General features: G+C 62.2%; 188 protein-coding genes and 3 tRNA genes (2 of these 191 cut by a window edge). 81 read left to right on the top strand and 110 right to left on the bottom strand.

Annotated features, from left to right (window positions below):
- On the top strand, positions 1-1,025 hold the 3' portion of the coding sequence (locus tag IPM12_12960) for a hypothetical protein (protein ID MBK9148712.1). 619 nt of this gene lie to the left of the window's left edge; only the last 1,025 of its 1,644 coding nucleotides appear in the window; its start codon lies beyond the left edge, outside the window; it ends in the stop codon at positions 1,023-1,025.
- Positions 1,026-1,060: 35 nt separating this feature from the next.
- Here the strand turns inward: IPM12_12960 and IPM12_12955 are convergent, their stop codons facing one another.
- The 3 genes from IPM12_12955 to IPM12_12945 are packed head-to-tail and all read right to left on the bottom strand — an operon-like array spanning position 1,061 to position 6,636.
- Positions 1,061-2,779 (bottom strand): PKD domain-containing protein, encoded by a 1,719-nt coding sequence (locus IPM12_12955; protein ID MBK9148711.1) that lies wholly within the window; start codon positions 2,777-2,779, stop codon positions 1,061-1,063.
- Positions 2,776-3,885 carry a hypothetical protein gene (locus IPM12_12950; GenBank protein MBK9148710.1) on the bottom strand — a complete coding sequence of 370 codons (1,110 nt, stop codon included), beginning with the start codon at positions 3,883-3,885 and terminating at the stop codon, positions 2,776-2,778. Before IPM12_12950 ends, IPM12_12955 begins: the two co-directional genes overlap by 4 nt.
- Positions 3,886-3,897: 12 nt before the next feature.
- On the bottom strand, positions 3,898-6,636 hold the full coding sequence (locus IPM12_12945) for a tail fiber domain-containing protein (GenBank protein ID MBK9148709.1): 2,739 nt from the start codon (positions 6,634-6,636) through the stop codon (positions 3,898-3,900).
- 205 nt (positions 6,637-6,841) lie between these two features.
- Between IPM12_12945 and IPM12_12940 the strand changes: the two genes are divergently transcribed.
- Together IPM12_12940 and IPM12_12935 are read left to right on the top strand one after the other, a co-directional pair.
- Positions 6,842-10,015 (top strand): hypothetical protein, encoded by a 3,174-nt coding sequence (locus tag IPM12_12940; GenBank protein MBK9148708.1) that lies wholly within the window; start codon positions 6,842-6,844, stop codon positions 10,013-10,015.
- An 18-nt stretch (positions 10,016-10,033) separates the two neighbouring features.
- The gene (locus tag IPM12_12935; GenBank protein MBK9148707.1) at positions 10,034-10,672 is read left to right on the top strand and encodes a response regulator transcription factor; all 639 of its coding nucleotides are present in this window, start codon (positions 10,034-10,036) and stop codon (positions 10,670-10,672) included.
- A gap of 65 nt (positions 10,673-10,737) precedes the next feature.
- On the opposite strand, the gene IPM12_12930 is transcribed toward IPM12_12935, so the two are convergent.
- The 6 genes from IPM12_12930 to IPM12_12905 form a co-directional block, all read right to left on the bottom strand.
- Positions 10,738-18,600, bottom strand: a complete 7,863-nt coding sequence (locus IPM12_12930) for a PKD domain-containing protein (protein MBK9148706.1) — start codon at positions 18,598-18,600, stop codon at positions 10,738-10,740.
- A gap of 128 nt (positions 18,601-18,728) precedes the next feature.
- Entirely contained in the window at positions 18,729-20,270 is a 1,542-nt protein-coding gene (locus tag IPM12_12925) for a hypothetical protein (protein ID MBK9148705.1), read from the bottom strand.
- Positions 20,271-20,338: 68 nt separating this feature from the next.
- Positions 20,339-21,967, bottom strand: coding sequence for a hypothetical protein (locus IPM12_12920; GenBank protein MBK9148704.1), 1,629 nt, complete (start codon positions 21,965-21,967; stop codon positions 20,339-20,341).
- 499 nt (positions 21,968-22,466) lie between these two features.
- Positions 22,467-22,868, bottom strand: a complete 402-nt coding sequence (locus IPM12_12915; protein MBK9148703.1) for a hypothetical protein — start codon at positions 22,866-22,868, stop codon at positions 22,467-22,469.
- Positions 22,869-22,972: 104 nt separating this feature from the next.
- Positions 22,973-23,215 carry a helix-turn-helix transcriptional regulator gene (locus IPM12_12910; protein MBK9148702.1) on the bottom strand — a complete coding sequence of 81 codons (243 nt, stop codon included), beginning with the start codon at positions 23,213-23,215 and terminating at the stop codon, positions 22,973-22,975.
- A 72-nt stretch (positions 23,216-23,287) separates the two neighbouring features.
- Positions 23,288-23,917 carry a fibronectin type III domain-containing protein gene (locus IPM12_12905; GenBank protein ID MBK9148701.1) on the bottom strand — a complete coding sequence of 210 codons (630 nt, stop codon included), beginning with the start codon at positions 23,915-23,917 and terminating at the stop codon, positions 23,288-23,290.
- Positions 23,918-24,826: 909 nt separating this feature from the next.
- Here IPM12_12905 and IPM12_12900 point away from each other — a divergent pair.
- From IPM12_12900 to IPM12_12845, 12 genes are all read left to right on the top strand, one after another.
- Positions 24,827-25,393: a hypothetical protein gene (locus tag IPM12_12900; GenBank protein MBK9148700.1), complete on the top strand. Its 567-nt coding sequence runs from the start codon at positions 24,827-24,829 to the stop codon at positions 25,391-25,393.
- Complete coding sequence (locus IPM12_12895; GenBank protein MBK9148699.1) at positions 25,390-26,928, top strand: type I restriction-modification system subunit M; 1,539 nt, start codon at positions 25,390-25,392, stop codon at positions 26,926-26,928. Before IPM12_12900 ends, IPM12_12895 begins: the two co-directional genes overlap by 4 nt.
- A 2-nt stretch (positions 26,929-26,930) precedes the next feature.
- On the top strand, positions 26,931-28,277 hold the full coding sequence (locus IPM12_12890; GenBank protein ID MBK9148698.1) for a Fic family protein: 1,347 nt from the start codon (positions 26,931-26,933) through the stop codon (positions 28,275-28,277).
- Positions 28,278-28,297: 20 nt separating this feature from the next.
- Positions 28,298-29,713 (top strand): Fic family protein, encoded by a 1,416-nt coding sequence (locus IPM12_12885; GenBank protein MBK9148697.1) that lies wholly within the window; start codon positions 28,298-28,300, stop codon positions 29,711-29,713.
- A gap of 4 nt (positions 29,714-29,717) precedes the next feature.
- Complete coding sequence (locus tag IPM12_12880) at positions 29,718-31,001, top strand: restriction endonuclease subunit S (GenBank protein MBK9148696.1); 1,284 nt, start codon at positions 29,718-29,720, stop codon at positions 30,999-31,001.
- Positions 31,002-31,057: 56 nt separating this feature from the next.
- Positions 31,058-31,570, top strand: a complete 513-nt coding sequence (locus IPM12_12875) for a hypothetical protein (GenBank protein ID MBK9148695.1) — start codon at positions 31,058-31,060, stop codon at positions 31,568-31,570.
- Entirely contained in the window at positions 31,452-32,489 is a 1,038-nt protein-coding gene (locus IPM12_12870) for a hypothetical protein (GenBank protein ID MBK9148694.1), read from the top strand. The genes IPM12_12875 and IPM12_12870 overlap by 119 nt, the downstream gene beginning before the upstream one ends.
- A gap of 92 nt (positions 32,490-32,581) precedes the next feature.
- Complete coding sequence (locus IPM12_12865) at positions 32,582-33,412, top strand: hypothetical protein (protein ID MBK9148693.1); 831 nt, start codon at positions 32,582-32,584, stop codon at positions 33,410-33,412.
- Positions 33,409-36,612 (top strand): type I restriction endonuclease subunit R, encoded by a 3,204-nt coding sequence (locus IPM12_12860; GenBank protein ID MBK9148692.1) that lies wholly within the window; start codon positions 33,409-33,411, stop codon positions 36,610-36,612. The genes IPM12_12865 and IPM12_12860 overlap by 4 nt, the downstream gene beginning before the upstream one ends.
- Positions 36,612-37,316 carry a M48 family metallopeptidase gene (locus IPM12_12855; protein ID MBK9148691.1) on the top strand — a complete coding sequence of 235 codons (705 nt, stop codon included), beginning with the start codon at positions 36,612-36,614 and terminating at the stop codon, positions 37,314-37,316. Before IPM12_12860 ends, IPM12_12855 begins: the two co-directional genes overlap by 1 nt.
- The gene (locus tag IPM12_12850; protein ID MBK9148690.1) at positions 37,280-39,349 is read left to right on the top strand and encodes a hypothetical protein; all 2,070 of its coding nucleotides are present in this window, start codon (positions 37,280-37,282) and stop codon (positions 39,347-39,349) included. Before IPM12_12855 ends, IPM12_12850 begins: the two co-directional genes overlap by 37 nt.
- Positions 39,350-39,463: 114 nt before the next feature.
- Positions 39,464-40,150 (top strand): hypothetical protein, encoded by a 687-nt coding sequence (locus IPM12_12845; GenBank protein MBK9148689.1) that lies wholly within the window; start codon positions 39,464-39,466, stop codon positions 40,148-40,150.
- Between the two features lie 52 nt (positions 40,151-40,202).
- On the opposite strand, the gene IPM12_12840 is transcribed toward IPM12_12845, so the two are convergent.
- The 3 genes from IPM12_12840 to IPM12_12830 are packed head-to-tail and all read right to left on the bottom strand — an operon-like array spanning position 40,203 to position 43,610.
- Positions 40,203-40,910, bottom strand: a complete 708-nt coding sequence (locus IPM12_12840) for a hypothetical protein (GenBank protein ID MBK9148688.1) — start codon at positions 40,908-40,910, stop codon at positions 40,203-40,205.
- A 45-nt stretch (positions 40,911-40,955) separates the two neighbouring features.
- Entirely contained in the window at positions 40,956-42,866 is a 1,911-nt protein-coding gene (locus IPM12_12835) for a choice-of-anchor B family protein (protein ID MBK9148687.1), read from the bottom strand.
- Between the two features lie 45 nt (positions 42,867-42,911).
- Positions 42,912-43,610: a hypothetical protein gene (locus IPM12_12830; GenBank protein MBK9148686.1), complete on the bottom strand. Its 699-nt coding sequence runs from the start codon at positions 43,608-43,610 to the stop codon at positions 42,912-42,914.
- An 87-nt stretch (positions 43,611-43,697) separates the two neighbouring features.
- Between IPM12_12830 and IPM12_12825 the strand changes: the two genes are divergently transcribed.
- The gene (locus IPM12_12825) at positions 43,698-44,540 is read left to right on the top strand and encodes an alpha/beta hydrolase (protein MBK9148685.1); all 843 of its coding nucleotides are present in this window, start codon (positions 43,698-43,700) and stop codon (positions 44,538-44,540) included.
- Between the two features lie 45 nt (positions 44,541-44,585).
- Here IPM12_12825 and rpmH read toward each other — a convergent pair whose 3' ends face one another.
- Both rpmH and IPM12_12815 read right to left on the bottom strand, forming a co-directional pair.
- Positions 44,586-44,744 carry a 50S ribosomal protein L34 gene (rpmH, locus tag IPM12_12820; GenBank protein ID MBK9148684.1) on the bottom strand — a complete coding sequence of 53 codons (159 nt, stop codon included), beginning with the start codon at positions 44,742-44,744 and terminating at the stop codon, positions 44,586-44,588.
- 44 nt (positions 44,745-44,788) lie between these two features.
- Positions 44,789-45,547, bottom strand: a complete 759-nt coding sequence (locus IPM12_12815; GenBank protein ID MBK9148683.1) for a biotin--[acetyl-CoA-carboxylase] ligase — start codon at positions 45,545-45,547, stop codon at positions 44,789-44,791.
- Positions 45,548-45,631: 84 nt separating this feature from the next.
- Here IPM12_12815 and rsfS point away from each other — a divergent pair, with 84 nt between their 5' ends.
- From rsfS to IPM12_12795, 4 genes are read left to right on the top strand one after another with little or no spacing between them, the layout of a single operon-like run.
- Complete coding sequence (gene rsfS, locus IPM12_12810; protein ID MBK9148682.1) at positions 45,632-46,006, top strand: ribosome silencing factor; 375 nt, start codon at positions 45,632-45,634, stop codon at positions 46,004-46,006.
- A gap of 10 nt (positions 46,007-46,016) precedes the next feature.
- Complete coding sequence (gene ftsH / locus IPM12_12805) at positions 46,017-48,044, top strand: ATP-dependent zinc metalloprotease FtsH (GenBank protein MBK9148681.1); 2,028 nt, start codon at positions 46,017-46,019, stop codon at positions 48,042-48,044.
- Positions 48,044-48,259, top strand: a complete 216-nt coding sequence (locus IPM12_12800; GenBank protein MBK9148680.1) for a DUF2007 domain-containing protein — start codon at positions 48,044-48,046, stop codon at positions 48,257-48,259. Before ftsH ends, IPM12_12800 begins: the two co-directional genes overlap by 1 nt.
- Positions 48,256-49,062 (top strand): phosphatidate cytidylyltransferase, encoded by an 807-nt coding sequence (locus IPM12_12795; protein MBK9148679.1) that lies wholly within the window; start codon positions 48,256-48,258, stop codon positions 49,060-49,062. Before IPM12_12800 ends, IPM12_12795 begins: the two co-directional genes overlap by 4 nt.
- Before the next feature lie 119 nt (positions 49,063-49,181).
- Here IPM12_12795 and IPM12_12790 read toward each other — a convergent pair whose 3' ends face one another.
- From IPM12_12790 to IPM12_12780, 3 genes are all read right to left on the bottom strand, one after another.
- The gene (locus IPM12_12790; protein MBK9148678.1) at positions 49,182-50,696 is read right to left on the bottom strand and encodes a hypothetical protein; all 1,515 of its coding nucleotides are present in this window, start codon (positions 50,694-50,696) and stop codon (positions 49,182-49,184) included.
- A 302-nt stretch (positions 50,697-50,998) separates the two neighbouring features.
- A complete protein-coding gene (locus IPM12_12785) occupies positions 50,999-52,540 on the bottom strand; it encodes a hypothetical protein (GenBank protein MBK9148677.1) in 1,542 nt (513 codons plus the stop codon).
- Between the two features lie 66 nt (positions 52,541-52,606).
- Positions 52,607-56,617: a hypothetical protein gene (locus IPM12_12780; GenBank protein ID MBK9148676.1), complete on the bottom strand. Its 4,011-nt coding sequence runs from the start codon at positions 56,615-56,617 to the stop codon at positions 52,607-52,609.
- A 466-nt stretch (positions 56,618-57,083) separates the two neighbouring features.
- Here IPM12_12780 and IPM12_12775 point away from each other — a divergent pair, with 466 nt between their 5' ends.
- Positions 57,084-57,464, top strand: a complete 381-nt coding sequence (locus IPM12_12775; GenBank protein MBK9148675.1) for a helix-turn-helix transcriptional regulator — start codon at positions 57,084-57,086, stop codon at positions 57,462-57,464.
- A 52-nt stretch (positions 57,465-57,516) separates the two neighbouring features.
- Here the strand turns inward: IPM12_12775 and IPM12_12770 are convergent, their stop codons facing one another.
- Complete coding sequence (locus IPM12_12770) at positions 57,517-58,641, bottom strand: glycosyltransferase (GenBank protein ID MBK9148674.1); 1,125 nt, start codon at positions 58,639-58,641, stop codon at positions 57,517-57,519.
- 136 nt (positions 58,642-58,777) lie between these two features.
- Here IPM12_12770 and IPM12_12765 point away from each other — a divergent pair, with 136 nt between their 5' ends.
- On the top strand, positions 58,778-59,446 hold the full coding sequence (locus tag IPM12_12765; GenBank protein MBK9148673.1) for a phosphatidylserine decarboxylase family protein: 669 nt from the start codon (positions 58,778-58,780) through the stop codon (positions 59,444-59,446).
- Positions 59,443-59,973: a hypothetical protein gene (locus IPM12_12760; GenBank protein MBK9148672.1), complete on the top strand. Its 531-nt coding sequence runs from the start codon at positions 59,443-59,445 to the stop codon at positions 59,971-59,973. The genes IPM12_12765 and IPM12_12760 overlap by 4 nt, the downstream gene beginning before the upstream one ends.
- On the opposite strand, the gene IPM12_12755 is transcribed toward IPM12_12760, so the two are convergent.
- The 14 genes from IPM12_12755 to IPM12_12690 all read right to left on the bottom strand — a co-directional run bounded on the left by IPM12_12755 (position 59,953) and on the right by IPM12_12690 (position 71,693).
- Complete coding sequence (locus IPM12_12755; GenBank protein MBK9148671.1) at positions 59,953-60,663, bottom strand: noncanonical pyrimidine nucleotidase, YjjG family; 711 nt, start codon at positions 60,661-60,663, stop codon at positions 59,953-59,955. The two genes, IPM12_12760 and IPM12_12755, sit on opposite strands and share 21 nt — an antisense overlap.
- Complete coding sequence (locus tag IPM12_12750; GenBank protein MBK9148670.1) at positions 60,645-61,097, bottom strand: hypothetical protein; 453 nt, start codon at positions 61,095-61,097, stop codon at positions 60,645-60,647. The genes IPM12_12755 and IPM12_12750 overlap by 19 nt, the downstream gene beginning before the upstream one ends.
- A gap of 3 nt (positions 61,098-61,100) precedes the next feature.
- Complete coding sequence (gene upp, locus IPM12_12745; GenBank protein ID MBK9148669.1) at positions 61,101-61,751, bottom strand: uracil phosphoribosyltransferase; 651 nt, start codon at positions 61,749-61,751, stop codon at positions 61,101-61,103.
- 4 nt (positions 61,752-61,755) lie between these two features.
- Complete coding sequence (locus IPM12_12740) at positions 61,756-62,658, bottom strand: hypothetical protein (GenBank protein MBK9148668.1); 903 nt, start codon at positions 62,656-62,658, stop codon at positions 61,756-61,758.
- On the bottom strand, positions 62,655-63,971 hold the full coding sequence (locus IPM12_12735; protein ID MBK9148667.1) for a polysaccharide deacetylase family protein: 1,317 nt from the start codon (positions 63,969-63,971) through the stop codon (positions 62,655-62,657). The genes IPM12_12740 and IPM12_12735 overlap by 4 nt, the downstream gene beginning before the upstream one ends.
- Positions 63,972-64,006: 35 nt before the next feature.
- Positions 64,007-65,119 carry a UDP-N-acetylglucosamine 2-epimerase (non-hydrolyzing) gene (wecB, locus tag IPM12_12730; GenBank protein MBK9148666.1) on the bottom strand — a complete coding sequence of 371 codons (1,113 nt, stop codon included), beginning with the start codon at positions 65,117-65,119 and terminating at the stop codon, positions 64,007-64,009.
- Complete coding sequence (radC, locus tag IPM12_12725; GenBank protein ID MBK9148665.1) at positions 65,116-65,820, bottom strand: DNA repair protein RadC; 705 nt, start codon at positions 65,818-65,820, stop codon at positions 65,116-65,118. The genes wecB and radC overlap by 4 nt, the downstream gene beginning before the upstream one ends.
- A 63-nt stretch (positions 65,821-65,883) precedes the next feature.
- A complete protein-coding gene (locus IPM12_12720; GenBank protein ID MBK9148664.1) occupies positions 65,884-66,138 on the bottom strand; it encodes a 30S ribosomal protein S20 in 255 nt (84 codons plus the stop codon).
- Between the two features lie 111 nt (positions 66,139-66,249).
- Positions 66,250-67,389: an exopolysaccharide biosynthesis polyprenyl glycosylphosphotransferase gene (locus IPM12_12715; GenBank protein ID MBK9148663.1), complete on the bottom strand. Its 1,140-nt coding sequence runs from the start codon at positions 67,387-67,389 to the stop codon at positions 66,250-66,252.
- Positions 67,390-67,577: 188 nt separating this feature from the next.
- On the bottom strand, positions 67,578-68,369 hold the full coding sequence (locus IPM12_12710) for a WecB/TagA/CpsF family glycosyltransferase (GenBank protein MBK9148662.1): 792 nt from the start codon (positions 68,367-68,369) through the stop codon (positions 67,578-67,580).
- A 108-nt stretch (positions 68,370-68,477) separates the two neighbouring features.
- Positions 68,478-68,551, bottom strand: a tRNA-Arg gene (locus IPM12_12705).
- Between the two features lie 123 nt (positions 68,552-68,674).
- Entirely contained in the window at positions 68,675-69,403 is a 729-nt protein-coding gene (locus tag IPM12_12700) for a hypothetical protein (GenBank protein ID MBK9148661.1), read from the bottom strand.
- Between the two features lie 18 nt (positions 69,404-69,421).
- The gene (locus IPM12_12695; GenBank protein ID MBK9148660.1) at positions 69,422-70,072 is read right to left on the bottom strand and encodes a hypothetical protein; all 651 of its coding nucleotides are present in this window, start codon (positions 70,070-70,072) and stop codon (positions 69,422-69,424) included.
- Positions 70,073-70,079: 7 nt separating this feature from the next.
- Positions 70,080-71,693 (bottom strand): M23 family metallopeptidase, encoded by a 1,614-nt coding sequence (locus tag IPM12_12690; GenBank protein ID MBK9148659.1) that lies wholly within the window; start codon positions 71,691-71,693, stop codon positions 70,080-70,082.
- Between the two features lie 288 nt (positions 71,694-71,981).
- Here IPM12_12690 and IPM12_12685 point away from each other — a divergent pair, with 288 nt between their 5' ends.
- The 8 genes from IPM12_12685 to IPM12_12650 all read left to right on the top strand — a co-directional run bounded on the left by IPM12_12685 (position 71,982) and on the right by IPM12_12650 (position 78,413).
- Positions 71,982-72,275: a hypothetical protein gene (locus IPM12_12685; protein ID MBK9148658.1), complete on the top strand. Its 294-nt coding sequence runs from the start codon at positions 71,982-71,984 to the stop codon at positions 72,273-72,275.
- 12 nt (positions 72,276-72,287) lie between these two features.
- A complete protein-coding gene (locus IPM12_12680; protein MBK9148657.1) occupies positions 72,288-72,572 on the top strand; it encodes a cell division protein ZapA in 285 nt (94 codons plus the stop codon).
- Positions 72,573-72,636: 64 nt separating this feature from the next.
- The gene (gene rny / locus IPM12_12675) at positions 72,637-74,172 is read left to right on the top strand and encodes a ribonuclease Y (protein MBK9148656.1); all 1,536 of its coding nucleotides are present in this window, start codon (positions 72,637-72,639) and stop codon (positions 74,170-74,172) included.
- Positions 74,173-74,177: 5 nt separating this feature from the next.
- Complete coding sequence (locus tag IPM12_12670) at positions 74,178-74,417, top strand: acyl carrier protein (GenBank protein ID MBK9148655.1); 240 nt, start codon at positions 74,178-74,180, stop codon at positions 74,415-74,417.
- Positions 74,414-75,607, top strand: a complete 1,194-nt coding sequence (locus tag IPM12_12665) for a hypothetical protein (GenBank protein MBK9148654.1) — start codon at positions 74,414-74,416, stop codon at positions 75,605-75,607. The genes IPM12_12670 and IPM12_12665 overlap by 4 nt, the downstream gene beginning before the upstream one ends.
- A complete protein-coding gene (locus IPM12_12660) occupies positions 75,604-75,747 on the top strand; it encodes a hypothetical protein (GenBank protein MBK9148653.1) in 144 nt (47 codons plus the stop codon). Before IPM12_12665 ends, IPM12_12660 begins: the two co-directional genes overlap by 4 nt.
- A gap of 3 nt (positions 75,748-75,750) precedes the next feature.
- Positions 75,751-76,893 carry a D-alanyl transfer protein gene (locus IPM12_12655; protein ID MBK9148652.1) on the top strand — a complete coding sequence of 381 codons (1,143 nt, stop codon included), beginning with the start codon at positions 75,751-75,753 and terminating at the stop codon, positions 76,891-76,893.
- A gap of 2 nt (positions 76,894-76,895) precedes the next feature.
- Positions 76,896-78,413, top strand: coding sequence for an AMP-binding protein (locus IPM12_12650; protein MBK9148651.1), 1,518 nt, complete (start codon positions 76,896-76,898; stop codon positions 78,411-78,413).
- A gap of 1 nt (position 78,414) precedes the next feature.
- On the opposite strand, the gene IPM12_12645 is transcribed toward IPM12_12650, so the two are convergent.
- The 3 genes from IPM12_12645 to IPM12_12635 are packed head-to-tail and all read right to left on the bottom strand — an operon-like array spanning position 78,415 to position 81,042.
- Positions 78,415-79,311, bottom strand: coding sequence for a hypothetical protein (locus tag IPM12_12645; protein ID MBK9148650.1), 897 nt, complete (start codon positions 79,309-79,311; stop codon positions 78,415-78,417).
- Positions 79,298-79,894, bottom strand: a complete 597-nt coding sequence (locus tag IPM12_12640; protein ID MBK9148649.1) for an RNA polymerase sigma factor — start codon at positions 79,892-79,894, stop codon at positions 79,298-79,300. Before IPM12_12640 ends, IPM12_12645 begins: the two co-directional genes overlap by 14 nt.
- Before the next feature lie 2 nt (positions 79,895-79,896).
- Positions 79,897-81,042 (bottom strand): hypothetical protein, encoded by a 1,146-nt coding sequence (locus IPM12_12635; protein ID MBK9148648.1) that lies wholly within the window; start codon positions 81,040-81,042, stop codon positions 79,897-79,899.
- 71 nt (positions 81,043-81,113) lie between these two features.
- Between IPM12_12635 and IPM12_12630 the strand changes: the two genes are divergently transcribed.
- The 7 genes from IPM12_12630 to IPM12_12600 all read left to right on the top strand — a co-directional run bounded on the left by IPM12_12630 (position 81,114) and on the right by IPM12_12600 (position 89,518).
- Positions 81,114-81,389: a DUF493 family protein gene (locus IPM12_12630; GenBank protein ID MBK9148647.1), complete on the top strand. Its 276-nt coding sequence runs from the start codon at positions 81,114-81,116 to the stop codon at positions 81,387-81,389.
- Between the two features lie 3 nt (positions 81,390-81,392).
- Positions 81,393-81,770: a hypothetical protein gene (locus IPM12_12625; protein ID MBK9148646.1), complete on the top strand. Its 378-nt coding sequence runs from the start codon at positions 81,393-81,395 to the stop codon at positions 81,768-81,770.
- Complete coding sequence (locus tag IPM12_12620) at positions 81,770-82,426, top strand: hypothetical protein (GenBank protein ID MBK9148645.1); 657 nt, start codon at positions 81,770-81,772, stop codon at positions 82,424-82,426. Before IPM12_12625 ends, IPM12_12620 begins: the two co-directional genes overlap by 1 nt.
- A gap of 81 nt (positions 82,427-82,507) precedes the next feature.
- Complete coding sequence (locus IPM12_12615) at positions 82,508-83,275, top strand: triose-phosphate isomerase (GenBank protein ID MBK9148644.1); 768 nt, start codon at positions 82,508-82,510, stop codon at positions 83,273-83,275.
- A gap of 72 nt (positions 83,276-83,347) precedes the next feature.
- Entirely contained in the window at positions 83,348-84,202 is an 855-nt protein-coding gene (gene prmA, locus IPM12_12610; protein ID MBK9148643.1) for a 50S ribosomal protein L11 methyltransferase, read from the top strand.
- A gap of 176 nt (positions 84,203-84,378) precedes the next feature.
- A complete protein-coding gene (locus tag IPM12_12605) occupies positions 84,379-88,713 on the top strand; it encodes a hypothetical protein (GenBank protein ID MBK9148642.1) in 4,335 nt (1,444 codons plus the stop codon).
- A gap of 28 nt (positions 88,714-88,741) precedes the next feature.
- Positions 88,742-89,518, top strand: coding sequence for an MBL fold metallo-hydrolase (locus IPM12_12600; protein ID MBK9148641.1), 777 nt, complete (start codon positions 88,742-88,744; stop codon positions 89,516-89,518).
- Positions 89,519-89,522: 4 nt separating this feature from the next.
- Here the strand turns inward: IPM12_12600 and IPM12_12595 are convergent, their stop codons facing one another.
- The 16 genes from IPM12_12595 to IPM12_12520 form a co-directional block, all read right to left on the bottom strand.
- On the bottom strand, positions 89,523-90,437 hold the full coding sequence (locus tag IPM12_12595) for a LamG domain-containing protein (GenBank protein ID MBK9148640.1): 915 nt from the start codon (positions 90,435-90,437) through the stop codon (positions 89,523-89,525).
- A gap of 83 nt (positions 90,438-90,520) precedes the next feature.
- On the bottom strand, positions 90,521-91,696 hold the full coding sequence (locus IPM12_12590; GenBank protein MBK9148639.1) for a hypothetical protein: 1,176 nt from the start codon (positions 91,694-91,696) through the stop codon (positions 90,521-90,523).
- Between the two features lie 29 nt (positions 91,697-91,725).
- Positions 91,726-92,958: a DegT/DnrJ/EryC1/StrS family aminotransferase gene (locus IPM12_12585; protein MBK9148638.1), complete on the bottom strand. Its 1,233-nt coding sequence runs from the start codon at positions 92,956-92,958 to the stop codon at positions 91,726-91,728.
- Entirely contained in the window at positions 92,955-94,211 is a 1,257-nt protein-coding gene (locus IPM12_12580; GenBank protein MBK9148637.1) for an O-antigen ligase family protein, read from the bottom strand. The genes IPM12_12585 and IPM12_12580 overlap by 4 nt, the downstream gene beginning before the upstream one ends.
- Positions 94,212-94,219: 8 nt before the next feature.
- Entirely contained in the window at positions 94,220-95,128 is a 909-nt protein-coding gene (locus IPM12_12575; protein ID MBK9148636.1) for a glycosyltransferase family 2 protein, read from the bottom strand.
- Between the two features lie 92 nt (positions 95,129-95,220).
- The gene (locus tag IPM12_12570) at positions 95,221-96,120 is read right to left on the bottom strand and encodes a hypothetical protein (protein ID MBK9148635.1); all 900 of its coding nucleotides are present in this window, start codon (positions 96,118-96,120) and stop codon (positions 95,221-95,223) included.
- Entirely contained in the window at positions 96,117-97,031 is a 915-nt protein-coding gene (locus IPM12_12565; GenBank protein ID MBK9148634.1) for a glycosyltransferase family 2 protein, read from the bottom strand. Before IPM12_12565 ends, IPM12_12570 begins: the two co-directional genes overlap by 4 nt.
- Positions 97,028-97,759 (bottom strand): glycosyltransferase, encoded by a 732-nt coding sequence (locus IPM12_12560; GenBank protein ID MBK9148633.1) that lies wholly within the window; start codon positions 97,757-97,759, stop codon positions 97,028-97,030. Before IPM12_12560 ends, IPM12_12565 begins: the two co-directional genes overlap by 4 nt.
- Positions 97,756-99,021, bottom strand: coding sequence for a glycosyltransferase (locus IPM12_12555; GenBank protein ID MBK9148632.1), 1,266 nt, complete (start codon positions 99,019-99,021; stop codon positions 97,756-97,758). Before IPM12_12555 ends, IPM12_12560 begins: the two co-directional genes overlap by 4 nt.
- The gene (locus IPM12_12550; GenBank protein MBK9148631.1) at positions 99,021-100,025 is read right to left on the bottom strand and encodes a polysaccharide deacetylase family protein; all 1,005 of its coding nucleotides are present in this window, start codon (positions 100,023-100,025) and stop codon (positions 99,021-99,023) included. Before IPM12_12550 ends, IPM12_12555 begins: the two co-directional genes overlap by 1 nt.
- Complete coding sequence (locus IPM12_12545; GenBank protein ID MBK9148630.1) at positions 100,009-100,791, bottom strand: FkbM family methyltransferase; 783 nt, start codon at positions 100,789-100,791, stop codon at positions 100,009-100,011. Before IPM12_12545 ends, IPM12_12550 begins: the two co-directional genes overlap by 17 nt.
- A complete protein-coding gene (locus tag IPM12_12540; GenBank protein MBK9148629.1) occupies positions 100,788-102,380 on the bottom strand; it encodes a hypothetical protein in 1,593 nt (530 codons plus the stop codon). Before IPM12_12540 ends, IPM12_12545 begins: the two co-directional genes overlap by 4 nt.
- Positions 102,377-103,081 (bottom strand): hypothetical protein, encoded by a 705-nt coding sequence (locus tag IPM12_12535; protein ID MBK9148628.1) that lies wholly within the window; start codon positions 103,079-103,081, stop codon positions 102,377-102,379. The genes IPM12_12540 and IPM12_12535 overlap by 4 nt, the downstream gene beginning before the upstream one ends.
- Positions 103,082-104,326 carry an ABC transporter ATP-binding protein gene (locus tag IPM12_12530; GenBank protein MBK9148627.1) on the bottom strand — a complete coding sequence of 415 codons (1,245 nt, stop codon included), beginning with the start codon at positions 104,324-104,326 and terminating at the stop codon, positions 103,082-103,084.
- A gap of 4 nt (positions 104,327-104,330) precedes the next feature.
- Complete coding sequence (locus IPM12_12525) at positions 104,331-105,170, bottom strand: ABC transporter permease (protein MBK9148626.1); 840 nt, start codon at positions 105,168-105,170, stop codon at positions 104,331-104,333.
- A 49-nt stretch (positions 105,171-105,219) separates the two neighbouring features.
- A complete protein-coding gene (locus tag IPM12_12520; GenBank protein MBK9148625.1) occupies positions 105,220-105,627 on the bottom strand; it encodes a hypothetical protein in 408 nt (135 codons plus the stop codon).
- Positions 105,628-105,777: 150 nt separating this feature from the next.
- Between IPM12_12520 and IPM12_12515 the strand changes: the two genes are divergently transcribed.
- The 6 genes from IPM12_12515 (at position 105,778) to IPM12_12490 (ending at position 111,662) form a co-directional block, all read left to right on the top strand.
- Positions 105,778-107,112 carry a PhoH family protein gene (locus tag IPM12_12515; protein ID MBK9148624.1) on the top strand — a complete coding sequence of 445 codons (1,335 nt, stop codon included), beginning with the start codon at positions 105,778-105,780 and terminating at the stop codon, positions 107,110-107,112.
- A gap of 103 nt (positions 107,113-107,215) precedes the next feature.
- The gene (locus tag IPM12_12510) at positions 107,216-107,617 is read left to right on the top strand and encodes a hypothetical protein (protein MBK9148623.1); all 402 of its coding nucleotides are present in this window, start codon (positions 107,216-107,218) and stop codon (positions 107,615-107,617) included.
- Between the two features lie 62 nt (positions 107,618-107,679).
- Positions 107,680-108,702 (top strand): tRNA 2-selenouridine(34) synthase MnmH, encoded by a 1,023-nt coding sequence (mnmH, locus tag IPM12_12505; GenBank protein MBK9148622.1) that lies wholly within the window; start codon positions 107,680-107,682, stop codon positions 108,700-108,702.
- Positions 108,692-109,735, top strand: a complete 1,044-nt coding sequence (gene selD / locus IPM12_12500; GenBank protein MBK9148621.1) for a selenide, water dikinase SelD — start codon at positions 108,692-108,694, stop codon at positions 109,733-109,735. The genes mnmH and selD overlap by 11 nt, the downstream gene beginning before the upstream one ends.
- Before the next feature lie 67 nt (positions 109,736-109,802).
- Complete coding sequence (locus tag IPM12_12495) at positions 109,803-110,372, top strand: hypothetical protein (GenBank protein MBK9148620.1); 570 nt, start codon at positions 109,803-109,805, stop codon at positions 110,370-110,372.
- A gap of 66 nt (positions 110,373-110,438) precedes the next feature.
- The gene (locus IPM12_12490; GenBank protein MBK9148619.1) at positions 110,439-111,662 is read left to right on the top strand and encodes a 4-hydroxy-3-methylbut-2-enyl diphosphate reductase; all 1,224 of its coding nucleotides are present in this window, start codon (positions 110,439-110,441) and stop codon (positions 111,660-111,662) included.
- 331 nt (positions 111,663-111,993) lie between these two features.
- Here the strand turns inward: IPM12_12490 and IPM12_12485 are convergent, their stop codons facing one another.
- Genes IPM12_12485 through IPM12_12475 form a run of 3 tightly spaced genes read right to left on the bottom strand, consistent with a single transcriptional unit; the run spans position 111,994 to position 114,094 of the window.
- Positions 111,994-112,335, bottom strand: a complete 342-nt coding sequence (locus tag IPM12_12485; protein ID MBK9148618.1) for a hypothetical protein — start codon at positions 112,333-112,335, stop codon at positions 111,994-111,996.
- Positions 112,335-113,339: a S1/P1 Nuclease gene (locus IPM12_12480; protein MBK9148617.1), complete on the bottom strand. Its 1,005-nt coding sequence runs from the start codon at positions 113,337-113,339 to the stop codon at positions 112,335-112,337. The genes IPM12_12485 and IPM12_12480 overlap by 1 nt, the downstream gene beginning before the upstream one ends.
- The gene (locus tag IPM12_12475; GenBank protein MBK9148616.1) at positions 113,336-114,094 is read right to left on the bottom strand and encodes a 2-phosphosulfolactate phosphatase; all 759 of its coding nucleotides are present in this window, start codon (positions 114,092-114,094) and stop codon (positions 113,336-113,338) included. The genes IPM12_12480 and IPM12_12475 overlap by 4 nt, the downstream gene beginning before the upstream one ends.
- 211 nt (positions 114,095-114,305) lie before the next feature.
- On the opposite strand from IPM12_12475, the gene IPM12_12470 reads away from it, so the two are divergent.
- Positions 114,306-114,379, top strand: a tRNA-Asp gene (locus tag IPM12_12470).
- Positions 114,380-114,550: 171 nt separating this feature from the next.
- Here the strand turns inward: IPM12_12470 and IPM12_12465 are convergent.
- Positions 114,551-114,808, bottom strand: coding sequence for a DNA-binding protein (locus IPM12_12465; protein ID MBK9148615.1), 258 nt, complete (start codon positions 114,806-114,808; stop codon positions 114,551-114,553).
- Positions 114,809-115,055: 247 nt separating this feature from the next.
- Here IPM12_12465 and IPM12_12460 point away from each other — a divergent pair, with 247 nt between their 5' ends.
- Entirely contained in the window at positions 115,056-116,846 is a 1,791-nt protein-coding gene (locus tag IPM12_12460) for an acyl-CoA dehydrogenase family protein (protein ID MBK9148614.1), read from the top strand.
- Positions 116,847-116,858: 12 nt separating this feature from the next.
- Here IPM12_12460 and IPM12_12455 read toward each other — a convergent pair whose 3' ends face one another.
- The 5 genes from IPM12_12455 to IPM12_12435 all read right to left on the bottom strand — a co-directional run bounded on the left by IPM12_12455 (position 116,859) and on the right by IPM12_12435 (position 125,157).
- Positions 116,859-118,064, bottom strand: coding sequence for a DUF2029 domain-containing protein (locus tag IPM12_12455; GenBank protein MBK9148613.1), 1,206 nt, complete (start codon positions 118,062-118,064; stop codon positions 116,859-116,861).
- A gap of 74 nt (positions 118,065-118,138) precedes the next feature.
- A complete protein-coding gene (locus tag IPM12_12450) occupies positions 118,139-118,471 on the bottom strand; it encodes a translation initiation factor (GenBank protein MBK9148612.1) in 333 nt (110 codons plus the stop codon).
- Between the two features lie 67 nt (positions 118,472-118,538).
- Positions 118,539-121,439, bottom strand: a complete 2,901-nt coding sequence (locus IPM12_12445) for a hypothetical protein (protein MBK9148611.1) — start codon at positions 121,437-121,439, stop codon at positions 118,539-118,541.
- A 32-nt stretch (positions 121,440-121,471) separates the two neighbouring features.
- Positions 121,472-124,015, bottom strand: a complete 2,544-nt coding sequence (locus IPM12_12440) for a glycoside hydrolase family 3 C-terminal domain-containing protein (GenBank protein MBK9148610.1) — start codon at positions 124,013-124,015, stop codon at positions 121,472-121,474.
- 185 nt (positions 124,016-124,200) lie between these two features.
- Entirely contained in the window at positions 124,201-125,157 is a 957-nt protein-coding gene (locus tag IPM12_12435) for an NAD(P)-dependent alcohol dehydrogenase (protein ID MBK9148609.1), read from the bottom strand.
- A gap of 118 nt (positions 125,158-125,275) precedes the next feature.
- On the opposite strand from IPM12_12435, the gene IPM12_12430 reads away from it, so the two are divergent.
- Positions 125,276-125,698 (top strand): TonB family protein, encoded by a 423-nt coding sequence (locus IPM12_12430; protein ID MBK9148608.1) that lies wholly within the window; start codon positions 125,276-125,278, stop codon positions 125,696-125,698.
- Positions 125,699-125,739: 41 nt separating this feature from the next.
- Positions 125,740-126,189 carry a DUF1801 domain-containing protein gene (locus tag IPM12_12425; protein MBK9148607.1) on the top strand — a complete coding sequence of 150 codons (450 nt, stop codon included), beginning with the start codon at positions 125,740-125,742 and terminating at the stop codon, positions 126,187-126,189.
- A gap of 100 nt (positions 126,190-126,289) precedes the next feature.
- Here the strand turns inward: IPM12_12425 and IPM12_12420 are convergent, their stop codons facing one another.
- The 4 genes from IPM12_12420 to IPM12_12405 all read right to left on the bottom strand — a co-directional run bounded on the left by IPM12_12420 (position 126,290) and on the right by IPM12_12405 (position 130,886).
- Positions 126,290-126,859: an ester cyclase gene (locus IPM12_12420; GenBank protein MBK9148606.1), complete on the bottom strand. Its 570-nt coding sequence runs from the start codon at positions 126,857-126,859 to the stop codon at positions 126,290-126,292.
- A 124-nt stretch (positions 126,860-126,983) separates the two neighbouring features.
- On the bottom strand, positions 126,984-127,475 hold the full coding sequence (locus IPM12_12415) for a nuclear transport factor 2 family protein (protein ID MBK9148605.1): 492 nt from the start codon (positions 127,473-127,475) through the stop codon (positions 126,984-126,986).
- A gap of 35 nt (positions 127,476-127,510) precedes the next feature.
- Positions 127,511-129,142, bottom strand: a complete 1,632-nt coding sequence (locus IPM12_12410) for a serine hydrolase (protein MBK9148604.1) — start codon at positions 129,140-129,142, stop codon at positions 127,511-127,513.
- Between the two features lie 244 nt (positions 129,143-129,386).
- The gene (locus IPM12_12405) at positions 129,387-130,886 is read right to left on the bottom strand and encodes a beta-lactamase family protein (protein MBK9148603.1); all 1,500 of its coding nucleotides are present in this window, start codon (positions 130,884-130,886) and stop codon (positions 129,387-129,389) included.
- A gap of 458 nt (positions 130,887-131,344) precedes the next feature.
- Between IPM12_12405 and ychF the strand changes: the two genes are divergently transcribed.
- The 3 genes from ychF to IPM12_12390 all read left to right on the top strand — a co-directional run bounded on the left by ychF (position 131,345) and on the right by IPM12_12390 (position 139,679).
- Complete coding sequence (gene ychF / locus IPM12_12400) at positions 131,345-132,436, top strand: redox-regulated ATPase YchF (GenBank protein ID MBK9148602.1); 1,092 nt, start codon at positions 131,345-131,347, stop codon at positions 132,434-132,436.
- 176 nt (positions 132,437-132,612) lie between these two features.
- Positions 132,613-133,263, top strand: coding sequence for a glycerol-3-phosphate 1-O-acyltransferase PlsY (plsY, locus tag IPM12_12395; protein ID MBK9148601.1), 651 nt, complete (start codon positions 132,613-132,615; stop codon positions 133,261-133,263).
- Between the two features lie 44 nt (positions 133,264-133,307).
- Positions 133,308-139,679, top strand: a complete 6,372-nt coding sequence (locus IPM12_12390) for a hypothetical protein (protein ID MBK9148600.1) — start codon at positions 133,308-133,310, stop codon at positions 139,677-139,679.
- Between the two features lie 23 nt (positions 139,680-139,702).
- On the opposite strand, the gene IPM12_12385 is transcribed toward IPM12_12390, so the two are convergent.
- From IPM12_12385 to tsaD, 7 genes are all read right to left on the bottom strand, one after another.
- A complete protein-coding gene (locus IPM12_12385) occupies positions 139,703-141,127 on the bottom strand; it encodes an arginine decarboxylase (GenBank protein MBK9148599.1) in 1,425 nt (474 codons plus the stop codon).
- A 279-nt stretch (positions 141,128-141,406) separates the two neighbouring features.
- Positions 141,407-142,468: a magnesium/cobalt transporter CorA gene (gene corA / locus IPM12_12380; protein ID MBK9148598.1), complete on the bottom strand. Its 1,062-nt coding sequence runs from the start codon at positions 142,466-142,468 to the stop codon at positions 141,407-141,409.
- Positions 142,465-143,334, bottom strand: coding sequence for a mechanosensitive ion channel family protein (locus IPM12_12375; protein MBK9148597.1), 870 nt, complete (start codon positions 143,332-143,334; stop codon positions 142,465-142,467). The genes corA and IPM12_12375 overlap by 4 nt, the downstream gene beginning before the upstream one ends.
- A 31-nt stretch (positions 143,335-143,365) precedes the next feature.
- On the bottom strand, positions 143,366-144,073 hold the full coding sequence (gene pepE / locus IPM12_12370; protein MBK9148596.1) for a dipeptidase PepE: 708 nt from the start codon (positions 144,071-144,073) through the stop codon (positions 143,366-143,368).
- A gap of 62 nt (positions 144,074-144,135) precedes the next feature.
- Positions 144,136-144,945: a M48 family metallopeptidase gene (locus IPM12_12365; protein MBK9148595.1), complete on the bottom strand. Its 810-nt coding sequence runs from the start codon at positions 144,943-144,945 to the stop codon at positions 144,136-144,138.
- The gene (locus tag IPM12_12360) at positions 144,942-145,223 is read right to left on the bottom strand and encodes an ATP-dependent Clp protease adaptor ClpS (GenBank protein ID MBK9148594.1); all 282 of its coding nucleotides are present in this window, start codon (positions 145,221-145,223) and stop codon (positions 144,942-144,944) included. Before IPM12_12360 ends, IPM12_12365 begins: the two co-directional genes overlap by 4 nt.
- 22 nt (positions 145,224-145,245) lie before the next feature.
- Positions 145,246-146,268 carry a tRNA (adenosine(37)-N6)-threonylcarbamoyltransferase complex transferase subunit TsaD gene (gene tsaD / locus IPM12_12355; protein ID MBK9148593.1) on the bottom strand — a complete coding sequence of 341 codons (1,023 nt, stop codon included), beginning with the start codon at positions 146,266-146,268 and terminating at the stop codon, positions 145,246-145,248.
- Between the two features lie 129 nt (positions 146,269-146,397).
- On the opposite strand from tsaD, the gene IPM12_12350 reads away from it, so the two are divergent.
- Positions 146,398-150,750, top strand: coding sequence for a translocation/assembly module TamB domain-containing protein (locus IPM12_12350; protein ID MBK9148592.1), 4,353 nt, complete (start codon positions 146,398-146,400; stop codon positions 150,748-150,750).
- Between the two features lie 5 nt (positions 150,751-150,755).
- Here IPM12_12350 and IPM12_12345 read toward each other — a convergent pair whose 3' ends face one another.
- The 3 genes from IPM12_12345 to IPM12_12335 are packed head-to-tail and all read right to left on the bottom strand — an operon-like array spanning position 150,756 to position 153,190.
- Positions 150,756-151,967 carry a bifunctional 3,4-dihydroxy-2-butanone-4-phosphate synthase/GTP cyclohydrolase II gene (locus IPM12_12345; protein MBK9148591.1) on the bottom strand — a complete coding sequence of 404 codons (1,212 nt, stop codon included), beginning with the start codon at positions 151,965-151,967 and terminating at the stop codon, positions 150,756-150,758.
- Between the two features lie 35 nt (positions 151,968-152,002).
- Positions 152,003-152,491 (bottom strand): 6,7-dimethyl-8-ribityllumazine synthase, encoded by a 489-nt coding sequence (locus IPM12_12340; protein ID MBK9148590.1) that lies wholly within the window; start codon positions 152,489-152,491, stop codon positions 152,003-152,005.
- A 9-nt stretch (positions 152,492-152,500) separates the two neighbouring features.
- Positions 152,501-153,190, bottom strand: a complete 690-nt coding sequence (locus IPM12_12335; GenBank protein ID MBK9148589.1) for a tetratricopeptide repeat protein — start codon at positions 153,188-153,190, stop codon at positions 152,501-152,503.
- 163 nt (positions 153,191-153,353) lie between these two features.
- Here IPM12_12335 and IPM12_12330 point away from each other — a divergent pair, with 163 nt between their 5' ends.
- From IPM12_12330 to IPM12_12310, 5 genes are all read left to right on the top strand, one after another.
- Entirely contained in the window at positions 153,354-153,824 is a 471-nt protein-coding gene (locus IPM12_12330) for a peptidylprolyl isomerase (protein MBK9148588.1), read from the top strand.
- A 3-nt stretch (positions 153,825-153,827) separates the two neighbouring features.
- Complete coding sequence (locus IPM12_12325) at positions 153,828-154,544, top strand: hypothetical protein (GenBank protein MBK9148587.1); 717 nt, start codon at positions 153,828-153,830, stop codon at positions 154,542-154,544.
- The gene (locus IPM12_12320) at positions 154,541-155,623 is read left to right on the top strand and encodes a porin (protein MBK9148586.1); all 1,083 of its coding nucleotides are present in this window, start codon (positions 154,541-154,543) and stop codon (positions 155,621-155,623) included. Before IPM12_12325 ends, IPM12_12320 begins: the two co-directional genes overlap by 4 nt.
- A gap of 68 nt (positions 155,624-155,691) precedes the next feature.
- Positions 155,692-157,113, top strand: a complete 1,422-nt coding sequence (locus tag IPM12_12315; GenBank protein MBK9148585.1) for an MBOAT family protein — start codon at positions 155,692-155,694, stop codon at positions 157,111-157,113.
- 103 nt (positions 157,114-157,216) lie between these two features.
- Positions 157,217-158,053: a hypothetical protein gene (locus IPM12_12310; GenBank protein MBK9148584.1), complete on the top strand. Its 837-nt coding sequence runs from the start codon at positions 157,217-157,219 to the stop codon at positions 158,051-158,053.
- An 8-nt stretch (positions 158,054-158,061) separates the two neighbouring features.
- Here IPM12_12310 and IPM12_12305 read toward each other — a convergent pair whose 3' ends face one another.
- Together IPM12_12305 and IPM12_12300 are read right to left on the bottom strand one after the other, a co-directional pair.
- Entirely contained in the window at positions 158,062-158,364 is a 303-nt protein-coding gene (locus IPM12_12305) for a septum formation initiator family protein (GenBank protein ID MBK9148583.1), read from the bottom strand.
- A gap of 176 nt (positions 158,365-158,540) precedes the next feature.
- Positions 158,541-159,476, bottom strand: coding sequence for a hypothetical protein (locus IPM12_12300; protein ID MBK9148582.1), 936 nt, complete (start codon positions 159,474-159,476; stop codon positions 158,541-158,543).
- A gap of 166 nt (positions 159,477-159,642) precedes the next feature.
- On the opposite strand from IPM12_12300, the gene IPM12_12295 reads away from it, so the two are divergent.
- Together IPM12_12295 and IPM12_12290 are read left to right on the top strand one after the other, a co-directional pair.
- A complete protein-coding gene (locus tag IPM12_12295) occupies positions 159,643-161,097 on the top strand; it encodes a sodium:solute symporter (GenBank protein ID MBK9148581.1) in 1,455 nt (484 codons plus the stop codon).
- Between the two features lie 101 nt (positions 161,098-161,198).
- The gene (locus IPM12_12290; GenBank protein MBK9148580.1) at positions 161,199-162,137 is read left to right on the top strand and encodes a hypothetical protein; all 939 of its coding nucleotides are present in this window, start codon (positions 161,199-161,201) and stop codon (positions 162,135-162,137) included.
- Positions 162,138-162,195: 58 nt separating this feature from the next.
- Here the strand turns inward: IPM12_12290 and IPM12_12285 are convergent, their stop codons facing one another.
- From IPM12_12285 to IPM12_12265, 5 genes are all read right to left on the bottom strand, one after another.
- Positions 162,196-163,443, bottom strand: coding sequence for a carboxylesterase family protein (locus IPM12_12285; protein ID MBK9148579.1), 1,248 nt, complete (start codon positions 163,441-163,443; stop codon positions 162,196-162,198).
- 487 nt (positions 163,444-163,930) lie between these two features.
- Positions 163,931-164,018: transfer RNA gene (locus tag IPM12_12280), tRNA-Ser, on the bottom strand.
- 42 nt (positions 164,019-164,060) lie between these two features.
- Positions 164,061-164,537, bottom strand: coding sequence for a nuclear transport factor 2 family protein (locus IPM12_12275; GenBank protein ID MBK9148578.1), 477 nt, complete (start codon positions 164,535-164,537; stop codon positions 164,061-164,063).
- Positions 164,534-165,211, bottom strand: a complete 678-nt coding sequence (locus tag IPM12_12270) for a hypothetical protein (protein ID MBK9148577.1) — start codon at positions 165,209-165,211, stop codon at positions 164,534-164,536. The genes IPM12_12275 and IPM12_12270 overlap by 4 nt, the downstream gene beginning before the upstream one ends.
- A gap of 206 nt (positions 165,212-165,417) precedes the next feature.
- Complete coding sequence (locus IPM12_12265; GenBank protein MBK9148576.1) at positions 165,418-166,635, bottom strand: hypothetical protein; 1,218 nt, start codon at positions 166,633-166,635, stop codon at positions 165,418-165,420.
- A 252-nt stretch (positions 166,636-166,887) separates the two neighbouring features.
- Here IPM12_12265 and dnaE point away from each other — a divergent pair, with 252 nt between their 5' ends.
- The 3 genes from dnaE (at position 166,888) to IPM12_12250 (ending at position 171,961) form a co-directional block, all read left to right on the top strand.
- The gene (gene dnaE / locus IPM12_12260; GenBank protein ID MBK9148575.1) at positions 166,888-170,502 is read left to right on the top strand and encodes a DNA polymerase III subunit alpha; all 3,615 of its coding nucleotides are present in this window, start codon (positions 166,888-166,890) and stop codon (positions 170,500-170,502) included.
- Positions 170,503-170,654: 152 nt separating this feature from the next.
- Entirely contained in the window at positions 170,655-170,975 is a 321-nt protein-coding gene (trxA, locus tag IPM12_12255) for a thioredoxin (GenBank protein MBK9148574.1), read from the top strand.
- Positions 170,976-171,037: 62 nt separating this feature from the next.
- Complete coding sequence (locus IPM12_12250) at positions 171,038-171,961, top strand: DUF58 domain-containing protein (GenBank protein MBK9148573.1); 924 nt, start codon at positions 171,038-171,040, stop codon at positions 171,959-171,961.
- Between the two features lie 8 nt (positions 171,962-171,969).
- Here IPM12_12250 and gcvT read toward each other — a convergent pair whose 3' ends face one another.
- The 5 genes from gcvT to IPM12_12225 form a co-directional block, all read right to left on the bottom strand.
- The gene (gene gcvT / locus IPM12_12245; protein ID MBK9148572.1) at positions 171,970-173,064 is read right to left on the bottom strand and encodes a glycine cleavage system aminomethyltransferase GcvT; all 1,095 of its coding nucleotides are present in this window, start codon (positions 173,062-173,064) and stop codon (positions 171,970-171,972) included.
- 17 nt (positions 173,065-173,081) lie between these two features.
- Positions 173,082-174,167: a glycosyltransferase family 4 protein gene (locus IPM12_12240; GenBank protein MBK9148571.1), complete on the bottom strand. Its 1,086-nt coding sequence runs from the start codon at positions 174,165-174,167 to the stop codon at positions 173,082-173,084.
- 28 nt (positions 174,168-174,195) lie between these two features.
- The gene (locus IPM12_12235) at positions 174,196-175,191 is read right to left on the bottom strand and encodes an NAD-dependent epimerase/dehydratase family protein (protein ID MBK9148570.1); all 996 of its coding nucleotides are present in this window, start codon (positions 175,189-175,191) and stop codon (positions 174,196-174,198) included.
- A 66-nt stretch (positions 175,192-175,257) separates the two neighbouring features.
- Complete coding sequence (locus IPM12_12230) at positions 175,258-176,211, bottom strand: phosphoribosylaminoimidazolesuccinocarboxamide synthase (GenBank protein MBK9148569.1); 954 nt, start codon at positions 176,209-176,211, stop codon at positions 175,258-175,260.
- Between the two features lie 91 nt (positions 176,212-176,302).
- A complete protein-coding gene (locus tag IPM12_12225; protein MBK9148568.1) occupies positions 176,303-177,259 on the bottom strand; it encodes a PhoH family protein in 957 nt (318 codons plus the stop codon).
- A 94-nt stretch (positions 177,260-177,353) separates the two neighbouring features.
- Between IPM12_12225 and IPM12_12220 the strand changes: the two genes are divergently transcribed.
- Positions 177,354-178,160: an SAM-dependent chlorinase/fluorinase gene (locus IPM12_12220; protein ID MBK9148567.1), complete on the top strand. Its 807-nt coding sequence runs from the start codon at positions 177,354-177,356 to the stop codon at positions 178,158-178,160.
- On the opposite strand, the gene IPM12_12215 is transcribed toward IPM12_12220, so the two are convergent.
- Positions 178,144-178,329: a hypothetical protein gene (locus IPM12_12215; protein ID MBK9148566.1), complete on the bottom strand. Its 186-nt coding sequence runs from the start codon at positions 178,327-178,329 to the stop codon at positions 178,144-178,146. The genes IPM12_12220 and IPM12_12215 overlap by 17 nt on opposite strands.
- 192 nt (positions 178,330-178,521) lie before the next feature.
- Between IPM12_12215 and lon the strand changes: the two genes are divergently transcribed.
- On the top strand, positions 178,522-180,972 hold the full coding sequence (gene lon, locus IPM12_12210; protein ID MBK9148565.1) for an endopeptidase La: 2,451 nt from the start codon (positions 178,522-178,524) through the stop codon (positions 180,970-180,972).
- A gap of 645 nt (positions 180,973-181,617) precedes the next feature.
- Here the strand turns inward: lon and IPM12_12205 are convergent.
- Positions 181,618-184,230 carry an ATP-dependent Clp protease ATP-binding subunit gene (locus tag IPM12_12205; protein ID MBK9148564.1) on the bottom strand — a complete coding sequence of 871 codons (2,613 nt, stop codon included), beginning with the start codon at positions 184,228-184,230 and terminating at the stop codon, positions 181,618-181,620.
- 257 nt (positions 184,231-184,487) lie between these two features.
- Here IPM12_12205 and gyrA point away from each other — a divergent pair, with 257 nt between their 5' ends.
- From gyrA to IPM12_12190, 3 genes are all read left to right on the top strand, one after another.
- Complete coding sequence (gene gyrA / locus IPM12_12200) at positions 184,488-187,088, top strand: DNA gyrase subunit A (GenBank protein MBK9148563.1); 2,601 nt, start codon at positions 184,488-184,490, stop codon at positions 187,086-187,088.
- 17 nt (positions 187,089-187,105) lie between these two features.
- Positions 187,106-188,287, top strand: a complete 1,182-nt coding sequence (locus tag IPM12_12195) for a tetratricopeptide repeat protein (GenBank protein MBK9148562.1) — start codon at positions 187,106-187,108, stop codon at positions 188,285-188,287.
- Positions 188,288-188,367: 80 nt separating this feature from the next.
- Positions 188,368-188,763 carry a hypothetical protein gene (locus IPM12_12190; GenBank protein MBK9148561.1) on the top strand — a complete coding sequence of 132 codons (396 nt, stop codon included), beginning with the start codon at positions 188,368-188,370 and terminating at the stop codon, positions 188,761-188,763.
- A 141-nt stretch (positions 188,764-188,904) separates the two neighbouring features.
- Here the strand turns inward: IPM12_12190 and IPM12_12185 are convergent, their stop codons facing one another.
- The 11 genes from IPM12_12185 to thrS form a co-directional block, all read right to left on the bottom strand.
- On the bottom strand, positions 188,905-189,375 hold the full coding sequence (locus IPM12_12185; protein MBK9148560.1) for a GyrI-like domain-containing protein: 471 nt from the start codon (positions 189,373-189,375) through the stop codon (positions 188,905-188,907).
- Positions 189,376-189,408: 33 nt separating this feature from the next.
- Positions 189,409-189,798, bottom strand: a complete 390-nt coding sequence (locus tag IPM12_12180) for a DUF1801 domain-containing protein (protein ID MBK9148559.1) — start codon at positions 189,796-189,798, stop codon at positions 189,409-189,411.
- A 6-nt stretch (positions 189,799-189,804) separates the two neighbouring features.
- The gene (locus tag IPM12_12175) at positions 189,805-190,281 is read right to left on the bottom strand and encodes an SRPBCC family protein (protein ID MBK9148558.1); all 477 of its coding nucleotides are present in this window, start codon (positions 190,279-190,281) and stop codon (positions 189,805-189,807) included.
- A 24-nt stretch (positions 190,282-190,305) separates the two neighbouring features.
- Complete coding sequence (locus IPM12_12170; GenBank protein MBK9148557.1) at positions 190,306-190,716, bottom strand: SRPBCC family protein; 411 nt, start codon at positions 190,714-190,716, stop codon at positions 190,306-190,308.
- 33 nt (positions 190,717-190,749) lie between these two features.
- The gene (locus IPM12_12165; GenBank protein ID MBK9148556.1) at positions 190,750-193,599 is read right to left on the bottom strand and encodes a GH92 family glycosyl hydrolase; all 2,850 of its coding nucleotides are present in this window, start codon (positions 193,597-193,599) and stop codon (positions 190,750-190,752) included.
- Between the two features lie 91 nt (positions 193,600-193,690).
- Positions 193,691-194,590: an ROK family protein gene (locus IPM12_12160; GenBank protein MBK9148555.1), complete on the bottom strand. Its 900-nt coding sequence runs from the start codon at positions 194,588-194,590 to the stop codon at positions 193,691-193,693.
- Positions 194,587-195,888, bottom strand: coding sequence for a sugar MFS transporter (locus IPM12_12155; protein ID MBK9148554.1), 1,302 nt, complete (start codon positions 195,886-195,888; stop codon positions 194,587-194,589). The genes IPM12_12160 and IPM12_12155 overlap by 4 nt, the downstream gene beginning before the upstream one ends.
- Before the next feature lie 88 nt (positions 195,889-195,976).
- Positions 195,977-196,321 carry a 50S ribosomal protein L20 gene (gene rplT / locus IPM12_12150; protein ID MBK9148553.1) on the bottom strand — a complete coding sequence of 115 codons (345 nt, stop codon included), beginning with the start codon at positions 196,319-196,321 and terminating at the stop codon, positions 195,977-195,979.
- 106 nt (positions 196,322-196,427) lie between these two features.
- Positions 196,428-196,619: a 50S ribosomal protein L35 gene (rpmI, locus tag IPM12_12145; protein ID MBK9148552.1), complete on the bottom strand. Its 192-nt coding sequence runs from the start codon at positions 196,617-196,619 to the stop codon at positions 196,428-196,430.
- Between the two features lie 98 nt (positions 196,620-196,717).
- Positions 196,718-197,236, bottom strand: coding sequence for a translation initiation factor IF-3 (locus tag IPM12_12140; GenBank protein ID MBK9148551.1), 519 nt, complete (start codon positions 197,234-197,236; stop codon positions 196,718-196,720).
- Positions 197,237-197,401: 165 nt separating this feature from the next.
- Positions 197,402-199,351: a threonine--tRNA ligase gene (gene thrS / locus IPM12_12135; GenBank protein MBK9148550.1), complete on the bottom strand. Its 1,950-nt coding sequence runs from the start codon at positions 199,349-199,351 to the stop codon at positions 197,402-197,404.
- 77 nt (positions 199,352-199,428) lie between these two features.
- Here thrS and IPM12_12130 point away from each other — a divergent pair, with 77 nt between their 5' ends.
- A complete protein-coding gene (locus IPM12_12130) occupies positions 199,429-199,893 on the top strand; it encodes a very short patch repair endonuclease (GenBank protein MBK9148549.1) in 465 nt (154 codons plus the stop codon).
- On the opposite strand, the gene IPM12_12125 is transcribed toward IPM12_12130, so the two are convergent.
- Both IPM12_12125 and IPM12_12120 read right to left on the bottom strand, forming a co-directional pair.
- The gene (locus tag IPM12_12125; protein ID MBK9148548.1) at positions 199,829-200,155 is read right to left on the bottom strand and encodes a prolipoprotein diacylglyceryl transferase; all 327 of its coding nucleotides are present in this window, start codon (positions 200,153-200,155) and stop codon (positions 199,829-199,831) included. The two genes, IPM12_12130 and IPM12_12125, sit on opposite strands and share 65 nt — an antisense overlap.
- Before the next feature lie 149 nt (positions 200,156-200,304).
- Positions 200,305-201,411 carry a PD40 domain-containing protein gene (locus IPM12_12120; GenBank protein MBK9148547.1) on the bottom strand — a complete coding sequence of 369 codons (1,107 nt, stop codon included), beginning with the start codon at positions 201,409-201,411 and terminating at the stop codon, positions 200,305-200,307.
- Positions 201,412-201,479: 68 nt separating this feature from the next.
- Here IPM12_12120 and IPM12_12115 point away from each other — a divergent pair, with 68 nt between their 5' ends.
- From IPM12_12115 to IPM12_12105, 3 genes are all read left to right on the top strand, one after another.
- A complete protein-coding gene (locus IPM12_12115) occupies positions 201,480-202,550 on the top strand; it encodes a PA0069 family radical SAM protein (GenBank protein ID MBK9148546.1) in 1,071 nt (356 codons plus the stop codon).
- 171 nt (positions 202,551-202,721) lie between these two features.
- A complete protein-coding gene (locus IPM12_12110) occupies positions 202,722-206,312 on the top strand; it encodes a PQQ-dependent sugar dehydrogenase (GenBank protein MBK9148545.1) in 3,591 nt (1,196 codons plus the stop codon).
- A gap of 71 nt (positions 206,313-206,383) precedes the next feature.
- A complete protein-coding gene (locus IPM12_12105; protein MBK9148544.1) occupies positions 206,384-210,088 on the top strand; it encodes a PKD domain-containing protein in 3,705 nt (1,234 codons plus the stop codon).
- Between the two features lie 4 nt (positions 210,089-210,092).
- Here IPM12_12105 and IPM12_12100 read toward each other — a convergent pair whose 3' ends face one another.
- Both IPM12_12100 and IPM12_12095 read right to left on the bottom strand, forming a co-directional pair.
- Positions 210,093-210,251, bottom strand: coding sequence for a hypothetical protein (locus IPM12_12100; protein MBK9148543.1), 159 nt, complete (start codon positions 210,249-210,251; stop codon positions 210,093-210,095).
- 104 nt (positions 210,252-210,355) lie between these two features.
- Positions 210,356-211,486: a hypothetical protein gene (locus tag IPM12_12095; GenBank protein ID MBK9148542.1), complete on the bottom strand. Its 1,131-nt coding sequence runs from the start codon at positions 211,484-211,486 to the stop codon at positions 210,356-210,358.
- Between the two features lie 81 nt (positions 211,487-211,567).
- Here IPM12_12095 and IPM12_12090 point away from each other — a divergent pair, with 81 nt between their 5' ends.
- Positions 211,568-212,227, top strand: coding sequence for a phosphatase PAP2 family protein (locus IPM12_12090; protein ID MBK9148541.1), 660 nt, complete (start codon positions 211,568-211,570; stop codon positions 212,225-212,227).
- Between the two features lie 106 nt (positions 212,228-212,333).
- Here IPM12_12090 and IPM12_12085 read toward each other — a convergent pair whose 3' ends face one another.
- A complete protein-coding gene (locus IPM12_12085) occupies positions 212,334-213,467 on the bottom strand; it encodes a sorbosone dehydrogenase family protein (GenBank protein MBK9148540.1) in 1,134 nt (377 codons plus the stop codon).
- Positions 213,468-213,572: 105 nt separating this feature from the next.
- Here IPM12_12085 and IPM12_12080 point away from each other — a divergent pair, with 105 nt between their 5' ends.
- Positions 213,573-214,901, top strand: coding sequence for an Omp28-related outer membrane protein (locus tag IPM12_12080; GenBank protein MBK9148539.1), 1,329 nt, complete (start codon positions 213,573-213,575; stop codon positions 214,899-214,901).
- 81 nt (positions 214,902-214,982) lie between these two features.
- On the opposite strand, the gene IPM12_12075 is transcribed toward IPM12_12080, so the two are convergent.
- Both IPM12_12075 and IPM12_12070 read right to left on the bottom strand, forming a co-directional pair.
- Complete coding sequence (locus tag IPM12_12075; GenBank protein ID MBK9148538.1) at positions 214,983-216,686, bottom strand: PspC domain-containing protein; 1,704 nt, start codon at positions 216,684-216,686, stop codon at positions 214,983-214,985.
- A 12-nt stretch (positions 216,687-216,698) separates the two neighbouring features.
- Positions 216,699-217,031: a PadR family transcriptional regulator gene (locus tag IPM12_12070; protein ID MBK9148537.1), complete on the bottom strand. Its 333-nt coding sequence runs from the start codon at positions 217,029-217,031 to the stop codon at positions 216,699-216,701.
- Between the two features lie 142 nt (positions 217,032-217,173).
- Here IPM12_12070 and IPM12_12065 point away from each other — a divergent pair, with 142 nt between their 5' ends.
- Complete coding sequence (locus IPM12_12065) at positions 217,174-219,132, top strand: ExeM/NucH family extracellular endonuclease (GenBank protein ID MBK9148536.1); 1,959 nt, start codon at positions 217,174-217,176, stop codon at positions 219,130-219,132.
- On the opposite strand, the gene IPM12_12060 is transcribed toward IPM12_12065, so the two are convergent.
- Complete coding sequence (locus tag IPM12_12060) at positions 219,133-219,696, bottom strand: hypothetical protein (GenBank protein MBK9148535.1); 564 nt, start codon at positions 219,694-219,696, stop codon at positions 219,133-219,135.
- 164 nt (positions 219,697-219,860) lie between these two features.
- Between IPM12_12060 and IPM12_12055 the strand changes: the two genes are divergently transcribed.
- From IPM12_12055 to IPM12_12035, 5 genes are all read left to right on the top strand, one after another.
- Complete coding sequence (locus IPM12_12055; GenBank protein ID MBK9148534.1) at positions 219,861-220,817, top strand: SRPBCC family protein; 957 nt, start codon at positions 219,861-219,863, stop codon at positions 220,815-220,817.
- A 68-nt stretch (positions 220,818-220,885) separates the two neighbouring features.
- Positions 220,886-221,929, top strand: coding sequence for a hypothetical protein (locus IPM12_12050; protein ID MBK9148533.1), 1,044 nt, complete (start codon positions 220,886-220,888; stop codon positions 221,927-221,929).
- A gap of 125 nt (positions 221,930-222,054) precedes the next feature.
- Positions 222,055-222,894 carry an FkbM family methyltransferase gene (locus IPM12_12045; GenBank protein ID MBK9148532.1) on the top strand — a complete coding sequence of 280 codons (840 nt, stop codon included), beginning with the start codon at positions 222,055-222,057 and terminating at the stop codon, positions 222,892-222,894.
- 65 nt (positions 222,895-222,959) lie between these two features.
- A complete protein-coding gene (locus IPM12_12040) occupies positions 222,960-225,368 on the top strand; it encodes a heavy metal translocating P-type ATPase (GenBank protein ID MBK9148531.1) in 2,409 nt (802 codons plus the stop codon).
- Positions 225,369-225,384: 16 nt separating this feature from the next.
- On the top strand, positions 225,385-225,666 hold the full coding sequence (locus tag IPM12_12035; GenBank protein MBK9148530.1) for a YggU family protein: 282 nt from the start codon (positions 225,385-225,387) through the stop codon (positions 225,664-225,666).
- 4 nt (positions 225,667-225,670) lie between these two features.
- On the opposite strand, the gene IPM12_12030 is transcribed toward IPM12_12035, so the two are convergent.
- Genes IPM12_12030 through IPM12_12020 form a run of 3 tightly spaced genes read right to left on the bottom strand, consistent with a single transcriptional unit; the run spans position 225,671 to position 228,068 of the window.
- A complete protein-coding gene (locus IPM12_12030) occupies positions 225,671-226,381 on the bottom strand; it encodes a Crp/Fnr family transcriptional regulator (GenBank protein MBK9148529.1) in 711 nt (236 codons plus the stop codon).
- Positions 226,378-226,818 carry an Rrf2 family transcriptional regulator gene (locus IPM12_12025; protein MBK9148528.1) on the bottom strand — a complete coding sequence of 147 codons (441 nt, stop codon included), beginning with the start codon at positions 226,816-226,818 and terminating at the stop codon, positions 226,378-226,380. The genes IPM12_12030 and IPM12_12025 overlap by 4 nt, the downstream gene beginning before the upstream one ends.
- A 29-nt stretch (positions 226,819-226,847) precedes the next feature.
- Positions 226,848-228,068 (bottom strand): hypothetical protein, encoded by a 1,221-nt coding sequence (locus IPM12_12020; protein MBK9148527.1) that lies wholly within the window; start codon positions 228,066-228,068, stop codon positions 226,848-226,850.
- 114 nt (positions 228,069-228,182) lie between these two features.
- On the opposite strand from IPM12_12020, the gene IPM12_12015 reads away from it, so the two are divergent.
- The gene (locus tag IPM12_12015) at positions 228,183-228,650 is read left to right on the top strand and encodes a cytochrome c (protein ID MBK9148526.1); all 468 of its coding nucleotides are present in this window, start codon (positions 228,183-228,185) and stop codon (positions 228,648-228,650) included.
- Positions 228,651-228,691: 41 nt separating this feature from the next.
- A protein-coding gene (gene nosZ / locus IPM12_12010; GenBank protein ID MBK9148525.1) for a Sec-dependent nitrous-oxide reductase crosses the window boundary here: on the top strand, positions 228,692-230,686 show its 5' portion. It continues 3 nt past the right edge of the window; the window shows 1,995 of its 1,998 coding nt (coding positions 1-1,995); its start codon is at positions 228,692-228,694; its stop codon lies beyond the right edge, outside the window.

Raw genomic sequence — 230,686 nt, 5'->3', positions numbered from 1 at the left:
GTGACAGTGCCCGCGCACGTGCCTTGGTGGCCGAGAACGTGAACATCCTCCTCCAGCAACTCCATCACCACGACGCCGACCTTGACGATCGCTTCCGGCGCTACAGTATCGAGCTGGCCGGGCTATGGCTGGATGCACGCCGAACGGATCTCGCCGCGGCGGTGCTGGACACGTTGCGCAAGCACCTCAGCGAGTTGGGCGCGGGGCAGCGACGGCAGGCCCGTCCGCAATTGATCCGGCTGGACCACCGGCTGGCCAAGGCCCTGGGCGATCCCCGGCGGGAGGCAAGGGCCGCGCGCGCGCTGCTCGCCCTGAACGACAGCATTGCCCGCACGGACAGGTCGGAGCAGCAGTCAGCCTTGGGCGCCGTCACCGCCTTCGGCGTCCGCCGCATGCAGGCCGAGCTGGCCGCGCAAGCCGCACTGGACGAAGCGCGTGTGGCCGCTTCCGAAGCGCGCACCCGTTCGCGCACCATCATCCTGTGGCTGGTGGCGGTGCTCGCCGCGGTATCGCTGCTCGCGCTGGCCGGGTTCTTCCGCGCGCGCATCCGCCGCAAGCAGCTGGAGAAACAGCAGGTGGAGGCCGAACTGGCCAACAAACGGAAGGACATCCAGCAGATGGCCCAGGACCTTTCCCGCAAACGCGAATGGACGCGCGAGGTGATGGATGCCGCCGGTGCCATCATCCGCGCCAAACCACTGAAGGCGGATGTGAGCGCCAAGGTGGAGCACCTGAAGGAGAGCGTGCGCTCGCAGTTGCGGGTGGACGAGCAACGCGAATGGCTGTACCGCGAGGTGGAGGTGGTGAACAGCGCGTTCTATGAGCGGCTCAAGGCCCTGCAACCGGACCTCACCGAAAAGGAGCTCGAGCTGTGCGGCATGGTGCGCTCGGGGATGAACAATGCCACCATCGCCGACCTGCGCCACATCGCGCCAACGAGCGTGCGGGTGGCGAAGTACCGGTTGAAACAGAAGTTGGGGTTGGACGAGGAGGACGATCTGGCCGAAGCACTCGCCCGGATCTGAAGGGACCAGGGTACTTTGATCCGAGCGTTTGTTCCTCACGGCAATTGCCCCATCCGCACGTTCGTCGGCACCGCACCACCAATATTCACCAGGATCGGATCGCGGTCGTTGTTCGTGCCCACGTACTTCACCTCACCATCCAGGTTCACGTCCTCGGCGCGGTACTCACCGGTGAGCACGCTCGTCGGCACGGTGCCGCCGATGGCCACCAGGATGGGATCGCGGTCGTTGTCCTGGCCCACGTACTTGAGCACGCCGTCTCCCCACACATCGCCGCACCAGAGCAGGCGCACGTTGCCGCTGAAGGCCAGGGCCTCGGTGCCGTAGGTGGCCGTGCCGCCATCCCGGAAGTCGATGGCGGTTACCGCCGCGCCGAAGGCGATCGGATCATGGGTCATCACGCCCAAGTGGTTGCGGTGGCGGATGGCGAGGTGGTAGCTGCCGGGGGCGGAGAGGAAGGAGAGCGGCGAGCTGCCGTTGGCGGCAACGATATCGCCGTCTCGCTGGAGCAGGCCGCTGCGCGTCTCCACCACTTCGGCCGGATCACCAGCAGAGCGCAGTTCCACCACCACCCAATCCACGATGGCGTCCGCACCGGTGGTGCTGAAGACCGATGGCATCACGAACTCGCCGCCGCCGCCGATGTGCGCGTAGCCCATCGCGGTGTAGGGCTCAAGCATGGGCAGCATGCCTGCGGAGCGCAGCGCGTCGTTCATCAGTCCGGTGCCTTCGTTGTACGGCCCTTGGAGCAGCGCGCGCACGGCAACGGGCAGGACGGGGGAGCTCACGGTGATCGTTTGCGTGAGCGAGGCGGTGCAGGTGCCGGTGGACGCCGTGAGCGTCACCTCGAACACGCCGCCGGATGCGAAGGCGTGGGCGGGCTCCGCTTCGGTGCTCGTCGTGCCATCACCGAAGTCCCACGCATAGGAGCCTGCATTGGTGCTCGCGTTCGAGAAGCTCACCTCTTCGCCGATGCCCACGGAGGCGGAGGAAGGCGTGAAGGAAGCCTCGGGCATCACCACCTTGAGCTGGAAGCGCGGAACGTTGGGGTCATCGTTGGCATCCAGGAAGAAGCTGTACGAATCGCTGCCCGTGAGCGTGATGATGGTGTTCGTCACGAGGTCCTTCAGGACGATGCACGTGAGGTCGAGCTCACCGAGCTGGTCCACGGTGATGGTGTAGGTTCCGGTGACTCCGGCGTTCACGCTCACGGGCACCAGGAAGGCCGCATCGAGCGCGCCGAAGCAGTTGAAGGCGAGCTGCTCGCCATCGGGTGCGAGGGTGGCCACCTGCGGTGCGGCCGGGTGGGCGAAGACGTACTTCACCACATCCTCGGCATCGAGCAGCGGGGCGCCGACATCGAAGACCACGAACGCCTCATCGTTGAAGCTATTGATCGCGCTGGCGATGCGCAGGTGCAGCATGGGCGATGCATCGGGCAGCAGGCCGCCGAAGATCCCGCCGCCGTTGTCGTTGATCTTGTCGCTCTCCTCCACGGTGGTGGCCACGTTCGGGCCGTTGGCCTTGAGGAAGAAGCCCTGGCTGCTCTGGATCGTGTTGGTGGCGCCGTTGCTGCCCATGCCCAGGCTGATGTCGTACACCGCCGCGTTGCCGTTGGCGGGGTTGTAGAAGGTCACGTAATCCTCCACATCGGCGCCGCGCGCGATCTGGTCGAAGGCGATGGCGCTGGGCACGGGGTTGCTCACCAGGTTCCAGCCATCCGTGAGCGGGGTGCCGGTGTCGGTCCAGCTCATGGGCAGGAGATGGGGCTGGAGGCGATGTGCGGCGGCGCATTGTGCACATCCACGATGAAGGGCGCGGTGCCGCCCAGCGCATCGCCGCTCCAGGCCGCGAAGCCCTGGCCGGTTGCCAACGGCTGCAGCTGGCTGCTCACGCCGGTGATGCCATCGTTCTGCGCGGTGCCGGTGTTGGTCTCATCATACCACCGGATGCTGGGCCAGAGGATGCCACTGCCCACCGGATCATCGAAGGTGGGGAACTGCGAGCCGGGATAGCCGGCGGTGATGAAGTCGTCCTGCCAATGCGCCACTCTCCGGTTGGAGATCGGGCTGCCCAGCAGTCGCCAGTTGGTGGCGCCGCCGGGGATGTAGCGCTCCACCTTCATGTTGCCGAGGTAGCTGGCGGTGGGGGATACGGGGCCGAGGCGGCCGGTGAACAGCGCATCGCTGGTGAGGACCAGGAGGCCGGTGCTCGCATCGAACGCGCCATCGTTCAGCTGGAGCGTGCCGCGGATGTTCAGGTCGCCCACCAGGTCAACGCCTGCAGGCGCATTGGCCGTCAGGTCGAACAGGCCCGGAGCGCCGGTGGTGAGGATGGTGACCGGACCGAAGCTGCGCTCCAGGGTCACGGTGCTGCCATCCTGCGCTGTAACGGCACCGGCGATGATCAGGCTGTCGCCATGGACATCCAGGCTGCTGCCGGTGGCTAGCACCATGGCGCCGCCCGCCTCGATGTTCACCACATTGGTCATCACGGTGCCCATGTTCGACACCACATCGCCATTCTGCACCACCATGGTGCTGCGCGTGCCCCATTGCGCGGGCCCGGCGGTGCCGGTGCGCGTGCGGCTCCAGATCGGGTCGCTCACGTTGCCCGTGGCGCGGCTGTAGTAGATGAGCTTGCCGGCAGGCTGCTGGTAGCCTTGCGTCATGTGGCCACCCGCCGTGGCCGAGGTGCCGATGATGGGCTCCCCGACCGACCAGCTGATGGTCGTGCTTCCGATGATGGCGGTGCCTCCATCGGCAGGCACCAGTTCCTGGGCGGCCAGCGGTCCTGTGCCAAGCACCCCGATCAGGACTGCCAGGCCGATGCCGCGTAGCGAACGCATGTTGGTCTTCATGGCCTCGGTGGATCAACGGTCGTTCTCCAGCGTCTCTGCATGCCGTGCCACCTGTTCCTGCAACTGGCTGATGATGCGCTGCATTTCCTCCTGGCTGGCAAGCATTGTCCGCAACTGCTCCACTTCGGCCTCCTTCAGGCTGTGCTGTGCCTGCAGGTCGCTCACCTGCTGGCGTAGTTCCTCGATCGTGGCCTGTTGTTCCTGGGTGGCCTTCACCAGGGGCACCACGAACTCAGCGTAGCGCAGGCCGTAGTGGTCGTTCTCGTTCTTGGGTTTGTCCACCCCGCTGAAGGCGTATCCTACCGCAGCGGCAGCCTCCTCCACCTCCTGAGCAAGGAACCCCGTGCGCACCTCCCTGGAGAGTGCTGCGACATGCGCCTCATAGTTCGGGTCCTGGTTCTCGCGTGCCTTCGCTGCAAAGCCCATCACGTCGTCCAGCTTGGCGTAGTCCACCTTGTAGGTCACTGGCCGCAGGCGCAGGATGAAATCAAGGCCTGAGACGTCCTCTTGTACATCGGTCTTGTACCGTGCATCGCTCAGGTTGGTCCAGCCTACATAGCCACCGATGCTGGTGGTGCCTGAAATGCCTACGCGGACCTGGTTGCTGGCGGTCGTGCGCGCATAGTAGCCCAGGGCCGTCGAGTAGTTCGGCTCACCCGTGGCATCCGTCCAATACCCAGCGAACGTATTGTAGCTGGTCGCGGTGAGCAGGTCCCCGGCGCGATAGCCCACCGCCACATTACCTGTACCTGTCGTGTGGTCCTCGAGCGCGAAGGCACCCAGGCCGGTATTCTGATTGCCGGTCGTCAAGACCTGGAGTGAGTTTTGGCCGACAGCCGTGTTCTGATATCCAATTGATAATGCGGCGAGTGAATTAAGTCCTACTGCGGCGTTGTTGTTAGCTGAGGTTGCAGTGCCCATGGCGTTGGATCCCATGGCCACGTTCGAGCCGCCGGTGGTGAGGTTCTGTCCGGCCGAATACCCCATCAACGTATTATCACTGCCGGTTGAAAGGTCAAAGCCGGTGCTATACCCGACCGTGGTGTTTTTGAACGATAGGTCGGAATTGGTCAGGGAATTCGCTCCGATGGCCGTATTGTATAGTCCGTCCACGTTGTCCTCAAGGCTTCGGTAGCCGAGGGAGGTGTTGTATTCGCCCGCCTGGTTGTCGTACCCGGAATTGTAGCCGATGCCGGTGTTGCCGCTTGCTGTGGTGTTCTGGAACAAGGCACGCACGCCCAAGGCGGTGTTGTACTGCCCGGTCGTGTTATAGAACATGGTGTAGTAGCCCATGGCCGTATTGTACAGGGCGTTGGTGGAGCTCGCGAGCACCTGGTAGCCCATCCCGGTATTGTAATCACCGCCGGAAATGCTCGCACCTGAGAACCCACCCACCATGGTATTGTAGAACGCCCCCCCATCTGCCTTGTGCAGGCTGTGGTATCCCACGGCTACTCCATAGTCCGCAGTGGTGTTGGTACGAAGCGCCCCCTGCCCCAAGGCCACGTTCCGGTAGCCGGAGGTGGTTCCATAGGATGCGCTGTCACCCACGGCCACGTTCTCGTATCCGGTACCGTTCAAGCGCAGGGCCAATGAGCCCATGGCGGTATTGCCGTAACCGCTCGTGGTCGCTAATCCGGCCTCGTAACCCACGCCGGTATTGCCGTCAGCACCGCTGTTGTACAATGCGCGGTACCCGATGGCGGTGAGCCGGTTGCCAGCGTTGTTGAAGTAACCCGCCTGGTAGCCGAGGCCCACGTTATTGGCGGTCGTGTTAAATCGCAGCGACTGGTAGCCGACGGCCACACTGTTGTTGCTCGTGGTGTTGGCCAATAGCGCTCCGGTCCCCACGGCGATGTTATTGCTTCCGGTAGTAGTGGCCGCCAGCGCCGCTGATCCAATCGCGCTATTGTACTGACCGGTCGTGATATTCTGCAGCGCATCGGCGCCTAGGGCGCTGTTCCAGCTCCCGCTGGTCCTGTCGAACATTGTGTTGTTGCCAACGGATGTATTCCCAGTGCCACCGGTTGCCAAGCTCTGCGAGTTGTAGCCGATTGCCACGTTCCCCGTTCCCGTGACGTTATCGCTCAGCGCGAAGAAGCCGATGCCCACATTCCTGTTGTCGGTCAGGTTATCCAATTCGCCGGCGCCATCACCTAGGAAGACGGACCGGCCGTTGCCTGGAGTGAAGATCTTTCCGTTGGTGAACACGAAGGATTCAACACCGGCGATGTCGAACCGGATCGTGTCCTGATCGGGGGTGGCCTCCACCCGGATCCGGGTGTCCTCGTCGGCATCCTGGAGGATGTTCGGCACAGTAGAGGCCGCGCTGCTATCCGCCGTGAGCGCGTGCATGGCGAAGGGCACCGCTTTGAAGGGCCCCGTGCTGAGCAGCACGTAGGAATTGCCGCCGGTGATATCCACCGACACCGTGTAGCTGATATCCTGTCCACTGCCCCAGTCGATGTCGCCGAAGGTGGCCAATGTGCCGGCGCCCGGCGTACCGGACCCGATCCGGAAAGCGATCAGCCCGAATCCATCGGAGTTGATCGTATGGGTCTCGATATAGCTGTCAGTGGCTCCCACCTGTACGACGGCTTCCACGCCAATGGCCTGGTTGGGGACCGGGTCGCCGTTCACATCGCGCACCACCGCCTGGTAGTTGACGCCATCGAAATTGACCTGGGCAACCGTGGGCTGGACCAAGGCGATTACCAAGAGAGCCACAAGGGAGCAAGCAGAGAACTTCATGGTGGGAGGGTATTGGTGAGGGTCTTGGGGGAATGGGAATGCGTTTGTCGTGTTGTGCGTTGCTCGATCGCTTGATCACCTTGATCCGGTCAGCCTTCTTCGATCCTGCATGACAAAGCACCTTCGATCTACCATGAGGCGCAATCATTGGGTCCAATGATATCCGGGCATTTTCCAGCGCGAGGCCTATTTTCGTCGTCATCCGATGCCTGCCTTGCTGCGCGCTGCTCTCCTCCCAGGGCTGATCGGACTTCTGCTCGTCCCGCATGTGGCGGCGCAGGAAGTCGTCAGGCAGTTCGAGCTGGACCGCATCACCACCGCGGATGGCCTGCCGCAGGGCATGGTGCAGGACATCCTGCAGGACCGGCAGGGCTACCTCTGGTGCACCACCAAGGACGGTCTTGCCCGCAGCGATGGGTATGCCTTCACCATCTTCAAGCACGATGCGAACGACAGCACCAGCATCGCGGGCGACCACACGAACCTGCTCTACGAGGATGAGGAGGGCTTCATCTGGGTGGCCGTCTTCGGTGTGGGGCTTGATCGCTACGATCCGCGCAAAGGCATCTTCGAGCACGTGCGCATCGGGCCGGATATGCCACGAACGGCGTACGACGCGCTCACCCGGATCGAAGAGGCGCCCGATGGGAGCATCTGGTGCGTTTCCAGCTATCGGGATCTGAGCGTGGTCGTGGTCGATCAAAAGGGTGGCCTTACCCTGCGCCCTGCGACGGCGGTACATCCGCAGGCCGGGCTGCCTCCGGGCATCAGCACCTTCACCTTCAGCAAGGAACTGCTGTGGGCGGTGACCGATGACCGGCTTGCTGCGATCCCATTACGAGCCACCGATCCCCGGACCATCGCGGACCGCGTACTGCCACGCCCCACGTTCTCGGCGGTGGGTGAATTGGAGCCGCACCATCTGCTGCCTCGGAAGGAGGTGGGTGAGATCGTGCTCGGCTTGCCGGGGCATTTCCTGCGCATCGCCACAGCCACGGGCGAAGTGCTGGACAGCCTGCCTGTGCCCGCAATACCCCGGCTCATGGAGATGCAGCTGGTGGATGATGCCGGGCGCTTGTGGTACCGCTGTGACGATGGGGTGGTGCGCGGCCTTGATCTGGGAACAGGCGCGTTGGAGCACTTCACCTTCACGGCCGACGAACAGGACGTGTACGCGCGTATGCAGACCGTCTTCTTCAGCTGCCAGGACCGGCAGGGGAACATCTGGGGTGGCACCAAGGGCTTCGGTATGCTGAAGCTTGGGCGGAACAGCACGCGGTTCAGCACGCGGCCGGCCGACCCGATCGTGGGCTACTACGTGGACCAGTACGAGGTACTCGGGTACCGGCAGTTCGCCATGACCCGCCACCGGTTGGGGCTGCTGCATTACCCATCGCGTCGCGAACCCGAACGCACCGGTTTCGGCACACCTGCCGGTGAACGCAATTGGGAAGGTGCCGCCACCGATACACAAGGACGCACCTGGGGCTTGATCACCCGCGGTGATCTGGAGCCGCGGTATTTGTACTACATCGATGCTGTGGGGACGGTGCGTCGAGCCACCGACATCGACCTGAAGGAAACGCCGAACCGGGTGCTGCATGGGCGTGGCGATGAGATCTGGGTGACCACGGCGACCGGTGATGGGCCTACCAATGTGCGCAACGGGCTGCTGCGCATCGATACCCGAAGAATGGTCGTGACCGGTCGCTATCAGTTCCCCGTGGACTTCCTGCTGAGCAAGTACTGGCCGATCTCCCAATGGTCCATCGCCCCGGACGGCGTGATCTGGATGGCCACGATCGAGGGCTTGCTCGCACTCGATCCAGGCACAGGCAAGTGGCGCGTGTTCCAGCACGACCCCCGGGATCCCATTTCCCTTCCGCACGATCTGCTCTTCTGCCTGTGCCCCGATCCTCAACAGCCGCAACGCTTCCTTTGGCTGGGTACCGAGGGCAAGGGCATGGCCCGGTTCGATATGGAGAACGGGCGATGCGAGCGCTACACCACACGCCAGGGCCTGCCGAACGACGTGGTCTACAGCATCCTTCCGGATGCCGACGGACGACTTTGGGTGGCCACCAACAACGGTCTTTGCCGCTTCGATCCCGCGAGCGGCGCCGTGCGCACCTTCACGCAAGCGGACGGGATCGCCGGAAACGAGTTCAACCGCTACGGTGCGGTCCCGATGCCCGATGGTTCCCTGTTCTTCGATGGCATGGATGGTGGTACGCGTTTCATGCCGGGCGACCTGAAGGAGGATGATGTAGCCGCACCGACGGTCCTTACAGGTGTTCGGCTGGCCGCACGGGACGTGCCCATGCATGCCTTGCGGGATAGCGCGCACGCCACATCCTATGCACTGACGGTGCCACACGACGAGCCGTTGATCACCATCCGGTTCGCGCTCATGGACCACACGGCCCCGCGGCACAACACCTTCCGCTACCGTCTGGAGGGATATACCGAAGGATGGATCGATTCGGGAACGCGTTACGAGGCCACTTTTACCAACCTCGATCCAGGCTCGTACACCTTCGTGGTGGAGGGGAGCAACAGCGCGGGGCTACGTGACGGAAAGGGTGCCTCGCTTCTCCTGATCGTCACCCCGCCATGGTGGGGTACCTGGTGGGCACGCACTGCTGGTACGTTGCTCATCCTGGCCCTTATTTACATCGCTCACCGACTGCGCCTGCGGCAGCAACTGCGCGTGGTGCGGCTCCGTGAACGTATCGCCCGGGACCTGCATGACGAGATCGGCAGCACGTTGAGCAGCGTGGCGCTGTACGGTGCGGTGGCGAAGAAGAAGATCGCGGCGATCAGTCCGGAAAGCGGGCGACTGCTGGAGCGGATCAGTGAAGGCACCACCCATGCCATGGAGTCCATGAACGACATCGTGTGGACGGTGAACGCTTCGAAGGACAGCGTGGCGGACATGGCACAACGGATGCAGAGCTACGCGACCCAGATGTGCGAAGCCCGTGGCGTAACGCTGGATTTCCATGTGGATGCGGCGTTGCTGGATGGAAAGCTGGACATGGACAAGCGGAAGAACATCTACCTGCTCTTCAAGGAGGCCGTGAACAATGCGATGAAGTATGCGGAGTGCACGTCCATCACCGTGCGCATCACGGGTGTGGTCGATGGGTTCATGCTCACGGTGTCGGATGATGGGCGCGGATTCGTTCCGTATGCCGATACGGGGAACGGCCTCGGAGGCAACGGCCTGGACAACATGCGCAAACGGGCGGCCGATGCAGGTGGGACCTGCACGATCACCTCGCAGCCCGGTCGGGGCACCACCGTCACCTTCCTGTCGAAGGACTCGGCGCGTTCGGCTGCCATCTCATTGGATACAATGAGGAGCAGGGGTGCGTAGCGATCCTACTTTCGTCCAATGCTCCGTGTGGCCGTATTCGATGATCATACCCAGCGCAGGGAAAGTCTGCGCATGCTCGTTGATGCCACGGAGGGCATGACCTGTGTGGGTGCTTTTCCGGATTGTCGGAACGTGGTGAAGAACGTGGTGGAATGTGCTCCGCGTGTGATCCTGATGGATATCGACATGCCGTACGTGGATGGCGTGGAGGGCGTGACACTGCTGCGCAAGCAGTTCAAGGACGTGAAGATCCTGATGCAGACCGTGCTGGAGGACAACGAGCGCCTGTTCGCCTCCATCGTGGCGGGTGCCGATGGCTACCTGCTCAAGCAGACCACACCCGAACGACTGATCGAGAGCATCCGTGAGGTGGACAACGGTGGCGCGCCCATGACACCGACCATTGCACGGAAGGTCCTGCAACTGCTGGGTACGCGTTCCAGCAGGATCGGTGCATCTGCGGATTTTCACCTCACCGCGCGCGAACAGGAGATCCTGGGGCTGCTCGTGGATGGCCTGGGCTACAAGGCCATCGCCACGCGCTGCGATATCAGCTACGCTACGGTGAACACCCACGTCACGCACATCTACCAGAAGCTGCACGTGGCCTCGGTGGCCGGCGCCGTGAAGGTGGCCCTGCGCGAGGGGCTGGTGTGAACATTTTACCGTTTCAAGACGAAGCCCGGCTCATCGCCGGGCTTCTCCGTTGAGTGCTTGTTTGCTCAGGGCAGCTGCGCGTTCCGTACCGCGGTAGGTACGCTGCCACCGATGTTCTGCAGGATCGGATCGCGGTCGTTGTTCGTGCCCACGTACTTCACCTCACCGTCCAGGTTCACGTCCTCGGCGCGGTACTCACCGGTGAGCACGTTGGTCGGTACGGTGCCGCCGATGGCCACCAGGATGGGATCGCGGTCGTTGTCCTGGCCCACGTACTTGAGCACGCCGTCTCCCCACACATCGCCGCACCAGAGCAGGCGCACGTTGCCGCTGAAGGCCAAGGCCTCGGTGCCGTAGGTGGCCGTGCCGCCATCCCGGAAGTCGATGGCGGTGGCCGCCGCGCCGAAGGCGATCGGATCATGGGTCATCACGCCCAAGTGGTTGCGGTGGCGGATGGCGAGGTGGTAGCTGCCGGGGGCGGAGAGGAAGGAGAGCGGCGAGCTGCCGTTGGCGGCAACGATATCGCCGTCTCGCTGTAGCAGGCCGCTGCGCGTCTCCACCACTTCGGCCGGATCACCAGCCGAGCGCAGTTCCACCACCACCCAATCCACGATGGCGTCCGTACCGGTGGTGCTGAAGACCGATGGCATCACGAACTCGCCGCCGCCGCCGATGTGCGCGTAGCCCATCGCGGTGTAGGGCTCAAGCATGGGCAGCATGCCTGCGGAGCGCAGCGCGTCGTTCATCAGTCCGGTGCCTTCGTTGTACGGCCCTTGGAGCAGCGCGCGCACGGCAACGGGCAGGACGGGGGAGCTCACGGTGATCGTTTGCGTGAGCGAGGCGGTGCAGGTGCCGGTGGTCGCCGTGAGCGTCACCTCGAACACGCCGCCGGATGCGAAGGCGTGGGCGGGCTCCGCTTCGGTGCTCGTCGTGCCATCACCGAAGTCCCACGCATAGGAGCCTGCATTGGTGCTCGCGTTCGAGAAGAACACTTCTTCACCGACCTCCACATTGCTGGCCGATGCGGTGAAGCCCGCCTCGGGCATCACGACCTTGAGCAGGAAGCGCGGAAGGTTGGGGTCATCGTTGGCATCCAGGAAGAAGCTGTACGAATCGCTGCCCGTGAGCGTGATGATGGTGTTCGTCACGAGGTCCTTCAGGACGATGCAGGTGAGCTCGAGCTCGCCGAGCTGATCCACGGTGATGGTGTAGGTGCCGCTCACGCCCGCATTCACGCTCACGGGCACGAAGAAGGCGGCGTTCAATTCACCGAAGCAGTTGAAGGCGAGCTGCTCGCCATCGGGCGCGAGGGTGGCCACCTGTGGCGCATCGGGATGCGCGAAGACGTACTTCACGGCATCCTCATCGTCCAACTGGCTCGTGCCCACATCGAAGATCACGTACGCTTCATCGTTGAAGCTGTTGATCGCGCTGGTGATGCCCAACCGGATCATCGGGTTGGCATCGGGCAGCAATCCGCCGAAGATCCCGCCATTGTTGTCGTTGATCTTGTCGCTCTCCTCCACCGTGGTGGCCACGGCCGGGCCGTTGGCCTTCAGGAAGAAGCCCTGGCTGCTCTGGATGGTGTTGGTGGCGCCGTTGCTTCCCAGGCCCAGGCTGATGTCGTACACCGCGGCGTTGCCGTTGGCGGGGTTGTAGAAGGTGACGTAATCCTCCACATCGGCGCCGCGCGCGATCTGGTCGAAGGCGATGGCGCTGGGCACGGGGTTGCTCACCAGGTTCCAGCCATCCGTGAGCGGGGTGCCGGTGTCGGTCCAGCTCATGGGCAGGGAGATGGGGCTGGAGGCGATGTGCGGCGGCGCATTGTGCACATCCACGATGAAGGGCGCGGTGCCGCCCAGCGCATCGCCGCTCCAGGCCGCGAAGCCCTGGCCGGTTGCCAACGGCTGCAGCTGGCTGCTCACGCCGGTGATGCCATCGTTCTGCGCGGTGCCGGTGTTGGTCTCATCATACCACCGGATGCTGGGCCAGAGGATGCCACTGCCCACCGGATCATCGAAGGTGGGGAACTGCGAGCCGGGATAGCCGGCGGTGATGAAGTCGTCCTGCCAATGCGCCACTCTCCGGTTGGAGATCGGGCTGCCCAGCAGTCGCCAGTTGGTGGCGCCGCCGGGGATGTAGCGCTCCACCTTCATGTTGCCGAGGTAGCTGGCGGTGGGGGAGACGGGGCCCAAGCGGCCGGTGGTGGCTGCGAAGCTGCGCAAGGCGATCAGCGCAGTGGTGGCGTCGAAGTCGCCCGCGTCCAGTTGCAAGGTGCCGCGGATGTCGATGCTGCCATTGGCGGTGGTTCCGAGCGGCGTGTTCACCGTCAGGTCCCAGAGGCTGATCGGCGCGGCGGCGGTAATCGTCACGGCCCCGATCGATCCAACGAGGCTGAGCGCACTGTTATCGACCGTGGTCAGGCTGCCTTGCACATCAACGAGCACGCCATGGACGTTCGTGGCGCTTCCGTTCTCGAGCACGAGGGTCGAAGTGTTCTCGATCCACAAAGCGTTCAGGTCCAAATTGCCGGTGTTGGTCACCACATCGCCATTCTGCACTACCATGCTCCAGCAGGCGTCGAAGACCACAGCGCTCGGCGTACCGCTCGGCGTGGTGCTCCAGATCGCATCGGTCACGTCGCCGGAGCCCTGGCTGTAATAGGTCGGGTTCACCGTGAGGTCGATGCCGTTGTCGGTGCCCACGATCGGCGCCTGGCTCGCGTCCACCCGGATGCGGTAACCGGAGCCCGGCGTGATGCTGATCGGGATCGAGATCGGGATCGTGCCGCTGATCTGGCTATTCACGCTGCCGATCACCGTGGGCGAGGCGAAGCTCCCGAATTCATCACTGAGCAATGCCGTGAAGACGTTCGCCGCCGGATGGCTCTCGTAGGTGGTGTAGCTCACCGACGTGAGCGCCGTGGGGCAGATAAAGCTGGTGCCAACGATGCATTCGATGTTCGTGCGCACATAGGTCTGCGCCACCTCACCGCGTCCATCGGCGCCACCGAAACCGTCACCCACGAACAGCGCGTTCGTCACCACTGAGGCGCACGCGCCGACCATGTCCGTTGTCCAAGTGATGGAGAAGGTCGTTCCTGCTTCGCCCGCACCGAGCGTGTAGGCCGTGATCGGGTCGGTGGCAACCGCAAAGGTTCCGGTGCCGCCGCTCCATGCGCCTGGCGCATTCGTGTTGGCCACGACGGTCACGGTCGTGGGTCCTCCGCTCAGGTAAGGACCAGCGATGGTAGCCGCAGGTGCGGGCGTGATCTCCACGTTGAACGTTGCCACCACGGCCGGGCAGCTTGCGCTGGCCGGAATGGTGTAGGTGACCACGTAATTGCCCACCGTGCTGGAGGACGGCGTGATCTCACCGGTGCTCCCATCCAAGGTGAGGCCAGCGATCGAGGTGAAGAGGCCACCCGTATTGCCGATGAGCGTGACCGGCGCTGAAGCCGTGCTGGTGCAGAAAGCCGGGCTCGTGTAGCTGATGGATGCAACGGCGTCGCACGGGGTCGGCTCGGTCACTTCGCCGCGGCCGCTGCCTCCGCCGTAGGCGCCAACGAATTGCGCGGTGGCCACCACGGAAGCGCACGCTCCGGCATCCACGGTGGTCCAGGTGATGGGGAAGGTGGTGCCCGCCTCACCGGCGCCCAGCGTGTAAGTGGTGACCGCATTCGAGGGCACCGAGAAGGTGCCTGTGCCGCCGCTCCACATGCCTGGCGTATTGGTGTTGGCAACCACCGTCACGACCGCAGGGCCCGTGCTCAGGTAAGGACCGGCGATGCTCGCTGCTGGCAGGGGCGTGATCGCGACATTGAAGGTGGCCGCGACAGCAGGACAGCTGGCGCTGGCCGCGATGGTATAGGTGACCACGTAGTTCCCGATCGTGCTCGTAGAAGGTGTGATCTCGCCGGTGCTCGCATTGAGCGTGAGGCCAGCGGTGGAGGTGAAGGTGCCGCCTGTGCTGCCCGTCAATGCTGCCGGGGCGGACGTGGTGCTGGTGCAGAAGGCCGCGCTCGCATAACTGATCGTTGCGGCTGGGCACGGCGACGGGCTGGTCACTTCGCCGCGTCCATCGCCGCCGCCGAAACCATCGCCGACGAAGAGCGCGTTGGCCACGACCGATGCACAAGCACCCGCGTTATCGGTGGTCCAGGTGATCGAGAACGTCGTGCCCGCTTCGCCCGCGCCGAGCGTGTAGGTGGTGATCAGGTCGGTAGGCACGGCGAAGCTGCCGGTGCCGCCGCCCCAAGAGCCTGGCGTGTTCGAGGTGGCCACCACGGTCACGGTCGGGGAGCCGCCGCTGAGGTAAGGACCATACGTTGCCGCCGCCGGCGGAGGCGTGATGGCGATGTTGAACGTGGCAACGACTGCCGGGCAGCTGCTGCTCGCGGGGATCGTGTAGCTCACCACATAGTTGCCGACGCTGCTCGTGGATGGCGTGATCTCGCCGGTGGACGGATCGATGGTGAGGCCTGGGGTGGACGAGTAGATGCCGCCGGTGCTGCCGGTTTGCGTCACAGGCGCGGAAGCGGTGCTCTGGCAGAAGGTCGCGCTCGTGTAGCTGATGGCAGCGCTCGCATCGCAAGGAGTGGGGCTGGACACCTCGCCGCGCCCATCGGCGCCGCCAAAGCCATCGCCGACGAATAGTGCATTCGCCACGATCGATGCGCACGCACCGGCATCAACGGTGGTCCAACTGATGGAGAAGCTGGTGCCTGCCTCACCCGCACCGAGCGTGTACGTGGTGGTGGCGCTGGTCGGTGTGGCAAACGAGCCCGTGCCGCCGCTCCATGATCCCGGCGTGTTCGAGGCGGCCACCACCGTTACCGCGGCTGGTCCGCCGCTGAGGTAGGGACCAGCGATGCTCGCAACGGGCAGCGGTGTGATCGCGACATTGAAGGTGGCGTTCACAGCAGGGCATGTCCCGCTCGCGGGGATCGAATAGGTGACCACATAGTTGCCGACCGAGCTCGTGGACGGCGTGATCTCGCCGGTGGCGGCATTGATCGAGAGCCCTGCGGCGGATGAATACACGCCTCCCGTGCTGCCCGTGAGGGTCGCGGGTGCCGAGGTCGTGCTGGTGCAGAACGCGATGCTCGTGTAGCTGATGGTCGCATCGGGACAAGGCGAAGGATCAGTCACTTCGCCGCGCCCATCGCCGCCGCCGAAGCTGCCCACGAACAAGGCATTGGCCACGACCGATGCGCAGGCCCCCGCATCATCGGTGGTCCAGGTGATCGGGAACGTCGTGCCCGACTCACCGGCCCCGAGCGTGTAGGTGGTGATCGCGTCTGTGGCTACAGCGAAGGTGCCTGTGCCGCCGCTCCAGGAACCCGGCGTGTTGGTATTCGCAACGACCGTCACGGTCGCGGGTCCGCCACTCAGGTAAGGACCGGCGATGCTCGCCGCAGGCAACGGCGTGATGGCGACATTGAAGGTGGCCACCACGGCCGGGCAGCTCGCGCTGGCCGGGATGGTGTAGGTGACCACATAGTTCCCCACCGTGCTCGTGGATGGCGTGATCTCGCCGGTGCCCGAGTTGATCGTGAGCCCCGCGGTGGAGGAGTAGGTGCCGCCCGTGCTGCCCGTGAGGGTCGCGGGTGCCGAGGTGGTGCTGGTGCAGAAGGCGGCACCCGTATAGCTGATGGTGGCTGCCGGACACGGCGTTGGATCCGCGATCTCACCACGCCCAACGCCGCCGCCGTATGCGCCGACGAACTGCGCCGTCGCGATCACTGAAGCGCAGGCCCCGGCATCCACCGTCGTCCAGGTGATGGGGAAGGTCGTGCCTGCCTCACCGGCCCCGAGCGTGTAGGTGGTGATCGCGTCTGTGGCTACAGCGAAGGTGCCTGTGCCGCCGCTCCAGGAACCCGGCGTGTTGGTATTCGCAACGATCGTCACGGTCGCGGGTCCGCCACTCAGGTACGGACCGGCGATGCTCGCCGCAGGCAACGGCGTGATGGCGACATTGAAGGTGGCCACCACTGCAGGGCAGCTCGCGCTGGCCGGAATGGTGTAGGTGACCAGGTAGTTGCCCACTGTGCTCGTGGATGGCGTGATCTCGCCGGTGCTCGCGTTGAGCGTGAGGCCCGCGGTCGAAGAGAAGATGCCTGCGGTGTTGCCGGTGATCGTCACCGGCGCCGATGGCGTGCTGGTGCAGAATGCCGCACTCGTGTAGCTGATGGTCGCCGTCGCATCGCAGGGCGTTGCTTCAGCCACTTCGCCGCGCCCGCTGCCGCCGCCGAAACCGCCGCCGACGAATTGCGCTGTGGCCGTTGCGAACAAGCAAGGTCCTGCGCCATCCGGATCGAAGGTGGACCAGGTGATGGGGAAGCTGGTTCCCGCCTCACCGCCGCCCAGCGTGTAGGTGGTATTGGGGCTCGGTGGCGTTGCGAAGGAGCCTGTGCCGCCGCCCCATGTGCCAGGGCCATTCGCGGTAACCGTCACGGGCACCGTGGCCGGGCCGTTCGAGAAGAAGGGTCCGTTGATCACCGCCACAGCAGGCGCGTTCACGGTCACCACCACAGGGGCGGAAGTGAACGAGCACGTCGCCGGACTCAGCGCATTGATCGTGGCCACGCCCGTGTAGGTCGCGGTGCCGTTCGCCGGGCCAGTCGTGTTCAATGTCTGCGCGGGCACGTTCGCGCCGCTGCCGCTGGCACCGCCGGTTACGCCGCTCTGCACCACGGTCCAGGAGAGCGCGGCGCCAGCGGTATTCGAACTCAAAATGCGCGGGCTGGTGGCGCTCCCTCCGCAAATGGTCTCGTCGCTGCCGCTGAGGGATACCGTGAGGGCTCCCAGGTCGGTGAGTGTGATGGTGCAACTACCTGTCGCACCATTGTAGCCATCCACCTGCACGTAATAGGTGGCGCCAGGTGTCAGGCAGTTCACCGGATCCAGTCGTGATCCGAAGACAACAGGTGTCGGGCTGCCGTCGTCGTTCGCTGCCAGCAGGGTCTGGGAGCCGAGCACATTTCCGCATGAGCTCGCGGCGTACATCGCTGCCTGTGTGTCGAAGCCGTTCACATCAACGGAGACACGGCCGCTCGCCGGCGCCGTGAATCGGAACCAGATGGTATTGTTGAGCACAGCATCGCACCACCCGTTCTGCACGTTGCAGCCCAGGTTGGGCGGGAGCGGTTCGCCGACCTGCGCGGTAGCGCCAGCATTCGAGAAGGGACCATTTGCACCAAAGCTCAGCGGGAACGCGCCGCACACATTGTCGAAGGGCTCGAATCGGTACATGCGACCCGAGCCCGGCCAGGCTGCGTTCGTGTTATTCGCGACCGTCGTGCTGGCTACGTGCGAGCCGGAATTGATGGACTGGAAATTCGCTGCGGCAGCGCCACCGATGCCGATGGACGCGGAAATGGCCGGGTTGCCAGTGCCATACCGGAACTCGATCACATTCGTGGTCTCGTACAACCAGGCCTGGTAGGTCTGCGTGATCGGACTCCCGCCCGAAGCGCCCATGGTGGTGCGCCATTGCACCTTCAGGATGCGATTCGGCGCGGTGCCTGTCACCACATAGCTCACGCCGCCGGTGCTGCCCGTGTTCTGGTCGTCCCAGAACGGCATCAATTTGGGCAGGTTGATGGCGGATGCGAAAGAGTTGGCGTACTCCCCGGTAACGACCGTGGGGCCCAACCGGAGCAATCCATTCGCGCTCGCGGAGAATTGCGTGTAGGCAACGCCCTCATACCGGAAAGTGAAGGGAAGGGTGATCACGCTCGAGGTGGGCGTATCGTCCACATTGATCCCGACAAGGGTCGTGGCACCGCTCATCGCATCGAGCGAGGCGCCGGTGCTGGTGGTATAGGCATAGGTGTTCACCGTCTGGGCACGCACGCTTGCGATGCCCGCGAGCAGCGCGGTCATGCACATTAACGTGCGGAACAGGCTATGGATGAACTTCCTCATGCGTGCTTCTTCACGGGCAATCGCTCGCGAACGCAACGCTCCGGGCTTCCGGAGTGAAGGGCTGTTCGCTTCGCGTGTTGCATCGTTCTAGTATTCCTGCGTGATCCTGTTCGTCCGGGTTGTGTGCTTCAAGGGGCTGTGCGCACACCGCGGCCGCCGGTATTCTGATCGCGGCCGGTGGTGCATGGGCCGTTTGATCCGCACGCACCTCCATAAGAGACTTGCGACCCAGAGCCATAATACCCGCCCCTCCAGGGCAAATTGCTGGGCGACCAGGTGGCCACGTCGGTGTTCCCGTTCGCGGCCAATGCGCCGTTTCCTTGAAGGCCGGTATGTATCCGTCCGCTTGCATTCCGCGCTTGCACGGCCGGGTCGCACACGCTGCCGCTCAATTCCATGATGCCATAGAAGCTGGCGCCGGCGGTGACCCGGCCGCTGTTGCCGGGGTTCGCTGCGTAGATCCCCACGCGCCGTGCGACGTTGCCAGTGCTGTAGTTCCCGATCGTGGTGCTGTATCCTGTTGCGATGCCCTCGTTCGCAGCACCGGGATTGGTGAGCGAAACGCCGTTGATGGCGTTAGCCGTGGCCATGCCCCACGCATATTCATTGGGCACCGGAGCAGCCGTGCCCCGGCAGGCCTTCTCGTACTCCAATTCGCTCATCGGCCGCAAGCCGCTCCAATCCAAATACGCGAGCAGGTCGGTCGTGCTCATGTAGTTCATCACCAGGTCCTTGCCATCGGTGGCATCCCCGAAGTTGGCATCGCCGTTCAGGTTGCAGGCATAAATGGCCGGAGTGCCCGGGTTCGCGCCCGTGGCCTGGATATCAATGCTGTTCCTATAGATGAGTTGGAAAGGACCCGAACCCACCGCGTTGGTCGGCTGCAATTGGCCCCGTTGCAATTGCTGGGTAAAGGTCAGCGTGTTCAGGAAGTCCACGTAGCCCTGCTGGCTCAGCTGGTACTTCATGCAATAGAAGGCCGCGAAGCCCTTTGGGAAGGCGGCCGGGATGGTGCCAGCGGTCATGGCCCCGCTTAAGGACCACAACGATCCCGCGCTGGTCGCCGCGTTGATCGCGGCTTCGCTGGTGATCTGGAACGGCACAGAGGGCGGCACTGTGGTACTTCCGTTGGTCAAGGAACGAATCTCACTCCCACCGCTGCCCACGAAGAAGGCCCCTTGGCTCACATACACCATCTCGATCGCGAAGACCTGCACCTGCGCGATGTCGGTGTAGGTGAGGCCCAGCGCGCTGTAGTCCCATTGCAGTTGCACGCCGGTGAGGGAGAAGGTGCCCACTCCATCGGCATCACGGTAGAGGAAGCCGCCCACGTAGGGGTTGGTGATGGCATCGTAGGCCACAGTGTTATCCACCAAGCCCAGGTCCAGGGTGGCGCCGCTGGGCACCACATGGCCGGTGGCCGTGAGGTTGGCGTGGCTCCAGACCCCTGCGCCGTTGCGGTACTTCACGAAGACCCAGGCGGCATCCCAGTTGGGCATGCCCACGCCGCGCCAGCTGTGCTCCCAGCTCAGGTCGAACTGCACCTGCACGGTAGTGCCCGTGTTGTTGGTGAGGGTGGTGTTGGATACCTGGATGTTGTTGCCCAGGGCCGCAGCGCTGATGAGCACGGTGCTCGCGAGGGCGCTTATCCGGTTGGTGAAGTGCTTCATGGTCTAGGTCTTTTCTCAGCCGTCGATGTTTTCATTTCGTTGCCGATAGGGATGAGCGCTTCCCCACCTCACGGTGCCGTACGCGCCCCTCGGCTGCCCACATCATTGAACCGCTGCGTGGTATAGTTATTCGACGCCAGCTGCCGATCCGAAACACGGCCAAAGCTGCTTGCAGCCGAATACGCGCTTCCGCGCAGCGAGCTTCCATATCCCGGGGAGAGCGTGTACGGCCAGCTCGGCACATCCGGGAACCCGGCGGGGTTCAGCGAACCATTGCCATGGATCCCGACGAAAAAAGGGAAGGGTGTGCCGGAAACGACGTTGATCACGGGCTCGATCAGATTGCCGGAGAGTTCCATGATGCCGTAATAGCTGCCGCCGGAGGTGACCCTCCCGCTGTTGCTGCCATTGGCGGCGAACACGCCAACGCGGCCGGGACCAGTAGAATAGTTGATGGGGTTGACGCCCCCCCAATAGGAATTGCCCAAGGTGGTGCTGAAATTGGTGGCGATCCCTTCGTTCGGCAGGTTGATGTTATCGATGGTATAGCGCGGGCCGGTGTAGATGCCCGTCGTGCCCCAAGCGTATTCATCGGGGACCGGGGTAAGGGGACCGCGACAGGCCTTCTCGAATTCCAGTTCGGTGATGGGCCGCAGACCGCTCCAGTCGAGGTAGCTCTGCGTGTCAAAGGGGCTCAGGAAATTGCACGCCACGTCCCTTCCTTCATCGGCATCGTCAAAGGTGCCGTTGCCGTTGCCATTGCACGCATACACGGCCGGAGTGTTGGGCGAGACACCCGGTACCCGGATGTCGATCCCTTGCCTATTACCATTGGTGCCGAAGGCCGGTGATCCCACCCCATTATTCGGGGCAATGCTGGTTCGTGTCGATTGCTGCGCATAGGTGAGGGTGTTCAGGAAGTCCACATAACCTTGCTGGCTCAATTCGTACTTCATGAAGTAGATGGCGGCGAACCCTTTCGGGTAGCCAGCTGGCAGTGTGGCGGGTGGCGGCAGGCCGCTGGTGAGCCAGAGCTGGCCGGCCACATTGCCGCAGGCCAGGGCCGCCTCGGAGGTGATCTGGAAGGCATTGTTCGAGGGGCCGTCCTTGAAGTGAGAGGACTCCGAACCACCGCTGCCGACATAGAAGGCACCTTGGTTCACATACACCATCTCGATCGCGAAGACCTGCACCTGCGCGATGTCGGTGTAGGCGAGGCCCAGCGCGCTGTAGTCCCATTGCAACTGCACGCCGGTGAGCGAGAAGGTGCCCGTGCCATCGGCATCGCGGTAAAGGAAGCCGCCCACATAGGGATTGGTGGTGGCGTCGTAAGCCGCTGCGTTATCCACCCGGCCCAGGTCCAGGGTGGCGCCGCCGGGCACCACATGGCCGGTGGCCGTGAGGTTGGCATGGCCCCAGACCCCGGCGCCGTTGCGGTACTTCACGAAGACCCAGGCGGCATCCCAATTGGGCATGCCCACACCGCGCCAGCTATTCTCCCAGCTCAGGTCGAACTGCACCTGCACGGTGGTGCCCGTGTTGTTGGTGAGCGTGGTGTTGGCCACCTGGATGTTGTTCGCCACCGCGGAGGCGACATGCAGAACGAGCGCGCCAGCGAGGGCCGTGAGCTTGATGCATGAGGCGGTGGCCTTCAGGCAGGTGTCATCGTTGCGGGTGGACTTGAGGATCGCGATCATGGTCAGCGGATTGTTCGGGGCGATCAAATAGAGAGCTTATTTCTATAGGATGCAACATTTATAACCAATGGTATATGCCGCGGGACCTCCGCCAAGCACGATCCAGTGAAGGGGATTACTCCGGCGTCGCATTGATCATCAGCTACGACCGCCTTCCTCTGACCGCGTGTGCACAAGCACATCCTTGCCGTAGCCTTTTCGGTTGAAAACGGGAAGGGCGGTAGCAGGTGTTATGACTGATGCGGTGATGAAGTAGCCGTCGCTCAATAATGCGATTAAGGGCAATGAAGGTGAAGGAAGAGAGAGAGGATGTCGCCTCCATCGCTTCCTTCACCTCCCTGATGGCCTTGCCTGAGCGCGGATCATTGTCGCCGGCTCAGTGGTTCGAGGGCGGCTTCTCTGATTACGAGGAGAACAGGAAGAAGCGCCTCGGCGGCGATGTCGTTCCGCACCGGATAGTACAGGAAATTGGTGCGGGGCTGATCAGATGCCCAGGCGCTCAGGCCACTTGCCGGTCCGAGTCCTTGTGGGCCTGGTGCGTGAGGTGGTGACCGTTGCAGACCGGGCAGTGGTACACCCGCATGCGGCCGCGGCCCTTTTGCCAGATGCGGTTCACCTTGGCGTGGGCATCGCGCTCGGAGTAGAGCACCTTGCCCCGGCAGCGCGGCGCTTCATTGCGCTGATGCACGATGCGCGTCCTGCTCAGGTAGTCGATGCGGTCGCAGAGGCGGCTGGCATCGGGCAGCTCCAGCTGCTTGGGACTGGTGAGCACCAGCTCCCGCACGGCCGGGTCGGTGAAGCAGAACAGGGCATCGAGCTGCTCGGGGTGCGCCTTCACGAAGGCCACGAGGCGGTCCCGCTTCGAGGTGAGGAGCTGCTGTTGCTGGCGTGCTTCGTTCATGGCCCGTGGCCGAAGTGGCAGGAATGAAACGTGGAGTTGATCGCTCCTGTTTCACCGCTGCCCGGCGCGGGGATGCCGTTGCTGAAGAGGTGCCCGCACATGCGCTAGCCCAGCCCCAGCTTCATCGCCAGCACCACCAGCGCCGCGCGGCAGGGCACCTTCAATTTGCTGAACACCTTGCGGCGGTGCGTGTGCAGGGTGCTCAGCGCGATGCCCATCTCAACGGCAATCGCCTTGTAGGGCAGGCCCGCCTCGTTGCAGCACCAGCGGATGAAGTGGCGCTCCATCGCCGTCAGGAGGTCCACGCGCGGCGCGTCATCGGCCGGGGAGGTGGGCGGAGGCTTCATGTTCGGGCATACGCGGCGCGGCGACGGTTATTGCGCGCAGCGCGTGAACGGTTGTTGCGGCACGGGCATCGGCTACAACGGCTTGGTGGTGGCCACATCGCTCCACGGACCCACGCCCAGCGCGCCCACGGCCAGCACGCGCACGCTGTAGGCTTGGTGGCTCACCAGGCCCGTGATCAGGAAGAAATTGCGGCTGGTCATCACCAGGGGTTGCCAGTTCGCGGGCACCAGCGGGTCGCCGTCGCAGATCTGCAGCTCGTAGATGCGCTTGTCCTTCACGCCGCCCCAGCGCGCCTTCAGCTCGCCGGGCTTGGTGGTGATCACCAGCCGCAGGTTCGGCGGCGCGGGCATGGGAGCCGGTGGCTGCGGCACCTTGCGCGTGGCGAAGGCCGCGCTGGCGATCTTGATCGGATCGCCGCCGCTCACCGCCTGCACGTAGCCCGCCAGGATCTTGATGTTGCTCTTCACCTGCTTCACCGCGGCCGCCTGCGCCAGGCGGTCCTGCTTGCCGCCGTTGTTCAGCACCGCCACGTTGGCGGCGGCCAGCGCATCGCGGTCGGCCTGCTGCACCACCAGGGTGGGCACCGGCGTGGGGAAATCGGCGTTGCCGGTGAGCCCGGTGATGTGCGCATCGGCGCGCTCCAGGATCTCTTCCGGGGTGAGTCCTTCGGTACCCAGCTTCACAGTGAATTGCGTGGTCATGGGGGGCGGGCCTTCGCGTATGCCCAGACGGTTGTTTGTTGAAGAAGCGCGGCCCCCGGCTCAGTAGTATTCGGGGGGTATCATCGTTTGTGAGGATGCCCCCGAGGCAGGGCACCCGCCTGACCAGCGGCAGGGCCATCGCCCATTTGGTGAATGGCCAGGCTGAACATCGGTAAGGGCACAGTGCGCACGGTATGGGGTGCGCGACGCACGGTATCGGGTTCGCTGCATATCCTGAAGGGCACGTGTCGCACGGTTTAGGATGCGCGATGCAGGCACTAGGGCAAGGGCCGCACGGTGTAGGGTACGCCACGCATTCTTGAGGGCGCAGGTCGCGCGGTATCGGGTACACGGCGCATCCGTACGGTCGCAAGCCGTACGGTATAGAGTGCGCGGCGCATCCTGAAGGGCACGAAGTGCATGGTATCGAGTTCACGGTACAGCCTTAAGGGCGCAAGCCGCGCGGGATCGGAGGAGCGGTGCGACCTCAAGGGCACGGAGCACGCGATATCCGTCGCGCGGCGCAACATCAAGGGACCAGGCCGCATGGTATACGGTACGCGGCGAATGCTGAAGGGCGTAGTCGACGGCGTACCACGCCGCATGCTCATGGTTCAGCGCCGCGAGACCAAGGCATGCGGTGGCGCGCGAAGGCATCTACCTCGGCAGACAATGATGTTGCACCAGGAACTCACGGTACCGCATAACCAACCTGCGGTGATGCGCTCATATCATAAAGGGTCATCTGCCAAGTGCTTCCTTGGGGTCAATGCCAGCAGAGACCTGGAGGGCTCACCAGCCCATGATCTGACCGCTGACCAGCAATTGTTCAAGGACAATACTGATGGTATGGGGCATTAAAGTTGTATTTATCGAAAGTAATGATATCTTTGCGCCGTTGTATTACCCATGCCGCAAACATTAACTTCGATTGCCAGCCTCCGCTTCGGCGTCCACGCCAAGGGCCTCGACAAGGGTCCCATGGCCTTGGTGCAGTCCTCTGCTATCACGGCTGAAGGTACGATCGAGAACGCCTACGTCAGCAGGACCAGCCCCGAACTGGTCACCTATAAGGACGTGGACCTGCTCCGCGAAGGCGATGTACTCCTCATCGGGAAGGGAAGCACGAATGTGGCTGCTGTCTGGCAGGGTGGCGACGAAGACGCCGTCGCATCCTCCATGCTCTATGTAATCCGGCCCGACACCACCCGTGTACTGCCCGGCTACCTCGCGGGCTATCTGAACAGCCGCCCTGCGCAAGCCCAAATGGCCGCCTATCGCAAGGTGGGCACCGTTGCCGTGCTGGACCGCAGCGCACTGGACCAATTGCTGGTACCCGTGCCGTCCATTGAAGAACAACAGAAACTCGTGCGCTTGGCCGATGCCGCGCAACGCACACGCCTACACCTCACCGAACTTTCCAACGCTTATGCCCAACTGCTCGATGCCGTGTGGGCAACATACCCCAAACCATGAGCAAGCCCATTGAACAAGCCGAGATCAACGCACTGGCCTGGAAAGCCTGCGACACCTTTAGGGGTGTAGTGGATCCCGCCGAGTACAAGAACTACATCCTCGTCTTCCTCTTCCTGAAGTACCTGAGCGATGTGGTGCGCGACAAGGAAGAAGAGCTGCACAAGAAATACGCGGGTGACCAGCAACGCGTCCAACGCGCCATGGAGCGCGAGCGCTTCGTGTTGCCGAAGGGTGCTTCCTATTACGACCTCTACGAGGCACGCGAAAAGGACGACATCGGCGACCGTATCGGCAAAGCCTTGGACGCCATCGAAGAAGCGAACAAGGGCAAGTTGGACGGTGTGTTCCGCAACATCAACTTCAACAGCGAGGCGAACCTGGGCAAGACCAAGGACCGCAACCGCCGCCTGAAGCACCTCATCGAGGACTTCTCCGATGAGCGCCTGGACTTCCGCCCTTCGCGCATTGGTAACCTGGACATCATCGGCAACACCTACCAATACCTCATCGGTCAGTTCGCGAGCGACAGCGGCAAGAAAGGAGGGGAATTTTTCACCCCAGCGGAAGTGAGCGAATTGCTGGCCCGCCTGATGGCTCCCGAGAGCGGCATGCGCATCTACGACCCCACCTGCGGCAGCGGCAGCTTGTTGATCAAGGTGGCGGAGAAAGTGCCCGACCACAACTACAGCCTCTACGGGCAGGAGAGCAACGGCGGCAACTGGGCGCTGTGCAAGATGAACATGTTCATACATGCCAACGACAATGCGCAGATCGAGTGGGGCGATACGCTGAACAACCCGCTGCTGGTGGAGGGCGACAAGCTCATGAAGTTCGATGTGGCCGTGAGCAATCCGCCGTTCAGCTTGGACAAGTGGGGACAGGACAATGCCGCGCACGACCGTTACAACCGCTTCTGGCGCGGTACGCCGCCCAAGAGCAAGGGCGACTACGCCTTCATCACGCACCTCATCGAGAGCATCAACGAGCACGGTCGCGCGGGCGTGATCGTGCCGCACGGCGTGCTGTTCCGCGGCAGCAGCGAGCGTTTGTTGCGTAAAGCCTTCATCGATGAGAACATGCTGGAGGCCGTCATCGGCCTGCCCGCGCAGCTCTTCTTCGGCACCGGTATCCCTGCTGCGATTCTGGTGTTCAACAAGCAGCGCACCACCACGGACATCCTCTTCATCGATGCCAGCAAGCAGTACCAGGACGGCAAGAAGCAGAACCGCTTACGCGAGGAGGACCTCGCGCGCATCGTGGATACCTACACCGCTTTCCGCAAGGCACCGAAGACCATTGCCGACGACAAGCGCGTGCTCGCCGAGAAGTATGCCTACCGCGCCAGCCTCGCCGAAGTACAGGAGAACGACTACAACCTGAACATACCGCGCTACGTGGACACCTTCGAGGAGGAAGAGCCCGTGGACATCGCTGCCGTGCAGCAGAAGATCAAGGGATTGGAAGGACAATTGGCCGATGTGCGCAAGGAGATGGACGGCTACCTGAAGGAACTGGGCTTCATTAACCAAGCATGATCATGGAACACCCCGAATTCCTCGCACACCTCGACACGCTCAAGAGCGAGTTGGATGCTGCCGTGCCGATGAAGCCCGAGCGCGAGCGTGAACTCTGGCAGAAGCTACGCTTGGAGTGGAATTTCAACAGCAACCATATCGAGGGCAACACGCTCACGTATGGCGAGACCATCCTGCTCTTCTTGAAAGAGGTCATGCCTGGCGGACATACCACTCGCGAGATCTTCGAGATGCAAGCCCATGACGTGGCCATCAGCATGGTACGCGAATGGGCTTTGGACAAGGACCGCCCGATAAGGGAGGGTGATATCCGCGACTTGAACAGGATACTTCTCAAGGAACCCTTTTTCAAGGAGGCCATCACCACGGAAGGGATGACCACGCAGGTCCAGGTCATTCCGGGCGAGTACAAGAAGCACGGGAATCTGGTGCGCCAACCTGACGGCACTCTCTTCGAGTACAGCAAACCCGAAGAGGTTCAGATGCAGATGCAAGAGTTGATGGAATGGTACCACAGCGAACATGCACTCCATCCCATTCAAAAGGCCGCGGTACTGCACCATCGCTTCATCCTCATCCACCCCTTCGGCGATGGCAACGGTCGCACGGCGCGACTGCTGGTCAACTACCACCTCATGCTGAACGGATACATGCCGTTGGTGGTGAAAAGCGCGGACAAGGCGAATTACCTCTTGCGATTGAAGCAGGCTGATGCCGGTGATCTGGAACCTTTCATTGAGTACATGGCCCAACAGGCCGAATGGACCATGAACCTTGCGTTACGGGCGGCCAAGGACCTCCCGATCGAGGAGCCAGCGGATTGGCGCAAGGAAGCCGAATTGCTTTTGCGCAACACGAGCGATGTCAAGCAGCGAGCGCTTGATCGGGAGGCCCGATGGCGCAAGCAGATCATCGACAGCATCAACCTCAACTATCCCATCATCCGTCAGGAGGTCGAGGATAAGCTCTTCTATTACCGCAAGTTCTTCAAAGTGGCTGGGGGAACTGCGGCACCCTTCATAAAACAGGACAAGAGCTTCAGACCGAAACCCTTGAACATACTGAGTGCAAAACCCGAGCAATTGGCGGAGCTGTTCGCCAAGAATGAAACCACCAAGAGCATTCTATTCCAGTTGCAGTTCACAAGCAATACGGTCCCCATCGCCAACAGGGAGGTTCGCGTGATATTCACATGGACCTTCAATGAGGAAGATCAATCCTTGAGTGCAAAGCTTCCTGTGGAACTACCCCCGTTCAGTTGGCCGTATGGAGTTTCCATCCAGGATATGGGCACGGATTTCTTCGACCGCATCGCCAAGAGCGTTCTGCATAAGATCACCCCTCGGTAATTCCCAACGCACTACGGCACATGAACCTCCACGAACTACTTCAGCGCATCGACGACCTGCAGGCGCGCATCCTTGCCGCCGGGCCGCTGAGCCCCGAGGCCAAGCGCAAGCTGGATTACCGCTTCCGGTTGGACTGGAACTACCACAGCAATGTGATGGAGGGCAGCCAGCTCACCCGACAGGAGACGCGCACTATCATGATGGGTAACGTTACGGTGGAAGGCAAGCCCATACGCGATGTGTTGGAGATGCAGGGCCACGATGAGGTCGTGCGCACGCTTTTGGGAATGGCCAGCGGTGAATTGAACTTGAGCGAGAAGCGCATCAAGGAGATCCACAAGGCCATCATGCACGAAGATGATCCGGCGAAGAAGGATTGGCCCGGCAACTGGAAGAAGCACCCCAACCACATCTACAACTTCAAGGAGGAACGCTTCGACTTTACGTCGCCCGAGGATGTGCCCGAGGCAATGCACCGTTTGCTTGATCGCACTAAAGCGGCGCTTGAGAGCATAAGGTGGGGCGAAAAGGAGGCGCCGCATCCTACCGTCGTGGCTTTCGACTTCCAGCGGGAGTACGTGACCATACACCCCTTCCACGATGGCAACGGCCGCACCGCGCGCATCTTCAGTAATCTCCTGCTCTTGAGCTTCGGCTATCCTCCCACCATCATCAAGGCGGAGGAGCAAGAGAAGACAGCGTACAATCGCTTGCTCGCGGAAGTGCAGGTGTACGGTGCAAGCCCGGACCTCTTCAACGCCTTCATGGCTGAGCGGCTCATCCGTTCGCAGGAATTGGTCCTGGAAGTGCTCGCCGGCAAGGACATCGACGATGCGGACGATCTAGATAAGCGCCTGCAACTGATCGATGCGCAATTGGCAGCAGTTGATCCTGCGGATGAGATCCAACGGACCCGCGGACACCAGACCACACAGGCCCTTCTGAACGAATGGGGCTACTCCCTGTTCGCACAAGCCATTCCCGTTGCCCAGAAGTTCAACCGCTATTTCCTCAACACGCAGCACGATATCATCCTCGTGAATGGACCGGTCAGCGTACGATTCCTTGACGAACCAGCGGAGCAAGTGATCGGCACCCTACAAGCTGAGTTGGCGAAAGACGACCAGAAGCTACAAGGTGTTACGGAGATCCAACTTTGGCTTCGGTACGGCACCTTCCGCAAGGCGTCCAAGAAACCCTTCGGTTGCAACTACGGCATCAAGATCAAAGTGGAAGACTACCACCACTACCAGGTGTTAGTGGATGTCTTCAACATCACCGGCGGTCGTAGCGAGGAGCCCCTCATCAAGCGCCTTTACCACAAGCCGCTCAGCCTTGCTGAACAGCAGGCCATTGTGCAGCGCATGGGCAAGGAGATCACGGACCACATTGAATACTACGTGGCCCAGAACGCACAAGAGGACGACACCAAGTAGCCCCATGCCCACCGCCACCAAGAAGCCCCAAGCCAGCAGCAACCGTAGCGCGATTGCCAAGGCGCCGCATGCCGGTGCCAAGCCCGGCTACAAACACACCAAGCTCGGGTGGATTCCGGAAGAGTGGGAGGTCAATCGTATTGGACCCAAGATCGATCTGCTCGTTGGATATCCTTTCGAGAGCAAGGGCTACGCATCTACCGGCATTCGACTGCTTCGTTGCAACAACATCAAGCGTGGGCAAACAAGTTGGGATGCGGAAGTAACCGTTCACTGGCCAGCGAGCAACGCAACGGTTAAGCGCTACGAACTTGCAGAAGGGGATCTCGTGATCGCGATGGATGGTTCGCTCGTTGGGAAGAGCTATGCCCGGTTATCGGCAGCGGACCTGCCGGCGCTCCTTCTGCAGCGCGCGGCGCGCATCCGCTCCAAAGGCATCGATACGGAGTATCTGAAGCATTGGGTGGGTAGCAATCATTTCATACGGTATTGTGATTCAGTGAAGACCGTTACCGCCATCCCACACATTGGTCATAAGGACATCCAGGACTGGACAATTCCAATCCCGCCTCTCTCGGAACAACGCCGCATCGCTGCCGTGCTGGGGGCTTGGGACCGGGCCATTGCCACCACACAGCAACTAGTGGCCGCCCAGCAGCAGCGTAAGCAAGGGCTTATCGGATCTGCTCTTGGCGAGGTCTACCACCACCGCCGGAAGGTGAGCGTTGGCGACATCGCAAAGGAGGTCAGTGAACGCAACACTGAGGGCGCCGATCCTATCGTCCTATCGTGCAGCAAGCACAGAGGCTTCGTATCCTCCTTGGAGTACTTCAAGAAGCAGGTGTTCAGCGAGGACCGCTCCAACTACAAGGTGATTCGGCGTGGCCAGTTCGGCTTTCCCGCGAACCACATCGAGGAGGGCTCCATTGATCTCCTTCGTGCGCATGATGTCGGGTTGGTGAGTCCCATCTATGTGGTCTTCGAGTTCGACCAGGCCAAGGTGAACAGCGAGTTCATGTACTACCTGTTCAAGAGCGAGCGCTATCGGCACATCTTCCGAACCTCCACGAACGCCTCCGTGGATCGCCGGGGGAGCCTGCGCTGGAACGACTTCAAGAACTTGTGGGTGCCCCTGCCCGAGCGCGAAGAGCAAGACCGCCTGGCTAACCTCCTAACAGGGCTTGACCGGCAAATGGAACAAACCCAGAACTACCTCGACCTGCTCATCACGCAGAAGCGCGGACTGATGCAGCAGTTGCTCACCGGGCAAACACGCGTGAAGTCATGATGCTAACGATCGCACTAGCCGCAGAATGGACCGATGTGGCGCAAGCCATTGGGGCCTTGCTGGCCGTGCCGGGTGCGATCGCTGCATTCTGGGTGCTGTTCCAGCGGGACAAGGAGAAGTCGGAAGCGGTGCGCCAGCTCGCACGCCAAACCGAAGAGCTGGCCAAACAGACGGCGCACTTCGCGCAACGCGAGCTACACCGCAAGAACGCGATAAAACCCTACTTCGACTACCGGACCGAAGCGCGGATGAACGAGGAGCACTGGATGCTCGAGGTGGTGAACAAGGGTGGCCTGGCACACAGTATTCGGCCGCTCAACGAGAGCAATGGCATGATGGTCCAATGCGACACGCTGGTCCAGCGCGGCGAGAAACTGCGCGTGCGTGTGCTGAACATGGTAGGCCCCTTGCCCCGGTCACACTCCTTCACACTCACCTATCTCGACGAGGATGGCAATCGTTATTGGCAAGGCTTCGATGCCATGGTGGATGGGATCTGGCCGCATCCGCCAACCGACACCGAGCCTTCGGAAAAGCAAAACACAAGAACCGATGAGAACACTGACTGAGATAACCGAGCAGTTGAGCCAGGTTGACCTGAAGAAGTTGAGCGATGCAGATATCCTTGCCATCATGCGCCAAATCCCAGAGGTGGGCCTGCACGGATTTCACCTGTTCCGCGGACAGCGAATACTCCGTTGTCGCACGAACCTGAAGGAGTTCCCGAATCACTGGAAAGGTGAGAAGGACATTTCCTATCTCCCGGATGCCGCCAAGGCGGACTATGGGCGCGCGAGTCTTCGGGGCAATGCGATGTTCTACGGCTGCATGGGGCGGCATAAGGATTTCGAGGCGAGCCGAATGCTTGCGATCCACGAGGTGAACGGAATGATGCACGATCCAACCTTCGACATGGAGATGGAGGAGTATGCCGTCGTGGGTAACTGGCATGTACTGCATCCGCTTGAGGTCATCAGTGTGGTGCAAGCCGAAGAACTGCACAGCAAGAATGACATGCTCTCCCAAGAATTCAAGCAGTACATGTCAAACCTGGATGGCACCAAGGTGGACAAGGAGGGTTCGTTAGTATTCACGTCGTTCATCGCGAAAGAGTTCTGCAAACAAGTAGCTGCGCCGGAGGAGTACAAGATCACAGCGGCCTTTTCGCATTGGGCGGTGGAGAAGGGCATGCATGGAGTAGCATATCCTTCCGCTAAAGCCATGGGCGATACCGATGCATTCAATGTCGCGTTGACGCCACTAGCCATCGAGGAGAACTGCAAGCTCCAAGCTGCATATGCATACCGGCTGATCAAGGAGGAGGAAAAATCACTCATCCCGTATCCCTTCTTGGGTGATACCGACATACAAGCAAGTTTCCACTGGAAAGACCCCGGCTACTTGCCTCGGCTGGACATGATCAAGGAGCAAGTTCGGCGTCAGCGTCAACTGGAGTTGCCAGCGGCAAAGACGGCGAAGAAGCAATGATCACCCCCTCCTTCCTCGAAGACCACATCAGCCAACTGGACCACCATACCACCCAGAAGCGCGAACTGACGCAGCGCTGAACACGTAGTGAAATGAACCCCGATAAGGCTCGCAATCTTCTGAGACAACAGCTACAGGACTGCGGCCGGATCGCCCTGCGCTCAACGTGCCAGCTCTTTCGGCAACGGAGCCGCAAAGGAAGTGGTGTGCTTCTCGCGGCAGGGGAGCGTCGCTTCCTGGTTTCCGCAACGCATGTACTGCATCCGACATACATCTCGGAAATCATGATCCCGAACGGAACGGACCTGATCGGTATTGAAGGGCAGGCCTGGGGAACCGACCTGAACCAGAAATTCTCAGGGGATGTTGAGGATCCCGTTGATGTGACAATCGTTGAACTCACCAGTGAAGTGGTTGCGCAATTGACGGGTAAGTACCAGTTCCTTGAAATACAGCACGTCATGATTGATCATCGGCAGGCACAAGGGCATCAATACATGATCATGGGCTATCCCGGACTTTGGACCACGGTCGAGCGCTCAGGAGACGAACTCAAAGCAAAGCCATTGATCTTGAGGACCGGCGTACGTGCCGGTGCCAACGAGCGGCATCCTGACTTCCCCAAGAACTGTAAGTGGATCGTCGAGTACCGGGAAACACAGAACGATGTGAGCACCGACGCAGTGGTGAGGTCCGTTGATCCAGGTGGACTCAGCGGCGGGGGCCTGTGGTTCATTGATGTGAAGGAGGCTGCGAGAGCAGGAGCGACGAGACCACTACTCGTTGGCATCAACACACACCATTCAGGTACTGACCAGGAGCTACTGGCTACAAGGACGGACCTAGTTACCGAATTATTGAGGCAGCGTTTTGGATTGACGTTACCCGCATCAAGAACGATAGAGGTGAACCTGAACCCATGATCACCCCCTCCTTCCTCGAAGACCACATCAGCCAGGTGCCAGCTTTGCAACTGCTGGTGAAGCTGGGCTACACCTATTTGAGCCCGGAGCAGGCCATGGCGCAGCGGCAGGGCAAGGGTGGCAACGTGTTGCTGGAGAACATCCTGGAGGAGCGCTTGCGCGCCATCAACAGCATTGCGCACAAGGGGCAGCGCTACGAGTTCAGCCCGGCCAACATCTACCAGGCCATCCGTGGCCTGCGTGAGATGCCCTTGGTGGAAGGCCTGCTGAACACGAACAAAGAGGTGTATGAGCTGCTCACGCTGGGCCGCAGTTTCGAGGAGACCATCATGGGCGATACGCGCAGCTTTCCCTTGCGCTTCATCGATTGGGAGAATGCGGCCAACAACCACTTCCACGTCACCGAGGAGTTCCCCGTGGACCGCAAGGGCAGCACCAAGACCCGCCGCCCGGATGTGGTGCTCTTCGTGAACGGGATCCCGCTGGTGGTGATCGAGTGCAAGCGCCCCGATCTGCACAGCACCGAGTATGGCACTCCGGTGCAACAGGCGATCAGTCAGCACCTGCGGAACCAACAGCCGGAGGAGGTGCCGGCCTTGTTCATCCATGCGCAACTGTTACTGGCGCTGGCGCAGAACGATGCGAGCTACGGCACCGTGGGCACGCCCCCACCCTTCTGGAGCCAATGGAAGGAGCTGCACGACGGCGGAACGGGTGACGATACCGCGGCGCTGACCGCACTGAAGAACACGCCGCTCACCGCCGCACAAAAGAAGACGCTCTTCGCAGACCGCTTCCGCTATGTCCAAGCCTTCTTCGACCAGCAGGAGCAGACGACCTTGCAGGTGAACGAGCAGGACCAATTGCTCTATCGCCTTTGCCGTCCCGAGCGTTTGCTGGAACTGGTGCAACGCTACATCCTCTTCGACAACGGCGAGAAGAAGGTGGCGCGCTACCAGCAATACTTCGCGGTGAAGAGCACCGTGGAGCGTGTGCGCCACCTGCACGATGGTCACCGTCCCGGCGGCGTCATCTGGCACACGCAAGGAAGCGGCAAGAGCTTGACGATGGTGCTGCTGGCGAAGGCCATCGCCATGGAGCCGAGCATCCGCAACGCGCGCATCGTGCTGGTCACGGACCGCATCGACCTGGACGACCAGCTCTACGGCACCTTCAAGAGTTGCGAAGCCGAAGCGGTGCAGGCGCGCAGCGGCACCCACCTCGCCGAGCTCTTGCACGAGCCCAAGGCCCGCATCATCACCACCTTGATGCAGAAGTTCGAAGCCGTGAGCAAGCGCGGGCAGTTGGTGGATGCGAGCACGGAGATCTTCGTGCTGGTGGACGAGAGCCACCGCAGCCAGTACGGCACGGGCAACGTGCGCATGCTGAAGGTGCTTCCCAACGCCTGCTTCATCGGTTTCACCGGCACACCGCTGCTGGGCAAGGAGAAGAACACCGCGCGCAAATTCGGCGGCATCATCCGGCCCGCATACACCATTGCGCAGGCCGTGGAGGACGGCGCCGTGGTGCCCTTGCTCTACGAAGGGCGCCACGTGGTGCAGGAGGTGGACAACAAGACCATGGACACCTTCTTCGACTTGGTGAGCGAGCCGCTGAACGAATTCCAGCGTGCCGACCTGAAGAAGAAATTCAGCCGAGCAGACCAACTGAACGCCGCCGAGCAGAAGATCTGGCGCACGGCCTTCGACGTGAGCCGCCACTGGAACGAGAACTGGAAGGGCAGCGGATTCAAAGCCCAGCTGACCGCACCCACGAAGGTGGCCGCACTGAAGTACAAGCAATACCTGGATGAGATCGGGATGGTGAGCAGCGAGGTGGTGATCAGTCCACCCGACACCCGCGAAGGCAATGAGAGCGCCTACGAGGTGACCAACGACCGGGTGCAGCAATTCTGGAAAGGCATGATGGCCCAGTACGGCAACGAGGCCAACTACCAGAAGAGCATCGTGCAACGCTTCAAGGCCGAGGGCGATCCGGAACTGCTGATCGTGGTGGACAAGTTGCTCACCGGTTTCGATGCACCGCGCAACACGGTGCTCTACCTCTGTCGCAGCCTCACCGCCCATACGCTGCTACAGGCCATTGCGCGTGTGAACCGCTTGTTCGAGGGCAAGGACTTCGGCTACATCATCGACTACTACGGCGTGCTCGGTGAACTGGACCAGGCACTGACCGCCTACGATGAGTTGAGCGGCTTCGATGATGAGGACCTCGCGGGCACCATCACCCACGTGAAGGAGGAGGTGGAGAAGCTGGCCGAACGCCACGCGCAACTCTGGGACCTCTTCAAGGAGCTGCCCAATAAGCAGGACCCAGAGGCCTTCCAACAGCACCTCGCGCCGAAGGATGTCCGCGATGCGTTCTACGATCGGCTCTCGCTCTTCGTGCGCACCCTGAAGATGGCGCTGAGCACATTGGACTTCGTGAAGAACACCGCGGAGGAGAAGGTGGAACGCTACCGCCGCGATGCGGCCTTCTTCCTGCGCCTGCGCGTGGCCGTGAAGCAGCGGTACAGCGATGCCATCGACTACCGGCAGTACGAGGCCCAAGTGCAGAAGCTCATCGACACGCACATCAAGAGCAACGAGGTGCTGCAACTCACCGACCAGGTGAACATCTTCGACAAGGCCGCCTTCGCCCAAGAAGTGGAGAAGGTGGAAGGTCCGGCCAGTCGTGCCGACATCATCGCCAGTCGCACCTCGAAGACCATCAGCGAGCGCATGGAAGAGGACCCCGTGCTCTACAAGAAATTCAGTCGCTTGCTGGAGGAGACCATCCAGGCCTACCACCAGAAGCGCATCAGTGACCTGGACTACCTGAAGCAGGCCATGCACATCATGGAGCAGGTGCGCGAGGGCAGTGAGGGCGACGAGCCGGATACCGTCAAGGACCGCGACGTGGCCCGCGCCTTCTACCGCATCGTGGACACAACGGTGAAAGCCGTGGACCTGACATTGGACAAGGAACGCGCAGGTGCCATCGCCTTGCACTTGGACGACATCGTGAAGGCCCAACGCATTGTGGATTGGACGCGCAAGAGCGATGTGCAGAACCGCATGCGGCAGGCCATGGAGGATTACCTCTACGAATTGCGCGTGGAAGGTCTGGACCTCGGCTTCGACGTGATCGACGAGATTCTCGACGGCGTGATGCGCGTGGCCATGCACCGATACGCCTGATGGAAGAGCGCAGCGTGCAATACGGCAAGACCACCGTGTGGTACACGCTGGTGCGCACACCGCGTCGAACGCTCGGGTTTGTCGTTCATCCGGATACGCGCGTGGAGATGCGCGCACCGCACCACGCCACAGCGGAGAAGGTGGACCAGTTCGTCTTGCGCCGCGCCAGCTGGATCGTTCGCCAACAGGATTACTTCCGCTCCTTCCTGCCCATCACCCCACCGCGTGAGTACGTGAGCGGCGAAACGCACCGCTACCTCGGCAAGCAGTATCGCCTCAAGGTACATGCGACGACGGAGGTAGAGGAAGTGAAGCTGAGCGGTGGGCGCATACATGTGTACACGCACCATCCGCAGGATCGCAACCACGTTGCAGGCTTGCTCGCGGGTTGGTACCGGCCCAAGGCCATCGCCCGTTTCGAAAAGGGCGTGGATGAGGCGATGGGCACACTTAAGAAGTACAAGATCGCGCGACCGGAAGTGATCGTGCGTCGCATGAGCATGCGTTGGGGCAGCTGCACCCCCAAAGGCCGCATCATGCTGAACCCCGAGTTGATCAAAGCACCGGGTCGCTGCATCGACTATGTGGTCATCCACGAACTCTGCCACCTGGTACACCCGGATCACAGCGCCAAGTACTACGCGCTGCTGGATCGCGCGATGCCGGATTGGAAGAGGTGGAAGGAGAAGCTCGAACACACATGAGCGAACACCCCCACGACCCGACCGAGGCCCTGCAAGGCAGACCAAGCGGCACCATCACGCTGGCCGAACTGGACAGTCTTTTCGGTTTGACCGTCCGTGCAATGAACGTCTGCTTGGTCAACAACCTCACTTCATTGGAAGCGATCGCACGCGCGCAACGAAGCTTCAGGGGTCTAGCCGCGTTGAAGAATTGTGGCAAGAAGACGGTGATGGAACTGGAAGACCTTCTTGCCGCGGCTACTCGGCGGATGGGTCCGCTGCTCCCGGTGCTCCCATCTTCGGGTGTTGTATCGTCCCTTGGCATGGAACCCGTCGATCGGGCGGGCATGCTCGCGATGATCGAAGGACGCCTTCCGCTGCTGAGCGTACGGGCCCGCAACGCCCTTTCGAATTTTCTCGAGGAGGACACGCCCGAAGCGATCCTGGACGGCATCCTGCTCTCCGGATTCGACCTGCGCAAATTGCGGAACGTAGGAAGCAAGACGATCGCGGAGTTGCGCGAGTTCGGCCGTTCGGTGTTCGAGCAACGACCTGCTCCTGGCGTAGTGGGAGTTCCTGAGACGACCGCGACAACGGTCTTCCTCGCCCTCAAGAACCATTTCGACAGAGAGGAGATCCAGTTGATCCGCCAGTTCATACTTCAGGATGATCCTTCTCTTCCTTCGATTCTGGAACTGGTGAAGCTGATCGTTGATGTATGGAGCAAGCGCGCGGGAACAAGATGGAGTTCCATTTCGGCGTATGTGCAAAGCACCGCCGGGTATGGCGCTCTGGCTCGTGCAGGCGGGCATAGCGGCCTCACCAGGGAACGGATGCGCCAGCTGTTCCTGAAGTGGGATCGGGAGTTCGAAGCACGCTTCGCATTCCTGAACGATCTGCCGGGACCCTTCAAGCCGGAACCCGCGATGCCCCATGGCCGTGCAACGATCTTGACAAGGGATATTGCGGATGGGATAAACGCCCGATTGGGATCTGATTGGGGGCAGCCCTTCATAGCCCGAATCCTTGTTCTGGCTTCCAACAAGAACTACAGGGTCGTCTCATGGCGGGAGCTGTGGATGCCGGGCAAGAAGGCCCGCGATTTCGACAGCCAGAGTCCTGTTCTCATCCGCTCGGATAGCGTGGCTGCAGTGATCGCCATGGCGCAGCATTTTCGCTCGGTTTTGGCGGGAACACGCACCACCGATTCAGTCCATCGGTTCGAGGCGATCGCGCTTCCGCTCGGAGTGGAATGGAACGAGGAGCTCACCAATGCTATGCGACCGCTGCTCGTGGCCTGTGAGCCGGGTATCCGGTTTGATGGTGACCTGATCCATCTACCACCGAACAAACGCAGGCGGCGCGAGGAGTTGATCGCTGAGGTATTGGAGGAGCTGAAGACCCCAACACATGTTACGGTGCTTGTCGAGCGCCTACAGGCCATTGACCCGAATCGTGAATGGACCACGGAGTACGTCCGCAGCACCATCGTCCGTTTCAAAGACCGCTTCATCTCATTGAGCCGAACAAGCACCTACGGTCTTCGGAAGTGGGAAGACGACCGTGAGGGTATCAAGGGTGGTACCATAAGGAGTATGGTCGAGCATCTGCTGCGTGAAGCCGAAACACCCTTGCACGTGGACCACCTGGCCGAGCACATCCGTCGGTTCAGGCCGACGACCAGTGCGAGTAGCATAAGGCTGAACCTTCAACTCGATACCGATCCCCGCTTCACCTTCATCCATGGCGGCTTCATCGGACTACGAGATAGAAACTACGAACGAATGCCCGAACCGCTGAAAAGGGTGCCGGGCAGTTTGATGCGCGGATCAGTCATGCGCAAGTTCATCGGGCAACCCTTGGTGCGCTTCATCGAGCATCTCTCCGCCAATTGTGATGCACACCCGGACCAAGTAGAGCGCACCATCCGTTCGGCCATCGATGAAGGTCGGCTTGTAGTGAATGAGGTCGGTTGCATCACTGCCGTCGCGGCCATAGGTCCGTTGGTAGATGGTTCCCTATCTCCGAATGGAGAACTCCCCCTGGATTGGTGATGCAAACGGCGATCCGGGGTCTCACCCCCTGAAAGCCTTCCAATCTATTGGGTCCTTAGGTTCCTCGTGCGTTCATCCGCTACCGAATCGCGTCACCCGCACTAATTTCCTCCCATGCCTGCCCCGCGCTACCACATCCTGCCCACCATGTCGCCGCCTGAGGTGGTGCGTTGCGCCCTGCACGACAAGCCCGCGCTGGACCGCAAGATGCTGCGGCCCATGGAGCAGTTGCGCCGCCAACACCTCAAGGGCGACCGCACGGCCGTGCTGGAGCATGTGGAGACCTACACGGCCCCCTCGGGCAATCGCTGGATCGTGGTGATGCGCTACCGCAAGAGCGGCATCCAGGTGATCCACTTCGTGTGGTACCGCGGCATGGACAGCCGCATCCGCGCCATGCGCATCCGCTGGGGCGGCGCGAGCCAGGTGCACTTCAGCTGGCACGTGCTGGAGCAGTACGCCGCGCGCTTCAGCCCCGACGTCGATGCCGAAGAGCGCTTGCTGCAGTTCGTGACCAACAATTACGACGTGGCCTTCAAGGCCCAGAGCGTCGGCGATGACGACGACAACATGAACATCCTCGGCGGCATCCGCCAAGGCCTGCTCCTGGGCGTTTACGACGACACGGAGGACATCGTGTACACCACCACCTTCGTGGACCACGGCCACTTCTTCCCCGATCAGGAGAAGATGATGGAGCAGATGGATTTCGAGCGTTTCATCGGCAGCCTCTCCTTGGGTCAGCGCAAGGCCTTGCTGGAGAAGAGGAAGGCGCAAGAAGGGGAGGGCGGGCAGCCGTGATCATCGCCCCGGTCCGATGGAATGCCCTGGTCGAAGGGATCGCTTCGGGGCCTCACCGAACACAGTGCGCCTTCAGCTTATTCAGGTACACATCCTCCACGCTCTTCTCGCCCATGGCCACCACCTTATCGTGGAACTCCCAGGCCTTGGGGCAGTTCAGCGTGAGCGTGTAGCACTCGAAGAGGCGGTAGGTCACATCGGGGTCCTTGCCCATGCGGCGGTAGGCGCGCTTGTAGAGGTCCAGGGCCTTCAGCGTGAACTCCTCGGCTTTCTTGTCGCGGCCTTCCTGCTGCATGTGGTAGCGCTGCTCCATGTACACATCGGCCTCTTCCTTCAGCAGCGGCGCGTAGGTGCTGTCCACCGCGATGCCCATCTGGTAATTCTCGTGCGCCTCCAGGGGGCGCTTCATGCTGCGGAAGAAGGCGCCGAAGGCCCGGTGCGCCTCGGGATTGATCGGCATGGCCAGCCAGGCCTCGTTGAAGCGCTTCATCGCTGAAACGTGGTCGTTCTTCTTCAGCCGCTCGAAGCCGAGTTTGCACAAGCTGTCGCTCAGCGCGCGCTGGCGGTTGCGGTTGTTCATGATCACGGTGAAGATGTCCTCGTCCACCGTGTTGTTCACCACCTCGGGGCCGTAGTCGCCGAAGCGCGGCTTCAGGTAGGGGTCCTGGTCCGCGCGCGCGTACCATTCATCGAAGGAGAGCAGCTGGGCGGAAGCGGGGAAGGAGAGGAGCGCGAGCGTGAAGGCGGCGAGTGTTCTCATGGTTCGATTCAAGTGCGGCGAAGTTGGCAATGATCGGGCCATCGCTCACGGCAATTGCTGGTTGCGCGTGGCGGTGGGCACGCTGCCGCCGATGTTCACCAGGATGGGGTCGCGGTCGTTGCCGGTGCCGGTGTAGCGCACGGTGCCGTCCATGTTGGTATCGGTGCCCAGGTAGCCAGTGGCCGTTGCCGTGGGCGTGCTTCCGCCGATGGCGATGAGGATGGGGTCGCGGTCGTTCTGGTCGCCGATGTAGCTCAGGATGCCATTGCGCAGGCAATCGCCGGCCCATAGCAGATTCACCGGACCCATGGGCTTGGTGGCGGAGATGCCATAGAGCGCGGTGCTTGCATCGCTGAGGTCGTAGCTGCGCAGGGCCACGCTCACCTCCACCGGCGCGGCGGTCATCACGCCCAGGTGATTGCGGTGGCGCACGGCCACATGGTAGGGGCCGGGCTTCAGGCTGAATTGCACCGGAGAGCTGCCGTCGGCGCCCACGATGTCGCCGTCGCGCTGGATGAGTGCGCTGCGCGTGGCCAGCACGCTCGACGGATCGGCGGGATCGCGCAGCTCCAGCACCACCCAGTCCACGATCGCATCGGGGCCGCTGGTCGTCAGCGCAGCGGGAGAGGTGGTCTCCGCGCCTCCGCCGCCCGCATGCGCATAGCCGATTGCGGTGTAAGGCTCGGTGAAGGGCAGCAGTCCTTTTACGCGCAGCGAATCGTGCATCAGGCCCGTATCCTCATCGAAAGGCCCATCGAGCAAGGCTCTTACGCGGAGGGAAAGCCGCGGCTTCACGATGAAGAGGCCCTCGGCGATGCTGCTGATGAGGACGTTCCCGCTGGGGAAGTAGGGGTAATTCCCCCAGGTGCCGTTGTAGCTCTTGTTGTTGTTGGCCGGGTATGTGTCGAACCAGGCGGACAGGCTGAGCTGGCCGCTGCCCACGTTCGCGGCATCGAGCACATGCAGGCCGCTGGTGTAGTTGGCTTCCCAGACCAGGTTGCGGTGCACGTACAGGTTGTGGTCGAAGCTGGGGTTCGGTCCGCTGAAGTGGCCCAGGTACACGGGCGCGTCGAGGTCCTGCACGTCGAAGATGTGGGTGCGGGTATTGTAATTATAGGTGTTCTCATCGCCCTCGTCGTTCATCAGCAGGTAGCGGTGGTCCTCGGTGAGCCAGCCTTGGTGGCAGAGGCTGGGGCTGGTGTAGGGCGGCGTGATGCTGATCAATTCCATGTCGGTCTTGTCGGTCACATCCACGATGCTCACGCGATCATTGGCCTGGATGTGGAAGTTGAAGCTGATGTGCTTGCCCACGTGCTCCGCATCCGGACCGTTGTAGTGGAACACGGCATTCTCGTGGATGTAGCCCTCGAAAGGGAAGGTGCCGGCAAGGGTGGGCACCAGCGGGTTGCTCACGTTCACCACCACCAGCCCGCCGCTGGCGATGTTGGTGCCCACGGCGTACACGTAGGGCTCGGTCTTATCCGCGAAGATGGTGTGGCTGTTGCCGAAGCCCCCGAAGCGCGCATCGGCGGTGAAGGTCTCCGGCGGGACGGTGACATCGCGGAGCCGCGTGAGGTCGAAGACCTGAAGGCCATGCCCGGCGGCCTCGCTGCCGATGAAGCACCAATCGCCGTGCGTATCCACGTCGCGCCAGAGCGAGGCCACGTTGTTGTGCGAAGGGAGGAAGCCGATGAGCACCGGGGCGGTGGCGGAGCTGATGTCCACGAATGCAGTGCCCGTGCGGCCACCCACGATCGCGTACTCATGGCCGGTGAGCGGGTCGGTCCATCCCCAGAGGTCGGCGATGCTGGTCACGGTGCCCAGTTGCGCGAGCGAGAGCTGCGCCATCAGGTCGATGTTGCTGCACGGGTAGGGGCCTGCGAAGCCGTTCACGCAAGGGGTTTGCGCGTGGGCGAAAGCCGGGAGGAGGACGAAGAGGAATGTGAGTGAGCGCATGATGATCGGGGCCCCGCAAAGTACCGGTTCGCGGCCAACGGCGGGTCAGGGGCACTTGGCCCGGAGCTGTTCCTCGAAACCGGGATCCACCGTGTACCCTGGAAGCCCCAGGCAGCGCTGATGCTGCTTCCGTGCCTGTTCGCACTCCCCGCGGATCATGTGGCATACGGCCAATCGGTACACGATGGCCGGGTCGTTGGGCGCGAGCTCCTCGGCGCGCAGGAGAACGGTCAACGCAGCGGAGACCAGCTCATCGGCATGCGCAGGGTTCCCGGCACGTGTGGCGTATTGCTCGGCCAGGGCGGCAACGGCCAGCCCCAGCAGCGAGCGCACGTGGGTGGGGTCCAGCTCAGCGCCGCGCTTGAACCATTGCAGGGCCACGGCCGGCCGGTCGAGCGCGAGGAAGTAGTTCCCGAAGCCCCAGTAGCTGTCGGCGTTGGTGCTGTCCACGAGCCAGGCCTGATTGAAGCGCATCATCGATTGCACCATGTCTCCGCCCGCAAGCAGCGACGATCCGTGCTGGATCAGGCGGTCGGAGGCGCTGCGCGGCACGGGGTCAACGGCCAGCACCGACCTCACGAATTCGGCATCCGTGGATCGCTGCGCGGCGCTCTTTTCGCGGTCGCCGTAGCGCGGGGCCATGCGCATATCGGCCATGGCACGGTGCAGCCATTCCTCGTAGCTGAGGTGCTGCGCGCTCAGGCTCGAGGCCATGCAGATGAAGAGGATCGAGATGCCGCGCATGCTTCAGTTGACCGCCGGACCCCGGTGCCGGTTGCTTCGGTCCGGTGGCGAATTTGGGGGCATTGCACGCGGTGCCAACTTTGGCCCGTGCATCCTGAGAGGCCCCTCCGCTACTTCACGCACGGAACCACCCTGGCCTACCGGGTGTATGGCAGCGGCCCCGAGCCCATGATCGCCCTGCACGGTTTCGGCCGCACCAGCGCCGATTTCCACGTGCTCGAAAGCGCCCTCGGCGAACGCTTCACCATCTACGCCTTCGACCTGCACTTCCACGGCATGAGCCCCGGATACCCGGAGCGCGCCGACACGCCTTTCCTGCCCTCGGAGATCGCCGGCTTCTTCGCGGCCTTCCTCGATTCGCAGGGTGCCGGACGTGCCACCCTGCTGGGCTACAGCTTAGGCGGCCGATTGGCGCTCAGCTTGGTCGAGCGTATCCCGGAGCGCTTCAACCAGCTTTTCCTGGCAGCGCCCGATGGGCTGAAGACCCGTCCGTGGTACCGTGGGTTGGCGGCATCGCGCATGGGCCGCTGGGCATACAAGCGTTTCGTGAAGCACCCGCAGCGGGTCCACTTCGTGATGGATGCGTTGCGCTCGCTGCGGCTGATGAATGAGCGCATGCACCGCTTCCTGAAGGGACAGACCGATAGCCGCGCCAAGCGGCAGCTCGTGCACGATGTATGGCTGAGCTACCGCCGGATCGAGCCCGATCTTGGGCTGGTGGCGGACCATGCCATGAAGCACCGGCTGCCGATCGACCTGTTCTTCGGCACGCACGACCGGGTGATCCCGCCGGCCTTGGGCAGCAAGCTCACTCGTTTCGCTCCCGAGTTGATCAGGCAGCGGCAACTGCCCTTCGGCCACGTGCTGCTCACCACCGAACTGGCCGAGGCCCTGGCGCAGGCGTGGCGGGGCAAGGAGTGGCTGGAATGAAGAAGGGCCGCCCATGGGCAGCCCTTCACGGATGTCTGGTGCGTGCTACTTCGCGCCTACCTTCTCGTCGCTCACGGTGAGTTTGTGGCGGCCTTGCTTGCGGCGGCTGGCCAGCACGGCGCGCCCGGAGGCGGAGCTCATGCGCTCACGGAATCCGTGCTTGTTGATCCGCTTGCGTTTGCTGGGCTGATAGGTGCGCTTCATGGCCTGCTCGGTTTCGTTAAGGGCGGCAAATGTAGCCCTTTCGTTCAGCCCTGCAAGCCGGTGCTGCGCGGAGCGAATCGGAGCCGGTCCAGGCCATAGGCGGCCACGGTGCCATCCTCCGTTTCCACCAGCAATCGGCCCAGTTCATCCACATCGAGGGCCCGGGCGGTGATGGCTTGGCCATCGAGGAGCATGGGGGCCCACCGTCCGCGCGTCCACAGGCGGTCGCTGTAGCTAACCAAGCCCTCGTCGGGTGCCTGCTGCCATTTGCCGTACCAATGGCTCAGGCGATCGAGCACCGCCATCAGCACCGTGCGCCGTTCCAGTTCCTGGCCGCATTCGTTCCGGAGGCTGGTGGCCACCAGGTCGGGGTCGAATACAGTGCTGTTCACATTCAGGCCGATGCCGATGATGCAGCTGGACACCCGGTCTCCGCTCAATTCGTTGCGGATGAGGATGCCGGCCACCTTGCGCTGCGCCACGAGCAGGTCGTTCGGCCACTTGATGCGCAGATCGTCCTGCACATGGGGCCGGATGGCATCGTACACCGCGAGCGCGGCCACCTTGCTGAGCGCGAATTGGCGATCGGCCCGCAGGCCCCGGGGTTCGCACACCACGCTGAAGGTGAGGTCGAGCCCGGGCTGGGAGCGCCATGGTCGCCCGCGCTGACCTTCGCCTGCGGTCTGGGAATGCGCCCAGACCGCGGCCCCGTGCGCAACGCTGCCGACCGCAAGCGCCGCAGCCGCCTCGGCATTCGTGCTCGCCAGCTGGTCATACTCGAAGAGGGGATGTCCGAACCGCATGCGCGCCGCTCGTGGAAGCGGGCGGGCCTGGCCCGTTCAAGGGCCTGCCAGCACCTACCTTTGAGCGCTCACAAAGCTACCCGGATGAAGCAAACGAAGGGCGCCAGCGACGCCCGCTTGGTGAAGGCCGTGATCAAAGGCATCCAAGAGGTCAAAGGCCGGGAGCTCGTGCACATGGACCTTCGCGGGATGGAGAACGCGGTCTGCGGCCACATGGTGATCTGCCACGGCGATTCGGATACGCAGGTGGAGGCCATCACGCGATCGGTGCTGGAGACGGTGCGCAAGGCCACGGGTGAGAAACCCTGGCATACCGAAGGCGAGCGCAACGCCCAGTGGATCCTGATCGATTACGTGGATGTGGTGGTCCATGTGTTCCACCGCGATGTCCGCGGCCATTATGCGCTCGAGGAGCTCTGGGGCGATGCGGCCCGCACGTCCTATGAGAATGTAGCCTGAGCGAAACCGGATGAACAACGTGGAGAACAGCACGGATAACGCCCCGAAGCCGAAGCCTGAGCGCCCCAAGCGCTCCTTCAACTTCTATTGGATCTACGGCATCATCATCCTGCTGATCCTGGTCATCCAGCTCTTCCAATTCGGAGGGCAGGCTGAGAAGACCACGATCACCAAGTACAAGCAGATGGCCGAGCGCGGCCACGTGGAGCGCATCGTGATCCTCAATGAGCAGCTGGTGAAGGTCTTCATCAAGAAGGACAGCCTGAAGGTCGAGCCGCACAAGACCAATCTCAAGGGCGGCACCCTCACCGGGGAGAGCCTCACGGGGCCGCATTACGCCTTCAATCCGGGCACCAGCGATGTGAACAAGAACGACCTGGTGCGCGACGCAGAGCGCTACGGCATCCCGTACGAGTACGAGACGCAGGAGAACTGGGGCCGCGAGGCCATCTATTACATCGTGCTCTTCGGCGCCATGATCCTCATCTGGATCTTCGTGATGCGGCGCATCGGCGGCGGCGGCGGTCCGGGCGGCCAGATCTTCAACATCGGCAAGAGCCGGGCGCAGGTCTTCGAGGGCGGCAAGACCACCAACGTCACCTTCAACGATGTGGCCGGGCTTTCTGAGGCGAAGGAGGAATTGCAGGAGATCGTCGATTTCCTCAAGACCCCCAAGCGCTACACCGACCTCGGCGCCAAGATCCCCAAGGGCGCGCTGCTGGTAGGGCCTCCGGGCACCGGCAAGACCCTGCTCGCGAAGGCCATTGCCGGCGAAGCCAGCGTGCCCTTCTTCAGCCTCAGCGGCTCCGACTTCGTGGAGATGTTCGTGGGCGTTGGCGCCAGCCGCGTGCGCGACCTCTTCAAGCAGGCCAAGGAAAAGGCGCCCAGCATCATCTTCATCGATGAGATCGATGCCATCGGGCGCGCGCGCGGCCGTAGCGTGAGCATGGGCGCCAACGACGAGCGCGAGAACACGCTGAACCAGCTGCTCACCGAGATGGATGGCTTCGGCACCAACAGCGGCGTGATCCTCATCGGCGCCACCAACCGCGCCGATGTGCTCGACCGCGCCTTGATGCGCCCGGGCCGTTTCGACCGCCAGATCTTCGTGGACATGCCCGACCTCAACGAGCGGGAGGCGATCCTCAAGGTGCACCTGAAGCCCTTGAAGCTCGAGAAGACGGTTGATGTGAGCTTCCTCGCGCGCCAGACGCCCGGCTTTAGCGGAGCGGACCTGGCCAACATCTGCAACGAGGCCGCACTCATCGCCGCGCGCAAGAAGAAGACCGAGGTGGCCAAGCAGGATTTCCTTGACGCCGTGGACCGCGTGATCGGCGGCTTGGAGAAGAAGAACAAGATCATCACCGACGATGAGAAGAAGGCCATCGCTTACCACGAGGCCGGCCACGCCACCGTGAGCTGGCTGGTGGAGCATGCCTCGCCCCTGGTGAAGGTTACCATCGTGCCGCGCGGGCGCTCGCTCGGTGCGGCCTGGTACCTGCCCGATGAGCGCCACCTCACCACGGCGGAGCAGATGCTCGATGAGATGTGCGCCGCACTCGGTGGCCGCGCCGCGGAGGATGTCATGTACGGCAAGGTGAGCACCGGCGCCCTCAGCGACCTGGAGAAGGTGACCAAGCAGGCCTATGCCATGGTCACCATCTATGGCCTGAACGATAAGCTGGGCAATGTGAGCTACTACGACAGCAGCGGCCAGAGCGAATACAGCTTCGGCAAGCCCTACAGCGAGCGGACCTCGCAGACCATCGACGAGGAGGTGAGCAAGATCATCGAGGGCCAGTATCAGCGGGCGAAGCGCATCCTCTCGGAGAACAAGGACAAGCTCACCGCCCTGGCCAACCAGCTGTTGGTGAAAGAGGTGATCTTCAAGGAGGATCTGGAGAAGATCTTCGGGAATCGCCCCTTCCAGGTCGCCGCGCCTGCGGCCAACGGCAAGACCAACGGCACGCCGGCAGTCCCTGCGACCGATGCACCGGCGCTGGGCAGCTCGGAATCCTCCGAACAAGTAGCCGGCTGATGCACGCCGCCACCGACTGGGCACCGGTGTTCCAAGCGGCATCGCGCGCTGAAGCGGAATTGGTGCGCGGTCGGTTGGAGGAGCATGGGATCGAGGCCGTCGTGGTCGACAACGGATCCAGCGCTTACCCGCCGCTTGCGCAAGCTGCCGTGCATGTGCGCCGCGGCGATCTGCTGCGCGCCCTTCACGAAGTGGGCAAACCGGACCAAGCGTGAAGGAGATCGCGATCCGCGCTGGCAGCGGTGCCGTGTATGCGGCGCTGGTGCTGGGCGCGGCGTGGTCGGGGCATCAGGTCACAGCGCTGCTCTTCCTGGTGATAGCGGCCCTGGCAGCGCGCGAATGGCACCGTTTGCACTGGCGTGGCAAAGAGGCTGCACCGCCCATGATCATCGGCATCGCGCTGACTGCGGCCTGCTACGCTGCTTGGGCGTGGCTCTTCGCTTTCCCAGACCCGCATTTCCCGGTGGCGATCGCCATCGTCATCGGCGCCATGCTCATCGCGTTCGTGGCTGTGCTGCGCACCGCGCCGACCGCGATCGCCACCGCCATCGGCCAGCTCGCTGTTTCGGTCCTGCTGATCGCTCTGCCCATGGCCTGCGCACCGTTCATGGCGATGGAGGGCAATATCCTGGTCGGCTTCATGCTGCTCCTCTGGGCGAATGACACCGGTGCCTATCTGCTGGGGCGCGCCATCGGCCGCACCAAGCTGATGCCCAGCGTGAGCCCCGGCAAGACCGTCGAGGGACTGTTGGGCGGCCTCGTGCTCACCATCGTGGCGGCATGGGTGGTCGCGCGCTGGATCGATCATGAGCTCGAGCCTTCTACTTGGCTCATCGCAGCCCCCTTCATCACTTTCAGCGCCACCATCGGCGACCTGCTCGAGAGCGCCATGAAGCGCGCGGCAGGCGTTAAGGACAGCGGCACCATCATGCCCGGCCACGGCGGCGTGCTCGACCGCTTCGATGGATACCTGCTTGCGGCGCCCGTGATGGTGGTGATCGCGCTGCTGCTCGGTTGAGTTCGGAGATTCAGCTTCGCGAAAGCCCTACTGCGCGTGGCCTGCCTCCGGCAGATGAACCTGCGGCTACGCGCAACGACGCATGCTTTTCGCAACTTTTGGCTGCCGCAATAAGCACGCTACTCCACCACCACTTTCGCACCCGCCAGCCAACGCGTGCCATCGGTGAGGTGCAGGTAGTAAAGGCCGGTGGGGAAAGCTGAAAGCTGAATGTTGAAAGCGGAAAGGCCCTGCGGCATGGTTTGCTCTTGCACTTGCTTGCCCTGTGCACCCAAAACCACCAAGCGCAAAGGCCCTTTGGCCGCAAACCCCGCAGGCGGATCGAAGCTCACGCGCAGCGGCTGCTCTTGCGCCACAGGGTTGGGCGAAACGCTGAGGTATTCGTTCAAGCCCAGTGCTACTTCCTTTATGCCCACGCTCTGGCAGCCGGGTACCAGGCAACCGTAGCTATCGAGCTTGATGAGCCAGTTGCTCTGCAGGTAGGGCAGGGGATCCGTAACTCCTTGGCGTGTTGAACCGCACATGATCAACCCGCCGTCACTAGTTGAGCGCACGCAATAGGCGAAGCTCTCGGCATCATCCGGCGTGTAGTAGTAGTAGCGCCGCATCCACAGCGAATCGAGGTTCTCGTCCAACTCATAGAGGGTCGTCACCCCATCAGGATCAATGAAATACTGGAACATGCCGCCAACAAGCCAATAGTGGCTATCGGCCTTGTCCAGGATGAAGCTCGCCTGGGCGTTGTAGCTGTAGTAGTAATCCTTCCTGGCCAGGAAGGTTCCGTCTGGAGCGTACTTGTACACCGATGGCCAGCTGTCATAGGTCTGCACGTCCGGGTCGGATTTCCATCCACCTGCCATTAGAATGGTACCATCGTCCTTTACGATCGCTTTCTTGCCGCTCGTGATCGCATGCAGCCCATGGTAGCGCACCCATTGCACGTTGCCTGCGCTGTCCGTGCGGATCACCGCAGCCATGTCTTGCGGCACATTCGGGGGCCGGGAGCCGCCGAGGACAAAGCCGCCATCTGGAAGTTCCGTGGCCTGCTGGATGTAATTGGTGCCCGGATAGGTGCGTTCCCAGAGCATGCCTCCTGCGCTATCCAAGCGTGTGATGCAACCCGTATTCTGCGGTACCGCGCACCAGCCGCAATGCAGGTAGCCACCGTCCGCTAGCGCCAGCAATTGCCGTGTACCGTGGTTGGCGTCAACGAAGGCGCTATCCGATTTGAAGAAGCGTGTGCGCAGTGTATCACCATTGGCATCGAACCAATATAGCCAAGTGACAATGGGTTCCGCTCCGCCGTACTCATCCACCGCAGCCACATATTCCCCATCGACTGAAAGCGCTATTGGATCGACAAGGCCCGGATAGATGTTGCGTTCGCGCGTATGCTCCTTCTCCCATTGGAAGTTGCCCTCCAAATCGAACTTGGCGATCTGCACGGCTCCCACAGCGCTATCCAGTGACCAGCCGTAACTGAAAATTAAATACCCATCTGACAATTCATTCACGCTCGAGGCTCCGGTATAGGAAAGAATGCTAGGATGCTCCCGTACCACGTTGAACGTGGTCTGTGCACGCACCCCTTCGAGCAGCAGAAAAAGCAAGGCAACGGAAAGAGCGTAACGCATCGCAGTTTGGCTTGTACGAAAGTACATGAGCGGCGCGCGTGGTGCGCGCCGCTCATGGCTTACTTCCTACCGCTGTACAGTAAGTTTGGTCACACCCAGCTTGTATTCACCCTTCAAAAGTTCGCAGGTGTACAAGCCTTCGGCAAGCCCCATCAGATCTAGCTCTACGATCCGCTGGCCGGCACTCAAACGTATGGTGCTCACCAAACGCCCTTGTGGGTCGCTCACGCGCAGTATCGCTGCGTCTTCCAGTTCAACGGAGATCACAGCCAAGCTCTTGCCGGTGGTGGGATTCGTGTGGGTTACTCCACCACCACTTTCGCACCAGCCAGCCAGCGCGCACCATCGGTGAGGTGCAGGTAGTAAAGGCCCGATGAGATGTTCGCGGTCTCAGCGGACAAGACTCCTTCCTGCTTCGTGCCTCGCAGTTCGGAGTGACCGCCATTGCCCAAGATCTCTTCATGTACTTGCTTGCCCGTTGCATCCAATAGCACCACGCGCAATGGGCCTTTGGTTGTAAAACCATGAGGCGGCTCGAAGATCACGCGCAGCGGCTGCCCTTGCGCCACAGGGTTGGGTGAAACGCTGAGGTATTCGTTAAGCCCCAGTGCTACTTCCTCAATGCCCACGTTCTGGCAGCCCGGCACCAAGCAACCGTAGCTATCGAGCTTGATGAGCCAATTGCTGCGCAGGTTGGGCAAGGGGTCGGTCTCGCCTTGGCGGGTCATGCCACACATGACAAGGCCGCCATCACTCGTTGTGCGCACAGCATACACAGAACTGCTTGCATTGTTGGTTCCATAGAACCAATAACGCCTCATCCAAAGTGAATCCAGGTTCTCGTCGATCTCCCAGACCTGGGTAACGTGGTCCGGTTCTTCGCCAGGTAGTTCAGTACCCCCGACCAACCAATAGTGGGAATCTCCTTGGGGCAGGATGTGGCCTGCACTAGCATTGCGACCGAAGTAGAAGTCCTTGCGTTGCAGCAGCGTACCGTTGGATGCATAATGGTATGCACTAGCCCAGGTGTCGTACACGGACCAAGTCGGGTCATCCTTCCATTGCCCCGGAACCAGGAAGTTCCCATCAACGTCAGCCAACGCACGTCTGGCGCCAGAAATCGAATACAAACCGTGGTATCGCACCCACTCGACATTCCCAGCGCTATCGGTACGAATCACCACCGCTTCGTCCTGATCGGCATTGCGCGATCCGCCCAGCACGAAGCCGCCATCGGACGTTTCGCGTGCGTTCTGAATGTATTGCGCTTGCGGGTAGATGCGCTCCCAGAGGATCGCGCCGGTGCTGTCCAGACGAGTGATGCAGCCTCCCTGACCCGGTGGGGTATTGGCGCACCAGCCACAATGCAGGAAACCGCCATCGGCCAAAGCCAGCAACTGGCGCGTGCCATGGTTGCCCTCCACGGCATTGCTGTCCGACTTGAAGAAGCGCGTCCGGATCGTGTCGCCTTCGCTGTCCCACCAGTAGAGGTAGGTAATGTTCGGCTCCGTGCCACCATTCTCGGTAAGCGCCCCAACGAATCGACCTTCACTGATCGATGCGATCGGGTCGATGATGCCTGGGTCTGCATTGCGTTGGCGCTTGTGCTCCTTCTCCCATAGGAAGTTGCCCTCGAGATCGAACTTCGCTATTTGTACGGCCCCCACCGTGCTATCCAATGACCAGCCATAACTGAACATGAGGTAGCCGTCCAGTAGTTCATTCACGGACAATGCACCGTTGTATGATAGCGTGCTGGGGTGTTGCCGTACCGTATTGAAGGTGATTTGCCCTAATGCGGCTTGGATAACAACGGCGAATAGGAGCGTTAAGAAGGCTTTCATCTGAAGTGGGCCTTGCGAATGTACCGCGAGCAGCATGCCCAATGCACGCCGCTCGCGGTTTACATCCTACCGTTGCACGGTCACTTTGGTCACACCAAGCTTGTATTCGCCCAGCAGGATCTCGCAGGTGTACAGGCCTTCGGCCAAATCCGCCAGGTCGAGTTCCACCAACTGCTGGCCTTGGACCAGGCGATAGCGGCGCACTTCACGGCCCAGCGGGTCGCTCACGCGCAGCACGGCGGCATCGTCGAGCTCGATGGAGATCACCGCCCAACTCTTGCCGGTGGTGGGATTGGGGTGTGCCTCCAGCATCGCGCGGTCGTTCGTGGCGGTCTCGTTCGTGCGCATAACCTGGACGCTCCTCTCGTCGATGGGCATTTCCGCTGTGGGCACTTCAACCGTTTCGCCCAGTTGGTAGAGAATGGCCCAAGCCATGGCGGCACCTGGTTCGGAGCTACTCGCCATCGCGGCCAATTCGTCGCGCTGCGTTCCATCCGCTTGGTTCCAGTCACCGCCCAGCGTTTGGTGCATGTTTACAAGCTCGCGCAGCAGCACGGGGTCTTCGGCCTTGGCCACTACCAAGGCATCCAACCATTCCGTGGCTGCGGCATGGTCACCGCGCTCCATGTCCAATTCGGCAAGCAAGTAATAGTCGCTGGGATCGGGATGCGCGCCCAGCATGGCACGTAAGGAATCATCAGGGTCCGGGGTGATGGAATCCGTGGCCCACTCATCAAGTGCGATGGCGAAGTACCGGGCTTTCTCGCTCCCGCGCAACACCACTTCATCCCGCAATAGGTCCTTCACGGTGGGGCCGCTGCCCGCGTTCAGCACTATGGCCAGCATGTACGCGTTCAGTAATTCGCTCTCCTGCAGCGCACGCCGCACTTGCTCGGTAAGCCGGGCGTTGGCAAGCATCACCTGCGTGATGTGCCAATCGTCCATAGGTTGCTCGCGACCAATCACGGCGAGCAGTACCTCGTCGCTCAGGGGACACCGCGCCAGCAGATAGTCGCGCAGCGTATGGCTCGGCAGCCAAGGAGCATCTTGCTTGATGGCTTCGAGGATGTCCTCACGCTCGCCGGTATCAACGGTGCCATTCAAGTTGGCCTGTGCGCTCTGCAGTTGGGCAGCGGCCAATTCAAACCCGATCACCCCGCCGCTTCCACCTCCTGTGCCGGGCAAGTAGCCATTGCCGCAGTCTGCGGCCTTATCAAAAGCTGTAGCGGTATTCACGATATAGTCCGAGTAGTACGGACTCGGGTTGATCGGGTCGCACTCCGGAACGTTGTGGCGCTTGTAGTCGAAGTAGGGCGAGGGGTCGCTAGGCTGCACACTGCTGATCATTATCCCATTGATGGCGCCGCTGAAGAAGCGATTGCCAGCGAGTTGGTTATCATCGGGTATGTCTTCATTGTACACGCCTTGATCCCCTCTAATGCGTGTATTGTTGCCTAGGTAGTAGTCGAAGCCGCAGCCGGTGTAGTCGCCGCAGAGGATCTGGAGACCCTGGTCTTCGGTGGTTGGGGTGTTCCCCTTGTGCCGGTTCAGCACGTAGGTGCCTGCATTCAACCCGGTGAAGGTGTTGTTGTAGATCCGGTTCTCCTGGAGCACATCACCTTTCCAGTGTATGCCGATGTTGCCGCCGAAGCCGGTGCCACCGAGGAAGTTGTTCTCTTCCACTGTATAACCGGTGCTCTGGTGCAGCACAAGGCCCATGGGTGCGTTGGGCGAGGTGGCTTCGGGCACATAGAAATGCGAGCGGCTCACCTCCGTGGCCACCGTGGCTTGCAAGTAGCTGCCAATGAGGTTATCGCGGAACCAGCTCTGGCGGATGTTCACCTTGTTGATGAAGCCGCCTGCGGCCACGCCCGTACTTAGGTTCTGGAACAAACTGGCGTCCGTGGCGGTGGTGCCCACCACATCGAAACCGGCCATGATGCCGAAGATGCCCCAGCCGCGGTTGAGTAGGGGGAACTGGCCGGGCGAATCGTTGCGGAACTTGCACTGGTTGAATTGGATGCCCTTCACATATTGGAGCTGTGCGTGGTAGAGCGGGTTGCTCTCAGTGGGGTCCGGCCAGGCAGCATCGGTGATGAAGCTGCAGAAGTTGAACTGGCATAGGTTGTTGAGCACGTTTCCGCCACTGCCGGTGCGCTGGTATGGATCGATGCGCACACCAGTGATGCAGTTCTTGAACGTGGCGCTCGTACCATAGATCCTGCCGCCGGTGTAGCCTGCTTGGATGATGCCGGGTGTCAGTTCGCGAGTTGTCCACGCTCCTACCATGGCGTTCTCTACGGTGCAGTTGTCCAATCGCAGGTAGCCTTGGTGCGGTGCACTCTGGGTGCCGTTGTTCGTGGTTCCTTCGACACGTATACCCGGCCAGCGCTCGCTGGGGCAGGTAATGCTGGTGAACGTGATGTTAGTGGCGAGGACGGTAGCGCCGCGCTCCACCACCAATTTGGCATCATCGGCGAACTTGATGGCGAGGTTGCTGGGGTAGAGGCCGGCTCCAGGCTTCACCACGATGTCGCACAAGCAGGTGAGCGGCGAGGCATTGCCATAGGGGTTGCTGGTGGCGGTCCAGCTGGTGGGCTGCATGCCGGGCACTTGCTCGTGCCCGTAGATGAGGCCACTGCCTCGGGTCTGCAGGAAGGCGCAGCAGGTTGCTCGGTTCTGCGGGCTGAGGTAGCGGTCGTGGGCTACGCCGATATCGAGGAAACGGGGCACGTAGCCGCAATCGGCCGGGCGCGTGCCGTTGTAAAGTTCACCTGGCGAAACGGATGCGATGCCCGTGGCCGTGAAGGTGACGGCGGCCAGGTTCTCCAGCCCTTGCAACACGCCCACTTGACCTTGGGCAGGTATGTACACGCCTGTGCCCACGCCATTCAGCGCCTTGTTCCTGTAGATGCGTGCGCGTGTCCACTGCGGATCCATGCCCTGCCCAAAGGCGTAACTGATATCGGTGATGGCATTGCTCACCAGATCGAGGTGCGCCGCATACGGCTCTGCCGTGATGCAATCCAACGTGCGCTCACCAGTGAGGTAAAGCCCGCGCCCATCACTTGTGAACGCGCAGCCGCGCAAGCCAGTGACCGCGAAACCGCCGTTCGGCAGGTTAACGGTAACACCGCCGCAAGTGCCCACCGGTGGATAGAACGCGAAAGCCTGCGACTGCCCGCTGATCAGCGCACCGGTAGTACGGTTGAAGTAATGGACCAGCAGGTTGTTCGATGAGTTCTGCGTAGCCGGATGCGGGTACATCTCATAGCGCTGCGCAATAGCCAATGCGAGCACTTCATCCTGCTGGCCAGTGAGCGTGGTCAACACGGCGTCGGCATCGTGGAAGTATTCCAGCACGTTGTTGGGGTTCCAGGAATTCATGAATTGCACGGAAGATGAGCCAGCGATCGGATTCACGTGGTAGATGCCGTCTGCAGCAATCCGGTACAGGTAAATGTGGTTGGCAATGATGGCGAAGAGCCAATGGTCACCCGATGCAGTGGTCGACTCTACGACGCGCATCCTGGGGGATCCAGTTGCTGTACCCGCGCCCATGGGAATCAATGCCCCCACTCGATTGCTTGTGGGAATTCCATTGGGCAATGCGGCATCCTCCACGGCAGGTGGGTCATTGGCAATCCATGGATTGAACTGCTGATAGGGTGCTTCGCCCAACTCCTCGTATTGCAACAAGCGGCCTTTTCGCGCACAGGTGGTTGGCGCCTGGGCTGGGAACCGAGGATTATCCGCATTCATGTCGAGTAAGCTCCACTGCACATGAGTGCCGAAGTATCCCGGATAAGTGTCCCGACCCATGGCAGAGAATAAGTAGAATAGATTGCAGCTGCCCGGCACCGGTACGCTCACGAACTCCATCACGCCGGGCTCCAGGCATTCGGTGCAGCCTTGAGCACGCGCATCGGCGATCAAGAACCCATCACCGTCGTACAGATTGCCGTCCATCTCGAAGAAGAGCAGGCGGCCATCGCCGCTGGTGCGCGCATGCTGCGAGCGATAGGCTGATTGGCCTTGGTACTGCACGTTCGCCGGGTAGCTTGGATTGTTTGGCACGGGCAATGCGAATGGTTGGCCTGCCGCCCCATCGGTGCCGGGCGGCATCACTACGGCTTGGCTGCCAATGGCCCAAGCATCCACTTGTGCGTTGGTGGTGTTTCCTCCCCAACCGCACCACGCGGCCAGGCTTGCTGCAAATGCAGCGGTTCGTATGGTCCTCGAAGTTGTCATGACCCAAAGGGTTTTGGTTCCGGCAAATCGCCGTGCTCAAACCTTTCGGTTCAGATCGCGCATATCCCATGCGTTTGGCGCACGATTCATGCGTTCTTCTTGCGTTTTTCGCATGTTCCATGCGTTCCGCGCAATTTTCTTGCGCAAGCCGCGCAAGGAGCCCTGCAAGTCGTTCCGACGGCGCTTCGCCCGCAGCCTGAGGTTTCCGATGCCGCTCCTCGTTCAAGGCCTCGAAACTATCGACGAGGAGTTCTATTTTGTCGATCTATGATCACATTCAACTACCCTGCCCATGCCATCCCGATTCGCCGAGGAATTGCGCAAACTGCGCAATGACCAGAAACTCTCCCAATCCGCAATGGCCTACAAGCTGCATGTCGATCCCAGCCGCATCAGCCGCTGGGAGCACGATGAGCTGCCGCCGTTGAATATGGTGGAGCGTATCAGCACCACCTTCGGCGTGAATGCGCACGAGTGGCTCCACGATTCTCAAAAGGCGCCATCAGCTGATGCCTCGGCGATCGAGCCACGCGTGGTTCACATGAAGCCCGAGCCGCCGCGCATTGATGCAGAGGACAGCAATTGGCGCAGCAAGGCCATCGACCTGCTCAGCAGAATGACCGATCTGCTCGAATCGCTGATTAAGAATGCGCGGGGGGGGGGGGGGAAGTAAACCTATTTCAAGATGCGTCATCCTTGTGCGTCCTTTATCCTGCGAAACGGCCTTATGTACGCCTCATCAGCTTCGCGAAAGCCCCTTCCATATTCCGGTGAAAAGCCGCTAGCGTGAATCGCTCCGCGAAGACACGACGCGCATCGATGGCCATGCGCTGGCGGAGCTCAGGGTCGCGCGCCAGGCGTTCCAAGCGATCAGCCACAGCCTTTGGGTCGTGCGTCGGGACCAGGAATCCGTTCACGCCCTCATCCACCATCACCGGGATGCCGCGCCAATCGGTGGCTACCACGGGCAAACCGAATTGCGCCGCTTCCATGAGCACCACCGGGAAGCTCTCGGCCTCGAAGTGCGAGGGAAAGCAGAACACATCCGCAGCGCGGAAGTCGTTCAGCTTGTCGTTGCCGGTGCGCACCCCGAGCACCCGCACGCGATCATTCAGCCCATGCTGCGCGATCAAGGCGAGCATGCGTTCCTCGAACGCGGCATCGCCCCAGCGGCCCATGAGCATCAGCTCGGCATGCGCGCCGCGCTGGATGAGCTCGATGAAGGACTGCACAAGCACTTCGACGCCTTTGCTCGGGATCAGCACCGCGGTGAACAGGATGCGCATGGGCCGTCCGGGATCCGGGTCGCGCGCAATGGGGCCGCCCGCAAGGTCCTCGATGCCATTGAACACTGAAACGATGCGCTTCGCCTTGAAGTGCTGCGCATCGGGCGGCGCCAGATCCGAAGTGCGGATGGCGAGATCGGGCTTCCGGTACGCCAGCCAGGCCAGCCAGCGGATCGGCGCAGGCAGCTTGCTCATGTAGGTCGAGAGTCCACCGGCGTGGAAATGGAACACCGTGTACCGGAAGCACCAGCGCACAGCGATCAAGAAGATGATGTCGCGCAGGATCGGCACCAGGTTCGGGCCGCTGGGAGGGTAGTAGAGCACCTGCGAGTGATGCTTGATCCGTGCGGCCCAGACGGCGGCGATCGTCCGGAAGAGAACCCGCACCTTCTTCAGGCTGAAGCGGCCCACCTCGCTCATCTCCTCGGAATAGGCCAGCCGCACATGGGCCAGTTCGAGCGTGGTGAAGCGGCCCTCCAGGAACTTCTCGATCATCACTGCCTGGCCGCCGAAGGGGGGCGGGGTCTGACCCACTACGAGCACGCGCAACCGCTCTTGCTGCATGGCGGCGAAACTAGGATCGATCGCTTCCTCGCTAAGGGCAGGTCACGCGCTCCGGTCCATGCCCGATCGTTGATAGCGCGCGCTGCCGGGATCGCCTGCGCGGCCGATTGAGTGCGGCTATATTCGCCGCGCTTCCATGCGCCTGCACCGCGAAGGCACCCCCACCTTGCTGCTTGTCACCGCGGTGTCCTGCTTCGGCCTCTTCGCGCTGATGCAATGGCCGGTGCTGCCTCAGCCTATTGCCATCCTGATCGCCGCGTTGCTCGTCGTGGTGTGGGCCCTTGTGATCTGGTTCTTCCGCGTGCCGAGCCGCACGGTGCCCGCGAACGATGCGCATGTGCTCTCCCCGGCCGATGGCAAGGTGGTGGCCATCGAGGAAGTGCATGAGCCGGAATACTTCAATGGCAAGCGACGGCAGGTGAGCATCTTCATGAGTCCGCTGAACGTGCATGTGAACTATTACCCCTTGAGCGGCACCACCAGCTATGCGCGCTACCATCCGGGCAAGTACCTGGTGGCCTGGCACCCGAAGAGCAGCACGGAGAACGAACGGAGCACGGTGGTCGTGAAGCATCCGAAGCACGGCGAGGTGCTGTTCCGGCAGATCGCGGGCGCATTGGCGCGGCGCATCTGCACCTACAGCAAGCCCGGCATGCCCGCGCAGCAAGGTCATGAGTTCGGCTTCATTAAATTCGGATCGCGGGTGGATGTGCTGCTCCCGCTGGATGCGCGCATCAACGTGCAGCTTGGCCAGCGCGTGCAGGGCTCCGTATCCGTCATCGCTGAATTCGCCGACAAAGGATGAACAACAAGCTCAAGACCCTATTGCTTGCCCTCGTGGCGGTGCTCGCCGTGATCGTGGCGGGCAAGAAGGCCTTCGACCTGGCTCGTGCGGATGGCCCGGCGGACGTGCCTTCCGATGCGCAGGCATCCGTGCCCCCCGGGCCATTCGATGGCTTGGGAATCCGTTACGATGGCCACTATCGCTGCGAGCGCGGGAGCCTGCGCTACTTGATCCGCTTCTTCCCGGAGGGCCGCGTGGTGTTGGTGAACGGCACCAAGGATGTGGAGGCCACCTTGCCCGATTTCCTGATCCCGGAGACCAAGGGCAACCCGAACATCGGCCTGCACAACGTGATGGCCTCGGTGAAGGGTGACAGCATCCACTTTGTGACCACGGCCATGCGCGGGGAGATCAGCTACCGGGGCAAGGCCACGGCGAGCGACCGGGTTCGCTTCTTCCGGCACAGCCACATCACGGGCGCTGATTTCGACATGGAGTACCTCTTCGTCAGCGATGAGGAGCGGAAGTCAGGCCAGCAGGCGCCGTAGCTCGTCGTGATGCCCGAAGCGGTACGTGGCCATGGGGTCCGGCTCCGTTTCGGCGTGGTAGTGCGCATGATCCCAGCCGGCATTCCGCGCGCCCAGCATATCGGTGTCGGCGTTGTCGCCGATCATCAGGCTCGCATCCGCCTTGGCGCCCGTGCGGTCCAACGCCTTTTCGAACACGGCGGCGTGCGGTTTCGCCGCGCCCGCCCGCTCGCTGGTGAGCACCAGATCGAAGCGATCCGCGATCCCGCACGCGGCGAGCTTCAGGTGCTGCACCTCATCGAAGCCGTTGGTGATGATGTGCATGCGGTAGCGTCCATGCAGCGCATCGAGCAATTCCAGCGCGCCTGGCATCAGCAGCGGTTTCAGCGGGCAGCGGGCGAGGTATTCCTGTGAGAGCCTGCCGGGCAGGCGGCCATCCACCACGCCGAAGCGCTGCAGCGCAGAGCGGAAGCGCAGCACGCGCATCACTTCCTTCGGCATGCGCCCCGCGCCGTGCTCCGCCCAGAGCTTGTGGTTGATCTCCTCGTACACCGCGATGAACGCATCGGCATCGGGCACCCCACGTGCCGTGAGCCGCTCCTCGATGAAGAGATCGCGCAAAGTCTCGCGCGAGTTGGCGCGGAAGTCCCAGAGGGTGTGGTCGAGGTCGAAGAAGAGATGCCGGTAACGCTTCATCGCAGGAATGCCCATGCCGTGCTCAGGATCAACGACCAGCCCGCGATGGCGCCGATCAGCAGCGGCAAGGTGCGGCGGTCGTGCCGGAAATACTTCGCGGCGATCAATGCGGTGATGGGCACGGAGACGATCGGCGGCATGATCGTCAGCCCGAGCAAGCCGTAATCGCGCTTCATGCGAACGATGAACCGGTTGCCCCGGGTGAACACGCGCTTCGGGGCGCGGCCCATGCGGATGCGGCGCTCCCGGCTCTTCACCGCACGGGCATGCAGCCATTTCAACACGGCAATGCCAGCGCGATAGAAGGCCGTGGTCCCTGCGGTTCCGCCGATGGCGAGCAACAGCACGGTCTCCCAATACGTGTGGTTGAAGCCGTATGAGACGGCAGCGGCGAGCACGAATTTGACAATGCTGGTGCCGAGTACCGCCAAGATGCCCGCGGTATCCATGGCTCAGGCCTTACGCCCATAGGCCAGGTCGCCGGCATCACCAAGCCCAGGTACGATGTAGGCCTGCGCGGTCATCTCCTCGTCGATGGCGCCGATCCAGAACCGTGTACCGGCGGGAAGGTGGATCTTGGCGTGCTCGAGTCCTTCGCGACTGGCGATCGCGCTCACCACATGCAGTTGCCGGGGCACGCCCATGCGCAACAAGGCCCGGTAAACCAGCACCATGCTCTGGCCGGTGGCGAGCATGGGGTCGCAAAGGACGAGTACGCGATCGTCGAGGCGCGGGCTGCTCATGTACTCCACCTCGATGTCGAATCCGTCCTCGCCCTTGCGGTGCTTGCGGTAGGCACTGATGAAGGCATTGTCGGCGCGATCGAAGCAGTTGAGCAGGCCTTGGTGCATGGGCAGTCCTGCGCGCAGGATCGTGGCGAGCACGGGCTGTTCCTTCAACAGGCGGGCCTTGGCTGAGCCCAGTGGCGTGACGACCTCCTGCTCATCGTAGTCGAGCGTCCGGCTCAGCTCATAGGCCAGCACTTCGCCCAAGCGTTCCAGGTTGCGCCTGAAGCGCATGGGGTCGTGTTGCACCTGGGCGTCGCGCAGCTCCGCGATGAAATGCCCCGCCACGCTCTGTTGATTCACCAGTTCCAGGACCATGCGCTCATTGCTTTAGCCACCGCAGCGGCAGCGGAAGCCGGTTCCGCCGCAGGCGAAAGTAGGTCCTCTCTTCGGCTCCGAAGCCGGCGTTGAAGCGCGCCACGCTCGGGGTGCTGGATCCTGCGAAGTCGAGCAGCATCCCGCTGCCGGCATGACGCTCGATCCACGTATCGGTGATGCGGAACATGGCCTTCGCGTGGTAGCCCGCCTGGGTATTCGCCGATTTCAGGAGTATCGAGCGCCCGCCCCAATCCGCGAAGCATGCCGCAGCCTCAGGCCGCCCGTCGATGGACAGCGCCTTCACGGCGCATTGGCCCCGCGCCATCCCTTCTTCGATCACCCCGATGAGGTCCTCCAGGCCTGTCACGGCCGGCTTGCCGAAGCGCGCGCCGGTGGTGCGCCTGAAGAGCGCCTCGAAATCCTTGGCATTGAATTCGGGCTCCCCGCCGATTGATGCGCCCTTCAGGTTGCGCTGATGGCCCTTGGCGTACGCGGCGCGCAATTGCTCGATCGGGCGATCGGCGTGGATCACCTGGTTCCGGCGAGCCTCCCAAGTGCATCCCGAATCGCCACAAGGCTGCGTGGCCCCGTTCAGCATGATATCGATGTACCTGAAGCGGTGTGGGATGGCTTTGATGAACGCTCGGTGCAGCTCATCCGAGGGCCGCGCCGCGAACACGCCGAGCTGCTGCAGCCCGATGGGCTGGAAGAGGTAGTCGATACCCCACTTGCGCCGGGCGGTCAGCGGCATCTGCGCATCGGCATCGGCATCGATGAGCGCTTCCCATGCCGGGCACATGCGGTCGAGCACCCAGCTCTGCGCGTACCATAGCCGGTTGGGGCAGCGCAAGAGGCGCGCATCCCATGCGGCCTTATCGATCTCATGGTGGCGCAGGTGCTCGATCATGGCGCTGCGTTGCCGATGATGCGCAGGATGGCCGGGCGCCAGGAGGCCTTCGGACCGGTGGCCGCCAGGAAGCTCTCGTGCCATAGTCCGGTGAAGGTTCCGCTTACGCGCTTCACGGCATCGATCACTCGCTGCGCTTCGTGCAGGGCGTTCTCCGGGGAAAGGCGCAGTTTCTCGATCAGGGTATTGTCCATGACGGCGAACGGATGGATCATGAGCTCCGTGCATTCGTCGCGCTCAAGGTCATACCAGTTGTACGGCGTGCAGGTCCCGGCGCGGAAACCGAGGCGGTCATGGCAGCCCATGCTGTGCTCCTCGCTGAAGCCGAGCGTGATCGCCGTGCGGAAGGTGCCCGGCGTGGCGAAGCGCAGGAAATGCTGGCGCGATGCGGTAATGGGCCTGTCAATAGCGTTCGCGAGCCGATCCCGCTCAATCTCGGTGAGTCCTTGCACCGTGCTTGTCCGGTAGGAGGGGTGAAGGCCGATCTCGGCATGCGCGGAAATCCGCTTCAGGTATCCGGCGTACCGCGGATGCTCCACGGGCACGGCATGATCGTGCTTGCCGCGATCCGAAGCGAGCACGAAGGCGATGGTGCGCGAACTGCAGTGAGACAGGTGATCAAGCACCTCGTCGTCCAGCTCGAAGGGGTCGGCAGCCTTGCCGGTCAGCACGGCAATGCGCTCGCGCGCACTGCGCCGATCACCGGTGATCTGCTCACGGATCCAGGCTCCGGCGCTCCGCCAGGGCTCGCGGCCGAGGTACTTGAAGCCATTGTCGAGATCGATCGTGGTCACCTGCCGGTAGGAACGGCGAGGGATTGGAAGTCGGGGATCGCGAACGCGCCAAGCCTCAGCCAGGAGCAAGGCCCATTCATCGACCACTGGTCGGTGCAGGTAGTTGTGGCGGGCGGCGTGCAGCGCATTCGTAAGCGGCCGTCCGTGTTCGTCGGCAGGCAGCGATGCCCATTCCTCGGCGCGCGATAAGAGGAAGAACGCGGCAGCGAAGGGGTCGAATGGCAGGTCACCACCATCGACCGGGAACAGCATTGGCTGATCCCCGCGATGGCACACGCCGGGATCGATCATGGGGGGCGATCCATCCTGCAAGCCATCAGCCGGACGCACATGGAATGCGCCGGGCACCGGATCATGTGAGTAGCAGAGGCAAGGCAGTGCCGCTGGGTCAAGGTCCCGGCGATCGCTGACCCTTTGGATGCGCAAGCCCAGCATGGTGGCAAGCATCTGCTCCACCGCGTACTGCGCGCGCGCGCCGGTCGATTCGATCCAAATGGCGGCTTCCTGCACAGGTATCAATCGCGAGCAAGGTAGGAGCGAGGTTCCGGTGGGGCTCAGCCGATCAGCTCCGCGATGCGCTCAGCCGCATGACCATCCCCGTAGAGCGCCGGGCATTCGGGTGCGCCATCTCGCATGAAACCCTTCACGGCTGCCATGATGCGGTCCTTATCCGCATCGGCCAGCACCGCCTGGCCATGCTCCACCAGCTCTGTCCATTCGGTCTCACCGCGAAGTACCACGCATGGCTTCTTGTAGAAATAGGCTTCCTTCTGCACCCCTCCGCTATCCGTGAGCACCAATAGGGCGTGGCGTTCCAGCGCGATCATATCGAGGTAGCCCACCGGGTCGATCAGCCTCACGCCCGGCCGGTCGAAGGATAGGCCGTGCTGCGCGATGCACCTGCGTGTGCGTGGATGCAGCGGCAGCACCACCTCCATGGCATGCTCGGAGGCGCAGGCTTGCAGGGCGTTCAGCAACGCGCCGAGCCTTTCGGGCCGATCGGTATTGAAGTCGCGGTGCATCGTGGCGAGGAAGAAGCCGCTCTCGCGCAACCCGAGCCGCTGGACGATGGAGGAGCGCTCATCCGCCAGCATCGCGTAGTGCAGGCTGCTGTCGAGCATGACATCGCCGGTGAGCGCTACCAAGGGCTTGGCGGTCGCCGGATCAGTGCCGCTGGACACCGGTATGCCTTCGGACGCGAGGTTGGTCACGGCTGTAGCGGTTGGGCAGAAGAGCCAAGTGGAGCAATGGTCGCAAAGGACGCGATTGATCTCTTCGGGCATGGCCCTGTTGAAGGATCTCAGGCCGGCTTCGACATGCGCGATGGGCACGCCGAGCTTCACAGCGGCGATGGCCCCGGCGAGCGTGGTATTCGTGTCGCCATACAGGATCACCGCATCGGGCCGTTGGGCGATCAGCGCCCGTTCAATGCCCTCGATCATGCGGGCGGTCTGTTCCCCGTGCGTTCCGGATCCGATGCCCAGGTGCGTGCGTGCAGCCGGTATCCCGAGTTCATCGAAGAAGACCCGGCTCATGGACTCGTCGTAATGCTGGCCGCTGTGCAGGAGAGCATGGTCCGTATCGGCATGCCCGGCAAGCGCGCGGCCTATCGCCGCAGCCTTCACGAATTGGGGCCTTGCGCCCACGATGCTGAGCAACCGCCTCATCCGAGCATGCCGTTGTCCGCGAAACTGTAATACCCCGTGGCTCCCACGATCAGGTGGTCCTGCACTTGAATGTCGAGCAGTCGTGCGCCTTCAGCGAGTTTCCTCGTGAGCTTGACGTCCTCTTCGCTGGGCCGCAGTTGGCCGCTTGGATGGTTGTGGCAGAGCAGAATGCACGAAGCGCGTTTCTCGAGCGCGGCCTTGAACAGCATCTTGGGGTCCACTACGGTGCCGTGCAAACCTCCGCTGCTCACCTTGGCAAGTTCGAGCAGCCGGTTGCCCCGGTCGAGCAGGATCAGCCAGAATTCCTCGTGGGGCAGGTCGGCGATCTTCCCCCTGATCAGCTCGAATGCGATCGCGCTGGAGGTGACGGAGACTCGCTCCGCTGCATCCGTGGCGCGGCGGCGACGACCCAGCTCCAATGCCGCTGTGATGGTCAGGGCCTTGGCCTCGCCCATGCCTTTGTGGGCCATGAGCTCCTTGGTGTCGAGCGTGCCTAGGCGGTGCAGGTCGTTGCCCGATCTGGCCAGGATGCGTTTGGCCAGATCGAGCGCGCTTTCCGTGCGCGTGCCTGAACGTATGAGGATGGCGATCAATTCTGCATCGGAAAGGGCCTGCGCCCCCAGTTTCAGGAGCTTTTCCCGGGGCCTGTCATCAGCGGCCCATTCCCGGATCGGGATCCGTGCTTGGTCTGGCTCCTCCATGGGTCTTGAAAAGCGAACAGGCCCACGCATCGCGAGGACCTGTCCAAAGTAGGGTTCAACGGGTCACTTCAGCGCCGCGACGTGCTTCTTGGCTGATGACTTGAGGTTGGCCGCTTTGTTCTGGTGGATCACGTTCCGCTTGGCCAGCTTGTCGAGCATGGAGGTAAGCTCAGGCAGGAGCTTCTCAGCGGCCGCCTTGTCCTTGGTGGCCCGCAGGTCGCGCAGGGCATTGCGCGTGGTTTTGTGCTGGTAGCGGTTGCGCTCGTTACGGGTCTCGGTCTGCCGCACCCGTTTCAATGCTGACTTATGATTGGCCATCGCGTAGTCCCTGCTGTGCAAGGGGCGGCAAATATAAACGGCTTTGCGAAGTAATGCCTATCGGAGTCGAAAAGGTGGCAGGAGCGGGTCCAAGTGGCCTGACCAACCGGTTCAATAGGCCATTTTGTCCTTGCCGAACATGTTGGTTACGGTACTCACTATGATCCGCAGGTCCAGCCAGAATGACCAGTTCTCCAGGTACCAGACATCGAGTTCGACGCGACGTTCCATGAGCTCCGGGGTGCGTGTCTCGCCTCGGAATCCGTTCACCTGGGCCCAGCCGGTGATGCCCGGGCGCACGAAATGGCGCACCATGTACTTGTCGATGATGTCCCGGTACTGCTCGTTGAGGCGGATGGGGTGCGGCCGGGGCCCAACCACGCTCATATGGCCCAAGAGCACATTCCAGAACTGGGGCATCTCATCGAGGTTGCTCTTGCGCAGGAAGCGCCCGACGGCGGTCACCCGCGGATCGTTCTGGGTTGCCTGCTTCACATCAGCCTCCTTATTCAGGCGCATGCTCCGGAACTTCCAGCACACGAACTCCTGATTGTCGCGCCCTAAGCGCATCTGCTTGAAGAACACCGGCCCGCGGCTCGAGAGCTTGACGAGCAAGCTGAGCACCGGGATGAGCCAGGTGAGCACGAAAACGATCACGCCCAAGGAGAAGGCAATGTCGAAGGCCCGCTTCAGCATCCGGTTCACGGCACGGTCGAGCGGTTCCTTTCTGAGCTTGCTCACTGGAACACCGCCGAGGAACTCGAGGTCGCTCGTCTTCACCACCGGAATGAAGCTCTCCGCGCTCGGGATCACGCGGAAACGGATGGTGTTGCGCTCGCAGAATTCCATCAGGTCCGTGATTTCCTGCCTCCGCGTGCCGGGCAGTGCGCAGTACACGATGTCAATCCTGTTCTGCACGGCGAATGCCTTCAAGGCCGCCAGGTCGCCCACCCGATGAGGGGCGAGCATGCCATCAATGGGAGCATCGGTGAAGATCCCCCGGAACCGGTAGCCCCGAACCGTTTGGTCCTGGCAGTATTGGAAGATCTCCTCGGCGGCCGGGCTCTCGCCAACGATCACCAAGTCCTTCACCGAGGTGAGCGGTTCCAGGGAGAGCACCTTGTTCAGTCCCGATTGGACATGCTGCAGCGAGATCCGCTTGCTCCGCAAAGCAGCAGCAAGGTCCTGGGCCATTTCACCGGCACCATTGCTCTTGCCATTGTTGTTGCCTGGGGTAAGGATCCGCTCCATGCTGATTCGGCTTCTGCGTGATGGCTGCGGGCGGGTCTTTTCGAGTGCGGGCAAATCTATTCGGTACGGCCCTCTGAAGTCAAGTTTGTCGAAGAAATTTCTTTATTCGTCGATAACGGTTTGATTGCATGATGGCTGCATTGGTTGGCACTTGTCTAGCCTTCAGGCAAGTAGCGCGACCAAGCGGTTCAGGCCATGCGCCGTTGGTCGACCTGTCCGGTGATCCGAGCCTTGAGGTACAGAATCACGAACCGGGTGTTGGTTACGAGGTAGCGCTTCCAAAGGCGACCTGGTTCGAGCCAAAGGCGATAAAGCCATTCGAGGGAGAAGTCACGCATCCACTTCGGTGCGCGCTTATCGAGACCGGCGTAAAGCAGGAAAGCCCCACCGACGCCCACCATCACGGCATTCACCCGACCTTTCATGGCCGCCATGAAACGCTCCTGTTTCGGACAACCGAGCGAAACCAGGACGAGCCCCGCGCCCGAGGAATTGATGCGCTCCGCCTCTTCGTCGAGATCCATGCGCTCCAATGGTGCGAAGGGCGGTGAATGCGTTCCGGCGATGCGTATGCCTTCGTTCTCCTGGTTCGCGCGCGCGCTGATGGTCCGGAGCGTATCCGGCTGGCCACCATACAGGAAAACGCCGATGCCTTGCGTTGCCGCACGGGCGAGCAGGGCCGGCATCAGGTCATTCCCAGGTACGCGCTCCTGCTTGGCGTGATGAAATATGTTGAGCACGTGCAGCATGGGCACCCCATCCGGGGTGGCCAGGTCGGCCTCGTTCACGATCTTGCTGAAAACGGGTTCAAGCGCTTCAATGGCCATGTGCACGTTCACGCAGCACACGTACGCCGAGCACCGGTCGCGGGCCAAGGCCAGAATGGATTCCAGCTGCTCATCGAAACTGCCCGTGGTGAGGGACACCGTGAGCACCGGGTGCTTGGGCAGCGCTCGGGCAGGAGCGGTGGTTGAGGTCATGATTCCCGGCTCGATCGGAAGCGGCGGGTTTCTACGCGCTGCCGTGAACGATGTTGTGCGCGCCAGGAGGGCGGATTCGTTCGGTGCATACGGCCGAACCAGTTTCAGTGACCCCGGCAGGACTCGAACCTGCAACCAACAGAACCGGAATCTGTCATTCTATCCAATTGAACTACGGGGCCAAGCGGCGGCGAAGATACTGGCGCGATCCGGAGCGGCCGTGCCCGAGGTGATTCAATCGCGCCGAATGCGCAGGCCCGCGGCATACGAAGGCCGATCGGTCTGCAGCCTATCGGGTTTAAGGCTCAACGCCCTGCTGTGCGCGAACAATCCTCGGGTTCCGAATAGCGTGGCTTTGAGCCCGGCGCTTCGCAACGCTTCCATCCCGCTGGCCGTGGCCTTTTCGTACGGGATCGTGATGCCGGCGCAGCCCAGTGCACGAGCGCGTTCAGCCGCGCGTTCCATCTCGGTGATGTACAGGTAAGCCCCGAAGCCCGGGCGTTTCTCGCAGAGCAGGCGCAGGAAATCCTCGGTCTGGCAATCGACCAGGATCCTGCCCGTGAGTCGGGGATGCGATTCCAACTCGAGCACGGCATCCGAGAAGGCGTGCAGGTAGTCCCACCAGTCGCCTTGGGCGAAGAGTTTGCAGTCGAGGGTGAAATCGGCATCGGGATGCATGCGGCGAGGCCAACCAAGAGCGAGTCGATCCGCACGAGCGGGAATCGCGCATTCGCATCGATGACCGCACACGCTTGAAGCATTTCCCAGGGATGTGCATTCACCTTGCCGCTGCATGCCGTGAGTTCGGAGAGGTCTGATTCATGGTAGGCCAGAAGGACCCCATCGGCCGTGAGTTGCGCGTCGAGTTCAATCCCGTCGATCCCCAGGTCAAGCGCCGCGCGAAGGCTCTGCTCGCTATTCATCGGCCAATCGGCTTCCGGCCCGGATCCGCCGTGACCGATGATCCGTGCATTCCCCGGATCAGGTGCCGTGCATCCGATCAGGAGCACCGGTAAGCCCCATGTGAACCGCATGCGCCGAAGTAAGCAGGTTCAGCGGTGCGCGACATGTCGCAGGAGCGGGCAATCCATCAGGGTTGCTGGTGCGACCATGGGCTCATCGAGCGGCGGGGTAGCGCCATACCGCTCGTGCATCACTTGGCGGACCAAGGGATCGCTGAGGTCATAGGCACGCATGGGCTTCGGCTCGCAAAGTCGGATGCCGAGTGCGCGCTCGTACACCTTCCAGATCAGTTCCGAGCAATAGATCAGATCATCGTTCCAATCGAATTTCCAGTCGTAACCAATGCCCATGAAGGGTTTCGCTGCTTCTCGAAGTCGCGCGAGGGCAGCTTCATCCAACAGGTGATCGGCTTCCTTAAGGCGCATTGCTGCGAACTCACCATTGCCCTGCTCGAGCCACTCGGCCAATGGCGTCCGCTTTACCGGCCCCACCGCTTCGAGCACTTGCCATTGGTCATCCTCGCGGAAGGCGATGCCCACATGCGTCCATGGGCTTCCGGTGGCCAGCTGCAAGGCCATGCCTTGCTCACCGCCCATGTGCTGGAAGAGGAGGTCGCCATCGCGCAGATCCTTGGCTACGCGTGTTTGAGCAACTGTTGCCAGCGAGGCTTGAAGCAGGAGAGCGGCGCACAAGAGAAGCCGACCAGGCCAGGCCGGATTATGGGCAAGGAGCAGGTTCATGCCCTGCTCAATGCGCGAATTCCAATCGGTAACTGCTGGTGTTCCCTCGCTCATCGGTTACCGTCAGCTTGAATTCCTTCCTCCCGGGCATGCGGCTGTGCTTGTCGAACGCATGGGTCACGGTTTTGGTCTTCGGCTCGTATTCGAGCAGGATCCACTCGCCGTTCAGCGTGCCGCGCCAGGACCCGACGCCGCTCAGGTTGTCGGCGACCTTCAGGCTGAAGCCCCTACGGCCCTTCATGTCTGCGCTCAGGTCGATGTTGGTGATCGCAGGCGGGGTGGTGTCGATCATCACCGCGTAAGTGCCGAAGGACTTCACTTGGGCAGTGATCCAGCCGTCGGCGTATTCACCACCCGCAGCGCTGGCTACGCTGCCGTCGGGGTCCATCTTCACGATAAGCGCCTTGGTGGGATTCGGCGTTTCAACAGGCAGGCTTAGATCGGCGGCGGTGTGCAACGGGATGAGCGCCTCACCGATGACATGCACTGGTCCGACCGTGCGGCCTAGTGCCGGTTTCCGCTCGTAGGTAACGTAGGCGTCATCATACAGTGAATGAGACGGCAGGCTGAAACGGATGCCTTCCTCCTCGATGCGATTGGCCGCATCCCACCGAAGCAGGCTTCCTTTCGCTTCCGCGCGCGGCCATTGAGCCGCTGCTTCGGCCGTTGCGCCCCTCAGCGCGAATCGCAGCTCACTGGCATTGCCATTGGCATCGGTGGCGATCACCAGTACTTGGCGCTCCTGGCCTGGGTCCAGCACGATGCGCCCTTGAGGGCCTTCTTTCCCGTAAAGGCGGAGCTTGTTGTTGGGTTGCTTGTAGCATCGGTGGTAATCCATCTTCCGGCCCTTGAAGAGCTCGTAATCTACATGGGCGTTGCAGTAGCGGTTATGGCTGAAATCAACATGGTCGAGGGTGGCGCTGAAGTGGGGCACGCTGTCAACCAGCACCACGATCCGCCTTACGCCGCATTTGGCCGAACCGTTGTCGTAGCGATCGAAGGTGTTCACGGCAATGCCCACGGTACCGAAGGCCCGAGGGGGCGATTTCAAGGTGTACCTGCCCGCCCCGCCCTGCGTCGCGTAGCCCACCGCTTGATCCGGGTAGGGTGCGGTGCGCGAGCTATCGGTGAGCGCGTAGATCCGGATGCCGTGGATCTCCGGCGGAACATGGTCGGCTGCACGGAAGCCCATGGCCTCCGGGTCGAGTGCGTGCTGGCTGCCGGAGTTGCGCACCTCGAAATGCAGGTGGGGCCCGCCGCTGCCCCCGGTGTTGCCGCTTAAGGCGAATACCTCTCCTTGCTTCAACGGAAGCGCGCCTTTCTCCACGGCCCAGTCGATGCTGAAATACTTCTGGCGGTATTGCTGATCCAGGCAAGCCTCACCCACCTGTCCGGTGAGTTGCTGCAGGTGGCCATACACCGTGGTATGGCCGTCCGGATGCTCGATGTACACCGCCTTCCCATACCCGTAGGGACTGATCTTGATCCGGCTCACCCAACCATCGGCCACTGCCCTTACCGGTATGCCCTCACGGCCTTGGGTGCGCATGTCGAGCCCCGAATGGAAATGATCCGAGCGGGGCTCCATGAAGTTCCCCGAGAGTTCAATCGGGATGTCCATCGGGCTGATGTACCTGCCTCTCAGGCTATCCGATTGGGCGCGGACCCAGATAGGTATCAACATGCAGATGGCCAACGATTTAGCATAATTGACCAGAAGTCGGAAGTGATTCATTGATTCGTATTCAGATGAGCGCCGGTTGCAGACCTTGCAAGTGTACCCGTGGCCGATGGGAATAGGGCCGGAGCACTTGCCGTGATCAGCTAACACCGTGAGGTTCAAACAATATGCCTTCATCGTATGGGGGCGCGGCTATCTTCGGCCCCGGACTGCGAAACGTTTTTCCCGATGCAAGCCATGCAAACGCTGTTGGATCGCCTCGAGCACCTGAAAGGCCGTGTGAACTCCTTGCTGAAGGAGCACAAGACCGTGCAGGCCCGGGTTACGGAACTGGAGCACGGCATCCGTGAGCACCAGCGCACGGAAGAGGTGCTCAAACAGCGTGTAGCTGAGTTGGAGAAGGAGAACGAGGTCCTCCGGAACACGAAAGCCGCTCATGAGGCGGCCGTTCCGGGAGCAGAGGAACGGATCGACGAACTGGTTCATGAGATTGACCGCTGCCTGGAACTCATCCAGAATTAGCGTCGCATAGCCATGGAAGAACGTTCCATCAATGTCGAGGTCGCCGGACGGGCCTATCCCCTGACCATCCAACAGTCGGAGGAGTTGAACGTGCGGCGCGCCGTGGACGAGATCAACGAGAGCATGGCCCGCTTCAAGTCGGGCTTCCCCCTCACCGATAAGCAGGACCTGCTGGCCATGGCCGCGCTCGAAGTCACCGTGCGCGCCCTTAACAGCAACGCGGCACGGCAAGAAGCCGAAGCCGCAGCGGCCTTGGTGGAGGAGATTGATCGGATGCTCGGCGATCTGCGGTCCTGACACGCTCCCGCCCACGGAGGCCCGGCGCGGTCCATGAAAAACACATGGACCCATGGAAATCGACATTGTCAGCATACTGATTGGAGCCCTGGCCGGCTTGGTGGTCGGCGGCATCATCGTCTTCCTCGCCTTGAACAGCATCATGCGCAAGCGGCGCGATGGCATCCTGAAAGAGGCCGAAGTGGAAGCCGAGGCGCTCAAGAAAGACAAGATCCTTCAAGCCAAGGAGAAGTTCCTTCAGTTGAAAGAGCAGCACGAGAAGGAAGTGCGGGAGCGCGAGCGCCATGTTCAGCAGGCCCAGGAGAAGGCCAAGCAGCGCGAGCAGCAATTGAGCCGCCAGCAGCAGGAACTGGCCAATAAGGAGAAGAACGTGGATCGCCTGAAGGGCGAATTGGAGCAGAAGCTGGCAGGCGTGGAGCGGCGCCGGGAGGAAGTCGAAAAGGCCCATGCGAAGCAGGTGGCCCTGCTTGAGAACATCAGCGGACTCAATGCCGAGGAGGCGAAGAAGCAATTGGTGACCAGCTTGCAGGACGAGGCGCGCACAGCGGCCATGGCGCACATCAAGGAGGTGCAGGAGGAGGCCAAGGTGAACGCGAACAAGGAAGCCAAGCGCATCGTGATCCAGACCATCCAACGGGTGGCCACCGAACACGCCATCGAGAACAGCGTGAGCGTGTTCCATATCGATAACGACGATGTGAAGGGACGCGTGATCGGCCGTGAAGGGCGGAACATCCGCACCTTGGAGGAACTCACCGGGGTTGAGGTGATAGTGGACGATACCCCGGGCGCCATCATCCTCAGTTGCTTCGACGCCGTGCGCCGCGAAGTGGCGCGGCTTGCGCTCCACCAATTGGTGAAGGATGGCCGCATCCACCCGGCCCGCATCGAGGAGATCGTGGCCAAGACCAAGAAGCACCTCGAGGAGGAGATCATGGAGGTGGGCAAGCGCACATGCATCGATCTGGGCGTGCATGGCCTGCACAATGAACTCATCCGCATGGTGGGCCGCATGAAATACCGGAGCAGCTACGGGCAGAACCTGCTCATGCACAGCCGCGAGACCGCCAACCTCAGCGCCATCATGGCCGCCGAACTGGGCCTCAATCCGAAAGCCGCAAAGCGCGCGGGCCTGCTGCACGATATCGGCAAGGTCCCGGACGAGGAGCCAGAGCTGCCGCACGCCCTGCTAGGCATGAAGCTCGCCGAGAAGTACGGTGAGAAGCCCGACGTGTGCAACGCCATCGGCGCCCACCACGACGAGATCGAGATGAACACCCTGCTCTCACCGATCATCCAGGCCTGCGATGCTATCAGCGGAGCCCGGCCCGGCGCGCGCCGGGAGGCCGTCGAAGCGTACATCCAGCGCCTGAACGACTTGGAAAGCCTCGCCATGAGCTACCAAGGCGTCACCAAGGCCTTCGCCATACAGGCGGGCCGCGAGCTGCGCGTGATGGTCGAGAGCGATCGCATCACCGACCAGCAGAGCGATGAGATCAGCATGAGCATCGCTGACCGCATCATGAAGGAGATGACCTATCCCGGCCAGGTGAAGATCACCGTGATCCGCGAGAAGCGCTCGGTGGCCGTGGCGAAATGACACCCATGGATCACGAGGCCATCCGATCGACCATCCGGCAGGAGGTGGCCAACGTGGCCTTCCGCGACATCCGCGATGACGAACGCCTGCTCGAGGACCGCATCCTCGACAGCGTGGGCGCTGTGGACCTCGCCGTGGCGCTCGAAGGCGCCTTCGGGATCAGCATCCCCTTCGTGGACATCAACGCGCAGCATTTCGCGAGCGTTGATTCGATTGCGGCGTATGTGCAATTGAAGCGCGCATGAAGGTCAGTGGTCGATCGCTGCTGCTCGAGCACGCGACGGCCCTGTTGATCGCCGCAGGGTGCGTATGGGCCGCGTCGGCCTCATTGCCGAGTGCCGCGCCACCGGAGCCGAGCACACGGCTGGCCCTTCCGCTCACGGGATATCTGGAGAATTACAGCCGGGAGCCATGGCTGAGCCACTTGCTGGCACAGGCCTTCAGCAGCGGCGGCAGCATCGTGCTCTTCGGCTCATCGGAGCTCACCGGTGCCGACCATCCAGCCAAGCCGGTGAACTTCTTCAATCAGGAGCTGCAAGTGCCGCTCCTCGCTTTGGGCCATGCCGGCAACCAATGCCGCAGCATCCATGCGCAGCTGATCGCGGCCGATGCACCGCTGGAGCATGCGCGCATCGCAATCCTGCTCTCGCCCGGCTGGTTCCTGGGCCGCAGCGCCGAGCGCGGCACCGAGTTGGCCGCCTTCCTCGAGTACCAGCCTTCGCCCTCGCTCTATGCCATGGCCGATCGCGCGTTGCAGGGCGATACCGCCATCGCGCCCGTCACCGATTACCTGCGTGAGCACGCGCATGAGCTCGGCTCCGCGCAGCCCGTGGTGAAATGGCTTCTGCGCGATGCCTCCATTTGGGGCCGCGCCCGGTACTTCTTCAGCCAGCCCTGGGACCGTTGGCGCATCGAGGTCACCAAGGAGCCCATGCTGCTCTCGCCACCGATGCACCCGGGCCTGGTGGAATGGCGCATGTCCAAGGTCCAGTCGATCCCGTGGCGCGAGCTGTTCGAGCGCTCCAGCCAGGAGCATCTCGCTTCGTGCACGAATAACAATGCGCTGGTGAACGATGATTACTACGCGGCGTACGTGAAGGGCGAGGCCAAAGCGGTGGAGGTGATCGGGCAGGAGCGGTGCCGCGAACTGCGCGATCTGCGACTGCTGCTCGGCCTCCTCCAGGCGGAGAAGGCACGGCCGCTCTTCATCCTGCAACCGCTCAACCCTTATGTGTACACGAATCTGCACGAGGCCGATCCCACAATGGACGATGTGCGCCAAGAGGTGCGCGCCCATGGCTTCGACCTGCTCGACCTATGGACCACCGACACCGCTCGCTTCCAGCCGGGCGTGCTCACCGATGTGATGCATCTGGGCGGGATGGGCTGGTACAAGGTGGATAGCGCCCTTGTGGAGCACTTCAGCGAGCCATGAACAAGCGCATCACCCGGATCGCGAAGTGGGCCCTGATCTATGCGGCGCTTGGCCTGGGCCTGCTCTGGCTCCATGATCCGCGCACGGTGAGCATGGATGCCGCAGCCAGCGCCGTGAAGTTCGTTTACCAGCAGTTCTGAGCCATGCTGCCCTTCGCAGAAGCCGAGTTCTACCTGCTCTTCGCGGTGCTGGTGCCGGCGCTCTATGGGCTGAAAGCGATAGCAGCCACCCGCATCGGATTCGCGCAGGCGATCGCGGGGCTCAGCCTGCTCTACGTGGCGCTTTATTACCCCAAGCCCCTGCAGTTGCTGCTCTTCGCTGCGTATCAGTGCGGGCTCTCCTGGCTGTTGCTCTTCCGGTGGAAGAAGGTGCACGGCCTCATCGGCAGCCTGCTGCTCGCGCTGCCCATGCTGCTCGTGAAGCTCGATGTGGAGGTGGATGTGCTCGGCTTCGCGGGCATCAGCTACATCACCTTCCGCGCCATCCAGGTCCATCTCGATGCCGAGCAGCTGCGCGCGCGCTTCCGCATCGTCGATTTCGTCGGGTTCCTGCTTTTCACGCCCAGCCTCCTTGCAGGCCCCATCGATCGCTACGAGCGATTCAAGGGCGATCTGGACCAAGGCTGGTCGAGGCTGAACGGAGCAGCGCTGATCGCGGGCTGGGAACTGCTGCTGCTCGGTGCGCTCCACAAGTTCGTGGGCGCCGAACTGGTTGATCGCTATTGGCTCGCTCGCTTCGATGCTTCGAGCACCGCTGCCCCTGACATGGCCGCGAACATGTACGGCTATGCCGTGTACCTCTATTTCGATTTTGCGGGCTACTCGCTGCTGGCCATTGGACTGGGCCGCATGCTCGGCATCGCCCTGCCCGCCAATTTCGATAAGCCCTGGCTCACCCAGAACCCGCCGGAGTTCTGGCGCCGCTGGCACATCACCCTCGGCGATTGGCTGCGCGATTATTTCTTCCGGCCCATCTATAAGCAGTTGAGCTCCGTTACCGCGCTCCGCTCATGGCCCCTGCTCCGTCAGAACACCGCGCTCTTCAGCACCTTCCTGCTCATGGGCTGCTGGAATGGTCTGCAAGCCCACTACATCGCCAGCGGTGCGCTCTTCGGCCTTTACTCCGTGGCGTACAACAGCGTCCTGCATCGCGCACGCAAGGGCCGCCGGGAGATTTGGGCCGGATGGCCGGCGCCCCTGGCGAAGGGGCTCTCGATCGTGATCATGCTCAACTTGGCGAGCTTCGCGCTCTACCTCTTCAGCGGCCGATTCCCGTATCTGCACTAGCCATGCGCTTCAACATCATCACCGGTGCTTTCGAGGACGGCGGGCATGCCGCAGCGAAGGCCGCCGTGATCGGCAGCGACCGTGTGCTCTCCTGGGCCGCGCTGCGCGAGGAATCGGAGGCGCTGTCGCAACGGATCGACGCGCTCGCACTGCCTGCTGGTGAGCCGGTGCTGCTTCGCGGGCACAAGCAAGCGGGCTTCGTGGCGGCCATCGTGGCGTGCATCAGCAGCAACCGGCCTTATGTGCCGCTCGATTCGGTGGTGCCCTTGGAGCGGGTGCGCCGCATCCGGGCCGTCACAGGCGCGAGCCTGCTCATTGATTTCATGGAGGAGCCCGCACTGGGGGTCGCGCCCCGTACATGGTGCGGAGCGGATGAGCAGCTGAGCGAAGCGGAACCGCTGCACGGCCTGGTGCCCGATCGTCCGCATGACCCCATCCGCTACATCATCTTTACCAGTGGGAGCACCGGCGAGCCGAAAGGCGTGCGTATCACCCGCGAAGCCGCTTCGGCATTCCTGGATTGGATGTCGAACGACTTCGGCTTCACTTCCGATGATGTCTTCGTGAACCAAGCGCCCTTCAGCTTCGACCTGAGCGTGTACGAGCTCTTCACGAGCCTGCATGTGGGTAGCACGTTGCTGCTGAACGATGCCGAGACCGCCAAGGACGCCCCGCGTTTCCTGCAACGCGCGCGCGCGCATGGCGGCAGCGTGTGGGTGAGCACGCCCACCTTCGCCTACCTGTACCTCACCGATCCGGGCTTCGTGGGCGCGGAGCTGCCCGGCCTGCGCCATTTCCTATTCTGCGGCGAAGCATTGCCGAAGGCCACCGCGCAGCGGCTGCTCGACAGGTTCCCGCGGGCGCGCGTGCTCAACACCTATGGCCCGACGGAAGCCACGGTGGCCACCACGCTCATCGATGTCACGCACGGCGTCCTCGACCGTTATGCCGATATGCCGGTTGGATCTCCGAAGCGCAATTGCGTGATCCACTGCAGGACGCATGATGGACATCCCGCCACGAAGGAGTCGCCCGGTGAGATTGAGATCATCGGGCGGCACGTGAGCATCGGCTACCTGAACAACGATGCGCTCAACGCTGAGAAGTTCTTCATGCATGATGGCCAACGCGGCTTCCGCACGGGCGATTACGGCTGGTTCGACGATGGGATCCTCTTCTTCACCGGCAGGCGCGATGAGCAGGTGAAGCTGAATGGCTTCCGGATCGAGCTGGGCGATATCGCGGCCTCCATGCTCCGTGTGCCCGGCGTGGCCGATGCGATCGCGGTGCCCCTTCGCAGCGGGGATCAGGTGAAAAGGATCGTGGGCTTCGCCAGGCCGATGCCCGATGCGGATGAGACTGAGTTGACCAACGCGATCCGCCAGCGACTCCTGACCGAACTGCCCGCTTACATGGTGCCGGCCGAAATCATGCTCGTAGAAGCCTTCCCCGTGAACAGCAGCCACAAGACCGACCGGCAGGCGCTGATCGCGCGCTACCTGAAGCGCCCGCGCAGCTGATTCACCACCCTGCGGCGAAGAGCACCATCACCTCCGGTGAATTGCTGATCGCCGTGGCCGCCCGGTTCACGGCATCGAGGTTCTTGCTCGCGCTCACTTTACCGGTGGCGTTGGCCAGGCTCTGGTTGGCGGCCATTTCCTGCACCGTGACCACATGCGATGCCGGGGCTTCCCTCTCCTCACGCGCCACGGCCGGCGCAGTGGAGCCCGAAGTGGCGGCTGCAGCGCGCGTGTAAGACTCATCCTGGCTGAAGGCGACGTCCTCGACATCGCCGGGCGGTGCGTAATCGGCTTCTTCCTTGGCAACTGCCTCCATCACGATCGCTGGTTCCTCGGCCTCGGCCAGCGCGGTTGATCGTTGCTGTTCCACCGGTTCGGCTGCTTCATCCGGTTGCTGGAACGTAAGGGTCTCAGCCTCATCAGCGGATGCGTCCATGGCTTCGCCGGCTGCCGCTGGCGCGCCTTCGGTGGCGGCTTCCTTCTTCGTGTGGAGTTCGGCCAGAGGCGCGGCGCTTGGTCCATCGCGCAACACCCAAACCCCGGCGACGATCAGGAGCGCCAACGAGGCGAAGGCCAGCGCGGGCCGCCAGAGGTCGCTGGTCTCCTTGGGCCAGATGAAGGCGCCAACGCTGTTGAGCCAGATCCGCCATTGCGGGCGGTTCTCGGAGCGGAAGATGCCCAGCAGGTCTGCGCGCAATTGCGGGTCTGCGGTGATGGGCGCGCGCCGGCGGTCGTCGTCGCGCACATCATTCAAGAGCGCGCGCATGGCCTCGTACTCGTCGCGGCCGCTGAGGTGGCGCAGCACATAGGCGCGCTCTTCATCGAGCAACGCGTCGTATGCACGGGTCTGCAGCAGGCTCTCGATGTCCTCGGGGTCGTAGTGCTCACGCCTTTCCATGGTGCAGGGCATTGGGGTCGAACTCTTTCATGCGCTCGGCCAGTTTCTTCAGGGTGTAGAACAAGCGGCTCTTCACCGTGCCCTCGGAGCATCCGAAGGCGGCGGCGATCTCTTTGATGGCCATGTCCTCGTGGTAACGCATCACGAAGGTGGCCTTGTGGTCGGGGTCGATCCGGTCGAGCTCCATGCTGAGCCGGTCGCGGAACAGCTCGTGGTCCACGCCGATGCCGTCGAGGGCTTCCACGCGATCGGGCTCGTGGCGGATGTGGTTGGCAGCCGCGCGCACCACCTCATGGTGGCGGTAGGCATTCTTGCACATGTTGTTGGCCACGCTGAACACCCAGGTGCTGAAGGGCCGGGAGGCATCGTAGCTATCGGGCCTGCGGGCCAGTTTCGCGAAGAGGTCCTGCAGCATGTCGCGCGCGCGTTCGCGATCGTGCCAGAGCATGCGGTGGAAGTAATTGAGCAGGCGGTGCTGGTAGCGGTCGTACAAGGCGCCGAAGGCCCGTTCGTCGCCGCGCGCGATCAGCTCCATCAGGCGCTCATCGCTCAACCGTTCGTATTCCTTGCTGAACAGCGCCATGCTCAGTGGGGCAGGATCCCGGTGGCCTGCAGCTCGCGGGTGATTCCGGTTCGTTTGGCCAGTTCGCGCAACTGATGCTCCACCAGCGCGGCCTTCTCCTCATCGCCCTGCGCCCGGTGATGCTTCAGGAGCACGGCGGCCGGTATCGCGTAGTTGCGGCTCAGCGGACCGGCCTCCGTGGTGCGGCTCATGGCGCTCCACGCGGCATCGAGCATCCGGATGTCGCAGCAGGGCGATTCACTCAGGCGCATGGCCATGCCGGTGACATGCAGCAGGGTCGCGTAACGCTCAGCCCACTCACGGCCCAAGGCCAGGGAGAGGAAGACCGGTCGGCTGCTCGAGCGCAGCAATCGGTCGGTGAAGGAGGCGGCATCGGGCGGAACGGCGCCCCGAGCCTTTGCCCGCTGCCACACGCGGGCACGGTAGCTTGCATCATCGAGCAGGCGCTGGTCTACCACGAGCACATCAGGGCGCTTGCCTTCGGCGTATTGGCGGACGAGCACCGGGAAACCATCCATTTCACCCGCCACAATCAGCACGGCATCAGGGTCGACCGAGAGCAGGATGTCGTCGGCCATGTCGAAGAGGCCCGGTGCCACGCCGCCGCGCAGCTTCAATTCGCGCGCGGCAGGCAGCAATTGCGACCGGTCGTCGTGGCGCACGGCACGCACCAGCTTCGGTCCGAGCAATTCATCGCGAGCGGGCTGCTGGCGCGCGGCTGCATCGAGGTGCTCGTAGGCCGTGGGAGAGGGAAAGGCGCTGTAGAACGCGGCGAGCTCGGCCTCGAAGCTGCCCGGGTGCATGGCGTTGAGCGCGTCGGATTGCTTCTTCAGCCTGGCCCGATCTCCGGATGGCAGCCGGCCTTGGTTCCGGATCAGCGCCTCGTTGCGCTGCGCGCGGTATTGGTTGAGGCCTTCGGTCGGGGTGAGCGCAGTGATGGTCTCGCCGAAGAGGAACAGATCGAGCGATGCCGAATCGGCCATGGACTTGTCCTTCGCATTCGCGCTCAAGCTCCACGCTCCTTGATAGGCATCGCGAACGGGAGCGGCCTGCGCTTTCTCCGTGCTGGTCTGGGCGAGCGCGCAATCGGCCCAGGCCGTTGTGCAGGCCACGGCGAAAAGGGTGATGGAGGTGGAACGGAGGCTCATGGTTCGGTGCTGCTGTACACGGATCCCGGGCGCTGGTTCAACGGCGGGCTACCTTTGGCCAAAGTTGCACCATGCTGAGCGATGAAGCGAAGGACCGGTTGCGCGCCTCCCTCGGCAAGGTGCATGAATGGCCTTCGGTGTACATGTTCAAGTTCATCCTCACGCCCGATGAAGCGCGCATGAAGGCTGTCCTGAGCCTCTTCGCCACGGAGAGCGAGGTGCTCCGGCGCTATTCTGCCGGCGGCAAGTACATCGCGATCACCGTGAAGGAGGTGATGCTCAGCGCTGATGAAGTGGTGGATCGCTACGACCGTGCCTCGGCCATTGAGGGCGTGATCACCCTCTGAGCCATGGACCTGGTCACGATCCGCACCGCCCTGCTCATCACGCTGTCCGTCCTGCTGGTGCTCGTGGTGCTGCGGCGCTTCCGGCGGAGCGTGCTCGCCCACGATCTGCCCGCGCCTTCGCATGCCGAGCTGCTCGCGCTGGAAGTGGCCTACCACCCCGCCCGCCTGCTCGCAGAGATCCACCTGCCCGATGCCCAGGTGCTCACCACGTCGTTGAGCGATCAGCACCATGCCGCGCTTCACCACTGGCCTGATGAAGCAGCCAGCGCGGGAAAGCGGCGGATCGAACGAACCCTGCCCGAACTCCCGGAAGGGACCTATCACTTCGAGCTGTCCACGGCCACGCAACGCACCGTGCGGCGCTTCCGTCTTCAACCCTGATGCACCGGATCACCACGCTCGTACTTGCTGCGGCGGCCATGCTGCCAGCCCTGGCCCAGAAAGGCAGGCTGCCCGATGTGAGCAGCACCATCAAAGGCGAGCTCACGCTGCCGATCCCGTTCAAGAACCCGCTCTTCACCAATTACACCGAGAACATCGGGCAGGTGGGCCTCGCGTACCAGGTGCCTGTGCTCAAGGGGCTCGGCATCGGGGCCGGCGCGGCCATGTGGTGGACCACCCTGAAAGAGCGAACGCTGCAGCCCTTCGTGCCCAACGGCGATGTGCGGCGCACGATCGCTTATGGCAAGCTGGCCTACGAGCGCTATACCGGAGCCAACACCTTCTATGAGACGAGCCTGCGCGCGGGCATGGCCTGGTACGATTTCGATTGCGGCACCTGCGCCGGCGCGAGGGATGGCGCGGCGTGGTGGGCATTGGGCATCGGATATTACGTGCATGCAACAGAGAACCTCGCATTCGGCTTCACCCTGGGCTATGATCAAGCGGCGCGCACCTTCCTCGCGGAAGACCTCGGCCAGCAGCGCTTCCCGGGGTCGCTTGAATCCGCGGAGCGGCGACCCATGCGCAATGTGCTCGTCGGGCTGGGCTTCAGCACGCGGCTGCGCAGGAGCGAGCGCGAAGCGGTGACGTGGTAGCGCGACCTCTTGCCGAATGCAGGAGGCCACGCGTGCCGATATGCCCGGCCTGGGCATCTTTGCCCACCTCAATCCGAGCCCATGCGAACCATAGTTGCCGGCAATTGGAAGATGAACACGGACCGCGATGGCGCACGGTCGCTGGTTGCGGCGCTGATCCATGCCGGAGCCGGCAAGCGGGAAGGCGTGGAGGTGATCATTTCGCCGCCGTACCCCTTCCTGGCGGCGGCGGTGGAGCAATGCGCCGGCACTGGGATCACGGTGGCGGCGCAGAATTGCCATCAGGAGGAGAAAGGCGCGTACACCGGCGAGGTGAGCGCGGCCATGCTGGCGAGCATTGGCGTGAAGGCGTGCATCGTGGGTCACAGCGAGCGGAGGCAGTACTTCGGCGAGGGCGATGCCCTGATCGGGGAAAAGCTGGCGGCCCTGTTCTCACATGGCATCATGCCCATCTTCTGCTGCGGAGAGAACCAGGATGAGCGATCGAGCGGGCGGCACTTCGATGTGGTCACCGAGCAGATGAAGGGCGCTTTGGGCCGCTTCAGCAACGCGGAGCTTGAGCGCATGATCATCGCCTATGAACCGGTGTGGGCCATCGGCACAGGGCTCACCGCCAGCAAGTATCAGGCGCAGGAGATGCACGCGCACATCCGCGCGTTGCTGCACACCCATGGCCCATCGGTGGCCGAACGCGTGCCGATCCTCTACGGCGGCAGCTGCAACCCCTCCAATGCGGAAGGCCTCTTCACGCAACCCGATGTCAATGGCGGATTGATCGGCGGAGCCTCGCTTGTAGCAGATCAATTCTGTGAGCTGATCCAGATCGCCAATCGATCCACGAAGGGTTGATCCGCTTTCGACGGGCGCGTGCCCTCAACCCGCAACCGTCCTTGGATTCAATCTCCAACCCGCAACCATCCCTTGCCCTACACCCAAGTCACCTTCCTCATAGCGCCCGTTGATCCCTGGCGCGACCTGCTCATGGTGGAGCTTGCGGACATCGGCTTCGACAGCTTCGAGGAGGGCCTCACGGACCCGAAAGGCGGAAGCGGCGAGCTGAAGGCCTACATCCGCAGCGATCGGTTCGATGAAGGAGCCGTAATGGAGCTGCTCTCCTTGCGGGACCCGCACGCATCCATCAGCTTCGATGTCCTGGAGATCGCTGACCGCAACTGGAACGCGGAGTGGGAGAGCAGCTTCGCGCCGGTGGAGGTGGATGGCCGCGTGCGGATCCGGGCCGAATTCCATGATCCTTCACCGGGCTACGAGCACGAGATCATCATCACCCCGCGCATGGCCTTCGGCACAGGGCACCACGCCACCACGCGCATGATGGTGCAGGCTATGCTTCCCATGGAATGGAAGGGCAAATCGGTTTGTGACCTCGGCTGCGGCACGGCGGTGCTGGCCATCCTTGCGGAGAGGCTCGGAGCGGCAGCGGTCCTCGCCATCGACAACGACCAATCCGCCATTGAGAATGCGCTTCACAACTGCGGGCTGAACGGTTGTGTGGGCATCACTGTGGAAAAGGGCGACGCGCGATCGTTGGCGGGCCTCCGCTTCGACGCAATTTTGGCCAACATCGAACGCAATGTCCTGCTCGATGCCATGCCCATGATGAGCAACGCGCTGAACCCCGGTGGAGCCCTTTTCCTGAGCGGCTTCGTGGCCGGCGACCGGCACATGCTGGCGCAGCGCGCGAAGGAGTGCGGCATGGTGATCGTTGAGCGCCTGCAGGAGGGCGATTGGGCCTTGCTCGGATGCAGGAAACCATGAATCAGGTCACAAGACTCAAGTCACAAGGCGGAAGGCTCAAGTCACAAGACGCAAGGCTCAAGTTGCCAGGTGCAGGCTTCCGACTTGTGGCTTCGTGCTGCTTGCTGGTTCTCGGTCACTCCGCGAGCGCCCAGCAGAAACCATTCTCTTCCGATCAGGCGCTCTTCCTGCAAGAGATGACGGCCTTCATCACCGGAGCCGACAAGAAGGAGGGAAGGCCATTCATGGAGGAGGTGTTCACGCCCGCATGGAACAGCGCGTACTACAGTGAGCGGCAGCGGATCAAGGTCGCCGAGGTGGCCAACTTCATGCTCAAGAAGCGCTTCGATGCATTCCCGGGCTTCCGCGACTACCTCGATTGCGTGGCCGCCTTCCAGTCAACGGGGCGCGGCGCGGCCGAATTCGACGCCTGGATGCAAGGCATGGACAAGCTCGTGCAAGGGGCGCGCAAGCAGAATGTGCAAGCCTTCATCACCACCTGTGCCGGCCTCTTCCGCGAGGGCGCCCTGCTGAAGAGCGCGAGCGTGACATGGAAGGCGCGGAGCAAGGACTTCGCCTTCGCGTTCGACAGTGTGCCCAAGATCACCTTCGCGAAGACCGACCTGGTGTGCCTGGCCAAGGGCGACAGCAGCGTGATCCTGAGCACGGGCGGCACCTATCTGCCCACCCAGGAGATCTGGATGGGGAGCGGGGGCAAGGTCACCTGGGCGCGCGCCGGATTGAAGCCCACCGCCACTTACGCCGAATGGGACCATGCCTACAGCGTGCGCCTGAAGAGCGCCGCATTCGAGGTGGACACCGTCCAGTTCAACGACCCGTACTTCCCCAAGACCCTGGTGGGCAAGCTCACGGACAAGCTGCTGGCCAATGTGGATGAGGGCAGCGCGAGCTACCCGCGCTTCGAGAGCTACGACCGGCGCATGAAGATCCGCGAGATCGTCGAGGGCATCGACTTCGAGGGCGGCTTCAGCATGCAAGGCGCCAAGCTGCAGGGCTACGGCACCAAGGAAGAGCCGGCGTACCTCACCTTCTACCGGGACAAGCGCCCCTTCATCGTCACCAGCGGCCAGCGCTTCAGCATCGACCCCGATCGGATCACGAGCGATGAAGTCGCCCTGCGCGTGCGCATGGACAAGGACAGCCTCTGGCACCAGAGCGCCAGCCTCCGATTCCTGCGTGACAAGCGCCAGCTCTCGTTGATCAAGAAGGACCAGGGCCTGGGCAAGGCGCCCTTCTACAACACCTATCACCAGCTCGACATGTACTTCGAGGTGCTCACGTGGAAGCAGGGCGATCCCCTGGTGCAGCTCGGCAACCTCAGCGGAACCAGCCAGAACAAGGCCAGCTTCGAGAGCTTCGACTACTTCCGCGACAAGCGCTACATGGGCATGCTCGGCATCGACAACGTGCATCCGCTCGCGCGCCTCAACGATTTCAGCAAGCAGAACGAAGGGCGCTTCTATGCGCAGGAGTTCGCGGTGTTCAGCAAGATGCAGAAGACCACCGTGGTGCCCCTGCTCATCGACCTGCACAACAAGGGCTACCTCAATTACGATCCCGAGACCGAATGGGTGCAGGTGCAGCCGCGGCTCCGGCAGCACATACTCAACAACGCCGGCAAGCAGGACTACGATGCGCTGCAGTTCAACAGCACGGTGGATGACAACGTGAACGCCACCATCAACCTGCTCAATAGCGACCTTGCGATGAAGGGAGTGAGCGTGATCCTGATGAGCGACTCGCAGGACGTGCGCATCTACCCGGCCGAGAAGACCATCACCATCAAGAAGAACCGCGATTTCACGTTCGCCGGCAGCATCAAGGCCGGCCGCCTCCAGTACTACGGCAAGGAGTACTACTTCCACTATGACCCCTTCACCATCGACTTGATCAACGTGGACAGCGTGAGCTTCATGGCCAGCAGCTTCGAGAAGAACGACGATGGACAGCAGCCCTTGGTGCGCGTGAAGAACGTGCTGGAGCAGGTGAGCGGCACCCTCGAGATCGATGCGCCGAGCAACAAGAGCGGCCGTCAGCAGGAGAAGTACCCGCAGTATCCCATCTTCACCAGCGCGCGAGAGAGCTTCGTCTATTACGACAGGCGCTCCATCCAGCGCGGGGCCTACAAGCGCGACGGATTCTACTACCGCAGCGACCCCTTCAAGCTCGATTCGCTCGACAACTTCACCAACGCAGGCCTGACCTTCAACGGCACGCTCGTCAGCGGCGGGATATTCCCCGACATCCGCGAGCCCCTGCGGCTGCAGACCGATTATGCCTTGGGATTCGTGAAGCCCACCGGCGATGCGGGCATGCCGCTCTATGGGCGCAAGGCTCAGTTCACCAGCACCGTCACGCTCAACAGCCGGGGCCTGCAAGGCAATGGCAGCCTCGAGTACCTCACCACCCGTCTCAGCAGCAAGCAGCTCATCTTCACCCCGGACAGCACCCTGGGCCGCGCCGACACGCTGGAGAACGTCGCTGCCACCAAGCCCAGCAAGGTGCCCCACATCACTGCGGCGCAAGTGTATGTGCGCCTGGAGCCCGCCAAGGATAACCTGCGCACCGAGCAGATCCGAAAGCCCATGGTCATGTACGACGACCAGGCCCTGCTCTACGGTCTCACCGACCTCACGCCCCAGGGCATGACCGGTGCCGGTCTCATCGATTTCCGCAACGCCACGCTCAAGAGCAAGCTCTTCCAGTTCGAGACCATGCAGCTGCATGCCGACACGAGCGACTTCCGCCTCACCGAGGGCGACACCGCCAGCATCGCCTTCAAGACCGATAACGTGAACGCCACCGTGAAGCTCGACGAGCGCGTCGGCGAATTCGTGAGCAACGGCAGTGAGACGAAGGTGGAGTTCCCCGTGAACCAGTACATCTGCTACATGGACCGCTTCAAGTGGTTCATGGACCAGGGCGACATCGCCCTCGAGAGCGACCGCAAGGCCGCCGAGGGCGCCGAGGACCTCCAGCTCTCCGGATCCAACTTCATCAGCATCAGGCCCGAGCAGGACAGCCTCCACTTCATGGCGCCCAAGGCGCGCTATGACCTCAAGAAGCACCTGATCACCGCGGATGACGTGCAGTACATCCAGGTGGCCGATGCGCTCATCACCCCGGACAGCATGCGCGTGCGCATCCGCAAGAACGCGGAGATGGACCCGCTCACCAACACGGTCATCACCGCCAACTTCGTCACCAAGCACCACCGCATCTACAGCGCCACGGCGAACATCAAGGCCAAGCGGAACTACAACGCCACGGGCCTCATCGACTACGTGGATGAGAACAACCGCCGCCTGCCCATCGAGCTCTTCAGCATCGGGGTTGACACCGCCTTCCAGACGCGCGCCGTGGGCCGCATCGCGCAGGACCAGGACTTCCAGCTCAGCCCGGCCTTCGACTTCTTCGGCGACGTGCACCTCACCGCCAGCATCAAGGAGCTCACCTTCAGCGGCAGCACGCGCATCCAGCACGGCTGCGAGGGACTGGCGCGCAACTGGATGCGGTTCGAATCGCCGATCGACCCGCTGGAGATCTTCATCCCTGTTGGCGACACGCTCTACGATGATCAGGGCCAACGCATCGGTGCCGGCCTGCACCTCACGGACGAGGATCCCTTCAGCACCTACGGCACCTTCCTGAGCCGCACGCGGAGCAAGGACGACCGCGACATCATCGCCGCGCGCGGCCTGCTCTTCTATGACAAGGGCCGCAAGGAATACGTGATCTCCAATAAGGACAAGATCCGCCAGCGCAACCTGCCCGGGGCGCTCGTGAGCCTGGCCGTGGAGCCCTGCGTGGTGATGGCCGATGGTCCGATCGACTTCGGCGTGAAGCTCGGCCGCGTGAAGGCCTCCATGGTGGGCGCCATGCGCTATGAGACCGTGGAGAAGAAGGCCTTCGGCAATGGCGTGCTGGTGGCCGACTTCCACTTCCTCGACAACGCGTTGGAGCGTATGGCCACGGAGATCATCGCCTACCCCGACCAGCAGGCGCTTGACATCGGCAAGACCTATTACGAGAAGTTCATGCGCGAGGCCCTCGGCCTGGAGAAGAGCGACAAGCTCATCAGCGAGCTCAGCATCAAGGGCGAGATCAAGAAGCTGCCCGATGAACTGGTGAAGCCCGTGGTACTCGGTGATGTGAAGATGCGCTGGGACGGCCCTGAGCAGAGCTGGGTGAGCGAGGGCCCCATCGGCGTGGCCACCGTGTTGAAGAAGCCCGTGTACCGCACGGTGAAGGGCAAGGTCCACATCGAGCGCAAGCGCAGCGGTGACATCTTCACGCTGTTCCTCCAGCTCGACGATCAGACCTACTACTTCTTCCAGTACAGCCGCAACATGCTTTACGCCTTCAGCAGCGATCAGCAGTTCAACACCATGATCAGCGAAGCCAAGGACGATAAGCGCAAGCTGCCAGATAACAAGGACGGCCCCGAGTACCAGTACGTGCTCACCAACAAGAAGAAGGTGGACGACTTCCGGGACAGGTTCGGATTGTGATGGTGATGTTGCGGCGATCTTCGCCCGCATGCCGGCGGTCACCCTCGAGTTCCTCGGCACAGGCACCAGCCAGGGCGTGCCTGTGATCGGTTGCGCTTGCGCGGTTTGCCGGAGCAACGATACACGTGATCAGCGGCTGCGCACATCAGCGCTGATCCGTGTTGGGGGAAAGCAACTGCTGATCGATGCCGGCCCCGACCTGCGCCAGCAATTGCTGCGCGCACAGGTTGACCGCCTCGATGCCGTGCTGCTCACCCACGAGCATATGGACCACATCAGCGGCATCGACGACCTGCGCGCGCTCAACTTCCGCATGAAGCGCCCGATGGACCTGCATTCGGATCCGGCCACGCTCGATGCCATCCGAAGGGTGTACTCTTACGCCTTCGCCAAGGAGCGCTATCCGGGCGTGCCGGAGCTGGACCTTGTGCCGATCGAAGGGCGTTCCTTCTCCGCTGGGGGGATCCTGCTGGATGTGATCCATGTGATGCACCACCGCATGCCGGTGCTCGGCTTCCGCATCGGCGGCCTGGCCTACATCACCGATGCCAAGACCATCGATGCCGGGGAGGTGGAACGGCTTCGGGGCATCGACACGCTCGTGCTCAACGCGCTGCGCATCGAGGAGCATGTTTCGCACCTCAACCTGAAGGAAGCATTGGCGATGGTGGAGCGCATCGCGCCGAAGCGCGCCTACTTCACGCACATCAGCCATCTGCTCGGACGGCATGAGGAAGTCTCTCGCGGCTTGCCCGGGAACGTGGCCCTTGCCTACGATGGGCTCCGTGTGGATGTGGAGGCCTGAACCATCACTGGAGGACCGTGCGCACAGTGGTGCGGCCATCCTGGCCCTCGATGCCGATCAGCAGCAAGCCAAGTCCTTCGGCTGGCAAGGGCAGCATAGCAGGACCTTGCGCGCGCGTTTCGTGCAGCAGTCGGCCCAGTTGATCGTGGATCGTGATCCGGTGAATGCCGGCTGGCACGTTCACCGCACCATCAACCACTGTGGGTGAAGTTGCTCCCGTGATCGAGGTGATCATCTGCTCCATCAAGAGCTCCATGACCTCCGCTGCACTGAGCGCCCGGCCGTAGATGCGCACGTCGTCGATCCATCCGGAGAAGGGCTGTGCTCCGGTGCTCAGCGCGCCGATGGATGCCGGTGATTGCGGATGAAGGCCGATCAACCCGCTCGCAGTGGCGGTGCCCATGAGGCTGCCGTTGAGATAGAGCCGCATCTGCGCGCCATCGTAAGTGCCCACGATGTGGTACCACTGACCGCCGAAGAGCGAGCTCGGCCCAGTATCGATCGCGTAGCTGTTGCCCGCAGCACGCAGACGGAAGCGCAAGCCGCTGCCGCTCACGAAGGCGACGGCCCATACCTGATCGCTTGCATTTGGGCCCGTTGATTTGGCCATCAGCGTTCGGTCCATCCCCGTGACGAAATCAGCTTTGGCCCATAGCGAGAGCGAGAAGGCGCCATTGCCGGTGGTGATGTCACAGGGGCCGAGCACGATGCGGTCATCGACCCCATCGAATCGTGCGCAGCCCTGATGGTGCCCGCCTGCGGGCGACCAGGTTACGCCGCCTACGAGCGTGCCATGGCTGCCGCCCCAGGCGTGCGCCACGCTGCCTGTGCCCTCGTCGAGCGGCCAATGGAAGAGAGGGCCTTGGGCTTGCGCACAGAGATGCATGGCAAGAGCCAAGGGGATGCATGCGTACTTCATGTCACGCGCTTTCCGGACGCAACGCGCCGGGACCGGGCCGGTTGCGATCATTCGATGAGCGCCGCTGCACGGTCGATGCCTCCCTAGAAGTAGGCGCCCGCAGTGCGGCAAGCCGCTAGGTGTGCGAAGGCTGCGCGGAGCTTCTCGGGCGTGGCGCGCTTGCCGGCCTTCGACATGATCCTCGATGCGAGGCAGCCGTGCTCGATGATCACAGCCAGGTGCGCGCGGGCGTTCTCGCTCAAGTCGCCGTAGAGTTCCACGAAGAGGTGCTTGAGCACTTCCGAGGCCATTGCGCGTTCCTGCTTCAGCATGCCCAGCATGAAGAGGTAGTCGCGGTTGGTGATCACGGCCTTGGAGCCGTCGCGGATGGTGCCCAGCATCACGCTCATCAAGTCCTCGCTGCTCCAGGCCCGCTGCAGGTAGTTGCTGCTCCAGCGCCCGGCCACCAAAGCACGCAGCAGCGCGATGGTGAACTCGAGCACAGCCATATCCGCAGCCGGATTCTCTTGCGCATCGATCACATGGATGCTGAGTACGCCGCTATCGAACTGCGCCGTGGCCGCGCGCAGGTTCAACGCTTGCGCGTCAGTTGATTCCGCTCCGCGCGATGTGGCGATGGCCTGCAGGATGGGACCGAGCACCTCGCGGTCATAGTCGTGCGCATCGAATACTGCTTCTGGGATGAAGCCGCCGACGCGCGTGGGATGCCGGTCGTACAGATCCAGGCAGGCCCGCAGGCGCGAACTGTGGAAGCCCGTGCTTCGCCCATCGCGGACGGGAGTGCCCGCACTGAGTGCCGGCAGCAGTGGCAAAGCCATGCGAACAGCGGCATGCAAGCGGCCGAAGTCCTGCTCGCGCGCGAAATGGAGATCGAGCCGCAGGCCGGAACGGAAGCAGGCGGGCATCAACTCATCGGGGCTCCACGGGCCGAGGGGCGATGGACCGGGCAGCAAAAGGGCCTCGCGCGCGGCGAGCACAGGGCTGAGCGCGGCGTGCAGCGCATTCATCTTGCGCACCCAATTGGCTGGCCGCTTCGCCATGCGCTGGCTCACGATCGATATGGAGTGCGGGCCTGTCTGCACCAAGCCCAGATCCTGCCGCTCCGTGTGCTGCCGCGATGTCGGGGGCAATGTGGTGGCCGCCAGCTCACTGGCCGAATCCTGAGGGTACAGCGACAACGCATTGCATGCGTTGGCCTCGACAGTGAACCCGAATGCCTCGAAGAGGGCTGGTGGGCGCTTGCGTTCAAGATCGGGCATGGCCAAAGGTCGCAATCGGCCCGTAACCGCTAGGCCTCCGGAAGCACCTCCGCCACCGCGGCCTTCACGGCGGCCACTACTTCATCCACCTGGGCATCGGTGAGGTCGAAGTACACTGGCAGGCTGATCTCGCGGCTGTACTGCGCGTAGGTGCTCGGGAAGCGGTCAATGGCGTGCCCTTGCGACTTGTAGAAGGAGAGGAGCGGCAGCGGGATGAAATGCACGTTCACGCTCACCTGGCGCCGGGCGATAGCCTCGATGATGGCATCGCGCTGCGCTTCCGTGGCTCGGGCGATTCGCAGCATGCACAAGTGATAGCTGCTTTCGCGCTGCTCATCGCGAAGCACGGGCATGATGAAGCGCGGATCGCTGCTGAACGCGGCGTGGTAGCGGGAGCAGATGGCCTTGCGGCGGGGGAGCGTCTCCGTATCGTAGCGTTCCAGTTCAACCAGGCCGATGGCCGCTTGCAGATCGGTCATGTTGCATTTGTAGCCCGGGAAGGCCACATCATAGCGCCAGGCGCCTGGCTGTGTCTTGGCGAGGGCATCCTTGCTCTGGCCATGCAGGCTGAACGTGTTGAAGAAGGCATAGAGCTCATCGGCTGCGAAGGGCTCGGGCAGGTTGAAGGCGAGCGCACCGCCCTCGGCCGTGGTGAGGTTCTTCACCGCGTGGAAGCTGAAGCCGGTGATATCGGCTTGATTGCCCACGGCCTTCCCGCCGATGCGGGCGCCGAAGGAATGCGCGGCGTCGCTCAGCACGAGCGCGCGGCCCAGCCGCATCTGCGGATTGGTGCCATCGGTGCGCAGGTTCAGCTTCGGGGTGAAGAGGCCGGTGGCGTCCTCGGCGATCTTCATGATCTCGCCGATGCGCGCGGGCAGCCCGCCGATGTCCACTGGGATGATGCATTTGGTGCGCGGGCTCATGGCGCGGCGCACCGCCTCGGGGTCGATGGTGAAATCGTCGAGCACATCCACCAGCACGGGCTTGGCGCCCACATGCATCACGATGTTGGCGGTGGCGCAGTAGGTGTAGGCCGGTACGATCACCTCATCGCCCGGACCGATGCCGTACCAGCGCAGCACCAGCTCGCAGGCGTTGGTCCAGCTGTTCAGGGCGATCACGCGCTCCACGCCGCAATACGCCGCCAGCCGTTTCTCGAACTCCTTGGTGCGCGGACCAGTGGTGATCCAGCCGCTGCGCAGGGCCTCTTCCACGGCCTTCACGGTGCGGTCGTCGATGCGCGGGGGCGAGAACGGGATCATACGGGGTTGGTCGGATCGGTTCGCCCCGCAAGATGCGCATGCCCGGTGCCACGAGCGACGAGCAGGCCCAGCATCAACGAGTAGAAGACCACGCCCGCCTGCACCTCCAGCACCGATTCCACCGCAGCATTCAGCAGGAAGAGCAAGGCGAAGAGCGATAGAAGCGCATCGCGTCGGCGCAGGGCGAAGGCCAAGGGCACCAGCGCTGTGGCCAAGGTGAGCAGCAGCCCTAACCAGCCCAATGCTACGCCGCCTTGCAGGAACTGCGAGTGACTGTTGAGCTTACGCTCCAATGCAGGTGTTGCGCCCTTGGCCGCATAGCAATCAGCGAGCGCATGCTTGATATCGCCGGTGCCAGCACCTAAGGGATCCTTTGCGATCCGCTCCGCGCTGCACATCCAGGCCACCAGGCGCATCTCGCTTCCACCCGCACTGGTGTAAATGGCCGGATCGCCGGCTCGCGCCAGTTCCACGGCATCGAGCGCGGCTTGCATACGGGCCATTACCACGCTGCCGCCTCGAATCGCGGCCAGCGCGATCAGGCCTACAGCCACGAGCAAGGTGATCCTGACGACCGCGCCCGGACGCATTACCACGCGTGCACCCAGCCACACGGCCACCAAGCCCATGCCGAGCACGCCGCTCTTGCTGGCCAAGAGCACCACGAAGGCCGAAAGTGCCGCCATGCTCGCGATCCAGCACCAGCGCTCGAATGCCTTCATCGGTTCACCGCTCAGCAGCCGATGGCCCGCGTACGCCACCGACCAGCACGCGTACCATGCGGCGTAGCTTGGATGCAGGTCGAAGGAGAGCGTGCTTTGGCTGAAGCAGCCCTCGCCGCCCGCTGCCTGACAGCGCCACGCCCCGATCAGGCTCAAAGCCATGGCCACCATGTTACCAAAGGTGAAAGCGGCCATGGCTCTTTGCATGCCCGTTGGTTGCAGCGCTAAGAATGCTGCGGCAACGACCGGCAACAGCACAAGTCCGATTTTCACTTGCAGGTCGAAGAGACCGAAAGCGAGGTCGTCCGTCCAGGCCATGCCGATGAGGTGCAGGATATAGAGGGCGCTGAGCGGCCAGAGCACGCGCCAGTTGATGGCGGGCCGATCCCGCCAAGCCGCCACGAGCAGGAGGACGGAGGCGATCGCCAATGGAACAGGCAGCCAAGCGCCGCGCAAGGGGAGGAGGGCGCAGAGCAGGAGGAGGAAGGCCCAGGTGGCGGTGCGGAGGTTGCGGGCGGCAGCTGGCAGCATCACTGATCCTAAATGGAATGATCCCCGTGGATGAGGTAGTCCCGGTATCGGGTCCAAGCATGCCGATAGGCACTCGCGCGAGGCTCCTTGCGCATCACGCTGATCAGGCCAAAGGCCATGATGCGCGTGACGATGTGCAAGCCGATGACCATGGCAACGAGCCCCGCGATCACCTTGTGTCGATGCTTCGTTGCGAGCTTGATGCGGCTCAGCAACTGGTTGGGTATCGCACGCTTCGGGTTGCGCTTGGCGCTCTCGCCGCCGATATGCATGAGCTCGGCCCGAGTGATGAACCAGCACGATCCGCCCGCAGCAACGATGCGCATGCAGAGGTCGGTATCCTCGCACCAGAACAGCGCGGGGTCCAGCCCGCCTATGCGCGTGGACCAATCGCGGTGGAAGAGCATGGCGGCACCGGAGACGAAGCCCGGTTGGAAGTCCTTGGTGAAGCAGTCAGAGGGGTAAGCGTGCGCATGGAACAATTGATGGAGGCCGAGTAACTCTAGCGTTGCACTGACCAGGCCGGGGATGCGCCACGCTGATTTCTGCAAGGTCCCATCCGGGTTCAGCAGCCGGGGGCCGGAGATCGCTGCACCATGCCAGAGGTGGCCGTCTATCCACGCGCGCATGACCCCTGGATGAAGTTCCGTATCGGGGTTCAGCAGCACCAGCCAAGGGGCAGCGGCCAATGCGATGCCTTGGTTGTTGGCCGGTGAGAAGCCCAAGTTCAACGGGCTGGCAACGAGCCGCACACCCGGGAAGTCGGCGCGCACCATATCCGGCGTGCCGTCCTCTGAGGCATTGTCAACCAGGATGATTTCGTGCTCCACGCCTGCGTGCTCGGCAATGGACATCAGGCAATCGCGCAGCACCTCGCGCGTGTTGTGGCTAACAATGATGAAGGCTACCTCCGGCATCCGGTCGGGCAAGGTACCGTGCTGTTCACAAGCTCGTGATCAACCAATGCGTTGTCTGCGCCAAGGCGCTAAGCCCACGATAATCACAACCATCATCGCGGATCAGGGTCCGCAGAAATGCCTTCGCTGAAGAATGCCGCCCAGCGCTCCTTGTCGGCCATCACTGCACGCGGCCAACTGGCATCCATCGGCACGAAGCGGTACCGGAAGCCGCGGCCGAATAGGTCTTCGCCCTGCTCGATGGCCCGCTTGATCCGTCGCGGGTCCTTGTACTCGGGCTTATTGTACTCGGCGTGCGCGAAAGACTCCAGCTTGCTGATGATCCGGTCAACGCCTCCCAAGTAGCTGAAATGCCAGCCCCCGTCGTTGATGTAGCGCGGCCGCCATCCCAAGCGGATCAGCTGCCACCGCAACTTGATGGTGTAATAGAGCCTCCTCGCCAAAGGCGGTGTGAAGGTGTTCAGCAGCAGCGCGCTCATCTCTCGGTAGTCCTGCAAGGGCTCACGGACCATGGATCCATCGATCATCACGGTGCCGTTCCAGCGATACCCTTTCCCCCTGTGCTGGGTGGCATTCACGCAGTTGAGGTAGTAGTAGAACATGCGCTGCCGGAAGATGCGGAAGCCATGCATGCCAGCGGCCTTGCGCACGGCGTCCGGATGCGGGATCTCATCCACATCGCTGATCAATACCTGATCCCTGGGAGCAACTCCCTTCAGCCCATCGATGATGCAGTTGCGCTGATGCTTCTCGTACACCCAGCCGTCACCATCGGGGCGCGGGGGATACCGATCCACCACCACATGCTCGATCTTGTGCAGCCATGCTGCGTACCTCGACTTGTTCTCCGCGAAATGCAAGGGCTTGGGCTTCCCTTGGTGCGTTAACGTCGCCTCCACCAGCACGAAGCGGTCCACCACCGGGTCGAGCTCGCGAAGACGGATCTCCAATAGGTCCAGCTCGTTGAAGAAGGTAAAGCAGTCGTGGATCATCGGCGGAAAGGTCGCGTGACGAACCAGATGGGGGCAAGCGCCAGCGTAATGGGCACAAGTTGCAGGAGGAAAGCGTTGCGCCGGTGCGGAAGCAGGATTGCTGGTTCACGCTTGACCAACCGCAGTTCGAGGAAGAAATCAGCGTAACGGACCAGGACCTGGAGGCGCAGGAAGAAGCCCAGGCTGCCGCGCGTCCAGAGGTCTTGAAGCACGGGCAGATGCCAGCGCCGCATTCCCGGCCCATCCTTGCTCAAGCCCTGCGGATTCACGCGCACAGCGGAAAGGCATGCTGCGTCATCGAGGAACGCGAAGCGAAGGCCCGCGCTGGCCAGCATGAGCCAAAGGTGCCAATCCTCCACGGCGTGGAACTGCTCCCGGAAACCACTCACGGACCGTACAGCGCTGGCCCTGACAAGTGCCGTATTCAGGCGGATCACGTTGCCTTTCAAGAGGCGATCAATGATTGTCTCGCCCGACCCATCCAGCTTCTCGTCGGCCCTGTACTCGCCCGGATTGTTGAAATCCGGCGAAGCGGTGAAATGCGTGAAGTCGGAGCACACGATTGCTGCATCGTCACGCGCATACAGAAAAGCTGCCTGCCGTGCGAGCTTCTCCGGCGCGATGGCATCGTCGGCGTCGAGGAATTGGATGTACGTGCCCCTGGCTTCCGCCAGCGCGAGGTTGCGCGCCGCGGAGACGCCGAGGTTTCGGGCGTTGAGGATGCAGCGGATGCGCGGGTCTGTGCCCGAAGCATCGGCGAGTATCGCCTGCGTGTCATCGGTGCTCGCATCGTCCACCACGATGCACTCCCAATCAAGCATCGTCTGGGCCCGCACCGAATCGAGCGCGGTGCGCAGGTGGCGGCCATAGTTGAAGGTCGCGATGACGATGGTTACGCGCGGGCTGCTCATCGACCGATGACGCGATTGAATAATGCCCAGCCCTGATAGGCCAAGTACCAAAGCCACGGGGCGTAGCGCCGTTGGATATCCTTGCGCTCAGCCAGCACGCGCGATACCTGATCGGCGCTGGAGCTGATGCCCGCAGTATCGAAGGCACCCACGGCGAAGGGCAGCTTGAGGAGCCGCAGTCCGCTCTTCCAGAAGGCCCGGGCGAAGAAACCATAATCGGCTGCGATGCGGTACCGCTCCTCAAAGCCGCCCCAGCGCTCGAGCAGTGCCCGGCTCATGAACTGCGAGGGATGCGGGGGGGATTCACTCAGCAGCCACCGCGTATCGAAGCGCTCTGGATAGGGCTTGATCCTGCTGCCCCGGACGCCCTCCATCAGCATCAGGTCGCCATAGGCGATGTCGATGCCAGCATCGAGCAGCGGGAGGCTGCGCTCGACCACTCGTGCATCGGCGAGGCCGTCGCCGCTATTGATGAATAGGATGAAATCGGCATCGGCCAAGCGCCAACCCTTGTTCATGGCGGCATAGATGCCCGCGTCGGGCTCGCTTACCCAGCGTGCTATCCGCTGCGCCTGCGAGCGGATAAGCTCAACGCTGCCGTCCGTGCTGCCGCCATCCACCACCACGTGCGCGAAGCGCTGGTCCGACTGGGCTTGCAGGCTGGCGAAGGTGCGTCGCAGGCCTTCCCGGTCGTTGCGGCAGATGGTGACGATGGCGAGGCTGCTCATCGGGGTAGGCGACTGTAGATGGCCTGATATCGGCTGGCCACGCTTGCCGCGTTGTAGCGCCCATGCGCTGAGGCGGCGATGGCTGCATGGTCCCAATTGCTGCTAAGCGCGGCGCGGATGGCCTTGCGCAGCTCCTCAGCCGACCGTTCATGCACAAGCAGCCCGTTGCTGCCATCGATCTGCTCGGGAATCCCGCCCACGGCGAAAGCCACGGCCGGCGTGCCGCACAGGTGCGCTTCGCAGATGGTGTTGGGCAGGTTCTCTGCCATGGATGGCAGCACGAAGATGTCAGCTGCGGCGTAATGGCGCGCGATGAGGGAGGGATCGGACAGCAACCCGGTGGAAAGGGCATCCGGCCGGCCTTGCAGCGCGAGCATCGGCGCGCCCATGCTCACGAGTAACGCATCCTCACCCGGGCCGCTCATCGCGGGAATCAGCATGTCTAGACCCTTGCGGGAGTTCCCGGCATCGAAGGCGCTGAAGAGCACGATGCGCCGATCGGCGGGCCAACCCAGCGCCGCGCGCGCGGCGGCGCGGTCCTGCAGCTTGAAGATGGTGGCATCGAAGCCATTGGGCACAACGTCGCACGCGCGGCCTGCCATGATGCCGCTGGCCTCGCAGCGGTTGGCCAGCCATTGCGACGGCGCCACCAAGGCGAGGCGCTCGTCCGGGAAGCGCGCGATTGCATCATGCTTAGCCTGCCACCACCGATGCGGCCTGTCGGGATCGGCGAGCTGAGGGCACGACCTGCACGCCGCTTCGTAGCCTTTGCACTCATCGGCGTGGTGGCAGCCGCCTGTGAAGGGATTCATGTCGTGCAGCGTCCACACAACAGGCTTGCCGCACCCTTCGAAGAAGCGCACGTAGTCGATCATGCCGCGGCTCACCCAGTGCAGGTTGATGATGTCAGCGCGTTGCACGATGGGATGGCGGAGTACATCGAAGAAGGTCCACGGCAATGAAAAGGACTCCCTTCCGGGTGGGCGACCGCGCAGGTGCTTGTTCCAAGAATCGGGGCTGCGGTCGTCCGCCAGGCCTGTGCGTTCCAGCAGGCGCAGGGCCTTGTAGCGCCCACGGCTCAACCAGGCCGGCGGATGAAGCGCGTGGGGATCCACGAGGTGATGGCGCGGGATGTCGTGGCGCGTGCGGCCCAGCGTGAGCAGGTCGCTTTCCACGCCGGCATGGAGCAGTGCGCGGTGCAGGTTCATGGCCGCGATGGCCGCGCCTCCGAAGTCGTTCGTGCTCAGGTGCGCGATCTGCATCACAGCTGATAGGGTCGAAGATGATCGGCCATCTCCTCAGCGGTCCAATCGCGCACCAGCACGCGTGGGAATGCGAAGCTCGGCGAAGCCTTGTGCACGAGGCCTGGGCGGTTGGCGGCGGCATGGCGGAAGCCGGCCTCCTTGCAGACGCGGATGCTCTCTTCGTTAAAGTCGTCCAGGGTGCCGAAGGGGTAGGCGAAGCGTTCCACCGTGCCGCCGAGCATCTCTTCAAGCAGTCTCTTCGACCCGATGATCTCTCGGCGCTGCTCCTCGGGAGATTGGGCGGCCAGCGAGCAATGCAGCAGCGTGTGCGCACCGATTGTCACCGCCGGCGAGGCCGCGAAGGCCTTCAGCTCCGACTCGGACATGGGCAGATGCGTGGCCCGCGCGTTCGTGGAATGCACTAGGCCGCGCAACTCGCTCAGCAGCTCCTCGCGCTTGGCGCTGTGCAGCGCACGCAACGCCACCAGTAGCGCATCGTAATGCGGGCGCATCGCCCCGGCATCAGCATCGCGATCGAGGTTCCAGGCCACGCGCACACCGTGGTGCTCCAGCAGCAGCGTCCTCGGGAGGGCATTGTTGAGCAGGAGCAGCCGCTCCAGCTCGTCCCACCAGAACTCGCGGCCTGAGCCGATGTAGCCCGCGCTGATGTAGAAGATGCCATGCACGCCAAGCCTCTCCATGATCGGCCGTGCATGCGCATGGTTGTCGGCATAGCCGTCGTCGAAGGTGATGAGGGCGCTATGGCGCGGGAAACGCTTGCGCGCGGCAAGGTGCGCGTCAAACTCGTCCGGCGTTAGCACGCGGCGATGGCGCTTCAGCCAGGCGAGCTGCGCCTCGAAGCGTTCGGGGGCGACAGCGAGCTGCTGCGGGTCCGTTCGAAGATGGGCCACGCGGTGGTAGAGCAGCACCAGGCAATCGCCGCCGAGTAAGGCATCGCGCCTCATGCGCAGGCGTGCTGCGGCATCGCGCACGGATCGCTTCAGGTCACTTACGGATGGCATGGATATCAAGCTGCAGGTCCATCTCGGCATCGGCCAGGGCCATGAAGGGCTGGGCGTGATGCGCGCCGATCCGGTGCAGGTAGTAGCGGAAGCCTTGCGCAGCCAGCAGGGCCAGCAGCTCATGCAGCCGTTGCGGGCGGTTGCGGAAGGAGTGGTACTCGACATACAGCCGCTGCACCCCGCCCAGCGCATCACCGCAGTCTAGCAGCACCTCGGTCTCGGCGCCTTCGATGTCCACCTTGAGAAGGTCAACCGTGCCGTTCGAAATCAGCACATCACGCAGCTTGACCGAAGGCACGCTGACAGCATCGCCTGTGCGCAAGATCGAGCCGCCATCGGCGCCCTCGCGCCCGAAGGAGACCCCTTCGCCGTGCACCCAGACAGCCTGCCGGTGGCATTCAACGCCCGTGATTCCATTGGTACCCAGGTTTCTTTGGAGGCAGGCGAATACGGCTTCATCCGGCTCGAAGGCGATGATGCGCGCCTTCGCGTGGCGCCAGCGCTGGTGCATCACGCTGATGCCCACGTTCGCACCACAATCGATGATGAGCGGATCATGACTCGGTGCGGGGAAGCGCATCCGTTCATCGCCGAAGATCTCGGCAACCTGCCATGCCACGGAGAGAAAGTCGGTGCACTGGATTGTCCACTGCCGGTAGCTGAACGTATGCGGCGTGTGGCGTGGGAAGGCTGAAGCGGCATTGATGAGGCGCCCCTCCGCTGAGGGTGGTCCGTGAAGGAAACGGGAGATGGCTCGACGGATCATGCCTTGATGGCTTTGATGCCGATGACGACCGGGTAATCGGGGTCCGCGTGGTCCAGCCGGTGCTCTTCGCACTCGTCCTTGGCGAAGCCCATGATGAAGCACGTGGCCGCGTAGCTGTTGCCGAATACGGTGACCTCAACGTTCCCGGCGCCGAAAGCATCCTCGAACATTCGTTGCACGCCTTGCGGCGTGAAGCGCCAGAAATCACCCCAGCGCTCCGCATCGTGCCTGGAGATGGGTGCGAGGGCGGCAACGGTGACCAGTGCCGTGCCGCCTGGTTTCAGCGCGGCGTGCAGGCCTGCCACGGCGGACTTCACATCATAGATGAAGTTCAAGGTCTGTGTGCAGATGAAGGCTTCCAGTTCAGCCTTGGGAAGCGATTCCGGCCGGGTGAGATCGCCGGCGCGCTCACCTGCGCCCGGATCGGAACCAAAGATGAGCACCTCCGCCCTCGAGAGGTTGGCGCCGAAAGCCTTCAGGTAGCGTGCCTCGCCGATCTCCATCGCATGGCCATGTATTCGGTCGCGATTCGCGGAAAGGAATCGCTCGATGTAGTGCCGGTCGATGGCCGTGCCCCGATCGAGCCCGAAAACGCGGGATACCGGCTCGAACGCTAAGCGCGAGGCATGCGCCTCACCGGGCGTCCTCATCCTGCGCCACTTCGCCCGTATGAAAGGTGGAGCCAGTTGGTACAGCCGCTCGCGCAGGCCCCGTCGTCGTGTGAAGTTGCGATTGACGAAGGCTGCCCATGCGACGAGGGCTGGCTCTGATTCCGCGGACCTAAGGCCGCTCAGTTCGGGTGCGGTGGCCGCGAGACGAAGCCCTGCGTTGTAATCGTCGCCGCCACGCTCGTGCGTAGCATCCGAGCCGAAGCCCTCATGGCGCGCCATCGATTCGCGCGGGTAGAGGTTGAGCTTGCCGTGCAGCACACTCGTGGCCGTCCAGCGAATGGCCCAGCTGTCCACGCGTCCTTCAAGCTGCGCCTGCATCATTGGGCCGAAGTAGCGCACCGCTCCATCGGCCTCTAATGCACTTTTGCGTCCCGTGCGCGCCAAGGCTTCCTGCAGGGCGTTGCCATCCGGCTCGAACAGGTCCCAGGCGCGCTTCCACGTGGCCCATGCGATGCTGTCGGGGTAGCGCAGGAAGAAGGCAGGCGCATCGGTCGTGCCCGGAGCGAAGTAGTTCCACGACCCGATGCTCAGAACGCGATCATCCTTTGCGAATCGCTCCAGCGCGTCATTCATGTAGCGCAGGAAACAGAGGGCCACCGTCACATCCTCTTCCACCACGATAACGCGGCCATGCCGGGACACCGTAGCAGTGACCCCATCGATGACCGAGGCGGCCAGGCCCTTGTTGCGCTCAGCCGCCACCACGATCACTTCGCTGAAGCCCTGCGCCGATCGCGCGGCATCGCGCGTCTGCTCGATGGCCTTCCGTTCGCTCTCGGTTGCATCCGTCTTTGGGCCATCGCAGAACACTGTGAGTGCGCTACCGGAGGCTTCCGGGTTTGCCGAGAGCGCTTCGAGCGCCTTCTTCAGCAGCGCTGGCCGCTTGTAGGCGAACACGATGATGGGGGCCAGGCTCATGCGCGCTTGCTGAAGATGCGGGTCTCGCTGAGGTCGCGGTCGTAGGGCAGCGGTGCCATGCCCAACAGGATGGGCTCCAGCGCGCGCAGGGCATTGGCGTTCTGCGCGGTGTAATAGGCGCGCTCAGCATTGTCGAGCACCAGCAGCCCTCCAGGTTTCAGTTTGGGCACGCTCAGCGCGAGGCACGATGCACGCGAGCGTCCATCGATGAGGACGATGTCGAAGTGCGCATCCGGATAGGCGTTGATGGCTTCCGCGTACGCCTTGTAGTTGCGCCCTTTCGAGGCTTCATCGGCCGAACTGTAATGGGCGGGTTCAGCGGGGTCGGGGTCGGGTACCAGGTCTCCAGCGGCGCTGGGAATGGATAGGCCGTTCCATTTCGCCTTCACGCCTTGTGCGGCCTGCTCCAGCGCCTTGAACCAGATGGCATCGTGCTCCACGGTCACCACTTCGGCCACGCGATCGCACCAAAAGAGGGTACTTCCGCCCCCGCCGTACTCGAACACACGGTGCGAAGGAAGGGCCTGCTGGTGCAGCAGGTCTATGGCCGGGAAGGTCAGCCAGGGCTTGCGGTCGCGCATGGACGATGCGCCCGGCATCAGGCTCCGCTTCCAGCGCGGGTAATAGCGCATATGTCCCCAAGAGGCGCCTTTGCTGCGGCCATGCCTGATTCGGCGGAGGAGCAGAATGAGGTCGTTCACCTAGCTGATGCTGAAGGAATGATCGAAGAGCACCGCACCCTGGTCGCCCGCAGGGACCTTGCCGGTGCCGAAGAAGTCACCAGCCTCGACATCGAAGGTGCCGGCGTTGAACATGTAGTCCGCGATGTCGCCGTTCACCGTGCTGTAGAGCGTGAAGCTGTAACGGCCACTGCGGAAGGGGCAGCGTGGCAACCGGATAGTGACGCGGCTGGCGCCATCGGCCACGGCGAAGACCTGTCCGGTGACCTCGTTGCTCAGGTGCGCCACCCGCGTGCCCAGCTCATCGTCCACACCGATGGCCAAGTACAGGTTGCGCACCGGGCCGCGTGCCGCGAAGTCGAAATGCAGCTGCGCCGGCGTGCCGCCCTGCATGGCCGCGAGTTCCTGGCCGGCGTCATCGGTGAGCGAGAAGCCTGTGAAGCGCACGGCGCCGCTGCCTTGCCGGTCATCGCGCAAGCGCAGGTCAACGGTTGAAGCAACGGTACCGCTGTGGAGGTACTCGGCGATCACGGTACCAGCTTCGCCCTGTGCCTGCACCTGACCATGCTTCAGATAGATGGCCGTGCTGCACAGATTCTGTATCGCAGCCATGTTGTGGCTCACGAAGAGGATGGTGCGGCCGCCGTGCGCCACCTCCTTCATTTTGCCCATGCACTTCCGCTGGAAGGCCACATCCCCCACCGCCAGCACCTCGTCCACCACCAGGATCTCCGGCTCAAGGTGCGCGGCCACGGCGAAAGCAAGGCGCACGTACATGCCGCTGCTGTAGCGTTTCACCGGCGTATCAAGGAATTGCTCCACCTCGGCGAAGGCCACGATCTCGTCGAACTTCGAGGCGATCTCCGCGCGGCTCATGCCCAGGATGGCGCCGTTGAGATAGATGTTCTCACGGCCGCTCAGTTCCGGGTGGAATCCTGTGCCCACCTCGAGCAGCGAGGAGAGGCGGCCGTTGATCTCGACGCGCCCTTCCGTGGGATCCACGATGCGGCTGAGCACTTTCAGCAAGGTGCTCTTGCCGGCGCCATTGCGGCCGATGATGCCCACACGGTCGCCGGGCTGAATGTCGAAGCTTACATCCTTAAGCGCCCAGAACTCAGATGACGAAGCGCTGGCGCGCGATGGCTTGAAGAGCAATCGCGCTTTGTTCGCGAGCACATCGCGCAAGGCGGTGTAGCGCTCGGTCTGCTGGTGGCGCAGCAAATAGCGCTTGCTAAGGCCTTGTACGCGGATGATCGGTTCGCCCATGCTTTTAGATGATGTCAGCGAAGCCGCGTTCGGTTCGACGGAAGCGGATGATGCCCGCGGCCAGGAGGAGCAGGGCCGCACCGCAGCTGATCAGGAAGCCCTGCAGGTGGATGGGCGCGCCGCCCAGCAGGCACCAGCGGAAACCATCGACCACGGCCACCAAGGGATTGCACGCGTAGATCAGCTTCACGGCATCGGGGATGGTGGGATTTTCGAATACCGCCTGGCTTGTGAAGGCCACCGGCGTCACGTACAGCCCGAACTGCACGATGAAGGGCACGATGTAGCGGAAGTCGCGGTACTTCACGTTGAGCGAGGCGATCAGCAGGCCCGGGCCCGTGGAGGCGAGCAGCGCCAGCAATAGGAACACGGGCATGAGCAGCGCTTGCGGTCCGGGAGCGAAGCCGTAGATGAGCATCAGCACGGCGAGCAAGGCCAGCGCGAGCAGGAAGTCGATGAGGCTGACCAGCACGGTGCTGAACGGGAGCACCAAGCGCGGGAAATACACCTTGGTGATGAGGTTGCTGTTACCGATGAGCGAGTTGGCTGTTTCACCGAAGGCGGTAGCGAAGAACTGCCACGGAAGCACAGCGGCGGCCACGCTGATCACGCGCGGCGCGCCTTCGGGCGCCTCGGCACCGAAGAGCCAGCCGATGAACCACATGGCCCCGATGGCGATGGCAGGGCGCAACATGCCCCAGAGCACGCCCACGGCGGTCTGCTTGTAACGCACCAGCACATCACGCCAGGCCAGGAAGGCGAGCAGCCCGCGGTATTCCCACAGGTCGCGCCAATAACGCTGGCTGGCTGATCCGGGCTCGATTACGACGCGGTGGCGATGCATGCAAGGGCAGTGCGTGTCCGGCGGCGAATGTACCCAGCCCGATCCCGCCTCATTTGTACTTGTGCGGATCGTTATTGTCGTCCTCGATCTCGTTCTTCACCACGCTCATCTTGTGGCTGAGCATGGCCAGGTCGCGGCGGTTGCTGGCCAGCAACCAGTTGAAGGCCTCGCGGTCGTTGTCGGCGGCCAAGGCCATCTGCTTCAACGCGAAGAGCCCATTGCGCTCAAGCCAATCGAGCGCCTCCTGCTTTCCCTCGATCCCGTTGATCACCGCCATCAGGTGCGGGTAGCCGTTATCCATGAGCCATTTGCGCGCATCGGCTTTGTTGCGCAGGGCGAAGGTGAAGATGCCCAGCTCCGGATAGCCGTTCTGCGTGAGCCAATCGCGCAGCGCCGCGTTGCCGCTGATGGCCTCGCCCCAGGCCAGCAGGATCTTCGCGGGGTACTCGGTGCGCATGCCCGAAAGGAACGACGAATGCACGGCATTCCGCGCCCATCAACGCATTGCTTGATCACGGCACGATCGATCGTGGATAAGTGCGCGAAGCGCGTGCCCATGCCCCACCATGCCCCCGGATACTTTTGGCTCACACCGTTCCTTGAGCGAATGAAGAAGAAAGACCGGAAAATCTTCGTGCTCGACACATCCGTGATCCTGCACGACCACTCAGCCATCACCAACTTCGAAGAGCACGATGTAGCCATACCGATTCAGGTGCTCGAGGAGCTCGACACCTTCAAGAAAGGGAATGACACGATCAACTACGAGGCGCGGGAGTTCATCCGCCACCTCGACAGCATAGCGCAACGCGACGTCCTCACGGACTGGATACCGCTCAACGGCTCCACCCACGGCAAGCTGAAGGTGGTAGCCAAGCACGACCTCAACGGGGTTGATGCCACCAAGGTGTTCCAGGATGGCAAGAACGACCACCAGATCCTCAACGCCACGCTCACGCTGCAGCGCCAGAACCAGGGCCGCAAGGTGGTGCTGGTGACCAAGGATGTGGCGCTGCGCCTCAAGGCCAAGAGCCTGAACCTGCTGAGCGAGGATTACCTCACCGGCAAGGTGCGCAACGTGAGCGACCAGCTGTACACCGGCCGCACGGTGGTGGATGATTTCAACGAGGAGGCCATCGATGGGCTCTTTGAGAAGGGCTCAGTTCCCGCTGAGGAACTGGGGCTTGAAGCGCCCAAGGGCAACCACTTCTTCATCCTCAAGCACAAGAAGAAGAGCATCCTGGCCAAGTACGATCCGCGCACGGCAACCGTGGATCGCGTGGAGAAGAAGAGCGTCTTCGGCATCGGCCCGAAGAACGCTGAACAGGCCTTGGCCATGAGCGCGCTGCTCGATCCGGAGATCAAGCTGGTGACCCTGCAAGGCGCAGCAGGAACGGGCAAGACGTTGCTGGCACTGGCCTGCGCATTGGAGCAGCGCCGCGACTATCGCCAGATCTACGTCACGCGTCCGGTGGTGCCCCTGAGCAACAAGGACATCGGCTATCTGCCCGGCGATATCCAGAGCAAGCTGGATCCGTACATGCAGCCGCTCTGGGACAACCTGAAGCTGATCAAGGGCCAGTTCGAGAAGCACGACAGCACGCCCAAGCGCATCGATGAGATGCTGGAGAACGACAAGATCTCCATCGCGCCGCTGGCCTACATCCGCGGGCGCAGCCTGAGCAACATCTTCTTCATCGTCGATGAGGCGCAGAACCTCACGCCACTGGAGGTGAAGACCGTGATCAGCCGCGCGGGTGAAGGCACCAAGATCGTCTTCACTGGCGATATCCACCAGATCGACTCGCCCTTCCTCGACAGCGAGAGCAACGGCCTCAGCTACCTCATCGACAAGGCGAAGGGCGATCCGCTCTTCGCGCACATCACGCTGGAGAAGGGTGAACGGAGCCCGCTGGCGAACCTGGCGAACGATCGGTTGTGAGGGTGGGAGAGGAGCGGTTCGGTATTAGGGCGCCGGTGCATCGCTGATTGTCCTGCCTGCGCTCGGCGCACACCGATAACTTCGGCGCCCCAACGCGCACGCGATGAGCAAGGACCGGAACATCGAGGCCGCCCGACTGCAGAAGGAGATCGGCGACTACATCGGCCTGGGCAAGGACAGCCTGGTCTTCAGCTTCGACACCAAGGGCAAGAAGTCCCGTCTGCACCTGATCACCACCAATCCGAACCACAACCAGAGCTTCCTCTTCCACGCCACCGCAGGCAGCGACATGGTGGATGCGCTGCGCGAGATGCTGGAATATGTGAAGACCTACAAGGAGCGCACGAGCAGCTACACCGTGCAGTGGAGCGCCCGCGGCGACAATGGCCTGCAGACCTCGTACTTCCGCGCCAAGAATGTGCTGGAAGCCTTGGATAAGCTCTTCTACGACCGCGACCCCAACAGCATCACCGTGTTCAGCGTGATGCTGAATCCGATCACGTGAACGGAATCGGCGGTGGACCGCATCCAACTGCCTGCTAACGCCCGCCCGCAGCTTAACCAGCGATGCTCCGCGCCCTGAGCCCCCCGGAGTTCCTCGGGCTCCATGCGCCGATCATCGACGTGCGCGCACCGAAGGAGTTCAATCAAGGTCATATTCCCGGAGCAAGTTCGCAGCCGCTCTTCAGCGACGATGAACGTGCCGTGGTGGGCACCTTGTACAAGCAGGTCGGGCGCGATGCCGCCGTGCTCGAGGGCTTGAGGATCATCGGCCCGAAACTGGCCGGCATCGTTGAGCAAGCTCGTTCGCTGGCACCGGATGGTGCGGTCCGCGTGCATTGCTGGCGTGGCGGCGAGCGCAGCGGCAGCGTGGCCTGGCTGCTCGATAAAGCGGGATTCGGTGAGGTGATTACCCTGCGCGGCGGGTACAAGGCTTACCGTAACCATGCGCTTGCGGCGTTCCATGAACCGTGGGCACTGAACGTGCTCGGCGGATATACCGGCAGCGGCAAGACCGAGACCCTGAAGCTTCTGCGTGAGCTCGGCGAACAAGTAATCGACCTTGAGGCCCTGGCACATCACAAAGGGTCATCATTCGGTGCTTTGGGCGAAGCACCACAGCCCACCACAGAGCAATTCGAGAACCTGCTGTTCGAGGCCCTGCGCAAGGGTGATCGAACGCGGTCGGCCTGGGTTGAGGATGAGAGCATCCTGATCGGCCGATGCAAGATCCCCGATGCCTTCTTCGCCCAGATGCGCGCTGCCAGGCTATTCTTCGCCGATATGCCGCAGGCCGAGCGCGCCGAGCGGCTGGTGAAGGACTACGGCCGATTCGATCCGAAGGAGCTGGGCGAAGCGGTCTTGCGGATCCAGAAGCGCCTTGGTCCGCAGCATTGCAAAGCGGCGCTCCGGGCCCTTGAAGCCGGTGATCTCCGCACGGTGGCCACCATCACCCTCACCTATTACGACAAGGCGTACGCGCATGGCGCTGCCAAGCGCGATCCGTCACGCATCCGGCATCTGCCGGCAACTGCGACCGACCTTCGCGGGCTTGCTGAACGCTTGATCAGAACGGCCCATGACCATTGAGCCCATCCGCCTCACGCAATACAGCCACGGCGCCGGCTGCGGATGCAAGATCGCGCCCGCCGTGCTGGAACAGGTGCTCAGGAGCGAGCTCCGATCCTTCCCGGATCCCAGGCTACTCGTAGGCTATGGGTCGAAGGACGACGCGGCCGTGTACGAACTTGGCACAGGGCGCGCGCTGATCAGCACCACCGACTTCTTCTCGCCGATAGTCGATGATGCGTTCGACTTCGGCCGCATAGCCGCCACCAACGCCCTCAGCGATGTTTACGCCATGGGCGGAAGGCCATTGCTCGCCATTGCCATACTCGGCTGGCCGGTGGAGAAGCTGCCGGCAGAAGTGGCCGCGCGCGTGCTCGATGGAGCGCGAACGGTCTGCCACCAAGCCGGCATCGTGCTCGCCGGAGGTCACAGCATCGATGCGCCGGAGCCCTTCTTCGGCCTGGCCGTCACTGGCGAAGCGCCCACGGCGCACATCAAGCGCAACGACACCGCGCAGGCGGGCGATGCGCTGCTCCTCACCAAACCGATCGGGCTGGGCATTCTGGCCACGGCCATGAAACGCGGCTTGCTTGCACCGGAGCATGCCGGCATAGGCACGGCCTTGATGTCCGCATTGAACGATGCCGGATCGGCCTTGGGCGAATTGCCGGGCGTGCATGCCATGACCGATGTGACCGGATTCGGCCTGCTGGGCCATCTGTTGGAGGTGTGCGAGGGTAGCGGCTTGCGTGCCGAGGTCGAATTCTCGCGCGTACCGGTGATCCCTGAAGCGCGGCATTACCTGGGGCTCGGTGCCTATCCTGACGGCAGCTTCCGGAATTGGAAATCGATCGGCGCCAGTACCGCGGGCGCCAGCGACATGGATCGCATGATGCTGCTCAGCGATCCCCAGACCAGCGGCGGATTGCTGATTGCAGCTGCGCACAGTGCGATCGCTGCTGTGGAAGCGATCTGCGCCGATCACGGTACCCCGGCCACGTTCATCGGCCGCATGCTCGGGCCTGGCGAAGGCCCAGTGGTACTGGTCGCTTGAGCCGTTGCGCCGCGCTTCAGGGTTAGCTTCGCAGCGAAGGCACACCATTACACTTAACTATTGGATCATGGCTAGGGAAAGACTGAAGAAAGAAGAGCTCGACCGCTTGCTGGGCGAACTCTTCGGTGAGCGACGCTTGCTCATGTACAAGCTCGACCGCGTGCGCAAGGCAATCAGTGAGCTGAAGGCGCTTCGCGCAAGCAAAGCCCTGAATGAGGCAGCTCCAGCCGATGGCGAAGCGCCTAAGCGCGGGCCCATACGTCCGCCCGGCAGCGGCAAGGGCAGGCGCCGTAAGCTCGGCCGTCCGAAGAAACGCCGCGTTGTAGGAGGTTATCGCTTGAATAGCTGGGACAACATGATCGTTGCTGCGGTAACAAGCGCAAACCGCTTGCTCACCAAGCAGGAATTGCTGGCGCATAGCACAACCTGGGCGAAGAAGAATGAGCCCAAGACCAATAAGGCCGACGTCGAGCTGAAGCTAACCCGCACCTTGCAGAAGCTCAGCGGCCGCCGTGCCGTGCTAGGAAAGCACCGCAGCGGCAAGCAGAAGGGCCTGCACTACGGCCTCATGGATTGGTTCTTCCATGGCAAATTGCGCCAGGAGCACAAGGGCAAGGTGGTCTTGGCTAAGAAGTAAGCGGGAGCGGCTGCCTGAACCGCACCGGTACCTTTGGCGTTTACATAAGTACGTCGAAGCATCCGCATGCGCGCATTCACCATTCCCACGCACTACCGCAGCAATCTGGTCGGGCGGCTCAAGGCCCACCGCAAGGCACAGGACCCGCGCAAGAAGGACCTCGCTCCCACACTGCTCGACCTTGGCGCCGTGCGCTTCGTGTTCGCCCGTCACTTCGGCTTCTGCTATGGTGTGGAGAACGCGATTGAGATCAGCTACCGCGCGCTGGAAGAGAATCCTGGCAAGCGCATATTCCTGCTCAGCCAGATGATCCACAACCCTGCGGTGAACGACGACCTCACCGCGCGTGGCATGCGCTTCATACAGGATACCCATGGCCAGATGCTCATGGACTGGAACGAGCTCACCGCCGACGATATCGTGATTATCCCCGCCTTCGGCACCACGCTCGAGACCGAGGCGCGGCTCAAAGGAATCGGCATAGACCCATTGACGCACAACACCACTTGCCCTTTCGTGGAGAAGGTTTGGAACCGTAGCGCGCAGCTCGGCGAGAAGCAATACACCGTGGTGATCCATGGCAAGGCTAAGCACGAAGAGACGCGGGCCACCTTCAGCCATACCGCCGCCGGTGCGCCTGCTGTGATCGTGAAGGACATGGCTGAAGCGCAGGAGCTCGGCCGCATCATCAGCGGTGAATCCCCGGCGGAGCGCTTCCTCACGCTCTTCGGCACGCGCTGCACACCGGGCTTCGACCCGGCCAAGGACCTGCAGCGCATCGGCGTGGTGAATCAGACCACCATGCTGGCCGCGGAGACACAGGCCCTCGCCGACCACTTGAAGCAAGTGATGGCCGCCAAGCACGGCGAAGCCGAAATCAAGAACCACTTCGCCGACACGCGCGACACGCTCTGCTACGCCACCAACGACAACCAGGAGGCCACCAACGAACTTCTGAAGGCCGATGCCGACCTCGCGCTGGTGGTGGGCGGATACAACAGCAGCAACACCAGCCATCTGGTAGAACTGCTGGAACGGAGGTTCCCCACCTATTTCATCAAGGACGAAAGCGAGATCCTCCGTGCGGAAACGATCCAGCACTTCAACTACCCCGCGCAGAAGTTGGAGAGCACGAACAACTGGCTGCCGGCGAAACGCCCGCTCTCCATCATCCTCACCAGCGGTGCCAGTTGCCCGGATACGCTGCTGGACCGCGTGATGCTGAAGGTGCTGGGATATGTGGAGGGTGCGAAGGACCCGGAACGGGCCGTTGCGGAGTTGGCCATTTGAGCGACCGGCTGCGCTTGTTCCGAAGGCAAAAGAAAAGCCCGCACAGCGCCAGGTTCAAGGAACCCATGGAATCACATGGGCGGGACCGCGATGATGGTTTCCGTAATCCTCCTGTGCCCGAAGGCATCCGCCCGAAAGCGGCTGAGGCCCGCCGTACGCCACCCAGGGTGCGGTCCCTGATGGAAATTGTTGGTTCCGATGAACAGCTGGACTATGCGGGCTTCGCGTTGACGGCCCTATGGCCGGTGTGATGCTCGATAGTGCGATGGAAAGAACAGTGGGACGAATGTAAGGGCGTTGAAGGACCAATGCGATGATTTTCCTCAGCGAATCATTTACGGGATCCCAGCATCAGGGCCCCGCCAATGATCAACACAATCGGTACGGCGCCCGCCATGGACACCATGGCACCGCTCTTCCACAACATGAAGGTCAACCACGCGCCTGCGGTAATGAGCAGGGCGCCGATGAAGCCCTTCATGTAACTGTAGCTGCCGGGATCCTTCTGCGCATGCGCCTTCAATTGAGCCTTGCCGATCTGCTGCAGGATGAAAGCACAATGAGCCGGCCCCAGCCCTTCCGCTGCCAGCCATTCGCGCACTTGCGCGCCGGTGCGGCCATGCCTCTTCAGCTCAAGCCCATCACGGATGTAGCGGTCGATGTCGGTAGGCATCACTCGTGGTCACGTCCATGCCCCTGCTGCCGATCCTCCCATAACTCTTCTTCGGCTCGGAGCACGGCCTTCAGCGAATCGCTCACATCCTTCTGCTCGAAGCGGTCCAGGTCGGGCTGGCCGGCATCGACCCATGCCGTGTACCAGAAGCTGCCCACCGCGGCGATGCTGGCGTTCATCCGGCGCTCCACCATGCCCATCATGGCGTCCTCGTAAGCGTTGGCGTAATCGCGCGAGTACAGACGCATGCCACCGCGGCCACGGTCCTCGAACACGTATTTCCGATCGTCGGGGAATTGCTGGCTCAAGCGCTTCTCGATCCCCAGCACGCTGTCGAGCAGCATGTGGCTGTCGTGCACGGCCTGCCACGCGGCACCAAGCGGGTCCTTCACGTACTCGGCTCGGCCCACGAAGTGATCATAGTTCTCGGCGCTCAACTCGGGTATGCGGCTCTCCCAGAACGCATGGATCCCATGCTGGTTGGTGAGCTGGCCATTGTAGTTCTCCGTGGTGTGCAGGGGCACGTGCGCATCGCCGATGTAGTGGCCGATATCGGCGGCATAGCGTAGGATGCGGTCCACGTCGCCGCGCTGGAAGGCGCCCACCAGGCGGTAGTGCATCACCTCGATGTGCCAGGGCACGATCCCGTATGCCTTCAGGGTGTCCTCTGAGTATTTGGCCACAGCGTCCTTCCACTTTCGGGGCATGGCAATGAAGGGGTCATGGCTATCCTTGGCGTAGTGGTCGATATCGATGTAGTGGCGCTCGGCCTCACCGGTAACGGCGTAACGGCGGCGGTCGGGGTCAACGGCGTGATCGCTGATGAAATCGACGTGTCGCTTGAAGAATGGGAACAGATCGGGCGGAAGGGTGAAGCAGGCCATGCGGTTGATGCGCTTGTGGCCGTAGAAGCCCCAGGCATCGGCCGGAGGCGCGCTGCTCGGGGCGATCAGCAGGGCCAAGGCACCGAGCAGGAGCAGCCAGACGAGCGTGCGACGGATCATGGGTTCGTGGCGGGCATGCGCACGATCTCACCATCGCGGAGCATGGGGATCACGCGGCTCAGGTCGGGCGTGAGGCAGTACTTCGCATCGGGGAGCAGCTGCAATTGCTCAATGCGGCGGCGGCGGGGCGCGGCCTTCAGGATGCTGAGGAAGTTGTCGCGCGCGGCCATGAACATGTACTTGGCGGCGATGCTGCTGTCCTCCTCCACGCCGAATTTGCCGCTGGCGAGCAGGCGGTCCAACACGGCGCCAGCATAAACGCTGTCCTCCAGGTTGAACTTGTCCTTCCAACCGGAGCAGAGCAGCAGCACGTTCTCATTCTGCTTCACCAGCCATTCGCTCAGCGCGGTGAGGTTCAGGAACGAGCCGATCACCAGCGTGCGGGCCCCCTTGGCCAGGTTGATGGCCTTGGTGCCGTTGGTGGTGGTCATCACGATGGTCTGCCCGCGCAGGTCCTGACCGATGTAGGCGAGGGGCGAGTTGCCGTACTGGAAGCCTTCGACCACTTCGCCATTGCGCTCGGCGGCGGCGATGTAGCCGGGCCTTCCGATGTATTGCCGGGCCTCCTCAATGGTGCTCACCGGGATGATTCGATCAACCCCGTGCTCGAATGCGGCTACCATGGCGCTGGTGGCGCGCAGCACATCAATCACCACCACGATGCCCATATCCTGCGCGTACAGCGGGTACTGGGTGGGTACGAAGCAGACCTCCACGCGGAACTTGTAGTCGGCGTTGCGGATGGTTTCCTGCATGCCACAGAGATAAGGAGAATGAAGGAGCCGGTAGTGCTGCCATCGAGTTGACCTAGGGCCCCATTCCCGTGCCGCGCGGATTCAGCCGGGCAGCGAACGGCCGTCGGTGACCCGCGGACGCCGCTTCATGAAAAGCCATCTTCGCTTTGGCTTGCAGGTGTCGATCATGCGCCTACATTTGCCGCCGCTTCGCCGCAAGGCGGGGCTGAACGGACCGGTAGTTCAGCTGGTTAGAATGCCGCCCTGTCACGGCGGAGGTCGCGGGTTCGAGTCCCGTCCGGTCCGCAATGAAGCCCCTGCCTCCTGGTGGGGGCTTCCACTTTCGGGGCCATCGGAATAGACCATGGAATCGAAGCATGAGCGCCCGTGCTGGCGCTATGCCATCGATTGTAAATAACGAAGGGGCCGCCTTGATCAGGCGGCCCCTTCATCCACGGCTGGCACGGTGGCCGTGCCTCAAACACTCGCATGGTCCTCCTGCAGCATGCGCTTCGCGATGTCCAGGATCCGCGTATCGTCCAACGATACAACGCCGCCATCGGGTCCAGGCTCGAGGTGAACGCCCATGGGCTTGCCATTCGGGTGCGTGTAGCCTCCGAAGTAGTTCCACACGGTCTCCACGCTGACCTCGAGCTCACGCGCTATGCGGTGGATGCTCCCATCAGGCAGATTGTCCTTGATCTTGCGCAACTCGTTGAAGGTGATGTTCATGATGGGAATGGTGTTGGTTGGCGAGGCTGAAGGTAGGCATGTGACCGGTGCATTTCCAAACCATGAACGGCATGGTCTGTGGGGCCGCCGAGAGCACCGCGTTGGCCTGAGTTCGCCCGCGATGATTCGGGAGGAAGCGCGCCGGCAAGCATCTTTTCTTTCGCCGGAAGCCCCTGAAGTGTTATGCGCGCATAACTTTATCCCGGTCGGGTCGTAGCACCTTCCGTCAACCATAGCAACCGTACGCATCATGAGCACTGAATCGAAGAAGGCCCTTCAAGGTGGCGAATTCCTGATTCGCGACAGCGAGCCCAGTGAAATCTTCATTCCCGAGGAGTTCAACGAGGAGCAGCGCATGATCGCGCAGAGCGCCCGCGAGTTCCTGGAGCAGAACGTATGGACCCAGTTGGACCGCATCGACTCGTTGGAAGAAGGCCTGATGCCGAGCCTGCTGGACAAGGCAGGCGAACTGGGGCTGCTGGGCATCTCCGTGCCCGAGGACCTGGGTGGATTCGGCAAGGACTTCGTGACGACGATGCTGGTCACGGAGGTGACCGGCGCCGGGCACAGCTTCAGCGTGGCGATCGCGGCGCATACAGGCATCGGCACCTTGCCGATACTCTACTACGGCAACGAGGCGCAGCGGAAGAAGTACATCCCGAAGCTGGCGAGCGGCGAATGGAAGGCAAGTTACTGCCTCACCGAGCCGGGCGCTGGCAGCGATGCCAACAGCGGGAAGACCAAGGCCACATTGTCGCCCGATGGCAAGCACTACGTGATCAACGGCCAGAAGATGTGGATCACCAACGGCGGCTTCGCGGACATCTTCACGGTCTTCGCCAAGATCGATGACGATGAGAACCTCACGGCCTTCATTGTGGAGAAGGGCTTCGGCGGCATCACGCTGAACCCGGAGGAGAAGAAGATGGGCATCAAGGGCAGCAGCACGCGCCAGGTGTTCTTCAACGATTGCAAGGTGCCCGTGGAGAACATGCTGAGCGATCGGCAGAACGGCTTCAAGATCGCGGTGAATATCCTGAACATCGGGCGGATCAAGCTCGCTGGTGCGGCCCTGGGCGGTGCGAAGGGCGTGGTTGACATGAGCGTGAAGTATGCCAACGAGCGCATCCAGTTCGGAAAGCCGATCAGTGCGTTCGGTGCGATCCGCCAGAAGCTGGCCGACCAAGCGACCTACTGCTACGTGGTGGAGAGCGCCACTTATCGCTGCAGTCAGGACATGGAGAACGCGATCGAAGCGTTGGAAGCAGCGGGCGCCGATCACGCGAAGGCCCTGCTGAAAGGCGTTGAGCAGTATGCCGCCGAGGCCGCGATCCTGAAAGTGGCCGGCAGCGAATGCCTCGACTACGTGTGCGACGAAGGCGTGCAGATCTACGGCGGCATGGGCTACAGCGCCGAGAGCCCTGTGGAGCGCGCCTACCGCGACAGCCGCATCAACCGGATCTTCGAGGGCACCAACGAGATCAACCGCATGCTCACGGTGGACATGCTGCTGAAGCGTGCCATGAAAGGCCAGTTGGACCTCATGGGTCCGGCGATGCAAGTGGCCAGCGAATTGATGGGCATTCCTGACTTCCCAGAGCCCGATGATTCATTGCTCGGCGACGAGAAGCGCATGGTGGCCAACTTCAAGAAGGCCGTGCTGATGGTGGCCGGCGGCGCCGCGCAGAAGCTGGGCATGGAGCTGGCGAAGCACCAGGAGACGCTGATGCACATCGCCGACATGGTGATCGATACCTACCTGGCCGAGAGCACCTTGTTGCGCACGCTGAAGCTCGCAGAAATGAGGGGCATCGCCAATGCGCAGGAGCAGATCGCCATGTGCCAGCTCTACATCCATGATGCGGCCGACCGCATCCATAAGTGGGCGAAGGAAGCCGTGAACAACTTCGCCGAGGGCGATGAGCGCCAGGCGATGCTGATGGGTGCCAAGCGTTTCGCGAAGAGCACCAACCTGAACACCGCCGAGTTACGGAGAGCGATCGCGAAGAAGCTGATCGCAGAGGGGAAGTACTGCTACTGAGCGTGCCTCGAGTCAAGGCTGCTCGGAAGACCGCGATTCTTGCCTCACCTGTGCGGCAATGAGCATCATGATCAGTCCCATCACCACGAACGACTTCAGCTTGTAGTGCGCGTACACATCGGCGAACTCGCCTAGCAGCAGCTCCGTGTTCAATCCGAGGAAAACGAGCGTGAGGCCGATGGTCAAGCGCTTCGCCGCAGGGCCTGATGGCAGCAACAGGCGCGCGTGCAGCAGCCAGGCGATGGCAGGCGCTGCCAGCAGCATGCTGTAGTTGCGCTGATGCGGGAAGAGCAGGATGGTGCAGAGCAGCAGGTAGCCCACCTCACGCAGCACGCGCCGCTCATTCAGTTCCATGCGGAAGGGTGGCCAGCGCACGAAAACGATGGTGAGCGCGATAAGCGCCAATCGGCCCATGAGGAGCAAGTCGGCGATCTGCTCGATGGTGAGCGCAGCCAGATTGCGCGGGAGGGACATGGTGTTGCTGCTGCCGCCCTCGGTGCTCAGGTAAGCTGAGAGCACGGAGCCCAGCGCGATGAAGGACGGCTCCTCCTCGTCGAGGATGTGGCGCGCATCGGTGGGGTTGAGCAGCTCGGCGCGCGTGCGTTGCAGTTCCATCAGCTCATCCCAGCCGAGCACGAGGGCAGGGGCGAATTGCAGCGCGGCGAAAAGTGCGACCGAGACCAGCGCGCCCATCCAATGACGGCGCCAGAGCAAGTAGGGGAGAAGCACCGCCGGGAGCAGCTTCACATCGAGCCCGATGGCGATGAGCGCGCCGCCGAGCCACGGGCGCTCAGCGCGGATGAGGCGCAGTCCTTCTAGCGAGAGCCAGACCAGCAGCGGCGTGAGCTGCATGGAGTTGATGTTATCACGTACCGGCTGGAAGAGCAGCAGCAGCAGGAGCGCATGAAAGCGCGCGCGCTCCACTGGTGGGGCACCGCTCAGCACGAGCCAGCTTTCCATGATCCGAAGGCTCCGCAGCATGAGCGCGATGATGCCCAACCCCCAGAGCCATTTCGCACCCGCCGCGCCGAGCCATTCCAGCGGCGCGATCGCCAGCGCGAAGAAGGGACTGTAGAAGTATCGGTACCACTCGTTGTAGCGCAGCAGGTAGGCGTTGCGGCCTGCGCGCAGGTCGGCGCTGGCCTGGAGGAAGATGTCCATGTCGTTGCGCTCACCGGCAGCGATCAGCACGGTGGCCAGTAGCCCGAGGATGGCCAATGCCCATGCGCCAAGCCAAATCCTTCCCCGGAGGCCGCCGTTCTGCCAGCAATCCCGGATCCAGCACGGCCCCATCATCCGCCGGACTTCTTCGCCTTGTACCCTTTCTCGGTCAGGTAGGCCATCACCTTGTCGCGGTGATCTCCCTGGAGCAGGATCACGCCGTCCTTGGTGTTGCCGCCTACGCCGCACTTGCTCTTCAGCGCGCGTCCCAGGTCATCCAGGTCTGCATCCTTGCCCACGAAGCCCACGATCCGCGTCACCTCCTTATTGCCCTTTAGCCGGTCCAGGTGGATGCGCAGGTCTTGCAGCTGTGGAGGCAGGGTGGCGGGTTCACGGGCGGTGCTGAGGCCCTTGTTGGTGCTGTACACCAGGCCGCCAAGGCCGCTGGGTGGGCGCTTCTTCATGAAGGCGAATTAACCGCAGAACGCGGATCTGCTCCCCTCTCCTTGGGAGAGGGGCTGGGGGTGAGGGCTACTTCCACCACGTGATCAACGGCCTTGTCATCTCCAGCCCGAACCTCCGCGCATCCTCCAACTTGAACGGCCCGTGCATCTTCACGTAGAGGTCGAAGGTGATGGGCCCTTCCTGGTCGGCCTTGAAGTTGGTGTGCCAGTAGTTGTTGAGGGCGTAGAGGTAGAGGGTGCTGCTGCTCTTCGCCTCGGTCTTCCATGCCTTGTACAGCTCCGGGTTCGTTCCGCGGCCGGGGCTCACCTTGCGTTCGTCCACCATTTCGCCCACTTCCCAGATCGCGCCCTGCGGGCATACGATGGTGACGCCCATACTGTCGTTGCTCACATCGATCCAGCGTTGGGCACAGAAGAAATCGTTGTTGCTGCCGGGGATGCGGCCGTTTTCAGGCGTTATGCAGGTATCGCCGATGCCGATGCGAACGGTGGCGTTGGGGATGTTGAAGGGGAGGGCGAGGTGGAGGGATTCCTTGCCACGGAAGGACGTTTTCTTGATCGTGTATTGGACACCGTAGAGATCCACTCCCAAGAGGCTTATTTCTGATGTATTGATCGTGTCCGTGCCAACTACTGCTGAGGATGTCCAAAGGAAGCTGGAGTTTGGGATGCCACGCGCTTGCGATGATGGTTGACCCTCTGCCAGTGTATTCCTGTACCATGCTGGGGACATGCAGAATTGGCGGCTTCCGGAATCTGGAAGTTGAACCGACTGGCAAATTAGAAGACCGAGACCACTCTCATCGACCTCGATCTCGTTGTCATGATCTTCTGTCGATTCGCCGCGAGGAAGTGTTCCTGTTCCATTCGGGCTGGCATTCCAGACTTGCCTGTCATAGGTATTCACGAAGTAGCGAGGGCTGCCCGGTGTGCTTCCTCGCTGGACGGATTCTGCGATCTGAAAGACATACCACCCCGCACTATCCGCAAACGCCTTTTTCACCCGCCACTGGTCGGTGGTGAAGTGCGCATCCGGATCGCTGATGCTGCACCACGCGCCCCAGGTGTGCTCGTGCCACATCACGATGCTGCGCTTGGCACGGTAGAGCAGGTGCGGGTCGATGGGCTTTTTCAAGATCGTCGCCGCCTCGATCAAGTTGGAAAGCCGCGCACTGAGCACGCGCACATCACCTTCCTCCTTCGCTGTGCTGTAGGCGCCATCCTCCCAATAGGGCGTGAAGTCTCCGCTCCAGGTGGGGAGCTGCTTGCCGTACTTCTCCTCGAACTGCTGCATCATCGTGCCCGCGTTCGCGATGATCAATCGCGGTGAAGCGTACTTCTCGTTCCAATCGCGCACGAAGTCGCTGAGCGTGCTGTCCACCGGTCCGTTGTCGCTCACGATGTTGTAGCGCCACTGCACCATGTCGTAGGGATAACCCTTCGCGGCGAGCTCGTTCATGTAGGCGGCGATCTTCCGTGTGCCGCGCTCTTTGATCGCCCCGGCGGTGTATCCGTGCCAGCCGCCGTAGCCTTGGCCGGCCGTCCAAACGAGGATGCTGTCCTTGCCCGTGGTGCCCTTCCACCAGTAGGGCTTGTCGCCCTGTTCGCGCAAGGTGCTGCCGATGCGGTCGCCGCCGTCGGGCATATCGGGGATGTAATTGGGCCCTTGGCTCAGGTGGCGGATGCCGTGCGCGGCGTAGGCGTCCACCATGCTCCAGCTCATGCCGGGGATGTCCGTTTGCATCGCCATGGTGATCGGCAGGTCGTACCACTTCCGCAGGGAATCGGCGTACTCCACGATCCAGTGCATCTCCTCCGGCGTGCAGAGGCCGGTGAGGATGTTCGCGTAATTCGCGCTGAGGGCGATCCGCCCTGCTTTTACCGCCGCGATGAAGCGCTGCTTGTCCGCCTCGCTGGCGATGCCCAGGAAGTTCTCCACGGCCCAGAGGCTCTCCACGTTCCACACGAAGCGGCTGTCTTCGGGATAGTCCTTGGTGCGGTCGATCAGTTCCAGCGCCTTGTTGATGTTGTTGTTCTGGATCATCTTCACCTCCGACTGTAGGTGGCTGTAGCCGATGTCGGTGTGGCTGTGGTGGACGAGGTGGATGTCGCGATGGATCACAGGTTCGATTCGCATCAGTGTGTCGATACCCGCCGCGCCGTCAATGTCCGCGACCACACGCACCTTTGCTGGCCCAGTCACTTCCCCAAGGAGAACTTCCACGGTCTGCAACCCATTGACGATGTTGAAGACGGCGGGTTCAGGGTCATCGTTGGTCCAGACGCGCATCTGCGCTGGCTTCCCGAAGTGCATCACGGTGAACAGCAAGGGATGGAAGTCCTTCTTGCCCTTTGATCGGAGGAATGGAAGCGCTTCCACCTCCACCTTCTCCTCTAACGTGTACCGGAAGGTCATGAACCAGTCCGGGCTGTTCTGCGCGTGGCCCACCACTTTCAGCCGCAGCGGCTGGCCTGGTGTAACGTACTTCCTCGGTACCCGCAAATGCGCAAACCCGTGCGCATCGCCGTGGCGGTCGGCCTTCGAGAATTCGAAGACCAGCGCCACCCTGTCCACAGTGTCCACCGCCCATGTGGCAGGCTTGGTTGAATTGTGCGTAGTGAACGTGAGTGCCTTCTGATCCCCAATGAACAGATCGAAGCTTCGGTCACCCCCGCTAGTGGTGCTGTTGTGCGCGGCAATCCAGCTGAAGTAGTAATACTGGACCGACTCCCTTTCAGAGAAGGGTACATCGGCTGTTTCCCACGCGATGGCCTTCTTCCCATCGGTGCATCGCGTCAGCAGAGCCGTGGTGGCATGCTCCGGGTACACGCTGAAGTAGGAGAGGACCTCGCCCTCCACATCCTTGGCGTAGCCGTTGATCACGTCCTGCTTGCCGAAAACGGGAAGGTCGACCTGGGCAAAGGCCGTGGTCCCGGCTAGCAGGAAAGCGATTGCAGTTGGACGCATGTCTCAAAGATGACGAACGGACAGGTTTTCTCTCACTCCTCAAGCTCCACCAACGCGCGCAGCCTGATGTCCTTGCTCGATCCGCCGATCATCACACGGAACATCCCGGGCTCGGTCACTTCCTCCATCGCTTCGTTGAAGAGCGTGAGCATGCTCGCGTCGAGCGTGAACGAAACGGTCCTCGTCTCGCCCGGATTCAGCGCCACGCGCTGGAAGCCCTTCAGCTCCTTCACGGGCCGCGCCACGCTGGCGAGCTCATCGTGGGTGTAGAGCTGCACGACCTCTTCACCTGCAACAGCGCCCGTGTTCTTCAGCTTGAAGGAGATGATGACAGTGTCCTTGGCGGTGAACGTCGATCCGCTCAGCTTCAGATCACTGTACTCGAAGCTGGTGTAGCTCAGCCCGTAGCCGAAGGGGAAGAGCGGTTGGCCGGTGCCATCCACGTAGTCATCGCCGCGACCAGTGGGGTAGTGGTTGTACACCAAAGGAAGCTGGCCCTCGTTGCGCGGGAAGGTGATGGGCAATTTGCCGCTGGGATTGCGCGCGCCCAACAGCAGATCGGCGATGGCGAGGCCGCCTGCTTCGCCGGGGTACCAGGCCATGAGCACGGCTCCGGCGTTCACGATCCAATTCTCCACGGTGAAAGCGCTTCCTCCGACCACCACCACGGCCACTGGCCTGCCGGTACCGATCAGCGCGTCGATGAACCACTCCTGATAGCCCGGCAGTTTCAAGCTGCTGCGATCGCGGAACTCGCCTTCCTCCATCCCGACCACGGCCACTACGAAGTCGCACACCTCAGCAAGCTCCTTGGCCGCTTCCACCTGCTCGCTCTTCTGCGCCCAGCCTTCGCCGGTTTGCCAAACCAGTCGGAATCGCGCATTGCCGGTGCGCTCACGGTATTCGATGCGAAGTTCCGTGCGCTCCCCTGGCATGAAGTCATGGTAAACGGTAGTTGTGCTGTAGCCCTGGTCGTTCCAGCGGTCGATCACGAGTTCGCCGTCCAGGTAGAGACGATAACCGTCGTTGCCCTCAATGCCGAATAAGCAGTTGTATTCCTGCTGGGTGATAACTACGCCCTCCCAGATGACGCCGAAATGGTCGTAGGCGATCCGGCTGTCAGGGCCATAGAGTGTCCAGTTGAAATCGATCTGCTGATCGATCCGCGAGAATGCGGGTGTTCCCGTCAGGTCTATTCCGTTGAAGTAGCGCGCGACAAGACCGGGCTCGAGCTTGTCGCCTTCCTTGTGGAATAGCACATTCGCCGGAACAACTTCGATGCGGTTGTCCGATCGCCCAGGACCCGGCGCGTACAACACTTCGGCCTTGCCCTGGAGGCGCTCTCGCAGACCTTCCAATATGCTCACGGGCGCATTGCCTGGCCCGCTGTACCCTCCGAGCCGTGGTTCGTCCGCGTCGGCCCCGATCACCGCGATGCGTTTCATCACAGGACCGATGGGCAGTGTATAGTTCTTGTTCTTCAGCAGCACCGCACTCTTCACCGCCATCTCGTACGCGAGTTCGCGGTGTTTCTCCATATCGAGCGCGTTCAGCAATGAATCGCTCTGGTACGGCCGATCGAACAGCCCCAGCTCGAATTTCATCCGCAGCACGTTGGCCACGGCGCTGTCGATGGCGCCCTGCCGCACCGTGCCATCGAGGAAAGGCTTCTTGAACAGCTCGTAATGCGCGATGTCCGTCTGGAAGATCACGTCCTGTCCGTTCTCCACGCTCTGCTTACCAGCGTCCTCATAGTCACGCGCAGTGAAGTGCAGCACGTTGGCCCCGCCGGTGGCCGCCGCATCGCTGATCACGAAGCCGCGGAAGCCCCAGTCCTTACGGAGCACGTCGTTCAGCAGCCAGCTGTTCGCGCTGCATGGCCGGCCATCCAGCGAATTGTAGGACGTCATGATCGAACGTGCGCCGCCCTGCTGGATGCACGCCTTGAAGGGCTTGAAGTAGGTCTCGCGCAGCAGCCGTTCGCTGTGGAAGGCCGGGTAGCTGTCGCGGCCGCCATCGCCATGGTTGGCCACGAAGTGCTTGGGCGTGGTGATGATACCGCGGCTTTCCATCGCCTTCACGTACGTGGCGCCCATAAGCGAGGACAGCAGCGGATCCTCCCCATAGGTCTCCTCCACGCGGCCCCAGCGCGGGTCGGTGGCCAGGTTCACAACCGGACTGAGCACCATGCGGATACCGCGCGCTTTCGTCTCCAACGCGATCGCGGTTGCCACTTGGCTCATCAAGGTCGTATCGAAGGATGCCGCCATGCCGATGCTCTGCGGAAAGGCCGTGGCGCCGCTGCGCACCAGTCCGTGCAGGGCTTCATCGAAGGACAGCATGGGGATCTTCAGCCGAGTGCGCTCCATGAAGAAGCGCTGCGTGGCGTTCACCTTCTCCAGCGTGCGCTTCGCATCAGGGCCGGCTGGGTAGGAGAGAAGCTGTCCTGCCGCCTCGCCGCCTTGCGATGCAGCGTGCAACTGGAAGCCGAAGATCCCGTTGTCGAAGCGTGCGCTGTCCGTGCCCAAGTCACCCGCCACCATGAAGAGCTGGCGGAGCTTCTCGTCGGGCGTCATGCGCGTGAGGAGGTCGCTGACGCGCTGCTCGTCGGGGATGGATCGATTCTGATAGGGTATTTGGGCTGGGGCCTGGATCCCACACGCCCATGTGCAGAGAAGGCCGAGCAATCTTCGGTGGCGCACAGCGGCAAGCTAGGCGATGCGCATCAATCGGATCGAGGAGGGCCGGCTCGGTACTGAGTTCATCCGACTTCCATCACCACCTTGCCCGTGTGCCTGCCTTCCCCGAAGTAGCGGATCAAGCGCGGCGCTTCACTGAGTGGATAGGGTCCATCGATCACCGGCTTCAGCTCGCCATGGCTCAACGATGGGGCTAGCTCATCGAGGTTCATGTTCGACTTAAGCGCGAGGATGCGCATGTTGCTCCGGCCGAACCAGCGTGCGAAGAGCAGCGCGATCAAACGGCCGGGGTCGCCGCCCACGGTCACATAGCGGCCTTGCATGGTGAGCGCACGCGACAGTTCCCTTGCCGAGCGCTTGGTCCGTGTGTCCAGCACCAGGTCGAAGCGCTCGTTCAAGCGCGTGAAGTCCTGCTGCTTGTAGTCGATGACGCGGTCGAAGCCGAGCGCGGTCATGGCCTCCAGCTTGGGTCCGGTGTCCACGCCCCAAACGGTGCAGCCTCGTTGTTTGGCGAGTTGCAGGGCGAAGGTGCCCACTCCGCCGCCGCCGCCGTTGAGCAGGACGCGTTCGCCATGCTGCAATCGGCCCACGTCGAAGAGGCCTTGGTAGGCCAGTTCCAAGGCGTGCGGCACCGCTGCGGCTTGCTCGAAGGAGAGGCCATCGGGGATACGCCGCAATTCGGTCGCCGGAACAGCAACGAACTCCGCGAAAGTGCCCAGGCCACCGTTCGAGGTATCGCCATAGACCGCATCGCCGACCTTCCATCGTGTGACTCCAGGCCCCACAGCCTCCACCGTGCCCGCGAGCTCCATGCCCGGTATCGGCCGTCGGGGACGGAATATTCCGAAGAAGAGCCGGTAGATGCGCGGGCGCCCGGTCACCATGCTCCAGTCGTAGTCGTTCACGGTGGTGGCTCGCACGCGCACCAGTACCTGGCCTTTCCTGGGCATTGGTATCGGAACCTCGTGCACCCTCAGCGACTCGGGCGGACCGTATCCACTGCAGAGCAATGCCTTCATGCCACGAATGAAGCCAATGGATGCTTCCATTGATGCTCGGTGCTGGTGAACGGACGCGGTCCGTGAAGAATGGCTTCTTTCCAAAGGTTCCATGCGGATCGCATCATCTTCGTGGGCCATGCCGCTGCGCATCCAGTTCCTCATCCTATGGCTTGTGAACGCGTACCCATCACATGGTCAGGATAACCTGTTGCCCTATGTGGAGCGCGAGCCCGCATACGATATCGCCCCGCGATTCCCGGGCGGCTCCGATGCCATGATGCGGTATTTCGCCGACAGCGTACGCTACCCTGACTCCGAGCGATCGCGGCATAAGGAAGGCCAAGTGCTGGCGGCCTTCACCATCACCAAGAATGGCCGCATGAGCGCAGTGCGCATCGTCAACGGTGTCCCCGGTGCGCCCGGTCTGGCCGCGGAGGCCCGTCGCCTGCTTGAAGCCATGCCGAAGTGGGAGCCGGCGCGGAAGCGGGGAAGGCGCGTTGCGGCTGAAGTGAACCTATCCGTGCCTTTCCGGATCGACCGTTCGGACCGGAAAAGGTGATCCGTCATCGGAAAAGCACGGCGCGGTTGGAATTTCGCATCATGACGAACCCGAAAGCGAGCAAGCCAGCGCCATCCGCAATCCTCTCGGGCGGCATCCGCTTCGCATCGGCGCAAGAGCTCCTGGATTTCCTCCCTGCCGATGAGCGGGCGCTCATGGAGCAGTTGCGCGAGTTCATCATCAGTGAAGCCCCTGGTCTGAAGGAACGACTTTCCTACAACATCCTTGCTTACAAAGGGCGCCGCGATGTCTGCTTCATCTGGCCGGCTTCGGTGCTTTGGGGCGGCAAAAAGACCTATGAGGGCGTGCGGTTCGGATTCAGCTATGGCGTGCTGCTTTCCGATCCCTTGGCCTATCTCGAGCGTGGCTCGCGCAAGCAGGTGCTCTGGCGCGACCTTCAATCCTTCACCACGACTGATGCCCGCTTGCTCGGGAATCTCCTTGAGCAGGCCGTGGCCATGGATCACGAGCGGGCGGTGGGCTTGCGCTGAGCGTTCCGTGTTCAGGTCGTTCCGTTTCGCGGTTAACGATCACAAGCATGAATGAAAGCGGCAGGGTGATGCCCTGCCGCTCCTTGGATCCTGTTCCAGTTCAATTCTTCGATCCAGCTTCATCACCGGGCATCATGCCCAGTTGCTGCATCATCTTCATTTCCTCCATGTAGCCCCAGTGCTCCACGATCTTCCCGTTCTCGAAACGCAGGATATCCACCCCGTGCACATCGATGGGCTTGTTGGTAGCGGGCATGCCTTCGCCCATGCCACCTGTGTTCACGGCCTTCCACCTGTAATGCGCCACCACACGGTCACCGTCCGCCGTCATGTTCATCTCCTCCACTTTATTGTCCGTGAAGGTCGAGCTGGAAATGGCGATCATGTCCTTCATCTGCTGGACGCCGGTGGAGGTGATGCCCGGAATGGGGTTGTTCGACATGAAATTCTCCCCAACGAACTCCTCGATGCCATCGGACTTCCCCGCCATCCACATATCATAGAAACGCTGCGTTGTTTGTTTCATCCGGTCCATCTCCGCGTGCTTGGCACTATCAGCCGATAGCATGGCTTTGTGCTCGGCCATCATCTTGTCATGCTCGGGATCGTGCCCTCCGCAAGACCATACGAGGGTTGCAAGGGGCAGCAAATACAGTAGGGGCTTTTTCATGGGTTTGGGGGTTATGGGGTCGAAAAGTAGGATCTATTCCGAAAGCTGCAAGGGCAGCACTGGACCTGTTGGGGTTCGTTTGTCGGCAGCAGATCCAGCCGCTTGACCCGCGGCGGAGCCGGGATCAATGATCGTAGCTGATCACGCGGCACACCTTGTATCTATCGCCTTCTTCGCACCAGATCATGATTTTCTTGAAGGTGCCGCACTCCTCATGGCCGTTCTCTGTGTGGCAGAAGCGGTGCTGGCAGATCTCCAACAGCCCGAACTCGCCAAGCGGATGGACCTTCAAGCTGCTCGGCACCAACTCGCGGCGGATATCATCGGTGGTGGGCTGCGTGAAGAGCCGCTGGAACCCCGCCAAAGTGCTGTCGTAACCCGCGAGACCGGTCTTGTCGTGGTAGAATTCGAGGTCCTTGGTGAAAAAGGTGCCGAGGTGCTCGGCATCGTGGGCGTTGAAGGCAGCGAACAGGGCGCTATCCAGGGCGGCGACAGTGGCCGTCAAATCGGCGGCTCCGTTCGATCGCGCGTGTGGCGGATCCACCTGGGCTCCGATGGAACAGGAAGGTGTGAGGGCCGTGCCAGCGAGGAGTAGCAGAGATGGTCCGATGTGCATGCTCGGTACTTCTGAGGAGGTCTGGTCCAGCGAAGCTACTTGACCCGCTTCCCTTCCATGGCACCGCCTTGGGTGAAGGTGATGCGGTTCACCGTGCCGTCCGCTTCCGGATGGAACTCGATCGTGGCGTCCACCACCTTCAAGAAGAATTTGTGCGGCGCTTCGCTGAAGACTTCGATCTCCTGCTGGCGCGTGGCCGTCACGAAGAAGCGGTCGCCCTCGGCACGGAAGGTGAGCGTGAGGCCGGGCATTAACTCGAACTCGCCGACATAGGGCAGAAGGTCGGCGTTCCTCAAGGCTAGCTCAACGCGCGGCTTCGGCAAGGGCTTGTCGGAACGAGTGAGCTGCTCATCCGCGTTGCGGCTGAGGAAGCGAGCGCCGGTCACCGCGCCATTGGCACGCTCGAAGCTGAGGGTGATCACATCGCCGGTGTATATGAAGCGGCCGTTTCCCAGGTGCGTCAGGTCCTTCACCGACGAGCCTTGGCGCTGCGCATGCAATCCATTCTCATCTGCGGTGATGTACCGCTCGACGCCCTCGGCGTTCACATACACGCCGGTGAGCGCTTCGGCCTCCTTTGGATCCAATGGGACGGCCGGACCGCCGTAGGGCTTGCCCAAGGCGATGGCCGCCAAAGCGGGCGCCAGGGTGCTCGCGTCATCGCTTTCGCGGTTCACCAGCACCGCCACGTAGATGTCTTCATTGGGCAGGTAGATGCTGTTGCTCACGAATCCATCTATGCCTCCGCCGTGCTCGACCGTGGGGCTGCCCTGCACGTTCATGAAGCCCCACCCGTAGCCATACGGGTTGCTGCTTCCATCGGCGAGCATTACGCCCTTGTGCGCTCTGTCCAACCACGCCTTCGGGATCAGCTTCCCTGCGAATACGCTGCTGTTCCATTTATGCAGGTCACCAACCGTGCTGCGGATGCAGCCCGCAGCGCGCGGCCAGGTCATGCTGATGGGCTTGGCCGGCTCCCAACCGGCCTCGACTTCGGAATAGCCTATGGGCTCCTTGGCCAATGCGCCGCCCGTGATGGCCGCACTGCTCTGCGTCATGCCCGCAGGTTTGAACAAGTGCTCATTGGCGAATTCGGTCCATGATCGCCCCGATGCCTTCTCGATGATGGCCGTGAGCAGCAGGTAGCCGCTATTGCTGTAGCTCCACCTCGTTCCGGGCGCGAATTCCAGCGGCAGGTCGGCGAAGAGCGCGATCACGTCCTTCAGCTCGATATCCTTGGCATATGCATCCGGTGTGTAGTGCGGCCCATCCGTGAAGTTGGGGATTCCGGAGGTGTGGGTGAGCAGATGCTCGACGGTGATGGGCTGCTCTTTCCGCGGGAAGTCCACGTGCTTCTGGATCTCGTCGTCGAGCTTCAGCTTGCCTGCTTCCGCCAGCTGCATGATCGCCACCGCTGCGAACTGCTTGGTCACGCTGCCGATGCGGAACTGATGGGCCGTGGTGAGCGCCGTCTTCAAAGAGGCATCGGCCAGTCCGAGCGCTCGCTCATAGAGCACTTTGCCGCCTTGCGCTACCAGCACGGCACCACCGGGCGCGTCGGCGGTGAAATGGGCTTGCACTTCCGCATCGTAGGCGGTCGTATGCGTTTGTGCCTGCAGGGCAGCGGCTAGGAGCAGCGAAGCGAAGAGCGAAAGATGGCGTGGCATGTTCGGCGGTTGGTTCGGCGAATGTGACGCAGGCATCGCGAAGCGCGTTACAGACGGTGAGGAGCGGACGAGCGGCGGGGTGAACGGACGGCCGCCTGCTCATGATCCGCAGCACCACCGGATCGTGTTGCCCATTGCGCTCTGGTCGCTGATCCTTCCAAGCATGCGGCGCGCGAAAGCCTTCGCGTCAATCTGCCGTATCAGCCAAGGTCGAACTCCGGGTTGGGTCGAAAGGTCCAACGGCCTATTCGACACGGATGAATTCATTGTCGTTGTACCGCAGGCCGCTCGCCCGCCCGTCGGTCATCCGGAAGCCGATCACCTCACCGCGACCGGGGATCAGTTCCACGCGGATGGTCTCCGGTTCGGTGAACGCGGTTGCCGTGCAATGCAGATTGCCGATGGAAACGTGCAGTGCCGAGCCATCCGCGCGAACCTCCAGGGTGCCCAGCTTCGCAGAGGTGTAGCGTCCGGCATAGACCGAGCGCTCCTTGCTCAGGGTCCAGGGCCGCTGCGCGCGTTGAGCGATGCCCGCTTCGATCCGAGTACGGATCTCTTTCAGTTGTTCCGCGAAGGCATTCACTTGGGACATGTCGAATGCTTGCCCGTCGACCAGGAGATGATCGTACAGCGCACCGGCCAGCATGTCCGCCAACCGGCCACCGCTCACGTCCTCATTCACCATCACGGCGACCGCCATTCCTTTGCCAGGCATGAACGAGGTGAGCGCCGCATGCCCAGCGAAGCCGCCTGAATGGTGGGCCACCGGTTCCCCTTTGTACGATCCGAGCATCCACCCGGCTCCGCTCTGGTCGGCTGCGAACATGCGCTGTTCCCGGCCAGTGACCTTTACAAGAGGCACTGAGGTGGATCGCATGACCACCGCCGGGATCACCTGCTTCCCATCGAGCATGCCTTCGTTCACATGCAACTGCAGCCAGCGCGCCATGTCCTGCGCGGTGGTGATGAGCCCGCCTGCGGATTGCATGGTGTTGTCCTGCTTCTCCAGCGGCACTGGTTGCGTGGTGGAGAGCACCGAGTACGGCTTCGCGATCGTCCATCCGTTCTTCTGAGCAAGTGAGATGTACGCGGTGGTGCGAGTCATGCCTGCAGGGTCGAATACCTTTTCCTTCAACAGGTCCTTCCATGAGCGGCCGGTTGCGCGCTGCACCACCATCCCATAGATGTTGTAGCCCACGTTGGTGTACTCATAGCAGCCCTGCCCAGCCTTGTTCCGCGCGCAGTACTTCATGAGGTCATCGAGCAAGGCCGGGTCATGATCACCGGAGAATGCCGATCGCCAACTGATGGCGGCGTTGTCCAGGCCGGAGGTGTGGGTGAGCAGATCGCGCAGGAGGACCTTGTTCAAGTCGATGCTATCGAGCACCAAAGCCGGATAGTACTTGCCGAGCGGGTCGTTCAGCTTGAGCGTGCCTTCCGCATCGAGGATCGCGGCCAGCAGCGCTGTGAACGGTTTGGTGGCGGATGCGATGTAGTAGCACGTTGCTCCATCGGCCGATCGCTTGTTCTCCAGATCGGCCATGCCGTAGCCCTCGGCGATCACGGCCTTGCCATCCTTCACCACGGTCACCGCAAGACCAGGAATGCCGAGTTCCTTGACCATCGATCGCAGGAAGGCATCCGCATCGGTCCTGAACGGATCGGCCACATGTCCTTGGCCACTGGCGAACGGGGCGATCAATAGCGAGCAAAGAAGAACGCAGCAGGTCAAGATGCGCGGCATGGGCAGCAGTTTTCCGATGGGACACCGCCTTTGGAAGCCTGGTTACGGATGTGGTGTGGAACGTTCGGCTCTGAAATGTGCATCCTCAAGGACCACGCTTTGGAGTCCACTAGGTACTACCAGATCTCTTGGTCCTGAGCAACAAGAGCGCTTTGCTGCCGGTGATGTGACTCATCGAGGGAAGGATGCGAGCCTCAGTGAGCGTAACTGATCACCGTCTCACCTTGTGGCCGGCGCCTTCCTTCCGCCAAGCGATTCTGTTCCTATTGGTGCGGCAGTCCCTTATGGCGCTCCCGGTGCAGCCGATGCAGTGGAGGCAGGTTCCGCCGAGCGCATTCATGGCCCCCAGGTTGAGGCCGATTACCGCCCTCTGCACGGTGCGCAAGGCAACCGTCGCGCGCTCCGTTCAGCCCACCTACATTCGCGCCCCTCAATAAACAGGGAGGATAGCCATGGCCTTGAAGTGCGGGATCGTCGGACTGCCCAACGTGGGCAAGAGCACCTTGTTCAATTGCCTGAGCAATGCCAAAGCCCAGGCAGCCAATTTCCCATTCTGCACCATTGAGCCGAACGTGGGCACCATCACCGTCCCCGACGCGCGCTTGAATAGGCTCGCCGAACTGGTGAAGCCGCAGCGCGTGGTGCCCACTACCGTGGAGATCGTCGATATCGCCGGACTGGTGAAAGGCGCCAGCAAAGGGGAGGGCCTAGGCAACCAATTCCTCGGAAACATCCGCGAATGCGATGCCATCCTGCATGTGCTCCGGTGCTTCAACGACCCCAACGTGGTGCACGTGGATGGCAGCGTGGACCCTGTGCGTGACAAGGAGGTGATCGACATCGAGCTCCAGTTGAAGGACCTCGAGACCGTGGAGGCGCGGATCAAGAAAGTGGAGAAGCAGGCGGCGATCGGTGAGAAGGAGGCCAAGCGCCGCTTCGAGCTCCTGTCCCGGATCCGCGCCGCGCTGCTCAAAGGCGAGAGCGCGCGCACTGCCATCACCGCGAACGATGACCCGGCGCTGCTGAGCGAATTCCAGTTGCTCACCACCAAGCCTGTGATGTACGTGTGCAACGTGGATGAGCAGAGCGCCGTGAAGGGCAATGATTACGTGGAGAAGGTGAGGGCCGCGGTTGCGAATGAGAACGCGGAGGTCATTTTCGTCACAGCGGCCATCGAGGCAGAGATCGCCAGTTTGGAGACCCCCGAGGAGCGCGAGATGTTCCTCAAGGACATCGGCCTGGATGAGCCAGGCGTGAACAAGCTCATACACGCCGCCTATCACTTGCTGAAGCTTCAGACCTACTTCACCGCTGGAGTGCAGGAAGTCCGCGCCTGGACAATCCACCAAGGCGATACCGGACCGCAAGCGGCAGGCGTCATCCACAGCGACTTCGAGAAGGGATACATCCGCGCCGAAGTGATCGGCTATGACGACTTCATCGCTTTGGGCAGCGAGGCCGCTTGCCGCGCAGCCGGGAAGCTGCGCACAGAGGGCAAGGAGTACATCGTGAAGGACGGGGATGTGATGCACTTCCTGTTCAACGTTTGAGCCCGTGTAGCCGTCAAGGCTCGGCTGAATGGATCGGCACCTGCGCTTTTGATAACAACGGGGCAGGGACAAGCGCTTTGCCGATGGGCGAGCCGGGTGAGGCGTGCGGCTACCTTTACCCCAAGATGGACAGGCGAACCTTGAGGGCTTGGTCGGTTCATCCATGACACTGAACGATGGAATTCCCTTGGGTGTACGGAGTATTCGCCATGGTGCTCGCTTATCTCTGTGGGAGCATCCCTACCAGCGTATGGTGGGGGCGTGCCTTCTTCGGGATCGATGTGCGCGAGCACGGCAGCCGCAACGCCGGAGCCACCAACACCTTCCGCGTGCTGGGACCGCGCGCTGGAGTGCCCGTTCTGCTTATCGATGTGCTGAAGGGATTCGCACCGGTGCGCGTGCTGCCGAATTTCACGGAGCTCGAGCCCGATACGGCGCCTTGGATGTGGCTGCGCGTGAGCCTGGTGCTGGCCACCGTGCTCGGTCACCTCTATCCGGTATTCGCTGGCTTCCGCGGAGGCAAGGGCGTGGCCACCAGCTTGGGTGGGGTGCTCGCTGTGCATCCGGGTGCCGCCGGGGTCTGCGTGGCCGTGTTCGCGTTGGTCTTCATGGGCTCACGTTACGTGTCGCTCAGCTCGCTCGCCGCAGCGCTGGCCTTCCCCTTGGCCGTGGGGTTGCTATGGAAGGAGCAGAGTCCGATCAAGGTCGGCTTCGCGATCGTGCTGTGCGCATTGGTCTATTACACACACCGTGAGAACATCGGGCGGCTGCTCCGCGGTGAAGAGAACCGGCTGGTGCTGGCCGGACGTGCCGGCCACAGGCGGTGAAACCCAATCGACTGAAGCGCGGTTTAAGCGCCCACTCTCGGACGATGACCCGTTCAACGGGCATAGTGGTATTGCTCCTGCTCCCCTTCCTGGCCAAAGCTCAGGGCGGTGACCAGCAGGTGCGCGCGAAGGCCGATCAGCTCTTCCAGGAGCAGCGCTTCGCGGAGGCCATGCCATTGTATTCGCAGCTGGTGAGCCTCGCGCCCGGCGACCGCACGCTCAATTACCGCTTCGGCGCCTGCCTGCTGCACGGCAGCGCGGACAAGGAGCCCGCCATCAGCCACCTGAAGTTCGCCACCGACGCGCCCACCACCGAGCCGCTGGCCTGGTACTGGCTCGGTCGTGCCTATCACCTCAACTACCGCTTCAAGGAAGCGCAGGTCGCATATCAACGATTCCTCGGCACCGCGGATAAGAAGCTCCTTGCAGCCTTCCCCGTTGAAGCACTCCAGAAGCAATGCCGTAACGGCGAGAAGCTCCTGAGCAACCTGAAGGAGATCACCGTGCGCGGCAAGGTCGAAGTGGCCGATGCCGATTTCTTCCGCTTCTACGACCTGGCTGACATCGGCGGCAAGGTCGTGGTGCTGCCCGAGGAACTGAGGTCCAGCCTCGACAAGAAACGCAAGCACCGGAGCCTGGTGCACTTGCCCGATGGCAACGGCCCCATCTACTTCAGCAGCTACGGCAAGGACGGTGAGACCGGCCTCGACATCTACCGCTCCGAACTTCTGCCCAACGGCACCTACGCCACCCCGGTGAAGCTCGCCGGCTACGTGAACACCGATCAGGACGAGGACTTCCCATTCATGCACCCCGGCGGCAAGGTCTTCTACTTCAGCAGCAAGGGACATAACAGCATGGGCGGCTACGATGTGTTCCGCGCCAGCTACGACCGCGGCCTCGATGCGTTCGGGCGACCGGAGAACCTTGACTTCGCCGTGAGCACCCCGGACGACGACATCCTCTACATCGTGGATGCCGAGCAGAAGGAGGCCTGTTTCGCCAGTGGCCGCAACAGCAAGCAAGGCATGCTTCACGTTTACCGGGTGGGCACAGCGCAGGCGCTGGTCACCATCTCGGTTTTCAAGGGCACCTATGCCAGCAGTATCGACAAGGAGGACCGCAAAGCGCGGATCGTGGTGGAGGACATGCTCACTCAGGAGCAAGTGGCCGATGTGCGCACGGACATCAATGGCAACTATGTGCTCAGCGCGCCGCGCGCGGGGCGCTACCGTTACCGCGTTGATTGCGGTCCGTCTGGCAAGACGCACATGGGCGTGGTGGAAGTGCCCAAGGCCGATGGACCGCGCGCCTATCGGCAGGAGCTCATCCTCGACCGCAAGGGCGACCTTGAGCAACTCACCATCCGCAACTACTTCGACGAACCGCTCGGCGAAGACATGGTTGCCCTCGCCCTCGACGAGATCAAGCGCCGCGCCCGCCTCGATGTGAGCGACCGTGAGGTGATCGCGGAAGCAGCGAAGGCCCCCGAGGCACCTACCGGCGACCTGCTCACGCAAGCCGGCTTCACGGGCGACGTTGACCAGGCCAAGGCCCAGCAAATCGCCAAAGACGACGCCCGGGAGCGCGAAGCGCAGGCCCTCGACGAGCAGTCCATGGCCGCTGAGGCCTTCGCGCTCGCCCTCGACGCTACCCAAGAGGCGGAGAGAGCCGCCGCCAAAGCCGATGACCTCCTGCAGCAGGCCAGCGCAGTCGGGGCCGATGTGCAGCAGCGCAATGCCCTCATGACCGAAGCCGCAGAGGCGCGCCAGCGCGCGCGCGATGCGGCCATGCGCGCAAGGGCCGCGCAGAACACCGGGTTGGCGCTTACCACAGCCTCGCTGAATACCAGGCAACGGGCCTTGGAGGCTGCCAAGCTCAGCAACGACCTGAACGAGGCCATGGCCCGGCAGGACAATACCCAAGCGCTTACGCATCTGCGCACGCTGAAGCAGCGCCTCGATGAACGCGCCAAAGCCGATGCATCCCAGGAGCCGGCTGAGGTCGCGCGCCGCCAAGTGGTCGAGCAGGAAAAGGAAGCCTCCCGACTGCTGGCCGTGGCGAAATCGAAGCGCGATGAGGAGAATGAACTGGCTGATCGCGTGGCACGCCTCAAGCGCGAAGGAGAAGAGACCCGGTCGCGCTCGCGCAAGGAGGAAATCGACCGGCAGCTCCTCGAACTCGAACAGCAGCAGAGCTACCTCCGCGAGGAGACGCAAGCCGCTGTGCGCAAGGCCGAATCCGCTGAGCGCTTCACCGCCGTGGTGCGGGGGCAAGCCTCGCTCACCAAGCACCTCGCGAGCACCAGCGAGCGCGCAGCGGGCACGGAGCTCTCCGCGGATGAGGCCCAGCAACTCGGCCTGCGCATCAGCACCGCCGATCAGCGAGCCGCCGCGCTGCCCATTGATGAACGCTTCGATGCCGCCGTGCTCGATGACCGCACCGAGGCCGAGGCGCGCACCTTCGATTGGGACCTCGTGAGCGCCGCGCAGGCCATTGGCGAGCGGCGCGATGGCACGCGCGCCCAGGAGCGCAGCACCGAGGGCGATGCGCAGCGCACCAGCAACCGCATGGCGGGCATCTCAGGGAATGACCAAGGCGATCGATCGCTGCATGCGGCGAACACAACGCGAACTGGGACGTCCACCGGATCCGAGGAGGGAGCCCGCGATGCGGCCCAGCAGAGCCCCACGAACAGCACCGCGTCTTCCGTAACCGACCGACCAGCTGCGGGGGGCACGGCAAGCGGCGATGCGACGCGAGCGGACGGTGCAGGAGATGCCCGCGCGCTGAATGCGCAGCGGACGGGGAATGCTGAACAAGGCTCCACCAGTCCCACGGATAGCGGAACAGAACGCACCGTGCGCCCCTTCAGTAACGGAGCGGATGAACGGTTCATACTCGAGAATGAGCGCGCTGAGCTGCTGCAACTGGCCAATGCGGAGCGCGACCGCAGCAAGCGTGAGCAGATCGATGAGCGCATCGCCGACATCGACGCCCGATTGGCAGGCTCTCAAGAGCCGACCGAAGACCCGGATGCCGAGCCGGCCATTGAGGCCGACATGAGCGTGCCCGCCATGAGCTTCAATTCCTCCATCAAGGACGAAGAGATCATCGCGGGACTCTATCGTGACCACGCGAGCGACCTGCAACGCGCCGAACGCCTCACGGACCTTGATGCACGTGCCGATGCCGTCAACGGAATTGAACTGATGCTCGCCGACAGCCTGCGGTCCGAGATGCAGCGCCAGGTGGCCGTGCTCGAAATGGCGCCGCAGCAGGCCGAAGTCGTGCTCCCGCGCATCGACCGCCTGCGCCGCCTGCGGGAGGAACACCTGGCCAATGGCGAAGCGGCCATCGCACAGCGCCAACTTGAGATCGCAGGGCAATCCGGCACAGCCAGCAACCACACCCAACCGGCATATGCGGCCGGGCATGCGCCTGGCAAGCATCCCATCAACGACCGGTACGTTTCCATCGACCGTTATGCCCGCGATGTGTTCAGCAGCAAGGTTGAGCACCGCAGCCAGGCCAAAGGCATGGACGATGCCATTGCCCTCCGCGAGGCCGATGTGGCCCGCATGGACGGCCTCACTGCGCGCATTGACTCCATGGAGAGGCAACTCGCCGGCATGCCCCTCGGCAAGGAAGCGGACAAGCTGCGCAAGAAGACCGATCAGCTCATCGACGAGCGCTTCATCATCCGCACGGATCTGGGCCAGCGCAGCGCGTTCCTCATGCGTGAGGAGTGGAAGGCATCGGGCGATTCCTTGGAGAAGGTCGAAGCCCTCGTCGCCAAGCGCGGACTCGCGCCCGACGAACCGCTGATGGCTATGGCGCGCGAATTCGCCTCCGAGGCGAAGCGGTACGTGGACAATGCGGCGCAGCTCAGGAAGCGCGCTGATCGGATTGAGGATATCGTCCTGCGCGACAGTCTTTACCGGCGCGCGTACCGCGACGAACTGCTCGCGTTGAAGGCCAACGATCAGGCCATCACGGTGCAGAATTACCTGGCCGGCGACCGCCATGCGCGCGGTGAAGCGCTCGCGTATGAAGAGGTCGCTTCACGCGTGCTCGGCATCGAGCTGAAGCCGACGCGGCCCCTTCTCGCGGAGGGATCCGACCAACGTGTGGCGACGCGCGTAGCCGCCGATTCCGGAGATGCTGAGGCGATGGCAACCCAACCGCGCGAAGCTCCTCAGGAAACCTCCGATCTCATAGAGCCGACCGAGCCGATCGCACAGGCCGGATCGGCGAGCGAGACGTCATCCGGAGGAATCTCGGAGTCGGCCAATGGAGCCACGGCTGAATCGCCGGATGTGCGCACAGGCACCGAGGAGCAAGGCCGCAATGGAAGTACCCCGGTGGATCGGGCCGCTGCCGAACTCACCGCGACCAGCACTGCAGATAGGGAGGCCGCCCAGGAACCATCGCTGGAAAGTGCTGCGGACGCTGGTCAACAGACTGATCGTTCAGCAATTGGCACTGATCGCGGAGCAACGGCCACGCAAGGAAGCCGCCAGCAGCGAGACGAACTAGCCGGTGAAGCAGCACAGGTTATCGCACAGGCCGAGCGGCGCTTGTCCACCACCGATAAGAAGCCGGCGCATATGTATGAACGCTTCCTGAAGAGCGAATCGGTGCAATTGGCTCCGGCCGCGTTGGACCCTGGTGCCGATCCCGACCTGTTCGCCGTGCGCGCAGAGAGCCTCGCACGCGACGCAGCGGAGCAGGAGCAGCGCTCGCAGGAATCCGCGGATCGAGCGACCGCTTATGCGGATAGTGCGGCAACGGCGCGCAAGCGGGACCGGGAGCGGCTGCAGGCACTGGCGGTCCGCGAGCGCGTGATCTCCGATTCCCTCCATTCAGCCTCGGTGCGCGCAGCCGTGGCCTCTGTCGAGCTTGGCTCCTTGGCTGATGATGCCGCCAAGGCGAAAGTGCTGCGCGATCGCCTCGTGAAGTTCTACTACCTCACGCCCGAGGAGCAGCGGATGGCCCTGCTCGATGGCGACGCCAGCCGTTACTTCCAGGCGAAGGCACTCGCGATGGAGCAAGGCGAGGCAGCCAGTGAGGCCGAGCTGGCCGCTGCCAGTAACCGCGATGTAGCCTTGCTGCTCAAGCAACAGGCGCGTGCCGCCGAGCGCGAGGCGGTCAATGGCCGACTTTCACCGGCGGAGGCCAGCAGCCGGGCGATCGCGCTCGATGCGCGCGCGATTCAATTGGAGCTGAAGGCCGATTCGCTGAGCAATGTGGCATCCAGGCTTCGCGGGGCAGCTGGCATCAATGAGGCCCAGGCTGGTGTGATGCTGCAGGCCATGCCCGCCGAGCGCAGCAGCGAACTCATGGCCCTGGAGCAGCGCACACGTCGCACGGAGGCGCTGTTAGCCGAATCGCGCGATCAAGCCGCTGCCGGTCTCGTTCAACCTGTGGCGCTGTCATCCACCACCGGACCCTCAACATCCCAACCCTCAACCCCTCAACCCTCCACCTTCCGCATGCCTGATGAACTGGTGGAGGATGTCTTCATCTTGAATGAGCCGTCGGTGCGTCGCGAAGAGGCGATACCTATGGACGTGGAACTGCCCGCAGGCATCGTGTTCAAGGTGCAGATCGGAGCCTTCCGCAAGCCTGTTCCCCAGGAGGCCTTCAGCGATATGACCCCCGTGATGGGCGAGACCGTAGGCAATGGGCTGGTGCGCTATACCGCCGGGCTCTTCACTGGCGCGCAAAGCGCGTTGGCAGCGAAGGATCTGGTGCGAGAGAGAGGCTACCGCGATGCGTTCGTGGTGGCCTACCGCGATGGCAAACGGATCTCATTGGGCGAGGCCATGCGTGCAACGCAACAAGGAGCCGCGCTTGCAGACAGCCCCATCCGGATGCGCGGCGTTTCCGAGGAGCCGGCCGCGCGTATCGTGGAGTCGCCCGTGCCCGCTGCACCTCCCGCTATGGTGATCAAGCAGCCCGCAGCGGCAGCGCAAGCCGCCGAGGCTGAGGATGCTGCGGCCATCCTGGCGCGCTACCCGCCCAGTGCAGAGCAGATCGTGTCGGCCTTCGTGCCGAGCACCGAGGCCTCGGCCTACTACGATGTGCCGGGAGCCGCGCCCGCGAAGCAGGTGGAGACCATCAAGGGCCTCTTCTTCACGGTGCAGGTAGGGGTTTACAGCCGCCCGGTCCCGCTCGACAAGCTCTTCAACATCACGCCGCTGAACAGCGAGCTCACTGAAAGTGCCAAGGTGCGCTATACCACGGGCCGTTACATGGACCTCGATGCCGCGCGCACCCGCAAGGATGAAGCTGTGCGCCTTGGCGTGAAGGACGCTTTCATCACTGCTTATCTCAACGGCAAGCGCATCCCGGTGCGCGAGGGCACGGCGCTGCTCCAGCAATTCGGAGCTTCGATCCTGGCGCAGCCCTGATCGGGTATGGATCCGGGTTGGTCTTACGCCCTTGTGTTCTTGACCGCTTCCTCCACCGGCAGGTAGCCCAGCAGCTGTAGCATGCGCTCGGCGCTCTGCTGCTCCGCGAACACGGTGTCCACGAGGGAGCCATCGGGCAGTCGGTCGATGAGCACATGCTTGGGCTTCGGGATCAGGCAGTGCTGGATGCCGCCGAAGCCGCCCAGCGTATCCTGGTAGGCACCGGTATTGAAGTAGCCGATGTACTGCTTCTTCTCCTCGTTGTACTTGGGCAGGTAGATGGCGTTGACGTGCTGCTCGCTGTTGTAGTAGTCGTCGCTGTCACAGGTCATGCCGCCGAGGAAGACGCGCTCGTACTCATCGTGCCAGTTGTTCACGGGCAGCATGATGAAGCGCTTGCTGATGGCCCAGGTGTCGGGCAGGGTGGTCATGAAGCTGCCGTCGATCATGTCCCAGCGCTCCTTCTCATTCTGCTTTTTCTGGTACACGATGCTGAAGAAGGTGGCGCCGCTGTCGCTCACGGTGAAGCTGCCGAACTCGCTGAAGATGTTGGGCTCCTGCACCTTGTTCTCCTCGCACACGTCCTTGATGCGCCCGATGATCTCGCCGATCATGTAGTCGGTATCGAAGCTGAAGTTGAGGCTGTTCTTGATGGGGAGGCCGCCGCCGATGTCGAGCGTATCCAGCGTGCGGCAGAGCTTCCACAGGTCGCAGTACACGTTCACGCACTTGCTCAGCTCGTTCCAGTAGTAGGCGGTGTCGGTGATGCCGGTGTTGATGAAGAAGTGCATCAGCTTCAAGCGGAATTTCTTCTGCTTGCTGATGTTGCGCATGTAGAAGGGGATGATGTCCTTGTAGCCGATGCCGAGGCGGCTGGTGTAGAACTCGAATTTCGGCGCTTCCTCGGCGGCGATGCGGATGCCGATGTCGCAGTGGCCCTCGATCACCTCGTCGAGCGCGTAGATCTCGCCCATGTTGTCGATGATGGGCACCACCTTGAAGCCGCGGTTGGCCAGGCGGCCGATGCCCTTGATGTAGCGCTCGTCCTTGAAGCCGTTGCACAGGATGGTGCTCTCCTTGGTGATGCGGCCCCGCTCGATGAGCAGCTCGATCATCTCCAGGTCGTAGGCGCTGCTGGTCTCCAGGTTCACGCCCTTCTTGAGCACCTGGTCAATGACGTAGTGGAAGTGGTTACTCTTGGTGCAATAGAAGTACTCGTACTTCCCTTGGTAGTCGTGCGACGCGAAGGCCTTGGCGAAGCTGCTCCGCGCCAACTCGATCTTCTCGCCGATCTTGGGCAGGTAGGTGATCCGCAAAGGCGTGCCGTGCTTCTTCAGCAGGTCCACGAGCGGCAGGTCGTTCCACACGAGGTTCTCGCCGTCGAGCTTGAATTCATCCTTCGGGAAATCGAAGGTCTGCTCGATGAGGTCGATGTAGCGGGTCTTCATAGGTCAGCAGATAGGCGGTAATGGCAAGCATGGAAGGCCATGGTGACCGACCGTTCGCTGCTAGCTTCCGATAATTGATGGAAGCGAGTCCCTTGCGCGTGGGTGGCTGCTTTGAGCCGAAGCACGGGGAGGGCGCACGCGTTCATCAGCGGAAGGCCGGAAGGAGGGCGCGCGTCATGGATGCAGCCGGATTCCACATGATTGAGGGCGATATGCGCAGCGGGCAATCCATTCGAGGGGCGAAAATAGATGTGCGAGTGTTGCCCTTGGATGACGCCCTCACAGCCACCTCTTCCTCCTGAACCACGCCAGCATCACCAGCGCGATCACGCCCATGATGGCCAGCACGCCTAAGTAGCCGTAGCGCCAGCCCAACTCGGGCATGTGCTCGAAGTTCATCCCGTAGATGCCGACGATGAAGGTGAGGGGGATGAAGATGGTGCTGATGATGGTGAGGAGCTTCATCACCTGGGTCATGCGCAGGTTCTGCCCGGCGTGGTAGGTGTTCTCCACGCTCAGCAGCATCTCGCGGAAGGTGCCGATGGTCTCGGCGATGTACACGGTGTGGTCCTGCAGGTCGTTGATGTAGCGCCGCGTGCTCTTGTCGATCAGCTCGCTCGGGATCGTGTTGAGGCGCCCGGCGAGTTCGCGCATGGGCGTCACGTACCGGTTCACGGTGATCAATAGCCCGCGCAGGTCCTGGATGGTGTGAAGGTCCTCGCTGCCGGGGCGGGTGATCACTTTGCGCTCGAGCTGTTCGATGCGCTGGCCCAAACGCTCCACGATGGCGAAGTACTCGTCCACGATCACGTCGAGCAGGGCATAGAGCAGGTAATCGCTGCCGGAGCGGCGCACGCGGCCCAGGTCCTTGCGCAGGCGCTCCCGTATGGGATCCAGCACATCGCCGGGTGTCTCTTGGAAGGAGATCACCAGCCCCTTGCGGAGCACGAAGCAGATCTGCTCCTGCCCAATGCCGCCGGTCTCCTCATCGAGGCCCAGCATGCGGCTCACCACGAAGAGGCAGTCGCTGTATTCCTCCACTTTCGGCCGGTGGTCGGTGTTGAGGATGTCCTCCAGAAGCAGGGGGTGCAGGTTGAAGCGCTCGCCGATGCGGGCCAGTATCCCCTCGCTGCTGAGCCCGTCGATATTGAGCCAACCGATTAGGTCAGGCGCGAGCTCTGCGAATTCCTCGATGGAATGCAACCTGCGCTCAGTGACATCATTCGCGGAGTAGGTGAACAGGTCGATCGTTGTCGATGCCGCGAGATCATCGTGGCCTACATGCACCAGCGCACCGGGCGGAAGCCCGGCTTTCCCGGAGCGGGACTTCACCTTCTTCATGCGTTCTTCACGGTGATGGGCGCGGCGATGTGCACGGTGCGTTGCGGATAGGGGATGGAGACCCCTTCCCGGTCGAAGCGCAATTTGATGCTCCGGTTCAGGTCGAAATGCATCTGGCGCGAGGTGATCGGGTCCTTGGCCCAGACGTACGCGCGCAACAGCAGCGCGCTGTCATCGATGCGCACCAGCCGCACCAGCACTTTCGGCGATCCGCGCTTGGCATCGTCTGGCGTGCGCTTGTCCAAGGAATCGGCGTGGGCCTCGCACTCGGCCTGCATAACGGCCATGGCCTTGTCCAGGTCGCTCTCGTAACTGACGCCCACCTCCACGAATTCGCAGGTGGCCTCGTCGTTGATGCTGCTGTTCACGATCACCTCATCGCTGATCACTGCGTTGGGGATGATGATGCGCCGGTTCTCGAAGGTGACGATCACCGTGTGCCGCAGGGTGATGTCCTCCACGGTGCCGGCTTCCACGCTGCCCACCTTGATCAGGTCGCCCACCCGGAAGGGCTTGAAGCTGACGATGAAGATGCCGCTGATGATGTTGCTGAAGGCGCGCTGGGTGGCCAGGCCCAGGATCGCCACCAGGATGCCCGCGCCCGCGAAGAGCGTAACGGCTAGGTGCTTGAACGAAGGCACCGTGTAGATGATGCCAGCTAGTGCGATCAAGCCCACGAGGAAGCGTGTGGCATTGCGGAAGAAGCGGTAACGCGTGCGGTCCTCGTAACCCTGGCCGCTGCGCAGGTAGAGGCGGCGCAGCGCCTTGCGGATGAGCCGCTCGGCCACGAAGGCGCCGGCCACGATCAGCGCCACCTTCAGGAGCACCAGCGCAGTGATCCCCATCTCGCTCAAGAACTCTTTCATGGCGGGCCGAAAGTACGTGGGTGCATCAGGCTCAGACGCTGGCCAGCGAAGCGCTCAGCTCCGTTCCTCCCGCGAACTCCGTGGGCTCCTGCCCGTGGCGGAAGACTTTCATGCCGATGCCTTCGAGCTTGATGGCGCTCCCATTCACGCGCAGGAGCGATCCTTCACGCAATCCGACAACGGGCATCCCGGGATGCACCGCCAGGAATTCCGCGATGCGCTGATCGCGGCTCTCGCCGCCATGACCGGGGATCGTAGCCTCGGTATAATGCGGATTGATCTGGAAGGGCACCAGGTGCAGCGCCCGCATGCTCGGCGGCTCCACGATGGGCATGTCGTTGGTGGTCATCACCGTAGGACAGGCCACGTTGGCACCGGCGCTCCAGCCTATGTACGGCATGCCGCCGCGCAGCTGTTCAGCAATGGGCTTCACTAGGTTCTTGCGGTACAGCGCGCGGATCAGCAGGAAGGTGTTGCCTCCGCCCACTGCAATGGCATCGGCGCTGGCGAGTGCCTTGGCCGGATCGGTCTCGCGGTGCAGGCTGAAGAGATCCTTGCCGAAGGAGGAGAAGACCTCGGCCACGCGATCGGCGTAAGCATCGTATTGCGCTTCAACCGCCGCGAACGGCACGAAGGCGATGCGCGAGCGGCCATCGAGGAAGGACTGGGCATGCGCACGCGGCCAGGTGAAGAAAGGCTCGCCCGGCATGGTGGAATTGGAGATGAGCAGGAGCTGCATGCGGGATGTCATTCGTGCAAACCTCGGTTCAAGGTATTCAATCCACTTCCAGCATCAACCACTCAGCTCCCTGGCTTGTAATACTTCATCGCCTCGGGCATGAAGGCCTCAAGATCGCGCATGCGTGTTTGGTCGCTGGGGTGGGTGCTGAGGATCTCCGGTGGCGCTTGGCCACCGCCTTGGCTCATGCGCTCCCAGAACTTGGGTGCTTCGCGTGGATCATATCCCGCCATGGCCATGAACACCAGCCCGAGCTTATCGGCTTCGGTCTCGTGCTTGCGGCTGTAAGAAAGCATGCCCAAAGCACCGCCCACGCCATATACCTGAAGGAACAGGTCGCGCGCCACGCCGGGGTTCTCACCGGTGAGCACTTCAAGCGCCACACCGCCGAACTGCAGGGCCAGACCCTGGCTCATGCGCTCGTTGCCGTGCCGGGCGATCGCATGCGAGACCTCGTGCCCCATCACCACGGCCAGTCCAACTTCATCTTGCGTGACCGGAAGGATGCCGGTGTACACCACCACTTTGCCGCCGGGCATGCACCAGGCGTTCACGGAATTGTCCTCCACCACATTGAACTGCCACTCGAAGCCCGCGACCCGGCTGGACATGCTGTTCTCGTTCAAGAAGCGCGTGGCAGCCTCGGCGATGCGTTGGCCCACCTTCCGGGTCTGCTGTACACGCGGGTCGTTATCGGGCATGGGCGGGTTCTCATTGAGGAACTTCCCGTACTCCGTAACGCCCATGGCCATGAGCTGGCTCTCGTTGGCCAGATTCAACTGTCGGCGGCCCGTGATGGGCACCTTGGCGCAAGCGACGATGAGCGCGATGGCGGCGAAGGCGATCGCGGAGCGTTGGATGATCTTCTTCATTGGATGTCGGCGCTGAGTCCCTGATCGAGCAAGGCGGAGCATTTGGGTTCGAGCTGATCGAATGTGCCTCGCTTCACGGAGCACTTGCCGTTGTGATGCACGATCCAAGCGCACTGCTCCGCTTGTATGGGCTCGTGGCCGCAGATGTCGATGAGGCAATCGATCACGTGATCAAAGGTGTTCACGTCGTCGTTGTGCAGGACGATCTCACGCAGGCGGCCGGTCTCGAGCTGCACCTCCTCCAGGAGGGCTTCTTCCAAATCGTGCTGAATGCTCATGGTGGGCCGAAAATAAGGAGCCTCACCACCGCGCCACCGGAACCGTATCCAGCGCGGCATGCTGCCCCGCGCGAAGCGCGAAATGGCCGGCCATGGCCACCATGGCCGCATTGTCCGTGCAATAGGCGAAGGGCGGAAGGAACAGCTGCCAACCTTCATCGGCAGCTAGCGCGGTCGCACGCACGCGAAGGGCACTGTTGGCGCTCACCCCTCCGCTGATGCCCACGTGGCGGATGCCGTGGGCATGGACCGCTTTCCGCAATTTGGCCAGCAGCTCGCTGACGATCCGGTGCTGCAGCGAGGCGCATAGGTGGGGCAATTCCCTTGCGATGAAGGCCGGATCCTGCGCAAGGCTTTGCTGAACGAGGTTGGCGAATGCCGTCTTGATGCCCGAGAAGCTGAAGTCGAGGCCGGCAATCACGGGCGATGGGAGCGTAAAGCGCGATGGATCGCCTGTTCGCGCGAGCCGATCGATCAATGGGCCGCCGGGATAGGGGAGGCCCAGCACCTTGGCGCCTTTGTCGAAGGCCTCGCCGGCAGCGTCGTCGCGCGTGGTGCCGATGATGCGCATGCTGTCCGGAGCTTCCACCAGGATCAACTGCGTGTGGCCACCGCTCACAGTGAGGTTGAGGAAAGGGAAGGAAGGCACTGGGCGCGCTTCACCATCGCGGATGAAATGCGCGAGCACATGGGCCTTCAAGTGATCAACGGCTACCAGCGGCCTGCCTAAGGCCTGGGCCATGCTGCGCGCGAAACAGGCGCCCACCAGCAAGGAGCCCATGAGCCCTGGGCCTTGGGTGAAGGCGATGGCGTCAAGGTCTTCCGCGCCCACGCCTGCCTCGCCCAATGCCTGATGGACCACGGGCACGATATGCTCCTGATGCGCGCGGCTGGCCAATTCGGGAACCACGCCGCCCCAGAGGGCGTGCGCTTCCTGGCCCGCCACCACGTTGCTCCGCACCACGCCATCGGCCAGCACGGCAGCGGCCGTATCGTCGCAGCTGCTCTCGATTCCGAGTATCAGCAGGGGCTTCGGGGCGGTCATGCATGCCCCGGCTACTTTTGGCCGGAAGCGGCCTGGTCCTTGGCAGGGGGCGGCAAAGCTATCCGAGGGCTGAAGCGCGAGCGCACATACCGATTCCTGAAAACCGCCCTGCGGTGGTTCGGCCGTGCGGTGCTCGTGCTGCTCATCCTCCTTCTCGGGGCCTGCGCCTCGCTCTTCTTTCCCCGGGTGCAAACCGCCGTGGCCAAGTGGATCGCCGCTGAGCTGAGCGAGCGGATCGGCGCCGCCGTTGCCATAGACCGGGTGTCGCTCTCCCTCGATGGCTCCGTTTGGCTCGAGGGCGTGTATGTGAGCGACCTGCGCGCCGATACCCTGTTCCATGTGCCGAGCCTCGGTGTGCGCGGCTTGCGGGTGAGCACCGAGGAGCGCACCGTTGCGCTGAGCGAGCTGATGCTGCGTGATGCGCGATTCAAGCTGTCCACGGCCGAAGGCGATGCACAGAGCAACCTCACCCTCTTGCTCAACTCCCTTTCGTCCGCTGATTCCGCATCGGGTTCCGGCGACTGGACCATCACCAGCGCGCGTTTCGACATCACCGGCCTTCACTTCAGCTTCCACGATGCCAATGACGAGGTGGAACCGTTCGGCGTTGACTTCAAGCATATCGACATCCCGGACGCCGTGGTGCAGGGATACCGGTTCGAGGCCATCGGCGATTCGATCAGCGCGCTGCTCGAGCGCGCCCGGTTCAGGGAGCGTTCGGGCCTGCGGGTGGATGGCCTGGCTGGGTTGGCGCATGTGAGCCCCAGCGGCGTAGTGGTCGAAGGCATGGACCTGCGCACGCCGTTCAGCCATGCCCGCGGTGAACTGAAGCTGCTGAGCCAGGGCTGGGCGGACTTCAGCGATTTCACCTCCAGCGTGCAGCTGCGCGGTGATTTTGACAGCTCGCTGGTTGACATGGCGGACATCGCCTGGTTCGCGCCGGAGCTTGAAGGGATCCGCTTCCCGATGACCGTGAGCGGACGCGTTCGCGGCACGGTGAGCGAGCTCAAGGGGCGTGAGCTGCGCATCGGATTTGGCCAGGGCTCCTGGTTCGAGGGGAGCGCAGAGCTCAGCGGACTGCCCGCTATCAATGAGACCTTCCTGCTCATTGACATCGATGCGATGCACGCCGCGCGAGCCGATCTGAAAAAGGTCCCCATTCCTCCGTTCACAAGCGGAGCGTTGCTTGAATTGCCGCCCGAGGCGGATTTGCTCGGAGATATGGACCTGCGCGGGCGCTTCACGGGCTTCCTGCGGTCATTCACGGCTACCGGCCGCGCCAGCACGGCGCTCGGCGTGCTGCGCACCGACGTCTCCTACAAGCGCGACACCATCACCCAGCGCGCGGTGGTGAATGGCCGTGTAGCCACGGAAGGATTCCGTCTGGGACCGCTGCTTGGCACCAGCATCCTGGGCCCGCTCACCGCGAACGTGGTGCTGCAGGCGAAGGGCCGCGAGCTCCGGGACATGGAGGTGGACCTCGAGGGCGACTTCCCGTTGATCACCATCAACCAGCGCACGATCGGCGGCGTCCGCGCGAAGGGCCATTTGGCGCGCAATCTCTTCCGCGGCCAGCTTGAAGCCGATGACCCCGACCTGCACCTGCGCTTCAGTGGCCTTGCCGACTTCCGCGGGCGATGGCCATTGGTTGATTTCACGGCCAAGCTGCTCAACGCCGATCTGCGCCACCTCGGCTTCATATCCGAAGAAGGCTACAGCTCCCTCAGCCTCGATGCCGCCGTGCGCGGAAGGCTCTCGCCCGATAGCCTCCAGGGCGACCTGAACCTTACCGGCATAACGTATTGCCGGGGCGATGATGAATACGGCCTGGGCGATATCCACCTGATCAGCGACCGCTTCCAAGGAGAGAATCTGCTGCGGCTGAATGGCAGCTTCGCAGAGGCCGAGGTCATCGGCCCATTCCTGCCCACCAAGCTGCCGGAAGCGCTTGGGCATGTGCTGCGCAGCGTGTTCCCTTCATTGCTCGGCACGGTCGACTTCGCCCAGGACGAGCAACGCTTCCGCTTCAGTGCCCGGATGCGCGATACCGACGAGCTGATGCGGCTCTTCCTGCCCGAGGCGCGCATCGAGCCCGGCGCGGCGATCACCGGCGCCTTCGACACGCGAACCTTCGACCTGAGCCTATATGCCATGCTCCCGCGATCGAGCTACGGCGATATGCGCTTCGATTCACTCGTGGTGATCGCCGACAAGACCCTCGACCTGCTCGCCTTCTCGGCCAAGAGCCCGCGGCAGCAATTCGGCGACAGCCTCTGGTTCAGCGGAACAGGCATTACCGGAAAGGCCTACCAGGATGAGCTCGACATCGATGTGGGCTGGGCCGCCAGCAGCGGTGGCACCAATGGCAACCTGTCCTTCACAGGTGAGGTACTGGGCCCGAACTCGATGGTGCTTGAGCTGCTGCCTTCACGGCTGTACTTCGGCCAGGGCGAATGGGCCAATTCGCAACCAGCAGGCATCCGAGTTGATTCCTCCACTGTGCGGATCCATGGGCTTGAGATGCGCAACGGCCGGCAACGGGTGGCGCTCAACGGAACCATCGCGCGCGATCCGGAACAGGCGATGGCCTTCATGATCGATTCACTTGAGCTCGCCAACCTCGCAGGTCTCTTCAGCGGCCCGCCGGTGAACGGCCGATTGAGCGCCGATGGCCGTTTCTTCGATCTCTACGGCACCCCGCACGTGGTGAGCGCCGCCAAAGCTGACAGCGTGAGGGTAGGGAAGACCCTGGTAGGCGATGTGGCCCTGGCGGCTTCCTGGCTCGAAGGCGAAGGCGCGCTCGACCTCAACGGGCAGATTGATCGCAGGGCGATCAAGGCCTTGGATTTCACCGGCCGCGTGGGGCTGCGCGATCAGGGCGAGCTGGATATGCTGTTGCTGATGGACCGGTTCGACCTGGGCCTGGCTAATGCATACTTGCCGGAAGGGATCAGCGGGCTCGGCGGCATGGCCACCGGCCAGGTCGCTCTCACGGGGACATTGGAGAATCCGGACCTGAACGGCACCATTGACCTGACCGCGGCCAGCTTGCGGATCGATTACCTGAACACGCGATATACCGGTGATGCCCGAGTGCGGATCGGCGATGAATTGTTCGCAGTTGATCGTGCGATCATGCGCGATGACCTGGGCCGCACGGCTCGCGTTGGCGCCACGGTGGCCCACAGCGGTCTTCGCAATTGGAGCTATGACATCTGGGGCACCATGGACCGCTTGCAGGTGCTGAACACCACGGCAGCCCTGAACAGCCTCTACTACGGCACTGCCTATGCCACCGGCGATTTCAACGTGAGCGGCTCCAAGGGCTCACTGGAGGTCAGCGTCCAGGCCGAAACAGCGCCCGGCACCGACGTGCACTTGCCCGTGGGCGGCAGTGTGGAGGTCTCGCCGATCTCCTTCGTGCATTTCGGGCCGATCGACAGCTCTGGCACCGCGGCTGATGTGGACCTCAGCGGGGTCACGCTCAACATGGAGATCACCGTCACGCCCGAAGCGCGCTTCGAGGTGATATTCGACCCGACCGTGGGCGACATCATGAGCGGGAGCGGGGAGGGCCTGATCGAATTGGGCGTGACCCCGCGCGGAGACCTGAGCATGAGCGGCATGGTCACCCTCACCGAGGGCGATTACCTCTTCACCCTGCGCAATGTGGTGAACAAGCGCTTCGCCGTGCAGCCCGGCGGCCGCATCACGTGGTACGGGGATCCGTTCGATGCGCAGCTAGACCTGCAGGCCATGTACCGGTTGAAAGCGCCGCTGTACGACATCGTGCCGCCAGCGGAGCGCAACGAGAGCCACCGGCAGCGCGTGCCGGTGGAGGTGGTGATGAAGCTTCGCGAGAAGATGTTGAACCCGGAGATCGGCTTCGATGTGCGGCTGCAGCAAGTGGATGAGAACCTGAGGGCTCAAGTGGCCAGCGTGCTGAGCACGGATCAGGAGATGAGCCGGCAGGTTTTCGCGCTGATCGTGCTCAACCGGTTCCTGGAACCGCCCATCTATGCGGGCGCCGGTACGGCGCCCGCCGGTGCTGGAGCCACGGCTGGCAGCACCGCTGGGACCACGGCCAGCGAACTGCTGAGCAACCAGGTGAGCAACTGGCTTAGCGGCTTGAGCAACGATTTCGACCTTGGCTTCAACTACCGGCCCGGCGATGCCATCACGCAGGACGAGCTCGAGGTGGCCTTCAGCAAGCAGTTCTTCAACGAGCGGCTGCTGTTCAGCACCAACGTGGGCGTGCACTACGGTGCGGCCCAGGCCAATGCCACCAGCGCCCTCATCGGCGATTTCCAGCTCGAGTACCTGATCACGCGCGAGGGCCGCTTCCGGGCGCGCGCCTTCTCGCTCACCAACGACCGCAACCTGATCCAGGCCGACCAAGCGCCCACCACGCAGGGCGCGGGCCTGGTGCTGCGACGCGATTTCGATTCGCTGGGCGATCTGTTCCGCCGGAAGAAGAGGTGAGCGGCTTACTTCAGCCGGAGGCTGTGCCCTAGCTTCTCCTTCTTGGTGCGCAGGTAGCGCTCGTTGTGGGGGTTGGAAGCGATCTCGATCGCCACGTTCTCCACGATCTCCAGGCCATATCCGATGAGGCCCGTGCGCTTGCGCGGATTGTTGGTGAGGAGCCGCATCTTGCGCACGCCCAGGTCGTGCAGGATCTGGGCGCCCACGCCATAGTCGCGCGCGTCCATGTCGAAGCCCAGCATCACATTGGCCTCCACGGTATCCGCTCCTTGCTCCTGCAGCTTGTAGGCCTTCAGTTTATTCAATAGCCCGATGCCGCGCCCTTCCTGCTGCATGTAAAGGATCACGCCCCGCCCTTCCTGCTCCACCATCTCCATGGCGCGGTGCAGCTGCGGCCCGCAATCGCAGCGGCAACTGCCGAAGATGTCGCCGGTAACGCAAGAGGAATGCACGCGCACCAGCACAGGCTCTTCGGGCTTCCACTCGCCCTTCACCAGCGCCAGGTGCTCTTCGCCGGTGGTGCTCTGCTTGTAAGCGATGAGCATGAAGTCGCCGTGCTCCGTGGGCAATTGCACATCGACTTGACGCTCCACGAGCCGCTCGGTGCGCATGCGGTAGGCTACCAGGTCCTCGATGCTGATGAGCTTGAGGTCGAAGCGCCTGGCGATCTCTTGAAGCTGCGGCAGGCGCGCCATGGTGCCATCCTCATTCAGGATCTCCACGATCAGTCCTGCAGGCTCAAAGCCCGCCATGCGCGCCAGGTCAACAGCCGCCTCGGTATGGCCGGTGCGCCGCAGCACCCCGCCCTTGCGCGCCTTCAGCGGGAAGATGTGCCCCGGACGGGCGAAGTCATGCGCCTGCATCGCGGGGTCGATCAGCGCGAGCATGGTCTTGCTTCGGTCGCTGGCGCTGATGCCGGTGGAGGTGCCGTGGCCCTTGAGGTCGACGCTCACCGTGAAGGGCGTCTCGTGCAGGGCGGTGTTGTCGCGCACCATCAGGTCGAGGCCGAGCTCTTCGCAGCGCTCCTCGGTGAGCGGCGCGCAGATGAGGCCGCGGCCATGCGTGGCCATGAAGTTGATCATGGCCGGGGTGGAGTTGCGCGCGGCGGTCACGAAATCGCCCTCGTTCTCGCGGTCCTCGTCGTCAACGACGATGATGGCCTTGCCGGCCTGCAGGTCGGTTAGGGCTTCCTCGATGGTGTTGAAGGCTGCGCTCATGGCTGCAAAGGTGGCACTTCAAGGGCCCTCGGGCCTCAGCCCTCGGCTTTGAGCGCGGCCATCTTCAGCACGGCCACTGCGCAATCGACGCCCTTGTTGCCATGCTTGCCCCCGCTGCGGTCGAGCGCTTGCTGCTGGTTGTCATCCGTGAGCACGCCGAAGATCACGGGTACACTGAATTTGAGGCCCACGGCCATGATGCCTTGCGTGGTGCCCTGGCAGACGTAATCGAAATGCGGGGTCTCGCCGCGTACGATGCTGCCCAAGCAGATCACCCCGTGCAGCCCACCGCGCTCCAAGAGGAATTGCGCACCGGCGGCCAGTTCGAAGCTGCCGGGCACCCGTCGCTCAACGATGTCGGATTCAGCCACGCCATGCTTCAGGAGCGTTTCACGGGCACCGCGACAGAGCGCATCCGTCACGTCCGCATTCCATTCGCTCACCACCAAGGCGAAACGATGACCGGCGCCACTGGGGACGCCGGCAGGATCGAAATGCGAATGATGCTTGCCGGCCGTGGACATGCTGACGCGCTAGCCGCCCATGGCCTCGGCCAATCCGGCGTACTTGCGCGCCTGAGTGGCCTCATTGCTCGTGGGGAACTCCTTCGCGATGCGCTCGAAGGCCTTACGCGCCTCCTTCCAGCTGCCGGCCTGCTGGTGCAGGATACCGGCCTTCATCAGGTACATGGGGGTGGTGAAGTCGCTCTTCACCATGCTGGCAGCCTTCTCGAATCGCTGCACCGCCTCGTCGGTCCGGCCGAGCTCAACGAGGGCATCGCCCTGATTGCCCACGGCCATCACCCGGAGCACATCGTCGTCGAGGTCGGCTTCCTGGTAATGGTCGAGGGCGAGTTGGTATTCACCCTGCTGCATATAGATGGCGCCGAGGTAATAATGGGCCAGCTTGCCGCTAGGGGTCCAGGCATAGTCGTCGGCGATGCTCAGGAATCCCGGGTAGATCTCATCACCGTTCAGGGCTTTGTTCAGCGAGTCGATCTCGAAGTAGTACTGGGCCTTCCAGATCACATCGGCGGCCTCCTCAGCGCGCTTGTCGAGGTAGCCCGCTTTGATGCCCAGGATCGCTGCCACGGCGACGACCAGTCCGATGGCCCCGTACATGATCGGCTTCTTGTTCTTCTCCAGGAGAAGCTCGGTGCGCGTGTACACCGCGCCCAGGTCGATGTCGTTGCCTTGCGCCGCTTCGTTGGTCTTCTTGCTCATTGCTGCGTTGCCAGTGCGGATTGCCTTCCGTTGGCGGGGCGCAAATGTAGGATTCCGAGGCACTTGCGGAAGAGGCGCTGGACCCGGCCCCGGTGACGCGCTGGAAAACGGCTGGGGGTGCTGGCTTGGCAGGCCTACATTCGCCGCCCATCCCCCCTCGAGCATGCGCATCGGCAAGAACTCTGTTGTCTCTTTCCATTACACCTTGAATGACGCCGACGGGAAGCTGCTTGATACGAGCGCTGGCAAGGAGGCTTTCGCGTACATACATGGAAGCGGCATGATCGTGCCCGGGCTTGAGGCCGAGATGGAGGGCAAGGCCAAGGGCGACAGCATGCGCGTGGAGGTGGAGCCGGCGAAAGGCTACGGTGAAGTGGATCCGAGCCTGCTGCAGCGGGTGCCAGCCGAGAAATTCGGAGATCAAGCTGTCGAGGAGGGCATGCAGTTCCAGACCCCGGACCACCGGGTGTGGAGCGTAGTGGAAGTGAAGGACGGCACCGTGGTGCTCAATGGCAATCATCCATTGGCGGGCGTCACCTTGCATTTCAGCGTTGAAGTGACGGATGTGCGCGAGGCCACGGCCGAGGAGATCGCCCACGGGCATGTGCATGGCGCTGGCGGACACCACCACTAGGGCATGCGCCGGGGGCTGATCAGCGGCATATTGATCGCGGGCACCAGCGCAGCCCTGGCCCAGCAGCCCTTCACGCACAACGACACCACCTTCCTGCTCCGCGATTTCCGGAGTGGCTACCATGCGGTGTTCATTGCGCCCCACCGCGATACCTCCTGGCATGGCCGCGTGGCTGGCGACCCGGGCGACATGGCCCTGCACAAGCATATCCGGTTGCAGGCGCGGGCGCTGGACGAATTGAATGTCCGCCCTGCCCCGGTCCCGAATGATCACCGCAGGAGCCGGAAGGATCTGATCGGCGTGAAGCGCATCAACGGGGGCTGGTTCCTCTATGCGCCGAGTGACTGGATGAACCATCGGCAGATGCAGCTGAGCGGGAATTGGCTTGTGACCAACGAGATGGACGGTCCCTTGGCGCATGCGATCGTTGATCGTCCGGAACCGACGGATGGCGAGCACATCCGACTGCGCTGCGTGAGCCTCGTGAGCCACGCCATGGACCCTAGGCAGGATACCATTGAGGTGCGCGCATGGCGGATAGACCCTGATCGGGGCATTGAACTCTGGGAGTTCTGTGATGCCTACGGAGATTGCACTTACGATGCGATGGCCACGCTTGAGGCGTCCGCCAGCCTACCGGTGATCGTGAATCACCGCAGGTCGGGCAAGGCGCGTGAATTCGATTTCGAGGAGCCCGGCAGGCATTGGATCAAACCATGAAGGCGCATCAGCGACCCCTCGGTCTGTTCATCGCTGCGCTGCTCATATCCGGGATCGCCCGTGCGCAACCTGCAGATTCAATCGCAGGAGGAGCGCTTCGATTCATGGGCTATGTGGATGCCTACCATGCCTATGATTTCGGGCATAGCCAGGACGATGATCGTCCGCCGTTTCTCTATCAATACGATCGGCACAACGAAACGGACCTCAATCTCGGATTGCTCCATCTCACGTACGAGAAACCGCGCGCACGGGCCGCCTTTGGGTTGATGGCCGGAACCTACCCGCAAGCGAACCTCATCGGCGAGCCTGAGCTGCTCCGGAACATCAACGAAGCCAGGGTGGGCATCAAGCTGAGCCGGAACAGGGCCATTTGGCTCGATGCCGGCGTGTTCACCTCGCATATCGGCATGGAATCAGCCATCGGCATCGACAACTGGACCCTGACCCGGAGCATCGTCGCGGAGAACTCTCCTTATTACCTCAGCGGCGCTCGGCTCACGTGGACGATCTCGGAGGAGCTTGAGGTCGCGGCGCTTCATGTGAACGGATGGCAGCGGATCAGGCGTGTACAGAACAACACGCCATGCTTCGGCACGCAGCTGCTCTGGTCGCCTAACAGCCGGGTGAAATTCAATTGGAGCACGTTCGCCGGCAGCGATGTTCCGGACAGCATCGGATCTTACAGGTTCTTCAACAACATCTGGTTCTCCTGGGAAGGCGGCCATTGGGGCGTTCAGCTTAGCGCCGATGCTGGGATCCAGCAGTCCGCAGCCGATCCCTGGCATGAGTGGGCTGGCGCTGTTTGCATCGTTAGGCGCCAGGTCCACGAGCGTATCCGGGCATCAGGCCGCATCGAATACTACAGTGATCCGGAGCAGGTGATCGTGCCTACCGGGACACCGCATGGGTTGACGTTGTTCGGCTATTCGCTCGGCTTTGAACTGACTGTTGCCCACGATGCGCAAGTCCGCCTTGAAGGGAGGACTTTCCATGGCATCGATCCCCTTTTCCAGAGCATCCGCGGAACCAGTCAGGACAATACGGCGATCACTGCGAGCATGGCCGTTAGATTCTGAGGCTCAAGCAGGCCATCGCGCACCGCTGAACGGACGCAGCGTCGCAACCGCCTTTCTTCGCAGCGGCCATGCTCTTCAACTCCATCGCGTTCGCCTTTTTCCTGCCTTCGGTGTTCGCGTTGTACTGGTGGGTGTTCCGGGGTCGGCGGGCGCAGAATGCTTTCCTCCTGCTCGCGAGCTGGGCATTCTATGCCTGGTGGGATTGGCGTTTCCTGGGCCTGCTCTGGCTCAGCACGGGCGCGGACTACTTCATCGGAGCGCGGATCCATGCGAGCAGGGAGGAAAGGCATCGGAAGCGATGGCTCTGGCTCAGCATCGGCGTCAACATCGGCCTGCTCTGCACCTTCAAGTACCTCGGCTTCTTCGTGGAGAGCGCGGCCGATCTGCTCCGGACCTTCGGCATGGAACCGCACCTGCCGGTACTGCGGATCGCGCTGCCCGTTGGCATCAGCTTCTACACCTTCCAGACGCTCAGCTACACCATCGATATCTACCGGGGCCATTTCACGCCCACGCGCGACCCCATCGCGTTCGGTGCCTTCGTGGCCTTTTTCCCGCAGCTCGTGGCGGGCCCCATCGAGCGGGCGCGCGACCTGCTCCCGCAATTCGAGCAGCCACGCCGCTTCGACCAGGCCATGGCCACCGATGGACTCCGCCAGATGCTCTGGGGATTCTTCAAGAAAATGGCCGTGGCCGATCCGCTGGGCGTGATGGCCGATGCCGTATTCGGAATGGATGCGAGCGCCACCAGCGGGATCACGCTCTTCTTCGGGGCGCTCTGCTTCGCCTTCCAGATCTACGGCGATTTCAGCGGTTACAGCGACATCGCGATCGGCTGCGCGCGGCTGTTCGGCTTCCGGTTGAGCCGCAATTTCAACTACCCCTACTTCAGCCGGAGCATTGGCGAATTCTGGCGCCGTTGGCACATCACCCTCAGCGGTTGGTTGCGCGATTACGTGTACCTCCCCTTGGGCGGCGCTCGCTCCAAAGCGGGAAGGCTGAAGAATATCCTGATCACCTTCGGCGTGAGTGGCCTCTGGCATGGCGCCAATTGGACCTTCATCGGCTGGGGCCTGCTGCATGGCGCTTATTATACGCCAGAGGTCCTGGCGGTGCGACGGGAGCGGATCCGGTCCGAGCCGGGCTGGCACGATCTGCCTCGGATCACGATGGTGTTCCTGGCGGTGCTGGTGTCATGGGTCCTGTTCCGCGCCCCAACGCTCGAGGCCGCAGCCTCGCATCTTTACCATATGGGCGCCAATATCGGCCTTCGCCGGCACGAGCTCATCGACTGGCTGCAGTGGGGCGTGTGGTGGCCGGTCATGCTGATGCTCGGCGCCGAATGGCGGTCGCGCCGTGATCACCACGCACTGGTGCACCTCAGCGGCTCCCGTTCGCTGCGCTGGGCCATTTACCTCTTCCTCATCATCGTCATCGGGCTGCGCGTGCAGCTGTTCACGGATCATGCATTCATCTACTTCCGCTTCTGACGCCCGGCGCTTCGCCTTGCGCGCATTACTGTTCGCAGCGGTGGTGGGTGCTTTGGTGAAGTCCGTGATGCACTGGGGGCCGCCTGCCGCTCCTTCGGATTTCATGAGCAGCACCGTCCTGAAGAACGACCGGTTGCGTGCCATCGGATCGCCCAAGGCCGTGCTGGTGGGCGGCAGCAACCTGGCGTACGGCGTCGATAGTGAACGGCTCGGCCGTGCGCTGTGCATGCCTGTGGCCAACATGGGCCTCACCGCACTGCTTGGCTTCCGTTTCATTGCCGATGAGGTGTTGGCCGCAGTCGGAGAAGGGGACCTGCTCATCGTGTGCGTGGAACGCGGCACGTACCAATTGCCCGATCCGGCGCCCGATGCGCTGGCCACGGTGGTTGACTATCGGCCTGAGGCGCTGGCTCTGGTGCCTTGGCGCCAGCGCCCGCGATTGATCGCAAGCCTGGCCGCACTCCACCTACAAACCCTGCGCGATGATTGGGAGCACCGGCTGCTGCACGGTGGGCCGCCCGGCTTCAACGACCGCCAATTCCTTCCCAATGGCGATGTGGTGAATCACCTGCGTGCCCCTCAGATCAGACGGCCCGATCCTCAGCTCGACGTGCACGATACGCTGGTCGTCGCGCCCGCATTCTGGCGCATGGCTGATGACCTGGTGCTTCGCGCGCGCGAACAAGGGGCCGAGGTGGTCTTCGGATTCGCCAGCATGGCCGATACGATCTACAACCCCGTGGTGAACCATCGATTGAAGACGGAACTGCTCGCCCACGGCCTCACGGTGATCGGTGACCCCGACCGGTACGCTTTCGCTGATTCGCTCTTCTACGACAGCTGGTACCATCTGCGCGGGCGGGGCCGCGATCTGCGAACCGATCGACTCATCGAGGATCTGTGCGCGGCGTTTCCGGGTAGGTGCTGCGCCGCCGAGTGAGCGCGGATTCACTGCTCCGCCACCAGAACGAAAATGTCCTCGTTGTCGCGCTTCATCAGGTAGCGCTCCCGGGCGAATTTCTCCAGCAGCTCCTGGTCATTGGCGATCTCCTCGAGTTGCGCCTTGGTGCTGGCGATCTCTCGGTCGTACCATTCACGCTGGCTGCGCATCTCGCCCAATAAGCGGTGGTTCTTCCAAAGGGTCCAGATGTCGTTGTCCGCGAAGAGCGTGACCCACGCAAGCATCAGTGCGGCCACCCCGCTGTACCGGTTGCGCAGGCGGAAGGGGATGCGTTCCAGGTGCTTTTTCACGGCATCGAAGGAATGAAGCGCGAATGATGAACGGTCACTTTCAGTTCCTGCGTATTCCACGATCGCATGTGGGTGTTCTTGGGATGAGCCCGGCGCGGTCCGCAGCAGGAAGCGCATCCATGCCATATGGGCATCGATCGATGGCTGCCACGCGGAGCAGGAATGCCAGGTCCTGATCACATCAGCACACCGTCCACCGGCTCCAGCGGTTTCGGGATGTCCGTATCGCCCAGCGCCTCCTTCAGGTCGATAGCGATGGTGGTGCAGATGGCGTCAAGCGCCACATCGGTCTGCCAGTTCTCGAAGGGGTTGCTCATCACCTTGCCGAAGATGTAGAGTTGGAAGAAGATCCAGCCCACGATCACGGTCACCGGGATCACCAGCCAGGCATGGCCGGCGTCGATGAAAGTGTGGATCACGCCGAAGGGAAAGAAGAGGATGAAGAGGTTGAGAAACGCCTTGGTGTAATAGTCATAGGGGCGGGGCAGTGGCGTGGAGCGGATGCGCTCGGCCATGCCTTGCAGGTCGGTGAGGCGGCTCAGGGTGTTGTCCAGCTGCGTGTAGAAGAAGCCATCGATGACCTCAGTGCCATGCAGGCGCTTGAGCACGGCGGCGATCCGGAGGCTCAGGTGCGTCACCTTGTTGCTCCTTCCTTGGATCGCGCTGTATTCCTCGGGGCTCAAGTGCGCTTCAACCCCTTGCTGCCACGCTGAGGGATCCGTGATCCGTCGGAGCTGAAGGCGAAGCGCGTTCACCCAGGCCAGTTGCATGCGCACCAAGCCGGTTACGGTTCCCTTGATCTCCGGGCTGGCGTGCTCTGGATCCACCAGGTGGAGCACTTGCCGCGTGAGCGTGCGGCTCTCGTTCACTACGCCGCCCCAGATCTTGCGCGCTTCCCACCAGCGGTCATAAGCTGAGGAATTCTTGAAGCCCAGGATGATGGCGAGCGCAGTGCCCAGAATGGCCACCACGGTGATCGGCACCTCCACCCAGGGCGCGTTGGGGAAGTGGATCAGCCCATAGGCCAACGAGGAACTGGCCGCGCTGAAGACCATGCTGCGCCAGGAGTAACGGAGCGATGTGGGGAGGTGCAGCTGGGAGCGGGTGATCATCGGAGGAATGGATTCACTGGGTGTGAAACTAGCGAGCGTGGCCGTGTGTTCGGTGACACAAGATGAAGCGGATTCTGTTCAATGCGGCTCTTGGTTGACAGCCGTTGCTTGAGAACTCGGCTGATCGGATCCTCCTGGCGCTCTCCCGCTGCGCTTCATTCGTGCCATGTCGCCCGCGCTCGTCCTGATGGTCATCTCGGCCTACTTCGCCTTGCTCTACGCCATCTCCGTGATCACCTCGCGGGGCGCAGGCAATAGCGCCTTCTTCCTGGGCGAGCGCAAGAGTCCATGGTACATCGTGGCCTTTGGCATGATCGGCGCCTCGCTCAGCGGCGTCACCTTCATCAGCGTGCCGGGCATGGTGGGCAAGGACCAGTTCAGCTACCTGCAGATGGTGCTCGGTTACCTGCCGGGCTACGCGGTGATCGCCTTCGTGCTGATGCCGCTCTACTACCGGTTGCAGCTCACCAGCATCTATGGGTACCTGGGCCAACGCTTCGGGCGCAGCAGCTATCTCACCGGCGCCTGGTTCTTCCTGCTGAGCCGCAGCTTGGGATCTGCGGCACGGCTCTACCTGGTGGCCGTGGTGCTGCAATACCTCGTGTTCGATGCGCTCGATGTGAACTTCATGACAACCGTGGTGCTCACCATCGCGCTCATCTGGCTTTACACGCACAAGGGCGGCATGCGCACCATCATCTGGACGGACACGCTGCAGACGCTCTTCATGCTCCTGGCGGTAGGCCTCACCGTGGTGCTCATCGGCGACCGGATGGGCTGGAGCATCGGCGAGACCCTGGCCCAGGTGAAGTCCAGCGAACTGAGCCGCGTCTTCTTCTTCGATGACCCCAGGCCAGGCACCTACTTCTGGAAGCAATTCCTCGGCGGCATGTTCATCGCCATCGCCATGACGGGCCTCGACCAGGACATGATGCAGAAGAACCTGAGCTGTCGCAGCATCGGTGAAGCGCAGAAGAACATGGTCTCCTTCAGCCTGGTGCTGGTGTTGGTCAACCTGGTCTTCCTCTCACTTGGGGCCTTGCTCTACCTGTACGCCGATCGTTTCGGCATCGCGCTCCCGGCGAAGGCCGACCAGCTCTATCCCCTGATCGCCGCGGGCGGCACCCTGCCCATCGCGGTGGGCCTGCTCTTCATCCTGGGCCTGATCGCAGCGGCCTACTCCAGTGCCGACAGCGCGCTCACGGCCCTCACCACCAGCGTTTGCGTGGATGTGCTGGAGATCGACAAGCGGCCGGAGGGTCGGCGGCTGGCCATCCGCCGCAAAGTCCATCTGCTCATGAGCGTGGTGATGGTAGCGCAGATCCTGCTGTTCAAATTGCTCAACGACGATAGCGTGATCAAGACCGTGTTCAAGGTGGCGGGCTACACCTACGGGCCGCTGCTCGGCCTCTTCGCATTCGGGATGATGACGCGCGTCGCCGTGAGCGACCGATGGGTGCCGCTGGTGGCCGTGCTATCACCGGTGATCTCATACCTGCTCGACCTGTACAGCAAGGAACTCTTCGGTGGCTACACCTTCGGCTTCGAACTGCTGCTGGTGAATGGAGCGATCACCTTCGCGGGACTGGCTCTCTGCGCGCGTCCGAACAGCAAGGCCTGATTCCGGATCCCTTCTGAAACCCCAGGGCCACCCAACCGAGCGGCTGCGCTGATCGTGTAGTATGAACGAAGGGAGTGATCCTTCCATCAAACACAACCACGATGAGAACGCAAGAATTCAAAACGGCCCTTTTCGTGGCCGCAATCGCCCTGGCTGGCTGTAAGAAGGATGAGCCCGGCGCACCGTCGCCAACGCCGGTTGTCCCTGCGGTGAATGCGATGAGGGCGCTCTTTCATGGCCATGTGGATGACGCCAAACAGACATTCACCGTTTCGGCATCGGCCGGCGGATATGTCAACGGTGCGTCGGGTACCGGCATCTATTTCGCGCCGAATGCCTTCCGGACCATGTCCGGCAGCGCGGTATCAGGCCTGGTGCAAGTGGAACTGGTAGAGGCCTTGACCCTCGGGCAGATGCTCTGGTTGAATAAGCAGACCTTGGGCAATGACAATGGGCAATTGGCGCTGCTGCGGAGCGGTGGCCAGTACTATCTGAATGCCACCCAAAGCGGTGAGCCGCTGGAGCTCACTGGGAATGCCGGCCAGGTCTATGTCCCCGCGCCCAACGGGACGGATCCGACCATGTCGCTCTTCAGCGGTGAACTGGCATCCGATGGCACGATCGTCTGGAATCCGTTCGATAACTCCCTTCCGCTGGGGCAGGACAGCACAGGCTATGGATTCCCGAATGATTCGCTGGGCTGGGTGAATGTCGATGTGTTCATGGGCACGGGTGGGCAGACCACCCTGCAAGTGACCTGTCCCGAAGGCCACGATGATTCGAACACGCTCATGTGGCTGGTGTTCCAGGACCAGAACTCAATCGCGTGCATGCCGGCATCGAGCAGCAACGTGTTCAGCTTGGGCAGCTATTACACGGTGCCGGTCGGATTGAACATCAAGATCGTCGCGCTATCCAACATCGGAGGCACTTATTCCAGTTCAGTGACCGCTGCGATGGTCGCGCCGGGCCTGAACCAGGTGATCACCTTCTCGCCGACAACGCTCAGCGAATTCGAGGCGATGGTGATGGCATTGTGATGCATGCGTGAGGGCGGGAGCTGCGCGAACCGCAGTTCCTGCCCTTTTGCTTCGGTGCTCAATCCAAGACCAATCGAAGCGTGCGCGCGCCGCCGTGGTGCCGCAATCGGACTAAGTACGTGCCAGGGGCCAAGGAGCGCAGGTCCAATTCGGTGAGCTGGGCAGTGAGGGAGGTGCGTGAGACCAACCGGCCAAGGGGATCCATCAGCTCCAATTCCCCCGCCGTTCCCAGCGGCATCGTGACCCAAGCAAGGCCATGCGCTGGATTCGGATGAATGCTGAAGGCATCGATGGGTTCCACTGCGGTGAGGGATGTCGGGAAGCAGAAGAGGTCACGCATCCACGATGCGGCTTCCGCGAGCACCCCGACCGGGTCATGCACCGTGTGTTCGTTGCCGGTGTGCAGCTGGAACTGATAGCGGTCCGCAGAGAATCCAAGGTGTTGAACGCGCAGGTCGATATGGCAGGATCCGTGGATCCAAGGGAGTTGATCGGGAAGCCCAAGGCCTAAGCCCCAGTAGGGCCGCTGCAGCCCGCAGCCCACCACCGGATCGCCGGTCTGATGGTAGGAGAAGAGCGCCGGGTCCAGCGCCGATTCGATATAGGAGGTATCGAGCACCGCACCGAAGAGGTTCACGACGCCGAGCACGTTCGTATTGTGCCCATTCTGGTTCAGCTCGCCATCCACATCGCCGAGGTCCGGCCTTGGATAGAAGTTGAAGAAGTGCTGCACTTGGCCGATGGCTTCGCAGCTCGCAGGCTTCTCGGTGGCTTGGTCCAAATACGCTGCGTGCATGGCGGTGATGGCTCCTGCACTGGCCCCGAGCAGGATCACGCTGGTGGTGCTCGTGCTGTCTTGCGCGCTTCTTCCCTTCAAGAAGCGGATCGCGCCTTTGGCGTCCTGCATGGCGCGGTAGGCCGCACGCCGGAACTCGTTCGGGTCGTACGCATAGGGCGCTTCGAGGATGCCATTGCCGTAATAGCCCAAGCGATAGCTGATCGTGGCCGCTGCATATCCGAAGGATGCGAAGGATTCGCAAAGTGCATTGAAGTCATTCCTGTGCCCTTCGACGAAGCCGCCGCCATGGATCAGTACCACGAGCGGCCGCTCAGTCTGGCCATCACCCACTGGCTTGTACAGGTTGAGGCGAAGGCTGTCGGTGCCGCCGTTATAGCGCGTGGCGTTGCCGTACCAGACATTGCTGTCAACCTGCACGCCGAAGAGCGGCTCCGTGAACGGGATGCTGCAATCCTGTGCGCGAACGGTGAAGGCGAGGAGGGTGGGTAGGATGAATGAGGAACGCACGGCTCAAAGCTAGGGTGGACTGATGGGGTTCTTCATTCGCCCGTAGTCACCCCAGCGCGGCGCGGCTACGATGTCGGGATCGGCCTCCTCCGTCGGCCTTTCCCGCTAGGGGAGGGCTTCAACGCATCACCCGGATCGCTCGCGCGATCGGGTTCTTCATTCCTCGGCCTGCGCTCGAGCGTTGCTCGATGAAGAGGTCGGGATTGGCCTCCTCCGTCGGCCTTTCCCGTTAGGGGAGGGCTTCAACGCATCACCCGGATCGCTCGCGCGATCGGGTTCTTCATTCCTCGGCCTGCGCTCGAGCGTTGCTCAATGAAGAGGTCGGGATTGGCCTCCTCCGTCGGCCTTTCCCGTTAGGGGAGGGCTTCAACGCATCACCCGGATCGCTCGCGCGATCGGGTTCTTCATTCCTCGGCCTGCGCTCGAGCGTTGCTCGGCTTGGCCTTGAATGAAGAACCCGGCTGCTTTCGCAGCCGAGCTGTGGCGTTGGCGGAGAGGGAGGGATTCGAACCCCCGTTACCCGTAGGTAAAGCGGTTTTCAAGACCGCCGCATTCGACCGCTCTGCCACCTCTCCGAGAGCGGCGCGAATGTAGAGGCCCGCATTCACCGCTGGTGCTCAGGCACCTTGGCGAAGGTGCTTGTCCAGCGCGTTCCGAGCCGTTCGGCGCACCTTGCCCTGAACGATAGGCGTCCATCCGAGCAGCCAACCCACGGCCCCCAGCGCCTGCCGGCTCCATCGCCAGAAGTTGAATCGGTCGTGTTGCTGCACGATCAGCCCATTGCGCAGCGTGAACTCACTGCGGATGATGTTGTGGACCTTGCGTCCCGTGGAAGCGAAGGTGTATCGCGCGTGCCACTCGCATGCGCCGCTGTGCTCATCCGCGCGCAGTACGGTAAACGTGATGCGCAGGTCCTTGCTTCGCCCTAAGAGCATCTGCCACATGGCGCGCACCTGCTTCGCATCCAGGTCGCCGAAGGCGGGATCGCGGAAGCGGGCATCGTCGGCGTAGCAAGCACCCATGGCTGCGGCATCGCCCGAGGCGAAGGCGGTGAAGAAGCGGTTGATCACGGACATGGGTCGGGCGATGGTCATGTTCGCGACGCGAACCACAAATGGTGCTTGGTGCCCTTGCTGCCGTGGGCATGCACTTTCTCTTCCCGCACGCGGAAGCCCGCCATCGCCAGCCGCTTGGTGAAGGGCGCATCGGGGTGCGTGCTCCATACCGCGAGCACCCCGTGCGGGCGCAGCGCATCGTAGGCTGAGCGAAGGCCACGGTGCGAGTAGAGGCGGTTGTTCCTCGGCTGGGTCAATCCTTCGGGGCCATTGTCGGTATCGAGCAGGATGGCATCGTAGCCATCGCGCTCAGTTCGGATCAGCTCCAGCACATCGCCAACAAAAACCTTGGCGCGCGGATCCTTCATCGGGTTGCCAGAGCGTTCGCCCATCGGCCCTTTGTTCCATTCCACCACCTCGGGCACCAACTCCGCTACCACCACCTCCCCTCGTGCGCCCACGCCGCGTAGCGCCGCCGACAGCGTGAAGCCCATGCCCAAGCCGCCTACGAGCACGCGCGCACGGCTGGCATCCTTCAGCTGCTTCAGCGCGAGGTCCGCCAATGCATCCTCCGATCCGTGGATCGCGGTGCTCATCAACTCACCAGCAATGCCCACCACCTCAATGGCGAAATCATCGCTGCGTTGGTAGAGCCTCAATTCTCCGCCGCCGTCGGGAATCTGTGCCGTCGCGAGCAGGGTGTTGGTGCGGATGCGCATGGCGAAAGATGGGGAGAATGGGTGGAGGTGTTACGAAAACGACTTCACAGCCGACGACAGGTGTGGCAACCACGGTGCGAATGGATACTCACCCATGGGTGAAACTGCAGGGCTGTTCTGCCCTCCTGCGATGGTCCTCCATATTGGAGCAATTGTTCTTGCGCGCTGCCATCGCGCAGAAATGAAAGCAGGCTTCGGCGCTATTCCACAGCGATCAACTGCCGACCGATTGGCTTACCGCTTTGCTCCAAGCTGACCGTGTAATAGCCCGGCGCCAAGTCGGGCAGTTTGATGTGCGCTTCCATGTTCAGCAGCCGCAATCGCACCGCCACGCGCCCGCGCGAATCATGCAGGACCAACTCCGAAGCAACAGGAACTGCTCCAGACGGCATCCGCACTTGAAGCACGCTGCCAGGCGCACAGGGGTTCGGCGCTAGAAGGAAGCCGACGCCGGAAATGGAATCGTTGATTGATGTGAAGGCATCGCGCAGCTCCATGAGGTCATTCACCGCCCCGCTGCCTTGTCGACCGAGCCCTGCGTATACGCGTCCGTCGATGGCGAAGGCCGCGCCGCCCCACATGCCGCCACCAGTGTAAGGGGTGAACGCGGTCCAGCTGTTGTTGCTAGGCAGGTAGCGCCAGAGGTCGTTGAGTTGCTGGCCTTGCAGATTATCGCCAGCCATGATGAGGCCGTGGTAGTCCAGCGACCATGTGTAGGAATAGGTGCGCGGGATTCCGGGCAGCGCTGCGCGGCCCTGCCAGCTATTCGTCGCGGGATCATACTGCCACAAGGCATTCGTGAAGGTCTGGTCCGCCAAACGGCCGCCGAGCACGTAGCCTTTGCCATCAGCGGTGAAACCGCGCGCCGCGAACAAGGCCTGACCGGGGATCGGCGCCATTTCGCTCCAGGCATTGGTGGCCGGATCATACATCCAAGTGTCTGTGCTGAACGGGCCGTTTGCGCCGCCTTGGTTGCCGCCTACTATGTAGCCTTTGCCATTTACGGCGAAGGCCGCTGCTGAATAACGAGCGGCATCGGGCAATGGGGCGCGTTGCGTCCACGCGTCGGCTACGGGATCATACTCGAGCAGATCGGCTAGCATCGTTGAAGTTTGCACAAGGCCGCACGCGACGTAGCCCTTCCCATTGATGGCGAAAGCCGCCGCAAGCCTGCGCTCGCCGGGAATGGGCGCCTTCGCCTCCCAAGTATCGATCAGCGGGTCGTAGGCCCATACCTCGTTCACATCGCTGGTACCCACGCGGCCGCCCACCACATAGGCCTTGCCGCCGATCACGAATTCGCACGTGCCCCAGCGTGGCTGATTGGATGCACCTAGGCTGGCGCGCGGTACCCAGGTCCATTGCGCATGCAAGCTGGTAAGGCAAAAGAAGAGCAAGAGCGTATTGATCGCGCGCATGGGTGGCCCGGGTTTGATGCAAATGACGCAAACGGATCGGAGCGTTGCTTCGGCCTCGGCGGTTCGCGTACGGGCACATATTGTTCCCGGCTGATGGAGCGCGGTCGAAGGCAGCGCTTAGCTGGGCGTTTCAATGGACAACAATGGACGCCGCGTCCATTCGTGTCCAAACAAATTGAGAGCACGGTGTCCGATCGTGAATAACTGCCCCCTCTCATCTCCCCCTCCCTCCGATAGTTTCGCGCTCCTGTCATGAAGTTCTCCCACCTACACGTCCACACCCAGTTCTCGCTGTTGGATGGCGCCGCCGCTATTCCTGCGTTGTACAAGAAGGCCGCTGCCGATGGTCAGCCCGCGTTGGCGATCACCGATCATGGCAACATGTTCGGCGTATTCAAGTTCGTGGCGGAGGCAGGCAAGCACAAGAATGAGGATGGCACGCCGAAGGTGAAGCCGATCGTAGGCTGCGAGTTCTACCTGGTGGCCGATCGCACACGCAAGACATTCACACGGGACGATAAGGACCAGCGCGTACACCAATTGCTGCTGGCGAAGAACGCCACGGGCTACAAGAACCTGAGCAAGCTCTGCTCACTCGGCTATATGGAGGGCTTTTACAGCAAGTACCCGCGCATCGACAAGGAGCTCGTCGAGAAGTACAAGGAAGGACTGATCGCGACGACCTGCTGCTTGGGCGCGAGCGTGCCGCGTACCATACTCCGCAAGGGCGAAGCGGCTGGTGAGGAGGAATTCAAGTGGTGGCTCGATCAATTCGGCGAGGACTACTACATCGAGCTGCAGCGCCACGGCATTCCCGAGCAGGACCAGGTGAACGCGGTACTGGTGAAGTGGGCGGCCAAGTACAAGGTGCCGATCATCGCCAGCAACGACAGCCACTATGTGGATCAGCAGGACGCCAACGCGCACGACATCCTGCTGTGCATCAACACCGGCGAGAAGCAGAGCACGCCCAAGGCCGACGACGGCGACGAGGAAGGATCGCAGAAGGGCAAACGCTTCGCCTTCCCGAACGATGAGTTCTTCTTCAAGACCACCACGCAGATGGCGAAGGTGTTCAGCGACCTGCCCGAGGCGCTGGACAACACCAACCTCATCGTCGATAAGATCGAGCCGCTGAAACTGAAGAAGGACATCCTCCTTCCGAACTTCCAGATCCCCGATGGCTTCGCGGACCAGGACGAATACCTGAAGCACCTCACTTATCAGGGTGCGATCCGCCGATACATCAAGGATGATTCCGCCGGGATCGATTCATTGGATCCGAAGATCAAGGAGCGCCTCGACTTCGAGCTGTTCACCATCAAGACGATGGGCTTCAGCGGATACTTCCTCATCACGCAGGACTTCATCAATCACGGCCGCGACATTGGCGTGCTGATCGGCCCGGGGCGTGGTTCAGCGGCGGGCAGTGCGGTGGCCTATTGCATCGGCATCACCAACATCGACCCGATCAAGTACGACCTGCTCTTCGAGCGTTTCCTGAACCCGGACCGCAAGAGCATGCCCGATATCGACACCGACTTCGACGACGAAGGGCGGCAGAAGGTGATCGATTACGTGGTGCAGAAGTACGGGCAGAACCAGGTGGCGCAGATCATCACCTACGGCGGCATGGCGGCCAAGAGCAGCATCCGCGATGTGGCGCGCGTGATGGACCTGCCGCTGAACGAAGCCGATCGCCTCGCGAAGCTGGTGCCCGAGCGTCCGGGCATTGAGTTGGGACGCGTGCTCCGCGCACCGCTCGAAGGAGCGGATAGCCTGAAGGCGAAAGAGAACCTGGGCGCCGACGAACTCGCAGGCGTGAAGCAATTGCGCGAGATCCTGGAGAGCGGCGAACTCACCGCCGATGTGCTGCGCGAAGCCGAGAAGGTGGAAGGCAGCGTGCGCGGCGTCGGCATCCACGCGGCCGGCATCATCATCGCCCCGCAGGACCTGAAGGAGATCCTGCCCGTGTGCACCACGAAGGACTCCCCCATGCTGGTGACGCAATACGACGGCAAGGTGGTGGAGGACGCCGGCGTGATCAAGATGGACTTCCTCGGGCTTAAGACGCTCACCATCATCCGCGACGCGCTGCGGCTGATCGACCAGAACCACGGGATCCGGATCGACATCGACAGCATCCCCCTCGACGACCCGAAGACCTACGCCCTCTACCAGCGCGCCGAGACCAACGGCACCTTCCAGTTCGAGAGCGCGGGCATGCAGAAGTACCTGCGCGAGCTGAAGGCCGACCAGTTCGGCGACCTCATCGCCATGAACGCGCTGTACCGGCCGGGCCCGCTGGAGTACATCCCCAGCTTCATCAAGCGCAAGCACGGGCAAGAGAAGATCATGTACGACCTCCCGGAGATGGAGGACCTGCTGAAGGAGACATACGGCATCACGGTGTACCAGGAGCAGGTGATGCTGCTCTCGCAGAAGCTCGCGGGCTTCAGCAAGGGCGATGCGGATGTGCTGCGCAAGGCGATGGGCAAGAAGGACCGCGCCACGCTGGATAAAATGAAGGGGCAATTCCTCGCGGGAACCGCAGCCAGAGGGCTCGATGAGAAGGTCTGCGAGAAAGTGTGGAAGGATTGGGAAGCCTTCGCACAGTACGCCTTCAACAAATCGCACAGCACCTGCTACGCGTTCGTGGCCTACCAGACGGCCTGGCTGAAGGCCAACTACCCGAGCGAGTTCATGGCTGCGGTGCTCACGCATTCGCAGAGCAGCATCGACAAGGTCACTTTCTTCATGGAAGAGTGCCGTCGCATGGGCATCAAGGTGCTGGGCCCCGATGTGAATGAGAGCAGCTTCGCCTTCAGCGTGAACAAGAAAGGCCAGGTCCGCTTCGGATTGGGGGCCGTGAAAGGGGTGGGGGAGAGCGCGGTGGCGGCCATCGTGAGCGAGCGCGAGGCGAACGGCCCGTTCAAGAGCATCTTCGACCTGGTGCGCCGGGTGGATCTGCGCGCCGCGAATCGCAAGGCGCTCGAAAGCCTGGCCTACGCGGGCGCCTTCGACGGGCTCAATGTCCAGCGCGCAGCCTTCTTCCACAGCGCGGGGGAAGGAAAGCCCACCTGGATGGAGACCCTGGCGCGGTACGGTCAGCAGCACAAGGACAGTGAGGATAGCTCGCAAGTGAGCATGTTCGGCGATACGGTTGAGGGCGCAGGGATCCCGGAACCGGCCGTGCCTCAGATCGATGGATGGAGCGCACTGGAGAAACTGCACTTCGAGAAGGAGGTGATCGGCTTCTACCTCAGCGGCCACCCGCTCGACGACCACCGGCTGGAGATCAAGCACCTCTGCCACCATAACCTGGCGCAGCTCCAGGACCTCAAGGCGCTCGAAGGCCGCGATGTCACTTTCGCGGGCATCGTCACCAAAGCAGAGCACCGGATCGCCAAGAGCGGGAAGCCCTTCGGAAGCTTCAGCCTGGAGGACCATTATGGCAGCCATGACTTCATGCTCTTCAGTGAGGACTATATGCGCTTCAAGCTGTACCTGCAACAGGGTGCATTGCTCTTCGTGCGGGGCCGCGCCATGGCCCGTACCTGGGGCCGCGACGAGGGCCAGATGGAGTTCAAGATCACCAGCATGGAATTGCTAAGCGATGTGCGCGAGAAGTACATGAACAAGCTCACGATCAAGCTCGATGCAGACCATGCCAACGATGAACTGGTGCGCGACCTTGGACAGCTGATCAAGGCCAACCCGGGCAAGTGCAAGGTGGTGGTGCAATTGGTGAGCGAAGCCGAGAAACTGGCCGTGGACCTGCCCAGTAAGGGATTGGCGGTGGCGATCAATGAGGAGCTGGTTGTGCGCCTGGATGGGATTGCTGAATTGAACTACGCGTTGAACTGACACCCTGTCGTGGAATCTCCCGTGGCAAGGAGATCGCTCAAGGGGGGTACCTTTGGCGCCGCAGTCCGGGAGTAAGGAACCGGCGCAAGGAACGACCAGCAACCCGCGTACGGGCCGACCATCATCGGCCAGTCCAATTACCAAACAACAACATGGCACTCGAATTCACCGACAACAACTTCGAAGAACTCGTCCTCAAGAGCGACAAACCCGTGATGGTTGACTTTTGGGCGGAATGGTGCGGCCCCTGCCGCATGGTGGGCCCCGTGGTGGAAGAGCTCGGAAAGGAATATGACGGCCAGGCCGTGGTGGGCAAGCTCAACGTGGACCACAACCCCGGCATCAGCATGAAGTACGGGATCCGCAGCATCCCCACGATCCTGTTCTTCAAGAACGGCGAGGTGGTTGACCGCAGCGTGGGCGCCGTGCCCAAGCCCCAGTTGCAGCAAAAGCTGATCGGTCAACTGGGCTGACGAATCCAAGGAACTGAGAAGGCCTCGGCAACCGCCGGGGCTTTCCCGTTCTTTGCCAACCCATGCCCATCGAGCAAGACCGGATACAGGCCCTCAGCGCCCTCGATTTCAAGGCCCGCCAAGTGGTCGAGGGTTTCCTGGCGGGTTTGCACAAGAGCCCCTTCCACGGCTTCAGCGTGGAATTCGCCGAGCACCGCGCCTACAACCAGGGCGAGAGCACGCGCCACATCGATTGGAAGCTCTACGCCCGCACCGACAAGCTCTTCGTGAAGCGTTACGAGGAAGAGACCAACCTGCGCTGCGAACTGGTGCTCGACGCCTCCTCATCCATGTACTTCCCCGAGAAGGGCGAAGCGAAGGAGCTCAACAAGGTTGGATTCGCCGTGCACGCCGCGGCCGCATTCATCCAATTGCTGCGCAAGCAGCGCGATGCCGCGGGCCTCACGCTCTTCCGCGAGCACGTGATGCTGGCTGAGCGCGCGCGCAGCAACGCCACGCACTTGCGCCACCTCATGGCCCAGCTCGAAGGATTGCTCGCCGCCGAGGCGCCGGCCCGCAACCAGCGCACCGGATTGGTCGAGGCCTTGCACGACATCGCCCAGCGCGCGCATCGCCGCAGCCTGGTGGTGATCCTCAGCGATATGCTCGACGACCAGGACCGTGAAGCCGAGGTCTTTGATGCCTTGCAGCACCTGCGCTTCAACAAGCACGATATCATCCTCTTCCATGTGGTTGACCGCAAGCGCGAACTGGAGCTGGACCTGCCCGACCGGCCATACACCTTCGTGGATGTGGAGAGCGGGGAGCAGGTGAAAGCGCACCCCAGCGAAATCCGTGTAGGCTACCGCGCGGCCATCGCGGACCGCTGGCACCGGCTCAAGCTCAAATGCGGCCAGTACCGGATCGAGCTCGTGGAAGCAGACATCAACGCCGGCTTCGGGCCTTTGCTCCTGGAGTTCCTCACCCGGCGGGCGAAGCTCTACTGAGAAGGAGCCTATCCCTGCTGCAGGAAAGGCAGCTTCACCACTTGGGCCTGAAGTCGCTTGCCGCGCGCATCAATGGTGATGGCCGAGCCGGGCGCGCTCAGCGCCACGGGCACGTAGGCCATGCCGATGGGCTTGTTGAGCGTAGGGCTCATGGTGCCGCTTGTCACCGTGCCGATCGCACCACCATCCGCATCAACCACCGCCATGCCATGGCGCGGGATTCCGCGGTCGAGCAGCTCGAAGCCCACCAGCTTGCGGGCGGTGCCGTTCTCCTTATGGCCCTTGATGGCAGCGCTGTTCGTGAAGTCCTTGGTGAACTTGGTGATCCAGCCCAGGCCGGCCTCGATGGGAGAGGTGCTGTCGTCGATGTCGTTGCCGTACAGGCAGAAGCCCATTTCGAGGCGGAGGGTGTCGCGTGCGGCCAGGCCGGTGGGCTTGATGCCATATGGCTTGCCCGCTTCCATGATCGCATGCCAGGCCTTCTCCGCAAGCGGATTGGGCATGTACACCTCATAACCGCCCGCGCCGGTATAGCCGGTGGTGCTGATCAGCACCAGGCCAACGCCTTTCATCTCGGCGTACATGGCCGTGTAATACGGCATGTTCGCGATGTCCTCCGTGAAAAAGCCCTTGAGCGTGTCCACGGCCTTCGGCCCTTGCACGGCCAACAGGCTCATGCGTTCACTGATGTTCTCCAGCTGCGCATCGAAGGTGTTGAGGCCGTTGATCCAGTTCCAGTCCTTCTCGATGTTGCTGGCATTCACCACCAGCACGTAATGGTGATCGTCCTGGTGCTGCATGCGGTAAACCAGCAGGTCGTCCACGATGCCGCCGCTCGTGTTCGGCAGGCAGCTGTACTGCACCTTGCCCACGGTGAGCTTGCTGGCATCGTTGCTGGTCACCTTTTGGATCAAGTCCAAGGCGCCGGGACCGCGCACGATGAATTCGCCCATGTGGCTCACATCGAACATGCCCACGCTGTTGCGCACGGTGTTGTGCTCATCGATGACGCCACTATACTGAACGGGCATGAGGTAGCCGGCGAAGGGCACCATCTTGGCGCCGAGCGTTTCGTGGATGCTGGTGAGCGCGGTGCGCTTCAATTCGGTGGTGATCTCACTCATGTGCGTTGCAGGATTTCGTTGAAGTGCTTGAGGTAGCGGTCGCGCCAGGCCCTGGTCGAGTAGCGCTCCTCCACGGTGCGCCGGGACTTGTCCCCCATGCGGCGGCGAAGGTCGGCATCGGAGATCAAGCGCGAGAGGCTTTCCACCCATTCCTGGTTGTTCCGAGGCAGGTATCCGTTCACGCCGTGCTGGATGATCTCGGTGTTCACGCCCACGGGGCTCATGAGGGTGGGGATTCCCAGCGCCATGTACTGCAGGCCCTTGAGGCCGCATTTCCCGCGAGCCCATTCATCGTCGGGCAGGGGCATGATGCCGATGTCCATGGCGCGCAGGTCATCGAGTTCCGTGTCCTTCCGCCAGGGTAGCCCAACGATGCCCAGTTCCGGCACGCGGAAACCGCTGTCGCCCACCACACGGAAGCAGACCTGATCGCCGAAGCGCTCGCGGATCGCTTTCAGCGCAGGAATGGCGTACTGGAAGTGCTGGATGGTGGTGATGCTCCCGCTCCAGCCGATGCACACGGGACCGGGAGCACGGCTCGTGCGCGGTGTGTATTCATCGGTGTCGATGGTGGTGGGCACCACGTGCACGTGGGCGCTGAATTGCCGAGCATAATCGGCCAGGTAATCGTTGCCGGCGAATACGCGGTCGGCCAGGGCGATGAGCTTGCTGGTCTTGCCCGCATCCTTCACCCAGCGCCAGCGGCGGTTAGCGGCGCTCACGTTGCTGAGCCAGATGCTGTCGTCGAAATCGAATACGATTCGTGCGCCGCGTTTCCGGCATTGGCGCTCGAACCAGGTGCTGCGGGTCATCAAGGCCTCGCGCTGGATGAATACGATGTCGAATTCCTTGAGCCTGGCCAGGTCGCGTTGCCGGTGCAGGAAGCACTGGGCCACGAAGCGCAGCTTCTTGGCAAAATGGCCCGGTGCATAGAAGTAGGCGTCGTCGCTGGGGCCCACCAGATAGCTCAACTCGCAGCGGAAGCCCTGGGCCTCCAGATGCGGCATGTACTGCTCGAACCGGAAGCGCTGGCTGGGATTGCGGCCCGCGCGGTGCGGCGCCACGAAGAGGATCGAGGGCATCGGATGGGCGGCCGAAGATAGCCGGGGGCTATTTCACCCTCCAGCTCGGCGGCAAGCCCTGTTCGATCTCGATGTTGCCGAAACGGCTGCTCTCGCGGGCACCTGTGGATCTGGCCCAGGGAGCCATGCGCGCGAGCCCTTCGGCGAGCGTGGTTTCCCGGCGCTTGCCGAATATGCGCTCCACCTTGCTGTGGTCACTGAAGGCGAAGACGACTTCATTGCGCGCGTCGAGGTGGCGCACTTCGCCGCGGATGCCCATGGCCTCTTGAACGAGGGTGGCCAGTTCGTTCACGGTGTAGGGCGTATCGGCGCCCACGTTGAAGACCTCTCCGAAGGCCGAAGGCGTGAGCGCCGCCGTGGCGATGATCGGCGCGATATCGCCGATGTAGGTGAAGGCGCGCTTCTGCTCGCCATCGCCGAAAACGGTCATGGGCTGGCCCTGCATCAACTGGTTCATGAAGATGCCCACCACGTTTCGGTAGCGGTCGCCGAGGTTCTGATACTCGCCATAGACGTTGTGCGGGCGCACCACCACGTACTCCAGACCGAACATGTGGCGCGCGGCATAGAGGTCCATCTCCACGGCATACTTCGCTACTCCGTAGGGGTCCTCGGGCTTGGGCACCATATCCTCGCGCATGGGCGGCGGCAAGGCCCCGTACACCGCGATGCTGCTGGTGAACACGAAGCACTTCACCCCATGCCGCACGCTGGCATTGATCAGGTTGATGCTGCCGATGAGGTTGTTGGTGTAGTTGAAGCGCCGGATGAAGTGGCTGAGCCCCTCTGCGGCATAAGCGGCCAGGTGATACACATAATCGAAGCGGTGCTCAGCGAAGAGTCGCTCGACCAGCTCATGGTCGGTGATGCTGCCTTGCACGAAGGTGGCGCGTGGATCCACCTGATCGGCGAAGCCGCCGCTGAGGTCATCGAGCGCCACAACGGTGTGGCCCAGCGCGAGCAGTTCCTTGACGACATGGGCGCCCATGAAGCCGGCGCCTCCGGTGACGAGTGATACGGGCATGCGAATGAATCGGGGCGAAGATGGCGGTTGAAGACGATGGAAGGTGCGTGCGGATGCCAGCTGCAATCAACCAAGGTGCTTCTTCAGCGCTTGCTGGATGCGTGCGTTGAGGTCGCCGGTGTCCGCTGGTACGAAGGCCTTTCCGGTGATGCGCTCGTACAATTCCACGTAACGATCCGTGACGCTCTGCACGAAGGCATCGTCCATCGCGGGCACCTGTTGGCCCTCTTTGCCCATGAAGCCACCGGCGATGAGCCATTCGCGAACGAACTCCTTGCTCAATTGCTTCTGGCGCTCGTCCTTGGCCTGCCGATCAGCATAGCCATCGGCGTAGAAGTAGCGCGAGCTGTCTGGCGTATGCACCTCATCGATGAGCAGGATGCGGCCATCGGGCGCTCGGCCGAATTCGTACTTGGTGTCAACGAGCAGCAGGCCGCGCTCCTCCGCCATGCGTGATCCTTCCGCGAAGAGGGCCAGCGCGTATCGGCACATCGTGTCCCATTCCTCCTTGGTGCACAGGCAGCGCGAGAGGATCTCCGCCGGGGTGATGTCCTCATCGTGGCCCTCATCGGCCTTGGTGCTCGGGGTGATGATCGGCGCGGGCAGGCGATCACTCTCCTTCAAGCCTTCCGGAAGCGAGGCACCGCAGAGCACGCGCTTGCCTTCGCTGTAGGTGCGCCAGGCATGGCCCGCGAGGTAGCCGCGCACCACCATCTCCACCTTCACCGTCTCGCAGGCCTGGCCGATCACCACGTTCGGGTCGGGCTGCGCGATGGCCCAGTTCGGAGCGATGGCCGCCGTGGCTTGCAGCATGTGCCAACTGAGCTGGCTGAGCACCTGACCCTTGTGCGGGATGCCGCGCGGCAGCACCACATCGAAGGCGCTGATGCGGTCGCTGGCCACCAGGATGATGCGGCCGTCGCTCAGGGTGTACACATCGCGCACCTTGCCGCGATAGACCTTCTGGATCAACGGATGGCTCAGTTCACTGCGGATGAGCGTGGTATCGGTCGTCGTCATGCTCTTCAAGATCCTTTTTCGTCCAGCGTCCTCTCTATTCTCCTAGTCCCCCATTCTACATTCTACATTCTTCATTCTTCATTCTCACCCCTCATGCTTCCCCTTTCCGCTCATGCTCCGCGAATGCGCCCAGCACGCGCGTCACCAGCTCGTGCCGGATCACATCGCGCACATCGAGCTCGATGATGGCGATGCCCGGCACCTGCCGCAGCATGTCAACCGCGGGCATCAATCCGCTGGGCTGGCGGTCGGGCAGGTCCACCTGGGTCACATCGCCAGTGATCACGAACTTGGCGTTGCGGCCCATGCGCGTGAGGAACATCTTCACTTGCGGGAGCGTGGCATTCTGCGCTTCATCCAGGATCACGAAGGCATTGTCGAGCGTGCGGCCGCGCATGAAAGCCAGCGGTGCGATTTGGATCACGCCCTCTTCAAGGTACTCGCTCAGGCGCGCCGCGGGGATCATGTCCTTGAGCGCATCGTAGAGCGGCTGCAGGTAGGGATCAAGCTTCTCCCGCAGGTCACCGGGCAGGAAGCCGAGGTTCTCGCCGGCCTCCACCGCAGGTCGTGTGAGGATGATGCGGCGGACGCTGCGCTCCTTCAGCGCCTTCACGGCGAGGGCCACCGCCGTGTAGGTCTTACCGGTTCCGGCCGGACCGATGGCGAACACCATGTCGCTCTCGCGCACGGCCTCCACCAAGCGCTGCTGATTGGGCGTGCGGGCTTTCACGCGTAGGCCGGCGTTGCCGAACACGAGCACGTCATCCTCGGGGTCGCCGCCGTTGCGCGGGGCCTCGCCGCCGCCCATGATGTCGTCAAGAACCTTGCGCGGCAGCTCATTGTAGCGCGCCACATGGCCCAGGAGCTCGGCGAAGCGGGCCTCGAAGAGCGCGATGTCATCGGGGGTGCCGCTCACCTTCACAGTGTCGCCGCGCGCCACGAGGCTGAGCTTGGGGAAGAGGCCGCGGATGATCCGCAGGTTGGCGTCGTTGGCGCCGAGGATATCCACGGGATCAACCCCCGTGATGGTGATCAGCTTCTCGCTCAAGGTTCAGCGGCGGTGTGTTGAGAACTTCCCGGAATGGCGTTTCACCGCCCTCTAGTTTTGACCGCCCGAAGGTAGAGGCTATCCACCGCGCGCGATGGCGATCATCACCCTCACCACCGACATGGGCACCAAGGACCACTATGTGGCCGTGGTGAAGGCGGCGATCATGCAGCAGGAGCCGGGCGCCACGGTGGTGGACATCACCCACGAGGTGAAGCCCTTCCACACCGCCATGGCGGCGCATGTGGTGCGCAACGCTTACTCGGCCTTCCCCGATGGGAGCATCCACATCATCGGCGTGAACCCCGAGGCCGATGCGATCACGGCGCACGTGGTGGCGCGCCACGAGGGGCACCACTTCATCACGGCCGACAACGGGATCCTGCCGCTGGTCTTCGAGGGCAAGCCCTACGAGGCTTTCGAGCTCACCATGAAACTCGACGACCACCACGCCGCCTTCCCCACGCGATCGGTGTTCGTGAAGGCCGCCTGCCACCTGGCGCGCGGCGGCGTGGCAGAGACCATCGGCCGCAAGATGACAGCCCTGCGCGAGCTCATCGGCTTCGCGCCATCCATCCAGGAGAACGCCATCGTGGGCCGCGCCACCTACGTTGACCATTACGGCAACGTGATGACCAACATCAAGCGCGCGCTCTTCGAGGAGATGGTGAGCGGCCGCTCTTTCCGCATCCGCTTCGGGCGCACCGCCAACGACCTCACCCGGATACACGGCACCTACACCGATGTCTCCAATGGCGTGTGCCTGGCCTTCTTCAATGCCAGCGGGCACTTGGAGATCGCCGTGAACAAGGGCAGCGATGGCAACGGCGGCGGCGCCTCGAAGCTGCTGGGCCTGCACGAAGGCGACCCCGTGCGCGTGGAATTCAGCGCGAAGCGGTAATGGGCAACGCGTATCGAGGAAGGCTTCTTCGCGTGCGCATTTCGGTACGGTTCCATTCGACTTGCAAGGCGGTGTCCGCGCCGATGGACGCGAAGGGCCGCTCAGCCCCCGTGTTCCACACATCGCCGATGGCCTTGTAGTCGGTATCGCCATGGTAGCCCAGGCTCATCGAGAAGGCATCACCGTGCAATGGGGCCTAGTGCACGATCCGTCCTGGGATACCCGCACGTGACCATCTGGCAGGTCATGGAAGGGCGGCACATGGATTGGCCTGCGCGGCAACGCCTGTTGAAAACCGCGTCTGACCGACGGGGAGCGCAGGCGGTACTTTTGCTCCTGCCAATCTGACCCCGATCCGTCGATGAACGACATCCTCCATAGCGGCCCCGACATGTTCAGCAGCGAGGCCATCGAGAACGAGACCGAGCTCATCCCCTTGATCACCGCCGAGGATGAGGAGCAGATGAACGCGGAGAGCACGCCGCCTGAGCTGCCCCTGCTTCCCTTGCGCAACACGGTGCTCTTCCCGGGCGTGGTGATTCCGATCACTGTGGGCCGTGACCGCAGCATCCGCTTGATCCAGGATGTGTACCGGGGCAACCGCACGCTGGGCGTGGTGAGCCAGAAGGACAGCCAGATCGAAGAGCCACGGGTGGAGGACCTGAACAGCGTGGGCACCATCGCCACGATAATCCGCATGCTGCGCATGCCCGATGGCAGCACCACGGCCATCATCCAGGGCAAGAAGCGCTTCGAGGTGATCGACATGGTGAAGGTGGATCCCTACTTCACCGCCCGCGTGAAGGAGTTCGAGGAAGTGCGCCCCGCCAAGGACGATAAGAGCTTCGCCGCGCTGGTGAGCTCGCTGAAGGACCTCTCACTTGAAATCATAAAGCAGAGCCCGCACATCCCCACCGAGGCGCAGTTCGCCATCAAGAACATCGATTCGCCCTCCTTCCTGGTGAACTTCATCAGCAGCAACATGAACGCTGATGTGTCGGAGAAGCAGAAGATGCTCGAGGTGGCCGACCTCCGTGAGCGGGCCTCGCTGCTGCTGGCGCACCTCACCAAGGAGCTGCAGATGCTGCAGATGAAGAACGAGATCCAGAGCAAGGTCCGCACCGAGGTGGACCGTCAGCAGCGCGAGTATTTCCTGCACCAGCAGATGAAGACCATCCAGGACGAGCTCGGCGGCAACCCGATCGAGCAGGAGATCTTCGACATGCGCGGCAAGGCGGCCTTGAAGAAGTGGAGCAAGAAGGTGGGGGAGACCTTCGAGAAGGAACTCACCAAGCTTCAGCGTATGAACCCGGCCGGCGCGGAGTTCAGCGTGCAGTACAACTATGTGCAGTTGCTGCTGGAATTGCCTTGGGGCGAGTACAGCATCGATAAATTCGACCTGAAGCACGCGCAGAAGATCCTCGACCGCGACCACTTCGGGCTCGACAAGGTGAAGGAGCGCATCATCGAGCACCTCGCGGTGCTGAAGCTCAAGGGCGATATGAAGGCGCCCATCATCTGCCTCTACGGTCCGCCGGGCGTGGGCAAGACCAGCCTCGGCAAGAGCATGGCCGAAGCCCTCGGCCGCAAGTACGTGCGCATGAGCCTCGGCGGCCTGCACGATGAAGCCGAGATCCGCGGCCACCGCAAGACCTACATCGGCGCCATGCCCGGCCGCCTGATCCAGAGCATGAAGAAGGCCGGCACCAGCAACCCGCTCTTCGTGCTCGACGAGATCGACAAGGTGGGCCGCAGCAATCAGGGAGATCCCGCCAGCGCGCTGCTCGAAGTGCTCGACCCTGAGCAGAACAACGCCTTCCACGACAACTTCGTGGAGATCGAGTACGACCTGAGCCGCGTGATGTTCGTGGCCACGGCCAACAGCCTCAGCAGCATCCACCCGGCCCTGCGCGACCGCATGGAGATCATTGAGGTGAACGGCTACACGGAAGAGGAGAAGGTGGAGATCGCCTTGCGCCACCTGTTGCCCAAGCAGTTCAAGGAGAACGGCATCAAGCCCAAGCAGCTCAAGCTCGCCCCGGGGCTCCTGGAGGCCGTCATCGAGCAATACACCGATGAAAGCGGGGTGCGCACCCTCGAGAAGCGCATTGCCAAGCTCGTGCGCTACCGCGCCAAGCAGATCGCCCTCAAGCAGAAGCACAGCCTCACCATCACGATCGAGGATCTTCCGAAGATCTATGGTCCCAGCCACGCCCGCGACAAGTACCAGGGCAATGATGTGGCCGGCGTGGTCACCGGCCTCGCCTGGACGCCCACCGGCGGCGACATCCTCTTCATCGAGACCAGCATCACCAAGGGCGAAGGCAAGCTCACCCTCACCGGCAACCTCGGCGACGTGATGAAGGAGAGTGCCGTGATCGCCCTCGAGTACATCAAGTCCCATAGCGACATCATCGGACTCGACCCCGATGTGTTCAAGCGCTGGAACGTTCACGTGCACGTGCCCGAAGGCGCCACGCCGAAGGATGGTCCCTCAGCCGGCATCACCATGCTCACCAGCATCGCCAGTGCCTTCACCCAGCAGAAGGTGCGCAAGTTCACGGCCATGACCGGCGAGATCACCCTGCGCGGCCGCGTGCTTCCCGTAGGGGGCATCAAGGAGAAGATCCTGGCCGCCAAGCGCGCGGGCATCAAGGAGATCATCCTCAGCACCGATAACCGAAAGGACATCGAGGATATTGATGCGCGCTACACCAAGGGAATGCGCTTCACGTACGTCACCGAGATGATCGAGGTGGTGAAGCACGCGCTGCTGAAGGAGAAGGTGGAGAATGCGTTGAAGGTGGCTTAGAAGGACTGGACTAGAGCGTCCGCTTAGAGACCAAGGAAGAGGCCAATGCGCGCCGGCAGCGCGAGTTCATCGCCCTCAGCCCTGGCGAACGGCTGGCGTGGTTCCTGCGCAGCTTCGATGGTCGCGAGAACGAGGACCCGGATCGCGGCAGGAGGAAGGGCAACTTCGTGATCGAGAAGAGGCACTATGCACTTCGGTGATGAAGTGACCGAATTTCCGCGCCGCGAATGGGTTTGAGGTGCGGGCTCTCCAAGCCGTTTGTTGCTGCAAGCCGACCGCAAATAGGCCGCCTAGCGGTTTCACCAACCCGGGCGCTGTGGATTCAGCATGTGGATGAGAAATTTCACCAAGATTGCCACGAGCGTGCCTGCCACAGCCAATGCAACGATCACGGCGATGAACTGCGTGATTCGTGGCGGAAGCAGTGCACGCGGCTGCTCCTGGAATCGGCGCTTCCATGGGCCATGTCGCTACGTTGATGCTCGGTCCTTGCTCTTCTCCTTGCTGAGGAAGGGCTTCAGATAGGCCATGTGCCTTCTCGGCGAGCGTGAGTAAGCCTCCTTGCGCATCCCGAAACCCATGTATCCCATTGGTCCCGTTGCAGCTCAGGTTGACCCGCAATCAGATCAACGATTCCATAGCGGATCACTCCGCAGGCGGCAGCTCCTTGCCCTCCTCGCCCTCACCCTTAGTGATCTTCTTCTTGCCCTTGGTGACCTTAATGGCCACATCGCTCTTCTCCTTGTTGAGCCCGATGGAGATCTTGTCGCCTTCCTCAACGCCTTGGTTGATGATCTCCTCGGCCAAGGGGTCCTCGATGAACTTCTGGATGGCACGCTTGAGGGGGCGCGCGCCGAACTTCTCATCGTAGCCCTTCTCGGATAGGAAATCCTTAGCCTCGTCGGTGAGCTTCACGTCGTAGCCCAGCTCGCTGATGCGCTTGTACAGGTAGCCCAGCTCGATGTCGATGATCTTGTGGATGTCCTCGCGCTTGAGCGAATTGAACATGATGATGTCATCGATCCGGTTGAGGAACTCGGGCGCGAAGGCCTTCTTGAGCGCCTTCTCGATGATGCCGCGGTTGCTCTCATCCTGGCCCGCCGTTTTGGCGGCGGTGCCGAAACCAACGCCCTTGCCGTAGTCACTGAGGTCACGCGCCCCGATGTTCGAGGTCATGATGATGATGGCGTTCTTGAAGTCGATGTGGCGGCCGAGGCTGTCGGTCATCTTGCCGTCGTCGAGGGCCTGCAGCAGCAGGTTGAAGACGTCGGGGTGGGCCTTCTCGATCTCGTCGAGCAGGATGATGGAGTAGGGGCGGCGGCGCACCTTTTCAGTGAGCTGCCCGCCTTCCTCGTAGCCCACGTAGCCCGGCGGCGCACCGATCAAGCGGCTTACGGAGAATTTCTCCATGTACTCGCTCATATCTATGCGGATAAGGGCGTCCTCCGTATCGAAGAGGTAGCGCGCGAGTTCCTTGGCGAGTTGGGTCTTGCCCACGCCGGTGGGGCCCAGGAAGATGAAGGAGCCGATGGGGCGATTGGGGTCCTTGAGGCCGGCCCGGTTGCGCTGGATGGCCTTCACCACCTTGGCCACCGCCTCCTCCTGGCCGATCACCTTGCCCACCATTTCCTCCTTCATCCGGCGCAGCTTGCCGCTCTCCTTCTCGGCGATCCGGGTCACCGGTATGCCGCTCATCATGGCCACCACCTCGGCCACATTCTCCTCGGTCACGGTGGTGCGGTTGCTCTTGCTCTCTTCCTCCCAGGCTTTCTTGGCCTTCTCGAGTTCCTCGAGCAGCAGGCGCTCGCGGTCGCGGAGCTTCGCTGCCTCTTCATAGCGCTGGCTGCGCACCACCTTGTTCTTCTCCTCCTTGATGTCCTCGATCTTCTGCTCCACATCGAGGATGCTCTTGGGCACCACGATGTTGCTGATGTGAACGCGGCTTCCGCTCTCGTCCAAGGCGTCGATGGCCTTGTCCGGGAGGTGGCGGTCAGTGATGTAGCGCGCGGTGAGCTTCACGCAGGCCTCGACGGCCTCCGGTGTGAAGTTCACGTTGTGGTGGTCCTCGTATTTCTCCTTGATGTTGTTGAGGATCTGGATGGTCTCCTCCACGTTGGTGGGTTCCACCAGCACCTTCTGGAAGCGGCGCTCCAAGGCCCCGTCCTTCTCGATGTATTGGCGGTACTCGTCCAAGGTGGTGGCCCCGATGCACTGGATCTCACCGCGCGCGAGGGCGGGCTTGAACATGTTGCTCGCATCGAGCGAGCCGCTGGCGCCGCCCGCCCCTACTATGGTGTGGATCTCGTCGATGAAGAGGATCACGTCCGGGCTGTTCTCCAGCTCGTTCATCACCGCCTTCATGCGCTCCTCGAACTGGCCACGGTACTTGGTGCCGGCCACCAGCGAGGCGATATCCAGCGCCACAATGCGCTTATTGAAGAGCACGCGGCTCACTTTGCGCTGGATGATGCGCAGGGCGAGGCCCTCGGCGATGGCACTCTTGCCAACGCCGGGTTCGCCGATCAGCACAGGGTTGTTCTTCTTGCGGCGGCTCAGGATCTGGCTCACGCGCTCAATCTCCTTCTCGCGCCCAACGATGGGGTCCAGCTTGCCGTCTTCGGCCAGTTTGGTGAGGTCGCGCCCGAAGTTGTCGAGCACAGGGGTCTTGCTCTTGCTGTCGCCCTGCTTCCGCTGGCCGCCCCCTCCTTGGAAGCTGCCACTCTCCTCATCATCGTCGTCGGCGCTCTGCGGGCCTTGGGCGCGCGGCGTGGAACGGCTGGGCTTGGTGCTCTTGCTGGTGTAATCGCTGCCGCCGCCATCGGCCAGGATCACATCGAGCTCGTGCTTCACGGTCTCGTAGTCAACCTTGAATTTGCGCAGTGTGCGGGTGGCCAGGTTGTCCTCGTCCTTGAGAATGCTGAGCAGCAGGTGCTCGGTGTCGATGCTCTGGCTCTTGAAGAGCTTGGCCTCGAGGTAGGTGATCTTCAGCATCTTCTCCACCTGCTTGAGCAGGTTGATGCTTTCCTTGTCCTTGGGGCGCGTGGCGCTGGGCGGCTCCATGCCGCGCTCCACGGCCTTGCGCAACTCATCGGCATCCACTTCCAAGCGCTGCAGGATCCGAAGGGCGTTGCCCTCATTGTGCCGCAGCAGCCCAAGCAGCACATGCTCGATGCCGATGAAGTTGTGGCCGAGGCGAAGGGCTTCTTCGCGGCTGTAGCCGATGATGTCTCGGACTCTGGGGGTGAATCGGGCGTCCATGGGTTGAGGGCGCTAAGTTGAGGGGATCGCGCGTCTTTGCCGACGGTCTGCTAAGGTAGCCGGGCCGAGGGCGCGGGCAAGCTATCCCTACAGCCAACGGAGGGCCCGGATCCGGCAATTGCAATTATTCACAGCGCTTTGTGGCGTTGTGGAAAAGTGCGGCTCCGGGCATCCTGTGATCGGGATACTTTCGGGCGCCTTTTCAAATACCCTGCCCGCACTGAAACGGGAGGGCGAAAACCGGAGAAACGCACGCCATGTCAGATCAGCCAGGAGGAGAACGGATCATCCCGATCAACATCGAGAACGAGATGCGCACCGCCTACATCGATTATTCGATGTCGGTGATCGTGAGCCGGGCCCTGCCCGATGTGCGCGATGGATTGAAGCCCGTTCACCGCCGCGTGCTCTACGGCATGCAGGACTTGGGTGTAACCAGCACCCGGGGCTACAAGAAGAGCGCCCGTATCGTGGGCGAGGTGCTCGGCAAGTACCACCCTCACGGCGATGGCAGCGTGTACGATGCCATGGTGCGCATGGCCCAGGAATGGAGCCTGCGCTACCCGCTGGTCGATGGTCAGGGCAATTTCGGCAGCATAGACGGCGACCCCCCGGCCGCTATGCGGTACACCGAGGCGCGCATGCGGAAGATCGCCGAAGAGGTGCTCGCCGATCTGGATAAGGAGACGGTGGACATGCGGCCCAACTTCGACGACACGCTCGAAGAGCCCAGCGTGATGCCCACCAAGATCCCGCAGCTGCTAGTGAACGGCGCGGCTGGCATCGCCGTGGGAATGGCCACCAACATGGCCCCGCACAATCTGAGCGAGGTGTGCGATGGCATCGTGGCCTTCATCGACAACAAGGACATCGATACCGACGGCCTGATGCAGCACATCAAGGGCCCCGATTTCCCCACCGGCGGCGTGATCTACGGCACCCAGGGAATCCGCGAGGCTTACGAGACCGGGCGCGGCCGCATCATCCTGCGCGGCAAGACCTTCGTGGAAGAGGATCCGAAGACCGGTCGCGAGACGATCGTATGCACCGAGATCCCCTACCAGGTGAACAAGGCCGAGAAGCTTCACAAGGGCGTGGCCGAACTGGTGACCGAGAAACGCATTGAGGGCATCAGCGATGTGAACGACTACAGCGACCGCAACGGCATCCGCCTGGAGTACGAGGTGAAGCGCGACGCCATGTCGAGCGTGGTGCTCAACCAGTTGTATAAGCATAGCGAGCTGCAGACCAGCTTCAGCGTGAACAACATCGCCCTGGTGCATGGGCGCCCCGTGCTGCTGGGCCTCAAGGCCATGATCCAGCACTTCGTGGATCATCGCATGGATGTGGTGATCCGCCGCACCAAATTCGATCTGCGCAAGGCCGAAGAGCGCGCCCACATCCTCGAAGGCCTGCTCATCGCCCTTGACCACCTCGATGCCGTGATCGCCCTGATCCGTGCGAGCCAAACACCCGATGAGGCGCGCGAGGGCCTTATGGCGCAATTCGGCCTCAGCGAGATCCAGGCCCGCGCCATCCTCGATATGCGCCTGCAGCGCCTCACCGGCCTGGAGCGTGACAAGATCCGTGAGGAGCACGCCGAACTGATGAAGACCATCGCCTACCTCAAGGAGGTACTGGCCGATGAGGGCCTGCGGATGCAGATCATCAAGGGCGAGACGCTCGAGATCAAGGAGAAATACGGTGACAAGCGGCGCACGGAGATCATGCACGCCAGCGGTGATGTGCGCATGGAGGACCTCATCGCGGACGAAGCCGTGGTGGTCACCATCAGCCACCTGGGCTACATCAAGCGCACGAGCCTCACAGAATTCCGGACGCAGAGCAGGGGAGGCGTGGGCAGCCGGGGCAGCACCACACGCGATGAGGATTTCCTGGAGCACCTTTTCGTGGCCACCAACCACAACTACCTGCTGGTCTTCACGCAGAAGGGGCGTTGCTATTGGATGCGCGTGTTCGACATCCCCGAGGGCAATCGCCAGAGCAAGGGCCGGGCGATCCAGAACCTCGTGCAGATCGAGGGCGATGACAAGGTGGTGGCCTACCTCAACGTGAAGGACCTCACGAGCGAGGAATACGTGAACAGCCACTTCGTCGTGCTCTGCACCAAGCAGGGCATCATCAAGAAGACCACGCTCGAGGCCTACAGCCGCCCCCGCGTGAACGGCATCATCGCCGTGGGCATCCGCGAAGGCGATGAACTGCTCGAGGCGCGCCTCACAACCGGGAAGAGCCACATCCTGCTGGCCAGCCGCGATGGCCGGGCAGTGCATTTCCAGGAAGAGGACGTGCGCCCCATGGGCCGCAATGCCAGCGGCGTGCGCGGCATGAACCTCGCAGGCGGCAGCAAGGAGAACGAGGTCATCGGCATGATCGCCATCGACGCCAGTGAACTGGCCACGCGGCAGATCATGGTGGTGAGCGAGAACGGCTACGGCAAGCGCTCGGCCATCCTGGATGAGAAAGGTGAGTACGAGTACCGCATGGTATCGCGAGGCGGCAAGGGCGTGAAGACGATACAGGTCACCGAGAAGACCGGGAACCTGGTGGCCATCAAGGATGTGCGGGAAGACGACCACCTGATGATCATCACCCGCAATGGCATCACCATCCGCATGGACCTGAGCGAGACCCGTGTGGTGGGCCGTGCCACACAGGGCGTGCGCCTGATCGAGCTGCGCAACAACGACCAGATCGCGGCCGTGGCCAAGGTGGACAGCGACCTGCACGAGGACGAAGCACCGGCCACCGATGCCCCTGCGCCCGATCAGGCCAACGATGGCAGCAGCCCCGATGGCACCGATGTTGCCAGCGGCGAAGAATCCAACGAACAATAGACCTCACCGAACCACCGATGAAACAGTCACTCCTTGCCACCGCAGCGCTGACCCTCACACTCGGCGCCGCCGCCCAGAACGCAAACGTGGTGAATGCATTCAACTACATGAAGGACGGCCAGTACGAGAAGGCCGTGGAGTATATCGAGCCGGCCACGCAGGATGCCAAGACCGGCCTCAACGAGAAGACCTGGCGCTACCGCGGCGAGATCTACCGCCTGATCGCCCTCGGAACCGACGAGGCCCTGAAAGGAAAGTTCCCTGATGCCATCGAGAAATCTGCCGAGAGCTACATCAAGGCCAACGAGCTCGATGCCAAGGGCAGCTACAAGGTCGAGAACGCTCAAGCGCTCGGCGCCCTGCAAGGCGCTTCTTTGAACGCGGGCAATGAGGCCTTCGGCAAGAAGGATTATCAAATCGCCATTGCCCGCTACCGCATGAGTGAGAGGATCGCCAAGAGCTTCGGGCAGGCGGATACCAACGCCATCTTCAACCGGGCCCTGGCCTACGAGAGCGCCGGCGATGCCGCCAACGCCATCAGCAGCTACCGCGAAGCCATTGCCGCCGGCTACAACAAGCCAGAGGTGTACCGCTACATCGCCAGCCTGCAGCGCAAGGGCGACGACCTCAGCAGCGCCATCGGCACCGCCCGTGAGGGCCTGGCCCGTTTTCCCGGCAATAAGGACCTGATGCTCGATGAGATGCAATACCTGCTCGCGGCCGATCGCAGCGACGAGGCCGAGGCCAGCGTGAAGGCCGCCCTCGACAAGGACGCGCGCAACGCCGTGCTCTGGAGCGTGCTTGGAGGCCTGTACGACAAGAAGGCCAGCCTTGCAGCGGAAGCCAAGGACCTCAAGGCCATGGGCGAGTGGTACGCCAGGGCCGAGGAAGCCTACAAGAAGGCCATTGAGATCGACCCCGCACTATTCGATGCGCACTTCAACATCGGCGTGCTCTATAACAACCGGGCGGCAGCCGAGTACGATAAGTGCAGTGCCATCAAGGACGATGCGCAGTACATGAAGTGCAAGAAGGTGGCCGATGACACCTACCTGCAAGCCGTGCCCTACTTCGAGAAGGCGCACGAGCTCAACGGCACTGACCTCCAGACCGTCCAGCAGCTCATCAAGCTCTACGGCAAGACCAACGACCAGGTGAAGTATGCCGCGATGAAGGAGAAACTGGCGAAGCTGCAGTAAGCGCAACGCCCAGATCGAGCGAGGGCCGGGGATTCCCGGCCCTCGCGGCTCACAAGCGTCGATTTTCCGAACCGAACGCCATGAAATACCTGATCGCATCCGTTGCCCTCGCACTGGGCGCAATCCCGTCTGACCTGTCCGCGCAGATCGCGCATGACCTGACCATTTTCTCGGAGGATGGCCATGCCTTCACGCTGTTGCTGAATGGCCAGCAGGTGAATGCCGGCCCCGCCGCCAGCGTCACCGCGCCGAACATCAACTTCGACTATGCCAAGGTGGAGGTGCGCTTCGTGGATGAAGCGAAAACGCCCATCGTACGGAAGAACCTGCAGATCGCCATGCCCGGAACCGGCCCGAAAGGACCGGTGGCCACGGTGTACGCCATCAAGGAGAAGAAAGGAGAGCAGGTGCTGCGGTTCGTTTCACGTTCCGAGAAGAAGATTCAGGACGCACCGGTGATCATCATCAACAACTGAGCTTCACTGATGCCGGCGCAGGATCGCAGCGATGATCCAGCCGGTGGCGCCGGGGCGATTCCAGGTGCCGCGATATGGCATGGCGGGCTCGCCTGACGGTATCGATGTCCGCCGGACGTGCTGGTGACCGCTCCTCCATCGTTAGCGCCCTTCGTCGACCACCCAATTCAATTCGGTGCGATAAGCCCTGGGGTCCTTCACCTCGTCCGGGTTGTTCAGGTAGCACTCGAAGAACCGTCCGTCCTCGGGCAAGTTTCGCTGGCGCACCCAGTCTTGCAGCTCGCGCCAAGCGTCACCCAGCCGTTCGTAAGGACCTTGGTACACAGCACGCACCACCTTCGCTGCGGGCAGGGCGCTATTCTTCACGCGCCCCGCTTCGTTCACGGCCTTCGCTACGGGGAACCCGATCTCGAAATCGAAGGTGTCGCTCGGGCGCCGGTGGTGGTAGCTGAACATCGGCCCGGCAGGGTGCATGCCTTGGTCGGCGAGCACTTGGAGGATCTCTTGGATCGCGGGGTCCATGTACTTCGGCATGTCGCGGCCGGGGATCACCAAATGGATGGTGGCGGCCAGTTGTTCCGTGATGGTGGTGACTTCGGGTGAGGTGATCATGGGGTGAAGATCAGTTGACGAAAGGACATCCGATCAAATGAGTCTGATCCAAGCGCTCACGATGGCTTGCAGCGCTTTCGCTTTCGCCTCGATATCCGGGGCATCCTTGAAGGTGATCTGCGCGCGGTCGTTGCCAAGCCATCTGATCAGGCCTTCCGGATCGGGGATGCGCTCCTTCAGCACGATGCCTCTTGCCTTGGCACCAGCATGCAGGATCAGCATCGGCTCCTTCACGTGCTTCGGGCCGTTCAAAGTGGCGAACCAATCCGTGGTCCGGAAGCTGGCCGTGTTCCACTTCACGCCCTCCTCGATCGACCTATCGACGCCCAGGATGAGGCTGCGCAGCAAATCCATCTCCTTGCGCAAGGGGTGATCGCGCGCATCCAGCAAGGCGCTCACGGCACGGTCGAAGCGAGGGTACATGAAAGATCAGCTTTGCAGTAGGAACCGATCGAGGCGCTGGTAGCCGACCTCCATCCCGTCTCCCAATTCCGCGGCGAGCACACCATCGCGTGCAGTCGGTGACTCATACTCAACGGTCAAGGTCATCAAGGTCCTTCCGAATTCTTCTGTGAGCACCATCGTTCCCACCGCTTCACCAGGGTACCACGCTTGATCGAATTTCTCCGAAGTCACCAAACGCTTGGGGCGAACAATCTCCTTGTACACACCGCCCATGCCCATCTCCTGTCCATCCGTATTGCGCCACACCCATCGGTAGGAGCCGCCCACCCGCAGGTCGATCTCGCAGACCACGAGCGTCCAACCGGTCGCGCCATGGAACCAGTTCATCATCATCTCGGACCTGGTCATCGCGTCGAATACCATTTCGTGCGGAGCATTGAAGCTGCGCGTGATCCGGATCGCACGTTCACTATGGGCGACAATCTCGACTTTGCTGCTCATGAGTTTCTCTTGTAGGTAAGCAGTTCAAGCCTGCGCTTCCGCATGCCCCATGAACCGGTCAAGGATGGCTTGCCAGCCGCTTCGCTGCATCTCCACGGGATTCTCCGTTTCCGCATCGAAGGATTCGGTGACGAGCGTGCCGCCATCCTTCTCCTGGAAGAGGATCTCGCAGGTACGGCCATCGGTCATGGTGTAGGCGATGCGCTTGTGCAACTGGACATCATCGTACACGCCCTCGAAATCGAAGCTGAAGCTGCCATCGCGCGCGGCCATGGTGCTGCTGAATCCACCGCCGGCGCGCAGGTCGTTGCTCGCCTTAGGGCAATGCCAATCATCGCTGGCGGCGTTCCATTGCATGATGTGGGCTGGTTCGGTCCAGATCTTCCAGACGAGGGCCAAGGGCTTGTTCACGTGGGTCGTTACGGTGATGCGCATTGGTACCGTTTGGGTTTGGTAATTGGTCATTTCCTATTCCGCCTCGATCAGCACCTCATCCGCGAAGATCCAGGTGGTGCCGCCCTTTCCCGGGTGCCAATCAGGACACACGCCGGCGTTCTTCGCCGTGATCGCGATGTAGCGCGCTTTCCTTCCGCCTAGTTCACGCCATAGCTCGCGCGTGATCCCTCCGTCAGCTTTTCGGCCCACGTCGTGGCTGATCGTGCTGGTGCTCCATTGCCGCTGATTCGTGCTCACACTGAAGGTGACCTCGCTGGGCAGCCAGATCCAGCTCTTCTGGTCCTGCAGCACGCTGAGGCCCACGCGCTTCAGCTTCTGCACACGGCCCAGGTCGATCAACAGCACCACGTCTTGGTCGCGGTAGCCCTGCCATTCGCCGGTGCGGAAATCCTTGCCGCCGCGCACGCCATCGATCAGCGCGTTGCGGCCACCTGCCGTGTACTCGTTGGCGTACTTGCTCTCCAGGGTGATGGTACGGCCACCTTCATACTTCACGTAAGTCGCTGTGACCGGCAATGAGGCGATCCGGTTCTTCCGTCCTTGCGCTCCTTGCACGAATGCCATGGCACCAATCGAGCAGCTGCGGGTGATCCAGAACGGCGCTTGATAGGGGTGTTGCTCGGTTCCATCGATGCTGAATTCGATCCGTGCGCGATCATCGCTGCTGTTGATGGAGATGAGCAGGCTGTCGGTGAATGCCTGCCGCGCTGCCTGAATGATAGGCGCTGGTGTCCATGCGTCTTCGAACTCGGGGATGAAACGTCCCGGTGATCCCCCCGGGCGCGGGCCTAGGAAGAAGTGCAACTCACCGCCCTTCATCAGTTCGCCATGCGGGATGGCCCGATACGTCTCGGGCTGCTGGCCATTCCACGTGAAGCTCTCCACATGCGAGCGGTCGTTGCCCATCACCTCGGTGCGCATGCGCCATTTGCTGCCATTGCCCAGGTCAATGGTGGCTTCATCGAAGAGCGGCCAGCCGATGGTGTAGCTGGGATCACCGGGACAGATGGGGTAGAAGCCGAGCGCGCTCATCACCAGCCAAGCGCTCATCTGTCCGCAGTCCTCGTTGCCGATGAGGCCATCGGGCGCGTCCGTGTAGAAGTTCTGCATGATGCGCCTCGCGAACACGTCTGTGCTCAGCGGACGGTCGCTCAGGTTGTAGAGGTAGGCGAAGCTGTGGCTCGGCTCGTTGCCGTGCGCATATTGGCCGATGAGTCCGGTGATGTCGCTTTGATCGCGGCCCGTGGTCTGTGCCTTCGCGGTGAAGAGCCCATCGAGCCTCCCTGCCAGACCGCTCGGACCACCGGTGAGGGACAAGAGCCGATCCATGTCGTGAGGAACGAAGAAGCCATATTGCCAAGCATTCGCCTCCGTGAAGTTGAAGTTCACCTCATAGGGATCGAAGGGTTGCATGAAGCCGCCGTTGCGCCGTGCGCGGAAGAAGCGCGTCTCGGGGTCGAAGAGGTTCTGCCAATTGCGGCTGCGGGCATGGAAGCGCTGCGCCACTTCATCCTCGCTGATCATCTCCGCGAAGCGCGCGATGCACCAATCGTCGTAGGCATACTCCAGCGTGCGGCTCACGCTCTCCGGTTCGTCCTCGCTGCTGATGTAGCCGCGCTCTCGATAGGACTTCAGCCCGAAATGGTCAGCCTCCGCGCTGGCCACCATCGCTTCCAGCGCGAGCCTGGCGTCGAAGCCACGGATGCCCTTCGCATACGCATCGGCCATCACGCTCACGCTATGGTAGCCGATCATGCAATCGGTCTCGTTGCCCCAGAGCTCCCACACGGGCAGCCGTCCGCCTTGCTGGTAGTGCAGCAGGAAGGTCTTGATCCAATCCTCGGTCATCTCCGGCTCCAGCACGGTCATCAGCGGGTGCAGCGCGCGGAAAGTGTCCCAGAGGCTGAAGACGGTGTACACATTGTGGTCGGCCTTGTGTACTTGGCCATCCATTCCACGGTACTGGCCATCCACATCGTTGTAGATGTACGGTGCCACATAGCTGTGGTACAGCGCGGTGTAGAAGGCGCGCTGCTGCCCATTCGATCCGCCTTGCACCTGGATCCTGTTCAGCCTGGCGTTCCAAGCGTCCTCGGCCTGCTTGCGTACGCGGTCGAAATCCCAATGCGGCACCTCGGCCTCAAGGTTCCTACGCGCCCCTTCGATGCTGACGGCAGAGATGCCGACTTTGACGATGAGAGGTTCGGCGCTGTTCCGAATGCCGACGACAGCGACCGCGCTATCTGATGCCTCGGGCACGATCTGTACCTCCCGGCTGAAACGGGCGACGAAGTAGAGCTGCTGATCGCGGGCCCAGGATGAGCTGCGTCGCTTGCCTGCCAACTCGCTCTGCGCCGTTTGAATGATGGACGCACCAAGCAGCTTGTCACGATGGCGCAGATCAACCACCATGAACTGCTCTGGTCCGGCCGGGATCCGGTAGCGATGAACGCCCACACGCGGCGATGACGTCAGTTCAACGCCAGTGCCCGTTCGGTCCAATTGAACGGAGTAATAGCCAGCGCTGGCCTGCTCGGTTTCTTTTATGAATGAGGACCGATAAGCCGCCGGGCTCGTCGAGTACTTGTCCGTCATGGGCATCAACAGCACATCGCACAGGTCCGCCACGCCGGTGCCGCTCAGGTGCGTGTGACTGAAGCCGTAGATGAGGCTATCCGAATAATGGTAGCCTCCGCAGCCGTCCCAGTCCATGTAGCCATCGGGGCGGGTATCGGGGCTGAGCTGCACCAGGCCGTTCGGCACGCAGGCTCCGGGGAAGGTGTGGCCATGGCCGCCGGTGCCGATGAAGGGATTGACGAGGTCGCGGGCTGGGTTCACCTGAGCGTGGCCAACGCCAGGCATCAGAATGCAGATTGCCGTTAGCAATGGCAGCATCGAACTTCCGGGTCGACCCGACAGAGTGGTATGATGTGGATTGGCCATTTCCGTTGATTCAAAGGGTTCCCAGCGCCGCCGCCCCCAACAGCGCCGCATCGTCATCTGGCAAAGCCGATACCGTGAGGTCCACACGACCCTGATAGATGTTGAGCAGGTTAGCGTGGAAGCGCTCGCGCAGCGGTGCCATGAGCAGGTCGCCGTTCCGCGAGATGCCGCCGAAGAGCACGATGCGCTTGGGGCCTGTGGCGCAAACCGCGTTCGCCAAGCCGATGCTGAGCCACTCCGCGGTGCGCTGGAAGCAGGCGATGGCTGCGGTATCACCAGCATGCACGAGGTCCGCGATGGTCTTCACGTCGGTGAGATTCGCCGTGCCGCCCTCTTCGGTGTAGGTGGCCAGCAGGCCCCGGATGCTCACATAGGCCTCCAGGCAGCCCTTCCTTCCGCAGGTGCAGGCTCGACCATCGGGCAGGAGGATCGCATGCCCGAGCTCGCCCGCATTGCCTGCGCTGCCCAGCACGAGTTGGCCATTCACAATGAAGCCGCTGCCCAAGCCAGTGCCGAGCGTTACCACCAGCAGATCATCAAACCCACGACCCGCACCGTAACGCCATTCGCCGAGGGCTGCGGCATTCGCATCATTGCCCAAGGTGGCCGGGACGCCGAGCCGGTCGCTCATCATGCGCGCCAGTGGCACATCGTTCTTCCAAGGCAGGTTGGGCGCCATTTCGATGATTCCCGTGAGCTGGTTGGCATTGGGGGCGCCGATGCCCACGGATTGAATGGGCGGATGCCCATCCTGCTTTACCAGTTGGCTTGCAGCGCTTGCCAGCGCATCCGCGAAGGCATGATCATCTGCATGACCAGTTGTGCTGATGCGCGCGCGCGCGATCACTTTGCCCTCATGCACTAGGCCGAGCTTGCTGGTTGTGCCGCCGATGTCGATGCCGAGGATCATGCGGTTCGACGCTTGGTATAGAAACCGTAAGCCACGATGTAGCCGTAGCAGAGCAGCAACAGCACGAAGGCCGTTTTGAAGCCGAGTCCATCGGCCAAAAGGCCCAGCCATGGAGGGATGAAAGCGCCGCCTGCGATCGCGGTGCAGAGGATGCCCGAGGCCTGTGGCTTCAGATCGCCCATCCCTTCGATGGCCTCGGTGAAAATGGTGGGGAACATCACCGAGTTGAATAGGCCCACGGCGAGGATGCTCCACATGGCGGTGAAGCCATCGGTGGTCATGCTCACCGCGATGAGGCTGATGGCCGCCGCACCGAAGGCCGCGAGCACCACGGGTGGGCGTAGGATGAGCGTGAGCGCTGATCCGACGAATCGGCCTACCATGGCGCCGCCCCAATACAATGCGACGAAAGTGGCCACCACGCCTTTCGCATCCACGGTATCGAGCGGCTTGCCTTGCATGGTGGTCGCGATCCAGTTGGTGAAATCGTTGGCACGGACAGCCTCGGCAAGGTCCATGCTCAGGAAGTAGTTCACGAGGTATGTGCCAATGGCGACTTCAGCGCCCACATAGAGGAAGATGCCGAAGGCGCCGAGCATCAATCGTGGGTGGGAGAGGGCCTCACTGTAGCTGCCGGCGTGCTCTGTGTCCAGGATCTTCGGCAGGCGCGCCACGGCAACGATGACCGCGAGCAGTAGCAACGCGCCCGCGAGCACGATAAATGGCCCTTGCACAGCGCTGGCCTCCGCAGCGAGGTAGGCCTCGCGTTCATCTGTTCCAAGCAGCTTGATGGCATCGCCGTTCAGGATCTTGTCGCTGAGGATGAACTGGGCCCCAATGATGGGAGCGATGGTGGTGCCTACACTGTTGAAAGCCTGCGCGAGATTCAAGCGACTGCTGGCGCCACGCTCTTCGCCCAGCACGGCCACGTATGGATTAGCTGCGACTTGCAGCACTGTCATGCCGGCGGCGAGGATGAAGTAGCCCAGGAGGAAGAGCGGGAACACCCTCAGCCCGGCCGCTGGCCAGAAGAGCAGGCAGCCCACCCCCATGGCGGCAAGGCCGATGAGCATGCCTTGCTTGTACCCGATGCGTGAGAGCAACCAACCCGCGGGAATGCTCACCAGCCCGTATGCGATGAAGAAGGCGAACTGCACCAGGCCTGCCTGGAAGTAAGTAAGCTCGAAGATTTCGCGCAGCCGCGGAACCAGCGAATCGACCAGCACGGTGATGAAGCCCCACATGAAGAAGAGGCTGGTGACGGCAGCGAAGGGCGCCAGATAGGATCGCTTGCTCATGGCTTCCGCCAAAGATGCTCGCCAGGATGATCCGAAAAGCGGAAGGGCCGCCCTTGTGGGCAGCCCTTCTTGATATTCAGTGAACAGCCTACTTCACCTTGTCCACGATCGCGGCGAAACCAGCGGCATCGCTGTACGCGATCTCCGCGAGCGCCTTGCGGTCGAGGTCGATGTTGGCCTGCTTCAGCTTGTTCATCAGCACGCTGTAGCTGATGCCGTTGATGCGCGCGGCGGCGTTGATCCGCTGGATCCACAGGCCGCGGAATTCACGCTTCTTGAGCTTGCGGCCGTCGTACGCGTGCACGAGGCCCTTCTCCACCGTGTTCTTCGCGACGGTGAGCACATTCTTTCGGCGACCGAAGTTGCCCTTCGCCATGTTGAGGACCTTCTTCCTCCTTGCCTTGGCGGCTACTTTATTCTGACTGCGTGGCATGTTCCACTTGGGTTTTCGGGCGTGAGCGTCGGCTCGATGACCGGTCTTTGGTGCTGCACGTCCTGGTTAACGCTACCGATTATTACCCTGGAGCGGTTGGGGTTGCTTACTTCAAGAGGTCGAGAACGTTCTTCCTATCCACCGCGGCGATCACGCCGGTCTTGGTAAGGGCGCGCTTGCGCTTGGTCTCCTTCTTGGTGAGGATGTGGCGCTTGAATGCGTGCTTGAACTTGATCTCGCCGGTGCCGGTGAGCTTGAATCGCTTCTTTGCACCGGACTTGGTCTTCATCTTAGGCATGGGCTGTCGTCTTTGGTCTTTGTCATTCCGGGCTTGAACCGGAATCGCTTTGATCTTTCGCTGGTTGCTCGTGTGCCCTTGGGGTCAACCGCCCGGGGTCATTTCTTCTTCTTCGGGATCAGGTACATTATCATGCGCTTGCCTTCGAGCTTGGGCATGCTCTCCACCAACCCGATGTCCTCCAAGTCCTGGGCGAACTTCAGGAGCAGGATCTCCCCGCGCTCCTTGAACACGATGCTGCGACCGCGGAAGAACACGAAGGCCTTCACCTTGTGGCCCTCTTCGAGGAAGTTGCGCGCGTGCTTCAGCTTGAAGTTCACGTCGTGCTCATCGGTGTTCGGCCCGAAGCGGATCTCCTTCACCTCAGCCACCGTCTGCTTCGCCTTGATCTCCTTCTGCTTCTTCTTGAGGTCGTACAGGAACTTCTTGTAGTCGGTGATGCGGCACACGATGGGCACAGCCGTGGGGCTGATCTCCACCAGGTCCAGGCCCAGGTCCTCGGCCATGCGCAGCGCCTGGCTGAAGGGGTACACGCCCTGTTCGATGTTCTCGCCCACGAGGCGCACCTCATTCACGCCATAGATCTTATTGTTGATCCGATGCGGGTCTTCTTTGATGACACGGCCGCGGAACGGGCGACGCGGGCCGCTGCCACCGGGGCGCGGACCACTAGGACGGAAGGGAGGACCTGCCACTTATTGGGGTTTGGTTCGGCCTCCGGGAACACCTGCCCCGGAGTTTGAGGGCGCGAATATCAGCATCTTTCCCTATCCTCCAGCACGTTAAGCCGCCGTTGCCTGTCCCAGCTGCACCTCGATCCGCTCCCGGATCACCTGGGCGAAGGCTTCAACGGTCACGGAGCCGGCATCGCCCACGCCATGTTCCCGCAGGCTCAGGGTTCCGCTTTCCACCTCTTTCTCGCCCAGGATCAGCATGAAGGGCGTCTTGGCCAGTTCCGCATCCCGGATCTTCCGGCCGATCTTCTCGCTGCGCTCATCGAGCTCGCACCGGATTCCCAGCGCGGCCAATTGGGCTTGCGCCTGCTTGGCGGCATCAACGAATTTGTCGCTGATGGGCAGGAGGATGGCCTGCTCCGGGGTGAGCCACAGCGGGAATCGACCTCCGGTATGCTCGATGATCAGTGCGATGAAGCGCTCCAATGAGCCGAAGGGCGCCCTGTGGATCATGACAGGTCGGTGGCGGGCATTGTCGCTGCCCACATATTCCAATTGGAATCGCTCCGGGAGGTTGTAATCCACTTGGATGGTGCCCAGTTGCCAGCGGCGACCTAGCGCATCGCGCACCATGAAGTCGAGCTTCGGGCCATAGAAGGCAGCTTCGCCAAACTCCACCACGGTCTTCATGCCGCATTCCGCTGCCGCGTCGATGATGGCTTGTTCAGCCTTCTGCCAATTCTCGTCGCTGCCGATGTATTTGCTCCGATCCTCCTTGTCGCGCAGGCTCACTTGCGCTTCGAATTTCTCGAAACCCAAGGCCCTGAGCACCAGCAGCACAAGGTCAATCACCTTCAGGAACTCTTCTTTCACCTGGTCCGGGCGGCAGAATAGGTGGGCATCGTCCTGCGTGAAGCCGCGCACCCTGGCGAGGCCATGCAATTCACCGCTCTGCTCGTAGCGGTACACCGTGCCGAACTCGGCGAAGCGCAAGGGCAGATCCTTGTAGCTGCGCGGCCGGCTGGCGAAGATCTCGCAATGGTGCGGGCAGTTCATGGGCTTCAGCATGAAGAGCTCACCCTCTTGCGGCGTATTCATGGGCTGGAAGCTGTCCTTGCCGTATTTCTCCCAGTGCCCGCTGGTCTCGTACAGCGCCTTGCTGCCGATGTGCGGGGTGGCCACTTGCACGTAGCCGGCCTTTTCCTGCGCCTCCTTCATGAAGTTGATCAAACGCTCGCGCAACGCGGCGCCCTTGGGCAGCCATAGCGGAAGCCCGGCTCCAACCCGCTCGCTGAAGGTGAAGAGGTCCATCTCCTTGCCCAGCTTGCGGTGGTCGCGTTTCCTGGCCTCTTCGAGCAGCACGAGATGCTCGTCGAGCTCCTTCTGCTTGGGGAAGGTGATCCCGTAGAGGCGCGTGAGCTGCTTGCGCTTCTCATCGCCGCGCCAATAGGCGCCTGCCACGCTCATCACCTTCACGGCCTTGATGAAGGAGGTGTCGGGGATGTGCGGCCCGCGGCACAGGTCGGTGAAGTTTCCTTGCGTGTAAAAGGTGATCTCGCCATCGTTCAGGCCTTCGATCAATTCGAGCTTGTATTCATCGCCCTTCTCGGTGAAATAGGCGATTGCCTCGGCCTTGCCCACCTCTTTGCGCTCGAATGCGCTCTTCTTCGCGGCGAGTTCTTTCATCTTAGCCTCAATGGCTGCGAAATCGCCATCGCCGATGGTCTTCTCCCCAAGGTCGATGTCGTAGTAGAAGCCGTTCTCAATGGGTGGTCCGATCCCGAATTTGGTTCCTGGATAGAGCGCTTCAATCGCCTCGGCCAGCAGGTGCGCGCTGCTGTGCCAGAAGGTGCTCTTGCCTTCGGGATCGCTCCAGGTGAGCAGCGAGAGGGTGCAATCGCCGGGAAGGGGGCGGTTCGCATCGCGCACCTCGCCGTTCACCTTCGCGCTGAGCACATTGCGCGCGAGTCCCTCACTGATGCTCTTGGCCACATCCATGGCCGTTGCGCCTTGCGCGTATTCCCGCACGCTGCCGTCCGGGAGGGTCACTTTGATCATGTCGGTTCGCTCCACGACCGTACAAATGGCCGTTGAAGGGCCGCGAAAGTAGTCCCCTCAACATGAACCTTTGGGCCATGCGCCGAAGGCCCAAGCCAGCCAACGCCCAAGTGAGCCTGACCATGAGCCGGATCAGGGCCAAGGACACCAAGCCGGAGCTGATCGTGCGCGCATGCCTGCGGGCCGCGGGCCTCATCGGGTACCGCTTGCATTACGCCAAGGCGCCCGGTCGTCCCGACATCACCTTCGTGAACCGCAAGCTGGCGGTGTTCGTGCATGGCTGCTTCTGGCACGGCTGCCCGCATTGCCAGCCACCCAGGCCCAAGCGCAATACCTGGTACTGGGGGCCGAAGCTCGCCCGGAATAGGGAGCGCGATGGCGAAAAGGCCGCTGCCTTGAGGAAGGAGGGCTGGCGCGTGCTCACGCTCTGGGAATGCCGCATCAAGCGTTCGCCCGACGCGCAGGTAACCCGCGTGATTAGGGCTTACGACGCCCGAGCAACCGTGCGAAGAAGCGCTTCTCGAAGGCCCAGAAGAAGCTGAATTGGCCGAAGAGCGCACCGTACAGGAGCAGCAGCGCGTTGTACACCGGCAGGATGAGCAGGTAGTACAGGATGGAGAAGAGCAGGGGAGGATCGCCCGCATCGCCGCTGGCCCACGCCACGACGGGCCTCTTCAGGAACATGACGGTGAAGCCGGTGCAGGCGAATACCAACAGGATGATGCCGACGCGCGCCGGTGATACGTTCCATCGGGATGCGAGCCGCTGCACCCAACCGGCCTTGGCCTCTTGTTGCTCTGCCATCACGCGGCGAAGATGCGCCCACGCTGCCGGGCCATGCTCATCGGAGCCGAAAAATGCCTCGATTGCGGTAGTCGCCTGTTCATTTCGTCGGCCCGTGGGACTCTACGACAATGAACATGCAACCCTCAACCTCTGGACCCCAGAAATCCTCAATCAACCCACTCGGCCAGGAAGAGGTTGGTCTCACGTGTGCCGCCATTGTTCCGGTTGCTGCTGAACACGAGCCAGCGGCCATCGGGGCTGAACACCGGGAAAGCATCGAAGGTGTCGCCATGGCTCACCTGCTCGAGGCCGGATCCATCACTGTTGATGATGAAGAGCGTGAACGGGAAGCCGCGCTTGCTTCGGTGGTTGCTCGCGAAGAGGATCCGCTTGCCGTCGGGATGCCAATAAGGCGCCCAATTCGCTTGGCCCAGCGAAGTGATCTGCCGGGCTTCGGAGCCATCGGCGTTGGCCACCCAGAGCTCCATGTTGGTGGGCATCACCAATCCCTCCTTCATCAAGGCGATGTAATCCGACTCTTCTTCCGGGGTGCGCAAACGGGATGCGCGCCACAGCAGCTTGGTGCCATCGGGGCTGAAGAAGGCGCCGCCGTCATAGCCGAGCGTGCTCGTCACGCGTCGGACATCACTGCCATCGAGTTTCATGGTGTACAGATCGAGGTCGCCATCACGCATGCTGGTGAACACGATCCGGTCGCCCTTGGGCGAAACCGTGGCTTCGGCATCGTAACCCGGCGTTTCCGTGAGTTTGCGCAGCAAGTTGCCATTCAGGTCGGCCACATGGATATCGAAGCTCGGGTAGATCGGCCACACATACTTGCCATCGGCCCGGCGCTCGGGAACGGCCGGACAAGAGGCACCATGCTCGTGCGTGCTGGCATAGAGCACCTCCTTCCCATTCGGCATGAAGTAGCTGCACGTGGTGCGGCCGCCCTTCACGCTGATGAGCGTGGGTCGGCCTATGCGCAAGTCGTCTGCGAAGGGGTCGAAAACGTGGATCTGATCGCAGCTCTCGCCCCAGCCCGGATTCGTGCTCTGGAATACGAGGCGCCGGCCATCGAAGCTCCAGTAGGCTTCGGCATTGTCGCCCCCGAAAGTGAGTTGCTTCAACCGCTTGAAGTGCCGCTCTTCCGGGTGGATCAAGGTGCTGTCCCAGCCAACGGTGAGCATCGCAGAATCATCAGGGGCCACGATATACCTCGCCCGGGAGCATTGAACCAGCGCGGTGATGAGGGCGATCAGGGCAAGGCGCATCTGAAAGGGAATTGGGCCGCGAAACTACCCGCTGCCTGTCAGGGGATCGTCAGCGGTACTTTGTCCGCATGGGCATTGATGGGAAATCCGTCAAGGGGCGCGGCGCGTCCGATCAACCGGCAAACCGCTTCCTGCGCAGCAGCTATGGCATCGTGCATCCGGAAGGGATCGATGAGCCGCTGGACAATGCGCGGCCAACGCGCTTCTTGAACGAAGAGCCGCGCAGCATCATCAACCGCGTGAACAGTCCCGACCTGCCCTTCGTTTACAGCCTGAACCCCTACCAAGGCTGCGAGCACGGGTGCTCGTACTGCTACGCGCGGCCCACGCACGAGTATTGGGGCTATAGTGCCGGTCTCGATTTCGAGCAGGTGATCCTGGTGAAGCGCAATGCGCCTGATTTACTCCGCAAGCAGTTGATGAGCCCGCGCTGGGAGGTCCAGCCCATCAGCATCAGCGGCGCCACTGATCCCTACCAGCCCGTCGAGCTAAAAGAACGGCTGACGCGGCAATTGCTCGAGGTAGCGCTGGAATTCCGTCAGCCCGTTTCGGTGATCACCAAGAACGCGCTGGTGCTGCGCGACCTGGACGTGCTCACCGAAATGGCCTCGCTGGGCCTGGCCTCCGTAGCCATCAGCATTACCACGTTGAATGAGGCTCTGCGGCGCAAGATGGAGCCGCGCACCAGCACCGCTCAGAACCGGCTGCTTGCCGTGGCCCGCTTGCACGAGGCCGGCATACCAGTCATGGTCATGATCGCCCCAATCATCCCGGCACTGACTGAGCACGAGGTTCCGGCGGTGCTCGGGGCCGCAGCCGATGCAGGTGCGTTGACGGCCAGTTACACGGTGCTGCGCACCAATGGGTCGGTGAAGCCCGTGTTCGAGGCATGGCTGCGGGCGCATTTCCCTGACCGTGCCGACAAGGTCCTGGCACAGACCCGGCACCTGCACGGCGGGCAGTCGAGCGATAGCCAGGTTGGTCGACGGATGCGGGGCGAGGGAGCCTATGCCAGGAATATCAACCGGCTTTTCAACGTGCTGCGGACCAGGCTTTTCAGCGGCAGAACATGGCCCATGCTACGGACCGACCTGTTCCGCAGGCCGCCTACTGGCCAATTGGAACTCTTCGATGGTTGAGAAAATGCATGGCGCTGTAGCCCGGCAACCCTCATTTTCGCGGCCCGTTTCACGGACATCCTCATGCGATCCGGTCTCAAGCTCATTCTAGCGGCAAGCTTGGCAATGGCATGCAGCCGGCCAGAGTTGCACGCCCAAAGCTTGGCTCCAGGCTTCGTTTCGTCGCTGGTGATGGATGGCTGGTTTAGTCCGGTGGGTGCCACCTGGGACGCCAATGGGCGCATGTACGTGTGGGAGAAGGCAGGCCGGGTATGGATCGTGGAGAATGGCACCCGTCTACCAACGCCGCTGCTCGACATCACGCAGGAAGTGGGCAACTGGGCCGACCATGGCATGCTCGGCTTCGCCCTTGATCCAAATTTCCTCAGCAACGGAAGGTTCTATGTGATGTACGTGGTGGATCGGCATCACCTGTTGTACCACGGCACGCCGGACTACGGGCCATTCGTGAATGACTTCGGTTCGGCCACGATTGGCCGCATCACGCGATACACGGCCATAGGCCCGAGCTTCACGAGCACCGACCTGAACAGCCGTGCCATCCTATTGGGCGAGTCCATCACCACTGGAGCGCCCATCCTGTACAACACGCACGGTGTGGGCTCGCTGCTCTTTGCGCCTGATGGCACATTGATCGCGACGATCGGCGAGGCGGCCAGCGCCGCCAGCGCCGATGTGGGCAGCGCCACCGAGAGCTACTACGCACAGGGGCTGAACGATGGAATCATCACACCTGCCGAGAACGTAGGGGCCTTCCGCGCCCAGCTCATCAATTCCTTCAGCGGCAAGGTGCTGCGCATGGACCCCAACACCGGCGACGGCGTGCCAAGCAACCCATTCTACGATCCCGCGCAGCCCCGTGCTCCGCGTTCCCGGGTTTGGGCAATGGGCCTTCGCAATCCGTTCCGCATGACGCACAAGCCGGGCACGGGAAGCAGCAATCCGTCGGTAGGCGATGTGGGCACGCTATTCATCGGCGATGTGGGTTGGTACACTTGGGAGGAGATGAACGTTTGCACCGAAGCGGGCCAGAATTTCGGCTGGCCGCTCTTCGAGGGCTTCAGCACCCCAGCCGGTTATCCAGATGTGAACACGGAGAACCTCGATGCCGAGAACCCTCTGTACAATGGCGCGAGCTGCACGCAGCGCTATTTCAGGTTCAAGGATCTGCTGAAGGAGGATACCCCCGTTCACGTGAACGGCCATCCGAACCCGTGTGATGCGGGCCAACAGATTCCGAACTACATCCCGAGATTCTTCCACAGCCGACCCAGCATCGATTGGCAGCACGGCAACCGCTCGCGATGCGGCGCCTTCAGTGGGAATGACGCCACCACCTTCGACTTGGATGACCCTCAATCTCCGGTGCTCGGACCGCGCTTTGGCGGCAACGCGCCCGTTGCCGGCCCTTGGCGCACGTGGAGCGGCTTCCCAGCGCAATACCAGAACAGCGCCTTCCATGCCGACTACGCCTTGGGCTGGATCCGCCGATTCGTTTACGACGCGCAAGGCAAGGTGCAGAGCGTTCACGATTTCGCCAGCGGCCTGGGCATGATCAGTTGGATGGGGCAGGGGCCTGATGGCTGCCTGTACTATCTGAAGTACGGCACCGGCGCTGAGCTTCGCCGGATCTGCAACACAACCACGGTGAACCTGCCGCCGGTGGCCGTGGCCACTCAAAGCGTTCAGTACGGGCCGGGCCCGCTCTCCGTGAGCTTCGTGGGCAATGGCAGCTCGGACCCTGAAGGCGGTCCGCTCACGTATCTATGGAACTTCGGTGATGGCGGCAGCACCTCCAGCCTCCCGAACCCCAACCGGACCTTCACCGCGCCGATTGGTCAACCGGCCATGTTCATCGTAACGCTCACCGTAACCGATAACATCGGTCAGCAAGCATCGAAGCAGTTGATCGTGAGCGTGAACAACACGCCGCCCAACGTGTCCATCACTGGTTTCAACAATGGGGCCTTCTATCCGGTCGGGACCGATACGACCTTCCAATTGATCGCCAACGTGACTGATGCTCAGCACGGCCCCGCGCAGCTCGCGTATGCCTGGCATACCACCTTGGTGCACGGCAACCACGAGCACCCAGGCCCGATCAATTCGTTCGTGAGCGGAATCATGGTGACTTCAGGGGAGGGCTGCGATGGTGAAACGTATGCCTATCGCGTGGACCTGCGCGTGACCGATGCGCATGGCCTGTCCGGCACGGCGAGCATGCAGCTCTACCCACGGTGCCATGCCGTAGCGCCCGTGGCCATCATTCAAGCCTCTGCGCTTGCAGGCCTTGCCCCGTTCGCGGTTCAGTTCGACGGCACCGGTTCCTATGACCCGGGCACCATTGTGAGCTACGAATGGGATTTCGGCGATGGCACCACCAGCAATTCACCCGCGCCCTCCAAAACCTTCACCGATCCAGGTGATCGGGTTGTCACGCTGCGGGTAACCGATAACGACGGCCTTAACGGCATCGTTACGCGCACCATCAGCGCGCTCACCTTGATAGCGCCGCAATGCGCAGGCGCGGCTGGTGGTCTTACCCGGCAGCAGTGGAACAGCATCGGAGGAACCAGCATCCCCGACCTCACCGGCCATCCGAATTACCCGGACAACCCTTCGAGCAGCAATGTGATCGCCAGCTTCCAGGGCCCCACGAACATCGCCAACAACTATGGCACGCGCGTGCGCGGCTACCTGGTGGCACCTCTGACCGGAGAATACACTTTCACGGTCACCAGTGATGATGCTAGTGCTGTGTACTTGAGCCCGAATGCCGAAGCACTGCACAAGCAGCTGATCTGCTCGGTGCCGGGCAATACGCTCGCGGCGGAATACGACAAATACGTGACGCAGGTGAGCGCTCCCGTGCAGCTCATCGCTGGCGCCTATTACTACGTGGAGCTCCTGCATAAGGAAGGCTCGAGCAATGATCATTTCGCCCTGTACTGGCAGACTCCGGCGAACAGCGCGCGCATGATCGTTCCGGGAAGCGTCCTGGTACAGTATGCCGATTGCCCGCCGGGCCTTCGATTGCGCGCCAACCTGCAGGGTGCGCACCACGCCGCTACTAACCTGATGCGTGATGACTTGCGAGCGGCCGGCCTCATCCCGCTGGCGCAACCTTACTCTGCGCTGGGCTATGCCTTCGCCGGCGGCGGCGGTTCCGAGGCCATTTCGCCTCCCAAGCTATCAGTCACCGGCCCGAATGCGATCGTTGATTGGGTGGTGGTGGAGCTGCGTAACAGGAACAACCCCTCGCAGATCATGGCATCGCGTGCAGCATTGATCGAGCGCGATGGCGATGTGACGGGCGTTGATGGCTATGTGCGCCTGAACTTCAATGTGGCGAACGAGGAATACTACGTGGCCATCCGACATCGCAACCATCTGGCGGCGATGTCGGCTGCGCCATTGAGGCTCGATGCGAATGAAGCCGTGCTCGACCTCACACTGAGCACCACGCCTGTGTGGGGCAGCCAAGCCCTGGCCACATTAGCCAATGGCCGGATGGCCCTTTGGTCCGGGGATGTTAATCGCGACGGCTGGTTGCGCTATGTGGGCGCTGGCAACGACCGCGACCCCATCTTGGTGGCAGTAGGCGGAACCATCCCGTCAGCCACGCTGGCGGGATACCGCCTGGAGGATGTGAACCTCAGCGGCGTGGTGAAGTACACGGGCGTTGATAACGACCGGGACCCCATCCTGGTGAACATCGGTGGAAGCGTGCCCACGGCCGTCCGGCAGCAGCAACTGCCTTAGTCGCCTTTGAATTTGACTTTGGTCTGGCGTACGGGTAGTTTCGTCGGCATCATTCGGTAACCTGTCGCATCATGAATGTCTTTTCCGGACCCCGTTGCTGCGCCTTCATCGGCCTGCTGATCACTGTGCTCGGCTGGTCAGGCATGCTCAAGGCGCAGACCTATCCGCCCAACTTCAGCGATGCGCTTGTGATGGGCGGCTGGGTCTCTCCCGTTGGCGCGACATGGGATGCGAACGGGCGCTTATACGTGTGGGAGAAGCGCGGCCAGGTGTGGATCGTGGAGAATGGCGTGCGGCTGCCCAACCCGTTGCTGAACATCAGCGAAGAGGTAGGCGATTGGCGGGATCACGGTTTTCTGGGATTCGCGCTCGATCCGAACTTCCTGACCAACGGCCATGTCTATGGCATGTATGCAGTGGACCGCCACCACTTGATGAACCACGGCACGGGCAGCTACAACCCGAATACGAACGAGTACTATGCGGCCACCATCATGCGCATCACGCGATGGACAGCCATCGGCCCCAGCTTCAATACGGTGAACTACTCGAGCCGGAATGTGCTGGTGGGTGAAACGCGCTTCACCGGGGTTCCGCTGCTGCATGAATCGCACAGCACCGGTTCGCTCATGTTCGGCTCTGATGGGACCTTGCTTGCCACCATGGGCGACGGCGCCAGCTACAACGTGGTGGACGTGGGCAGCAGCAGCGACACATATTGGGCGCAGGCGCTCGCCGACGGCATCATCCGCCCTGCCGAGAATGTAGGTGCCATGCGCTCGCAGATGCTGGGAAGCCTCAATGGCAAATTGATCCGCATTGACCCGGCCACTGGCGATGGAATACCGAGCAACCCGTGGTACAACCCCGCTGCGCCGGGTTCACCGCAATCGCGCACCTTCGGCCTTGGATTGCGCAATCCGTACCGCGCTACCATCAAGCCGAATAGCGGAAGCACGAACCCGGCCGATGGGAACCCGGGCGTGATCTACATCGGCGATGTGCAGTGGAGCACGTGGGAGGACCTCAACGTATGCTATGAGGGCGGAATGAACTTCGGCTGGCCCTTGTTCGAAGGATTGACGCCGCATAACGGCTATACCAATGCGCTTACCGCGAACCTCGATGTGCCCAACCCGCTGTACGATGGCGTGAGCTGCACCATCCCGTACCTGCGCTTCCAGGATCTGCTCAAGCAGGATACCCCGATCCACCTCAACGGGCATCCCAACCCATGCGACCTGTCGGTTCAGATCCCCAACGCCATCCCGAAGCACTTCCATTCGCGTCCGGTGGTTGATTGGCTGCACGGCAATCAGAGCCGATGCGGTGGCTTCAGCGGAAATTCGGCGGTGACCTACAACCTGGGTGCGTCCGGCTCACCCGTATCCGGCCCGCAGTTCGGCGGAAATTGTGCGGTGGGCGGTCCGTGGATGGCAGGGGAGAACATGCCGGCGGGCTACCAGAACAGCACGTTCCACGGCGATTATGCCAGCGGTTGGATCCGGCGATTCATGTTCAATGAGCAGAACCAGCCGGTAAGCGTGCACGATTTCGCAACAGGCCTGGGAGCCGTGGTGTGGATCGGTGCCGGGCCCGACGGCTGTGTATGGTACATGAAGTACAACACCAACGAACTGCGCCGCATCTGCTACACCCTGGCCGTGAATCTGCCACCGGTTGCCGTAGCTACGCAGAGCGTGCAGTACGGTCCAGGACCTCTCACCGTGAACTTCGATGGCAACGGCAGCTCCGATCCCGAGAACGGCGCCCTCACCTACCTCTGGAACTTCGGTGACGGCGGGCCCACCAGCACGCAGGCCGATCCAACCAGGGTGTTCAGCGCCCCTCCGGGCGTGCCCACCTCATACACGGTGACCCTTACCGTATCGGACAACATCGGTCAGAGCGCCAGCACCCAGCTACTGGTGAGCGTGAACAACACTCCGCCCGCCGTGGACATCTCCAGCATACCCGTGCCGGCATTCTATCCCTTGGGGGTTGACACCACGTTCCAGCTGCAAGCGGACGTCACCGACACAGAGCATGGCCCTGCGCAGCTCACCTACGCTTGGCGCACCACCTTGCATCACAATACGCACACGCACCCTGAGCCGTTCGACAATAACGTGAGCAGCAGCACCGTGATCAGCGGCGTGGGCTGCGATGGCGAGACCTTCTATTATTCGGTTAGCCTCACGGTGACAGATGACGGCGGGTTGAGCACCACCGTCCAACGCGAGATCCACCCACGCTGCTATGCGATCGCTCCAACAGCGATCATCCTGGCCAATACCAGCTTCGGAGAAGGTCCATTAGCGGTGACTTTCGATGGCACACAGAGCTATGACCCGGGACAGATCACCGCATTCCATTGGGACTTTGGCGACGGCACCATCAGCAACAGCCCCACGCCCTCGAAGAGCTTCACCGACACAGGCGATCATCTGGTCACGCTCACCGTGACCGATAATGATGGATTGACCGGCACCGCGGTCAAGACGATCGCGGTGCTCGACCACATGCCGCCGCAATGCCCCGGGCCAGCAGGCAGCCTGCTGCGCGAATTCTGGTCGGGCATCTCCGGGAGCAGCGTGGGCGATCTGATCAACACCCCGAATTACCCGAACAACCCGAGTGGAAGCTCAAACATCACGCAGTTCCAGGGCCCAACCAACTTCACTAACAACTACGGCACGCGCGTACGCGGTTGGATCGTGGCGCCGCAAACCGGCAATTACACCTTCACGCTCACCAGCGACGATGCCAGTGCGCTTTACCTGAGCCCGAACGCCGAGCCCCAATACATGCAGGCGATCTGCAATGTGCCCGGGTGGACCAATGAGACAGAGTACACCAAGTACACCACCCAGACCAGCACCTCGATCGCGATGGTGGCCGGGCGATACTATTATGTGGAACTGCTGCACAAGGAAGGCAGCGGCGGCGATCACTTCGCTGTGCGATGGCAGACGCCGAGCAACAGCACCCGCACCATCGTTCCGGGAAGCGCGCTGGTAAGGTGGCAGAACTGTCAGCCCAGCGTGAAGCTGCGCGTGAACCTGCAAGGTCCGTACGACGCAGCGACCGGGCTGATGCGAGACGACCTGCGCGCCCTGGCCCTGGTACCGATCGCTGAGCCCTACCAAGGCCTGGCCTTCCCGCAGGTGGGCGGAGGGGGGGAGGCCACCACCGTAGGACGCTTGGCGCAAACCGGCAAGAATGCTGTGGTGGATTGGGTGCGCGTGGAACTGCGCAACAAGAACAATCCTTCGCAGGTGCTGGCCACGCGCAGCGCGCTGCTCGAGCGCGATGGCGACATCGTGGGCGTCGATGGCTATGCCCGATTGATCTTCAACGTGCCTGCGGATGATTACTTCATTGCTGTGCGCCACCGCAATCACCTGGGCGTGATGAGCCAGGGCAGCGTGGCATTGGGCGCTCATGTAGCCGGAGCGGATTTCACCTTGGGCAGCACGGCCGCTTGGGGCACCGACGCGCGCACGGCATTCATCAATGGCAAATCTGGACTGTGGTGCGGGAACGTGTACCGTGATACGCGCCTGGCCTACACAGGTGAGTTCAACGACCGCGACCCGATCCTCACGCTGATCGGCGGCAGCAACCCCAACAACACGGTGATGGGCTATCACTTGGCCGACGTGACCATGGATGGCATGGTGCGCTACATCGGAGCCGGGAACGATCGAGACCCGATCCTGGTGAACATCGGGGGCAACGTGCCCACATTGGTGCGCACCGAGCAGTTGCCCTGATCGCTCAGCGTTTCATGCGCCCCGTGGCACGCAAGTACGCTTCGAGCGCACGGCCGCGCGGTTCAGCATGCAGGGCATTGAGCACGGCCTTGACGCGGGCATCGAGCACGCGTTCATCGCTATGATCCTTGGTGCGCAAGGCGAATCGCTTGCTGGTGGTCATGGTGCTAGCTGGTTTACTGCGCTCAAAGCTCTTCCACAGGAAAGCCGCGGACCATACCCCGATCAGGGTATTCGGCCCCTCACCGGCCAACGATCGATTGTTGATCAGAAGCCGTTGGGATCGCGCCTGAGGAGCAGGGCCTGCCTCGAGAGCTCCGTGCTTGACCAACCGGCACTGATGAATCCATCGGGCAATGCGCGCACGTCCAGCAGGCGATCCTCTTTGCCTAGGTCCCAGCTGCGCTCCCAGATAGGATCACCCGTGGATGAAAGCCGAAGCGCATAGGCATCGCTCATGCCAAGGCTGCTGGACCGTTCACCGCAGATCAACAGGTCGCCATTGGGTGCCACTGCCATTCCGTGGGCACGACGGTCGAAAAGCGTATCGCCCACGGCACGGGTAAAGAGAGAATCGCCGTTGAGGTCGAAGGCCACCAGGTAAAGGTGCTCCTTGTAGCGGCCCTCACTCAAATCCAGGGGAACATCGCTATTGGTGCTGCCCGCCAGGACGAACGCGCCCGGGCCGATAGCAGCAATGGCACGACCCACCTCATTGCGCACACCGCCCCAGGAGCTGGTCCAGATCACGTTGCCGTCCAGACCGAGCCGCGCGATCCACGCATCGCTGGTGCCGCCGAAATTGAGCTGACGGCCGGTGAGCATCACATCGCCGCCTTGCACGGTGATCGCATGGGCCTCTACATCGGAGAAGTCAGCGATGGCTTGATTCCACTGCACGAGCCCGAATGCATTGAAACGCGTGACCCAGGCGTCGTGCCCGTCACCTGACTGCTGCACGCCTGCAGCGATGCAGCCGCCATCCGGGAGCGCATGAACCGTGAAGAATTGCTCGTCGCCAGGAAGGCTGGGCCTCGTTTGCCAGAGCACGTCGCCGTCCGCATCGAGCTTCACCACGAATCCATCGTGATCGCTGCGGCCCGGGGCGAAGGAACTGCCTGCAACGAAGACCGCGCCTCCCGGACCCTCCGCAACGGCTTGCGTGAAACTGCGCCCATCGATGCCGATGGGAAGCCAAGACTGCTCGGTGCCCGATGCGCTGATCGAGAGCATGGCGGACTGGTGGCCGATTCCATCGCTCACGAAGCGGCGCGTGGCCACCATGAATCCATTGCTGCCCACCGCCGCGCCCAGCGCATCTTCAGCCCCGCTGCCGCCATAGGTGTTCACGAAGCCTTGTCCGGTCGCATTGATCGCAGCGATCAGGAGCGCAGCCAACTGAATTGATCGTTGTGGATTCCTCTGCATGCAGGAAGGGTGGCACGAACATACTGTCCCTCGCCATCTAGCTTCGCCGCCATGGCCGATGAGAAACGAACGGTACAGGTGTTCATGACGCTATGGTCATTGCTATTCGCGATAGGTGCTGGATTCGCTACTGCGGTAGATAAGCTTGAACTGCATAGGGCCATGAACGCCTGGCATCCGCCGGCGCTCGACCGTTTCTTCGCTCTGTTCACGCACCTGGCTGATGGGCTGGTGCCCACGGGCATCGCGCTGGTTCTGTTCTTCATCGGCAATTGGCGCTCCTTCCTGCTCATGGGGTTGAGTTGCGGCCTGAGCGCACTGGTGGCGCAGGCCCTGAAGCACGGCCCTTTCAGCGGATTCGACCGGCCGAGCCAGTTCCGGGACCAACTCGCTGGCATGCCTTGGGTCGAAGGGATCGACCTGCACGCCCACAACAGCTTCCCCAGCGGGCACACTACGGCGGCCTTCAGCATGTGCTTCGCGCTTGCCGTGATCATCGCGCGACCTAAGGCTGCTGTGTTGCTCGTAGCGGTCGCCGCGCTGCTCGGCTTCGCGCGGATCTACCTCTCGCAGCATTGGCTGCAGGACGTATCCGCCGGCTCGGCGATCGGTGCCTCGGTGGCGTTCGCCGTTTACCACCTGCTCCATCGCAGCACATGGTCACGTGCGGAATGGCTCCGGCGGCGCCCATTCCGTGCCGAGAGGAAATGACAGAAGGCGCCGAAGCGCCTTCTGGACCATGGCCGCTGGACTCTCCCTTCCAACGGCGGTCGGGCATGAAGACGCAAGCCTGCGCAATCGGTCACAGCCTACTCCCTCACTTCGGTGGGGCGTAGCCGATCCGGTAGATCATGTCTGCTCCATCGTCGCTCACGAGCAGCGCGCCATCCGGCGCCACGAGCACATCAACCGGGCGGCCCCAAGCACGCGAGCCCTTGAGCCAGCCTTCGGCGAATACCTCATGTGTGGCGCTGCCATCCGGCTGTGGGAATGCCGCGACCAAGCGGTAGCCCACAGGCGTGCTCCGGTTCCAACTGCCATGCTCCGCGATGAAGATGGCGTTGCGGTACTTCTCCGGGAACATCGACCCGGTGTAGAAGCGCATGCCCAAGGGCGCCACATGCGCGCCGAGCTTGGCGGCCGGCGGCATGAAGGCGTCGCATGCACGGCGGTCGCCGAATTCGGGATCGCTCACCGAACCCGCGTGGCAGAATGGGAATCCGAAATGCGCGCCCACGGTCCCGAGTCGGTTGAGTTCGCAGTCGGGGGAGTCATCGCCGAGCCAATCACGACCGTTGTCGGTGAACCAGAGCTCACCGGTAGAGGGGTGCCAGTCGAAGCCCACCGTGTTTCGCACCCCATGCGCCACGATCTCGCGGCCACTGCCATCCGGGTCGATTCGCGTGATCGAGGCATACAGGCTATCATCCTTCAGGCAATTGTTGCACGGCGCGCCCACCGGCACATAGAGCTTGCCGTCCGGTCCGAAGGCGATGAATTTCCAGCCGTGGTGGGTGTCCTTGGGGAAGGTCTGGGTGATCGCTATGGGTGCCGGTGGATCCAGCAAACGGTCTTCGATGCTGTCGAGCCTCAGGATGCGATCGATTGCACTCACGTACAAGGCGCCCTCGCGGAAGGCCACGCCTACGGGCATATTCAATCCCTCGGCCACGATGTACTGCTCATCGGCCCGTCCATCGAGGTTGGTGTCGCGCAAGGCATGCACCACGCCTGCGCTGCGGCTGCCGACGAAGAGGGTCCCGCGGTCGCCCCAGCATAGGGCCCTGGCGTTCTTCACCCCATCGGCGAAGACCGTGATGCTGAAGCCGGGCGGAAGCGTGATGCCTTCCAGCTGCGGCGGCCCGCCGCGAATGCCCGGAATGCAGATGGACCCGTTGAGGAGCAGGCTCGTGCAGAGAATCAAGGCGAACCGGCGCACGGAGATCTTCATCGGGCTTGGAATTCAACAGCGGACGGCTGATGGGCGCCGAGGGGCTTCGCTGCGCAAGTTACCAGCGCGCACCCGCAGGTTACTTTGTGCGCGCAATCCCGAACCATGCGTTTGCTATTCATCCTCGTCCACCTGCTCAGCGCGGCCTTGAGCCTTGCCCAGGATGCCTACCTGAACACCTCCTTCGTACCGCGTTACTGGAAGGTGAATGAGCCCTGGCCGATTGCCGCGCGCGTGCGGAATGCATCGAGCACGGTTCCCCTGATCACCTTCCGCGTCGATTGGCGCTTCAACAACGGCCCCATCCAGGTGGGCAATACGCAGAGCACCACGGGGATCCTGCCCGGCCAATACTGGCCCTACACGCACCCAACGAGCTTCACGGCTACGGCCAGCGGCGGCACCCTGAAGGTCTGGGTGGTGGGCGTCGGTGACACGAACCACAGCAACGATACCCTGTACTTCACTGTGGATGTGCTCAGCGCCTGGGCCACGAAGAGCGTGCTCATTGAGCAATACACCGGCACCTGGTGCCAATTCTGCCCCTTGCCCAATGAGGCCACCAACACGCTCAACGACGACCCGCTCATCGTGGTGGCCAAGCACCACAACGGCGATGAGTACAGCAGCGCGAGCAGCACGGCCTACTGGCAGCAATTCAGCGCGAATTATTCCCCGTCGGGCGTCATGGAGCAGGAGGAGTTCGGCACCTTGGGCGATGATGCTGCCTACGATCAATGGGGCACTCGCGCCGAGCTTCGCAAGCAAGGCGTTTCGCCGGCGAGCGTGAGCGTATCGTCAGGCTTCAATGCGTGGACCCGGAACCTGACCGTTGATGTGGCCACGACCTTCGCGGCTGTGCAAACGGGGACATTCGTGGTCAATGCGTACATCCTCGAGGACAACATCAGCGGTGTGCAGGTCGCGGGAGGCAGCCCATACGTGCATCAACAAGTGGTGCGCGAGGTGCTCGGTGGCGCCGCGGGGACGGCGGGAGTGGTCCCGGCCACCACATCCGCGGGCAGCACCTATAGCCATCAATACACCTTCACGGTGCCGGAGCAATGGAATGCCGCCAACCTGCGCGTGATCGCCATGGTCACCGAGAAGCGCAATGGCACGAGTTGGACGGTGAATGTGACGGATGGCGACCTCACGCTGGTGAATGTACCGGAGACGCCCGGCACCTCGGGATTCTTCAGGGCCTGGCCGAACCCAGCGCAGGAGGCAGCCAACATCGATTTCGCAGAAGGCATCAGCGAAGCGCATGTGCAGCTGATCGGCTCCGATGGGCGTGTGATCAGAGAGGAGCATGTGGTGCGATCATCCGATCGTGCTGCGCTTTCGTTACCGCTGGACTGCGCGCCCGGCAATTACCTGTTGCGCATCGTGGCCCGTGATCGGGTAGGCACGCAGGCTCTGCTGATCGAATGATCGGGAGCGAATGCGCCCCACCACCGGAGTGGCAGGGCGCCCAGCGCGGCGAAGCAACCCCTCGCCAACCGCGCGGATGCTTCACAAAGGCAGCCGTAGCAAACCGAGCAGCGATGGGAGCCGGAGCGGAGCGCTCGATGCGGTGATCACGGCTTCGCTATTGTTCCTGCTGCCTGGTTCCTCGTTCCTCGGTTCCGCCGGAGCCTGGTCGCCAGGTGACGTTGCTTGATCCGGGAGACCTTCCTCAAGGCCCTTATGCGTCATGCGCCAGCCTTTACCGACCATCCTGCCGTCACGGGTATCCGTCACGTTATCCACGTCATGGATCACGCGCTTCGCGCCTGCCCGGAAGAATACGCCCTTGCCCACGGGCACCAGCAGGGTGAAGCGCGCCCGCTGAATGCGGAACTTGTCGTCCTTGTGGAAGCGCAGCAGCGGAGAGACGTGCAGCACATCGCCTTCCTGCCGGTAACCGGTGCGGATACCTGCAGCCGTTGCGGAGGCCTGCTTTGAATTGCGCCCGCTCGCCTCGCGCACGATCACCAAGTGGTAGAGGCTGTCCGGGCTCTGTTCGACATCGATGCGAGCCCAATCCAAGGTGATGCTGTCACCTTCGATGCGCAGGCCTTGGCACGTGAAGTCGTTGTCATCGGCATCGATAAGGAAGCGTGGGTCACTGGCATCTGAGTCGCTGGGCAAAGCATCCAGGTACAGGAGGCCGTCCGAGGGCATGACCAGCTCAACAGCCTCGCGGACTTTCTCATTCCGCTGGAATTCTCGCGCCAGCGAAAGGCTGGTGATGATCACCGGGACAAGTGCGCCGATCCAGAGCAGGGCCAACGACCAGGATAGCCAGGCGGGGGTGCGTGTGCCCAAGAGCAGATGAAAGCCGGCGAGGAGGATGGCCGTGATGGGGATGAAGCAGATGAGCAAGGCCCCGATGAGCATCCAAGTAGCATGCTCGCGCGTGGCGAATACGAGCGCGCCGAGGTCGATCAGTCCCAGGTCATCGCTGCCCCAAGTGGCCTGCCAGAGGCCGAATGCGCCGCCGACCAGCCCGCTCACCAATCCCAAGAGCAGGCTGAATGCGAACACAATGATGCCCGCACCGATCAGCTTCGTGATCACGCTGGCCGCTTCAGCCGCCCGGCCTTTCGATTCACGGCTCCACTTGCGTCCCATGTCGTTCACATCGGAAGCCACCTTCTTGCCGCCCTCCTCAAATGCGCGCTTCAGGTTATCAACAGTGACCGGCTCGCCACCCATGCGCAAGCGATCCGCTGCCGTCTCGGCCTTGGGCACCAGGATCCACAGGAGCACGTACAGCAGGATCGGTGTTCCCTTCCCGAGCAGGATGAAGATGATCATGATGATGCGCAGCCAGATCGGGTCCATGCCGATGTAGGCCGCAAGGCCACCAATGACACCGCCCACCCATTTATCATCGGGATCGCGGAAAAAGCGCTTGTAGCCGCGGCCGCCTGATTTGACGGAGGCCGCGTCGCCATTGGCTTCACCAATCCCATCGCCATAATCCTCAGGCTTGCCCATCACGCCCATCACGTGCTGCACATCGTCGATGGTGACCACTTGCCGCTTCCCGCCGAGGCGCTCGTTGAAGAGCTCGGCGATGCGGGCTTCCACATCGGCCATGATCTCATCGCGGCCGGCATTGCCTTCGAGCTGGGCCCTGATGCCGTTGAGGTAGCGCTGCACCTGGTCGTAGGCATCTTCCTCAATGTGGAAGACGGCGCCGCTGACGTTCGCTGTGACTGTCTTTTTCATGGTGGTGAGTGGCTATCGGTTCTTGCGGGTGGTCTTCTTCACGGCCTGCGCGAGCTCTTCCCAGGTCTGGTCGAGTTCACTGAGGAAGCGTTCCCCGCTGGCGGTGAGCTTGTAGTACTTGCGCGGCGGACCGCTACGGCTCTCTTCCCAGCGATAGGTGAGGAAGCCTCCGTCCTTCAGGCGGGAAAGAAGCGGATACAAGGTGCCTTCGACCACGATCAGGCGGGCATCCTTGAGCTGCTGAATAATATCGGACGGGTACAGTTCGCCCTGCGCGAGCACGCTCAGGATGCAATACTCCAGCACGCCCCGGCGCATCTGCGCTTTGCTGTTCTCGACATTCATGGGTCTGCTGTTTCTGGTTGAGTGCGGGGCAAAGATGCGTGTTAAACTTGGTACTATGCCTAACAAGGTACCTTTCTTTATGAGCGGCGCTTGTTGATGGCGAATGGTCACGGATGCTGCCTGCCTTGCCGTCCTTTGCGGCATGCGGCTATTGGCATCGGGGGGGCTCATGGGTGTTGCCATTGGCTTGGCGGCGCAAACGCCCATTTGCAGCATACAAGGGAGCGGGGAGAGCAGTCCGCTGCAGGGGCAGGCTGTCACCACCACAGGGATCGTTACGGCCATCTACAGCGGCAGCGGAACCGTGCAAGGCCTCTTCCTGGAGGATCCCGGCTGTGATAGCGACCCCGCCACGAGCAATGGCTTGTTCGTGTATAGCCCGAACACCTCCGGGATCAGCACAGGCCAGCGGGTGAGCGTGAGCGGCACCGTGCTCGAGTTCCAGGGGCTCACGGAGATCTCGCAGGTCACAGGCATCTCGGTCATCGGCTCCGGCACGGTGGCGCCATCAGAAATCAACCTTCCGGTCGCCTCGGCTGCGGATTGGGAGCGCTACGAGGGCATGCTATTGCGCTTCCCGCAGCAACTCGTGGTCAACGGCAACGACACATGGGCGCAGTACGGTGAACTCGTGCTGGCTCCGTCGCGGCTGCACGCGCCTTCTGACATCACCGACCCGAACGACAATCCCGCTTCGGGCACCAACACCACTGGCAGCAGCAACGTGGGGGCGATCAATGCGCTCGTTGAACTGCAGCTCCGCGGCACCATCCTGCTTGATGATGGCCGTACGAGCACTTATCCCAGCCCGCCGCCCTTGATCGGGGGGCAGGGCACATTGCGCTGCGGCGGCACGGTTACGGGCCTCACGGGCGTATTGCACTACGCCTTCGGGGCCTACCGCATTCATCCTGCCGGTGCAGTGCCGTTGCAGCATGCGCAGCGGCCCAGCGTTCCTGAGGTGGGCGGCAGCCTGCGCGTAGCCGCACTGAACGTGAAGAACTATTTCACCTCACTGGGCGGAAATGGCGCGAGCACGGCGAATGAGCTGCTGCGTCAGCGCACCAAGCTCGTTGCTGCTCTCCAAGGCCTGGAGGCCGATGCCTACGTGCTGTGCGAGCTGCAGAACAGCGATGCCGCATCGAATGATCTGCTCGCTGCGCTGAATACGGCGATGGGAGGCGGTTACGCCGTGATCGACCAGGATGCCCCAGGCGCCTTCACGCGGACAATCTTCTTCTACAGGACATCGACGCTAACGCCCATCACGCAGCTCTTCTCCTTGAGCACTTCCACCTTCGAGCGGGCGCATCTCACGCAGGGCTTCGCATCCAATGCCAGCGGCAAGCGCTTCCTGCTCAGCGGCACCCACTTGCGCAGCAAGATCTGCGACAATGCCAGCGGATCGAACCTCGATCAGGGCGATGGCCAAGGCTGCTACAATGCCAGGCGCCGCTCGCAGGTCAATGAGCTGATCACCCACTGGGATGGCGTGCGCGCGTCCACATGGATCCCAGGACAGCTCATCTTGGGCGATTTCAACGCCTACGATCAAGAGGATCCCATTGACCGGATGCGCGCTAGCGGGCTCATCGACATGATTGCGGGTGTGCCGGAGCCATATTCCTATCGGTATGCGGACCGCAGCGGATCGTTGGACCACGCCTTCGCGATCCCAGCCATGGCCGATGCCATCACCGGGGCAGCCGTGTGGCACATCAACAGCGATGAGCCGCCCAACCTCGATTACCGCGACTCGAACACGGACTTCTACCAAGCCAACGCATTCCGCAGCAGCGACCATGACCCCCTGCTGATCGGAATCGACGTGGAAGCGATACCGGTCGGGCTGGAGGAGGTACCCGGGGGGCAGGTGGCGGTGCGTTACCGCTACGATCCAACGAGCGGATCGGCCGATTGGGAAGGGGAGGGGCTTGAGCGGATCGAGGTCTTCGATGCGCTTGGCCGAACTGTGCGCATTGCGAGCGCCGATGGGAGCGGGACGGTACGCATCAGTGCGGCATGGTCGGGCGCCGGTCCTTTGGTTTGGAGAGCGTGGTTGCGCGAAGGCACCGTTGCCGGGCGCTTTGTCGCGCTGTGATCACTCACCGGCGGCCTCGGCGCGCCTGATCTCCTGATCGAGGATCTCGTCCATCACCTTCAGCTCCTGCTCGCTCACCTTTCGGTCGGTGCGCGCTTGCTTCTTCATGAAACGGAACATGGCCGCCTTGCGCACCTCGTAAGCCACATACACCGTGAACTCCTTGGTCTCTTCATTGAAGTAGGTCTCTTCTCCAACTTTCCGCAGGTCCGCCAGTTCGGTGTTCATCACCTCACGAATCAGGCTCTGGAACTTATCAGCCACATCGGCGGCCTGCGCATTCTCGGTCTGCCCGAGGTATTGGTCGGTGACGGCCCGCACGTTGGTGCCCACCTGGCTGGCCACTTGGTTCTTGGCCTCGATGTCGGCCTTGCCCTTGGCGATGTTCGTCTTCACGCTGGTGCCTTGGCCCACGCCCCGGAACCAAGTGCCGTTGCTCTCGTACTTGCTCCCGCTGAAGGGCTGTTTCACCTTGGTGCCCTGTGGACTCGATCCACCCTTGCAGGAGGTGAACGCAACGACGGCGATGAGCAGCAGGCTGCTGAGGGTCTGTATGGTCTTCATGGCGGGAAGGTGACGGATGGTTGGCGCCAAGGTTGGAAAAATCCGTGCCGAGTGATGGCATTCAGATTACGGTTGGCATCTTTCGGGTCCAAACCCTGAACCGCATGAAAGCACTCAAGATCATCCTCATCCTCGTTCTGGCCATAGGTGCCATGATCAGCGCCATGGGTTTCCTTGGCGATGACGGGTACCGGGTCGAACGATCCACGACCATTGCCGCGCCGATGGATGACGTGTGGCCGCATGTGGCCTCGCTGGGCGCAATTGACAAATGGAGCCCCTGGAACGAGTTGGACCCTAGCATGAAGAAATCAATGGAGGGCACCGATGGCCAAGTGGGGGCCGTGGCGAAATGGGAAGGAAATGAGCAGGTGGGCAAGGGTGAGCAACGGATCGATTCCATCGCACGGAACTCGTTGGTGCGCACGCATCTCACGTTCAAGGAGCCTTGGCAAAGCGAGAGCGATGCGTTGATTGAACTCTCTGCCGAAGGCACAGGCACCAAGGTCACATGGGCCATGGTCGGCCAGCACGATTTCACCAGTAGGCTCATGAGCCGTTTCATGGATATGGACGCCATGATGGGCAAGGACTTCGAGAAAGGCCTGAGCATGCTGAAGGCACAGGCGGAGAAGGCATTCGCGGCGAAGCCGAAATTCGAGATCCAGACCATCGATTGGCCGACCACTCTCTTCGTCGGCAAACGCGGCGTTGTAGCTTGGGCTGATATGAAGGCGGCTTTTGAAGCCGGTTTCGGATCAGGCATGGAAGCACTGGCCAAGGCCAAGGTTGAGCCGGCTGGCTATCCCACCGGCGTTTATTTCGAATGGAACGAGGCTGACCAGACAGCTGATATGATCGCTGGCTTTCCGGTTCCTATGGACTCGAAGGCCAAATTCAATGGTGCCGACCTCTACGAATCACCTGCCAGCAAGGCATTGGCCATTGATCACTACGGTGGCTACGGCGGCATGATGGGCCCGCACATGGCCATGGACGAGTACATCAAGGCCAATGGCCTCACACACCACACCAACGCGATCGAGGAATATGTGACGGGCCCTTCGACAGAGCCGGATAGCACCAAATGGCTCACACGGATCATTTATCTGGTCAAGTAGGCGCAGCCTTCTGAATTGAAGCCCGGGCTGAGGTCCGGGCTTCGTTCTTTGCACCAGTATCCCAAGCCATGCCGCTTCGCATCACTGTTTGCCCGTACCGATTGCGCTTCAAGCGGCCCTTCGGTACGGCCCATGGGCTGCGCGATGGAACCGATGCCTTGTTCATTCGCGTGGAGGATGAAGGCAGCTTTGGTCATGGTGAGATCACCTTGCCACCGTATCTGAAAGAGACCGTGCCGAGCGTCCGTTCGCGCATCGCATCGATTGCGCGAATCGGAGTTTGGCGAGCTCATGAATTAGTAGCCCTACTGGATGAACTCGAACCCGTCCGCGACTCCGCACCCACGCGTGCCGGCTTGCACATGGCCTTAGCGGATCTGATCGCGAAGAAGAATCACTGCTCATTGTCCGAACAACTGGGCGTGGCGAGTGGTGAGACTCCGGTTGCTCTGTTCACCATAGGCATCTGCTCGGTAGAGGACGCCCTCGATCAATTGCGCGAGTTACCGTGCACGCACGCACTAAAATTGAAAGCCAGCGACCAGCTGGCTCCCAAGCGAATAAGCGCTGTGATAGAAAGTTGCAACGCAATCGTCCTGGTCGATGGTAATCAAGGCTTCCAATCGGTTGAAGATGCCTGCAAGGCCTTGGAGGTGATTCCCAAGAACCGGCTGATCGGCGTGGAGCAGCCATTCAGCACCAGAAACGACTCCTGGAACCGTGAACTGACTGAGAAATCCGGCGCCGAGGTTTTCGCTGATGAATCCGTCCAAGGAATCCACGACCTGGAAAGGCTCGCAGGAGACTTCGAAGGCGTGAACATCAAACTCATGAAATGCGGCGGACTGGATCATGCACTGGAACTGGCCAGCCGGGCTGCTCAGCTCAATCTGCGTGTGATGCTGGGATGCATGAGCGAGAGTTCGTTGGGCTGTACGGCCATGGCTCATCTGGCATCGGTGGCACAAGTGATGGACTTGGACGGACCATGGCTTCTGGCCAATGATCCTTGGCGAGGAATCACATTCAGTTCAACCGGCCATTATTCGATGCCGACCGGCGCTGGCATCGGGGTTGAGCCACAAATCGAATTGACATTCATTGACCCATAATTTATATTATGTAAACATGTAAAGTTTTGTTTTTCAATGAATCCGCCTGTTCAAGTGAGTTCCGTGGGGGTCCTGCAATGGGACAACCGAGAATCAACTGGGCGCCTACTTTCGCCGCCCTTGCCATGAAGGCTCTTGTGCGCGCGTTAATCCGATGGGTGGCGCGGACCTTTCCTGTCCGCGGACGTCATCGGTTGGCCAACACCTTGGGTGGCTGGGCTGCGGATCCGGTCACGGTGCGTTCCATCAACGGCATCCGTGTTGAGCTTGACCGAAGCGTTCAGTATCACCGGATGATGCTGTATGACCTGTATGAAGAGAACGTCCTCGCCTATTTGGCCAAGCGACTCAAACCCGGCATGGTGGTGTTCGATCCCGGCTGCAACATCGGCTACTTCGCAGCACAGGTGCTGGGCATGGTTTCGCCCGGTGGCCAGGTCTGGTCCTTTGAACCTTCGCCCCGATGCCTCGAGCGATTGAACCGGCACAATCCTCCTGGCGGCATTCCCGGTTGGCACTTGGCGCCCATGGCCCTGGCCGGCCAGGTGGGCACGCTCACCTTCTATGACACACCTCGTGTGATCACGCGCGGCTATGCGGTATTGGAACAAGCGGGCAGGCCAGGCGATAGCAATGCTGTGAAAGTGCCGGTGACCACCGTCGATGCCTTTTGCGCCCAACATGGCATTCATCATATCGACTTCCTCAAGCTTGACATCGAGGATTCTGAACTGCCTGCCCTTCGCGGTGCGCACCGAATGATCTCCGACAAGGCCATCGACACCATCCTCGTGGAGACCGAGGTGCGACCGGACCGTGCGGAATTGAACGCGAGCATCTTCAATCTGCTGCGCGATGCGGGTTTCCGACCGCACCATGCGCGCAGCGGCGGCAAGCTTGCAGCCATTGAGCCCGAGCGCTTGCCCACCTCCAAGGAGGACATCATATGGGAGCGAGGTCGCTGAGAACTGACGAAACCAGCTGATTTCCGTCAACCACGCTGTCTGCCCGAAGCGCGCTCTTTGCATCCGTGGATGCCAAGACGCTGACCAAAGTCACCTGTTACCACTGCGGCGATCCTTGCGCCGACGAGCACAGCGTGCATGACGGCAAGGACTTCTGCTGCCATGGCTGCGAAGTGGTCTTCGACATGCTGAGTGAAGCTGGGCTCTGCGACTACTACGCGCTTGAGAAACAGCCGGGCGTGAAACAGGAATCCAGTGCTGACGAGCAGCGCTTGGAGCTCTTCGCCCTGCCCGAAGTGCGCGAGAAGCTCGTGGAGTTCAGCGAGGCGGGCATCACCCGAGCCCGGTTCCGCATCCCGCAGATGCACTGCAGCAGCTGCATCTGGTTGCTGGAGAACCTGCATCGTATTGAGCCGAGCATCATCCGGTCGCGCGTGAGCTTCACCGACAAGGAACTCACCATCACGTTCCGCGAGGAGAAGTTGCCACTGCCCCAGCTGGTGAAGCTCTTGCGGCGGATCGGCTATGGCCCGCAGCTCACCGCCGGTAAGGACACCGGCCGCGCCGACCAGGTGCCGCGCATGCTATACATCCGGCTGGGCGTGGCGGGCTTCATCTTCGGCAATACCATGCTGTTCAGCTTCCCGGAATACCTGGGTGCTGATGGCGAAGCCCACCTGCGCATCGGCTTCCAATGGCTGTCGGCACTGTTCTCGGTGCCTGTGGTCCTTTTCCTAAGCACCGACTACTTCCGGGCGGCTTGGGCAGGCCTGCTCAGCAAGCAGGTGAATATCGATCAGCCCATCGCCTTGGGCATCATGGCGTTATGGTTCAGGAGCCTCCATGACGTGATCACTGGCGCCGGCCCTGGCTACTTCGACTCGCTGGCCGGACTGCTCTTCTTCCTGCTGATCGGCAAATGGTACCAAGCCCACACCTACCGAGCACTCCGCTTCGATCGCGCTTTGGAGGACTTCCTGCCGCTCGTGGTTCTGCGAAAGCGCGGTGAAGCTGAGGAGCCAGCACGCGTGGCCGACCTCGCGCCCGGCGACCGCATCGTAGTAAGGGACCAAGAACTGGTGCCCGTGGATGCCGTGCTGCGCGAAGGCACCGGACACATCGACAACAGCTTCATCACCGGCGAACCGCTGCCTGTGCGCAAACAAGCGGGCGACACCATCAAGGCCGGTGGCCGACAGCGCGGCGCTGCTATTGAATTGGAAGTGCTGCGCTCCTTCGCCGATAGCCGGTTGAAGCGCCTATGGGCCGAGCAGAGCGGTGGTCAAGAACGCCCGGCCATGCCGCGCCTGATCGATCAAGTGGCGCGGCGCTTCACACTGGCGGTGCTGCTCATCGCGCTGGGCGCGGGCCTTTATTGGTGGGGCAAGGATGCCCGCATGATCTGGCCAGTGGTCACAGCTGTGCTTATCGTGGCCTGCCCTTGCGCGCTGGCATTGAGCATGCCCTTCGCTTACGGACATACCATTCGGCTGCTCGGTAAGCGCGGCCTGTTCCTGCGGGATGCGGAAGTGGTTGAGCGCATGGCCCACGTGGATGCGGTGCTCTTCGACAAGACCGGAACGCTCACCGAACGTGAGGCGCACCAGGTCGATTGGCATGGCATCAAGCTCTCCCGTGAGGATGAACAACGCATCGCAGCGCTGGCCAGGAACAGTGCGCACCCACTGAGCGCGGTCCTAGCAGGAAAACTGAAGAAGTCGTTGAAGCCCGATCAGGATCATCTCGCTCCGCGCACGATGACAGAGGTAATGGAACAGATTGGCCAAGGCATCATGGGCGAAGTGGCTGGCCTGCCGATCCGAATCGGTTCGGCGGACTTCACGGGCGGTGAAGCAGCGGTGCGTTCCGCTGGCGAGGCCCATGTGCACGTCTCTTTCGGTGGCGTGCATCGCGGGCATTTCGCCATCCGGAAGCAGGCCCGCTCGGGCATCGTGGAAGCGGTGAGACGCTTGGGGGCATCGCTGCGTGTGGGCCTCATCACCGGCGACCATCAGGTGGACCCCGACCTCGCCGAGGTGTTCCCGATCGGAAGCATCCGCATGCGGTGCGCACCTGACGAGAAGAGCGAAGCAGTTAAAGGACTGCAGCGCGATGGCCGCCGCGTGCTCATGGTGGGCGATGGCCTCAACGATGCCGGAGCATTGGCTCAGGCCGATGTGGGTGTCACTGTGACGGAGACCACCGCGGCCCTCACCCCTGCCAGCGATGCGATCATGGATGCCGACAGCCTGCAACAGCTCCCCCATTTCTTGCGGATGACACGACGCGCCCGGCGCATCGTGCTCGCCAGCCTGTGCATCTCCCTGCTGTACAACATCACTGGCGTGTCCATCGCGGTGGCTGGCCACATGACCCCGCTCTTCGCCGCCATCCTGATGCCGCTGAGCAGCGTGAGCGTGGTGGGCTTCGTGACAGTGGCCACGATGATCGCCGCGCGCAACGCACGCCAGTAAGCACCATCTTGCGTGCATGCCCTCCTGGATCAATGAGTCGTCAGGCTCTTTCACGCTCACCTTGCACGTGCAACCCGGTGCCAAACGCACCGAAGTAGCGGGCACGCACGGCGATGCGCTCAAGATCCGGCTCGCTGCACCACCGGTTGATGGCAAGGCGAACGAGGCCCTCCTCTCCTACCTGGCCGAACAGTTCGGCGTTCCGAAGCGGCAAGTGGAATTAGTGAGCGGGCACGCGAGCAGACGAAAGGTCGTGCGGGTAATCGGCGCCAAGCTCAGGCCAGAAAAGGACTGGTGAAACCTTAAGGCCTTTTCAGCAGGGCCTGCAGTCCTTTCAGGTCAACGATGCGCATCTCTGGCCCTGCGGCCTTCAAGAGCTTCCTGCGCTGCAGGGCACTGAGGGCCCTGATCGTGGCCTCGTAACTGGCTCCGGCATAATCCGCGAGGTCCTGACGCGACGGCGTGAATGCCAACAAGTCGCCCTCATCCTTATCGAAACCGAAACAACGCTGCGCGGCGAGGATGGCCTTGGCCACACGCTGCTCTACACCAAGATTCAGCAGGCTCTTGCTCTGGTCCTCCGAGCGCCTCAGTTCCTCGGCGAAGAAGAGCATGAAGTGGAAGCCGAGCGACGCATTCGCCTTCAGCGTGCTGAGGAAGAGCGGCATGGGGATCCGGTCCACCACGGTTTGCACCAAGGCCGTTGCTGAGACCGTGTATGTGAAATCATCGCCAATGCCCCTATGGCCGAGCACCTGACCATCGCGCGCGAAGCGCAGGATACGGGACGCGCCCGGCTCGAATGTGCTGAACACCTTGGCCCTTCCACGACGGACGATGAAGAGCGTTTCAGCGGGGTCGCCCTCGCGGAAGATCAACTCACCGGCGTTGTAGGATTGCCAGGTCGTCTTCTCTGCGAGCAAGGCCTGCCACTCCGGGCTGCAGTGCTGGCGGAGCATCTCCGCAAGCGTTTCCGGGACCTTGATGGGCTCCATGATCCCGACTTCGTTCATCCTTTGATGTTGAAAGCGCTTGCTTCAGCACCGAGTCGCTCCACGAGTGCCCCAACCGTAGTGGTCGAGAGCATCTTCTGCAACCCGGCGCGCACTTCACTGAACTGGTCATGGACCGGGCATGGCTTTCTGTCACCGCAATGCGGAAGACCGAGCGCGCAACGCGTGAACACCGCATCGCCATCCATGCATCGCACGATCGCTTCCAAGGTGAGGCTCCGTGCGCGCGATCCGGTGAGCGTGAATCCGCCGCCGGGGCCGCGCATCGAGGCAATCAGGCCGCCATGCACCAGCTGCTGCAGCACCTTGCCTGTGAAAGCCTCCGGCGCACCGATGCCCTTGGCGACTTCCTTCAACGTAGCTCGTTCATCGCGAGCAGTGGCACGCGCGATGTGCAAAGCTCCACGGATGGCGTACTCACAGGCTTTCGAGAACATGATCGAGGTGCGCGAATGTATCGGTGCGATCAATCAGACTCAGTGTGCTTCGTCATGTTAAGCGCTCGCCTTTGCAGAAGCAGCAAGGCCACGCCGGTTGGCATCATGGCCGAGGCGATGAAGAGGTGCCAATAATGGCCAGGAATCATGCCCCAACTTGCCCAGAAGAAAGTGCCCTGGCTAAAGAGCAACAGTTCTGTGGTGATGATCCCAGCCATGAGCAAGCCCATGCCCGTGCGAGCTGCCCGATTCGATGGTGCGCACCATCCATAGGTGACGGCATAGGCGAGCAGCAAGGTGGTCATGGTGCCTAATGTGTTCATGTGGACGAAACCCATGACCAAGTGGCGCACGGTGAGCGACATGACGGCAACGGCGGGAACAGCTACGGTGGCCTGCACCAGCACCTTCAATGCCATGCTCACCAGTGCGATGCCGATAAGCACGCGCGCCCATGGCGTGAAGCGCGCATAGGCTTGGTCCCGAAAGCGCTGGAGAAGGCGTAGCGTGCGGATGGCCGCCCACGCTTGCATGGCCACTGCAACGGATACCGTGGCGAACACGACGGGATGCGGTTCGCTCCAAGCGATGGCCAGCGCGTAGGTCAGGAAAGCGGAGAGCACCCAAAGCGTGAACGTGAAGCGATCGATCCTAAGTTGGAATCCATTGCGCTCAGCCCACCGAGCTCCAATGGCCATGGCTGCGAACCAGAACCAGCCATTGAACTGGAAATGCAGGAAGAACTGCACGGCCCAGTAATAGATCTCCTTACCCTGATTGCCGGTGGCGATGATCACCGGCAAGGCCCATGTGCCCAAAGTGCTTATTACAAAGAAGGCCAGGGACCAGCGCGTCAAACGCCCGCTGCCTTCCGCCGGCCAGTTGCGCGAAACGCGCCAGAGCATGTAGAGCAACGGGTAGGCCAGGAGCAAATGCGCTGATGAGGCCGCTATGGAGACCGCGCCGTATCCCTGTATGGGAAAGGAGACAAGCATGACGATGACCGTGACTTGGAGCCCGATCAGCAGCCAACGCAAGCGCTTATTCAGTGCCCCGGTACCGCCATCGTGCAGCAGGCAGAGCGCCACGCCGATGAATAGCCAGCCGAGCAGGGCCACGTGCGAATGAGCGTGCAGGAATGGGCGGAATCGAACGAACGGGATCTCCCAGATGTACATCGCCCGGAGCAATGCTCCGATCGTGGCTGCAAGGAGCAGGTTGATCAAGGCGATACGGAACCAGTGGCGCATGTGGCAGGAATCGCAGCGAACGGAATGAATCAACCGTTCGGATGACAAACGTCATATATCGGATTGGCTGGTCCGATGATTTTTGTCACGCGCAACAGACAAGAGCGCCTACCCATGAGACTGCTGAAGACCTCCCTCGCGAAAGTGACCCTTGTTGCCGGCTTTGCTGCAATAACTGCTTGCGGTGACGGCACCGCATCGACACCTCCTGGCGCGAGCGGACCTCCAGGTGCTGCAGCTGCTTCTGAGGAAGCTGCCCCAGCCGGATTGATCACCGCAGCCGAGATCACCCTAGGCGAGATTGACCAAGCCATGGTGGAAAAAGGAAAAGCCACCTACGATGTGAAGTGCCAAGCCTGCCACAGCACTGGCCCGAATCGTGTGGTGGGGCCCGGCTGGAAAGGCGTGACCGAGCGCCGTAAGCCGGAATGGATCATGAACATGATGCTCAACATCGATGTGATGCTCGAGACCGATCCCGAAGCCCAAAAGGGACTTGAAGAGTGCCTCGTACGCATGCCCAACCAAGGCCTGAGCAAGGACCAGGGCCGCGAGGTGCTTGAATTCATGCGGACACTCTGAAGCCTCCTACCCGCCCACCAACAAACCACAACCAATCAATCATGAAACGACCGCTTCTTCTAACCGGCACCGCATCAGGCGTCATCGCCTGCGCCTTCGTGCTGTTGAACAGCCTGCCCGGCTGCCGCCCATCGGGCACCACCAAGAGCGTGGTGACCGGCGATGCCGCTTCGAAAGTCTATGTGAAGCCCGGAACGCACGATGAGTTCTACAACCTCGTGAGCGGTGGATTCAGCGGCCAACTCGCGGTCTATGGGCTGCCCAGCGGGCGCCTCTTGCGCGAAGTCCCTGTGTTCAGCGTGGATCCCGAGAGCGGCTATGGCTATAGCGAGGAGAGCAAAGGCATGCTCACCACCAGCCACGGCTTCATTCCGTGGGACGACAGTCACCACCCGGAGTTGTCGCAGACCGATGGCATCCCCGATGGCAAGTGGTGCTTCATCAACGGCAACAACACGCCCAGAATCGCTTTGGTCGATCTCGGTACCTTCCGCACGGGGAGCATCATCGAAATCCCGAACAGTGCGGGTAATCATAGCTCCCCCTTCACTACGGGCAACAGCGAGTACGTGGTGGCCGGCACCCGATTCAGCGTGCCCATGGGCGATGATGCGTCGCGCGATGTGCCCATCAAGACCTACAAGGAGAACTTCAAGGGCAACGTGAGCTTCATCCATCCGGAACCGGAGACGGGCAAGATGAGCATCGCCTTCCAGATCGTGACCCCCGGCGTGAACTTCGACCTGAGCCACGCCGGCAAGGGGCCCAGCGAGGGCTGGTTCTTCTTCAGCTGCTACAACACGGAGCAGGCGTACAGCCTGTTGGAGGTGAACGCGAGCCAGCGAGACAAGGACTTCATCATGGCCGTGAATTGGAAGCTGGCCGAACAACTCGCCAAGGACGGCAAGGGCAAGCGCGTGCCCGGCAAGCACCACAGCAACTGGTGGAACGAGAGGACCCATAGTTCGGAAACGACCGTGTATGAGGACGTGCTGCAACTTGATCCCAAGGACCACCCTGGCCTGTTGTATTTCATGCCCTGTCCCAAGAGCCCGCACGGCTGTGATGTGGACCCCACGGGAAAATACATCGTGGGTAGCGGCAAGTTGGCCGCTTTGATCCCGGTGTTCAGCTTCGAGAAGATGCAGAAGGCCATTGCGGCCAATGACGTAGAAGGCGACTTCGCCGGTATCCCTGTGCTGAAGTATGAGAGCGTGCTCCACGGCGAGGTGAAGAAGCCCGGTCTCGGGCCCTTGCATACCGAGTTCGATGCCAACGGCAACGCCTACACCAGTTTCTTCGTGAGCAGCGAGATCGTGAAGTGGAACGTGGAGAAGCTGGAGGTGGTGGACCGCGTGCCTACTTATTACAGCATCGGCCATCTGTGCGTGCCTGGAGGCGACAGCAAGAAGCCTTGGGGCAAGTACGTGATCGCCTACAACAAGATCACCAAGGACCGCTACCTGCCCACCGGCCCTGAGCTCACGCAAAGCGCGCAGCTCTACAGCATCGATGGGGATAAAATGGAGCTGCTTCTCGATTTCCCAACCACCGGTGAGCCGCACTATGCCCAAGCCATCCCTGCCGAATTGGTGAAACCGCGCGAAGTGAAGTTCTTCAAGATCGAGGAGAACGAGCACCCCTTCGCGGCCAAGGGCGAGAAGGAGACCAAGATCGAGCGTCGTGGCAAGGAGGTGCATGTGTGGATGACCACCATCCGCTCGCACTTCGCACCGGACAACATCGAGGGTGTAAAGCTTGGGGATGAAGTGTATTTCCACATCACCAACCTCGAGCAGGACTGGGACGTACCGCACGGCTTCGCCATAAAGGGGGCTGCCAACGCTGAGCTCCTTTTGATGCCCGGCGAGACACAGACCCTGAAATGGGTGCCCACACGAGTTGGAGTGACACCGATGTACTGCACGGACTTCTGCTCCGCGCTGCATCAAGAGATGCAGGGCTACGTGCGCGTTTCACCTGCCAATAGCAATGTGCCCTTGACCGCTCTCACGGTTTCCGTGGACGCAGAAATG

It is taken from the genome of Flavobacteriales bacterium, assembly GCA_016716605.1.
Lineage (GTDB): Bacteria > Bacteroidota > Bacteroidia > Flavobacteriales_F > PHOS-HE28 > PHOS-HE28.
The sequence above is the reverse complement of the archived record's forward strand: the minus strand, read 5'-3'. Positions and strand labels throughout refer to the sequence as shown.

Coding starts and splice junctions, on each gene's coding strand:
- IPM12_12790 (MBK9148678.1), bottom strand. CDS start 50,696: ATGCGTTACGCTCTTTCCGTTGCCTTGCTTTTTCTGCTGCTCGAAGGG.
- IPM12_12440 (MBK9148610.1), bottom strand. CDS start 124,015: ATGACGCCCGACGAGAAGCTCCGCCAGCTCTTCATGGTGGCGGGTGAC.
- IPM12_12925 (MBK9148705.1), bottom strand. CDS start 20,270: ATGAAGCACTTCACCAACCGGATAAGCGCCCTCGCGAGCACCGTGCTC.
- IPM12_12555 (MBK9148632.1), bottom strand. CDS start 99,021: ATGCAGATCGCGCACCTGAGCACGAACGACTTCGGAGGCGCGGCCATC.
- IPM12_12515 (MBK9148624.1), top strand. CDS start 105,778: ATGAAGAAGAAAGACCGGAAAATCTTCGTGCTCGACACATCCGTGATC.
- IPM12_12940 (MBK9148708.1), top strand. CDS start 6,842: ATGCCTGCCTTGCTGCGCGCTGCTCTCCTCCCAGGGCTGATCGGACTT.
- IPM12_12640 (MBK9148649.1), bottom strand. CDS start 79,894: ATGGCGCTGTTCAGCAAGGAATACGAACGGTTGAGCGATGAGCGCCTG.
- IPM12_12100 (MBK9148543.1), bottom strand. CDS start 210,251: ATGACCACCAGCAAGCGATTCGCCTTGCGCACCAAGGATCATAGCGAT.
- ftsH (MBK9148681.1), top strand. CDS start 46,017: ATGAACAACGTGGAGAACAGCACGGATAACGCCCCGAAGCCGAAGCCT.
- IPM12_12855 (MBK9148691.1), top strand. CDS start 36,612: ATGGAAGAGCGCAGCGTGCAATACGGCAAGACCACCGTGTGGTACACG.
- IPM12_12330 (MBK9148588.1), top strand. CDS start 153,354: ATGCGCATCGGCAAGAACTCTGTTGTCTCTTTCCATTACACCTTGAAT.
- IPM12_12585 (MBK9148638.1), bottom strand. CDS start 92,958: ATGATCCCGTTCTCGCCCCCGCGCATCGACGACCGCACCGTGAAGGCC.
- IPM12_12495 (MBK9148620.1), top strand. CDS start 109,803: ATGGCTAGGGAAAGACTGAAGAAAGAAGAGCTCGACCGCTTGCTGGGC.
- IPM12_12575 (MBK9148636.1), bottom strand. CDS start 95,128: ATGCCGGAGGTAGCCTTCATCATTGTTAGCCACAACACGCGCGAGGTG.
- IPM12_12075 (MBK9148538.1), bottom strand. CDS start 216,686: ATGAAAAAGACAGTCACAGCGAACGTCAGCGGCGCCGTCTTCCACATT.
- IPM12_12900 (MBK9148700.1), top strand. CDS start 24,827: ATGCCGCAAACATTAACTTCGATTGCCAGCCTCCGCTTCGGCGTCCAC.
- IPM12_12670 (MBK9148655.1), top strand. CDS start 74,178: ATGGATCACGAGGCCATCCGATCGACCATCCGGCAGGAGGTGGCCAAC.
- IPM12_12365 (MBK9148595.1), bottom strand. CDS start 144,945: ATGAAGAAGATCATCCAACGCTCCGCGATCGCCTTCGCCGCCATCGCG.
- IPM12_12315 (MBK9148585.1), top strand. CDS start 155,692: ATGCTCTTCAACTCCATCGCGTTCGCCTTTTTCCTGCCTTCGGTGTTC.
- IPM12_12325 (MBK9148587.1), top strand. CDS start 153,828: ATGCGCCGGGGGCTGATCAGCGGCATATTGATCGCGGGCACCAGCGCA.
- IPM12_12720 (MBK9148664.1), bottom strand. CDS start 66,138: ATGGCCAATCATAAGTCAGCATTGAAACGGGTGCGGCAGACCGAGACC.
- IPM12_12665 (MBK9148654.1), top strand. CDS start 74,414: ATGAAGGTCAGTGGTCGATCGCTGCTGCTCGAGCACGCGACGGCCCTG.
- IPM12_12405 (MBK9148603.1), bottom strand. CDS start 130,886: ATGCCGCGCATCTTGACCTGCTGCGTTCTTCTTTGCTCGCTATTGATC.
- IPM12_12340 (MBK9148590.1), bottom strand. CDS start 152,491: ATGTCCACGGCCGGCAAGCATCATTCGCATTTCGATCCTGCCGGCGTC.
- IPM12_12755 (MBK9148671.1), bottom strand. CDS start 60,663: ATGGGCATTCCTGCGATGAAGCGTTACCGGCATCTCTTCTTCGACCTC.
- IPM12_12595 (MBK9148640.1), bottom strand. CDS start 90,437: ATGAAGTACGCATGCATCCCCTTGGCTCTTGCCATGCATCTCTGTGCG.
- IPM12_12935 (MBK9148707.1), top strand. CDS start 10,034: ATGCTCCGTGTGGCCGTATTCGATGATCATACCCAGCGCAGGGAAAGT.
- IPM12_12415 (MBK9148605.1), bottom strand. CDS start 127,475: ATGCACATCGGACCATCTCTGCTACTCCTCGCTGGCACGGCCCTCACA.
- IPM12_12915 (MBK9148703.1), bottom strand. CDS start 22,868: ATGAACGAAGCACGCCAGCAACAGCAGCTCCTCACCTCGAAGCGGGAC.
- IPM12_12635 (MBK9148648.1), bottom strand. CDS start 81,042: ATGAGCCTCCGTTCCACCTCCATCACCCTTTTCGCCGTGGCCTGCACA.
- IPM12_12450 (MBK9148612.1), bottom strand. CDS start 118,471: ATGAAGAAGCGCCCACCCAGCGGCCTTGGCGGCCTGGTGTACAGCACC.
- IPM12_12715 (MBK9148663.1), bottom strand. CDS start 67,389: ATGGAGCGGATCCTTACCCCAGGCAACAACAATGGCAAGAGCAATGGT.
- IPM12_12570 (MBK9148635.1), bottom strand. CDS start 96,120: ATGATCCACGACTGCTTTACCTTCTTCAACGAGCTGGACCTATTGGAG.
- upp (MBK9148669.1), bottom strand. CDS start 61,751: ATGGTCCTGGAACTGGTGAATCAACAGAGCGTGGCGGGGCATTTCATC.
- pepE (MBK9148596.1), bottom strand. CDS start 144,073: ATGCAGCTCCTGCTCATCTCCAATTCCACCATGCCGGGCGAGCCTTTC.
- IPM12_12630 (MBK9148647.1), top strand. CDS start 81,114: ATGCTGAGCGATGAAGCGAAGGACCGGTTGCGCGCCTCCCTCGGCAAG.
- rpmH (MBK9148684.1), bottom strand. CDS start 44,744: ATGAAGCGCACCTATCAGCCCAGCAAACGCAAGCGGATCAACAAGCAC.
- IPM12_12680 (MBK9148657.1), top strand. CDS start 72,288: ATGGAAGAACGTTCCATCAATGTCGAGGTCGCCGGACGGGCCTATCCC.
- IPM12_12290 (MBK9148580.1), top strand. CDS start 161,199: ATGAGAACGCAAGAATTCAAAACGGCCCTTTTCGTGGCCGCAATCGCC.
- IPM12_12580 (MBK9148637.1), bottom strand. CDS start 94,211: ATGCTGCCAGCTGCCGCCCGCAACCTCCGCACCGCCACCTGGGCCTTC.
- IPM12_12660 (MBK9148653.1), top strand. CDS start 75,604: ATGAACAAGCGCATCACCCGGATCGCGAAGTGGGCCCTGATCTATGCG.
- IPM12_12930 (MBK9148706.1), bottom strand. CDS start 18,600: ATGAGGAAGTTCATCCATAGCCTGTTCCGCACGTTAATGTGCATGACC.
- plsY (MBK9148601.1), top strand. CDS start 132,613: ATGGAATTCCCTTGGGTGTACGGAGTATTCGCCATGGTGCTCGCTTAT.
- IPM12_12890 (MBK9148698.1), top strand. CDS start 26,931: ATGGAACACCCCGAATTCCTCGCACACCTCGACACGCTCAAGAGCGAG.
- IPM12_12650 (MBK9148651.1), top strand. CDS start 76,896: ATGCGCTTCAACATCATCACCGGTGCTTTCGAGGACGGCGGGCATGCC.
- IPM12_12420 (MBK9148606.1), bottom strand. CDS start 126,859: ATGAAAAAGCCCCTACTGTATTTGCTGCCCCTTGCAACCCTCGTATGG.
- IPM12_12130 (MBK9148549.1), top strand. CDS start 199,429: ATGCGCCGAAGGCCCAAGCCAGCCAACGCCCAAGTGAGCCTGACCATG.
- IPM12_12615 (MBK9148644.1), top strand. CDS start 82,508: ATGCGAACCATAGTTGCCGGCAATTGGAAGATGAACACGGACCGCGAT.
- trxA (MBK9148574.1), top strand. CDS start 170,655: ATGGCACTCGAATTCACCGACAACAACTTCGAAGAACTCGTCCTCAAG.
- IPM12_12155 (MBK9148554.1), bottom strand. CDS start 195,888: ATGAGCAAGCGATCCTATCTGGCGCCCTTCGCTGCCGTCACCAGCCTC.
- IPM12_12425 (MBK9148607.1), top strand. CDS start 125,740: ATGACGAACCCGAAAGCGAGCAAGCCAGCGCCATCCGCAATCCTCTCG.
- IPM12_12390 (MBK9148600.1), top strand. CDS start 133,308: ATGACCCGTTCAACGGGCATAGTGGTATTGCTCCTGCTCCCCTTCCTG.
- IPM12_12885 (MBK9148697.1), top strand. CDS start 28,298: ATGAACCTCCACGAACTACTTCAGCGCATCGACGACCTGCAGGCGCGC.
- IPM12_12085 (MBK9148540.1), bottom strand. CDS start 213,467: ATGAAGATCTCCGTGCGCCGGTTCGCCTTGATTCTCTGCACGAGCCTG.
- IPM12_12620 (MBK9148645.1), top strand. CDS start 81,770: ATGCACCGGATCACCACGCTCGTACTTGCTGCGGCGGCCATGCTGCCA.
- IPM12_12410 (MBK9148604.1), bottom strand. CDS start 129,142: ATGCCACGCCATCTTTCGCTCTTCGCTTCGCTGCTCCTAGCCGCTGCC.
- IPM12_12220 (MBK9148567.1), top strand. CDS start 177,354: ATGGCGATCATCACCCTCACCACCGACATGGGCACCAAGGACCACTAT.
- IPM12_12685 (MBK9148658.1), top strand. CDS start 71,982: ATGCAAGCCATGCAAACGCTGTTGGATCGCCTCGAGCACCTGAAAGGC.
- IPM12_12740 (MBK9148668.1), bottom strand. CDS start 62,658: ATGATCGAGCACCTGCGCCACCATGAGATCGATAAGGCCGCATGGGAT.
- rsfS (MBK9148682.1), top strand. CDS start 45,632: ATGAAGCAAACGAAGGGCGCCAGCGACGCCCGCTTGGTGAAGGCCGTG.
- IPM12_12180 (MBK9148559.1), bottom strand. CDS start 189,798: ATGTACCCTCGCTTCGACCGTGCCGTGAGCGCCTTGCTGGATGCGCGC.
- gyrA (MBK9148563.1), top strand. CDS start 184,488: ATGTCAGATCAGCCAGGAGGAGAACGGATCATCCCGATCAACATCGAG.
- IPM12_12910 (MBK9148702.1), bottom strand. CDS start 23,215: ATGAAGCCTCCGCCCACCTCCCCGGCCGATGACGCGCCGCGCGTGGAC.
- selD (MBK9148621.1), top strand. CDS start 108,692: ATGACCATTGAGCCCATCCGCCTCACGCAATACAGCCACGGCGCCGGC.
- IPM12_12360 (MBK9148594.1), bottom strand. CDS start 145,223: ATGAGCATTCAGCACGATTTGGAAGAAGCCCTCCTGGAGGAGGTGCAG.
- IPM12_12230 (MBK9148569.1), bottom strand. CDS start 176,211: ATGACGACGACCGATACCACGCTCATCCGCAGTGAACTGAGCCATCCG.
- IPM12_12525 (MBK9148626.1), bottom strand. CDS start 105,170: ATGCATCGCCACCGCGTCGTAATCGAGCCCGGATCAGCCAGCCAGCGT.
- IPM12_12300 (MBK9148582.1), bottom strand. CDS start 159,476: ATGATCACCCGCTCCCAGCTGCACCTCCCCACATCGCTCCGTTACTCC.
- IPM12_12310 (MBK9148584.1), top strand. CDS start 157,217: ATGAGCAGCACCGTCCTGAAGAACGACCGGTTGCGTGCCATCGGATCG.
- IPM12_12170 (MBK9148557.1), bottom strand. CDS start 190,716: ATGCGCATCACCGTAACGACCCACGTGAACAAGCCCTTGGCCCTCGTC.
- IPM12_12950 (MBK9148710.1), bottom strand. CDS start 3,885: ATGAAGACCAACATGCGTTCGCTACGCGGCATCGGCCTGGCAGTCCTG.
- IPM12_12645 (MBK9148650.1), bottom strand. CDS start 79,311: ATGGAAAGGCGTGAGCACTACGACCCCGAGGACATCGAGAGCCTGCTG.
- IPM12_12090 (MBK9148541.1), top strand. CDS start 211,568: ATGGCCGATGAGAAACGAACGGTACAGGTGTTCATGACGCTATGGTCA.
- IPM12_12430 (MBK9148608.1), top strand. CDS start 125,276: ATGCCGCTGCGCATCCAGTTCCTCATCCTATGGCTTGTGAACGCGTAC.
- IPM12_12590 (MBK9148639.1), bottom strand. CDS start 91,696: ATGCCCGATCTTGAACGCAAGCGCCCACCAGCCCTCTTCGAGGCATTC.
- IPM12_12655 (MBK9148652.1), top strand. CDS start 75,751: ATGCTGCCCTTCGCAGAAGCCGAGTTCTACCTGCTCTTCGCGGTGCTG.
- IPM12_12785 (MBK9148677.1), bottom strand. CDS start 52,540: ATGAAAGCCTTCTTAACGCTCCTATTCGCCGTTGTTATCCAAGCCGCA.
- IPM12_12035 (MBK9148530.1), top strand. CDS start 225,385: ATGCCCTCCTGGATCAATGAGTCGTCAGGCTCTTTCACGCTCACCTTG.
- IPM12_12945 (MBK9148709.1), bottom strand. CDS start 6,636: ATGAAGTTCTCTGCTTGCTCCCTTGTGGCTCTCTTGGTAATCGCCTTG.
- IPM12_12765 (MBK9148673.1), top strand. CDS start 58,778: ATGCGCCTGCACCGCGAAGGCACCCCCACCTTGCTGCTTGTCACCGCG.
- IPM12_12770 (MBK9148674.1), bottom strand. CDS start 58,641: ATGCAGCAAGAGCGGTTGCGCGTGCTCGTAGTGGGTCAGACCCCGCCC.
- rpmI (MBK9148552.1), bottom strand. CDS start 196,619: ATGCCTAAGATGAAGACCAAGTCCGGTGCAAAGAAGCGATTCAAGCTC.
- IPM12_12190 (MBK9148561.1), top strand. CDS start 188,368: ATGAAATACCTGATCGCATCCGTTGCCCTCGCACTGGGCGCAATCCCG.
- IPM12_12545 (MBK9148630.1), bottom strand. CDS start 100,791: ATGATCCGTCGAGCCATCTCCCGTTTCCTTCACGGACCACCCTCAGCG.
- IPM12_12490 (MBK9148619.1), top strand. CDS start 110,439: ATGCGCGCATTCACCATTCCCACGCACTACCGCAGCAATCTGGTCGGG.
- IPM12_12760 (MBK9148672.1), top strand. CDS start 59,443: ATGAACAACAAGCTCAAGACCCTATTGCTTGCCCTCGTGGCGGTGCTC.
- IPM12_12065 (MBK9148536.1), top strand. CDS start 217,174: ATGCGGCTATTGGCATCGGGGGGGCTCATGGGTGTTGCCATTGGCTTG.
- IPM12_12845 (MBK9148689.1), top strand. CDS start 39,464: ATGCCTGCCCCGCGCTACCACATCCTGCCCACCATGTCGCCGCCTGAG.
- IPM12_12335 (MBK9148589.1), bottom strand. CDS start 153,190: ATGAGCAAGAAGACCAACGAAGCGGCGCAAGGCAACGACATCGACCTG.
- corA (MBK9148598.1), bottom strand. CDS start 142,468: ATGAAGAAGGTGAAGTCCCGCTCCGGGAAAGCCGGGCTTCCGCCCGGT.
- IPM12_12125 (MBK9148548.1), bottom strand. CDS start 200,155: ATGGCAGAGCAACAAGAGGCCAAGGCCGGTTGGGTGCAGCGGCTCGCA.
- IPM12_12375 (MBK9148597.1), bottom strand. CDS start 143,334: ATGAAAGAGTTCTTGAGCGAGATGGGGATCACTGCGCTGGTGCTCCTG.
- IPM12_12870 (MBK9148694.1), top strand. CDS start 31,452: ATGGCAATCGTTATTGGCAAGGCTTCGATGCCATGGTGGATGGGATCT.
- IPM12_12550 (MBK9148631.1), bottom strand. CDS start 100,025: ATGCCATCCGTAAGTGACCTGAAGCGATCCGTGCGCGATGCCGCAGCA.
- IPM12_12175 (MBK9148558.1), bottom strand. CDS start 190,281: ATGAGCAGCAAAGTCGAGATTGTCGCCCATAGTGAACGTGCGATCCGG.
- IPM12_12120 (MBK9148547.1), bottom strand. CDS start 201,411: ATGCGCCTTGCCCTGATCGCCCTCATCACCGCGCTGGTTCAATGCTCC.
- IPM12_12905 (MBK9148701.1), bottom strand. CDS start 23,917: ATGACCACGCAATTCACTGTGAAGCTGGGTACCGAAGGACTCACCCCG.
- IPM12_12345 (MBK9148591.1), bottom strand. CDS start 151,967: ATGAGCGCAGCCTTCAACACCATCGAGGAAGCCCTAACCGACCTGCAG.
- wecB (MBK9148666.1), bottom strand. CDS start 65,119: ATGAGGCGGTTGCTCAGCATCGTGGGCGCAAGGCCCCAATTCGTGAAG.
- IPM12_12020 (MBK9148527.1), bottom strand. CDS start 228,068: ATGCGCCACTGGTTCCGTATCGCCTTGATCAACCTGCTCCTTGCAGCC.
- IPM12_12265 (MBK9148576.1), bottom strand. CDS start 166,635: ATGCGCGCGATCAATACGCTCTTGCTCTTCTTTTGCCTTACCAGCTTG.
- IPM12_12215 (MBK9148566.1), bottom strand. CDS start 178,329: ATGAGCCTGGGCTACCATGGCGATACCGACTACAAGGCCATCGGCGAT.
- IPM12_12460 (MBK9148614.1), top strand. CDS start 115,056: ATGAGCACTGAATCGAAGAAGGCCCTTCAAGGTGGCGAATTCCTGATT.
- IPM12_12880 (MBK9148696.1), top strand. CDS start 29,718: ATGCCCACCGCCACCAAGAAGCCCCAAGCCAGCAGCAACCGTAGCGCG.
- IPM12_12710 (MBK9148662.1), bottom strand. CDS start 68,369: ATGACCTCAACCACCGCTCCTGCCCGAGCGCTGCCCAAGCACCCGGTG.
- radC (MBK9148665.1), bottom strand. CDS start 65,820: ATGGAGGAGCCAGACCAAGCACGGATCCCGATCCGGGAATGGGCCGCT.
- IPM12_12070 (MBK9148537.1), bottom strand. CDS start 217,031: ATGAATGTCGAGAACAGCAAAGCGCAGATGCGCCGGGGCGTGCTGGAG.
- IPM12_12475 (MBK9148616.1), bottom strand. CDS start 114,094: ATGCAGGAAACCATCCGCAACGCCGACTACAAGTTCCGCGTGGAGGTC.
- IPM12_12920 (MBK9148704.1), bottom strand. CDS start 21,967: ATGATCGCGATCCTCAAGTCCACCCGCAACGATGACACCTGCCTGAAG.
- IPM12_12275 (MBK9148578.1), bottom strand. CDS start 164,537: ATGACCATCGCCCGACCCATGTCCGTGATCAACCGCTTCTTCACCGCC.
- IPM12_12060 (MBK9148535.1), bottom strand. CDS start 219,696: ATGAAGACCATACAGACCCTCAGCAGCCTGCTGCTCATCGCCGTCGTT.
- IPM12_12015 (MBK9148526.1), top strand. CDS start 228,183: ATGAGACTGCTGAAGACCTCCCTCGCGAAAGTGACCCTTGTTGCCGGC.
- IPM12_12565 (MBK9148634.1), bottom strand. CDS start 97,031: ATGAGCAGCCCGCGCGTAACCATCGTCATCGCGACCTTCAACTATGGC.
- IPM12_12115 (MBK9148546.1), top strand. CDS start 201,480: ATGGGCATTGATGGGAAATCCGTCAAGGGGCGCGGCGCGTCCGATCAA.
- IPM12_12955 (MBK9148711.1), bottom strand. CDS start 2,779: ATGAGCTGGACCGACACCGGCACCCCGCTCACGGATGGCTGGAACCTG.
- IPM12_12050 (MBK9148533.1), top strand. CDS start 220,886: ATGCCGCTTCGCATCACTGTTTGCCCGTACCGATTGCGCTTCAAGCGG.
- IPM12_12830 (MBK9148686.1), bottom strand. CDS start 43,610: ATGCGCGGCATCTCGATCCTCTTCATCTGCATGGCCTCGAGCCTGAGC.
- IPM12_12445 (MBK9148611.1), bottom strand. CDS start 121,439: ATGCGTCCAACTGCAATCGCTTTCCTGCTAGCCGGGACCACGGCCTTT.
- IPM12_12510 (MBK9148623.1), top strand. CDS start 107,216: ATGAGCAAGGACCGGAACATCGAGGCCGCCCGACTGCAGAAGGAGATC.
- IPM12_12540 (MBK9148629.1), bottom strand. CDS start 102,380: ATGAGCCTGGCCCCCATCATCGTGTTCGCCTACAAGCGGCCAGCGCTG.
- IPM12_12160 (MBK9148555.1), bottom strand. CDS start 194,590: ATGATCCTCGGCATCGACATCGGCGGCACAACCAGCAAGCTCGGCCTA.
- IPM12_12605 (MBK9148642.1), top strand. CDS start 84,379: ATGACGGCCTTCATCACCGGAGCCGACAAGAAGGAGGGAAGGCCATTC.
- IPM12_12560 (MBK9148633.1), bottom strand. CDS start 97,759: ATGAGCAGCCTCGCCATCGTCACCATCTGCCGCAACGACCGGGAAGGC.
- tsaD (MBK9148593.1), bottom strand. CDS start 146,268: ATGACCGCCCCGAAGCCCCTGCTGATACTCGGAATCGAGAGCAGCTGC.
- dnaE (MBK9148575.1), top strand. CDS start 166,888: ATGAAGTTCTCCCACCTACACGTCCACACCCAGTTCTCGCTGTTGGAT.
- IPM12_12030 (MBK9148529.1), bottom strand. CDS start 226,381: ATGAACGAAGTCGGGATCATGGAGCCCATCAAGGTCCCGGAAACGCTT.
- IPM12_12800 (MBK9148680.1), top strand. CDS start 48,044: ATGCACGCCGCCACCGACTGGGCACCGGTGTTCCAAGCGGCATCGCGC.
- IPM12_12110 (MBK9148545.1), top strand. CDS start 202,722: ATGGATGGCTGGTTTAGTCCGGTGGGTGCCACCTGGGACGCCAATGGG.
- IPM12_12025 (MBK9148528.1), bottom strand. CDS start 226,818: ATGTTCTCGAAAGCCTGTGAGTACGCCATCCGTGGAGCTTTGCACATC.
- IPM12_12480 (MBK9148617.1), bottom strand. CDS start 113,339: ATGATCCGTCGCACGCTCGTCTGGCTGCTCCTGCTCGGTGCCTTGGCC.
- IPM12_12250 (MBK9148573.1), top strand. CDS start 171,038: ATGCCCATCGAGCAAGACCGGATACAGGCCCTCAGCGCCCTCGATTTC.
- IPM12_12840 (MBK9148688.1), bottom strand. CDS start 40,910: ATGAGAACACTCGCCGCCTTCACGCTCGCGCTCCTCTCCTTCCCCGCT.
- IPM12_12775 (MBK9148675.1), top strand. CDS start 57,084: ATGCCATCCCGATTCGCCGAGGAATTGCGCAAACTGCGCAATGACCAG.
- IPM12_12690 (MBK9148659.1), bottom strand. CDS start 71,693: ATGGACATCCCGATTGAACTCTCGGGGAACTTCATGGAGCCCCGCTCG.
- IPM12_12530 (MBK9148627.1), bottom strand. CDS start 104,326: ATGGGCGAACCGATCATCCGCGTACAAGGCCTTAGCAAGCGCTATTTG.
- thrS (MBK9148550.1), bottom strand. CDS start 199,351: ATGATCAAAGTGACCCTCCCGGACGGCAGCGTGCGGGAATACGCGCAA.
- IPM12_12750 (MBK9148670.1), bottom strand. CDS start 61,097: ATGGATACCGCGGGCATCTTGGCGGTACTCGGCACCAGCATTGTCAAA.
- rplT (MBK9148553.1), bottom strand. CDS start 196,321: ATGCCACGCAGTCAGAATAAAGTAGCCGCCAAGGCAAGGAGGAAGAAG.
- IPM12_12105 (MBK9148544.1), top strand. CDS start 206,384: ATGAATGTCTTTTCCGGACCCCGTTGCTGCGCCTTCATCGGCCTGCTG.
- lon (MBK9148565.1), top strand. CDS start 178,522: ATGAACGACATCCTCCATAGCGGCCCCGACATGTTCAGCAGCGAGGCC.
- IPM12_12165 (MBK9148556.1), bottom strand. CDS start 193,599: ATGCCTGGCGTTGGCCACGCTCAGGTGAACCCAGCCCGCGACCTCGTC.
- IPM12_12865 (MBK9148693.1), top strand. CDS start 32,582: ATGAACCCCGATAAGGCTCGCAATCTTCTGAGACAACAGCTACAGGAC.
- IPM12_12895 (MBK9148699.1), top strand. CDS start 25,390: ATGAGCAAGCCCATTGAACAAGCCGAGATCAACGCACTGGCCTGGAAA.
- IPM12_12520 (MBK9148625.1), bottom strand. CDS start 105,627: ATGCGCACCGAGTACCCCGCGAAGATCCTGCTGGCCTGGGGCGAGGCC.
- IPM12_12320 (MBK9148586.1), top strand. CDS start 154,541: ATGAAGGCGCATCAGCGACCCCTCGGTCTGTTCATCGCTGCGCTGCTC.
- IPM12_12435 (MBK9148609.1), bottom strand. CDS start 125,157: ATGAAGGCATTGCTCTGCAGTGGATACGGTCCGCCCGAGTCGCTGAGG.
- IPM12_12600 (MBK9148641.1), top strand. CDS start 88,742: ATGCCGGCGGTCACCCTCGAGTTCCTCGGCACAGGCACCAGCCAGGGC.
- IPM12_12385 (MBK9148599.1), bottom strand. CDS start 141,127: ATGAAGACCCGCTACATCGACCTCATCGAGCAGACCTTCGATTTCCCG.
- IPM12_12195 (MBK9148562.1), top strand. CDS start 187,106: ATGAAACAGTCACTCCTTGCCACCGCAGCGCTGACCCTCACACTCGGC.
- mnmH (MBK9148622.1), top strand. CDS start 107,680: ATGCTCCGCGCCCTGAGCCCCCCGGAGTTCCTCGGGCTCCATGCGCCG.
- IPM12_12055 (MBK9148534.1), top strand. CDS start 219,861: ATGGGTTTCCTTGGCGATGACGGGTACCGGGTCGAACGATCCACGACC.
- IPM12_12695 (MBK9148660.1), bottom strand. CDS start 70,072: ATGAACCTGCTCCTTGCCCATAATCCGGCCTGGCCTGGTCGGCTTCTC.
- IPM12_12185 (MBK9148560.1), bottom strand. CDS start 189,375: ATGATCACCTCACCCGAAGTCACCACCATCACGGAACAACTGGCCGCC.
- IPM12_12045 (MBK9148532.1), top strand. CDS start 222,055: ATGAAGGCTCTTGTGCGCGCGTTAATCCGATGGGTGGCGCGGACCTTT.
- IPM12_12235 (MBK9148570.1), bottom strand. CDS start 175,191: ATGCCCGTATCACTCGTCACCGGAGGCGCCGGCTTCATGGGCGCCCAT.
- IPM12_12860 (MBK9148692.1), top strand. CDS start 33,409: ATGATCACCCCCTCCTTCCTCGAAGACCACATCAGCCAGGTGCCAGCT.
- IPM12_12835 (MBK9148687.1), bottom strand. CDS start 42,866: ATGCGCTCACTCACATTCCTCTTCGTCCTCCTCCCGGCTTTCGCCCAC.
- IPM12_12700 (MBK9148661.1), bottom strand. CDS start 69,403: ATGCGGTTCACATGGGGCTTACCGGTGCTCCTGATCGGATGCACGGCA.
- IPM12_12815 (MBK9148683.1), bottom strand. CDS start 45,547: ATGCGGTTCGGACATCCCCTCTTCGAGTATGACCAGCTGGCGAGCACG.
- IPM12_12625 (MBK9148646.1), top strand. CDS start 81,393: ATGGACCTGGTCACGATCCGCACCGCCCTGCTCATCACGCTGTCCGTC.
- IPM12_12080 (MBK9148539.1), top strand. CDS start 213,573: ATGCGTTTGCTATTCATCCTCGTCCACCTGCTCAGCGCGGCCTTGAGC.
- IPM12_12240 (MBK9148571.1), bottom strand. CDS start 174,167: ATGCCCTCGATCCTCTTCGTGGCGCCGCACCGCGCGGGCCGCAATCCC.
- IPM12_12295 (MBK9148581.1), top strand. CDS start 159,643: ATGTCGCCCGCGCTCGTCCTGATGGTCATCTCGGCCTACTTCGCCTTG.
- IPM12_12485 (MBK9148618.1), bottom strand. CDS start 112,335: ATGCCTACCGACATCGACCGCTACATCCGTGATGGGCTTGAGCTGAAG.
- IPM12_12205 (MBK9148564.1), bottom strand. CDS start 184,230: ATGGACGCCCGATTCACCCCCAGAGTCCGAGACATCATCGGCTACAGC.